General features: G+C 67.8%; 234 protein-coding genes, 2 tRNA genes and 1 riboswitch (2 of these 237 only partly in view). Of the genes, 115 read left to right on the forward strand and 121 right to left on the reverse strand.

Features of this window, described 5'->3' with window-relative positions; translation table 11 throughout:
- The 8 genes from P6144_RS07625 to P6144_RS07660 all read right to left on the reverse strand — a co-directional run.
- Positions 1-458, reverse strand: the 5' portion of a protein-coding gene (locus P6144_RS07625; RefSeq protein ID WP_277767135.1) for a disulfide bond formation protein B. Its footprint begins 28 nt before the window's first position; 458 of the gene's 486 nt are visible here — the first part of the coding sequence; its start codon is at positions 456-458; its stop codon lies off the left edge, out of view.
- Positions 459-461: 3 nt separating this feature from the next.
- Complete coding sequence (locus P6144_RS07630) at positions 462-1,811, reverse strand: S41 family peptidase (RefSeq protein ID WP_277767136.1); 1,350 nt, start codon at positions 1,809-1,811, stop codon at positions 462-464.
- A 65-nt stretch (positions 1,812-1,876) separates the two neighbouring features.
- Positions 1,877-3,049 carry a peptidoglycan DD-metalloendopeptidase family protein gene (locus P6144_RS07635; protein ID WP_277767137.1) on the reverse strand — a complete coding sequence of 391 codons (1,173 nt, stop codon included), beginning with the start codon at positions 3,047-3,049 and terminating at the stop codon, positions 1,877-1,879.
- A gap of 5 nt (positions 3,050-3,054) precedes the next feature.
- On the reverse strand, positions 3,055-3,477 hold the full coding sequence (locus P6144_RS07640) for a 23S rRNA (pseudouridine(1915)-N(3))-methyltransferase RlmH (RefSeq protein WP_277767138.1): 423 nt from the start codon (positions 3,475-3,477) through the stop codon (positions 3,055-3,057).
- Positions 3,477-3,674 (reverse strand): hypothetical protein, encoded by a 198-nt coding sequence (locus tag P6144_RS07645; protein WP_277767139.1) that lies wholly within the window; start codon positions 3,672-3,674, stop codon positions 3,477-3,479. The genes P6144_RS07640 and P6144_RS07645 overlap by 1 nt, the downstream gene beginning before the upstream one ends.
- Positions 3,675-3,687: 13 nt before the next feature.
- Positions 3,688-3,996 (reverse strand): ribosome silencing factor, encoded by a 309-nt coding sequence (gene rsfS, locus P6144_RS07650; protein ID WP_167300505.1) that lies wholly within the window; start codon positions 3,994-3,996, stop codon positions 3,688-3,690.
- A gap of 80 nt (positions 3,997-4,076) precedes the next feature.
- Positions 4,077-4,706, reverse strand: coding sequence for a nicotinate-nucleotide adenylyltransferase (locus P6144_RS07655; RefSeq protein WP_277767140.1), 630 nt, complete (start codon positions 4,704-4,706; stop codon positions 4,077-4,079).
- Positions 4,703-5,965, reverse strand: coding sequence for a glutamate-5-semialdehyde dehydrogenase (locus P6144_RS07660; RefSeq protein WP_277767141.1), 1,263 nt, complete (start codon positions 5,963-5,965; stop codon positions 4,703-4,705). The genes P6144_RS07655 and P6144_RS07660 overlap by 4 nt, the downstream gene beginning before the upstream one ends.
- Positions 5,966-5,983: 18 nt before the next feature.
- On the opposite strand from P6144_RS07660, the gene P6144_RS07665 reads away from it, so the two are divergent.
- Complete coding sequence (locus P6144_RS07665) at positions 5,984-7,072, forward strand: DUF3667 domain-containing protein (RefSeq protein ID WP_277767142.1); 1,089 nt, start codon at positions 5,984-5,986, stop codon at positions 7,070-7,072.
- A 7-nt stretch (positions 7,073-7,079) separates the two neighbouring features.
- Here the strand turns inward: P6144_RS07665 and P6144_RS07670 are convergent, their stop codons facing one another.
- The 7 genes from P6144_RS07670 to P6144_RS07700 form a co-directional block, all read right to left on the reverse strand.
- On the reverse strand, positions 7,080-7,421 hold the full coding sequence (locus P6144_RS07670; RefSeq protein WP_277767143.1) for a hypothetical protein: 342 nt from the start codon (positions 7,419-7,421) through the stop codon (positions 7,080-7,082).
- Between the two features lie 108 nt (positions 7,422-7,529).
- Positions 7,530-9,491, reverse strand: a complete 1,962-nt coding sequence (gene ftsH, locus P6144_RS07675; RefSeq protein ID WP_277767144.1) for an ATP-dependent zinc metalloprotease FtsH — start codon at positions 9,489-9,491, stop codon at positions 7,530-7,532.
- Positions 9,492-9,558: 67 nt separating this feature from the next.
- Positions 9,559-10,557: a tRNA lysidine(34) synthetase TilS gene (gene tilS, locus P6144_RS07680; protein WP_277767145.1), complete on the reverse strand. Its 999-nt coding sequence runs from the start codon at positions 10,555-10,557 to the stop codon at positions 9,559-9,561.
- Positions 10,535-11,515, reverse strand: a complete 981-nt coding sequence (locus P6144_RS07685; RefSeq protein WP_277767146.1) for a hypothetical protein — start codon at positions 11,513-11,515, stop codon at positions 10,535-10,537. The genes tilS and P6144_RS07685 overlap by 23 nt, the downstream gene beginning before the upstream one ends.
- 80 nt (positions 11,516-11,595) lie before the next feature.
- Complete coding sequence (locus P6144_RS07690; RefSeq protein ID WP_277767147.1) at positions 11,596-12,525, reverse strand: helix-turn-helix domain-containing protein; 930 nt, start codon at positions 12,523-12,525, stop codon at positions 11,596-11,598.
- A 109-nt stretch (positions 12,526-12,634) separates the two neighbouring features.
- Positions 12,635-14,914 carry a phosphoenolpyruvate--protein phosphotransferase gene (ptsP, locus tag P6144_RS07695; protein WP_277767148.1) on the reverse strand — a complete coding sequence of 760 codons (2,280 nt, stop codon included), beginning with the start codon at positions 14,912-14,914 and terminating at the stop codon, positions 12,635-12,637.
- Between the two features lie 66 nt (positions 14,915-14,980).
- Positions 14,981-15,598 (reverse strand): hypothetical protein, encoded by a 618-nt coding sequence (locus P6144_RS07700; protein WP_277767149.1) that lies wholly within the window; start codon positions 15,596-15,598, stop codon positions 14,981-14,983.
- 206 nt (positions 15,599-15,804) lie between these two features.
- Between P6144_RS07700 and P6144_RS07705 the strand changes: the two genes are divergently transcribed.
- On the forward strand, positions 15,805-16,146 hold the full coding sequence (locus P6144_RS07705) for a PadR family transcriptional regulator (RefSeq protein ID WP_277767150.1): 342 nt from the start codon (positions 15,805-15,807) through the stop codon (positions 16,144-16,146).
- A complete protein-coding gene (locus tag P6144_RS07710; RefSeq protein ID WP_277767151.1) occupies positions 16,146-17,102 on the forward strand; it encodes a hypothetical protein in 957 nt (318 codons plus the stop codon). The genes P6144_RS07705 and P6144_RS07710 overlap by 1 nt, the downstream gene beginning before the upstream one ends.
- Before the next feature lie 4 nt (positions 17,103-17,106).
- Here the strand turns inward: P6144_RS07710 and P6144_RS07715 are convergent, their stop codons facing one another.
- Both P6144_RS07715 and P6144_RS07720 read right to left on the reverse strand, forming a co-directional pair.
- Entirely contained in the window at positions 17,107-18,138 is a 1,032-nt protein-coding gene (locus P6144_RS07715; protein WP_277767152.1) for a nitronate monooxygenase, read from the reverse strand.
- Positions 18,139-18,186: 48 nt separating this feature from the next.
- Positions 18,187-18,975 (reverse strand): hypothetical protein, encoded by a 789-nt coding sequence (locus P6144_RS07720; protein ID WP_277767153.1) that lies wholly within the window; start codon positions 18,973-18,975, stop codon positions 18,187-18,189.
- 125 nt (positions 18,976-19,100) lie between these two features.
- On the opposite strand from P6144_RS07720, the gene P6144_RS07725 reads away from it, so the two are divergent.
- Entirely contained in the window at positions 19,101-20,258 is a 1,158-nt protein-coding gene (locus P6144_RS07725) for an aspartyl/asparaginyl beta-hydroxylase domain-containing protein (RefSeq protein WP_277767154.1), read from the forward strand.
- A gap of 2 nt (positions 20,259-20,260) precedes the next feature.
- Here P6144_RS07725 and P6144_RS07730 read toward each other — a convergent pair whose 3' ends face one another.
- A complete protein-coding gene (locus P6144_RS07730; RefSeq protein ID WP_277767155.1) occupies positions 20,261-21,541 on the reverse strand; it encodes an aspartate kinase in 1,281 nt (426 codons plus the stop codon).
- A gap of 84 nt (positions 21,542-21,625) precedes the next feature.
- On the opposite strand from P6144_RS07730, the gene ubiG reads away from it, so the two are divergent.
- On the forward strand, positions 21,626-22,357 hold the full coding sequence (gene ubiG, locus P6144_RS07735; protein ID WP_277767156.1) for a bifunctional 2-polyprenyl-6-hydroxyphenol methylase/3-demethylubiquinol 3-O-methyltransferase UbiG: 732 nt from the start codon (positions 21,626-21,628) through the stop codon (positions 22,355-22,357).
- A 121-nt stretch (positions 22,358-22,478) separates the two neighbouring features.
- On the opposite strand, the gene P6144_RS07740 is transcribed toward ubiG, so the two are convergent.
- The 3 genes from P6144_RS07740 to P6144_RS07750 all read right to left on the reverse strand — a co-directional run bounded on the left by P6144_RS07740 (position 22,479) and on the right by P6144_RS07750 (position 23,889).
- Positions 22,479-23,054, reverse strand: a complete 576-nt coding sequence (locus P6144_RS07740; protein WP_277767157.1) for a hypothetical protein — start codon at positions 23,052-23,054, stop codon at positions 22,479-22,481.
- A gap of 77 nt (positions 23,055-23,131) precedes the next feature.
- Positions 23,132-23,503, reverse strand: coding sequence for a tRNA-binding protein (locus P6144_RS07745; RefSeq protein WP_277767158.1), 372 nt, complete (start codon positions 23,501-23,503; stop codon positions 23,132-23,134).
- A gap of 38 nt (positions 23,504-23,541) precedes the next feature.
- On the reverse strand, positions 23,542-23,889 hold the full coding sequence (locus P6144_RS07750; RefSeq protein ID WP_277767159.1) for a GFA family protein: 348 nt from the start codon (positions 23,887-23,889) through the stop codon (positions 23,542-23,544).
- A gap of 84 nt (positions 23,890-23,973) precedes the next feature.
- Here P6144_RS07750 and P6144_RS07755 point away from each other — a divergent pair, with 84 nt between their 5' ends.
- From P6144_RS07755 to P6144_RS07775, 5 genes are all read left to right on the forward strand, one after another.
- A complete protein-coding gene (locus tag P6144_RS07755; protein ID WP_277767160.1) occupies positions 23,974-24,660 on the forward strand; it encodes an endonuclease III in 687 nt (228 codons plus the stop codon).
- A gap of 30 nt (positions 24,661-24,690) precedes the next feature.
- Positions 24,691-25,392 (forward strand): uracil-DNA glycosylase, encoded by a 702-nt coding sequence (gene ung, locus P6144_RS07760; RefSeq protein WP_277767161.1) that lies wholly within the window; start codon positions 24,691-24,693, stop codon positions 25,390-25,392.
- 67 nt (positions 25,393-25,459) lie between these two features.
- The gene (locus tag P6144_RS07765; protein WP_277767162.1) at positions 25,460-26,890 is read left to right on the forward strand and encodes a S41 family peptidase; all 1,431 of its coding nucleotides are present in this window, start codon (positions 25,460-25,462) and stop codon (positions 26,888-26,890) included.
- 111 nt (positions 26,891-27,001) lie between these two features.
- Positions 27,002-27,229 (forward strand): DUF2061 domain-containing protein, encoded by a 228-nt coding sequence (locus tag P6144_RS07770; RefSeq protein WP_277767163.1) that lies wholly within the window; start codon positions 27,002-27,004, stop codon positions 27,227-27,229.
- A gap of 75 nt (positions 27,230-27,304) precedes the next feature.
- Positions 27,305-27,961, forward strand: a complete 657-nt coding sequence (locus P6144_RS07775; RefSeq protein WP_277767164.1) for a hypothetical protein — start codon at positions 27,305-27,307, stop codon at positions 27,959-27,961.
- Positions 27,962-28,025: 64 nt separating this feature from the next.
- Here the strand turns inward: P6144_RS07775 and P6144_RS07780 are convergent, their stop codons facing one another.
- From P6144_RS07780 to P6144_RS07815, 8 genes are all read right to left on the reverse strand, one after another.
- Positions 28,026-28,847 carry a hypothetical protein gene (locus P6144_RS07780; protein WP_277767165.1) on the reverse strand — a complete coding sequence of 274 codons (822 nt, stop codon included), beginning with the start codon at positions 28,845-28,847 and terminating at the stop codon, positions 28,026-28,028.
- Positions 28,848-28,929: 82 nt separating this feature from the next.
- Positions 28,930-29,328 carry a VOC family protein gene (locus P6144_RS07785; RefSeq protein ID WP_277767166.1) on the reverse strand — a complete coding sequence of 133 codons (399 nt, stop codon included), beginning with the start codon at positions 29,326-29,328 and terminating at the stop codon, positions 28,930-28,932.
- A gap of 3 nt (positions 29,329-29,331) precedes the next feature.
- A complete protein-coding gene (locus tag P6144_RS07790) occupies positions 29,332-29,913 on the reverse strand; it encodes a Swt1 family HEPN domain-containing protein (protein WP_277767167.1) in 582 nt (193 codons plus the stop codon).
- Positions 29,906-30,523 (reverse strand): DUF5343 domain-containing protein, encoded by a 618-nt coding sequence (locus P6144_RS07795; RefSeq protein ID WP_277767168.1) that lies wholly within the window; start codon positions 30,521-30,523, stop codon positions 29,906-29,908. Before P6144_RS07795 ends, P6144_RS07790 begins: the two co-directional genes overlap by 8 nt.
- Before the next feature lie 160 nt (positions 30,524-30,683).
- Positions 30,684-30,926: a hypothetical protein gene (locus P6144_RS07800; protein ID WP_277767169.1), complete on the reverse strand. Its 243-nt coding sequence runs from the start codon at positions 30,924-30,926 to the stop codon at positions 30,684-30,686.
- Positions 30,927-31,133: 207 nt separating this feature from the next.
- Positions 31,134-32,993, reverse strand: coding sequence for a phosphomethylpyrimidine synthase ThiC (thiC, locus tag P6144_RS07805; protein WP_277767170.1), 1,860 nt, complete (start codon positions 32,991-32,993; stop codon positions 31,134-31,136).
- 35 nt (positions 32,994-33,028) lie between these two features.
- Positions 33,029-33,136: riboswitch (TPP riboswitch) on the reverse strand.
- A 35-nt stretch (positions 33,137-33,171) separates the two neighbouring features.
- A complete protein-coding gene (locus P6144_RS07810) occupies positions 33,172-34,035 on the reverse strand; it encodes a MipA/OmpV family protein (protein ID WP_277767171.1) in 864 nt (287 codons plus the stop codon).
- 74 nt (positions 34,036-34,109) lie between these two features.
- Positions 34,110-34,856: a sterol desaturase family protein gene (locus P6144_RS07815; protein WP_277767172.1), complete on the reverse strand. Its 747-nt coding sequence runs from the start codon at positions 34,854-34,856 to the stop codon at positions 34,110-34,112.
- Positions 34,857-35,118: 262 nt separating this feature from the next.
- Between P6144_RS07815 and P6144_RS07820 the strand changes: the two genes are divergently transcribed.
- On the forward strand, positions 35,119-35,457 hold the full coding sequence (locus P6144_RS07820) for a P-II family nitrogen regulator (protein ID WP_086127851.1): 339 nt from the start codon (positions 35,119-35,121) through the stop codon (positions 35,455-35,457).
- A gap of 25 nt (positions 35,458-35,482) precedes the next feature.
- Positions 35,483-36,889, forward strand: coding sequence for an ammonium transporter (locus P6144_RS07825; RefSeq protein ID WP_277767173.1), 1,407 nt, complete (start codon positions 35,483-35,485; stop codon positions 36,887-36,889).
- A gap of 215 nt (positions 36,890-37,104) precedes the next feature.
- Here the strand turns inward: P6144_RS07825 and P6144_RS07830 are convergent, their stop codons facing one another.
- The 7 genes from P6144_RS07830 to P6144_RS07860 are packed head-to-tail and all read right to left on the reverse strand — an operon-like array spanning position 37,105 to position 43,226.
- Entirely contained in the window at positions 37,105-38,682 is a 1,578-nt protein-coding gene (locus tag P6144_RS07830) for an FAD-dependent oxidoreductase (RefSeq protein ID WP_277767174.1), read from the reverse strand.
- Positions 38,616-39,587 carry a sterol desaturase family protein gene (locus P6144_RS07835; RefSeq protein WP_277767175.1) on the reverse strand — a complete coding sequence of 324 codons (972 nt, stop codon included), beginning with the start codon at positions 39,585-39,587 and terminating at the stop codon, positions 38,616-38,618. Before P6144_RS07835 ends, P6144_RS07830 begins: the two co-directional genes overlap by 67 nt.
- A 19-nt stretch (positions 39,588-39,606) precedes the next feature.
- A complete protein-coding gene (locus P6144_RS07840) occupies positions 39,607-39,969 on the reverse strand; it encodes a hypothetical protein (RefSeq protein ID WP_277767176.1) in 363 nt (120 codons plus the stop codon).
- The gene (locus P6144_RS07845) at positions 39,966-40,397 is read right to left on the reverse strand and encodes a TIGR01244 family sulfur transferase (RefSeq protein ID WP_277767177.1); all 432 of its coding nucleotides are present in this window, start codon (positions 40,395-40,397) and stop codon (positions 39,966-39,968) included. The genes P6144_RS07840 and P6144_RS07845 overlap by 4 nt, the downstream gene beginning before the upstream one ends.
- A complete protein-coding gene (locus P6144_RS07850; RefSeq protein ID WP_277767178.1) occupies positions 40,394-40,888 on the reverse strand; it encodes a hypothetical protein in 495 nt (164 codons plus the stop codon). The genes P6144_RS07845 and P6144_RS07850 overlap by 4 nt, the downstream gene beginning before the upstream one ends.
- Complete coding sequence (recQ, locus tag P6144_RS07855) at positions 40,885-42,657, reverse strand: DNA helicase RecQ (RefSeq protein WP_277767179.1); 1,773 nt, start codon at positions 42,655-42,657, stop codon at positions 40,885-40,887. Before recQ ends, P6144_RS07850 begins: the two co-directional genes overlap by 4 nt.
- A gap of 38 nt (positions 42,658-42,695) precedes the next feature.
- Positions 42,696-43,226 carry a hypothetical protein gene (locus tag P6144_RS07860; RefSeq protein ID WP_277767180.1) on the reverse strand — a complete coding sequence of 177 codons (531 nt, stop codon included), beginning with the start codon at positions 43,224-43,226 and terminating at the stop codon, positions 42,696-42,698.
- Between the two features lie 94 nt (positions 43,227-43,320).
- Here P6144_RS07860 and P6144_RS07865 point away from each other — a divergent pair, with 94 nt between their 5' ends.
- Both P6144_RS07865 and P6144_RS07870 read left to right on the forward strand, forming a co-directional pair.
- Positions 43,321-44,694, forward strand: coding sequence for a glycoside hydrolase family 47 protein (locus tag P6144_RS07865; RefSeq protein ID WP_277767181.1), 1,374 nt, complete (start codon positions 43,321-43,323; stop codon positions 44,692-44,694).
- 194 nt (positions 44,695-44,888) lie between these two features.
- Positions 44,889-46,352, forward strand: coding sequence for an ATP-binding protein (locus tag P6144_RS07870; RefSeq protein WP_277767182.1), 1,464 nt, complete (start codon positions 44,889-44,891; stop codon positions 46,350-46,352).
- 94 nt (positions 46,353-46,446) lie between these two features.
- Here the strand turns inward: P6144_RS07870 and P6144_RS07875 are convergent, their stop codons facing one another.
- Both P6144_RS07875 and P6144_RS07880 read right to left on the reverse strand, forming a co-directional pair.
- Positions 46,447-47,364 (reverse strand): alpha/beta hydrolase, encoded by a 918-nt coding sequence (locus P6144_RS07875; protein WP_277767183.1) that lies wholly within the window; start codon positions 47,362-47,364, stop codon positions 46,447-46,449.
- Positions 47,365-47,372: 8 nt separating this feature from the next.
- Entirely contained in the window at positions 47,373-49,208 is a 1,836-nt protein-coding gene (locus P6144_RS07880; protein ID WP_277767184.1) for an ABC transporter ATP-binding protein/permease, read from the reverse strand.
- An 82-nt stretch (positions 49,209-49,290) separates the two neighbouring features.
- On the opposite strand from P6144_RS07880, the gene P6144_RS07885 reads away from it, so the two are divergent.
- Both P6144_RS07885 and P6144_RS07890 read left to right on the forward strand, forming a co-directional pair.
- Positions 49,291-49,530 (forward strand): hypothetical protein, encoded by a 240-nt coding sequence (locus P6144_RS07885; protein ID WP_277767185.1) that lies wholly within the window; start codon positions 49,291-49,293, stop codon positions 49,528-49,530.
- 58 nt (positions 49,531-49,588) lie between these two features.
- Positions 49,589-49,933 carry a hypothetical protein gene (locus P6144_RS07890; RefSeq protein WP_277767186.1) on the forward strand — a complete coding sequence of 115 codons (345 nt, stop codon included), beginning with the start codon at positions 49,589-49,591 and terminating at the stop codon, positions 49,931-49,933.
- Here P6144_RS07890 and P6144_RS07895 read toward each other — a convergent pair.
- The 5 genes from P6144_RS07895 to P6144_RS07915 form a co-directional block, all read right to left on the reverse strand.
- A complete protein-coding gene (locus tag P6144_RS07895; protein ID WP_277767187.1) occupies positions 49,930-50,874 on the reverse strand; it encodes a phytoene/squalene synthase family protein in 945 nt (314 codons plus the stop codon). The two genes, P6144_RS07890 and P6144_RS07895, sit on opposite strands and share 4 nt — an antisense overlap.
- Positions 50,871-51,452 carry a TIGR00730 family Rossman fold protein gene (locus tag P6144_RS07900; RefSeq protein WP_277767188.1) on the reverse strand — a complete coding sequence of 194 codons (582 nt, stop codon included), beginning with the start codon at positions 51,450-51,452 and terminating at the stop codon, positions 50,871-50,873. Before P6144_RS07900 ends, P6144_RS07895 begins: the two co-directional genes overlap by 4 nt.
- Before the next feature lie 67 nt (positions 51,453-51,519).
- Positions 51,520-53,010 carry a phytoene desaturase gene (locus P6144_RS07905; protein WP_277767189.1) on the reverse strand — a complete coding sequence of 497 codons (1,491 nt, stop codon included), beginning with the start codon at positions 53,008-53,010 and terminating at the stop codon, positions 51,520-51,522.
- Positions 53,007-54,170: a lycopene beta-cyclase CrtY gene (gene crtY, locus P6144_RS07910; protein WP_277767190.1), complete on the reverse strand. Its 1,164-nt coding sequence runs from the start codon at positions 54,168-54,170 to the stop codon at positions 53,007-53,009. Before crtY ends, P6144_RS07905 begins: the two co-directional genes overlap by 4 nt.
- Positions 54,171-54,305: 135 nt before the next feature.
- Positions 54,306-54,920: a glutathione binding-like protein gene (locus tag P6144_RS07915; RefSeq protein ID WP_277767191.1), complete on the reverse strand. Its 615-nt coding sequence runs from the start codon at positions 54,918-54,920 to the stop codon at positions 54,306-54,308.
- 61 nt (positions 54,921-54,981) lie between these two features.
- Between P6144_RS07915 and P6144_RS07920 the strand changes: the two genes are divergently transcribed.
- Both P6144_RS07920 and P6144_RS07925 read left to right on the forward strand, forming a co-directional pair.
- Positions 54,982-55,581, forward strand: a complete 600-nt coding sequence (locus P6144_RS07920) for a TetR/AcrR family transcriptional regulator (protein WP_277767192.1) — start codon at positions 54,982-54,984, stop codon at positions 55,579-55,581.
- Positions 55,582-55,746: 165 nt separating this feature from the next.
- Positions 55,747-56,190: a hypothetical protein gene (locus P6144_RS07925; RefSeq protein ID WP_277767193.1), complete on the forward strand. Its 444-nt coding sequence runs from the start codon at positions 55,747-55,749 to the stop codon at positions 56,188-56,190.
- A 39-nt stretch (positions 56,191-56,229) separates the two neighbouring features.
- On the opposite strand, the gene P6144_RS07930 is transcribed toward P6144_RS07925, so the two are convergent.
- The 3 genes from P6144_RS07930 to P6144_RS07940 are packed head-to-tail and all read right to left on the reverse strand — an operon-like array spanning position 56,230 to position 57,913.
- The gene (locus P6144_RS07930) at positions 56,230-56,433 is read right to left on the reverse strand and encodes a DUF2007 domain-containing protein (protein ID WP_277767194.1); all 204 of its coding nucleotides are present in this window, start codon (positions 56,431-56,433) and stop codon (positions 56,230-56,232) included.
- Entirely contained in the window at positions 56,433-56,984 is a 552-nt protein-coding gene (locus P6144_RS07935; protein WP_277767195.1) for a pyridoxamine 5'-phosphate oxidase family protein, read from the reverse strand. Before P6144_RS07935 ends, P6144_RS07930 begins: the two co-directional genes overlap by 1 nt.
- Positions 56,985-56,986: 2 nt before the next feature.
- Positions 56,987-57,913, reverse strand: a complete 927-nt coding sequence (locus tag P6144_RS07940; RefSeq protein WP_277767196.1) for a DUF5996 family protein — start codon at positions 57,911-57,913, stop codon at positions 56,987-56,989.
- A 45-nt stretch (positions 57,914-57,958) separates the two neighbouring features.
- Between P6144_RS07940 and P6144_RS07945 the strand changes: the two genes are divergently transcribed.
- Together P6144_RS07945 and P6144_RS07950 are read left to right on the forward strand one after the other, a co-directional pair.
- Complete coding sequence (locus tag P6144_RS07945; RefSeq protein WP_277767197.1) at positions 57,959-58,204, forward strand: type II toxin-antitoxin system CcdA family antitoxin; 246 nt, start codon at positions 57,959-57,961, stop codon at positions 58,202-58,204.
- Positions 58,204-58,500 carry a CcdB family protein gene (locus P6144_RS07950; protein ID WP_277767198.1) on the forward strand — a complete coding sequence of 99 codons (297 nt, stop codon included), beginning with the start codon at positions 58,204-58,206 and terminating at the stop codon, positions 58,498-58,500. The genes P6144_RS07945 and P6144_RS07950 overlap by 1 nt, the downstream gene beginning before the upstream one ends.
- A gap of 4 nt (positions 58,501-58,504) precedes the next feature.
- Here P6144_RS07950 and tldD read toward each other — a convergent pair whose 3' ends face one another.
- Positions 58,505-59,932: a metalloprotease TldD gene (tldD, locus tag P6144_RS07955; protein WP_277767199.1), complete on the reverse strand. Its 1,428-nt coding sequence runs from the start codon at positions 59,930-59,932 to the stop codon at positions 58,505-58,507.
- Between the two features lie 18 nt (positions 59,933-59,950).
- Positions 59,951-60,184 carry a zinc-finger domain-containing protein gene (locus P6144_RS07960; RefSeq protein WP_277767200.1) on the reverse strand — a complete coding sequence of 78 codons (234 nt, stop codon included), beginning with the start codon at positions 60,182-60,184 and terminating at the stop codon, positions 59,951-59,953.
- Positions 60,185-60,250: 66 nt separating this feature from the next.
- Between P6144_RS07960 and P6144_RS07965 the strand changes: the two genes are divergently transcribed.
- Together P6144_RS07965 and P6144_RS07970 are read left to right on the forward strand one after the other, a co-directional pair.
- Positions 60,251-61,174 carry an ABC transporter ATP-binding protein gene (locus P6144_RS07965; RefSeq protein ID WP_277767201.1) on the forward strand — a complete coding sequence of 308 codons (924 nt, stop codon included), beginning with the start codon at positions 60,251-60,253 and terminating at the stop codon, positions 61,172-61,174.
- On the forward strand, positions 61,167-61,820 hold the full coding sequence (locus P6144_RS07970) for an RNA methyltransferase (protein WP_277767202.1): 654 nt from the start codon (positions 61,167-61,169) through the stop codon (positions 61,818-61,820). Before P6144_RS07965 ends, P6144_RS07970 begins: the two co-directional genes overlap by 8 nt.
- 4 nt (positions 61,821-61,824) lie before the next feature.
- Here the strand turns inward: P6144_RS07970 and P6144_RS07975 are convergent, their stop codons facing one another.
- Positions 61,825-62,730 carry a PHB depolymerase family esterase gene (locus P6144_RS07975; protein ID WP_277767203.1) on the reverse strand — a complete coding sequence of 302 codons (906 nt, stop codon included), beginning with the start codon at positions 62,728-62,730 and terminating at the stop codon, positions 61,825-61,827.
- A gap of 65 nt (positions 62,731-62,795) precedes the next feature.
- Here P6144_RS07975 and nadB point away from each other — a divergent pair, with 65 nt between their 5' ends.
- From nadB to P6144_RS08005, 6 genes are all read left to right on the forward strand, one after another.
- The gene (gene nadB / locus P6144_RS07980) at positions 62,796-64,400 is read left to right on the forward strand and encodes an L-aspartate oxidase (protein WP_277767204.1); all 1,605 of its coding nucleotides are present in this window, start codon (positions 62,796-62,798) and stop codon (positions 64,398-64,400) included.
- A 53-nt stretch (positions 64,401-64,453) separates the two neighbouring features.
- Positions 64,454-65,842, forward strand: coding sequence for a hypothetical protein (locus tag P6144_RS07985; protein WP_277767205.1), 1,389 nt, complete (start codon positions 64,454-64,456; stop codon positions 65,840-65,842).
- A gap of 161 nt (positions 65,843-66,003) precedes the next feature.
- Positions 66,004-67,182, forward strand: coding sequence for a serine hydrolase (locus tag P6144_RS07990; RefSeq protein ID WP_277767206.1), 1,179 nt, complete (start codon positions 66,004-66,006; stop codon positions 67,180-67,182).
- A 55-nt stretch (positions 67,183-67,237) separates the two neighbouring features.
- The gene (locus P6144_RS07995) at positions 67,238-67,930 is read left to right on the forward strand and encodes a 2OG-Fe(II) oxygenase (RefSeq protein ID WP_277767207.1); all 693 of its coding nucleotides are present in this window, start codon (positions 67,238-67,240) and stop codon (positions 67,928-67,930) included.
- A gap of 52 nt (positions 67,931-67,982) precedes the next feature.
- Positions 67,983-70,739, forward strand: a complete 2,757-nt coding sequence (gene polA, locus P6144_RS08000; RefSeq protein ID WP_277767208.1) for a DNA polymerase I — start codon at positions 67,983-67,985, stop codon at positions 70,737-70,739.
- Positions 70,736-72,265, forward strand: coding sequence for a lipopolysaccharide biosynthesis protein (locus P6144_RS08005; RefSeq protein ID WP_277767209.1), 1,530 nt, complete (start codon positions 70,736-70,738; stop codon positions 72,263-72,265). The genes polA and P6144_RS08005 overlap by 4 nt, the downstream gene beginning before the upstream one ends.
- Before the next feature lie 111 nt (positions 72,266-72,376).
- On the opposite strand, the gene purH is transcribed toward P6144_RS08005, so the two are convergent.
- The 4 genes from purH to P6144_RS08025 are packed head-to-tail and all read right to left on the reverse strand — an operon-like array spanning position 72,377 to position 77,707.
- The gene (gene purH / locus P6144_RS08010) at positions 72,377-73,948 is read right to left on the reverse strand and encodes a bifunctional phosphoribosylaminoimidazolecarboxamide formyltransferase/IMP cyclohydrolase (RefSeq protein WP_277767210.1); all 1,572 of its coding nucleotides are present in this window, start codon (positions 73,946-73,948) and stop codon (positions 72,377-72,379) included.
- A gap of 42 nt (positions 73,949-73,990) precedes the next feature.
- The gene (locus tag P6144_RS08015) at positions 73,991-75,724 is read right to left on the reverse strand and encodes a heparinase II/III family protein (protein ID WP_277767211.1); all 1,734 of its coding nucleotides are present in this window, start codon (positions 75,722-75,724) and stop codon (positions 73,991-73,993) included.
- Positions 75,721-76,377: a ribulose-phosphate 3-epimerase gene (rpe, locus tag P6144_RS08020; RefSeq protein WP_277767212.1), complete on the reverse strand. Its 657-nt coding sequence runs from the start codon at positions 76,375-76,377 to the stop codon at positions 75,721-75,723. The genes P6144_RS08015 and rpe overlap by 4 nt, the downstream gene beginning before the upstream one ends.
- Before the next feature lie 43 nt (positions 76,378-76,420).
- The gene (locus tag P6144_RS08025; RefSeq protein WP_277767213.1) at positions 76,421-77,707 is read right to left on the reverse strand and encodes a transcription antitermination factor NusB; all 1,287 of its coding nucleotides are present in this window, start codon (positions 77,705-77,707) and stop codon (positions 76,421-76,423) included.
- Positions 77,708-77,742: 35 nt separating this feature from the next.
- On the opposite strand from P6144_RS08025, the gene P6144_RS08030 reads away from it, so the two are divergent.
- The gene (locus P6144_RS08030; protein WP_277767214.1) at positions 77,743-77,895 is read left to right on the forward strand and encodes a DUF1674 domain-containing protein; all 153 of its coding nucleotides are present in this window, start codon (positions 77,743-77,745) and stop codon (positions 77,893-77,895) included.
- Here the strand turns inward: P6144_RS08030 and P6144_RS08035 are convergent.
- Genes P6144_RS08035 through tsaD form a run of 3 tightly spaced genes read right to left on the reverse strand, consistent with a single transcriptional unit; the run spans position 77,892 to position 80,424 of the window.
- Positions 77,892-78,428 (reverse strand): DUF1697 domain-containing protein, encoded by a 537-nt coding sequence (locus P6144_RS08035; protein ID WP_277767215.1) that lies wholly within the window; start codon positions 78,426-78,428, stop codon positions 77,892-77,894. The two genes, P6144_RS08030 and P6144_RS08035, sit on opposite strands and share 4 nt — an antisense overlap.
- Positions 78,425-79,402, reverse strand: coding sequence for an NAD(P)H-dependent glycerol-3-phosphate dehydrogenase (locus P6144_RS08040; protein ID WP_277767216.1), 978 nt, complete (start codon positions 79,400-79,402; stop codon positions 78,425-78,427). The genes P6144_RS08035 and P6144_RS08040 overlap by 4 nt, the downstream gene beginning before the upstream one ends.
- Positions 79,399-80,424 carry a tRNA (adenosine(37)-N6)-threonylcarbamoyltransferase complex transferase subunit TsaD gene (gene tsaD / locus P6144_RS08045; protein WP_277767217.1) on the reverse strand — a complete coding sequence of 342 codons (1,026 nt, stop codon included), beginning with the start codon at positions 80,422-80,424 and terminating at the stop codon, positions 79,399-79,401. Before tsaD ends, P6144_RS08040 begins: the two co-directional genes overlap by 4 nt.
- A 192-nt stretch (positions 80,425-80,616) precedes the next feature.
- On the opposite strand from tsaD, the gene hemC reads away from it, so the two are divergent.
- The 6 genes from hemC (at position 80,617) to P6144_RS08075 (ending at position 85,971) form a co-directional block, all read left to right on the forward strand.
- Entirely contained in the window at positions 80,617-81,531 is a 915-nt protein-coding gene (gene hemC / locus P6144_RS08050) for a hydroxymethylbilane synthase (protein WP_277767218.1), read from the forward strand.
- A complete protein-coding gene (locus P6144_RS08055; RefSeq protein ID WP_277767219.1) occupies positions 81,528-82,196 on the forward strand; it encodes a uroporphyrinogen-III synthase in 669 nt (222 codons plus the stop codon). The genes hemC and P6144_RS08055 overlap by 4 nt, the downstream gene beginning before the upstream one ends.
- 45 nt (positions 82,197-82,241) lie before the next feature.
- Positions 82,242-83,078, forward strand: coding sequence for a hypothetical protein (locus P6144_RS08060; RefSeq protein WP_277767220.1), 837 nt, complete (start codon positions 82,242-82,244; stop codon positions 83,076-83,078).
- 87 nt (positions 83,079-83,165) lie between these two features.
- The gene (locus tag P6144_RS08065) at positions 83,166-84,350 is read left to right on the forward strand and encodes an acyl-CoA dehydrogenase (RefSeq protein ID WP_277767221.1); all 1,185 of its coding nucleotides are present in this window, start codon (positions 83,166-83,168) and stop codon (positions 84,348-84,350) included.
- Positions 84,350-84,868 carry a GNAT family N-acetyltransferase gene (locus tag P6144_RS08070; RefSeq protein WP_277767222.1) on the forward strand — a complete coding sequence of 173 codons (519 nt, stop codon included), beginning with the start codon at positions 84,350-84,352 and terminating at the stop codon, positions 84,866-84,868. Before P6144_RS08065 ends, P6144_RS08070 begins: the two co-directional genes overlap by 1 nt.
- Entirely contained in the window at positions 84,865-85,971 is a 1,107-nt protein-coding gene (locus P6144_RS08075) for a CaiB/BaiF CoA-transferase family protein (protein ID WP_277767223.1), read from the forward strand. The genes P6144_RS08070 and P6144_RS08075 overlap by 4 nt, the downstream gene beginning before the upstream one ends.
- 61 nt (positions 85,972-86,032) lie before the next feature.
- Here P6144_RS08075 and P6144_RS08080 read toward each other — a convergent pair whose 3' ends face one another.
- The 5 genes from P6144_RS08080 to P6144_RS08100 form a co-directional block, all read right to left on the reverse strand.
- Positions 86,033-88,981: a TonB-dependent receptor gene (locus P6144_RS08080; protein ID WP_277767224.1), complete on the reverse strand. Its 2,949-nt coding sequence runs from the start codon at positions 88,979-88,981 to the stop codon at positions 86,033-86,035.
- 266 nt (positions 88,982-89,247) lie between these two features.
- Positions 89,248-90,048: a DUF72 domain-containing protein gene (locus P6144_RS08085; RefSeq protein ID WP_277767225.1), complete on the reverse strand. Its 801-nt coding sequence runs from the start codon at positions 90,046-90,048 to the stop codon at positions 89,248-89,250.
- A 94-nt stretch (positions 90,049-90,142) separates the two neighbouring features.
- Positions 90,143-90,565: a DUF2147 domain-containing protein gene (locus P6144_RS08090; RefSeq protein WP_277767226.1), complete on the reverse strand. Its 423-nt coding sequence runs from the start codon at positions 90,563-90,565 to the stop codon at positions 90,143-90,145.
- Between the two features lie 108 nt (positions 90,566-90,673).
- A complete protein-coding gene (locus P6144_RS08095) occupies positions 90,674-91,075 on the reverse strand; it encodes a DUF2147 domain-containing protein (RefSeq protein WP_277767227.1) in 402 nt (133 codons plus the stop codon).
- A 134-nt stretch (positions 91,076-91,209) separates the two neighbouring features.
- A tRNA-Gly gene (locus P6144_RS08100) sits at positions 91,210-91,284 on the reverse strand.
- A gap of 178 nt (positions 91,285-91,462) precedes the next feature.
- Here P6144_RS08100 and P6144_RS08105 point away from each other — a divergent pair.
- Together P6144_RS08105 and P6144_RS08110 are read left to right on the forward strand one after the other, a co-directional pair.
- A complete protein-coding gene (locus tag P6144_RS08105; protein ID WP_277767228.1) occupies positions 91,463-92,365 on the forward strand; it encodes a tetratricopeptide repeat protein in 903 nt (300 codons plus the stop codon).
- A complete protein-coding gene (locus tag P6144_RS08110) occupies positions 92,362-92,985 on the forward strand; it encodes an LON peptidase substrate-binding domain-containing protein (RefSeq protein ID WP_277767229.1) in 624 nt (207 codons plus the stop codon). The genes P6144_RS08105 and P6144_RS08110 overlap by 4 nt, the downstream gene beginning before the upstream one ends.
- Before the next feature lie 49 nt (positions 92,986-93,034).
- On the opposite strand, the gene P6144_RS08115 is transcribed toward P6144_RS08110, so the two are convergent.
- Complete coding sequence (locus P6144_RS08115) at positions 93,035-94,252, reverse strand: UbiH/UbiF/VisC/COQ6 family ubiquinone biosynthesis hydroxylase (protein ID WP_277767230.1); 1,218 nt, start codon at positions 94,250-94,252, stop codon at positions 93,035-93,037.
- 276 nt (positions 94,253-94,528) lie between these two features.
- On the opposite strand from P6144_RS08115, the gene P6144_RS08120 reads away from it, so the two are divergent.
- The 6 genes from P6144_RS08120 to P6144_RS08145 all read left to right on the forward strand — a co-directional run bounded on the left by P6144_RS08120 (position 94,529) and on the right by P6144_RS08145 (position 100,808).
- The gene (locus tag P6144_RS08120; RefSeq protein ID WP_277767231.1) at positions 94,529-96,862 is read left to right on the forward strand and encodes a DNA translocase FtsK; all 2,334 of its coding nucleotides are present in this window, start codon (positions 94,529-94,531) and stop codon (positions 96,860-96,862) included.
- Positions 96,863-96,959: 97 nt separating this feature from the next.
- Positions 96,960-97,580, forward strand: coding sequence for an outer membrane lipoprotein carrier protein LolA (locus P6144_RS08125; protein ID WP_277767232.1), 621 nt, complete (start codon positions 96,960-96,962; stop codon positions 97,578-97,580).
- A gap of 224 nt (positions 97,581-97,804) precedes the next feature.
- A complete protein-coding gene (locus P6144_RS08130) occupies positions 97,805-98,587 on the forward strand; it encodes an exodeoxyribonuclease III (RefSeq protein WP_277767233.1) in 783 nt (260 codons plus the stop codon).
- Positions 98,584-99,627 (forward strand): GTP cyclohydrolase II, encoded by a 1,044-nt coding sequence (gene ribA, locus P6144_RS08135; RefSeq protein ID WP_277767234.1) that lies wholly within the window; start codon positions 98,584-98,586, stop codon positions 99,625-99,627. The genes P6144_RS08130 and ribA overlap by 4 nt, the downstream gene beginning before the upstream one ends.
- A 3-nt stretch (positions 99,628-99,630) precedes the next feature.
- Entirely contained in the window at positions 99,631-100,368 is a 738-nt protein-coding gene (locus P6144_RS08140) for a hypothetical protein (protein WP_277767235.1), read from the forward strand.
- Entirely contained in the window at positions 100,368-100,808 is a 441-nt protein-coding gene (locus P6144_RS08145; protein WP_277767236.1) for a hypothetical protein, read from the forward strand. Before P6144_RS08140 ends, P6144_RS08145 begins: the two co-directional genes overlap by 1 nt.
- Positions 100,809-100,917: 109 nt before the next feature.
- On the opposite strand, the gene P6144_RS08150 is transcribed toward P6144_RS08145, so the two are convergent.
- Positions 100,918-101,580: an HAD family phosphatase gene (locus P6144_RS08150; protein ID WP_277767237.1), complete on the reverse strand. Its 663-nt coding sequence runs from the start codon at positions 101,578-101,580 to the stop codon at positions 100,918-100,920.
- Positions 101,577-102,245, reverse strand: coding sequence for a YggS family pyridoxal phosphate-dependent enzyme (locus P6144_RS08155; RefSeq protein ID WP_277767238.1), 669 nt, complete (start codon positions 102,243-102,245; stop codon positions 101,577-101,579). Before P6144_RS08155 ends, P6144_RS08150 begins: the two co-directional genes overlap by 4 nt.
- Before the next feature lie 58 nt (positions 102,246-102,303).
- On the opposite strand from P6144_RS08155, the gene P6144_RS08160 reads away from it, so the two are divergent.
- Entirely contained in the window at positions 102,304-102,786 is a 483-nt protein-coding gene (locus P6144_RS08160) for a thiamine phosphate synthase (protein WP_277767239.1), read from the forward strand.
- 3 nt (positions 102,787-102,789) lie between these two features.
- Here the strand turns inward: P6144_RS08160 and P6144_RS08165 are convergent, their stop codons facing one another.
- On the reverse strand, positions 102,790-103,518 hold the full coding sequence (locus P6144_RS08165; protein ID WP_277767240.1) for a hypothetical protein: 729 nt from the start codon (positions 103,516-103,518) through the stop codon (positions 102,790-102,792).
- A 223-nt stretch (positions 103,519-103,741) separates the two neighbouring features.
- Here P6144_RS08165 and P6144_RS08170 point away from each other — a divergent pair, with 223 nt between their 5' ends.
- From P6144_RS08170 to P6144_RS08190, 5 genes are read left to right on the forward strand one after another with little or no spacing between them, the layout of a single operon-like run.
- On the forward strand, positions 103,742-104,176 hold the full coding sequence (locus P6144_RS08170) for a DUF3576 domain-containing protein (RefSeq protein ID WP_277767241.1): 435 nt from the start codon (positions 103,742-103,744) through the stop codon (positions 104,174-104,176).
- Positions 104,177-104,218: 42 nt separating this feature from the next.
- Positions 104,219-106,756 carry a leucine--tRNA ligase gene (gene leuS, locus P6144_RS08175; RefSeq protein ID WP_277767242.1) on the forward strand — a complete coding sequence of 846 codons (2,538 nt, stop codon included), beginning with the start codon at positions 104,219-104,221 and terminating at the stop codon, positions 106,754-106,756.
- Entirely contained in the window at positions 106,753-107,253 is a 501-nt protein-coding gene (gene lptE, locus P6144_RS08180; protein WP_277767243.1) for an LPS assembly lipoprotein LptE, read from the forward strand. The genes leuS and lptE overlap by 4 nt, the downstream gene beginning before the upstream one ends.
- Positions 107,250-108,266, forward strand: a complete 1,017-nt coding sequence (gene holA, locus P6144_RS08185) for a DNA polymerase III subunit delta (protein ID WP_277767244.1) — start codon at positions 107,250-107,252, stop codon at positions 108,264-108,266. The genes lptE and holA overlap by 4 nt, the downstream gene beginning before the upstream one ends.
- 6 nt (positions 108,267-108,272) lie before the next feature.
- The gene (locus P6144_RS08190; RefSeq protein ID WP_277767245.1) at positions 108,273-108,806 is read left to right on the forward strand and encodes a shikimate kinase; all 534 of its coding nucleotides are present in this window, start codon (positions 108,273-108,275) and stop codon (positions 108,804-108,806) included.
- A 14-nt stretch (positions 108,807-108,820) separates the two neighbouring features.
- Here the strand turns inward: P6144_RS08190 and P6144_RS08195 are convergent, their stop codons facing one another.
- The 7 genes from P6144_RS08195 to P6144_RS08225 are packed head-to-tail and all read right to left on the reverse strand — an operon-like array spanning position 108,821 to position 114,679.
- The gene (locus tag P6144_RS08195) at positions 108,821-108,991 is read right to left on the reverse strand and encodes a hypothetical protein (protein ID WP_277767246.1); all 171 of its coding nucleotides are present in this window, start codon (positions 108,989-108,991) and stop codon (positions 108,821-108,823) included.
- Entirely contained in the window at positions 108,991-109,872 is an 882-nt protein-coding gene (locus tag P6144_RS08200) for a ParB/RepB/Spo0J family partition protein (RefSeq protein WP_277767247.1), read from the reverse strand. Before P6144_RS08200 ends, P6144_RS08195 begins: the two co-directional genes overlap by 1 nt.
- On the reverse strand, positions 109,869-110,651 hold the full coding sequence (locus tag P6144_RS08205; RefSeq protein WP_277767248.1) for a ParA family protein: 783 nt from the start codon (positions 110,649-110,651) through the stop codon (positions 109,869-109,871). The genes P6144_RS08200 and P6144_RS08205 overlap by 4 nt, the downstream gene beginning before the upstream one ends.
- Positions 110,648-111,271 carry a 16S rRNA (guanine(527)-N(7))-methyltransferase RsmG gene (rsmG, locus tag P6144_RS08210; RefSeq protein ID WP_277767249.1) on the reverse strand — a complete coding sequence of 208 codons (624 nt, stop codon included), beginning with the start codon at positions 111,269-111,271 and terminating at the stop codon, positions 110,648-110,650. Before rsmG ends, P6144_RS08205 begins: the two co-directional genes overlap by 4 nt.
- Complete coding sequence (gene mnmG / locus P6144_RS08215; protein ID WP_277767250.1) at positions 111,268-113,100, reverse strand: tRNA uridine-5-carboxymethylaminomethyl(34) synthesis enzyme MnmG; 1,833 nt, start codon at positions 113,098-113,100, stop codon at positions 111,268-111,270. Before mnmG ends, rsmG begins: the two co-directional genes overlap by 4 nt.
- Before the next feature lie 56 nt (positions 113,101-113,156).
- A complete protein-coding gene (mnmE, locus tag P6144_RS08220) occupies positions 113,157-114,440 on the reverse strand; it encodes a tRNA uridine-5-carboxymethylaminomethyl(34) synthesis GTPase MnmE (RefSeq protein ID WP_277767251.1) in 1,284 nt (427 codons plus the stop codon).
- Positions 114,440-114,679 carry a DUF6489 family protein gene (locus P6144_RS08225; protein WP_277767252.1) on the reverse strand — a complete coding sequence of 80 codons (240 nt, stop codon included), beginning with the start codon at positions 114,677-114,679 and terminating at the stop codon, positions 114,440-114,442. The genes mnmE and P6144_RS08225 overlap by 1 nt, the downstream gene beginning before the upstream one ends.
- Before the next feature lie 47 nt (positions 114,680-114,726).
- Between P6144_RS08225 and P6144_RS08230 the strand changes: the two genes are divergently transcribed.
- The gene (locus tag P6144_RS08230) at positions 114,727-115,206 is read left to right on the forward strand and encodes a methylated-DNA--[protein]-cysteine S-methyltransferase (RefSeq protein ID WP_277767253.1); all 480 of its coding nucleotides are present in this window, start codon (positions 114,727-114,729) and stop codon (positions 115,204-115,206) included.
- Positions 115,203-115,904, forward strand: a complete 702-nt coding sequence (locus tag P6144_RS08235) for a dienelactone hydrolase family protein (protein WP_277767254.1) — start codon at positions 115,203-115,205, stop codon at positions 115,902-115,904. The genes P6144_RS08230 and P6144_RS08235 overlap by 4 nt, the downstream gene beginning before the upstream one ends.
- A gap of 50 nt (positions 115,905-115,954) precedes the next feature.
- Here P6144_RS08235 and P6144_RS08240 read toward each other — a convergent pair whose 3' ends face one another.
- The 4 genes from P6144_RS08240 to hemE all read right to left on the reverse strand — a co-directional run bounded on the left by P6144_RS08240 (position 115,955) and on the right by hemE (position 119,816).
- Positions 115,955-116,656 carry a TerC family protein gene (locus P6144_RS08240; RefSeq protein WP_277767255.1) on the reverse strand — a complete coding sequence of 234 codons (702 nt, stop codon included), beginning with the start codon at positions 116,654-116,656 and terminating at the stop codon, positions 115,955-115,957.
- A 171-nt stretch (positions 116,657-116,827) separates the two neighbouring features.
- Positions 116,828-118,084, reverse strand: coding sequence for a transcription termination factor Rho (gene rho / locus P6144_RS08245; protein ID WP_277767256.1), 1,257 nt, complete (start codon positions 118,082-118,084; stop codon positions 116,828-116,830).
- 225 nt (positions 118,085-118,309) lie between these two features.
- Positions 118,310-118,762 (reverse strand): CopD family protein, encoded by a 453-nt coding sequence (locus P6144_RS08250; RefSeq protein WP_277767257.1) that lies wholly within the window; start codon positions 118,760-118,762, stop codon positions 118,310-118,312.
- Positions 118,763-118,793: 31 nt separating this feature from the next.
- The gene (hemE, locus tag P6144_RS08255; RefSeq protein WP_277767422.1) at positions 118,794-119,816 is read right to left on the reverse strand and encodes a uroporphyrinogen decarboxylase; all 1,023 of its coding nucleotides are present in this window, start codon (positions 119,814-119,816) and stop codon (positions 118,794-118,796) included.
- Between the two features lie 302 nt (positions 119,817-120,118).
- Between hemE and P6144_RS08260 the strand changes: the two genes are divergently transcribed.
- The 11 genes from P6144_RS08260 to P6144_RS08310 all read left to right on the forward strand — a co-directional run bounded on the left by P6144_RS08260 (position 120,119) and on the right by P6144_RS08310 (position 126,982).
- Complete coding sequence (locus tag P6144_RS08260) at positions 120,119-120,943, forward strand: pyruvate, water dikinase regulatory protein (RefSeq protein WP_277767258.1); 825 nt, start codon at positions 120,119-120,121, stop codon at positions 120,941-120,943.
- Entirely contained in the window at positions 120,940-121,536 is a 597-nt protein-coding gene (locus P6144_RS08265) for a nucleoside triphosphate pyrophosphatase (RefSeq protein ID WP_277767259.1), read from the forward strand. The genes P6144_RS08260 and P6144_RS08265 overlap by 4 nt, the downstream gene beginning before the upstream one ends.
- Positions 121,533-122,342: a shikimate dehydrogenase gene (aroE, locus tag P6144_RS08270; RefSeq protein ID WP_277767260.1), complete on the forward strand. Its 810-nt coding sequence runs from the start codon at positions 121,533-121,535 to the stop codon at positions 122,340-122,342. The genes P6144_RS08265 and aroE overlap by 4 nt, the downstream gene beginning before the upstream one ends.
- A 37-nt stretch (positions 122,343-122,379) precedes the next feature.
- Positions 122,380-122,973, forward strand: a complete 594-nt coding sequence (gene coaE, locus P6144_RS08275; RefSeq protein WP_277767261.1) for a dephospho-CoA kinase — start codon at positions 122,380-122,382, stop codon at positions 122,971-122,973.
- A gap of 7 nt (positions 122,974-122,980) precedes the next feature.
- On the forward strand, positions 122,981-123,673 hold the full coding sequence (dnaQ, locus tag P6144_RS08280) for a DNA polymerase III subunit epsilon (protein ID WP_277767262.1): 693 nt from the start codon (positions 122,981-122,983) through the stop codon (positions 123,671-123,673).
- 70 nt (positions 123,674-123,743) lie between these two features.
- Positions 123,744-124,331, forward strand: coding sequence for a ribosome-associated translation inhibitor RaiA (raiA, locus tag P6144_RS08285; RefSeq protein WP_277767263.1), 588 nt, complete (start codon positions 123,744-123,746; stop codon positions 124,329-124,331).
- 43 nt (positions 124,332-124,374) lie between these two features.
- A complete protein-coding gene (locus tag P6144_RS08290) occupies positions 124,375-124,842 on the forward strand; it encodes a PTS sugar transporter subunit IIA (RefSeq protein WP_277767264.1) in 468 nt (155 codons plus the stop codon).
- Positions 124,835-125,308, forward strand: a complete 474-nt coding sequence (locus tag P6144_RS08295) for a PaaI family thioesterase (protein ID WP_277767423.1) — start codon at positions 124,835-124,837, stop codon at positions 125,306-125,308. Before P6144_RS08290 ends, P6144_RS08295 begins: the two co-directional genes overlap by 8 nt.
- Before the next feature lie 7 nt (positions 125,309-125,315).
- Positions 125,316-125,657, forward strand: a complete 342-nt coding sequence (locus P6144_RS08300) for a DUF1491 family protein (protein ID WP_277767265.1) — start codon at positions 125,316-125,318, stop codon at positions 125,655-125,657.
- Between the two features lie 155 nt (positions 125,658-125,812).
- On the forward strand, positions 125,813-126,448 hold the full coding sequence (locus tag P6144_RS08305) for a cell wall hydrolase (RefSeq protein WP_277767266.1): 636 nt from the start codon (positions 125,813-125,815) through the stop codon (positions 126,446-126,448).
- Positions 126,449-126,499: 51 nt separating this feature from the next.
- On the forward strand, positions 126,500-126,982 hold the full coding sequence (locus P6144_RS08310; RefSeq protein ID WP_277767267.1) for an MmcB family DNA repair protein: 483 nt from the start codon (positions 126,500-126,502) through the stop codon (positions 126,980-126,982).
- A gap of 3 nt (positions 126,983-126,985) precedes the next feature.
- On the opposite strand, the gene P6144_RS08315 is transcribed toward P6144_RS08310, so the two are convergent.
- On the reverse strand, positions 126,986-127,600 hold the full coding sequence (locus P6144_RS08315) for an ankyrin repeat domain-containing protein (protein WP_277767268.1): 615 nt from the start codon (positions 127,598-127,600) through the stop codon (positions 126,986-126,988).
- Between the two features lie 53 nt (positions 127,601-127,653).
- Between P6144_RS08315 and P6144_RS08320 the strand changes: the two genes are divergently transcribed.
- The 4 genes from P6144_RS08320 to P6144_RS08335 all read left to right on the forward strand — a co-directional run bounded on the left by P6144_RS08320 (position 127,654) and on the right by P6144_RS08335 (position 130,361).
- Positions 127,654-128,250, forward strand: coding sequence for an SCO family protein (locus P6144_RS08320; protein ID WP_277767269.1), 597 nt, complete (start codon positions 127,654-127,656; stop codon positions 128,248-128,250).
- The gene (locus P6144_RS08325) at positions 128,247-128,681 is read left to right on the forward strand and encodes a YcgN family cysteine cluster protein (protein WP_277767270.1); all 435 of its coding nucleotides are present in this window, start codon (positions 128,247-128,249) and stop codon (positions 128,679-128,681) included. Before P6144_RS08320 ends, P6144_RS08325 begins: the two co-directional genes overlap by 4 nt.
- A gap of 44 nt (positions 128,682-128,725) precedes the next feature.
- Positions 128,726-129,391 carry a SprT family zinc-dependent metalloprotease gene (locus P6144_RS08330; protein ID WP_277767424.1) on the forward strand — a complete coding sequence of 222 codons (666 nt, stop codon included), beginning with the start codon at positions 128,726-128,728 and terminating at the stop codon, positions 129,389-129,391.
- A gap of 64 nt (positions 129,392-129,455) precedes the next feature.
- The gene (locus P6144_RS08335) at positions 129,456-130,361 is read left to right on the forward strand and encodes a hypothetical protein (RefSeq protein ID WP_277767271.1); all 906 of its coding nucleotides are present in this window, start codon (positions 129,456-129,458) and stop codon (positions 130,359-130,361) included.
- Positions 130,362-130,383: 22 nt separating this feature from the next.
- Here P6144_RS08335 and P6144_RS08340 read toward each other — a convergent pair whose 3' ends face one another.
- From P6144_RS08340 to P6144_RS08350, 3 genes are read right to left on the reverse strand one after another with little or no spacing between them, the layout of a single operon-like run.
- Positions 130,384-132,531, reverse strand: coding sequence for a PBP1A family penicillin-binding protein (locus tag P6144_RS08340; RefSeq protein ID WP_277767272.1), 2,148 nt, complete (start codon positions 132,529-132,531; stop codon positions 130,384-130,386).
- A 41-nt stretch (positions 132,532-132,572) separates the two neighbouring features.
- On the reverse strand, positions 132,573-133,004 hold the full coding sequence (msrB, locus tag P6144_RS08345) for a peptide-methionine (R)-S-oxide reductase MsrB (RefSeq protein ID WP_277767273.1): 432 nt from the start codon (positions 133,002-133,004) through the stop codon (positions 132,573-132,575).
- Between the two features lie 34 nt (positions 133,005-133,038).
- The gene (locus tag P6144_RS08350) at positions 133,039-133,539 is read right to left on the reverse strand and encodes a sterol desaturase family protein (RefSeq protein ID WP_277767274.1); all 501 of its coding nucleotides are present in this window, start codon (positions 133,537-133,539) and stop codon (positions 133,039-133,041) included.
- 323 nt (positions 133,540-133,862) lie between these two features.
- On the opposite strand from P6144_RS08350, the gene sucC reads away from it, so the two are divergent.
- The 3 genes from sucC to P6144_RS08365 all read left to right on the forward strand — a co-directional run bounded on the left by sucC (position 133,863) and on the right by P6144_RS08365 (position 137,103).
- Positions 133,863-135,065: an ADP-forming succinate--CoA ligase subunit beta gene (gene sucC / locus P6144_RS08355; protein ID WP_277767275.1), complete on the forward strand. Its 1,203-nt coding sequence runs from the start codon at positions 133,863-133,865 to the stop codon at positions 135,063-135,065.
- Between the two features lie 268 nt (positions 135,066-135,333).
- Positions 135,334-136,086 (forward strand): electron transfer flavoprotein subunit beta/FixA family protein, encoded by a 753-nt coding sequence (locus P6144_RS08360; RefSeq protein WP_277767276.1) that lies wholly within the window; start codon positions 135,334-135,336, stop codon positions 136,084-136,086.
- Positions 136,087-136,173: 87 nt separating this feature from the next.
- Positions 136,174-137,103: an electron transfer flavoprotein subunit alpha/FixB family protein gene (locus P6144_RS08365; protein ID WP_277767277.1), complete on the forward strand. Its 930-nt coding sequence runs from the start codon at positions 136,174-136,176 to the stop codon at positions 137,101-137,103.
- A 63-nt stretch (positions 137,104-137,166) separates the two neighbouring features.
- Here P6144_RS08365 and P6144_RS08370 read toward each other — a convergent pair whose 3' ends face one another.
- A complete protein-coding gene (locus P6144_RS08370) occupies positions 137,167-138,399 on the reverse strand; it encodes an MFS transporter (RefSeq protein ID WP_277767278.1) in 1,233 nt (410 codons plus the stop codon).
- A gap of 78 nt (positions 138,400-138,477) precedes the next feature.
- Positions 138,478-139,356: a hypothetical protein gene (locus tag P6144_RS08375; protein WP_277767279.1), complete on the reverse strand. Its 879-nt coding sequence runs from the start codon at positions 139,354-139,356 to the stop codon at positions 138,478-138,480.
- A gap of 132 nt (positions 139,357-139,488) precedes the next feature.
- Here P6144_RS08375 and P6144_RS08380 point away from each other — a divergent pair, with 132 nt between their 5' ends.
- On the forward strand, positions 139,489-140,667 hold the full coding sequence (locus tag P6144_RS08380) for an MFS transporter (protein WP_277767280.1): 1,179 nt from the start codon (positions 139,489-139,491) through the stop codon (positions 140,665-140,667).
- On the opposite strand, the gene nhaA is transcribed toward P6144_RS08380, so the two are convergent.
- Positions 140,568-141,779, reverse strand: a complete 1,212-nt coding sequence (gene nhaA, locus P6144_RS08385) for a Na+/H+ antiporter NhaA (RefSeq protein WP_277767281.1) — start codon at positions 141,777-141,779, stop codon at positions 140,568-140,570. The genes P6144_RS08380 and nhaA overlap by 100 nt on opposite strands.
- Before the next feature lie 52 nt (positions 141,780-141,831).
- Here nhaA and P6144_RS08390 point away from each other — a divergent pair, with 52 nt between their 5' ends.
- A complete protein-coding gene (locus P6144_RS08390; protein ID WP_277767282.1) occupies positions 141,832-143,265 on the forward strand; it encodes a DUF389 domain-containing protein in 1,434 nt (477 codons plus the stop codon).
- Here P6144_RS08390 and P6144_RS08395 read toward each other — a convergent pair.
- Positions 143,262-144,842: a lysine--tRNA ligase gene (locus P6144_RS08395; protein WP_277767283.1), complete on the reverse strand. Its 1,581-nt coding sequence runs from the start codon at positions 144,840-144,842 to the stop codon at positions 143,262-143,264. The two genes, P6144_RS08390 and P6144_RS08395, sit on opposite strands and share 4 nt — an antisense overlap.
- 59 nt (positions 144,843-144,901) lie before the next feature.
- Between P6144_RS08395 and P6144_RS08400 the strand changes: the two genes are divergently transcribed.
- The 5 genes from P6144_RS08400 to P6144_RS08420 all read left to right on the forward strand — a co-directional run bounded on the left by P6144_RS08400 (position 144,902) and on the right by P6144_RS08420 (position 150,226).
- A complete protein-coding gene (locus tag P6144_RS08400) occupies positions 144,902-145,483 on the forward strand; it encodes a hypothetical protein (RefSeq protein WP_277767284.1) in 582 nt (193 codons plus the stop codon).
- A 103-nt stretch (positions 145,484-145,586) separates the two neighbouring features.
- A complete protein-coding gene (locus P6144_RS08405) occupies positions 145,587-146,429 on the forward strand; it encodes an AraC family transcriptional regulator (protein WP_277767285.1) in 843 nt (280 codons plus the stop codon).
- A 64-nt stretch (positions 146,430-146,493) separates the two neighbouring features.
- Positions 146,494-146,925, forward strand: a complete 432-nt coding sequence (locus tag P6144_RS08410) for a hypothetical protein (RefSeq protein WP_277767286.1) — start codon at positions 146,494-146,496, stop codon at positions 146,923-146,925.
- Positions 146,926-146,981: 56 nt separating this feature from the next.
- Positions 146,982-149,681: an ATP-dependent DNA helicase gene (locus P6144_RS08415; RefSeq protein WP_277767287.1), complete on the forward strand. Its 2,700-nt coding sequence runs from the start codon at positions 146,982-146,984 to the stop codon at positions 149,679-149,681.
- An 11-nt stretch (positions 149,682-149,692) separates the two neighbouring features.
- Positions 149,693-150,226 carry a histidine phosphatase family protein gene (locus tag P6144_RS08420; RefSeq protein ID WP_277767288.1) on the forward strand — a complete coding sequence of 178 codons (534 nt, stop codon included), beginning with the start codon at positions 149,693-149,695 and terminating at the stop codon, positions 150,224-150,226.
- A gap of 1 nt (position 150,227) precedes the next feature.
- On the opposite strand, the gene P6144_RS08425 is transcribed toward P6144_RS08420, so the two are convergent.
- The 5 genes from P6144_RS08425 to rpmF are packed head-to-tail and all read right to left on the reverse strand — an operon-like array spanning position 150,228 to position 153,238.
- Positions 150,228-150,590, reverse strand: coding sequence for a MerR family transcriptional regulator (locus tag P6144_RS08425; protein ID WP_277767289.1), 363 nt, complete (start codon positions 150,588-150,590; stop codon positions 150,228-150,230).
- Positions 150,591-150,601: 11 nt separating this feature from the next.
- The gene (locus P6144_RS08430; RefSeq protein WP_277767290.1) at positions 150,602-150,976 is read right to left on the reverse strand and encodes an integration host factor subunit alpha; all 375 of its coding nucleotides are present in this window, start codon (positions 150,974-150,976) and stop codon (positions 150,602-150,604) included.
- Positions 150,977-151,015: 39 nt separating this feature from the next.
- Positions 151,016-151,987 (reverse strand): beta-ketoacyl-ACP synthase III, encoded by a 972-nt coding sequence (locus P6144_RS08435; RefSeq protein WP_277767291.1) that lies wholly within the window; start codon positions 151,985-151,987, stop codon positions 151,016-151,018.
- Positions 151,988-151,997: 10 nt separating this feature from the next.
- Positions 151,998-153,029 (reverse strand): phosphate acyltransferase PlsX, encoded by a 1,032-nt coding sequence (gene plsX / locus P6144_RS08440; RefSeq protein WP_277767292.1) that lies wholly within the window; start codon positions 153,027-153,029, stop codon positions 151,998-152,000.
- Between the two features lie 29 nt (positions 153,030-153,058).
- Positions 153,059-153,238 carry a 50S ribosomal protein L32 gene (gene rpmF, locus P6144_RS08445; protein ID WP_277767293.1) on the reverse strand — a complete coding sequence of 60 codons (180 nt, stop codon included), beginning with the start codon at positions 153,236-153,238 and terminating at the stop codon, positions 153,059-153,061.
- Between the two features lie 183 nt (positions 153,239-153,421).
- Between rpmF and P6144_RS08450 the strand changes: the two genes are divergently transcribed.
- Complete coding sequence (locus P6144_RS08450) at positions 153,422-153,850, forward strand: MAPEG family protein (RefSeq protein ID WP_277767294.1); 429 nt, start codon at positions 153,422-153,424, stop codon at positions 153,848-153,850.
- Here P6144_RS08450 and P6144_RS08455 read toward each other — a convergent pair.
- On the reverse strand, positions 153,847-154,509 hold the full coding sequence (locus P6144_RS08455) for an MBL fold metallo-hydrolase (RefSeq protein ID WP_277767295.1): 663 nt from the start codon (positions 154,507-154,509) through the stop codon (positions 153,847-153,849). The genes P6144_RS08450 and P6144_RS08455 overlap by 4 nt on opposite strands.
- A gap of 80 nt (positions 154,510-154,589) precedes the next feature.
- Here P6144_RS08455 and pabB point away from each other — a divergent pair, with 80 nt between their 5' ends.
- From pabB to msrA, 3 genes are read left to right on the forward strand one after another with little or no spacing between them, the layout of a single operon-like run.
- Positions 154,590-156,350: an aminodeoxychorismate synthase component I gene (gene pabB / locus P6144_RS08460; protein WP_277767296.1), complete on the forward strand. Its 1,761-nt coding sequence runs from the start codon at positions 154,590-154,592 to the stop codon at positions 156,348-156,350.
- A 49-nt stretch (positions 156,351-156,399) separates the two neighbouring features.
- A complete protein-coding gene (locus P6144_RS08465; protein WP_277767297.1) occupies positions 156,400-157,599 on the forward strand; it encodes a pyridoxal phosphate-dependent aminotransferase in 1,200 nt (399 codons plus the stop codon).
- 26 nt (positions 157,600-157,625) lie between these two features.
- Complete coding sequence (gene msrA, locus P6144_RS08470) at positions 157,626-158,282, forward strand: peptide-methionine (S)-S-oxide reductase MsrA (RefSeq protein WP_277767298.1); 657 nt, start codon at positions 157,626-157,628, stop codon at positions 158,280-158,282.
- A gap of 97 nt (positions 158,283-158,379) precedes the next feature.
- Here msrA and P6144_RS08475 read toward each other — a convergent pair whose 3' ends face one another.
- Together P6144_RS08475 and mgtE are read right to left on the reverse strand one after the other, a co-directional pair.
- Positions 158,380-158,778 (reverse strand): DUF1489 domain-containing protein, encoded by a 399-nt coding sequence (locus P6144_RS08475; protein ID WP_277767299.1) that lies wholly within the window; start codon positions 158,776-158,778, stop codon positions 158,380-158,382.
- Between the two features lie 31 nt (positions 158,779-158,809).
- Entirely contained in the window at positions 158,810-160,219 is a 1,410-nt protein-coding gene (gene mgtE, locus P6144_RS08480) for a magnesium transporter (RefSeq protein ID WP_277767300.1), read from the reverse strand.
- A gap of 112 nt (positions 160,220-160,331) precedes the next feature.
- Here mgtE and P6144_RS08485 point away from each other — a divergent pair, with 112 nt between their 5' ends.
- Positions 160,332-160,787 carry a peptidylprolyl isomerase gene (locus tag P6144_RS08485; protein ID WP_277767301.1) on the forward strand — a complete coding sequence of 152 codons (456 nt, stop codon included), beginning with the start codon at positions 160,332-160,334 and terminating at the stop codon, positions 160,785-160,787.
- A 117-nt stretch (positions 160,788-160,904) separates the two neighbouring features.
- Here the strand turns inward: P6144_RS08485 and P6144_RS08490 are convergent, their stop codons facing one another.
- Positions 160,905-161,804: a LysR substrate-binding domain-containing protein gene (locus P6144_RS08490; protein ID WP_277767302.1), complete on the reverse strand. Its 900-nt coding sequence runs from the start codon at positions 161,802-161,804 to the stop codon at positions 160,905-160,907.
- Positions 161,805-162,093: 289 nt separating this feature from the next.
- Here P6144_RS08490 and P6144_RS08495 point away from each other — a divergent pair, with 289 nt between their 5' ends.
- Entirely contained in the window at positions 162,094-164,388 is a 2,295-nt protein-coding gene (locus tag P6144_RS08495) for a CDC48 family AAA ATPase (protein WP_277767303.1), read from the forward strand.
- 97 nt (positions 164,389-164,485) lie between these two features.
- Here the strand turns inward: P6144_RS08495 and P6144_RS08500 are convergent, their stop codons facing one another.
- Positions 164,486-165,829 (reverse strand): MFS transporter, encoded by a 1,344-nt coding sequence (locus tag P6144_RS08500; protein WP_277767304.1) that lies wholly within the window; start codon positions 165,827-165,829, stop codon positions 164,486-164,488.
- A 334-nt stretch (positions 165,830-166,163) separates the two neighbouring features.
- Between P6144_RS08500 and P6144_RS08505 the strand changes: the two genes are divergently transcribed.
- A complete protein-coding gene (locus tag P6144_RS08505) occupies positions 166,164-166,913 on the forward strand; it encodes a sulfite exporter TauE/SafE family protein (RefSeq protein ID WP_277767305.1) in 750 nt (249 codons plus the stop codon).
- Positions 166,914-166,982: 69 nt separating this feature from the next.
- Here the strand turns inward: P6144_RS08505 and P6144_RS08510 are convergent, their stop codons facing one another.
- Positions 166,983-167,918 carry a ribose-phosphate pyrophosphokinase gene (locus P6144_RS08510; RefSeq protein ID WP_277767306.1) on the reverse strand — a complete coding sequence of 312 codons (936 nt, stop codon included), beginning with the start codon at positions 167,916-167,918 and terminating at the stop codon, positions 166,983-166,985.
- A gap of 130 nt (positions 167,919-168,048) precedes the next feature.
- On the opposite strand from P6144_RS08510, the gene gltX reads away from it, so the two are divergent.
- From gltX to P6144_RS08550, 8 genes are all read left to right on the forward strand, one after another.
- The gene (gene gltX, locus P6144_RS08515; RefSeq protein WP_277767307.1) at positions 168,049-169,374 is read left to right on the forward strand and encodes a glutamate--tRNA ligase; all 1,326 of its coding nucleotides are present in this window, start codon (positions 168,049-168,051) and stop codon (positions 169,372-169,374) included.
- Positions 169,375-169,460: 86 nt separating this feature from the next.
- Positions 169,461-170,141, forward strand: coding sequence for an energy transducer TonB (locus P6144_RS08520; RefSeq protein WP_277767308.1), 681 nt, complete (start codon positions 169,461-169,463; stop codon positions 170,139-170,141).
- Positions 170,142-170,205: 64 nt separating this feature from the next.
- Positions 170,206-170,553 (forward strand): hypothetical protein, encoded by a 348-nt coding sequence (locus P6144_RS08525; RefSeq protein WP_277767309.1) that lies wholly within the window; start codon positions 170,206-170,208, stop codon positions 170,551-170,553.
- 29 nt (positions 170,554-170,582) lie between these two features.
- The gene (gene ribD / locus P6144_RS08530; protein ID WP_277767310.1) at positions 170,583-171,593 is read left to right on the forward strand and encodes a bifunctional diaminohydroxyphosphoribosylaminopyrimidine deaminase/5-amino-6-(5-phosphoribosylamino)uracil reductase RibD; all 1,011 of its coding nucleotides are present in this window, start codon (positions 170,583-170,585) and stop codon (positions 171,591-171,593) included.
- Positions 171,593-172,201 (forward strand): riboflavin synthase, encoded by a 609-nt coding sequence (locus P6144_RS08535; protein WP_277767311.1) that lies wholly within the window; start codon positions 171,593-171,595, stop codon positions 172,199-172,201. The genes ribD and P6144_RS08535 overlap by 1 nt, the downstream gene beginning before the upstream one ends.
- Positions 172,188-173,336 carry a 3,4-dihydroxy-2-butanone-4-phosphate synthase gene (gene ribB, locus P6144_RS08540; RefSeq protein WP_277767312.1) on the forward strand — a complete coding sequence of 383 codons (1,149 nt, stop codon included), beginning with the start codon at positions 172,188-172,190 and terminating at the stop codon, positions 173,334-173,336. Before P6144_RS08535 ends, ribB begins: the two co-directional genes overlap by 14 nt.
- A 1-nt stretch (position 173,337) precedes the next feature.
- Positions 173,338-173,757, forward strand: a complete 420-nt coding sequence (gene ribH / locus P6144_RS08545) for a 6,7-dimethyl-8-ribityllumazine synthase (RefSeq protein WP_180144206.1) — start codon at positions 173,338-173,340, stop codon at positions 173,755-173,757.
- Positions 173,758-173,767: 10 nt separating this feature from the next.
- Positions 173,768-174,226 carry a hypothetical protein gene (locus tag P6144_RS08550; protein ID WP_277767313.1) on the forward strand — a complete coding sequence of 153 codons (459 nt, stop codon included), beginning with the start codon at positions 173,768-173,770 and terminating at the stop codon, positions 174,224-174,226.
- Here the strand turns inward: P6144_RS08550 and P6144_RS08555 are convergent.
- Positions 174,223-175,317: an alkene reductase gene (locus tag P6144_RS08555; protein WP_277767314.1), complete on the reverse strand. Its 1,095-nt coding sequence runs from the start codon at positions 175,315-175,317 to the stop codon at positions 174,223-174,225. The two genes, P6144_RS08550 and P6144_RS08555, sit on opposite strands and share 4 nt — an antisense overlap.
- Before the next feature lie 55 nt (positions 175,318-175,372).
- Between P6144_RS08555 and P6144_RS08560 the strand changes: the two genes are divergently transcribed.
- The 4 genes from P6144_RS08560 (at position 175,373) to P6144_RS08575 (ending at position 179,277) form a co-directional block, all read left to right on the forward strand.
- Positions 175,373-176,302 (forward strand): DMT family transporter, encoded by a 930-nt coding sequence (locus P6144_RS08560; protein ID WP_277767315.1) that lies wholly within the window; start codon positions 175,373-175,375, stop codon positions 176,300-176,302.
- Positions 176,302-176,958, forward strand: a complete 657-nt coding sequence (locus P6144_RS08565) for a COQ9 family protein (RefSeq protein WP_277767425.1) — start codon at positions 176,302-176,304, stop codon at positions 176,956-176,958. The genes P6144_RS08560 and P6144_RS08565 overlap by 1 nt, the downstream gene beginning before the upstream one ends.
- A 199-nt stretch (positions 176,959-177,157) precedes the next feature.
- A complete protein-coding gene (locus P6144_RS08570; RefSeq protein WP_277767426.1) occupies positions 177,158-177,430 on the forward strand; it encodes a FeoA family protein in 273 nt (90 codons plus the stop codon).
- The gene (locus tag P6144_RS08575) at positions 177,427-179,277 is read left to right on the forward strand and encodes a ferrous iron transporter B (RefSeq protein ID WP_277767316.1); all 1,851 of its coding nucleotides are present in this window, start codon (positions 177,427-177,429) and stop codon (positions 179,275-179,277) included. Before P6144_RS08570 ends, P6144_RS08575 begins: the two co-directional genes overlap by 4 nt.
- Positions 179,278-179,355: 78 nt before the next feature.
- Here P6144_RS08575 and P6144_RS08580 read toward each other — a convergent pair whose 3' ends face one another.
- Positions 179,356-179,529 (reverse strand): DUF4169 family protein, encoded by a 174-nt coding sequence (locus tag P6144_RS08580; protein ID WP_277767317.1) that lies wholly within the window; start codon positions 179,527-179,529, stop codon positions 179,356-179,358.
- A gap of 42 nt (positions 179,530-179,571) precedes the next feature.
- Here P6144_RS08580 and ssb point away from each other — a divergent pair, with 42 nt between their 5' ends.
- Genes ssb through P6144_RS08595 form a run of 3 tightly spaced genes read left to right on the forward strand, consistent with a single transcriptional unit; the run spans position 179,572 to position 181,202 of the window.
- Entirely contained in the window at positions 179,572-180,150 is a 579-nt protein-coding gene (gene ssb, locus P6144_RS08585) for a single-stranded DNA-binding protein (protein WP_277767318.1), read from the forward strand.
- Positions 180,151-180,169: 19 nt separating this feature from the next.
- The gene (locus tag P6144_RS08590; protein WP_277767319.1) at positions 180,170-180,757 is read left to right on the forward strand and encodes a hypothetical protein; all 588 of its coding nucleotides are present in this window, start codon (positions 180,170-180,172) and stop codon (positions 180,755-180,757) included.
- A gap of 7 nt (positions 180,758-180,764) precedes the next feature.
- Entirely contained in the window at positions 180,765-181,202 is a 438-nt protein-coding gene (locus P6144_RS08595; protein ID WP_277767320.1) for a hypothetical protein, read from the forward strand.
- A 58-nt stretch (positions 181,203-181,260) separates the two neighbouring features.
- Here P6144_RS08595 and P6144_RS08600 read toward each other — a convergent pair whose 3' ends face one another.
- The 5 genes from P6144_RS08600 to P6144_RS08620 all read right to left on the reverse strand — a co-directional run bounded on the left by P6144_RS08600 (position 181,261) and on the right by P6144_RS08620 (position 185,942).
- Entirely contained in the window at positions 181,261-182,115 is an 855-nt protein-coding gene (locus P6144_RS08600) for a pirin family protein (protein WP_277767321.1), read from the reverse strand.
- A 4-nt stretch (positions 182,116-182,119) separates the two neighbouring features.
- The gene (gene metW / locus P6144_RS08605; protein ID WP_277767322.1) at positions 182,120-182,707 is read right to left on the reverse strand and encodes a methionine biosynthesis protein MetW; all 588 of its coding nucleotides are present in this window, start codon (positions 182,705-182,707) and stop codon (positions 182,120-182,122) included.
- Complete coding sequence (locus tag P6144_RS08610) at positions 182,704-183,141, reverse strand: GNAT family N-acetyltransferase (protein WP_277767323.1); 438 nt, start codon at positions 183,139-183,141, stop codon at positions 182,704-182,706. The genes metW and P6144_RS08610 overlap by 4 nt, the downstream gene beginning before the upstream one ends.
- Positions 183,138-184,259 carry a homoserine O-acetyltransferase gene (locus tag P6144_RS08615; protein WP_277767324.1) on the reverse strand — a complete coding sequence of 374 codons (1,122 nt, stop codon included), beginning with the start codon at positions 184,257-184,259 and terminating at the stop codon, positions 183,138-183,140. Before P6144_RS08615 ends, P6144_RS08610 begins: the two co-directional genes overlap by 4 nt.
- Positions 184,260-184,394: 135 nt before the next feature.
- The gene (locus P6144_RS08620; protein ID WP_277767325.1) at positions 184,395-185,942 is read right to left on the reverse strand and encodes an NAD(P)/FAD-dependent oxidoreductase; all 1,548 of its coding nucleotides are present in this window, start codon (positions 185,940-185,942) and stop codon (positions 184,395-184,397) included.
- 84 nt (positions 185,943-186,026) lie between these two features.
- On the opposite strand from P6144_RS08620, the gene hisC reads away from it, so the two are divergent.
- Positions 186,027-187,124: a histidinol-phosphate transaminase gene (gene hisC / locus P6144_RS08625; protein WP_277767326.1), complete on the forward strand. Its 1,098-nt coding sequence runs from the start codon at positions 186,027-186,029 to the stop codon at positions 187,122-187,124.
- Positions 187,124-188,032 (forward strand): prephenate/arogenate dehydrogenase family protein, encoded by a 909-nt coding sequence (locus tag P6144_RS08630; RefSeq protein WP_277767327.1) that lies wholly within the window; start codon positions 187,124-187,126, stop codon positions 188,030-188,032. The genes hisC and P6144_RS08630 overlap by 1 nt, the downstream gene beginning before the upstream one ends.
- A 177-nt stretch (positions 188,033-188,209) precedes the next feature.
- Here P6144_RS08630 and P6144_RS08635 read toward each other — a convergent pair whose 3' ends face one another.
- Genes P6144_RS08635 through ftsE form a run of 4 tightly spaced genes read right to left on the reverse strand, consistent with a single transcriptional unit; the run spans position 188,210 to position 191,005 of the window.
- Positions 188,210-188,893: a lysophospholipid acyltransferase family protein gene (locus tag P6144_RS08635; protein ID WP_277767328.1), complete on the reverse strand. Its 684-nt coding sequence runs from the start codon at positions 188,891-188,893 to the stop codon at positions 188,210-188,212.
- Entirely contained in the window at positions 188,893-189,423 is a 531-nt protein-coding gene (locus tag P6144_RS08640) for a YdcF family protein (protein ID WP_277767329.1), read from the reverse strand. Before P6144_RS08640 ends, P6144_RS08635 begins: the two co-directional genes overlap by 1 nt.
- Positions 189,420-190,304, reverse strand: a complete 885-nt coding sequence (locus P6144_RS08645; protein WP_277767330.1) for an FtsX-like permease family protein — start codon at positions 190,302-190,304, stop codon at positions 189,420-189,422. The genes P6144_RS08640 and P6144_RS08645 overlap by 4 nt, the downstream gene beginning before the upstream one ends.
- Positions 190,301-191,005, reverse strand: a complete 705-nt coding sequence (gene ftsE, locus P6144_RS08650; protein WP_277767331.1) for a cell division ATP-binding protein FtsE — start codon at positions 191,003-191,005, stop codon at positions 190,301-190,303. The genes P6144_RS08645 and ftsE overlap by 4 nt, the downstream gene beginning before the upstream one ends.
- A gap of 202 nt (positions 191,006-191,207) precedes the next feature.
- Between ftsE and P6144_RS08655 the strand changes: the two genes are divergently transcribed.
- Positions 191,208-191,945 (forward strand): MJ0042-type zinc finger domain-containing protein, encoded by a 738-nt coding sequence (locus tag P6144_RS08655; protein WP_277767332.1) that lies wholly within the window; start codon positions 191,208-191,210, stop codon positions 191,943-191,945.
- A gap of 6 nt (positions 191,946-191,951) precedes the next feature.
- Here the strand turns inward: P6144_RS08655 and P6144_RS08660 are convergent, their stop codons facing one another.
- Positions 191,952-193,304, reverse strand: a complete 1,353-nt coding sequence (locus P6144_RS08660; protein ID WP_277767333.1) for an MATE family efflux transporter — start codon at positions 193,302-193,304, stop codon at positions 191,952-191,954.
- 128 nt (positions 193,305-193,432) lie between these two features.
- Here P6144_RS08660 and P6144_RS08665 point away from each other — a divergent pair.
- A tRNA-Leu gene (locus P6144_RS08665) sits at positions 193,433-193,519 on the forward strand.
- Positions 193,520-193,670: 151 nt separating this feature from the next.
- Positions 193,671-196,679 (forward strand): TonB-dependent receptor, encoded by a 3,009-nt coding sequence (locus P6144_RS08670; protein WP_277767334.1) that lies wholly within the window; start codon positions 193,671-193,673, stop codon positions 196,677-196,679.
- Between the two features lie 38 nt (positions 196,680-196,717).
- Here P6144_RS08670 and P6144_RS08675 read toward each other — a convergent pair whose 3' ends face one another.
- The 13 genes from P6144_RS08675 to flgB form a co-directional block, all read right to left on the reverse strand.
- Positions 196,718-197,689: a flagellar motor protein MotB gene (locus tag P6144_RS08675; RefSeq protein ID WP_277767335.1), complete on the reverse strand. Its 972-nt coding sequence runs from the start codon at positions 197,687-197,689 to the stop codon at positions 196,718-196,720.
- A gap of 3 nt (positions 197,690-197,692) precedes the next feature.
- Positions 197,693-198,556: a flagellar motor stator protein MotA gene (gene motA, locus P6144_RS08680; RefSeq protein WP_277767336.1), complete on the reverse strand. Its 864-nt coding sequence runs from the start codon at positions 198,554-198,556 to the stop codon at positions 197,693-197,695.
- Positions 198,557-198,743: 187 nt separating this feature from the next.
- Positions 198,744-199,643, reverse strand: coding sequence for a flagellin (locus P6144_RS08685; RefSeq protein ID WP_277767337.1), 900 nt, complete (start codon positions 199,641-199,643; stop codon positions 198,744-198,746).
- A 6-nt stretch (positions 199,644-199,649) separates the two neighbouring features.
- Positions 199,650-200,993, reverse strand: coding sequence for a flagellar hook-associated protein FlgK (gene flgK, locus P6144_RS08690; RefSeq protein WP_277767338.1), 1,344 nt, complete (start codon positions 200,991-200,993; stop codon positions 199,650-199,652).
- Complete coding sequence (locus P6144_RS08695; RefSeq protein ID WP_277767339.1) at positions 200,990-201,346, reverse strand: rod-binding protein; 357 nt, start codon at positions 201,344-201,346, stop codon at positions 200,990-200,992. The genes flgK and P6144_RS08695 overlap by 4 nt, the downstream gene beginning before the upstream one ends.
- Positions 201,343-202,440: a flagellar basal body P-ring protein FlgI gene (locus P6144_RS08700; protein WP_277767340.1), complete on the reverse strand. Its 1,098-nt coding sequence runs from the start codon at positions 202,438-202,440 to the stop codon at positions 201,343-201,345. The genes P6144_RS08695 and P6144_RS08700 overlap by 4 nt, the downstream gene beginning before the upstream one ends.
- Positions 202,441-202,457: 17 nt before the next feature.
- Positions 202,458-203,153 carry a flagellar basal body L-ring protein FlgH gene (locus tag P6144_RS08705; protein WP_277767341.1) on the reverse strand — a complete coding sequence of 232 codons (696 nt, stop codon included), beginning with the start codon at positions 203,151-203,153 and terminating at the stop codon, positions 202,458-202,460.
- Positions 203,154-203,163: 10 nt separating this feature from the next.
- Entirely contained in the window at positions 203,164-203,952 is a 789-nt protein-coding gene (flgG, locus tag P6144_RS08710; protein ID WP_277767342.1) for a flagellar basal-body rod protein FlgG, read from the reverse strand.
- Positions 203,953-203,967: 15 nt separating this feature from the next.
- Entirely contained in the window at positions 203,968-204,711 is a 744-nt protein-coding gene (flgF, locus tag P6144_RS08715) for a flagellar basal-body rod protein FlgF (RefSeq protein WP_277767343.1), read from the reverse strand.
- Between the two features lie 26 nt (positions 204,712-204,737).
- Positions 204,738-206,045: a flagellar hook protein FlgE gene (locus P6144_RS08720; RefSeq protein ID WP_277767344.1), complete on the reverse strand. Its 1,308-nt coding sequence runs from the start codon at positions 206,043-206,045 to the stop codon at positions 204,738-204,740.
- Between the two features lie 27 nt (positions 206,046-206,072).
- Positions 206,073-206,786 carry a flagellar hook capping FlgD N-terminal domain-containing protein gene (locus tag P6144_RS08725; RefSeq protein WP_277767345.1) on the reverse strand — a complete coding sequence of 238 codons (714 nt, stop codon included), beginning with the start codon at positions 206,784-206,786 and terminating at the stop codon, positions 206,073-206,075.
- A 2-nt stretch (positions 206,787-206,788) separates the two neighbouring features.
- Entirely contained in the window at positions 206,789-207,199 is a 411-nt protein-coding gene (flgC, locus tag P6144_RS08730; protein ID WP_116839620.1) for a flagellar basal body rod protein FlgC, read from the reverse strand.
- A 3-nt stretch (positions 207,200-207,202) separates the two neighbouring features.
- Positions 207,203-207,556: a flagellar basal body rod protein FlgB gene (flgB, locus tag P6144_RS08735; protein WP_277767346.1), complete on the reverse strand. Its 354-nt coding sequence runs from the start codon at positions 207,554-207,556 to the stop codon at positions 207,203-207,205.
- A gap of 217 nt (positions 207,557-207,773) precedes the next feature.
- On the opposite strand from flgB, the gene P6144_RS08740 reads away from it, so the two are divergent.
- The 9 genes from P6144_RS08740 to P6144_RS08780 all read left to right on the forward strand — a co-directional run bounded on the left by P6144_RS08740 (position 207,774) and on the right by P6144_RS08780 (position 215,642).
- On the forward strand, positions 207,774-208,436 hold the full coding sequence (locus P6144_RS08740) for a MotA/TolQ/ExbB proton channel family protein (RefSeq protein ID WP_277767347.1): 663 nt from the start codon (positions 207,774-207,776) through the stop codon (positions 208,434-208,436).
- Positions 208,433-208,945, forward strand: a complete 513-nt coding sequence (locus P6144_RS08745) for a flagellar motor protein MotB (RefSeq protein WP_277767348.1) — start codon at positions 208,433-208,435, stop codon at positions 208,943-208,945. The genes P6144_RS08740 and P6144_RS08745 overlap by 4 nt, the downstream gene beginning before the upstream one ends.
- Complete coding sequence (locus P6144_RS08750) at positions 208,942-209,472, forward strand: flagella basal body P-ring formation protein FlgA (RefSeq protein ID WP_277767349.1); 531 nt, start codon at positions 208,942-208,944, stop codon at positions 209,470-209,472. The genes P6144_RS08745 and P6144_RS08750 overlap by 4 nt, the downstream gene beginning before the upstream one ends.
- Before the next feature lie 69 nt (positions 209,473-209,541).
- Entirely contained in the window at positions 209,542-209,835 is a 294-nt protein-coding gene (locus tag P6144_RS08755) for a flagellar biosynthesis anti-sigma factor FlgM (protein ID WP_277767350.1), read from the forward strand.
- The gene (locus P6144_RS08760) at positions 209,822-210,133 is read left to right on the forward strand and encodes a flagellar protein FlgN (RefSeq protein WP_277767351.1); all 312 of its coding nucleotides are present in this window, start codon (positions 209,822-209,824) and stop codon (positions 210,131-210,133) included. The genes P6144_RS08755 and P6144_RS08760 overlap by 14 nt, the downstream gene beginning before the upstream one ends.
- Before the next feature lie 86 nt (positions 210,134-210,219).
- Entirely contained in the window at positions 210,220-211,113 is an 894-nt protein-coding gene (locus P6144_RS08765; RefSeq protein WP_277767352.1) for a lytic transglycosylase domain-containing protein, read from the forward strand.
- A 36-nt stretch (positions 211,114-211,149) separates the two neighbouring features.
- Positions 211,150-213,201 (forward strand): flagellar biosynthesis protein FlhA, encoded by a 2,052-nt coding sequence (gene flhA / locus P6144_RS08770; protein WP_277767353.1) that lies wholly within the window; start codon positions 211,150-211,152, stop codon positions 213,199-213,201.
- A 29-nt stretch (positions 213,202-213,230) separates the two neighbouring features.
- A complete protein-coding gene (gene fliA / locus P6144_RS08775) occupies positions 213,231-213,962 on the forward strand; it encodes an RNA polymerase sigma factor FliA (RefSeq protein ID WP_277767354.1) in 732 nt (243 codons plus the stop codon).
- A gap of 312 nt (positions 213,963-214,274) precedes the next feature.
- Entirely contained in the window at positions 214,275-215,642 is a 1,368-nt protein-coding gene (locus tag P6144_RS08780) for a M28 family peptidase (RefSeq protein WP_277767355.1), read from the forward strand.
- A 207-nt stretch (positions 215,643-215,849) separates the two neighbouring features.
- Here P6144_RS08780 and P6144_RS08785 read toward each other — a convergent pair whose 3' ends face one another.
- Positions 215,850-216,668, reverse strand: a complete 819-nt coding sequence (locus P6144_RS08785; RefSeq protein WP_277767356.1) for a flagellin — start codon at positions 216,666-216,668, stop codon at positions 215,850-215,852.
- A 222-nt stretch (positions 216,669-216,890) separates the two neighbouring features.
- On the opposite strand from P6144_RS08785, the gene P6144_RS08790 reads away from it, so the two are divergent.
- The 3 genes in view from P6144_RS08790 to fliF are tightly spaced (at most 3 nt apart) and all read left to right on the forward strand, a layout consistent with a single transcriptional unit that may run on beyond the window.
- A complete protein-coding gene (locus tag P6144_RS08790; protein WP_277767357.1) occupies positions 216,891-218,147 on the forward strand; it encodes a sigma 54-interacting transcriptional regulator in 1,257 nt (418 codons plus the stop codon).
- Complete coding sequence (gene fliE / locus P6144_RS08795; RefSeq protein WP_277767358.1) at positions 218,144-218,515, forward strand: flagellar hook-basal body complex protein FliE; 372 nt, start codon at positions 218,144-218,146, stop codon at positions 218,513-218,515. The genes P6144_RS08790 and fliE overlap by 4 nt, the downstream gene beginning before the upstream one ends.
- 3 nt (positions 218,516-218,518) lie before the next feature.
- Positions 218,519-219,716: the 5' portion of a flagellar basal-body MS-ring/collar protein FliF gene (gene fliF, locus P6144_RS08800; protein ID WP_277767359.1), read on the forward strand. 494 nt of this gene lie beyond the right edge of the window; 1,198 of the gene's 1,692 nt are visible here — the first part of the coding sequence; its start codon is at positions 218,519-218,521; its stop codon lies off the right edge, out of view.

Genomic DNA, 219,716 nt, shown 5'->3' on the forward strand with positions numbered 1-219,716 from the left:
AGCAGGAAGATGACCACGGCGCCGCTGAGCGAAATAATCGCGTTGAACCCGGCCAGGCTGATCCCGAACAGCGTCCATTGCGGCACGTCGCAGCGGATCAGCGGGCGGCGCATCGCATCCTGGAGCATGTCCATCGGCGTGGCGCCGTGCGCCTGGGCGGTGCAGGCAGTGATGCCCTGCCACCAATGATATTCGACGCCGGCATGGAACACGCCGATGCCGCCGCTGACCGCGATCAGCGCAGCCGCGAAGAGGACGAACAGCATCTGGGTGGGCCGATGCCGGATGAAGAAGCTCGCCAGCGCGACGAGCACGGCGGCGTAGTGCGGCCAGCGCTGCCACCAGCACATCTCGCACGGCACCAGCCCGAAGAACTCGGTGACATGCGCGCTGCCGACCAGCGCGAGCGGCAGGAGGAACGCGATCCAGCGCGCGGTGCGGAGCCCGTCGTTGCGCATCGCTTACTTGCTCTTCGTCGCGACCTGGGTCTTGGGACCGAGGCGGGAGATGGTCTGCAGGGCGTAGTGCAGCTGGAAGTCGTCCACGCCTTCCTTCTTGAGCTGCTCCGCCGTCTTGGCGAAGCGCGGATCGGCGCGCTGGTCGTCCTCGAGCACCGAATCATCGACCTTGTCGTTGTTGATCAGATGCGCGCGCAGGTCCGCCTCGCGGATCGAGGGGCGAGTCTTGTAGTCGGCATCGGTGAGCTGCGGCACGAGCAGATCGGGCTTGATGCCGCCTTCCTGCACCGAGCGGCCCGATGGCGTGTAGTAGCGCGCGGTGGTGAGGCGCAGCGCGGCGCGCGGCCCCATCGGCAGGATCGACTGGACCGAGCCCTTGCCGAAGCTGCGCACCCCCATGACGAGCGCGCGGTGATGATCCTGGAGCGCACCGGCGACGATCTCCGAGGCCGAGGCAGTACCCGCGTCGATCAGCACGACCACCGGCAGGCCCTTGGCGAGATCGCCCGGGACCGGGTTGATGCCGGGCTCGTTCACATCGGCATACCAGCGCTCGATATCGGTCTTCTCGCGGCCGCGCTGCGAGACGATCTCGCCATGGCTGAGGAACACGTCCGACACCTCGATCGCCTGGCTGAGCAGGCCGCCGCCATTTTCGCGCAGATCGACGATATAGCCGAGCGGCTTGTGCCCGAGCTTGGCGTCGATCGCCTGGATCGCCTTGATCGTGTCCGCGCCGGTCTGCGCGGTGAAGGTGTTGATGTTGATGATGCCGACGCCGTCCTTGACCTCCCATTTGACCGGGCGCTGGACGATGATCTCGCGCGTCATGGTGAAGGTGAGCGGCTTGTCGGCGCCAGGGCGCACCACGGTAAGCGTGACCGAGGTGCCGGGCTTGCCGCGCATCGCCTCGATCGCCTCGTCGAGGCTGCCGCCGACGATGAACTTGCCGTCGATATGGGTGATGAAGTCGCCCGACTTCATGCCCGCGCGCGCGGCAGGCGTGTCCTCGGTCGGCGCGACGACCTTCACCGCGCCGTCTTCCTGGGTGACGGTGAGGCCGAGCCCGCCATAATTGCCGTCGGTCTGGATCTTCAGATTGTCGAAATCGAGCCCGTCGGCGAAGCTCGAATGCGGATCGAGCGCGGCGAGCATGCCCTGGATCGCGCCCTTCATCAGCGTGGCGTCGTCGACCTTGTCGACGTAATTCGCCTTCACCTGGCTATAGACTTCCATGAAGGTGTCGAGCTCCTTGAAGCTCGAGCTATCGACGCTGGCCATGGCGCCCGAGGCAACCGGTACGAGCGCCAGCGCGCCGACGGCGGCGGTGACCTGAAGGAACGAACGAAGCATAATCACTTTCCGAAACGCGTTCTTGTCCACAATCTAGGACGGGATCGCGGCAATTGCACGGCGATTCAGCCGAGTAGCCGCGCCAGGTCCATGGGTTCGCCGCGGCGGCGCAGCTCGACGGTGACGCGGGGCGCCTCGCCGCCGGGCGCGCGGCCGATGCGGGCGCCCTGCGCAACCTGCTGGCCGACGCGGACGGCGATGCCGCCCAGACCCGTGACCGAGCTGGTCCAGCCATTGCCGTGATCGATGATCACCACTCCGCCATAATCGCGGAACGGGCCGGCGAAGAGGATGCGGCCAGGCGCGGGAGCAACGGCATCTGCCTTGGCAGCGCAGGCCAGCGTGACGCCGCGCGCGCGCACCCCGGTCGACGACAGCTCGCCCATGCCGGTGACGACCGCACCGGCGACGGGAAGCACATAGGGCGCGCCGGCCTTGCGCGACGGCGCGGCGACGGCGCTGCCCGGGCGCGGCAACGGGCCAGGAAGCGCGGCGAGATTAGCCTGGATCTCCGCCGCCTCGCCCGCCGTCTCCATCTGGTCGACGATCTCGCGGGCGCGCTCGCCCAGCGCGATCGCCCGATCCGATTCGACCAGCGCGCTGCGCCCGAGCTCGGCCGAGCGGGCGCGGTGATCGGCCTCGAGCCTGACCAGCGCGATCCGCTCATTCTCGATCCGCTGGCGCGCATCGCGGAAGCTGGTGACCGCCACCAGCGCCTCGGCACGGAGCGCACGGACGCGGCCGAGCTCGGCGCGCACGTCGCGGGTGCGCGCCTCGACCACGGGCATCACGGTGCCGAGCACGGCGCGGACATGGACCATGTCGCCGGTCGAGCCGGGCTGGACGAGGCCAAGCACCGCCGGGCGGCGCGCCATCGACTGGAGCGCGGCGATCAGGCGGAGGATCGGCCCCTGGCGCTCGGCAACGCGCGTGCGCTGCTCGGCAAGCTGGCGATCGACGATGGCGATGCGCGCGCGGGCGGCGGCGATGTCGGCCTCGGCCGCCTTGATCCGCTCGGCGGCGGCGGCTTCCTGGGCGCGGGCCTGCGCCGCCCGATCCCGCTCGGCGGCGGCCTGGCGCTCGAGCTGGGCGCTGCGGGCCTGGGCTGCACGCGACTGGGCATTGGCTTCGCGCAGCCGCCCCTGCTGCTCGGCGAGGCTCGGCACCTGCGCCGCGGCCAAGCTGCCGGTGGCGAGGATCGCGAGCGTGCCGGCGAGGATGGCGAGCGGGCGGAGCATGAAGCTCACCCTTCGCGATGATAGGGGTGGTTGGCAAGGATCGAGGTGGCGCGCCAGAGCTGCTCGGCGAGCATCGCGCGCGCCATCATGTGCGGCCAGGTGGCACGGCCGAAGCTGATCAGCAGATCGGCCTGGGCGCGCTGGGCGTCATCGAAGCCGTCGGCGGCGCCGATCAGGAAGCGCGCCTCGCGCACGCCTTCGTCGCGCCAGGCGCCCAGCCGCTCGGCGATCACCCGCGACGGCAGGTTCTCGCCGAGCTCGTCGAGCATGACGATGCGGGTGCCGGTGCCGAGATCGGGCATCTTGCCGCCGGTATCGGGCAGCTCGGTGACTTTGGTGGGCCACTGGATGCGCTTCAGATAGCGCCCGACCAGCTCGGCCTCGGGGCTGCGGCCGATCTTGCCGCGCGCGACGATATGGAGCTGCATCAGGCCGGCTTGCGCGCTTTGCGGTGCTTCCAGCCCAGATACGCAGCCCCGCCAAAGCCCAGCGCCTGCAGCGCCCAGCCGATCTCCCTGCCCCAGCCAGGCACGAGGCCGATCAGCCAGAGCATCAGCGCAAAGAATCCGGCAAGGACGAGCACCGCCCCCAATCCCACCAGCGGATTGCGGAGATCGAGGTGCATGGCGCCTAGCGGATCAGGCCTGGCCGGCTTCGCCGAACGACCACATCCGCTCGAGATTGTAGAAGCTGCGCACTTCCGGGCGGAACAGGTGGACGATCACGTCGCCGGCGTCGATCAGCACCCAATCGGCGGTGGGCAGACCCTCGACGCGCGGGGTGCGGCCGAACTCGGCCTTGATCTTGTCGGCGAGCTTCACCGCCATCGACGCGACCTGGCGCGTCGAGCGGCCCGACGCCACGACCATATAGTCGGCGATGCTGCTCTTGCCGGCCAGCGGGATCGAGACCGTCTCGACCGCCTGATCGTCGTCGAGCGACGTCATCACGAGCTGGTGCAGCGCCTCCGTGCCGGTATCGGCAGAGGGCGAACGCAGAACATTGGGCGATGTGGCCAAGGGGCCTCCTAGGTTTGCAACGAGTCTGTGCGCGTTTTTGATGGAGACGACGCCGCATAGCGCCGGTGCCAGGCCGGATCGGCGGCCCGAAGGCGTGTCGCCGAAGTAGGATCGGGGCGGAACCGCAACAGCACGAGGGCCGGCAATCTCCAACGCGTCCAGTTCTTTGCCTGGCCTGCGGGCCGCACAGCGCGCCGCAGCCAACCCATTGCAGGACTTGCATGGGCAGTACGATCATATCCCGGACGGGCGATCACCGCAATCGGAACCTGACGGGCAATGTGCCGCCAGCGCTCCCAGCGATGGAATTGCGCAAGATTGTCCGCCCCCATCAGCCAGATGAAGCGGTGGCGCGGGAACAGCCGCGGCAGCTTGTGCAGCGTATCGGCGGTATAGCGCGTCTTGAGGCGCTTCTCGATTCCGGTCACCCGGATCGGTGCATGGCGCGCCATCCGCCGGGCCGACGCCATGCGCGCCGCGAACGGCGCCATCCCGGCCGGGTCCTTGAGCGGGTTGCCCGGCGAGACCAGCCACCACACCTCGTCGAGCCCCAGCGCCCGCATCGCATGGAGCGAGAGCTTGCGGTGGCCGAGATGTGCCGGGTTGAACGAGCCGCCGAGCAGTCCGATTCGCTTCAAGGCCGCGCCTGCCCCGTGCCGCGCACGACCCATTTGTAGGTCGTCAGCCCTTCGAGCGCGACCGGGCCGCGGGCGTGGAGGCGGCCGGTGGAGATGCCGATCTCGGCACCCAGCCCGAACTCGCCGCCATCGGCGAACTGGGTGGAGGCGTTCCACACCACGATCGCGCTGTCGACCTGCGCCAGGAAGCGCTCGGCCACGGCCGCGTCCGCAGTGACGATCGCATCGGTATGGTGCGAGCCGTGCGCGGCGATGTGCGCCATCGCATCGTCGACGCCGTCGACCAGCTTCACCGACAGGATCGAATCGAGATATTCGGTGTCCCAATCCTCGGCGGTGGCGGCGACCATGCGCGGCTCGAGCGCGCGGACATCTGCATCGCCGCGCAGCTCGCAGCCGGCATCGGCCAGCGCGGCGAGGATCGGCGCGGGATCGGCAAAGGCGCGATCGATCAGCAAGGTCTCGGTGGCGCCACAGACGCCGGTGCGGCGCATCTTGGCGTTGAGCGCGAGCGCCTTCGCCATCGCCGGATCGGCGGCGCCGTCGATATAGGTGTGGTTGAGCCCGTCGAGATGCGCGAGCACGGGGACGCGCGCTTCCTGCTGGACCCGCGCGACCAGGCTCTTGCCGCCACGCGGGACGACCATGTCGATCGCGCCCTCGGCCGTGAGCATCGCGCCGACCGCGGCGCGATCGGTGACGGGAACGAGCTGTACCGCATCCTCGGGCATGCCGCCTTCGGAAAGGCCACGGGCAAGAGCGGAATGGATCGCGCGGTTCGAGCGGATCGCTTCGGAGCCGCCGCGCAGGATCGCAGCATTTCCCGCCATCGCGCAGAGCGCGCCGGCATCGGCGGTGACGTTGGGCCGGCTCTCATAGATGATGCCGATCACGCCGATCGGCACGCGCACGCGCGTGAGGACCAGGCCATTGGGGCGCAGGGCGCGGTCGATCACGTCGCCCACCGGATCGGCGAGCCCGGCCACCGCCTCGACACCGGCAGCCATGCCCTCGATGCGCGCGTCGTCGAGCTTGAGCCGATCGAGCAGCGCCCCCGACAGGCCATTGGCCTCGGCAGCCGCCATGTCATCGGCATTGGCGGCCAGGATCGCGGTCGCATCGGCGCGGATCGCGGCGGCGGCGGCGCGCAGCGCCCGGGCCTTGGCAGCCGTCGGCATCGCCGCGAGCTGCACGGCGGCGCTGCGGGCGCGTCGGGCCATCTGGGCGACAAGGGCGGCGGTGTCGGTCATGCTGCGCATGCGCCTAGCACGTGCAACATGAAGCTGATAGGCCATGCGGCCATGGTGGGGGACATCGAAGCAGCCGGGGAACTGGCGACGGGGGCGCTGCTCGGCCGCGCCGTGGAGCCGAATGCCGGCGAAGGCCATGGCGCCGGGCACGGCATGTGCCTGAACTGCGGCACCGCGCTGATTGGATCGCATTGCCATAATTGCGGGCAGGCGGGGCATGTCCACCGCTCGCTGCACGCGATCGGGCACGATATCCTGCACGGCGTCTTCCATTTCGAAGGCAAGCTATGGCGCACGCTGCCGATGCTAGCCTGGCGCCCGGGCGAGCTGACCCGGCGCTACATCGCCGGCGAGCGTGCACGCTTCGTCTCGCCGATGGCGATCTTCCTGTTCTCGGTCTTCGCGATGTTTGCGGTCTTTTCCTGGGTCGGCATCTCGACGCCGACCGAGATGAACGCCGGCAACCTGAAGCCGGCCGCCGCGATCGACTATGCCCGCAAGGATGCGCAACAAGACCTCGCCAAGGCGCAGAGGAAGCTCGCCCAGGCCACCGACGAAGACGACAAGGCCGAGTATCGCGAGCGGATCGCCGATGCGCAGAACGATCTTGCCGGATTCGACAAGGCGGCGAAGGCGCTGGGCAACGGCACGGTCAAGGTGACGGCTTCCGAAGTGCATACCGGCTGGCACGCGCTCGATCACGGAATCGAGAAGTGGCAGAAGAACCCGGCGCTGATGATGTACAAGCTCCAGTCCGCCAGCTACAAATTCTCCTGGCTGCTGATCCCGCTTTCGATCCCGTTCCTGTGGGCACTGTTCTTCTGGAAGCGACAGTACAAGCTGTACGACCATGCGGTGTTCATCACCTATTCGATCACCTTCATGTCGCTGTTCTACATCGTCGTGGCGGTCGTGGCGGCGATCGGGCTGGGCGGTGCCTGGCTCGCGCTCGCGGCGCTGGCGATACCCTTCGTCCACATCACCCGGCAGCTCCAGCAGGCCTATCTGCTGGGCTGGTTCTCGGCGATCATGCGCGCCTGGGTGCTGACCTTTTTCATCGGCTGGATCCTGGCAATCTTCTTCCTGATCCTGCTGGCGCTGGGGATGTTCGGCTGATCGAGGATCAGGCGCAGGGGAAGCGCTTGTTCAGATAATCGGCCATCGCATCGCGGAACGGGCGCGCCCGCGCCTCGGCGGGCATGGCACGAAGCACCGGCACGATCTCCTCGGTCCGGAAATTGACCGAGCTGCCCTTGACCGGGCAGGCACGGGGCGGGCGCCCGGCGGCGGCATCGGCATCGAGCCCCGCCTTCCAATCGACGATGCTCCGCGCGAACGCCTCGGCGAGGATGCGCGTATCGGGATCGACCCGCGCCATTTCCTTGAGGCTCTCCACCCGTGCCCAGCGATCGAGGAATCCGCCGAGCGTGATCGCCGGCGCGGGCTGCACGGAAGTCTGCTGCACGAGTGCGAGTGCCAGGAGCGCCACTGGATTCCACATGCGAAAAGCCCTTCCCCGGATGGTCCGGAGAAGGGCTAATCGATTGCCGTGTCGGCGGCGTTTCCGCCGGCGTCAGGCGCCCTGGGGCGTCGGCTGGCCGAACGGGCCCTTGGGCTTGCGGATCTTGGGGATCGAGGTTCCCGCGACCGAGACCGGCCGCGCAGTCGCGCCCGGATCCTCGCGGCCGAGATCCTCGCCGGCGATCAGCCGCTTGATCTCCTCGCCGGTCAGCGTCTCATATTCGAGCAGCGCCTGGGCGATGGTGTGGAGCTGATCGATATGATCGGTGAGCAGCTGGCGGGCGCGGGCGAGGCCGCGCTCGACGAACGCCTTCACTTCGCTGTCGATCAGCCGCGCGGTCTCGTCCGACATCGGCTTGGAGCGCGCGATCGAATAGCCGTAGCTCTCGTCGCTCTCGGAGAAGTCGAGCGGGCCTACATTGTCCGACAAGCCCCATTTCGTGACCATCGCGCGGGCGAGGCGGGTCGCCTGCATGATGTCGTTAGAGGCACCCGACGAGACCTTGTCATAGCCGAAGATCAGCTCTTCCGCGATGCGGCCGCCGAACGCCACGGCAATATCGGCATGCATCTTGTCGCGGTGATACGAATAGCTGTCGCGCTCCGGCAGCGGCTGAACCATGCCGAGTGCAAAGCCGCGCGGGATGATCGTCGCCTTGTGGATCGGATCGGCGGTCGGCTCGTGCGCGAAGACCAGGGCGTGGCCGGCTTCGTGATAGGCGGTCATCCGCTTCTCGTCGTCGGTCATCACCATCGAGCGACGCTCGGCGCCCATCAGCACCTTGTCGCGTGCGTCGTCGAATTCCTGCGCCGCGACCAGCCGCTTGCCGCGGCGCGCCGCCAGCAGCGCGGCTTCATTGACGAGGTTGGCGAGATCGGCGCCCGAGAAGCCCGGCGTGCCGCGCGCGATCACCCGCGGCTCGACGTCGGGCGCCAGCGGCACCTTCTTCATATGAACCTGGAGGATCTTCACGCGGCCTTCGATGTCCGGACGCGGCACCTGGACCTGGCGGTCGAAGCGGCCCGGGCGCAGCAGCGCGGGATCGAGCACGTCGGGGCGGTTGGTCGCCGCGATGATGATGATGCCTTCGTTGGCTTCGAAGCCGTCCATCTCGACGAGCAGCTGGTTGAGCGTCTGCTCGCGCTCGTCATTTTGGTTGCCGAGGCCGGCGCCGCGCGAGCGGCCGACCGCGTCGATCTCGTCGATGAAGACGATGCAGGGTGCCGACTTCTTGGCCTGCTCGAACATGTCGCGCACGCGGCTGGCGCCGACGCCGACGAACATCTCGACGAAGTCCGAGCCCGAAATGGTGAAGAAGGGCACGCCCGCCTCGCCTGCGATCGCGCGGGCGAGCAGCGTCTTGCCGGTACCCGGCGAGCCGACCAGCAGCGCGCCCTTGGGGATCTTGCCGCCGAGGCGGGCGAACTTGGTCGGGTCGCGCAGGAACTCGACGATCTCCTGCAGCTCCTCACGCGCTTCGTCGATGCCGGCGACGTCGTCGAAGGTGACCTTGCCTTCCTTCTGGGTGAGCAGGCGCGCGCGCGACTTGCCGAAGCCCATCGCGCCCGAGCCCGAGCCCTTCTGCATCTGGCGGATCACGAAGAAGGCGATGCCGAGCATCAGCAGGAACGGCAGCGACTGGTAGAGCAGGTAGATCCAGATGTTCGGACCCTCTTCCGCCCGCGCCGAGACCTTGACGTTCTTGGCGAGCAGCGTCTCGATCATCTTGGGATCTTCGGGCGCGTTGGTGCGGAACTTGCCGCCGCTCGACAGCTCGCCGCTGACCACGCCGGTGGTGCGCGAGATGTTGACCGACTTCACCTCGCCATTGTTCACCTTGGCGATGAAATCGGAATAGGCGACGGCATCGCCGGGCGCCGCGGCGTTGCGATTGTCGAAGATCGTGACGAACAGCGCGAGCGCCGCCAGGATGCCCACCCAGATCAACAGGCTCTTCATCCAGGGGTTCCCCCCATTCTCCGGACCCTGTTGCTGCTTGTCGTTGTCGCTCATGCGGAATCGGTACCTTTCACGCCCCAAGATAGGCACGGCCAAGTTAATGGCAATGGAACAGCGTCGATCAGTGTGATCGACGCGGCGGCGCCAGTTCGAAACGCCAGATAGCGGCTTTGGTTCGCCCGATCACTTCCGCAATCGTACCGGTGCCGCCGGCATCGAGCTGGGCGAGCAGCGGATCGAGCCCGGTCTCGCGCCAATCGGGCGACAGCCCGTGCGCAGCGCGGACCGCGGCGACGGCGCGCTCGAGCAAGCGGCGACGCAATTCGCGCGGCAGGCCGGCGGGATCGAGGGTGAGGACATCGCCCTCCTGCACCGCCCGCGCCGCCCATTCGCGCGCTTCGGCCCAGGCCAGCGCCGCTTCGGCATCGCGCAGGTTGCGCGCGGCGGCGGCGAGGCGATCGGGCGGCAGGTCGCCGGCATCGGCGAGCAGCGCGCGGATGCGGGCGCGATCGAAGCGCGGATCCTGGTTGGAGGGGTCGCGGACCGGGGCGATGCCCGCCGCCTCGACCAGCGCCTGCAGCGCGGCACGGCTCCAGCCGAGCAGCGGGCGGATCAGCAGCGCCTCGCCGAGCGGCCGCGCGGCGGCCATCGCGGCGAGCCCGCCGACCCCTGCCCCGCGCCGGGCCCGCATCAGGAAGGTCTCGGCGACATCGTCCTGCTGGTGCGCGGTGGCGATCCAGCCGGCCCGTCCCCGCGCCCAATCGGCGAGCAGCGCATAGCGCAGCGCCCGCGCGCCCTGCTGGAGATTGCCCTCGGCCGGCACCGTGCCGGCAAGCGTATCGTGATGGATGTCGAGCTGGTTGCACAGCCGGCGGACCAGCGCCGCCTCCTCCGCCGCTTCCGGGCGCAGACCGTGATCGACGGTGGCGGCGACCACCGCGCCGGGAAAGGCGGCATGGGCGAGAAGGAGCAGCGCAAGGCTGTCCGGCCCGCCCGACACCGCGAGCCCCAGCGGCTGCGCGCCCGGCGCGACGCCGGTCAACGCCAGCACGTCATGCCGGAAGCGCTCGACCGTCTCCGGATCGAGCGTCAGCCGGTCACTTGCACTTCTGGCTTGCACGTCCCTCGGCCACCCCGGCCTTCATGTCGGCGGAGAGCTTGTCGCCATAGAGCTGGTCGAGCTCGGTATAGACCTTGCACACCTCGGTCGCCGGCTTCTTCAGCTTGATGAGCGCCTGCGCCAGATAATAGAGGCTGTCGGGCGCGCGCTCGCCCTTAGGGTTCTTCTTGTAGTTCTCGTAGAAGGCGACCGCCGCCAGGCTGGGGGCGCCGCTGTCGAGATAGGCGCGGCCGAGCAGGTTCTGCGCATAGCTGGCGCGGCGATGCGTCGGGTATTTGGTCGCCACCGCCTCGAGCTCGCGGCGCGCTTCGGGATAGAGCTTGGCCGACCACAGGCGGAAGCCATAGGTATAGCCGTCCTCTGCCGGATCGCCGGTGGCGGGCTTCTCGATCGCTGCGAGCTGCTGGGCGCGGGTGCCGGTCGCCGGCGCCGCCGGCTTCGGCGTGGAAGCGGCGGGCGTGCTGTTGCCCGGGGCCGGGATCGAGGGACGGGTCGAGGCCGGCGGGCGGATCGCAGCACCGGCGGTGTCGGCAGGCACCGTGGTGTCCTCGCCACCGAGCGCGGCGGTTGCGGTCGCCTTGTCCTCCAGCGCCTTGATGCGCGCATCGGCGCCGCGCTTATAGGCAGCGAAGGCATCCTCGAGCTGGCGCAGGCGATACTGACCCTGCTCGACCTGGCCGGTGAGCGTGCGCTGCTGCTCCTCGAGCGCGGTCACGCGGTTGGTCAGGTCCGAAATCGGCGAGCTGGACGGCGAGCCGGGGATGCTGGTGTTGGTCTCGGGCGTGATCTGCGGCTCGACCGTCTGGCCGGCGCCGCCCGGGAACACCTTGCGCTGCACCGCGCGCATCTCGCGCTCGAGCCGGTCGACCCGGCCGCCGAGCGCGGAATCCTGGGCCTGGGCAGTGCCGGCGGCACCGAACACGACGGCCATGGCCGTGGCAGCGAGAAGAAAACGCATAAATCACACCCCCCGGTGCAGGTCAGACATGGGAACTAGAGGCCTAGCTATAGCCGCGCTCTGCGGGGCCTAGCCAGCCCTTACGGCGCGGTGTTGCCAGTGCTCGTCGCAACCGGATCGGCCGGCGTCGGCGTCGCCACGGAAAGGCTGGCGCCGGCCCGCGGCGCCGGGCGAGGCGCGGCGCTGGTCGCGACCGGCGTCGACGTCGCGGAGGGCGTGGCGCCGGGCTGGCCGCGGCCGCGCAGTGCCTCGGCGCTCATCTCGACATCGACGGTGGTGCCGGCGCGGCCGAGCGGATCGATGTTCGAGCCGTTGAGCGTCACCTGGATCTTCTCGGGCCCGCCGGTGCGGATGCGCGGATGATCGGCATCCCCGGGCACGTCGTAGCGCTCGCCCGGGGCCAGCTCCTTCTCGACCAGCTTGGTGCCCTTGGCATCGGTGACGCGGATCCAGACCGTGTCGAGCGCGATCAGCGAGACCTGGCCACCGGCGGCCGGCACGGCGACGGCACTGTTGGCCATCGTGCCGTTGTCGGCCAGGTTCTCGACGGGCTGCTCCTCGCTCGCCAGCGTCTCGGGCGCCGGTGCGCTGCCACGGAACAGGTCGGTGCCGTAATAGAGGACACCACCGACGACCAGCACCAGCGCAAGCAGCACGCCGAAGATCGCCAGGCCGCGCGGCGGCACGCGGGCCGGATCGCTGGTCTCATAGGCGGGCACCGGCGCGGCGCGCTCGGGGTTGCGATGCAGCTCGGCACGCAGGTCGCGGGCGATCGCGACCTCGTCCGCCCCCACTGCCCGGGCATAGGCCTTGGCGAAGCCCAGCGCATAGGTGATCGAGGGGAGGCCCGCATAGTTGCCCTTCTCGATCGCTTCGAGATGACGCTGCGGAATCCGGGTGCGCGACGCGATTTCGGGAAGGTCCAGCCCTTGTGCCTCCCGCGCGGCACGCAGCTTCTCGCCGACGGTGGCGGGAAACAGGTTCGGGTCTTCGGCGGCTTCGCCTTCCATCCATACTCTCCGTAGCGGAAGGGTTGCGCCCGGAACTCCCGCCACGCCTGAAGCTGTCGTTCACCAAGCCGCGCCTGTCAACGCTGCCTAGGGGTATTTTGCCCGCAGATCAGGCCAGTTCGACGGAATGTTCGCTGGCCCAGGCTTCCAGCTGGGCGCGCAGCGAGCGCTGGGGATCGGCGAGCATGCCGCCCATCGCCGCCACCAGCTTGCCGCGATCGAGCGAGCGGACCATCGCCTTGATCGGCCCGACCGCGGCCGGGGTGATCGACAGGCGATCGATGCCGAGCCCGATCAGCGCCAGCGCTTCGAGCGGCCGCCCGCCCATCTCGCCGCACACGCCCACCGGCACGCCGGCCGCCGCGCACTGATCCGACACGCGCTTGAGGAAGCGCAGGATCGAGGGACTGAGCCAGTCGTAGCGCAGCGCCAGCTTGGGATGGGCGCGATCGGCGGCGAACAGGAACTGGGTGAGGTCGTTGGTGCCGATCGAAAGGAAATCGAGCCGGGGCAGCAGCAGATCGAGCACTTCCGCCAAAGCGGGTACTTCGAGCATCGCGCCGTAGCGGATCTCGGTCGGCATCTTGCGCCCGCGCGCGGCAAGCCAGGTGCGCTGTGCCTCGAACAGGTCGCGTGCGGCATCGAATTCCCAGGGCTCGGAGACCATCGGGAACATGATGTTGAGCGGCCGGCCGGCCCCGGCCTCGATCAGCGCGCGCGCCTGCGCCTTCATCAGGCCATCGCGATCGAGCGCGAGGCGGAGCGCCCGCCAGCCCATCGCGGGATTCTCTTCCTCGCCGTCCTCGTCATGGTTGAGATAGGGCAGCGCCTTGTCGCCGCCGATATCGACGGTGCGGAAGGTGACCGGCCGGTCGCCCGCTGCCTCCAGCACATCCTTGTAGAGCCGCTTCTGCGCCTCGCGCTGCGGCAGCGTTGCGGAAACGAGGAACTGGAATTCGGTGCGGAACAGGCCGATGCCGTCGGCGCCGGTGAGATCGAGCGCGGCCATGTCGTCGCGCAGCCCGGCATTGATCATCACCGCGACGCGGTGGCCATCCGCGGTCACCGGCGCGACTCCGCGCATCTGGGCGAAGGCAGCGCGGCGCTTCTGGCTGAGCGCGAGCTTGGCCTCGAACGCCTCGAGCATCGCCTGGGTGGGGCGGACGAACAGGCTCTCCTCGCCCGTATCGAGCAGGAGCATGTCGCCTTCGGCGATCATCTGGCGGATGTTGCGGACGCGCCCGAGCACCGGCACGCCCATGGCGCGTGCGACGATGGTGACGTGCGCGGTGAGCGAGCCTTCCTCGAGGATCACCCCCTTCAACCGGCGGCGATCATATTCGAGCAGCTCGGCCGGGCCGAGATTCTTGGCGATCAGGATCGAATCCTGGCGCAGCCCCATCTGCGCCGCGGTGCCGAGCTGGCCGGAGACGATGCGGAGCAGCCGGTTCGCCAGATCCTCCAGGTCGTGCATCCGGTCGCGCAGTAGCGGATCGTCGATCTCGCGCATGCGCTGGCGGGTGCGTTGCTGCACGCGTTCGATCGCCGCCTCGGCGGTCAGGCCGGAATCGATCGCCTCGTTGATGCGGCGCGACCAGCCTTCGTCATAGGCGAACATCTTGTAGGTCGCGAGGATCTCGTCCTGCTCGCTGCCGCCGCCGAACTCGGCCTGGCTGGCCATCCGGTCGATCTGCTCGCGCATCTTGTCGAATGCGGCATAGACGCGGTGCCGTTCCGCCTCGGTATCTTCGGCGACGGTATGCTCGATCGTGATGCGCGGCTGGTGGAAGACCGCGACGCCGGCGGCCATGCCGTCGACCAGCTTGAAGCCGTGCCCGAGCTCGGGCGCGGTCGACTGGAGCCGGGTGGAGCCGCCGCCGCTCGCCGGATCGATCAGATCGGCATTGGCGATCAGTTCGCTGAGCACCATCGCCACCGTCTGCAGCGCCTCGATCTCCTCGCTGGCATAGCGCCGGGATTCGGCATGCTGCACGGCGAGCACGCCCACCGCGCGCTCGCGCCGGATGATCGGCACGCCGGCAAAGCTGTGGAACGCCTCTTCCCCCGTTTCCGGGCGATAGGCGAAGGCCGGGTGCATCTCGGCCTCGTCGAGGTTCAGCGTCTCGACATTCTGCGCGATCGTGCCGACCAGACCCTCGCCGAGCGCGAGCTTGGTGACGTGCACGGCTTCCTGCGACAGGCCGCGTGTGGCGAACAGCTCGAGCAGCCCCTCGCGCAGCAGATAGATCGAGCAGACTTCGCTGGTCAGCGCCTCGCCGATGATGTTGACCACCGAATTGAGCTTCGACTGCGCAGGATTGCGCGACGCCATCACGTCGTGAAGACGCGTCAGGATCTCACGGGCCGAGGCAGCGGCGGAAACGGGCATGGGCCCGCGCTAACAGATTGTGTTCGCCCGCGCCATTACGCAGGCGAACACTTTATCCGTGCGGGCTCAGCGCCGGGCGAGACGGCCCTGCCAAGCGCGATCGGCGACCTTCCACGCTTCATAGTCGCGGTAGAAGTCGGTGAACGGCGCCTCGAGCCGCGGCAGCGCATCGGCGGCAAAGGCCGCAAACTGATCGGGGCTGACCCGGCGCGCCTCGGCCAGCACGTCGCGCGCGACGCGGCAGAAGCTGGTCTGCGCCGGCGGCTGGGCGAAGAAATTATAGACGCGGGTCATGTCGCGATCGTGCCGCGAATCCCAGCCGGCGCCGTAGCGCGTGCGATACTGCGCCTTCACTGCGAAATCGGCGGCGGCGAGCGACGCCTTGTGGCGGCTGAGCAGCGCGTTGTAGGCCGCGACCGTCTCGCGCTCCGCTTCGTCGCGGCAGCCGAGCGCGGCGACGTTGAGCGCGGCGCGGACATGCCAGGCGGTCTGCTCGCGCGAGATGCCGCGGTTGACGGTCATGTAGCCGCCGTCGCCGCCATGCGCCGGAATCAGCTGGTTCGGCGTCGAACCGGCCGGCGGCAGCGGCCGCGCATCTTCGTTGGCATAGCTGTACTGGGCCTGCGCAGGAACGGCGCACAGGCAGGCGAAGAGCGCCGCGGCGCTCCGGAACTTGGTCTTCATTGGTGAAACCCCCCGGTCTCTAATCCCCTGCTGCCAGCTTGGGCGAGCGCGCTGAATCGCCTCTCAATAATCCATATGAATCAGGCGTTTACCGCCTCGATTCGTCGCATATTGCAATCGTTTGCGTAACGATGGCCGCAGCGCTTGCAGGGCGTTATACTGTGTGCTACATAGTATGCGTCATACACGATGTGAGGCATAGGAAAGTGCCAATCGAGGAAGATCTTTTCGAGAAGCTCCGCGTGGAGCTGCGGCGCGGGTCGCTGGTGCTGGCGGTGCTCGGGGCGCTGCGCGAGGAGCGCTACGGCTACACGCTGCGCACCAGCCTGGAGGAAGCGGGGCTGCCGATCGACGAAGGCGCGCTCTACCCGCTGCTGCGCCGGCTCGAGGCGCAGGGGCTGCTGACCAGCGAATGGCGCGAAGAGGCCAAGCGCAACAAGCGCTTCTACCGGCTGACCCCGGTTGGGCTCGATGTGCTCGGCCAGCTGCTCGCCGAGTGGAACGCGATTTCGGAATCGATTCTCCGCCTGACGCAGGGAGACAAGTGATGGACCTGATCGAACGCTATCTCGGCGCGGTGCGCTGGAACCTGCCCGCCGCCAAGGCGGACGACATCGTCGCCGAGCTGGCCGACCTGATCGCCGCGCGGATCGAGGATCGCGAGGAGATGCTCGGCCGCCCGCTCGACCGGACGGAAGTGAGCCAGGTCCTGCGCGAGTTCGGCCATCCCTTCGCGGTGGCGGGCCAGTATCACGGCCAGCGCGCGCTGATCGGAGCGGAGGTGTTCCCCTTCTACTGGTTCGCGCTCAAGGTGGTGCTGGCGATCGTCGCGGTGATCGAACTGGTCCAGATGGGTGGCGCGATCGTCGTGCACGGCGATTTCGCCCATGCCGTCACCCATGGCATCCACGGCCTGCTCCAGTCGCTGCTCTACAATGCCGCGCTGGTTACGCTCGCCTTCGCAGTGATCGAGCGGACCGGGCTGCTCGACACCTATCTCGCCAAATGGCGGCCCGAGGAGCTGCCCGACCTCGGCAAGCTGCGGCTCGATCTGCCGCCGCGCAAGCGCTGGGAGCCGGTGTTCGAGATCGGCTTCGGCATCGCCTTCCTGATCTGGTGGGCGGGCGGCTTCACCATCCCGTTCGTGCCGCAGGATGCCGATGTGCGCATCACCGGCGCGCAGGTGTGGGCCGGGCTCTACTGGCCGGTGGTGCTGCTGGTCTGGGCGCGGATCGCACTGAGCCTGATCGGCTTCCTGCGCCCCAGCTGGAAGCCGGTGCGCGCGGCGCTGATCCTGGCCTGCACCGCGGGCACGCTGTGGATCGCCAAGGTGCTGCACGAGGCCGGGCAGATCGTCACCGTGGTCGGCACCGACACCGCCCGCGCGGCGCGCATCCAGGAGAGCCTCGACAAGAGCCTGGAGATCGCAGTGATCGTGATCGCCGCGGTGACTGCCTTCCAGTGCGCGAAGGAGCTGTACCAGCTCTATCGCGAGAAGCGCTGAGCCGTCAGGCGGCGCGCTTCTCCAGCGCGTGCGCCGCCTCGGCCATCAGCGTGGCGATGATGTCGGCGACCGGCTCTTCCTTCGAGACCATGCCGACCGACTGGCCAGCCATCACGCTGCCATGCTCGACATCGCCGTCGATCACTGCGCGACGCAGCGCCCCGGCCCAGTAATGCTCAATCTGGAGCTGGGCCTCGGCCATCTCGACCTTGCCCTCGTCGAGCAGCTGGGCGACTTCGCGCTGCTTGGCGGTGAACAGCTCGCCGCCGGCATTCTTGAGCGCGCGGACGGGGATGACCGGCAGCCGCGGATCGATCTGGACGCTGGCAATGGCATCGCGCGCCGAAGCGCGGATGAAGGCCTTTTTGAAGTTCGCATGCGCGATGCTCTCCGTCGCGCAGACGAAGCGGGTGCCAAGCTGGACACCGGCGGCGCCCATGTCGAGATAGCCGGCGATCGCCTGACCCTTGCCGATGCCGCCGGCGACGAACACCGGCACCTGCTCGGCGACTTCGGGGAGGATTTCCTGCGCGAGCACGCTGGTCGAGACCGGGCCGATATGGCCGCCGGCTTCCATGCCCTCGACCACCAGCGCGTCGACCCCCGAGCGGATCAGCTTCTTGGCTAGGCTGAGCGCGGGCGCGAAGCAGATCAGCTTGGCGCCGTTTGCCTTGATCGCATCGAGCGAGCCCGCCGGGGGCAGGCCGCCTGCGAGCACGACATGGCCGACGCCGTGCTTGTTGCAGACCTCGATCAGCTCGAAGAGCTGCGGGTGCATGGTGATCAGGTTGACGCCGAAGGGCTTGGCCGTGAGCGCCCTGGTGCCCGCAATCTCCTTGTCGAGCAGCTCGGGCGTCATCGCGCCGCAGGCGATCACGCCGAAGCCGCCGGCATTGGAAATGGCCGCAACCAGGTTGCGTTCGGAAACCCAGGACATGGCGCCGCCGAGGATGGCGACCTGGCTGCCCAGGAATTCGCAGCCACGGGCCATGCGGCGGGCCAGGCGCTCGGCGCCGACGGAAGATGCATTGGTCATCCCCCCGCCTAGCCCCGCAAGCCGCTGCCCGGCAAGCTCTTGCACGCGCTAGCTCCCGACGAACCGGCCCTCCTCGTAATAATCGATGCGGATCTTCACCCACGCGCCGACCATATATTTGTGGTTGAGGCGCGGTGGATGGACCAGGAACTGAAACGCAGCCTGGCGAACCGTGCCCGCGAACCGCGTGCCTGGCGTCTCGCCCAGCTCGTAACAATCTTCCACGCGGTTGCGCGCCACGGTGCGGCACGCGATCAGGCCATAACCCGGATAGCGCGCCCGGCTCCGATCGAGATAGGTGTTCAGCTCGGTATTGGTCGGCTGGCGCACCCATTCAGCGGCATAGAGCGTCTCGCCGTGGCGCCCCCTGCCTACTGCGGGCGTATCACCCGCGCCGCCGCCCCCGCCGGCATCGGCGACTTCATCGTCGGCGCTATCGGTGTCCGGCGCGCGCGAGGGCATCCTGGCGATATCGCCCTGCTGATAATCGTTGCGGCTGAGCTTGAGGAAGTTCGGCGGCCCGACGGGTGCCGGCGTCTGCATCGGCAGCGGAACCGGCGGAGGCGGAGGCTGGGTCCGCGCCTGTGCTGTCTGCGCGCGCGCGGCCTTTTTCTGCCGCTTCTCGGCCGGCTTCTTGTCCGGGCTGTCCTCGCCCTTCGACGCCTCGATCCCGAACACATTGGTGCGCTCGCCCAGCTTCCTGCCCGGCATCGGCGGCGCAAGGAAGAAGAGCAGCAGGGCGAGCAGCAGCTCGATGACGAGCGCAAGCACCAGCGCCGCGCCGCGCCTGCGCAGCAGCCCCGAATCAGCGAAGAGACGGGTGCGCAGCCACATCATCACGAATATCCGGGAACCATAGCCGCGCGGCGGCAGCGCGACCGAAATGGGGCAGCATCGCGCCGCATGTTTCGCCAGGTTGCAGCCATCTGGACGCCCACGCCCCTTTTTGTAAGCTGCCCGCGATGCAGCTCAACAACGAAGAGGCGATCGCGCTCGTTCGCCAGGGGATGGATTCCTATCGCGCCGGCCGCCCGGCCGAGGCGCGTGCGCTGCTCGAGCGCGTGACCGCCACCGGCCGCGCCAATGCCCAGATCTGGATGATGCTCGCCATGGCCTGCCGCGCCGATCCGGCAAGCGACGACGCGGCGGAGGAGGCGGCACTCAACCAGCTGCTCGCGCTCGAGCCGCGCGCGGTGCGCGGGCATATCCTCAAGGCCGATTGCCGCGCCCGCGCCGGCGACCGCAAGGCCGCGCTCGATTTCTACACCAGCGCGCTGCGCCTGGCCGAGGGCGAGACCGTGCCCGACGATCTGCGCAGCGAACTGCAGCGCGCCGCGAACGCGCTGGCCGGCGCCCGTGACGATGCAGCGGCGGAGCGCGAGGCGACGCTGGCGGCGCGCGGCTTCCCCGAGGATACGCGCAGCCCGCGCTTCCGGGAATCGCTGGAGATAATGGCGGGGCGCAAGCAGATCTATCCGCAGGCGCCGACCGGCTATTATTTCCCGGGGCTGGCACCGATCCAGTTCTTCGACACCAGCCGGTTCGACTGGGTGCCGGCGATCGAGGCCGCAACGGGCGCGATCCTGGAAGAGCTGAACGGGTTGCTCGCCGAAGGGCTGGCGGGCTTCCGCCCCTATATCCAGTCCGACCCCAACCGCCCGCGGCTCGACGACAACGCCCTGCTCGACAGCGCCGAATGGAGCACGCGCTTCCTGTGCGAGAATGGCAGGGTGGATGCCGAGACGGTGGCGCGCTGCCCGCGCAGCTGGGCTGCGGTGCAGTCCGCGCCGCAGCCGCTGATCGCCAACTCGCCGACCGCGATGTTCTCGCTGCTGCGCCCCGGCGCGCGCATCGCGCCGCATACCGGCATGGTCAACACCCGCCTCACCTGCCACTTGCCGCTGGTGGTGCCGCCGGGCTGCGGCTTCCGCGTCGGCAACGAGACCCGCGAATGGGAAGTCGGCAAGCTGCTGATCTTCGACGATTCGATCGAGCATGAGGCGTGGAACGGCAGCGACCGCGACCGGGTAGTGCTGATCTTCGACATCTGGCGCCCCGAGCTCAGCGACCAGGAGCGCCGCGAAGTGGGCGCGCTGCTCGCCGGGCCCGAGGCCGGCTGAGATCAGGCTGCCTCGTCGGTCGCGTCGAGGCCGTAAGCGGTGTGGAGGATGCGGACCGCGAGCTCGGTCTCGTCCTCGTTGATCAGCACGCTGACCTTGATCTCCGACGTGGTGATCGCCTGGATATTGATCCCACGCTCGCCCAGCGTCTTGAACATCGTCGCAGCGACGCCCGCATGGCTGCGCATGCCGACGCCGACCACCGAGATCTTGGCGACGCGGGTGTCCTGGATGAGATCTGCGAAGCCGATCACCGCCTTGGCCTGGTTGAGCGTCTCGATCGAGCGGGCGAGGTCCGCCGCCGGCACGGTGAAGGTCACGTCGGTCGCGCTCGCCGAACCTGCGCTCTGGTGCGCGATGTTCTGGATGATCATGTCGACGTTGATGTTGGCCTCGGCCAGCGGATTGAAGATCGACGCCACCGCGCCGGGCTTGTCCGGCACTGCGGTCAGCGTGATCTTGGCTTCGTTCTTGTCGTGCGCGATGCCGGTGATGAGCTGGCTTTCCACGTCCTGTATCTCCTCTTCGCCCACGATCATCGTTCCGGGCAGCGTGTCCGCCATCGGGGCATTCTCGCCGGTGAACGACGACAGCACCTGAACGCGGACCTGTTCCTTCATCGCCAGGCCCACCGAGCGGGTCTGGAGCACCTTGGCCCCGACGCTGGCGAGCTCGAGCATTTCTTCGTACGTCACCTTCTTGAGCTTGCGGGCCCGGGGGACGATGCGCGGATCGGTGGTATAGACCCCATCCACATCGGTGTAGATGTCGCAGCGATCGGCCTTGACCGCCGCCGCCACCGCCACCGCAGAAGTGTCCGAGCCGCCGCGGCCGAGCGTGGTTACGCGGTTCGAGCCGTCGTTGGTGACGCCCTGGAACCCCGGGATCACCGCGACTTCGCCGCGTGCCCAGCCGGCTTCGAGACCGGCGCTATCGATCTCCTGGATGCGGGCCTTGGCATGCGCGGCATCGGTGTGGATCGCCACCTGCGAGCCGAGCCACGAGCGCGCCGGCACGCCGATCGCCTGGAGCGCCACCGCGAGCAGGCCCGAGGTGATCTGCTCGCCCGCCGATACGACCACGTCATATTCGCGCGGATCGTAGAGCGAGCTTGCCTCGCGGCAGAAATTGACCAGCCGATCGGTCTCGCCGGCCATTGCCGAGACGACCACCGCGACCTGGTTGCCCGCATCATGCTCGCGTTTGACACGCGCGGCGACGTTCCGGATGCGCTCGATGCCTGCCATCGAGGTGCCGCCGAACTTCATCACGATACGCGCCATGGAATGAGCCTGTCTGCTTTTCGGGCCGTTAGTCCCCGCGGGTGCGGGGATGACGATAATGGGGCGCCCTGATAGGAGCGGCTCATGGCAAGCGCAACCAAAGCAACAATTGACCCGCGTGAAGCTGAGCATTTCGGCAAGCTCGCCGCGGACTGGTGGAATCCGAAGGGCTCGTCGGCGATGCTCCACCGGCTCAACCCGGCCCGGCTGGGCTATATCCGCCAGGCGGTGGACGCACATTGGGGCGGCGATTCCGCCAGCTTCAAGCCGCTGGCCGGCAGGACCGCGATCGATGTCGGCTGCGGCGCCGGGCTGCTCGCCGAGCCTCTCGCCCGACTGGGCGCGACGATGACGGCGATCGATGCCGCGCCCGAGAATATCGGTGCCGCCCGCGCCCATGCCGCGGCAGGCGGGCTCGCGATCGACTATATCGCCGGCGGGATCGAGGACCTGCCCGGCCGCTGCTTCGATCTGGTCACCTCGATGGAAGTGATCGAGCACGTCACCGATCCGGCGGCGTTCGTCGGCGCGCTCGCCGGCGCGCTGGCCGAGGGCGGGCTGATGATCCTCTCCACCCCCAACCGCACGCTCGCCTCCCGCCTCGCGATGATCACGCTGGCCGAGGGCACGGGTGCCATCCCCGAGGGCACGCACGACTGGAGCAAGTTCCTCCGCCCCGAGGAGCTGGAGGAATTGCTGGCCGGCGCCGGGCTAAAGGTGATCGACCGCACCGGGCTGGGCTTCTCGCCGGCACGCGGCTTCGTGACCGGGACGAACGAAGTGCTGAATTACCTGGTGACGGTGGTGCGCGCTTGATCGTCATCCCCGCGAAAGCGGGGACCCATCTCGTGCAGATGCGGCACAGGACCACAGCTGTTATCCACGCGGCGCGTCCGGGAGATGGGCCCCCGCTTTCGCGGGGGTGACGACTCCAGCCTTACGGCTTCTGCCCGAAGTTCAGCACCGCCATCGCGCCGATATCGAGCGTCTGCCTGGCGGTGTTGATGTGCAGCGCCGCGGCGAGCTCGCCCTTGGCATAGTCGCGGTCGGCATGGCCGGTGACCTTGTAGAGCTTCCACTCCGGGCCGATCGTCACGCCTTCGCCGAACAGCCTGGTATAGGGTGCGGCGGCAAGCTGGATCTGGGCGGAGGCGATCGTCGCGGTAGTGGCGCCGTCCGCCGGCTTCTCGACCCGGGCGTAAAAGGCGAGCAGCAGCTTGTCGCCCTTCTTCACACCGAGCTGGAGCGGCGAGTTGACTCCCACCGACCAGACATTGCCGCTGCCCGGCGTGTCGATGCGGATCGCCTTGCCGAACTGGACCTTGGCATCCTTGATCGGCGTCGGCTTGGCCCCGCCCGGCAGGCCATAGACCTGGAAGCTGTCGGGGTTCGCATTGTTGAGTATTTCGGGCTCGGCCGCGGGTGCCGTCTGCGCGGTCTGCGCCGCGAGCGGGGCGAACGCCCCTGCCGGCAGCATCACGGCAATGGCGGCGAGCGCCAGTCGCTTGGTCATGATTTCCTCCCCTCGTTATTGGAGGCGAGGCTATGCCCGTGTCCGGGATGTTTCAACGGAAATGTTAGCGCTACCGATCAGAACAGCCGCCCGCCGTTCGGCACCGGTGCCGAAGGGTGGAACAGCACCACCTTGCCGGCTTCGTCGGGAAAGCCGAGCGTCAGCACTTCGGACATGAACTTGCCGATCTGGCGCGGCGGGAAATTGACCACCGCGGCGACCTGGCGCCCGGGCAGGTCTTCCAGCGCATAATGTTCGGTGATCTGCGCCGAGGAGCGCTTCGTGCCGATCACCGGCCCGAAATCGATCACCAACCTGTAGGCCGGCTTGCGCGCCTCGGGGAAAGGCTGCGCCTCGAGGATCGTGCCGACGCGGATGTCGACCGCGAGGAACTGGTCGAAGCCGATCGTCTCGGCAGCGGCGGCGGCGGGATCATGGGAAACGTGCATCCCGCCCCTCTGCCACCGCCGCGCGCGGCGCACCAGCGCTAGCGGCTGGCGCCGTCGTAGAGCTGGACGTGCAGCGCATCGAGATCGATCCCGTCGGCGCAGCGCAGGTTGATCTCCACCATCGGCCCGTTCGGCCCCTGCCCCTCGGCAAAGGGCGCGACGCCGCAATTGCTGCAGAAATGATGCTGGATGACGTGGTGGTTGAACTCATAGGTCGCCACTGCCTCGCGCGGGGTGTGCAGCGTGAACTTGTCCGGCGTGGTGAAATGGTGGAGCGGCGCCTTGCGCCGGCAGATCGAGCAGTTGCACGCCATCGCCTGGCGCGGCGGATCCTCGGCGACGGTATAGGCTATCGCGCCGCAATGGCAGCTTCCGGTGAACGGCATCCAGTCCTCCTGTTTCCTGCTTTTACGAGCCGGCGTCGCGGCGCCACTCTTGCTTATGTTCTCATTTTGTTCTACGCCACCGGCATGCAATCGGGCTTCGGCTTCTACGGGCACGACGACCTTCAGCGCTGGCAGCGCGCGCTGGAACCTATGCGCGCTTTGGCCGGACCGCTACCCCGACGTTCGCCGATCGGCGCGCTGGTCAAGTCGATGATCAGCGGCCGCACCCGCGACCCGGTGTCGCTCGCCGCCTATGACCGGCTGGTCGCGCGCTTCGGCACCCCGGCGCGAGTGCTGGCGGCAGGGCGCGCTGAGGTGCTGCGCTGCATCGACACCGTCACCCATGCCGAGGACAAGGCAGGCTATGTGATCGGCGCGCTCGGCCGGATCGCCCGCGAGCGCGGCGGCTTCGACCTGGGCTTCCTGGGCGCGCTGCCGCTCGACGACGCGCTCGCCTGGCTCGAGCGGCTGCCCGGTGTCGGCCGCAAGGTTGCCGCCGCGACGCTCAACGGCAGCACACTCGACCGGCCGGTGCTGATCGTCGACGGCCATGTGCTGCGCGTGCTCCAGCGGCTGGGCCTCGTCCGCCGTCGCGCCGAAGCCCGCGATGCCAGCGAAGCAGTGACCGCGGCGATGCCCGAATGGCAGGGCCGCGACTTTCTCGACTTCCATATCGGCACCAAGACGCTCGGCCAGAGCTTCTGCCGCGTCGACCGGACCGAATGCGCGCGCTGCCCGCTTCGGACCGATTGCCGTTCGCGGAGCGATTGACAGCGCCGCGCCGCTTTCGGAGAGAAAGCCATGGCCGAGGTGAAACTCCATCCGAGCTGGCTCGAACCGCTCAAGGGCGAGTTCGCCGATCCGTACATGGCGGCGCTGCGCCAGTTCCTCGTCGCCGAGAAGGCGGCGGGCAAGCGCATCTTTCCGGCGGGCAGCGAGTGGTTCCGCGCGCTCGACCTGACCCCGCTCGAGAATGTCCGCGTCGTGATCCTGGGGCAGGATCCCTATCATGGCGAGGGCCAGGCGCACGGCCTGTGCTTCTCGGTCAAGCCAGGCGTGCGCACGCCACCGAGCCTGGTCAACATCTACAAGGAGATGGAAAGCGACCTCGGCATCCCGCCGGCGCGGCACGGCTTCCTCGAGCATTGGGCCGAGCAGGGCGTGCTGCTGCTCAACGCCGTGCTCACCGTGCAGATGGGCATGGCCGCATCGCATCAGGGGCGCGGCTGGGAGCGGTTCACCGACGCAGTGATCCGGCTGGTCAACGCCAGGCCCGAGCCGGTGGTATTCCTGCTCTGGGGCAGCCATGCCCAGAAGAAGGCGGCGTTCGTCGATTCGATCGAGCGCGGCGGCCGCCATCTGGTGCTCAAGTCGCCCCACCCCTCGCCGCTCTCCGCCTATTCGGGCTTTTTCGGGTCGGGCCATTTCTCCAAGGCCAACACCTTTCTCAAGAGCGTCGGCCAGAAGCCGATCGACTGGGCATTGCCGCCGCTTTCGAACTAAACGCCCCGAAAACAAGAGGATGACTCGATCCCCGCCTGAGCATAGGCTGGGCATAAGGAGAGTCCCGATGCGCCGCACGCTGTCTGCCCTGATCGCCCTGTCCCTGGCCGCGTGCAGCGGGGGCGGCGGCAGCGGGAGCGTCGTCGCTGGCGGCGGATCGAGCGGCGGATCGAGCCCGACGCCCACCCCGACCACTGCCGGCTGCACATTGCGCGAGCGCCAGGACTGGGCGGCGGCGCAGCTCAACGAATGGTATCTCTTCCCCGAGACGCTGCCCGCCAGCCTGAGCCCGACCGGCTATGCCGACCTTTCCAGCTATGTCGACGCGCTCACCGCCACCGCGCGCGCGCAGGGCAAGGACCGCTATTTCACCTATGTCACCTCGATCGCCGAGGAGAATGCCTATTACAATTCGGGCGCCAGCGCGGGCTTCGGCTTCCGGCTGTTCCTGAGCGGCAACCGGCTGTTCTCGGCCGAGACCTTCGAAGGCACCAGCGCGCTGACCGCGGGGATCGACCGCGGCACCGAGATCCTGGCGATCGGCACCGACGCATCGACGCTGCGCAACGTCAGCGACATACTGGCGGCCAGCGGCAGCGCCGGGCTGACCGACGCGCTCGGCCCCAACACCGCCGGCACCACCCGCACGCTGCGCGTGACCGACGCCGCCGCCGGCACCCGCGTCGTCACCCTGTCCAAGACCGACTATACGCTCACCCCGGTCTCCGCGCGCTACGGCGCCAGGATCATCGACGATGGCGGCCACCGCGTCGGCTATGTCAATCTGCGCACCTTCATCAACACCGCCGAGACGCCGCTCCGGGATGCATTCGCCAGCTTCAAGGCGGCGGGCGTGACCGAGATCATCATCGACGTGCGCTACAATGGCGGCGGCCTCGTCTCGATCGCCGAGCTGATGGGCAATCTGCTCGGCGCCAACCGCTCCGCCTCCGACGTGTTCGACAAGATGACCTTCCGCTCGAGCAAGGCGTCGAACAACAGCACCGCCTATTTCGCCGCCCAGCCCCAGTCGATCGCGCCGACCCGGATCGCGTTCATCGGCACGTCGAGCACCGCATCGGCGAGCGAGCTCGTCGCCGCGGCGATGCTGCCCTATCTGGGCAACAACCTCGCGCTGGTCGGCGGCAACACCTATGGCAAGCCGGTGGGCCAGATCGCGGTCGACAAGGCCGCCTGCGACGACCGCTTCCGCATCATCGCCTTCGCGCTGCAGAATCGCGACAACCAGGGCGCCTATTATACCGGCCTGGCCAGCCTGATCCCCAATAGCTGCAAGGCCGCGGACGACATCGCCTATCCGCTGGGCGACGCGCGCGAAGCCTCGACCCGCGCCGCGCTCGACTTCATCCAGGGCAAGGCCTGTACCCCGATCACCGCCAGCACCGCCGCCAAGTCTGCCCAGGCGGCGATCGAGCGCGAACCGCTGACCCCGGCCGCGCCGAGCGTGCCGCAGCGCGACGTGCCCGGGCTGTTCTGATTGCGCCTGTTCTGATCGAGCCGATCGATAACTGAGGCCGGGATCGCGCATTGGCGATCGATGCAGGCGATCTCTACCTTCGGGACAATGTTTCCCCGAGGACGAAGTGCCATGTCGCGCGACCTGCTCAAGACCTTCACCTATCTCTCGATCCACCTGACCGTGGGCTTCACCGTCGCCTATGCCTTTACCGGATCGCTGAGCCTGGCCGGCGGCATCGCGCTGATCGAGCCGTGCATCAATGCGGTGGCCTTCTTCTTCCACGAAAAGGCCTGGAAGCGCTTCGATGCGCGCGCCCGCACCGATCGCTTCGTGCGCGACGCCGTGGCGCATGCCTGAACCCTTTTGCGCGGCCGACAGGTAGGCGCGGGCGTTGCGGCTTGCTATCTTCCCCTTCCGACGATGGAGGAATGAATGAAGTCGCTGTTCGGCCGCCTGTTCGGCAAGCGCGCTCCGGCCGAGGCCGAGCCGGTCGCGCCCGCCGCAGCCCCGATCGACGAGAAGGCCGAATGGGTGCGCGACCAGATCCGCCGCGACGTGGCGAGCGGATTCTATGACGAGGACGCGATTCTGACCAACGCCGCCGACGCGTTCGAGGACGAGTTCACGCCCGAGGAGCTCCGCCCGCTCGCCCAGAAGCTGCTGCGCCGCGCGCTGGCCGAGCAGCGCGACGAGGAGCGCCACTGGCCCGACGAGACCGATTGCGACCGGCTCGACGCCGCCTTCGCCGCGCTCGAGGATGACGGGGTGATCGCCCGCCAGAACTTCAGCTGCTGCGGCAATTGCGGCGCCACCGAGATCTGGGACGAAGTGCGCGCCGTCGAGGACAGCGGCGCCCCGGTCCAGGGCTATGCCTTCTACCATATGCAGGACACCGAAGGCGCGGTGGATGGCGGCGGGCTCTACCTCAACTATGGCGCCTGCGAGGAAGGCGAGGACGCGGCGCTGGCAGTGGCCCGCACCATCGTCGCCGAGCTGGAGGCACACGGCCTGACCACCCATTGGGACGGCAGCTGGGACAAGCGCATCGGCGTGACGCTCGACTGGAAGCGGCGGCGCACCGGCTTCTGAGCCGGTATCCGTAGCCGCCGCGCAGCCAAAGTACACGAAGTACACGCCAAGACGCGTTTCGCGCTCAGTCTTCTTCCTCCTCCTCCTCCTCGCCCTGCGCCTCCCCGCGAAGCCGGTCGAGCTCGGCGTCGATGCGGGCATCGATCGCGCTTTGCGCCAGCGCCGCCGCATCGCGCTCGTCTTCCGACTTCTCGCGGAGCCAGTGCGGAACCACGCCGTCGGCGACATCGGCGAGATAGAGCGCGTGATCCAGCGCCTCGGGGGAGAGCGCGGCGGCAGGATCGGCGGGCACGACCGGCGCGAGCATGGCCAGCGCCTCGGCAAGCGGCATCGCCGGCGCGCAGGGCAAGACGCCGGCGGGAAGCGCCTCGCGATGCGCATGGGCATAGAGGCCGGGCAGATGCGCGCGCAGCAGGAACATCAGCAGCCGATCGTTGGTGCGCATGCGGCGGCCGACGCGGCGCCCTTCCTTGTCGAACACCGGCTCCTCGCTGCCATGGATCGCGCGATCGAAGGCGATGTCGGCGAGGTGCAGCGCGGCGTGATGGATCGCGACTTCCCAGGCGCGGGCGAAATTCTCGCCGCCGGGCGAACGGCGCAGCTTGTAGGCGCTGCCCTTCGACATGCCGACCTGCTGCGCCGCCTCGGTCACCGAGCCGCGATCGGCGAGCGCCTCGATAAAGGCGCGCTGGCGCTCGGGCGACCAGCCATCATGGCGATGCTTGCGCCGCACGGGCACCCATTCATAGTCGGCCGGGTCATGGCCATGCGCGTCGCGCGTCGCAGGCGGCGCTGCCGCCGCCGCTGCGTCGGCGGGAAGGTTGACGGGATCGAGCCCTGCGGAGAGCGCGGGATCGAAGGCTGTGCGATGGTCCTGCTGTTCCATGGCGCGAGGGGAACAGAGGAAATCCTACATTGCTAGGGGCTGTTGGAGGGATTCCGCGACGGGTGTTGCGCGGGGGTATCCATCAGGATGCAGGCTCGATCAGGTCCCAGCGGTTGCCGTAGAGGTCCTCGAACACCGCGACCTTGCCATAGGGCTCGGCGCTAGGCGGCCGGACGAAGCGGATGCCGGCTGCGGTGTAGGCAGCGAAGTCGCGCTCGAAATCGTCGGTGGCGAGGAACAGGAAAACGCGGCCGGCCGCCTGATTGCCGATCGCCGCTTCCTGCTCGGGGCCGACCGCGCGGGCGAGCAGGATGGTGGTGGCTTGCTCGGGCGCACCGGGCGGGCGGATCGTGACCCAGCGCTTGTCCTGCTCGGGCTGGTAACTGTCCTCGACCAGCGTGAAGCCGAGCTTGCCGATGTAGAAGGCAAGCGCTTCGTCATAGTCTCGGACGATCAGAGCGATGTGGGCTAGGCGCGGCATCCGCTATAAGCCGATAACGCGATTCCAGTCCGATATATACATGTATAATCTAGCAAACTCACTCGGCAGAAGTTGGCGATTATGAGCAATGAAGTGCCTAGCCTTCTCAATTTCGTCCATTCTCTGAGAAAGCCAATGTTGAGACGGAATAACGTCCTTAAAACAATCCCACTTAGCTACTATTATTTGCCCCAACTGACCAAAATCGGCAAAGCCAAGTATATCCGTTTTCTGACCCTCTAACCAAGAATCCTTAAGCGCAATTGTCCGCCGCGATTCTGCGTGTTGCAAGATTTTGCCTGGAATATTGGATATCCAATTCTCTCCCTCATTCTCTTCGAGGCGCTCTCGAATGAAGTCTCGAATTTCATTTTCAAAACAGTAAATCAACGCATAGAGCCGAGACATTTCCAGGGCAGCGTTTCGCCTTTGCACTCCAAAAGGTGCAAGAGATTGAGCTAGAAGCGATTCCTCGACTGCCGTCTCGCTAGCCCCTATCTGAATCCCAGCTCTCTGAAATATTCCAGCCTCAGATTCAAAAAGCAGCCCCCTGAACAAGAAAGCTCTAAGTTGATCTTTAGTCAACGAAATGCTCCCTTAGAGACTTAAATATCGCATTATAAACTTCAACATCTTTCGTGGCAGGAAGATGTATCTGCACATTATAGTGAAGACCGGCGAGAGCTGGAGATGATATTACGGGTGAAACGGGCTTGGCCGCGGAGTTGATCTGCTCTTCTACTGCTGCCTCTTTCTCAGCCTTTGGCTTCTCGCCACCCGACAAATCCGCAAGCTCCAAAAGTGCGAAAAACGTCTTTGACATCCTCTGTGCCACGTCGTCGCTCGCGTTGTGAAAGCTCTTGAACTTGCCAGTAATAGAACCTTGATCAGCCTTCGTCGGATTGGCTTTTATCAAGAATATATCCTGATATGCCTCTCTTAGCGCCTCCCCCATCACCACCTTAGAGCGCGAATGATCCCTATAATCATGATATCTCTGAGTTGGCTGCCCAGTGGGTGTAAGAAATCCCAATGATTTCAAGAGTGGGATAAAAGCCCGATCAGCGGAGGAGGAGAATCCCCAATCTTTCAACAGCTGATTGGTTACCTGAGATGGTGCCTGACCATCACGAATCTTGTTGAAAACCTCAGGAACACGGCCAGCTGCTCCAACCCATGAACTTGATAGCCCCACCTTTCGCCTCCTCCTAAACGAGAACAGTCTAAGACTGTTTTGGATGGGATCAACGGCGCATAAGTTTCTCCCTGGACCGGAGTATTATACCCTAATTTGGCAACCCACCACTCTACCAAACCTCCACCGCCGCCTCGACCATCTCCCCACCCCGGCTGTGCTAGGCCTTGAAGCGGATGCGGCTCGGGATGATGCTGAGGCCCTTATAGTCGACCTGGACGTCCATCCGGTCGATCACGTCGCGTTCGAGCAGGTGGACGAGCCGCTGGATCAGCGCGGCACGGGCCTTGGCCGCCCGGGGCGTGATATAGGCGATGTTCTCGGGGTTATCGACGCCGCCAAGTTCGCGGGGGAAGAACCAGCTCTTCACCAGCCAGCCTTCGCTGACCAGCCTCTCGGCCATCAGCCTGGTCTTCACCTCGCCGAGATAGGGGGCGAGCGCTATCGGGAGCGCCGGCCGGCGCAGGCTATCGCGATTTGGGTCCGTTTTGGGGGAAGGCTTGTCCGTTTTGGAGGCGGTTGTTCCGTGCGCGCGGCGCGGCCCCTCCCCCATTCGCTTCGCGAACGGTCCCCCTCCCCGAGACGAGCTCGGGGAGGAATTCAGGTCAGATTAGTCGTGCTCGCGGTCGCCCTGGCCCATGTAGAGCTCGCGGCCGGTCTCGTGGTAGAGCTTCGACATCGCTTCCATGCCGGCCTCGGCATCTTCGGCGGCGAGGAAGCCTTCGACCGGTGCGTTCTGCTTCGCGGCGAAGTCACGCACTTCCTGGGTGATCTTCATCGAGCAGAATTTGGGGCCGCACATCGAGCAGAAATGCGCGGTCTTGGCGCCTTCGGCCGGCAGCGTCTGGTCGTGATACTTCTCGGCCGTGTCGGGATCGAGCGACAGGTTGAACTGGTCGCGCCAGCGGAACTCGAAGCGGGCGCGGCTCAGCGCATCGTCGCGGACCTTGGCGGCCGGGTGCCCCTTGGCGAGATCGGCAGCGTGCGCGGCGAGCTTGTAGGTGACCACGCCGACCTTGACGTCGTCGCGGTCGGGCAGGCCGAGATGCTCCTTGGGGGTGACGTAGCAGAGCATCGCAGTGCCGTACCAACCGATCATCGCGGCGCCGATGCCGCTGGTGATATGGTCATAGCCCGGCGCGATATCGGTGGTGAGCGGCCCGAGCGTGTAGAAGGGCGCCTCGCCGCACGCCTCGAGCTGCTTGTCCATATTCTCCTTGATCTTGTGCATCGGCACATGGCCGGGGCCTTCGATCATCACCTGGACGTCCTGCTGCCAGGCGCGGTGGGTGAGCTCGCCCAGCGTGTAGAGCTCGGCGAACTGGGCTTCGTCATTGGCGTCGGCGATCGAGCCGGGGCGCAGGCCGTCGCCGAGCGAATAGGCGATGTCATAGGCCTTCATGATCTCGGTGATCTCGTCGAACTTCTCGTAGAGGAAGCTCTCCTTGTGGTGCGCGAGGCACCATTTCGCCATGATCGAGCCGCCGCGCGAGACGATGCCGGTGACGCGCTTGGCGGTGAGCGGCACATAGGGCAGGCGGACGCCGGCATGGATGGTGAAATAGTCCACGCCCTGCTCGGCCTGCTCGATCAGCGTGTCGCGGAAGATCTCCCAGGTCAGGTCCTCGGCGATGCCGCCGACCTTCTCGAGCGCCTGGTAGATCGGCACGGTGCCGACCGGGACGGGGGCATTGCGCATGATCCATTCGCGGGTGTCGTGGATGTTGCGGCCGGTCGACAGATCCATGATCGTGTCGGCGCCCCAGCGGATCGCCCAGACCATCTTGTCGACTTCCTGCGCCACGTTCGAAGCGACGGCGCTATTGCCGATATTGGCGTTGATCTTGACCAGGAAGTTGCGGCCGATCGCCATCGGCTCCGATTCCGGGTGATTGATGTTGTTCGGGATGATCGCGCGGCCGCGGGCGACTTCCTCGCGGACGAGTTCGGGGGTGACGTAGTCGGGGATGGCGGCGCCGAAGCTGTTGCCGTCGCGGACATATTCGGCGAGGCGGGCGCGGCCGAGATTCTCGCGCTCGGCGACATATTCCATCTCGGGCGTGATGATGCCGCGCTTGGCGTAATACATCTGGCTGACGTTCATGCCCGGCTTGGCGCGCAGCACCTTCTTGCGGACGTTCGGGAAGGGCTGGACGCCGCCCGAGCGATCGGGGCCGAGCTGGCCGTTATCCTCGGGGCGGACTTCGCGCTGGGTGACTTCCTCGACATCGCCGCGGGCGCGGATCCAGTCGCGGCGCAGCTCGGGCAGGCCGGCCATGATGTCGATCCGGGCATCGGGATCGGTATAGGGGCCCGACGTGTCATAGACGCGGACCGGCGGCTCGCCCGAACCCGGCTCGAGATGGATCTCGCGCATCGCGACCTTGAGCGGACCGACATGGATCTTCTTCGAGCCGCGGATCGCGCCGGTGGTTACGGCGAGTTCGGTCTTGGCAGGGATGTCGGCCATTCGTCACTTCTCCAAATCGGGAGAGGACGGACGTAGGGTGACGGCCGCTCCCTCCCTACGCCGGTGTCAGCCGGATCAGGTTCGGCGGGTCTTGGCTTCAGCCAACTCTCAACCGCTCAGGCGCGGTCCCCCGGGGATGCGGCAGTCTTAGGCGCTTGGGCGCGGCAGGTCCAGCGGCTCAGAAGGTAAGCGCGAGGCCCGCGGCGCCGGTCCACTGGTTGCGGTCGCCCGCGATGCTGACCAGCGGGCTGTCGGCGAAGTCGTTGACCAGCTTGCGATAGGTGCCGCCGGCGACCAGCGACAGGCCCTTGGTGAGGTTGCCGGTGAGCGCATAGGCGACATAGCCGCCAAAGGTGATGTCCTTCTGCCCGCCTTCGGGCCGGAACACCGGGAGCCCGCTGGCGAGGCTCTGCGCCGGGGTGACGCCGAAATAGGTGCGGGCGTAGCGGTCCTCGACGATCTCGGCCGAGGCGGAGAGGCTGACCATCGCCTTGGTGCTGAGCGGGGTCGAATAGCTGATGACCGGGTTCCAGATGCCGGCATTGTGCACGCGGGTCACATCCTTGCGATAGGAGACGCTCACCGTGAGCTTGTCGAAATCGCTGGTGATGAGGCCGGTGCGGCCGATGCCGACATAGCCGCCGACTTCGAGCGCGGAATCGACTTCGCCGAGCGCGCGGACGCGCGGATCGCGGATGGAATCGCGGTTCGAGCGGTTCATGTTGTAAACCGCGACCGGCCCGAACTGGAGGTCCCAGCCGGGGCCGGTGGGATTCGGAATCACGTCGAGCTGGGCACGATTGCCGATCAGCGTGAAGCTCATCCCCGCCACGGTGCCGTTGGCGACCGGAATCGGCGTCCAGCGATTATGGCTGGAGCCTTCATAGTCCGGATAATAGGCGGCACCGACGCCGAGGGTGAGCCGCGCCGCACCTTCCCTGGCCGCTTCCTGGACTTCGGCGGGCGGCGGCGTTTCGTCCTGCGCAAAGGCAGGTGCGGCGAGGAGGCAGAGCGGCAGCGCCGCGAGACCGAGGATACGCATGGACCGGATTTCCCAATGTTGCAGGCGCGAAACGCCGACCCGCGACACCGGTTCCTGCAAGCAGATCGCAAAGATCAGCCGCCGTTGCTTTTGCGCACCGGCCGTGGCCGGAAGTCGCCCAGCCCGGCATCGGTGCCGCACAGCCGGTCCCAATGGCGGAAATAGAGGCCGAAATTGCTCTGGTAGCGCTCGTGGTGGCGCTGGTGGTGGCTGGCGGTGATCAGCCAGGCGCCGAGCGGCCCCTGCCACACCCAGCGCGGCCAGATTTCCCAGCCCATGTGATTGGTGACGCCCATCACGGTCATGATCGCCAGCACCAGCCCCAGCGCGCCGACATGGATCGGGATGAGGAAGACCAAAGCCGGGATCACCACCGCGCCGGTCACCGCCTCGAGCGGATGGAAGCTCATCGCCGCCCAGGCCGTGGGCGGCCGGCTGGCATGGTGGACCGCGTGCATCCGCCGGAACAGCGCGGGCACATGCATCCAGCGATGCGTCCAGTAGAACCAGCTGTCATGCGCGAGCAGATAGAGCAGCACCGAGACCGGCAGATACCAGAGCGGCCAAGCGTGGACGTCGGTGTAGATCCGCGTCCAGCCCTGGTGCTGCCAGCCCCAGGCGACCACGCCGGCGGGCACGCCGTAGATCGCCGCCGAGGCGAGGCTCCAGCCGATCTCGCGGCGGATCTGCCCGTCCAGCCCGGCATAGAGCCCGGGGTGCCGGACTCGCGTCGCCAGCGCGAACCCGCCGCTCGCCAGCAGGTAGCGGATGCCGACGATCAGCGTCATCGCGAGCGCGGACAGGAGGACGGCGGCGACCATGGCTGGCGCCTTACGCTATTTTTCGAAGCGGCGCGCGGCCTGGCGGGAACGCACCGACGCGGCCGGCGTTTTCCGCGCTTCTGCGAAGCGGGAATCGAGGCATTTCGCTGCCCGTTTTTTGGGCACGCTTTCGCATCTGCACAAAAATTTACCCACAGGTAATATTTGATTGCGCGCGAATCCCACGGAATCGCGGGATTCTTGCCGTTGGCACGCTGTTTGCGACGAGCACCCCCGGGATAACCGCCAACGAGGGGGCGACATGAAGCTCATCATCGCCATCATAAAACCATTCAAGCTGGACGAAGTCCGCGAGGCGCTGACCGGCGTCGGGGTCGCGGGCATGACCGTGTCGGAAGTGAAGGGCTTCGGTCGCCAGAAGGGCCAGACCGAAATCTATCGCGGCGCGGAATACAGCACCAACATGGTGCCCAAGATCAAGATCGAGGTCGTGGTGGGGGCCGATCTGGCCGACCGCGCGGTCGAAGCGATCCAGGCCGCCGCCAGCACCGGCGCGATCGGCGATGGCAAGATTTTCGTCCTCGATGTCGGCCAGGCCGTGCGCATCCGCACGGGCGAGACCGACGAGACGGCGCTGTAAGATGGGGGTCCAGATGAAACTAGCGATGAAGATTGCCGCGGGGGCGGGGCTCGGCGCCCTGTTCGCCGCGATGCCGGCGCTCGCGCAGGCACCGGCCGCCGCCGCTCCGGTGGTGCCGACCGATGCGATGGTCAACAAGGGCGATGTCAGCTGGATGCTCGTTTCGGCGGCGCTGGTGCTGATGATGTCGGTCCCCGGCCTCGCGCTCTTCTATGGCGGCCTGGTCCGCACCAAGAACATGCTCTCGGTGCTGATGCAGGTGCTCACCATCGTCTGCGTCACCGGCCTGATGTGGGTCACCATCGGCTATTCGATGGCCTTCACCAACGGCGGCGCGCTCAACCTCTTCGTCGGCGGCTTCTCGAAGGCGCTGATGAACGGCGTCGACGCCAATACCTTCGCCGCGACCTTCTCGAACGGCGTCTATCTGCCCGAGACGACCTTTGTCGTCTTCCAGATGACCTTCGCGATGATCACTCCGGCGCTGATCGTCGGCGCGTTCGCCGAGCGCGTGAAGTTCACGCCGCTGATCATCTTCGTCGTGCTCTGGTCGATCTTCGCCTATTATCCGATGGCGCACATGGTCTGGTACTGGCCGGGCCCAGACTTCACCGCCGGCCTGCCCGACGATCATGGCTATCTGTGGGGCAAGGGCGCGCTCGATTTCGCGGGCGGCACCGTGGTGCACATCAACGCGGGCATCGCCGGCCTGGTCGGCTGCCTCGTGATCGGCAAGCGCACCGGCTACAAGCAGGAGCCGATGGCGCCGCACTCGCTGACCATGACCATGATCGGCGCCTCGCTGCTCTGGGTGGGCTGGTTCGGCTTCAACGCCGGCTCCAACCTCGAAGCCAACAAGTTCGCCTCGCTCGCCTTCATCAATACCATGGTCGCCACCGCGGCTGCGGGTGCGATGTGGGCGATCATCGAGCAGGTCGTGCACGGCAAGCCGTCGCTCCTCGGCGCGGCCTCGGGCGTGGTCGCCGGCCTCGTCGCCATCACCCCGGCCGCGGGCTTCGCTGCCCCGATGACCTCGGTGGTGCTCGGCGCGGTCGCCTCGATCGGCTGCTTCTTCTTCGTCACCACGGTGAAGAACAAGCTGGGCTATGACGACACGCTCGACGTGTTCGGCGTCCACTGCGTCGGCGGCATCATCGGCGCGATCGGCACCGGCATCGTCGCCGACCCCGCGCTGGGCGGCCAGGGCTGGATGGACTTCACCGTGATCCCGGCGGTCGCCGGCAAGTATGACATGGCCTCGCAGGTCGTCACCCAGGCCACCGGCGTGGGCGTGACGCTTCTGCTCTCGGGCGTCGTGTCGCTGGTGCTGTTCACGCTGCTCAAGTTCACGATCGGCATCCGCCCGAGCGTCGAAGTCGAGATGGAAGGTCTCGACATCAACGCGCACGGCGAGCGCGCCTACAACTATTGACGAGATCGGGCGCCGCGCAACCTCTCCAAATAGCGCGGCGCCCAACCGAGGTTCCTCCTGCGGACGACTGGGCCGGTGGTTTAGACCGCCGGCCCTTTTTTTGTTCGCGGGCCAGAGGCACGCGGACATGTATCCCCGCGAAAGCGGCGATCTCGTGCCGCAAACGAGCGTGTCGGCAGAGAAACCCTGGATCCCCGCCTTCGCGGGGATGACGATCAGGCCAGATCTTCCTTGATGAACTGGGCGCAGCGTTCGCCGATCACCACCGTGGGGCCGTTGGTGTTGCCGCCGATCAGCCGCGGCATGATCGAGGCGTCGGCGATGTAGAGCCCCTCCACCCCGCGCACCTTCAGCCGCGGATCGACCACCGCGCCGCCGTCCGAGCCCATGCGCGCGGTGCCGACGGGGTGGTAGATCGTGTCGGCCCGGGCACGGATCAGCCGTTCGAGCGCGGCATCGTCGGCCAGGTCGATCGGATAGCGATCGCGGCCGCGATATTGGGCGAGCTGGGGCGCCTCGAGCAGGCGGTACATGGTGCGCACGCCCCGCTTGAGCACCTCCATGTCGCGCGGATCGCCCAGGAAATCGGGATCGATCAGCGGCGCGACGCGCGGATCGAGCGACTGGAGGCGCACGCTGCCGCGGCTCTCCGGGCGCAGCACACAGGCATGGCAACTGAAGCCGTGCCCGGCGACCGGCGTGCGGCCATGATCCTCGACGATGGCGATCAGGAAATGGAGCTGGATATCGGGCCGATCGAGCGCCGGATCGGTGCGCAGGAACGCGCCGGCCTCGGCATAGGGCGTGGTCATCCGCCCCTTGCGGGTGAGCAGCCAGCGCGCCATCGAGCCCAGCGACTTGAGCGAGCCCGCGGGCGAGCGGCCGAGGAAGAAGCTGCCCGGCGTCTCGAACGCGGCGACATAATCGACATGGTCCTGGAGATTGCCGCCGACCGCCGGCCGATCGATCCGCACCGACAGGCCCGTCTCGCGCAGATGCGCACCGGGGCCGATCCCCGAAAGCATCAGCAGCTGCGGCGTCTGGAACGCACCGGCGGCGAGCACCACGGCGCGGCGGGCGCGGATCTCGCGCGCGACCCCGTCGCGCTGATAGGCGACACCCCAGACCCGGCCATCCTCGAACAGCACCCGCTCGACCATGGCATCGGTGATGATCTCCAGCATCTCGCGGCGCTCGAGATAGGCGCGCGCCGCGGTCCAGCGCTCGCCGTGCCGCTGGGTGACCTGATAGAGGCCCGCGCCAGACTGGTGCGCCCCGTTGAAATCCTCGTTGCGCGGGATCTGGAGCTCGCCGGCGGCCTCGATGAACGCCTCGCTGCCCGGATGCGCCCAAAGCTGGTCGCTTACCCAGAGCGGGCCCTTGTCGCCGTGAAATGCATCGGCACCGCGGACATTGTGCTCGGAGCGGCGGAACCAGGGCAGCATGTCGTCCCAGCCCCAGCCCGGGCAGCCGAGATCGCGCCATTCGTCATAGTCGCGCCGGTGGCCGCGGACATAGAGCATCGCGTTGATCGCGCTCGATCCGCCCAGCCCCTTGCCGCGGGGCTGATAGCCGCGCCGGCCGTTGAGCCCGCGCTGCGGCACCGTTTCGAAGGCCCAGTTGGTGGCGGGCCCCTGGAAGGGGAGCATGCCGGGCATGCGCGTCTTGATGCCGGTGTTGCGGCCGCCGGCCTCGAGCACCGCGACGCTGTACTTGCCGCCTTCGCTCAGGCGGCCCGCGACGGCGCTGCCGCCGGATCCTCCACCGATGACGACGATGTCGGCTGCTTCCACGCGACCCCCGCTTGCTGCCGCGCCTGCCAGCGCGCCTTTATCACTTCCGATGTATCGCGGCTGCCATCGTGGCTCCAGCCCGGCGGCGCGACCATATACCCGATTCGGGACTTCCAATCGGGCGCGCGCCACACATCCCGGGCGATGCCCACCCATTCGTGGAACGCCGCCCAGAGCAGGTTGAAGCTGCCGAGATCCTTGACGATGCCGTAGCGCGGCCGATCGTCGTCGCGTTCGGGCTCATAGGTGCCGAGCATCCGGTCCCAGACGATGAAGACGCCGGCATAGTTCTTGTCGAGATAGCGGGCGTTGGTCGCGTGGTGGACGCGGTGGTGCGACGGCGTGTTCATCACCGCTTCGAACCAGCGCGGCATCCGCCCGATCACCTCGGTATGGATCCAGAACTGGTAGATCAGGTTGATCGCCGCGACGAAGAAGATCATCGCCGGGTGGAAGCCGATCAGGAACAGCGGCAGGCGGAAGAGGAAACTTGCGCTGATAAACCCGGTCCAGGTCTGCCGCAGCGCCGTGGTCAGGTTATAATGCTGGCTCGAATGGTGGATGACATGGCTCGCCCAGAACCAGCGGACGCGGTGCGCGGCGCGGTGGAAGAGATAATAGGCGAAATCGTCGAGCACGAAGGCGAGGACGAACCAGTACCAGGCGAATCCGATCGTGAAGATGCGGAACTGATAGACCCCCATCGCGATCGCATAGACGAAGCCGGCGGTGAGCAGCCCGGCAACGGTGCTGCCGAGGCCGAGCCCCAGGCTGGTCAGCGTGTCCTTCGGGCAAAAGCGCCGGCGATCGCGCAGCCGGGCGACGAGCATCTCGGCGAGGACGAGCAGCACGAAGCCGGGAATGGCATAGTTCACCGGATCGGGCAGATGCGGAACCACGGGCATGGCCCTGCTTACCCCCTTGTCAGTAGCCTGTCACGCCGCGGAGCAGCACGGCGCCGAAGCGCCGGTCGCCGCTGTCGATACGGAGGCCGTCGGGCGTGGGCCGGCTGGCGAGCGGCAGGCGCAGATGCCGCGCCGCAACACGGGCGCCGTGCATCTTGAGCAGCGCGACATCGCCGGCCTTGCCATGGACGAGCGCGGCCTTGCCGTCGCTGCCGAGCAGCGCCTCGCCGGCATCGAAGCCCGATATCATCGCCTCGGCGGTCTCACGCGCTTCCTCGCTGCTGGCGATCGCGGCGCCACGGCCCAGTCCGAGCGCCCAGGCGACCAGCGTCATGAACAGGATCGAGCCGAGCGAGCCCGCGAAGATATAAAGCTGGTTCACGCCCTGCCCGATAGCTGATCGAGCAGCGGGCGGATGCCGGAGATGTCATAGCCGGCCTGCGCGGCCTTGGTGGTGATCTCGACAGGGTCGCCGCCGCGCGACGCCTCGGCCAGTGCCCAGAGGTTGCATGAGCGCGTGCCCGAGCGGCAATAGGCGAGCACCGGACCCTTCGCGTCGGCAAGCGCCGCCGCCATTGCCTCGACCTGCGTCGAGGAGAAGCCGGCATGGGTGACGGGGATCGCGGCATAGCCGAGCCCGGCCGCTTCCGCCGCAGCGCGGATCGTGTCGCCGGCGGGCTGGCCCATCTCCTCCTCGTCGGGGCGATTGTTGATCACATAGGAGAAGCCCTGCTCGGCGAGCAGCGCGATATCCTCGGCGGCGATCTGGGGGGCGACCGAGATGATGTCGTCGACGCGGCGCAGGTTCATGGGTTCATCTCCTTGTCTTCGATGATCTGCCCGGTCTTCGACCAGTCCGCCATCTGCTTTTCGGCCGCGCCAACCGCATCGTGGATCGGCGTGAGCCTGGGGTTCTTGCAACCGAGATCGAAGGCGATCCCCTGCTGGATCAGGCCGGTGTACCAGCGGATCGAGCCATAGGGGAAATCGGTCCAGCGCTCGCCGCATTCGGGCTGGGCGCCGATCACTGCCTCGGCCGGCGCCAGCAACGTACGGATGCGCGCGAAGCCCTGTGGGCCGGCATCGAACTTCCGCGTGACCAGCCGCGTGCCCAGCCCGGGACCTTCGGCATGGGTGTAGGTCGCCGCTCCGCTCGGCTGGATACGCCATTCCGAGACAGGCTTGCCCCAGCTGCTCACCCGAAATTCGATCATCTCGACCGAGACCGGCGCCGGCGCCTCCACCGGTGCCCGCGGCGCACAGGCGGCGAGCAGGAGCAGGCTGGCGAACAGGGGCTTCACGCGGCCTCGCGGATCACTTGCAGGAAGGCATCACCATAGGCGTCGAGCTTGCGCGCGCCAACGCCGGAGATGTTGGCCATCTGGGCGATGCTGTCGGGCTTGAGCATCGCCATGTCGCGCAGCACCGAATCGTGGAAGATGACATAGGGCGGCAGCCCGGTTTCCTGCGCGATCTCGCGGCGCTTGGCGCGCAGCGCCTCGAACAACGGGTTGCCGACCGGATTCTCGCCGCCTGCCCGGCCGCCGCCGCGCCGCTTGCGCTCGCGCTTGGGGGGCAGGACGAAGCTGACCGTGGCGCCGCCCTTGAGGATCGCCTTGGCCTCGGGGCCGAACTCGAGCCCGCCATGCTCGTTGGCACGCAGCGCGTCGCGCAGCAGCAGCGCACGGGCGACCGGCTTGATCAGCGCCGCCTCCTCGCCCTCGACGATGCCGAAGACCGACAGGCTCTCATGCCCGTTCGAGAGGCTGCGGTCGGTCGACTGGCCGAGCAGGATGCTCTCGATATAGCCGACGCCGAACATCATGCCGGTGCGGAACACGGCGGAGAGGAATTTCTGCGCGGTCACCGTCGCGTCGATCGCCGCGGGCGGGCTCAGGCAATTGTCGCAATTGCCGCAGGACTCCGCCGGCTCCTCGCCGAAATGCCGGAGCAGGATGCGGCGGCGGCAGGTCGCGGTCTCGACCAGCGCGCCCAGCGCGGTCAGCCGCGCGCGCTCGCCCGCCTGGCGCTGGGGCTCGACCTCGCCGATCCGCTGGCGGGCACGGGCGAAATCATCGGCGCCCCAGAAGAGATGCGCCACCGCCGGATCGCCGTCGCGCCCCGCACGGCCGGTTTCCTGGTAATAGGCCTCGATCGACTTGGGCAGGCCGGCATGCGCGACGAAGCGGACATCGGGCTTGTCGATGCCCATGCCGAAGGCGACGGTGGCGACGATCACCATGTCTTCGCTGGCGACGAAGGCGGCCTGGTTGCGGCGGCGCACCTCGGGATCGAGCCCGGCATGATAGGGCAGCACCGGGCGGCCGGTTTCCGCTGCCAGCTTCTCGGCGAGCTTCTCCACCCCGGCACGCGTCTGGGCATAGACGATGCCGGGGCCGGGCGTCTCGGCGATCAGGTCGATCACCTGGCGCGTGGTGTTCTCGCGCGGGGTGATCGCATAGCGGATGTTGGGCCGGTCGAAGCCGGCGACGATCAGCCCGTCGTGCGGAATGCCGAGCTGCTCGAGGATGTCGGCGCGGGTATGCGCGTCGGCAGTCGCGGTGAGCGCGAGGCGCGGCACGTCGGGGAAACGATCGAGCAGCGGGCGTAGCAGGCGATAGTCGGGGCGGAAATCATGCCCCCATTCGGAGACGCAATGCGCCTCGTCGATCGCGAACAGGCTGAGCTTCGCCTGGCTGAGCAGGTTGCGGAAATATTCGTTCGAGGCGCGCTCGGGCGCGACATAGAGCAGGTCGAGCTCGCCGGCGCGGAAGCGCTCGATCGTCTCGGCGCGGTTCTCGTCGACCGAGGTGAGCGTCGCGGCGCGGATGCCCACCGCCTCGGCGGCGCGCAGCTGGTCGTGCATCAGCGCGATCAGCGGCGAGACGACGACGCAGGTGCCCTCGAGCATCACCGCAGGCAGCTGATAGGTGAGCGACTTGCCCGCACCGGTGGGCATCACCGCCAGCGTGCGATCGCCCGCCAGCACGCGCGCCACCACCTGCTCCTGCACGCCGCGGAACGCGTCGAAGCCGAAGATGCGGCGCAGGGTCTCGGTCGGGGAAGCCATCCGAGCCGGTTAGCGGGGCGTGCCCCCCAAAGTCGAGGCTATTTGCAGGGAACGCCGTCCTCGGCCTTCCAATCGACCAGCTTGAACGCGCTCACTTCTATGGCGCTGATCGCATATGGCCAATATTCCACGCCGAGCTTGCCCGGCACGACGAGGCAGACATCGGTCGGCTGCGCCTTGCCCTTGCTGGTGATCCTGGCCTGGTACGACAGCGCCTTCGCATAGCCATTGTGGATGATCAGCAGCGAGCCGCCGGTCTCCGGCACCGGCAGGAAGCGGAAGCGCGCCTGGCCGGCAACGGGAACGGGGGCAGCAGGCAATGCGCTGTTGTGCGGCATCGGCTGGCCCTGGGTCACCGGCGCCTCGGGCAGCTTCACGCCGCCCACCTGGCGGCCGAGCGCGACTTCGAACGGCGTGGCGCTGGCCGGGCCGAGCGCGGCATCGGCAAGATCATCGTCGCTGATCTCGAGCACGACTTCCTCGCCCCGCGCCAGCGTGACGCCCTGCGCCATTGCCGGGCTTGCGATCGAAACCGAAACCGCCGCCAGCGCCCATGCCGATCTGCGCATCTGCACTCCCCCTTGTTGCCGCCCGACTATCCGTGAGGCGGCAATGCGCGGCAAGCGGTTTACATGCGTCCCGCCCCTCGCCTAGCCTTGGCGGATGACTTCCTTCCGCATCGGCCGGCGCGGCCTGATCGCCGGCAGCGCCGCGGCGCTGCTCCCCCTTCCCGCGAGCGCAGCGAAGGAGGACTGGCGCAAGCTGGCGGACGAAGTGCGCGAGAGCATGCGCTGGGCCTGGCAGAACTACCGCGAACGGGCCTGGGGCAAGGACCAGATCATGCCCGTCTCGGGCGGCGCGGAGAGCTTCTCGATCAAGGGCCAGCATGTCGGGCTCAGCCTGATCGAGGCGCTCGACACCTTGTGGCTGATGGAGCTCGATGCCGAATTCAAGGACGGCGTCGACTGGATCCATGCCAATCTGAGCTTCGACATCGACGGCGAAGTCTCGGTATTCGAGACGATCATCCGGCTGGTCGGCGGGCTGCTCTCGGCGCACCTGGCGAGCGGCGACAAGCTGCTGCTCGCCAAGGCCAAGGACCTGACCGACCGGCTGATGCCGGCGTTCACCGCCTCGCCGATCGGGCTGCCGCACCGCTACGTCAACCTCAAGACCGGGGCGGTGCGCGGGCCGGTGACCAACCCCGCCGAGATCGGCAGCTGCATCACCGAGTTCGGCACGCTGAGCCGGCTGACCGGCGATCCGCGCTATTTCAAGGCAGCGAAGAAGGCGATGGTCGCGCTGTTCGGTCGGCGATCGGACATCGGGCTGATCCCCGACGCGATCGACTGCATGACCGGCGAATGGAAGAGCCGGCGCGCGACGATCGGCCCGCCCTCCGACAGCTATTACGAATATCTCTGGGACGGCTGGCAGCTGCTCGGCGACCGCGACTGCCTGACCATGTACAAGAGCTGCACCGCCGCGATCCTCGAGAACCAGAAGGCAATGCTCAACGGCGACCTGTGGTTCGTCGATGTCGATTTCGAGACCGGCAAGCGGATCAACTGGGAGCAGGACGAGCTTTCGTCCTTCTATGGCGGGCTGCTCGCGCAGGGCGGCGAGCCCGTGATCGGCGAGGCCTATACGCGCAGCTGGGACAAGGTGCAGGCGAAGTACGGCATCCTGCCCGAGGGCTATGACCCCGAAAAGGACGCGCCGACCTACAAGACCAACGCGCTGCGCCCCGAGCTGGCCGATGCCGCGTTCAACCACTGGCTGCTCGACGGCAAGGAAGAATGGCGCGCGCTGGTCGCCCGGCATTTCCGGGCGATGCAGCAATGGAACAAGGCGGCCTATGGCTATGCGGTGATGGCCGACGTCACCACCAAGGCGCAGGCGGACCATTGCCCCGGCTACTGGTGGTCCGAGCAGATGAAATATTACTGGCTGATCTTCGCCGACTGCCGGCGCTTCGATTACCGGAAGAACTATCTCTCGACCGAGGGGAACGTGCTGCTGGGGTTCAGGCACTAGCTGCCCCCGCAAAATAGCCGTCATCCCGGCGAAAGCCGGGATCTCAGGCGGAGGCGCGGGAAAGGAGCCGCACGAGATCCCGGCTTCCGCCGGGATGACGGATTGGGGCGGGCGGCGTTTCGGAAGCGTATCGCCCACAATTTTTCCCGCCCCTGCGCTTCCCCCCGCGCCCGCCATCGGCCAAAGCAGTCGCGATGACGGTACGCGTGGACATGGGGGTGGACGGCAAGGGGGATTCCGTCGCCATGGATCTCGAGGAGCTGCTGGCGACGCGTCTGCTCGTCCAGGGCAATTCGGGGTCGGGCAAGTCGCACCTGCTGCGCCGCCTGCTCGAGAAGAGCGCGGGCCATGTCCAGCAGGTGATCATCGATCCCGAGGGCGACTTCGTCACCTTGAGCGACCGGTACGGCCATATCTCGATCGAGGCGGCGGACTATAGCGAGCGCGAGATCGCCCGCTTCGCCACGCGCATCCGCGAGCATCGCGCGTCGGTCGTGCTCAGCCTGGAAGGGCTCGAGGCCGAGGGACAGATGAAATGCGCCGCGGCCTTCCTCAACGCGCTGTTCGATGCGCCGCGCGATCATTGGTATCCCGCCCTTGTCGTGGTCGACGAGGCGCAACTATTCGCGCCTTCGGGCGGCGGCGAAGTCGCCGAGGACGTGCGCCGCGCCTCGCTCAGCGCGATGACCAACCTGATGTGCCGCGGGCGCAAGCGCGGCCTGGCCGGCGTGATCGCCACCCAGCGCCTCGCCAAGCTCGCCAAGAACGTCGCGGCCGAGGCCTCGAACTTCCTGATGGGGCGCACCTTCCTCGACATCGACATGGCGCGCGCCGCCGATCTGCTCGGCATGGAGCGCCGCCAGGCCGAGGCGATCCGCGACCTCGCGCGCGGCCATTTCCTCGCGCTCGGCCCCGCCGTGTCGCGCCGGCCGATCTCGGTGCAGATCGGCGCGGTGGAGACCAGCGCGCGCAGCGGCAGCCCCAAGCTGACGCCGCTGCCCGAGGCACCCTCGGCCGAGCTCAAGGACCTGCTGCTCGCGCCCGCCGAGCCCGAATGGACGCCGCCGGCGCCGCCGACGCCCGCTGCCCCGCCCCAACTCGCCAGCGACCGGCTGCTCGAGGCGCTGGCGAAGAGCGTGCCGGCGCGCGAGGAAGTGCCCGAAGTCGATCCCGAGGAAGCCGCGGCCAAGATCGCCGACGTGCTGCGCGACATCGTGGCGGACAGCGAAAGCAGCTTCCGCTCGCCTTCGGTGCTCTACCAGGACTTCCTCGTCCGCTGCCGGATGGTCGGCCTCGCCCGGCCGCCGCTCGACCTTTCCGCCTTTGTCCGCCGGCTTTCGGCCGCGCGCGCGGGCATCCACGGCGATCCCGATGCCGAATGGGCGCAGGCGCTAGAAGCGGCGCGCGCGCTGCCCGACGACATGCTCGGCCCGTTCCTGCTCGTCGCCCGCGCCGCGCGCGAAGGCGCCCCCTGCCCCAGCGACGGCGAGATCGCCGCGACCTATGGCACCAGCTCGCTCGGCCGCGTGCGCCGGCTGCTCCAATATATCGAGAGCCGCGAGCTGTTCGTCACTCGCACCGACCTGTCGGGCAAGCGCTCGATCACCATCCCCCGGCTAGGCTGGACGACGCAGCCGGCGGAGATCGGCGGCAGCTAAGGCGCAAAGTACACAAAGTACACGCCAAGCATCGTTATACGCGCCGACCCACAGCAACAATGTTGCGCAATCCCGATGCTATATTTCCAACAGCTCAGAGCGTGCGCAGCCAGGCCTCGGTGGCGTCGACATGCGTCACCGGAAGCATGTGGCCGCCATCGAGATAGTCGACCTTGCCGTGCTGCACCGCGCTCGCGGTCTTGCCGCCATGCAGCTCGGGATCGAGCAGCGCGTCCTGGCGGCCATAGAGAATCGCGACCGGCAGCACGATTTCGCCATAGCGCGGCGCCTGGACCTTGATCGCCTCGGGCGCCATTTCGAGCTCGTAGCAGCCCTGCTGGAAGCTCGCCGGGCGGATGGCGAGCGCGCCGCCGGCCTTGATCGGAAAGTCCTCGGGCACCGCATCGGGCGCGAAGACTTCGGCTGTCTTCGCCTTGCCGGTGCGCATCGAGAGCGGCACCGCCAGCGTCCAGGCGATGATCGGGCGGAGCGGCGCAGGCACGACCAGCCCCTTGAGCGGCGCCGGGGCGGCGTCGATCGGCTGGGTGAGCGGTGCGATCAGGCCCAGGCCACGCACCGCCTCGGGATGGCGCAGCGCCAGCGCCAGGCTGACCGCGCCGCCCATCGAATGGCCGACGAGCAGCGGCTTCTCCAGCCCCAGCGCGGCGATCGCCGCGGCAATCGCATCGGCCTGGCCAGCAAGATCGAGCCGCGGGCCGGTGCGCGTCGAATAGCCCCAGCCGGGACGGTCCATCACGAGGACGCGGTGATCCTTCGCCAGCCGGCCGGCCAGCGCATAGGTGAAGACGCGCAGCTGGCTCATGATGCCGTGGATCATCACGATCGCCGGCGCATCGGCCGGGCCCATCTCGACGACATGGATGCGCGCGCCCGGCACGACGACCTGGCGCCCGTCCATCGGGATCCAGCGTTCGACCCCGCGCGAGACATAGGCGGACCAGAGGATGAGCGCGGCCACCACCAGAGCCAGCGCAATCAGGAACCAGAGCATCACCCCTCCTATTCGGCGGGGACTTCCTCTCCGCCGCCCTCGGCCTCGCGCTCCTGCGCCTGCCGCGCCCACATCTCGGCATAGAGACCGTTCTTGCGCAAGAGCTGGGCGTGGGTGCCCTGCTCCGCCACCCGACCCGCCTCGAGCACGACGATGCGATCGGCATGGACGACGGTGGAGAGCCGGTGGGCGATGACGATGGTGGTGCGACCATGCTCGATCGCCTCGAGCGTCGCCTGGATATCCGCCTCGGTGCGGCTGTCGAGCGCGCTGGTCGCTTCGTCGAGGATCAGGATCGGCGGGTTCTTCACCAGCGTGCGCGCGATCGCGACGCGCTGCTTCTCGCCACCCGACAGCTTGAGCCCGCGCTCGCCGACGCGCGTCTCGAAGCCCTGGGGCAGCGCCTGGATGAAGCCGGCGATCGCGGCGCCACGCGCGGCCGCGGCGATCTCGTCGTCGCCGGCACCTTCGCGGCCATAGGCGATGTTGTAGCCGATCGTGTCGTTGAACAGCACCGTGTCCTGCGGGACGATGCCGATCGCGGCGCGCAGCGAGGATTGCGTCACCTCGCGGATATCCTGGCCGTCGATGGTGATGCGCCCGCCGGTGACGTCGTAGAAGCGGTACATAAGCCGGGCGAGCGTCGACTTGCCGGCGCCCGAGGGGCCGACCACCGCGACGGTGGCGCCGGCCGGAATGTCGAGATCGATGCCCTTCAGGATCTCGCGGTCAGGGTCATAGCCGAAATGCACGCCCTCGAAGCGGACATGGCCGGACGCGATGGCGAGCGGCGTGGCGTTCGGCGCGTCCTTCACCTCCGCGGCACTGTCGAGCAGGTCGAACATCGAGCCCATGTCGATCACGCCTTGCCGGATGGTGCGATAGACCCAGCCGAGCATGTCGAGCGGGCGGAAGAGCTGGCTGAGCAGCGTCGAGACCAGCACCACGTCGCCCGCAGTGAACTTGCCGCTGCTCCAGCCGAACACCACCAGCGCCATGCCGGCGCCGAGCATGAAGTTGGTGATCATTGCCTGGCCGATATTGAGCCAGGCGAGCGAGTTCTCGCTGGTGGTCGCGGCGCGGGCATAGGCAGTGACGGCATTCTCGTAGCGCCGCGCCTCGCGCTCCTCGGCGTTGAAATACTTCACAGTCTCGAAGTTGAGCAGCGAATCCACCGCATGCGCGACGGCGCCGGTGTCGAGATCGTTCATCTTCTCGCGCAGCTTCGAGCGCCAGTCGGTCACCCAGCGCGTGAAGGCAATGTAGAGCACCACCATCGCCAGCGTGCCGGCGACCAGCCACACGCCGTAGCGTGTCCAGAAGATGCCGATAACCAGCGCGAGCTCGAGGATCGTCGGGGCGATGTTGAACAGCAGGAAATAGAGCATCGTGTCGATGCTCTTGGTGCCGCGCTCGACCACCTTGGTGATTGCGCCGGTGCGGCGCTCGAGATGGAAACGCAGGCTCAGCTGGTGAAGATGACGGAAGACGTCGGCAGCCAGGCGGCGGGTTGCGTCCTGGCCGACGCGCTCGAACACCGCGTTGCGCAGATTGTCGAACACCACCGTGCCAAGCCGCGCCGCCGCATAGCCGATCACCAGCAGCGTCACCAATACCGTCGCATTGGGCACGCCTGCAGGCTTCGCCATCGTATCGATCGCGCCCTGCAGTGCGAACGGCGCGCCATAGACTTGCACCAGCTTGGACACCACGACGAGCCCGAGCGCGATGACGATGCGCACGCGCAGCCCCGGCGCGTTGGCCGGCCAGAGATAGGGAAGGAAGCGCCGCAATGTCGCGAGCATCGGGCGCTCGCCGGCGGGTGCATCGGGTTTGGAAGCCATTGCCGCTAAATTTGGGGCGCCTGGCGCCGCGATGCAACGCTTGACCGCCGCGTCCGTTGTTAACCTTTGGAAGGAGGCGGCGATGGACCAGGTCTTCTATCTGCTGGCGATCATGGGTTGCAGCGACGACAATCTCGACTGCCGGCAGGCGCGGATCGAGCCGGCGCGCTATACCAGCTATGCGAGTTGCCAGGAGGCGATGACCGACGCGCTGCGCCGCAATATGGACCTGGATTTTCCGGTGATCACCGGCGCCTGCCAGCGCCAGACTCCCGAAATCGCGCGCCAGACCGCCCCGAAACCGGACGGCAAAGGCCGCTAGCACCCCCTGCCCGTTTCAATTATATTGCAGATGCGAAACTGTTCCGGGGGGAAGCGGGATGAAGCAGCTGCTTGGCGTGATCATCGGACTGGCGGTGGGCGCCGGTGTCGTACTGGGCCTGAACTGGCTGGGCGCACGCTACGCCCTTCCCGACAGCTTTATTGCCGATACGCCCCAGGCGGCGACCGTTGGCGGCTGGGCGCTCGGTGCGCTGGCCGGTGGTGTAGCGGCTGTTCGCGTGGGCGAATGGCCGGTGAGCGGCTGGATCGTTGCGCTGGCCGGGATCGGCTATGCGCTGGCGACCAGCCTGATGAGTCCGCACCCCTTGTGGATGCAGGTCGCCGCCGTTGTCGCACCGTTTCTGGCCGGCGTGGTCGTTTCGGGGATCGCGCGCCCGGCCTAGCGGGGGCGCGACCAGAGTTCGGGATCGCGCGGAGCGGCCGGATACAGGTCCTTCCGGCGCAGGGCCTGCCATTTCGCGCGGACGATCCAGCCGAGCTTCTCGAACGCCGAGGTCTTCACCCGGTGATCCCAGGCATGCTCGCCGCGCGCCGCGACCTTCTTCGCGATATCGCCATAGATGCCGGCCGCGGCGAGCACCGCCCAGGCCGAACGGAAGCCGAGCGCCGGCGTGCCGAGCCGCGCGCTTTCGGCATAGTCGGCGGCGCCTTGGGTCAGCCGGCCGGCGAGCACCACCAGCCGCGGGCGGAAGGGCGGCTTCATGTGCTGTCCCGGCGGGATGTCCATCTCGGTCAGCCAGTCGTCGGGCAGATAGCAGCGGCCCATCCGGTCGTCGGCCTCGATGTCGCGCGCGATATTGGCGAGCTGGAAGGCGATGCCGAGGTCGCAGGCACGATCGAGCGTCGCTTCGTCCTCTGGCGCGACGCCCATGATCACCGCCATCAGGCAGCCGACTGCCCCGGCGACGTGATAGCAATAGCGGTAGAGATCGGCCTCATGGCGCGGCCCCCATTCGGCTGCATCGAGCGCAAAGCCCTCGACCACATCCCAGATATAGCGGTGCGGCAGCCTGGCTTCGGCTGCGACGATGCGCAGCGCATCGAAGGCCGGATCGCCGACCCACTGCCCGGCCAAAGCCGCTTCGGTGAGCAGGCGGATGCGGGCGAGGCCGGCGCGGGCATCCGCCTCGCCGCCCTCGAACCCGTGATCCTGGCCATCGGCAAGATCGTCGCAGGCGCGGCACCAGGCGTAGAGCAGCCAGGCCCGCTCGCGCGTCCGCCGATCGAACAACTTGCTGGCGGCAGAGAAACTGCCCGAACCACGCGCGATCGCTTCCTGCGCCGTCGCGACGATCGCGGCGCGCGAAGGAAGCGCGGAACTCAAAGGTCGCCGCGCTTCATCTGGACGATCGTCTCGATCGGCTTGGCCGCGCCCATCTTGTCGAGCAGCCCTTCGAGCGTGGTGTCGACGATCAGCATGTTCTGATGCTGCGGGCGAACGAAGCCGACCTTGCCCATATGCACCCAGAAATCGACGAGCTTGTCATAATAGCCGGCGATGTTGAGCAGGCCGACCGGATCGGTGTGATAGCCGAGCTGCGCCCAGCTCATCGCTTCCCACAATTCGTCCATCGTGCCGGTGCCGCCCGGCAGGTTGATGAAGCCGTCGGCGATGTCGGTGAAGCGCGCCTTGCGCTCGTGCATCGTCTTGACGACGTGCAGCTCGGTGCAGCCGCGATGCGCGACTTCGGCATTGACCAGCAGCTCGGGGATGATGCCGATCACTTCGCCGCCGGCTTCGAGCGCCGAATCCGCCACCGCGCCCATCAGCCCCAGCTTGCCGCCGCCATAGACGACGCCGATGCCGCGCTCGGCCAGCGTGCGGCCGACATGGCGCGCGGCCTCGATATAGACGGGATCGGCCGGAGTGGCCGAACCGCAATAGACTGCGACGCGCTTCATGTGCTGCTCTTTCCGATATGCATGGTCCGGCCCGCCTTCGGCCAGAACGCGCGCCGGGGCAAGTCGATCACTTGCCATCCCCGAGCATCAGCGCCGCCGTCGCCTTGGCGCTGCCGACCACGCCGGGAATGCCCGCGCCCGGATGGGTGCCGGCACCGACGAAGAAGAGGTTGTGGATCGCGTCGTCGCGGTTGTGCGTGCGGAACCAGGCGCTTTGCGTCAGAATCGGCTCCAGGCTGAAGGCCGAGCCGAGATGCGCGGCGAGATCCTCGCGGAAGTTCGGCGGGGCATAGCTGAAGCGGGTGACGATCCGGTCCTTGAGGTCCGGGATCAGCCGGCGCTGGACCTCGGCCAGGATTCGCTCTTCCAGCACCGGCGCGATCTCGTCCCAATCGGCGGGAAACTTGCCGAGATGCGGCACCGGGCAGAGCGCGTAGAAGGTCGAGTGCCCTTCGGGCGCCATCGCGGGATCGCTGGCGCTCGGATGGTGGAGATAGAGCGAGAAATCCTCGCTCAGCACGCCATTGTCGAAAATGTCGGCGAGCAGCCCCTGGTAGCGCGGGCCGAACAGGATCGAGTGGTGGGGGATGTCGGGAAAGGTCCCGCGCACGCCGAAATGGACGACGAACAGCGAAGGCGAGAAGCGCTTGCGCTGCAGGCTCTGCGCCGCACGCTGGCTGGAACGCGAGCCCTTGAGCAGATCGCGATAGCTGTGGACCACATCGGCATTGCAGGCGACGGCATCGACCTGCGCCTCATAGCCTCCCATCGTCCGCACGCCGGTGACCAGATCGCCGAGCGTATCGATGCGCGCCACCGGATCGCCGAGCCGCAGCGTGCCGCCCAGCCGCTCGAACTGGCGGACCATCGCCGCGACCAGCTGGTTGGTGCCGCCTTCGGCCCACCAGACCCCGCCCTTGCGCTCTAGCTGGTGGATCAGCGCGTAGATCGAGCTCGCCGTCATCGGATTGCCGCCGACGAGCAAAGTGTGGAAGGAAAAGGCCTGGCGGAGCTTCTCGTTGCGGATGAAGCTGGCGACCTTGGCATAGACCGAGCGCCAGGCACCATATTTGGCCAGCGCGGGCGCGGCGCGGACCATCGACATCACGTCCTGGAACGCGACATGACCGAGCTTCACATAGCCTTCCTCGTACACCCCCGCGGCATATTCGAGGAAGCGGCCATAGCCGGCGACGTCCTGCGGCTCCAATCGCGCGATCTCGGCGGCGAGCGCATGATCGTCATTGGAATAGTTGAAGCGCGTGCCGTCGGGCCAGGAGAGCTGGTAGAAGGGCGTGACCGGCTTGAGCTTCACATCGTCGGCCATGCGGCGGCCCGAGAGCTGCCACAGCTCCTCGAGCACGTCGGGCGCGGTGATCACGGTGGGGCCGGCATCGAAGGTGAAGGTGCCGGCTTCGGTTGGCTTCTCCCAATAATAGGCGCGGCCGCCGGGCTTGTCGCGCGCCTCCAGCACCACCGTATCGACGCCCGCCGATTGCAGCCGGATCGCGAGCGCCAGCCCGCCGATGCCCGCGCCGACCACTGCCGCGCGCTTCACCGGAACGACTCCCGGATCGCCGAGACGGCGCGGCCTACGGGCACGGGCGGCTTGCCCGAGACGAGGCGGAGCTGGTCGAACAGGGTGGAATGCCCGGCATAGAAACGCCCGATCAGCTGGGGATCGAGCCGGTAGAAACGCTGGAGAATGCGGTATCGCTCCTGGGGTTCGGCGGCCTTGAACAACATGGCCGCGAGCATGCGATAGAAGCGGCGGCGGCGCCATGTCGACCTGGCGAAATCGTGGAGCAGCCGGTGGAGCGCCGCGCCGCTCAGGTCGCTCGCCGCCGAGACCAGCACGGCAGTGCGCACCGCATCGGGCAGGCTGTAGCTGGTGAGCGGATGGAACAGGCCGGCGCGCGCGCCCGCCTTGGCGACCTTGTTGCCGCCGGCCTGCCAATAGGCTTCGAAATCGCCGCCCATCACCACCGGCAGCGCGCCGCCCTCTTCCCGCACCACACGATCGACGTGCCAGCCCTGTGCCTGCGTATAGCCTTCGATACGGCTTCCCAGCGCCGGCGGATCGAGATCGGGAGTATCGCTGTAATAGGTATCCTCGACGAAGACGCAGGTGGCGCTGAACGGCAGCGCATAGACGAAGCGATAGCCGTCGAGCTGCTCGACCCGCGCATCCATGATCATCGGACGCTCGAGCCCATGCGCTTCGGCAAGCTGCAGCTCGCGGCCGTAGAACTTCTGCCAGCCGTAGCGCAGCGCCGCCATGTCGGCCGGGCCGCGGCAATCGATCACGCCCTTGGCCTCGATCCGGTCGCCATCGGCGAGGACCACCGCGGTGGGGCTGGCGGCGAGCACCTTGCGCCGAGTCATCACCGCATGTTCGGGCAGATCGGCGCGGACGACCTGATCGAGCCGCCGGGACTCGATGGAATAATAGCCCTGCCGCAGCGTCCGCGCGACTTCGGGAAAGGCGACGTCATAGCTGCGCCAGCCATGGCAGATCAAAGGCGCGGTCAGCCAGCGATCCGCGGGTGCCACGTCGCTGGCGAAGAAGGACCAGAGATGGTTGCCGCCGATCCGGCTGCCGCCCTCGACGATGCGGATATCGACATCGGGACGCCGCCGGCGCAGCGCCAGCGCGATCAATCCGCCGGCAAGCCCACCCCCGACAATGGCGACATCGCAGGAGATGGTGGCGGGCATGCCACAGGCGTACCCCAGCGATTCGCGCAATTTCAACAAAAATGCCCCTCCCGCACGCCATGCGAGGATGGGGCGGAAGGGGCAGGTGTGGCGGGAGCGGCGACGATGCGGCCGCGCCCGGAGCCTCGAAGGGAGTCAGGCGGCCTTGCGCAGCGGCCATTCGGCGGCCATCGCCCGCGCCACCGCCGGGCGGGCGCGGACGCGCTCGCGATAGGCGAGCAGCACCGGCCAGTCGGCCAGCGGCACCTTGGCGAATTCGGACCAGTTGAGCACCGCGAGCAGATAGGCGTCCGCCACCGTGAAGCGATCGTCGAGATATTCGCGTCCCTCGAGATGCCTCGACAGCACTGCGAAGGGACGCGCGTGGCGCGCGCGTGCCGCCACCTGCTCGGCCTCCGCATAGCCCTTGCCGAGGATCGGCATGTACACCGCCTTGTGCAGCTCGGTGCTGACGAAGTTCAACCAGGCGAGCATCCGGTAATGCGCATCGGAAAAGCCGGTGAAGCTGAGCGATCCCTCGGGCGCCAGCTCGGCGATATAGGTGAGCACCGCGGGACCTTCGGTGAGGACGAAGCCGTTCGCGGTCTCGATCGCGGGAACATAGCCCATCGGCGAAATCTCGGTGAAATCGCGGCCGTCGGGCAGGCGCAGGTCCTTGGGCACCTGGACATATTCGGCATCGAGCCCGGCCTCTTCCAGCGCGATGCGCGCAGCGAGCGAGCAGGCAAGCGGACTGAAATAGAGCTTCATCGCGAGTCTCCCTTGTATTTTTGTACGGTCTCGCACAAAAATACCCGGGTCAAGGAATTTCATGCGAACCGATACAAAAATAACGCATCGCGGACGCGGACGGCCGCGCAAGTTCGACGAGGGCCAGGTGCTGAAGGGCGCGATGGAGCGCTTCCGCACGCTCGGCTATTCGAACACCTCGCTCGACGACCTGGCCGAAGCGACCGGGGTGAACCGGCCGAGCCTCTATGCCGCGTTCGGCGACAAGAAGGCGCTGTACCTGGCGGGGCTCGCCCGCACCCATGCTGGCGTCGATGCGACTTTCGCGGCGCTGCACGCGGCCGCCTATCCGCCCGAAAAGATGCTCAAGGCGCTGTTCCTCGGCGCGCTCGAAGGCTTTCTGACCGGCGAGGACGGGCCCTCGGGCTGCATCGCGGTCAATACCGCGGCGACCGAGGCAGTGACCGATCCCGACATCCGCGCGGCGCTGGCGGCGTTCGTCGCGCTGCAGGACGGGTGGATCGAAAAGCTGATGGTGCAGGCCGGCAGCACGGACCCACGCGGCGATGCGCAGATCGCCTCGTCGGTGATCCATTCGCTGAGCACCCGCGCCCGCGCCGGCACGCCGCGCGCCGAACTGATCGCGATCGCAAAGAAGGCGACGGCGCTGTTGCTGGGATGATCTGACCAAGTATCGAAATCGGACTCTACTTGTCGCGCAAATAACGGCATCGCACATGGATCGCGAGTTAACTTCCCACCCCATCCGTTTCGGAGTGGAAGCCGTTTGACTATCCCGAAGATAGGAGCAGCTTTACTTCATCGCGACTCGCGGGGAGGAACCATCATGCGCTCTATCGTCTTTCGAAGCATCGCCTTGATTTCGACGCTGTCGGTCGGCGGCATGGCATTGGGCGCGGATATCCCGCGACCGGCCGCCGAAAAGGCCCCGGCGGCGGCCAATGCCTGTGCGCGGATCAAGACCTCCAGCTGGAAGGCGACGCTCAACCTGCAGCCGCCCGGCCCGCCCACACTCTTCATCACCGGGGTGGCAACGGTGCCGTCGACGGGCTGGACACTGACGATCAAGCCGGTGGCGCTGAACAAGATGCAGCCGCCCACGCAGATCGTCGAATTCATCGCCACGCCACCGAGCGGCATTTCCGGTCCGGTGGTGATGAAGCAGGCAGTGAAGGGCGAGATCAAGAACGCGCTGCGGGCCTATAAGGCAGTCTCGATCCTGTGCGGCAAGACCACGGTCGCCACGGTGCCGGTCAAGGTCGTCGTCTGAGGCTCGCCGCGGCGGCGGCCCGGCCGTCGCCGACCCGCTTTAGCCCGCCGCGTCGAGGATCGCACGCGCCGCCTCGACATCCTCGTCGTCCACCATCACCCGCACCGGGATGAGCAGATAGGAGCCGTCGGCGATGCTGGTGCCGGCATCGAACACGAAGCTGGGGATGCCCTCGTCCTCCAGCCGGCCCTGGACGATATAGGCGAGTTGCCGGTCGAAACGGCCGACCTCCACCAATGCCATCAGCGCGGCTCCCGCGTGGGCGTACGGACGGGCAATCCGTCGATGCTGTGGGTGCGTACCGCATATTTGGCGAAGCGCGCTTCCCTGCCCTGGCTCAGATTATATTTGTTGAGCGTGTCGCGTTCGCGCTCCAAGTGCATGTGCGGCACGCCCCAGCCACAGGCGGTCTGCACGCTCTCCACCACCATGTCGAAGATCTGGCGCGTGCCGGGCAGCAATGCGAAATGCGGCTCCAGCGCCGCCCAGCCTTCGTCCTGGGGCAGCACCGGCACGGCGCGGCCATAGAGGCGCAGGATCAGCGCCGGATTCTCGAAGGCGCAGAACATCACCGTGATGCGCCCGTCCGCCACCAGATGGGCATGCGTCTCGTTGCCCGAGCCCGCGACATCGAGCCAGGCGACGCGGTTCGGCCCGAGCACGCGGAAGCTGTCCATGCCCTTGGGGCTGAGATTGATCCGCCCCTCCACCGCGGCGGTGGCGACGAAGAACATCGGCGCGCGCGCGATGAAGTCCGCCCGCTCCGCATCGATCGATTCGAAGAACTTGGCCATCGCTAGACCGCGCGCGGCCGGCGCGGCACGCCGGGCTCGCATTCGAGATGCGCGCGGTCCCAATCGCCGAGATCGGCGGCGGCGTCATAGCTAGCGTGGAGAAAGCCGAGCAGCATCGCCCGCGGATCCGCGGCGGTGCGGACGGCATCATACTCGAGCAGCCATTCGCCCAGGCTCGCGTCGAACCAGGCAGGCGCCGGCACCTTGGCCTCGGCATACCCCGCCGGCGCGGGATAGCCATAGGCATAGAAGGCAGGTTTGGGGAATGTGTCGCTGCCCGGCCAGAAGCCGGCGCTGGCCTCTTCATGACTATAGGCTTCGCAGGTCACGGCATCGGGCAGGCCGGGAAAGCCGCCAGGATGCTTCGGCGCGGTGCGACCCGAGAAGCGGGTGACCGCCAGATCGAAGCTGCCCCAGAAGAAATGCACCGGGCTCGCCTTGCCGAGAAAGCCGGTGCGGAACTGCTGGAAGACCCGGTCGATCCAGAGCAGCGCCCGGTGGAAATCGCGCACCGCCTCGGCATCCCAGGCGCGCGCGGCGGTATCCTCTGCGAAGGGAATCGCGTCCGGAATCTCGCTGGGCATGCCGTTGATCGCCACCGGCGTGCCCAGCGCAGCGAGCGCGGCCATCAGCGTGGCGTGGAAATCGGCGATGCTGCCCGGCCCGAGCGGCAGGCAGCCCTCGCCGCCCTGATCGGTGGAAAGGCGGAGTTCGCTCGCCTGGAGATCGAGATCGAGCTGCAGCGTCGCCTCGGTGCAGGGCACCGGGCCGGTAGTGAGGCCCCAGGCGGTGGGATAGAGCACCACATGCCAGCTATGGTTGAGCCAAGGCGTCTGCGCGAGGCGGACCTTGCCGATGATCTGGGTGATCAGATGCAGGTGCTGCGCGGTCTCGCGCCAGCGGGGCCAGTCGAGCTCGGGGAGGGTCATGCCGACTCCATTGACGCGCATTACCCATGCGCATAATTTCTGCGCATGAAGCATGATGCTCTTTCCTCCGGCAAGCGCAAGGCTGTCAACCTCTCGCTCGATACCGGCGTGGTCGCCGCGGCACGCGAGGCGGGCCTCAACCTCTCGCAGATCTGCGAGGCGGCGTTGCGCGATGCGGCGAGGGGCGAACGCGACCGGCAATGGCAGGAAGAGAATCGCGAATGGATCGAGGCAAACAACGCCTGGGTTGAGAAGCACGGCCTTCCCCTCGCCAAGTACCGAATGTTCTGATGGCCAAGTTCGACGTTTACCGTTCGGACGACGGATCGATCTTACTCGATTGCCAAAGCGACTTGCTTAACCGCCTCAACACCCGGTTCGTGGTGCCGCTCGTCTATCCCGATGATGCGGTTCAGGTAGATCGAAGATTAAATCCCTTACTCGATATCGCAGGTAACGAAATGCTGATGCTAACCCATTTCGCGGCCGCGATTCCGTCCGGCGCGCTTGGACACCGCATCGCTTCCGCCATCGATCAACAATATGTCGTGGCAAATGCGCTGGATATGCTGATCTCAGGCTACTGATACCTTAAGCCGCGGTACCGCCCACCGTCAGCCCCTCGACCAGCAGGGTCGGCTGGCCGACACCGGCCGGAACGCTCTGCCCGCCCTTGCCGCACATGCCGACGCCTTCGTCGAGCGCGAAATCGTTGCCGATGCCGGTGACCCGGCCCAGCACGGTCGGGCCGTCGCCGATCAGCGTCGCGCCCTTGATCGGCGCACCGAGCTTGCCGTTCTCGATCAGATAGGCCTCGGTGCAGGAGAAGACGAACTTGCCCGAGACGATGTCGACCTGGCCGCCGCCGAACGACTTGGCGTAGATGCCCTTCTTGACGCGGGCGAGCAGTTCGGCCGGATCGTCGTTGCCGCCCTTCATGAAGGTGTTGGTCATCCGCGGCATCGGCGCGTGCTGGAACGATTCGCGGCGGCCATTGCCGGTAGGGTCGACGCCCATCAGCCGGGCGTTGAGCCGGTCCTGCATATAGCCCTTGAGAATGCCGTCCTCGATCAGGATCGTCTCGCGCGTCGGCGTGCCTTCGTCGTCGATCGACAGCGAGCCGCGGCGGTCCATCAGCGAGCCGTCATCGACCACGGTGACGCCCGGCGCGGCGACACGCTCGCCGATGCGGCCGGAAAAGGCCGAGGTGCCCTTGCGGTTGAAATCGCCCTCGAGCCCGTGGCCGACCGCTTCATGCAGCAGCACGCCGGGCCAGCCCGGGCCGCACAGCACGGTCATGTCGCCTGCCGGCGCATCGATCGCGTCGAGATTGACCAAGGCCTGGGCCAGCGCCTCGTCGATCGCGCGGTTCCAGGTCTGCGGCTCGAACAGATTGTCGTAGAGCGTGCGCCCGCCCAGGCCGAAGCTCCCGGTCTCGCGCCGGCCGTTCTGCTCGACCACGATCGAGACGTTGAGGCGGACGAGCGGTCGGATATCGGTGGCGATGAAGCCGTCCGGCCGGACGATCTCGACCACGCTCCACGAGCCGGTGAGCCCTACCGAGACCTGCGCGACGCGCGGATCGCGCGCCCGGGCCGCCGCATCGATCGACTGGCAGAGATTCACCTTGTCGGCGAAGGGCACCAGGTCGAGCGGATCCTGATGGGTATAGAGATGGCGGTTGTTGCCCTGGGGCGCCGCCGCCTTGCCTGCCTTGCCCGGCTCGATCAGCGCCATCGTCTCCGCGGCGCGGCGGATCGCGGCGGGCGAGATCTCGTTGGCATGGGCAAAGGCGGTGGTCTCGCCTGAGACGGCGCGCAGGCCGAAGCCCGACTGGGTGTCGAACGAGGCGGTCTTCAGCCGGCCATCGTCGAAGCCGAACGCCTCGGTCTTGCGATATTGCAGATAGAGCTCGCCATCCTCGGCGCTGGCCAGCGCTTCGGCGGTGAGCTTCGCGGCGGTCTCGGGATCGAGGCTGTCGCGATAGATGTAGCTACGCGGATCGGACGGGATGCTCATCCCGACGATATAGGACGTTTAGATGCTCGCGCCAGCCGGATGATCGGGCAACTGGCTCTGGTCGGCGCCGTCGGCCGGGCCGCCGATCAGCACGAAGCGGCGATCGCAATAGCCGCAATCGACATAGCCATGCTCGTCGATCTGCAGGAACACGCGCGGATGGCCGAGCGCGGCAGGCAGGCCGGGGCCGGTGCCGTCACAGGCGACACGGGCGGTTGCGGTGCGGATGACTTCAGGAAGCGGCGCGGTCATGAGTCGCCCGATAGCAAGCACTGCGGGGGCTCGCAATCACCGGCGCGCAGCCTTAATGCGGGCGGCATGACTCAGGCTGCGATCGCGATCGATACTCTCTGCAAGACCTATCAGGGCGGCAAGCGCGCGCTCGACGGGGTGAGCTTCGAGGTGCCGCGCGGCCAGATCTTCGGGCTGCTCGGGCCGAACGGCGCCGGCAAGTCGACGCTGATCAACATCCTGGCCGGGCTGGTCAACAAGACCGGCGGCAAGGTCTCGATCTGGGGCTTCGACATCGACGCGCACCCGCGCAACGCCAAGGCGAGCATCGGCATCGTCAACCAGGAGATCATCTTCGATCCCTTCTTCACGCCCAAGGAGACGCTCGAGATCCAGGCGGGGCTCTACGGCGTGCCCAAGGACAAGTTCGACGCCCTCGGCCTGCTCCGGGCGGTGCACCTGGAGGACAAGGCCGACGCCTATTCGCGCACGCTTTCAGGCGGCATGAAGCGCCGGCTGATGGTCGCCAAGGCGATGGTGCATGCGCCGCCCGTGCTGGTGCTCGACGAGCCGACCGCGGGCGTCGACGTCGAGCTGCGCCAGCAGCTCTGGGCCTATGTCCGCGAATTGAACGAGCGGGGCGTGACGGTGGTGCTGACCACCCATTATCTGGAGGAAGCCGAGCAGCTCTGCGACCGGATCGCGATCATCAACCACGGCAAGCTGATCGCCAACAAGCCGACGCGCGAGCTGGTCGGCATGGCGCAGGAGAAGGTGGTCGAGGTCACCGTCGACCGCGACGTGGCGGCGCCGCCGGCCAATGCCTGTTTCCAGAAGGTCGAGATGAAGGGCGAGCGCACGCTGGTCATCACCTATCGCAAGGACCAGGCAAATGCCGGCGAGGTGCTGGACGCGGTGCAGGGCGCAGGGCTCGGCATCGTCGACGTCTCGACCCGCGAGGCCGACCTGGAGGACGTGTTCCTGAACCTCACCCGGGCGGCGAATGGCTGACATGGAAGAGAGTGAGAAGAAGCCGAAGAGCTCGGCTCGCCTGCGCGCCGACGCTATCCGCGATTTCCAGTGCAAGAACCTGATCGCGGTGATCGAGAACCCGACCGATATCAAGAATATCGGCACGGTGATCCGCAACGCCAATGCGCTGGGGGTCGAGAAGGTCTATGTGGTCGATAGCCGCGGATCGCTGCCCGACGACTGGCAGGAGCTGCGCGGCGACAGGGCGATCTCGAAAACCTCGGTTTCGGCGGTCAAATGGACCTTCGTGAAGCGGTTCGATTCGACCGACGCCTGTTTCGACCATCTCGAAAGCAATGGCTTCACTTCGGTAGTCACCTCGCCGCATGTGAAGGGCAAGGCGAGCATCTATCTGCACGAGGGCGACTTCACCGAATCCACCAAGCTCGCCGTCTGGTTCGGCAGCGAAGCAATCGGGATCAGCGACCGGGCAGTGGAGCGCAGTGCGATGTGCGTGAGCATTCCGATGTTCGGGATGATCGAGAGCCTGAACCTGGGCACCAGCTCGGGCATCGTGCTGTACGAAGTCTGCCGCCAGCGCCGCGAATATCAGAGCAAGTACCGGCTGCGCGACCAGCGCGGCGCACGTGCGGAGCCGCTGCCGACCACCATGCCGCTTGAGTGAACTTTTAGCGCCGATATTTCGCGAAAAAGGCCCACATCGCTTCGTTGTCCGCCGCCCAGACATGGCCGGCGCCGCGGGTGATGCGGCCGATCACCTCCGCGCCGTCACGGCAATCGGCATAGCGGATCTCGTAGAGCTTCGCGTCCAGATCGCGCTGGGCCGGGCCCGTGCGGCACAGGTCGAGATCGGACCAGCGGCCGAGCGCGGTCGCCATCGTATATTGCCAATAGCCGGCGCCGCCGCCCTGGATCGGATTGGTCCTGTCCGCGTCTCCGGCGAAGGCGATCACCGGCATCGGCTTCGACGGATTGCAGGTGGCCGGATCGGGGACGCGCGGCTCGCCCGCCAGCGGGTTGCCGGCGCGCAGGCCTACCACCGGCGCGATCGCGGCGAAGCGATCGGCAGCGACGCAGCCGAGCCAGCTCGTCATCCGCCCACCGCCCGACAGGCCGGTGGCATAGACGCGGGTGCGGTCCACGCAGCGATTGGCTGCGAGCCAGTCGATCGCAGTCTCGAGGAAGGCAACGTCATCGGCATCCTCGGCCGTGGGGATCTTGCCGGTGACGGTGGGGACGCCGGGAATGTTCCACATGAAACCCTGCTTGCCCGCAATGCCGGCATCCGGGGCGAGGACGAGGAGGCCATGCGCATCGGCCGTCGCGGCGAGCTTCGAGGCGGCAAGCATCTGCGCGCCCGTGCCGCCGCTGCCATGGAGCAGCAGGACCAAAGGCGCGGGGCGCGCGCGCGAAAACCCCGTGGGCAGATGCAGCATCGCCATGCGGCCGGTATCGCCAACCGGCAGCTGCACCGTCTGGCCGACCGCGCCGAGCGCGCATCCCTTCGCGGCGGCAGGCGCGGCCCAGAATGCGGCGAGCATCGCCATCAGCAAACCCAGGCTTTGGCGGCGCATATCTCTCTCCCGTTGCCAGCACCCCTGCCTAGCGCCTAGTCCGGGGCGGAACCAGCGGAAGAGACATGCCGAACGATCCCCATAGCAGCGACGTCCTGGTTATCGGCTCGGGTGCGGCGGGGCTCACCGCCGCGCTCAACCTCGCCCAGCATTTCAAGGTGACCGTGCTCGCCAAGGGCGGGTTCGCCGAAGGCTCGACCGCCTGGGCCCAAGGCGGCATCGCCGCGGTGCTCGAGCCCGGCGACACGTTCGAGAGCCATATCGAGGACACGATGATCGCCGGCGCCGGGCTCAACGACCGCGCGACGGTGGAGATGGTGGTCGAGAACGCCCCCGCCGCTATCCGGCGGCTGGCCGAGATCGGCGTGCCGTTCAACACCGAGGGCGGCGCGCTGCACCTGACCCGCGAGGGCGGCCACAGCCATCGCCGCATCGTCCATGTCGACGACGCGACCGGGCTGGCGGTGCAGACCGCGCTGCTCAAGGCGGCGCAGGCCAATCCCAATATCACGCTCGTCCCCGACATGGTGGTGATCGACCTGGCGACCAGCCGCCACGAGGAGCGCTATTCGGGCGCCGGCACCGTCTGGGGCGTCTATGCCTTCAACCGCCGGACCAACCGGGTGGAGCTGTTCACCGGCCGCGCCACCGTGCTGGCGACGGGCGGCGCCGGGCGGACCTATCTGTTCTCGACCGCGCCCAGTGGCGCCACCGGCGACGGCATCGCCATGGCCTGGCGCGCGGGCTGCCGCATCTCGAACATGGAGATGATGCAGTTCCACCCCACCTGCCTCTACAATCTCGAGGTCAAGAACTTCCTGATCACCGAGGCGGTGCGCGGCGAAGGCGGACGGCTGCTGCTGCCGCCCGACGCCGGCGACGAGGCGGGCAAGCGCTTCATGCCCGATTTCGATCCGCGCGCCGAGCTGGCACCGCGCGACATCGTGGCGCGCGCGATCGACCATGAGATCAAGCGGCTCGGTCTCGACTATGTCCATCTCGACATCAGCCATATGGGCGCCGAGTTCGTGAAGCATCACTTCCCGACGATCCATGCCCGGCTGCTCGATCTCGACATCGACATGACCAGGGAGCCGATCCCGGTCGTCCCCGCCCAGCATTACACCTGTGGCGGCGTGATGGTGGACCGCGACGGGCGCACCGACCTGCCCAATCTCTACGCGGCCGGCGAAGTCACCCAGTCCGGCCTGCACGGCGCCAATCGCCTTGCTTCCAACAGCCTGCTCGAATGCTTCGTGTTCGGCGAGGCGGTGGCCAACCACATCGCCGCGCATTGGGGCGAGCTGGGCCCGGTGCCGGCGATCCGCCCCTGGGACGAGAGCCGCGTCACCGATTCCGACGAGGAAGTGGTGATCAAGCAGAACTGGACCGAGATCCGCCGCTTCATGTGGAATTATGTCGGCATCGTGCGGACGACCAAGCGGCTCGAGCGCGCGGCGCACCGGATCAAGATGCTGCGCGAGGAAGTCGCCGATTATTACGGCCATTTCCGCGTGACGCCCGACCTGATCGAGCTGCGCAACCTGCTCGAGAGCGCCGACCTGATCGTGCGTTCGGCGCTCCACCGCAAGGAGAGCCGCGGGCTCCATTACAATCTCGACTATCCCGAGACCCTGCCCCAGGCGATCGACACGGTGCTGGTGCCCTGACCGACGCCGTCGGCCCTCGGCGGATATTCTGGGGCGCGCTCCTGCTGGCGGCGATGCTGCGCGCACTGGCCGCGCTGCCCTTCGCGGTCGGCTGGTTCGACGAGATCTGGCAATATCTCGAACCCGCCTGGCACCTGGTAGCCGGACCGTGGATCCAGACCTGGGACTATCGTGCGGGGCTGCGGAGCTGGCTGATTCCCGAGCTGCTCGCCGTGCCGATGGGGATAGGCCATGCGCTTTCCCCCGATGGCACGCTGCACCTGATGCTGGTGCGGTTCACGCTCGCGGCGCTTTCTCTGGTGATCGTCGGCGCCGCCGTGTCGCTGGGGCTGCGGCTCTCGCGGTTGCACGGCATTGTCGCCGGCTTCGTCGCGGCGACCTGGTTCGAGCTGATCTTCTTCGCCCCCCGCGCGCTTTCCGAGCCGATCGGGCTGGCGCTGCTGATGGGCGCGATCTGGCTGCTGCTCGCGCGCGACCGGCCGGGGCCGCGCCAGTTCGCGCTGGCCGGGCTGCTGATGGGGCTCTGCTTCGTCGCGCGCATCCAATATGCCCCGGCGCTGCTCACCCTGGCGATCCTGACCGCGCGCAAGGACTGGCGCGGCGCCTGGCTGCCGCTGCTCGCCGGCGGCTGCGGCGCGCTGGCGATCGATGCGCTGGCGAATCTCGCCATGGGCGCAGTGCCGTTCCGCTGGATGATCGAGGCGGCGCGGATCAACATCGTGGAAGGCCGCGCCCAGGCGTACGGCGTGATGCCGCTCACCGGCTATTTCACCATCCTCGCCTGGTACTGGTATCTCGCGCTGGTGCCGATCCTGCCGCTCGCCTGGATCGGAGCGAAGCGCTACCCGGCGCTGCTGTGGATCGCGCTGGTCCATCTCGCCTGCCATTCGCTGATCGCCCACAAGGAATACCGCTTCGTGCTGGCGAGCAGCGCGCTGCTGGTGATCCTGGCGGCGATCGGCAGCGCCGACCTGCTGCGCCGAGTGCCGCGCGAACGGCTGGTGCTGGCGACGATCGCCGCGCTCACCGTGTGGGGCGGGGCTTCGGTGGTGCTGGCGCGCGGGCATTTCGCGCCCAACTGGACGATGGAAGCCGATCTGGCCGAGGCGCTGGACAAGGCGGGCCGGCCGGCCAGGACCTGCGGGCTGGCGCTCTATCGCCCGCGCGACACGGTAGCGGGCGCCTATGCGCTCTATCGCCGCGCCACGCCGATCTATGTGCTGGGCAGCGCCCCCGAGGCGGCGCGCCACACCCGCGCCTTCGACGTCATCGTCGCGCCGCAGGACCATCTGGGCGAGCTTCCTGCCGCCTATCAGCTCGAAAGCTGCGCGGTGCCGGGCATCACCGATGCGCCGGGCTGCGTGCTGCGCCGGGCGGGCAGCTGCGCGCCCGATCCGGACACGCCGACGCTCCAGGCCTGGTTGAAGGCGAGCGGAAACTGATCCCCGGACTGCTGCGTTTCATCGCAAAAGCGACTCCGGTTTTCGCCTCGTTCACGCTTCACCGCTATAGGAAGAGCATTCGTCGCAACGCAGCAAGGTGCGGACTTTCCCGGCGGACGCATCCGCACCATTGTCGCTGCGGGCAAGGGGTCTGAGTTAACGTGTTTAAGTTCGAGGATTTCTCGGCGATTCAACGAGCGCTGACAGTAGCGGGCCTTGGCCCGGCGATGCTGGTCGGCTGCACGGTGCACGGCGACCCCTCGCTGGCCTCCTATCTGCCCGCCGGCGTGAGCCTGGCCCTGCCCTGGGGCAACGCCAAGGCCGCCACCCCCGCCTGGAAGCCCACCGCCCCTGCGCCGCAGGGGTTGGTCAGCGCGATCGACGGCATCACCCGCAATTTCGACGGGCTGGTCGGCGTCGCCGTCACCAGCGTGCAGGACGGCTGGATCGTCACGTCGAGCGACGCCGCGCGGCCGATGCCGCAGCAGAGCGTCTCCAAGCTGTGGGTGACGATGACGCTGCTCGACCAGGTCGATCAGGGCAAGATCCGCCTCGACCAACCGATCACCATCACCCGCAGCGATTTCACGCTGTTCCACCAGCCGGTCGCCGCGCTGGTGAAGGGCGATGTCGGCTATACCGCCACCGTGGGCGAGATCGTGCGCCGCGCGATGCAGATGAGCGACAATACCTGCAACGACAAGCTGCTGCGGCTGGTCGGCGGGCCCGATGCGATCCGCGCCTTCCTGGCGCGCAAGGGCATCGGCGGCGTGCGCTTCGGCCCCGGCGAGAAGCTGCTCCAGGCCGGCACCGCGGGGCTGGAATGGCGCCCCGAATATTCGATGGGCAACGCCTTTGCGGTCGCCCGTTCGCGCCTTTCGCCCACCGTGCGCCTCACGGCGTTCGAATCCTATGTAAAGGACCCGCCCGACGGCGCGGCTGCCGGCGCGATCTCGGTGGCGCTGGCCCGGCTGAAGCGCGGCGAGTTGCTGTCGCCGACCTCGACCGCCTGGTTGATCCAGACGATGGAAGGCGCCCGCACCGGCCGCGCCCGCGTGCACGGCGCGGTGCCGCCGGGCTGGATCTACGGCCACAAGACCGGCACCGGCCAGGACCTGGGCGCGCGCACCGCGGGCTTCAACGACGTCGGCATCCTGACTGCGCCCGACGGCACCTCCTATGCGCTGGCGGTGATGATCGGCGACACCCGCCGCCCGATCCGCGAGCGCCAAATGCTGATGCAACAGGTGGCGCAGGCGATCGTCGCCAACCACCGCACTGCGCCACCGGTGCAGGACGCCGCCGATCCCGCCTGGAAGGCCTTCACCGCCGGCAAGTGAGTTCGGGCGCAAGCGCCGGAAAGCGCCGCGCGGCCAGGGACGCTAACCCGGCACGATGGACGACCAACTGGACTGGGCCGCGATCGCGGCATCGCTCGACACGCAGGGCTGGGCCGTGCTGCCGCGCCTGCTTTCCCCCGGACAATGCGACGAGACCGCCGCGCTCTATGACGAACGCGCGCGCTTCCGCAGCGAAGTGATCATGGCGCGCCACGGATTCGGGCGCGGCCAGTATCGCTATTTCGCCTATCCGCTGCCCGATCGCATCGCGCAGCTGCGCCACGCGCTCTATCCGCCGCTCGCTGCCATCGCCAATCTCTGGCACCACCGGATGGCGATCGAGCACCGCTTTCCGCCCGCGCATGGCGATTTCCTCACCCGCTGCCACGCGGCCGGCCAGGTCCGCCCCACCCCGCTGCTGCTCCGCTACGGCCCGGGCGACTATAATTGCCTGCATCAGGACCTGTACGGCGAGCATGTCTTCCCGCTCCAGCTCGCCGTGCTGCTCTCCGCACCGGAGCGCGACTTCACCGGCGGCGAATTCGTGCTGACCGAACAGCGCCCGCGCATGCAGTCGCGCGCGGCAGTAGTGCCGCTAGGCCAAGGCGACGCCGTGGTCTTCGCGGTGCACCAGCGCCCGGTGCGCGGCGGACGGGGCGATTACCGGGTAAACATGCGTCATGGCGTCAGCGAAGTGCGCTCCGGAAAGCGCCATGTGCTCGGAATCATCTTCCACGACGCACGCTGATGCCAAGCGGGGGCTTTGTTCGGCGCACGCGCTCGGCTATCCCGGCGCGGCGATGCCCCATCTCTATCTCGTCGACGGCTCCGGCTATATCTTCCGCGCCTATCATCGGCTGCCGCCGCTCACCAACAAACATGGTGAGCCGGTGGGCGCCGTCTATGGCTATACGACCATGCTGTGGAAGCTGGTCGACGAGCTGAACAAGGCCGACGGCCCGACTCACATGGCGGTGGTGCTCGACAAAAGCGAGCACACCTTCCGCAACGAACTCTACGACCAGTACAAGGCGCACCGGCCGCCGGCACCCGAGGACCTGGTGCCCCAGTTCCCGATGATCCGCGACGCGACCCGCGCCTTCTCGCTGCCCTGCATAGAGGAAGCCGGCTGGGAGGCCGACGATCTGATCGCCAGCTATACCAAGGCGGCGCTGGCGCAGGGCTGGCAGGTGACGATCGTCAGCTCCGACAAGGACCTGATGCAGCTGATGACGGACCCTTCCGTCGACATGCTCGATACGATGAACAACCGGCGGCTGGGCCCGGCGGACACCGAGGAGAAGTTCGGCGTCCGCCCCGAGAAGCTGGGCGAGGTGCTGGCGCTGATGGGCGACAGCGTCGACAACGTCCCGGGCGTGAAGGGCATCGGCCCCAAGACCGCGGCCAAGCTGATCGAGGAATTCGGCACGGTCGAGGCGGTGCTGGAGGCGGCACCGGACATGAAGCCGTCCAAGATGCGCGAGAATCTGATCGAGCATGCCGAGATGGCGCGCCTCTCGCGGCGGCTCGTCGAGCTGGCCAGTGATGTGCCGCTGCCCGAACCGCTCGAGGAGTTCGAGCTCAAGGGCATTCCGGACGCGCCGCTGCGCGCATTCCTCGAGCATCACGGCTTCCGCACGCTGCTCAACCGCCTCTCCGCCGTCGCCGATGCGCCGGTCGAGACGCACGACACGCCGGGGCTGGAGGAAGACCCGCCCTGCAACCACGACGGATACGAGACAGTCACCGACGAGACTGCGCTCGATCGCTGGATCACGATCGCCAGGCACCAGGGCTGGGTGGCGATCGATACCGAGACCACCGGCGTCGACGCGACTCGCGCCGAGCTGGTCGGCGTGTCGATGGCGCTGCACCCCAATCTCGCCTGCTATATCCCGATCGGCCATGGCGGAACCGACATGTTCGCCGAGCGGCCGGTGCAGATCGACCGCGCCGTGGCGATCGCCAAGCTCAAGCCGCTGCTCGAGGACCCCGCAGTCCTCAAGATCGGGCACAATTTGAAATATGACATGATCGTGCTGGGCCGCGCCGGGATCGACGTCACGCCCTATGACGATACGATCGTGATGAGCTTCGATCTTGATGCCGGGCTGCACGGGCACGGCATGGACGAACTCGCTGCCACCCATCTTTCGCACAGCTGCATCGCGTACAAGGACGTGGTCGGCACCGGAAAGAGCCAGCTCGGCTTCGGCGAAGTCGATCTCAAGGCCGCCACCCGCTATGCCGCGGAGGACGCCGACGTGACGCTGCGGCTGTGGCGGCGGTTCAAGCCGCGGCTGGCCTATGAAGGCTCGACCCGCGTCTATGAGATGGTCGACCGGCCGCTCGTCAAGGTGATCGCCGACATGGAGCGCGCCGGCATCAAGGTCGATGCGCAGGTGCTCCACAAGCTCTCGACCGACTTTTCGCACCAGATCGCCGCGCTGGAGGAAGAGATCCACGGCATTGCCGGGTTCAAGTTCACCATTGGCAGCCCCAAGCAGCTGGGCGACGTGCTGTTCGACAAGATGGGGATCAAGGGCGGGCGCAAGGGCAAATCGGGCGTCTATTCCACCGACGTCAACGAGCTCGAGCGGATCGCCGCAGACAAGGATTCTCCGGGCCGGGACATGGTGCTCAAGGTGCTCGACTGGCGCCAGCTAACCAAGCTCAAATCGACCTATACCGACGCGCTGCAGGCGCAGATCAACCCGGCGACCGGGCGCGTCCATACCAGCTACAGCCTGACCGGAGCGCAGACCGGGCGGCTGAGCTCGACCGACCCGAACCTGCAGAACATCCCGATCCGCACCGAAACCGGCCGCCAGATCCGCGATGCCTTCGTGGCGGAGCCGGGCAACGTCATCCTCTCGGCCGACTATTCGCAGATCGAGCTGCGCCTCGCCGCGCACATCGCCGACGTGCCGGCGCTGCGCGACGCCTTCGAGCAGGGCGAGGACATCCACAACCGCACCGCGATGGAGCTATTCGGCGAAGTGAACCGCGACACGCGCGGCCGCGCCAAGACGATCAACTTCGCGATCCTCTACGGCATCTCGCGCTGGGGCCTGGCCGGGCGGCTCGACGTGACGCCCGACGAAGCCCAGGCGATGATCAACCGCTATTTCGAGCGCTTCCCCGGCATCAACCGCTATATCGCCGACACGCTCAACCTCGCCAAGGAGCGCGGCTACACCACCACCCTGTTCGGCCGGAAGACGCATTTCCCGCGCCTCAAGGCATCCAATCCGAACGAACGCGCCGGCAGCGAGCGCGCCGCGATCAACGCGCCGATCCAGGGCACCAGCGCCGATATCATCAAGCGGGCGATGGCGCGGATGGGCCCGGCGCTGCTCGAAGCTGGGCTGCCCAACGTCAAGATGCTGCTCCAGGTGCATGACGAACTGGTGTTCGAGCTGCCCGAAGGCGATGTCGAAGCCGCCAGGCCGGTGATCGAGCGCGTGATGGCAACCGCGGCCGAGCCGGCGGTGAAGCTGACCGTGCCGCTGGGCGTCGAGATCGGCGTCGGCCCGAGCTGGGGCGCCGCGCATTGAGCGAGACCGCAACTGCGCCGTCGGGCGGCGAGGACATCAACGCGCTCGCCAAGGGCGGGCGGACCAATATCCTGGGCTTCATCCTGCGCCTCGCCGCGCGGCTGCCCTTCCTGTTCATCGCCGGGCGCGCCTATGGCCCGGACATTGTCGGCCGCTATGCGATCGCGGTGCTGGTGATCGAGGTTGCGGCGCTGCTCGCCACGCTGGGCCTGAAGCGCGGACTGGCACAGGCGCTGTCCGATACCGACCGGCCGCACGCGCATGTCGTCTGGGACGCGATGGTGGTGGCGCTGATCGCCTCGCTGATCGCCAGCGGCATGCTGTTCCTCTTCCCCCAGGCGATGTTCCCCAACAGCCCAGTGACCGGGCTCGAGCCGCTGGTCGCCTTTGTCGTGCTGTGCCCGGCGCTTTCCGACGTCGCGCTCTCCGCCTGCGCCTATCGCCACAATATCGGCGCGGCAGTGACAGCGCGCGCGATCATCGAGCCCTGGACGATCAGCATTGCCGCCTGGGGCTTCTCCTATGTCTCAGCGCGCGACGGGCTGCTCTATGCCTATGTGCTGTCGATGGTGATGGCGCTCGGCGCCTCGATCATCCCCTTCGTCAAGGAATATGGCCTGCCGCATGGCTGGCGGCCGCGGCCGAGCGCGATCTGGGGCCTCGCCCGCGTCAATGCGCCGCTTGCCGGGGCCGACGCGATCGAATGGGCAACGCGCAACGTCGACCGCTTCATCCTGGCGCTGCTGTTCAGCCCGGCAGTGGTGGGTATCTATTACATGGCGCAGCAGGTCGCCTCGGTGCCGCAGCGGCTCAAGTCGAGCTTCGATCCGATCCTGGGCCCGGTCGTCACCAAGGCGCTGGCCGAGGACGATCGCCCCGCCGTCGCCAAGCAGGTGCGCCAGGTCGGCTTCTGGGTGACCAGCGCCCAGGCGGCGCTGGCGGTGATGTTCTCGATCCCCGCCGAGGGCGTGATGGGGTTGATCGGCAAGGAGTTCGTGATCGGCGCCGGCGCACTGTGCATCCTGCTGATCGCCGAGGTGCTCGCCTCGACCGGTGCCGTCTGCGAGACCGGGCTGGTCTATATCGCGCGGCACAAGAACCTGGCGATCTCGGTCTGCGTGCTGCTGCTCCAGGTGGTGCTGAGCTTCGTCTTCGTGATCGTCGCGCGGACCGAAGGCTGGTCCGAGCCCATCCAGGCGGCCGGGCCGGCGCTGGCGCTGGCGGTGTCGCTCACCATCGGATCGGCCGTGAAGGCGCTGCTGCTCTACCGACTGACCGGCGCGCCGGTGGTCTCGATCCGGCCGAGCTTCTTCGCCGCGATCGCGATCGCCAGCCTGGTCGGCGGCGCCTTCACTTCGCTGCCCAAGAGCGCCGAATGGGCCGAACTGAGCTTCGGCATGCCGGCGATCCTGGTCACCTACCTGTTCGTGATCATCAAGTTCGGCTTCGGCCCCGAGGACAAGGCGCTGTTCCGCAAGATGCCGCGCGCCGGCGAAGCGACGCTGCCGGTGGAAGAGAAGCTGTAATCCCACAACCGTCATCCCGGCGAAGGCCGGGATCTCAGGCAATGGCGGGTAAAGAGCCGCACGAGATCCCGGCTTTCGCCGGGATGACGTTGTTCGTGACAGCCCCCGCCCTCAGTGCCGGAAGTGGCGCATGCCGGTGAAGACCATCGCCAGCCCGGCCGCATCGGCCGCGGCGATCACTTCCTCGTCGCGGATCGAGCCGCCCGGCTGGATCACCGCGGTGGCGCCGGCTTCCACTGCCGCCAGCAGGCCGTCGGCAAAGGGGAAGAAGGCGTCGGACGCGACCGCCGAGCCCAAGGTGCGCGGCTCGGCCCAGCCGGCCTTGTCGGCGGCGTCCTTGGCCTTCCAGGCAGCGATGCGCGCCGATTCGAGCCGGTTCATCTGGCCGGCGCCGACGCCCGCCGTGCTGCCATCCTTGGCATAGACGATCGCGTTCGACTTGACGTGCTTGGCTACCGTCCAGGCGAACAGGCAGTCGGCAAGCTCGCGCTCGGTGGGCTGGCGCTTGGTGACGACCTTCAATTCGGCCGGGCCGACAATGCCGTTGTCGCGGCTCTGGACCAGCCAGCCGCCAGTGATCGACTTGGCCATGAGCCCCGGGCGCGCCGGATTGGGCAGCCCGTCGGTGAGCAGCAGGCGGAGATTCTTCTTGGCGGCGAACAGCGCCAGCGCATCCTCGTCGGCACCCGGCGCGACCACGACTTCGGTGAAGATCGAAGTGATCTGCTCGGCAGTGGCGCGATCGAGCGGGCGGTTGACCGCGATGATGCCGCCGAACGCCGAGACCGTGTCGCAGGCAAAGGCCGCGGCATAGGCTTCGGCGAGCGTCTCGCCACTCGCCACGCCGCAGGGATTGGCATGCTTGACGATCACCGCAGTCGGCGGGCCGTCGCGGAATTCGCTGATCAGCTCGAGCGCCGCATCGGCGTCGTTATAGTTGTTGTAGCTCAGCTCCTTGCCCTGCACCTGACGGGCCTGGCCGATGCCCTGCGCGGCCGGGCCGGTGGCGGCATAGAAGGCGGCCGACTGGTGCGGGTTCTCGCCGTAGCGCAGCGCCTGGCCGCGCTTGAGGCTGAGATTGAGCGTCTCCGGGAAGGCCTCGCCCTGATCGGCAAAGGCGAACCAGCTCGAGATCATCGAATCATAGGCAGCGGTGGCGGCATAGGCCTTGGCCGCGAACTTGCGGCGCTGCTCGAGCGTCGTCGTTGCGCCGTGCACCAGCGGATAATCGGCGGGATCGGTGAGGATCGCGACGCTCTCATGGTTCTTCGCCGCCGAGCGGACCATCGATGGGCCGCCGATGTCGATATTCTCGATGATCGTCTCGCGATCGGCGCCGCGCGCCACCGTCTGGGCGAAGGGATAGAGGTTCACCACGACGAGATCGATCGGGCCGATTGCATGCTCGGCCATCGAGGCTTCGTGCTCAGCATTGCCGCGCACCGCGAGCAGCCCGCCATGGACCTTGGGGTGCAGCGTCTTGACCCGGCCGTCCATCATCTCGGGGAAGCCGGTGAGATCGGAGATGTCGCGGACGCTCAGCCCTGCATCGCGCAGCGCCGTGGCGGTGCCCCCGGTCGAGACCAGCTCCACCCCCTGTGCGGCGAGCGCAGTTGCGAGTTCGACGATCCCGGTCTTGTCGGAGACGGAGAGTAGCGCACGGGCGATCTTGATCTGGTCCATGCGGCAAGCCCCTCTACGGATCGGGGCGGCGCTGGCAACCATTTACTTCGCCCGGTGGAACAGCCAGCTCACATTTGCGCCGCCGGCCAGCGATTCGCCGGTGATGACGAGCTGCTTGGTCGCCACCGGCTTGCCGGTGCCGTCGATCCAGATCGAGTCCTCGAACGCCAGCGCGCCGCCCTTGCAGCGGAACTGCCAGAGATGCCCGCTCGGCAGGCGCAGGATCGCGGCCTGGCCGTCGGCGGTCGGCGAGATCTCGACTTGGGGCGCGAGGTGGAAGCGGATCGCGAAGGGGGTGTTGGCCTTGCGCTTGCGCTTGTCGGCGGGGAGCAGCATGTCCTCGCCGCGCACGTCGCGCCCGTCGCCGCCCAGCGCGATCAGCCGGCGGTGGACGAAGCCGAGGCGCCGGACATAGCCGTCATGGCTCGCTTCGATCCGGCTGCCATTCTCGCTTTCGGTGCGCGCCAGCTCGACTTCGACGACGCCGCGGCCGAGCGAGCCGTCCGGGTGGATCGCAGTGGAGTTGCTGTCCGCCAACACCAAGGTGGAGTGCGCCGCGGTGGTGCGCAGGCCTTCGGTGAGCGCCCCCGGCAGCGACGCGCTCGCCATGTTCGAGCCGCCGCAATTGACGACGATCCGGTGCGGCCCGTCGGACAGCTCGAAGGCGAGCGTCGAGGCGCAACCGCCCGCAGCCAGCCGGGCGAGCGGCGGCGGCGCGGCGTCGACGATCAGCACGGTGCCGCCGGCATTCAGCCGCTGATAGCCCCATTCGCGCGCCTGCTTGAGCGGGCGGGTGCGCACGCCGGTCGCCCCCACTGCCTGCTCGATCAGCGCGCCGGAGACCGGCGCCGAGCCCTGCCAGCTGCCCAGCCCCTTGTCGCCATGGCAGACGCCGAGCAGCGCGGTGACCATGCGATTGAGCGCGGAGGAGACGAAGGCGGGCGGCTCGAGCCGGCGCGCTTCATAGGCGTTGGAGAGGATCGTCAGCAGCTGGATCGCGTCGAGCTGCCCCCAGGGCGAGCGGCCGACGGTGCCGCCATCCTCGAACATCGATTGCTCGAGCGCGCGGCGCAGCCCGGTCTCGCCGAAGGAGCGGCGCGGATCACCGCCGGGGATCATCAGCCCGGCGACCAGCACGCCGCACCAGCCGGCAATGCGCGACGTGCCGAGCGGCACCCGGTCCGCGGCGCGATCGAGGTGGCGCGCACCCTTGGCGAGCGCATGGAGCACCGAGGAGCGATAGACCAGGTCGTTCGCCGACAGGATCAGCGGGGCGTGCGCAGTCCAGGCGAGGATGCGCCGGCCGACCAGATCAGCGCGCCAGGCAGGGTCGGACACCTTGTCGCCATGCACCGACAGCCAGCGCTGCATCAGCCCCTCGGCGATCGGCGCGCCGGTTACGCGCGGCGCGACGCTCGACAGGTCGCGCAGCCAGCCGAAGCCGTGGAGATAATCGCCCATCGCCGCCGACCAGTCCGGCCGGGCAAAGTCGAGCCCGCTGATCGAGCGCTGCTCGCCGCGGAACAGCACATAGCCTTCGAGCAGGGCATTGCCGCGCTCGGCATCGCCGAAGAACGGGTCTTCGCCGACCGCGATCAGCTTGAGCGGATGCCGGCCCCTCAACCGCATATTGTGGATCGGGCTGCGCCAGGCGAGGCGCTGGAAATGCTCGGACAGGCGCTCGGCAAGGCTGAGCCCGCGCTCGCCACCCGTGCGGATGAGCCGCTTGCCCTGCTCGACCCCGTCGGCTCCGGAGTCGACCGGGCCATCATTCACCCGCCGCGCAGTGCGGCGATGTTCGCCGCATACTGGCTGGGCCCGCCGGTGAAGGTCGCGGTGCCGGCGACCAGCGCATCGGCACCGGCGGCGATCGCGCGCGGCGCCGTCTCGCGATCGATGCCGCCATCGACCTCCAGATCGATGGCGCGGCCGCTGGCGGTGATCCGCTTGCGCAGCTCGGTGATCTTGCCGAGCTGGCTTTCGATGAACTTCTGCCCGCCGAAACCGGGGTTCACGCTCATCACCAGGATCAGGTCGATCATGTCCATGACATAGTCGACTGCCTCGACCGACGTGGACGGGTTGAGCACCACGCCCGCGCGCTTGCCCAGGCCCTTGATCGTCTGGAGCGTGCGGTGGAGGTGCGAGCCGGCCTCGGGATGCACCGAGATGCAGTCGGCGCCGGCATCGGCAAAGGCCTGGAGCAGCGGATCGACCGGCGCGATCATCAGATGGACGTCGAACGGCTTGGCAGTGTGCGGGCGCAGCGCCTTGATCACGCCGGGGCCGATCGTGATGTTGGGGACGAAATGCCCGTCCATCACGTCGACATGGATCCAGTCGGCGCCGGCGGCGTCGATGGCACGGATTTCCTCGCCCAGCTTGGCGAAATCGGCGGACAGGATCGAAGGTGCAATGCGGACGGCCATGATGAATCCTTAGGCACCCCGCGATTCGCGCGCAACCGGGCTTCTAGGTGTTGCGGACGAGCCGCGCGATGAAGAACCCGTCCAACCCGCCGGCATCGGCAAGCGTTCCGGGCAGCAGGCGCAGGCGGCCATCCGCGCGCGGCATGACGCCATGGGGCAGTTCTTCGGGCTTCACCGGCACGATCGCATAGTCGGAACGCGCCTTGAGGAAGGCAGCAAGCTGCGCCTCGCCTTCCTCGGGCTCGAGCGAGCAGGTCGAGAAGACGAGCGTACCGCCGGGCTTCACCCAATCGGCGGCGCGGGCAAGCAGCTTGCCCTGCAGCTCGGCCATCTCGCGGATCAGGCTGGGGCGGACGCGGTGGAGCACGTCCGGGTGGCGGCGAAAGATGCCGGTGGCGCTGCACGGCGCATCGAGCAGCACCGCATCGGCCGGGGCATCGGGCTTCCACTTGAGCAGATCGGCCTCGACCACCTCTGCTTCCAGCCCGGTGCGCTCGAGATTCTCGTGAAGTCGCGCCAGACGACTTTCGGAGACGTCGACCGCGGTCACCTGCCAGCCCGCCGCAGCGAGCTGGAGCGTCTTGCCCCCCGGCGCGGCGCACAGATCGAGCGCGGTGCCGCTGCCCTTGCCGAGCAGGCGCGCCGGCAGCGAGGCGGCGACGTCCTGCACCCACCAGTCGCCCTCGGCAAAGCCTTCGAGCATCGCCACCGGGCCCTTCTCGTCGAGGCGGAGATGACCGGCGATCAGGCTCTTGCCCGGCAGATCGGGCACCACCGCCGGATCGCGCAGCGTGAGATCGAGCGGCGGCGGCAGTGCGATGGCCTGCTCGGCATCGGCGATCATCTGGTCGCCCCAGGCAGCGTGCCAGCGCAGCGCCACCGCATCGGGCAGGGTCGGCGGCTCGGGCAAGGTCACGCCCTGGCGGACCAAGGTACCGAACACGCCGTGGACGAGCTTGCGCGGGCCGCCATCGACCAGCGGCAGCACGGTGGAGATCGCGGCATGGCCGGGCGTGCCGAGCGCCAGCGCCTGGACGAGCGCGATGCGCAGAGCGAAGCGCGCCTTGGCATCGTCGGGCAGCGTCTGCTTCGTCGCCGAATCGATCAGCGCGTCGAGATCGGGCAACCGGCGCAGCACTTCGGCGGCAATGGCATGGGCAAGGCCGCGGTCATTGGGCGCCAGGCCCTGCGCCGCCGAATCGAGCGCCTGTTCGAGCGCGAGCCCGCGCCGGAGCACCGCATCGAGCAGCTTCAGCGCTGCGCGGCGCGCGGGGACGCCGGGGCCGTCGGGTGCGCTCTGGCGGCTATTGGGGCGACGCGGTGGCTTCACTTGACCTCTTGGATTGGAAGGACGATCTGCCGCCTATGGCCCAGCGCCCCGCAAATGTGAAACCGCCCGCGTATCTGACGCCCAGCCCGCCCGTGCCCAAGCCCGCGCCGGCGGAGCAAAAGCCCGATGCGCTCGACCCGACTCGCTATGGCGATTGGGAGCGCAAGGGCATCGCGGTCGACTTCTAGGCGCTTACCGCCGCCAGCAGCTTGAGCACCGTGTTCCAGTTGCGCCCGGTATTGTCCTTGGACAGCTTGGCCTTCTGCATCGCCGGAATCAGGTTCGAGCGGCCCTGGCCGTCAGGGAAATCGGTGAACAGCTCGCGGCCGACGATCACCATCCGCTCGGGGCCGTCATAGCTTTCGAGCAATGCGTCGATCGCCGCCTGGCTCGGCGGCGTGCGGTGGAAGCTGACGACCAGATAGCTCGGGCGTTCCTCGGCTTCCTTCCGGAAGGGATTGGCCGCGACCAGCTTTTCGAGATCGGCCCGGTTGCGGACATGGACATCGGACTTCAGGCCCGTCGCCTTCTCCAGCGCGGCGTGGAGATCGCGCTCCAGCGCCTCGGGCTCGGCATCGCCCGCCTCGAAGACGACATTGCCCGAGGCGAGGATCGTCTTCACCTCGCTGAAGCCCATGCCTTCGACCACGGCCTTCAATTCCGCCGATTTGAGCTGGCGCTTGCCGAGGTTGATCCCCCTGAGCATCGCCGCCCATTTCACAGCTTTTCCTCCCGGAGCGGCCGGCTCAGCAGCGCCTCGATCACCTGCCCCACCGGCGCGCCTTCGAGCAGCGCGTTGACTGCCTCGGTCACCGGCATGTCGACGCCGGCATCCTTGGCGGCCTCGCGCAGCACCGGCGCGGTGAACGCGCCCTCCGCCACGGTCTTGCGATCGGCCATCAGCTCGGCAGCGCGCTTCCCCTGGCCGAGGCCGAGGCCAAGCGAGAAGTTGCGCGAGTTGGTGGAGGAGCAGGTGAGGACGAGGTCCCCCAGCCCCGACAGTCCGGTGAGCGTCTCCGCCTGGGCGCCGCGGGCCATGCCGAAGCGCGTCATCTCGGCAAAGCCGCGGGCGATCAGCGCCGAGCGGGCGTTGAGGCCGAGCCCGGCCCCTTCCACCACGCCGCAGGCGATGGCGAGGACGTTCTTGACCGCGCCGCCGATCTCCGCCCCGACCACGTCGGCGGAGCCATAGGTACGGAAGGCGGGGCCGGCGAGACGCTCGGAAAGGCGGGTGCGCAGGGCTTCGTCCTCGCAGGCGAGCGTCACTGCCGTGGGCTTACCCGCCGCCACTTCGTGCGCGAAGGTGGGGCCGGAGAGCACCGCGAGGGGCGCATCGGGGGCGACCTGGTGGGCCACCTCGCCGACCAGCAGCCTGGAGCCGGCCTCGATCCCCTTGGCGCAGAGCACCAGCGGCGTGGTGCCGACCTCGATCTCGGACAGGACCGCTCGGACATGCTGGGCCGGGGCGACGACAAGCAACGCTTCCGTATCGCGAAGTTCACCAAGTTCGCCCGTAGCGCGGATGGTAGGGTTGAGCGGCACACCAGAGAGGAACAGATCGTTCCGGTTGCGGATGTTCACGCTCTCAACGACTTCGGGCTCACGCGCCCAGAGCAGCACCTCCTGCCCGCCGCGCGCCGCGACCTGGGCCAGCGCGGTGCCCCAGGCGCCGCCACCGATGACTCCGATCCTCATGCCTTCACTCCCGCGCCGCGCACCTTCTCCGCATCCGGATCGAGCGGCCAGCGCGCCCGTGCCGGCGTATCGAGCGGATCGCTTTCGCCGGCCAGGAAGCGCTCCGCCCCCGCCCAGGCGATCATCGCGCCATTGTCGGTGCACAGCCACAGCGGCGGCGCGACGAAGCGCATACCACTTTCCGCGGCCAGCTGTTCCAGAGCGCCGCGCACCGCCTTGTTCGCCGCGACGCCGCCGGCGACCACCAAAGCCGTCGCCTCGACCTGCGCGATCGCGCGCCGGGTGCGGTCGATCAGACAATCCACCACTGCCTGCTGGAAAGAAGCGGCGATATCCTCGGCGCTGTACTGCCCCACCTTGCGTGCAACATCGCTCTTGAGGCCCGCAAAGGAGAAATGCGGCTCGGCCGAACCGAGCAGGGGGCGCGGCAGCGGCACGGCGCGGGGATCGCCGCGCGAGGCCGCTTCCTCCACCGCGGGGCCGCCGGGAAAGCCGAGCCCCAGCATCTTGGCCGTCTTGTCGAACGCCTCACCCGCGGCATCGTCGATCGTGGTGGCAAGCCGCCGATAGCGCCCCACCCCCTCGACCAGGAGCAGCTGGCAATGGCCGCCCGAGACGAGCAGCAGGAGGTAGGGGAATTGCAGGTCCGGATCGCTGAGCCGCGGCGAGAGCGCATGCCCTTCGAGATGGTTGACCGCGATCAGCGGCTTGCCCGCGGCCAGCGCCAGCGCCTTGCCGGCGACCAGCCCCACCATGACGCCACCGATCAGCCCGGGTCCGGCAGTGGCGGCAACGGCATCGACATCGGCGAGGGTGACGCCCGCTTCCTCGAACGCACCCTCGATCAGCGGGCCGATCGCCTCGACATGCGCGCGCGCCGCAATTTCGGGCACCACCCCGCCATAGGGGCGATGCGCCGCTTCCTGGCGCGCCAGCTTGTGCGCCAGCACCCGGCCATCGGTAGTGACCAGTGCGGCAGCGGTTTCGTCGCAACTCGATTCGAGGCCGAGGATCAGGGCCATAATGTTCGTTTCGTACTCCGTTGTTTGCGCATCTAGGGTGTCAGCGCACGATTGTCGAAGTTCTCCCGCCGTTTTGGTTCACACCCGTCACCCCGGCACAAGGCCGGGGTGACGAAATTGGGCGCGAGTATCTCCGTGCCAACTTCGACGTCCGTTTCGACAAGCGCAAAGGGAGCCGGTAAGGCACCGCACATGACCGTTTTCAAACTTGGTACCCGGGGATCGCCGCTCGCGCTGGTGCAGGCGCACCTGGTGCGCGAAGCGCTTGCCGCTGCGAACAACCTGCCCCTTTCGGACATCGAGATCGTCGTGATCCGGACCACCGGCGACAAGGTGCAGGACCGGCCGCTCGCCGAGATCGGCGGCAAGGCGCTGTGGACCAAGGAGCTCGACCGCGCGCTGCTCGCCGGCGAGATCGATGCCTCGGTCCATTCGATGAAGGACGTCGAGACCTTCCGGCCCGACATGATCGCGATCGCCGCAGTGCTGGCGCGCGCCGATGTGCGCGACCGGCTGGTGGGCGCCGCCTCGATCGATGCGATCCCCCAGGGCGGCGTGCTGGGCACCAGCTCGCCGCGCCGCGCGGCGCAGGTGAAGCGCCTGCGGCCCGACCTGTCGGTGGTGCTGTTCCGCGGCAATGTCGATACGCGGCTGGCCAAGCTCGCCGCGGGCGAGGCCGATGCGACCCTGCTCGCTGCCGCCGGGCTGGAGCGGCTGGGACGCCATGACGTCGGCACCGAGATCCCCACCAACGTGCTGCTGCCCGCCCCGGCGCAGGGCGCAGTGGGCGTGGAGATTCGCGCCGACGACGCCCGGGCGCGCGAGCTGGTCGGCGCGATCGACCATGCCGAGACCCATGCCTGTGTCCGCGCCGAGCGCGGGCTGCTCGCCGCGCTCAAGGCCGATTGCCATTCGCCGGTGGCGGCGCTGGCCAGCATCGAGGGCGCGATCCTGACGCTGGAGGCCGAGCTGCTGAGCGAGGATGGCGCCGAGCATGTCCATGGCGCGATCGAAGGCGCGCCGCTCGACGCCGCGCTGCCCGCCGCACTGGCGCACGACCTGCTGGCACGGGCACCCGAGGCGGTGCGGCGCCTGTTCGACGGATGAGCCGACCGATCGCCGTGCTGCGGCCCGAGCCGGGCAACCGCGTGACCGCATCGGCGATCGAGGCGGCGGGGCGCGTCGCCCTGCGGCTGCCGCTGTTCACCGCCAGGCCGGTGCCCTGGACCGCGCCCGACGCGGCAGGCTTTGACGCGCTGCTGCTGACCAGCGCCAATGCGGTGCGCCATGGCGGGCCGGCGCTCGACGCGCTGCTGGGCCTGCCCGTCCATGCCGTGGGCCATGTCACCGCCGAGGCGGCGCGGCGGATCGGCTTTCGCATCGCGCATATCGGCGAAGCGGGCGCCGCCGAGCTGGTCGCGGCGGCCGAAGCGGCAGGCGTGACGCGTGCGCTGCTGCTCGGCGGACGCGAGCGGATGCTCGAGGCGGGCGGCGTGGTCGCCCAGGCGATCACCGTCTATGCCAGCGAGGCGCTGGAGATCGAGCCTGACCAGGCGGTGCGGCTGCGCGGCACGGTGGTGCTGGTCCAGTCGCCCCGGGCCGGCGCTCGGCTGGCCGAGCTGGTGGCGCCCGATCACCGCGCGATCACCAGCATCGCCGCGATCAGCGCGCGCGCGGCCGAGGCGGCAGGCGCCGGCTGGCGGCGGATCGAGATCGCCCGCGATCGGCGTCCCGACACGCTGATCGAGCTCGCGCTGCAGCTCGCCGATTGAGCGCACGCATTGACCGGAAGCTTTGCCCCGGCGAATAAGGACCCCATGAGCGACGAGACCCTCGCGCCCCCGCCGCGCATTCCCTGGTGGCGCAGCGCCAGCCTGATCGGAACGATCGCCTTTCTGGGCGGAGTCGGCGTGACGCTGGGCGCCTTCGGCCTGGCCGGCGGGCTTTCGCCGCACGACGCGGCTCCGGCACCGCTGCCGAGCCCCAGCGCCAGCAGCCAGCCGAGCATACCGGCGCTGCCGCCCGGCACCGACCTGGCGACGCTTGCCGCGCGCGAGACGGCGCTGGCCGGCAAGCTCGACCAGATCGAGCTGCGGATGAAGGACGCCGATGCCAGCGCCCGCGGCGCCGCCGGCTATGCGACGCGCGCCGAGCGGATGATGGTCGCCTTTGCCACGCGCCGCGCGATCGAGCGCGGCCAGCCGCTGGGGCCGCTGGAGAACCAGCTGCGCACCCGCTTCGGCGAGCGCAACAACGAAGCGGTGGCGGCGATCCTGCGCGCCGCGGCCCAACCGGTGACGCTGGAGGATCTGCGCCTCGCGCTCGATGCGCTGAGCCCGCGCCTGGCCAACGACCCGAATGACAGCCTGTGGAACCGGGTGCGCCGGATGCTCGGCAATCTGGTGGTGCTGCGCCAGGCCGATACGCCGAGCCCGCTGCCCGCCGAGCGGCTGCGCCGGGCGCGGCGCGCGCTCGATCGCGGCGATGTCGAGGCGGCGCTGGCCGAAGTGGCGCACCTTCCCGGCGTGGCGCTGGCGGAGAGCTGGACCAGCGCCGCGCGCCGCTATGTCGCCGCGCGCACCGCGCTCACCGAGATCGAGCGGGCGGCAATGGACCTACCGCCACCGCTGGCCCCTGCCCCCCAGGCGGGATAGCCGCACCGCATACCCCATGAAGCCCTCCCGACACGCATCGGGGGCGGGAGCCGTTAGGACGGCCGAGAACAGCAAAGGACGAGGAAGATGGCAGAGATGGGCCGGTTCGACTGGGCAGACCCCTTCGGGCTCGACGCGCAGCTCACCGACGAGGAGCGGATGGTCCGCGACGCCGCGCGCGACTATGCGCAGGGCGAGCTGCTGCCGCGCGTCACCAAGGCCTTTCTCGACGAGGATTTCGACCGCGAGATCATGCGCGAGATGGGCCAGCTCGGCCTGCTCGGCGCGACCATCCCCGAAGCCTATGGCGGCGCTGGCCTTGGCTATGTCTCCTATGGCCTGGTGGCGCGCGAAGTGGAGCGGGTCGATTCGGGCTATCGCTCGGCGATGTCGGTGCAGAGCTCGCTCGTGATGCACCCGATCAATGCCTATGGCACCGAGGCGCAGAAGCAGAAATACCTGCCCAGGCTGGCGAGCGGCGAATGGGTGGGCTGTTTCGGGCTGACCGAGCCCGATGCCGGCTCCGATCCCGGCGGCATGCGCACCCGCGCCGCCAAGATCGACGGCGGCTATCGCCTGACCGGCTCGAAGATGTGGATCACCAATTCGCCGATCGCCGACGTCTTCGTCGTCTGGGCGAAGAGCGAGGCGCATGGCGGCGGGATCAAGGGCTTCGTGCTCGAAAAGGGCATGAAGGGGCTCTCGGCGCCGAAGATCGAAGGCAAGCTGAGCCTGCGCGCCTCGATCACCGGCGAGATCGTGATGGACGGGGTGGAAGTGAGCGAAGACGCGCTGCTGCCCGAGGTGCAGGGGCTGAAGGGACCGTTCGGCTGCCTCAACCGGGCGCGTTACGGCATCGCCTGGGGCAGCATGGGCGCAGCCGAGGCGTGCATGCACGCGGCGCGGCAATACACGCTCGACCGCGCGCAGTTCGGCAAGCCGCTCGCCGCCAACCAGCTGGTGCAGCTCAAGCTCGCCAATATGGAGACCGAGATCGCGCTCGGGCTGCAAGCCGCTTTGCGCTGTGGCCGCATGTTCGACGAAGGCACGCTGGCGCCCGAGGCGATCAGCATCATCAAGCGCAACAATTGCGGCAAAGCGCTCGATATCGCCCGCATCGCCCGCGACATGCATGGCGGCAACGGCATCTCGGCCGAATTCCATGTGATGCGCCACGCGATCAACCTCGAGACGGTCAACACCTATGAAGGCACGCACGACGTGCACGGGCTGATCCTGGGCCGCGCGATCACCGGGATCGCGGCGTTCTGATGGCGCCCGAGCGCCAGCCAGTCCTGGAGGGCGAACGGGTGCTGCTGCGCCCGAGCACGCCCGGGGACTGGGACGCGCTGTTCGCGGTGGCAAGCGATCCGCTGGTCTGGGAAGTCCATCCGGCGCACGACCGCTGGCAGGAGCCGGTGTTCCGCGCCTATTTCGACGCCGGCATTGCCAGCGGCGGCGCGCTGACCATAATCGACAAGGCCAGCGGCACGGTGATCGGCTCGTCGCGCTTCGACAATTGGGACGAAGCCGCCGACGAGATCGAGATCGGCTGGACCTATCTGGCGCGCAGCCACTGGGGCGGCAGCACCAACCGCGAGATCAAGCGGCTGATGCTCGACCATATCCACCGCCATGTCCGCACCGCGGTGTTCACCGTCGGCGTCGACAATATCCGCTCGCGGAAAGCGATGGAGAAGATCGGCGGGGTAGCGCGCCCCGGCACCGTCGACCGGCTGATGGCGGGCGAGATGAAGCCGCATCTGATCTACGAGATCCGCCGGCCATGAAGCCGCTGGAGGGGATCAGGGTCGTCGAGCTGGCGCGCATCCTCGCCGGGCCCTGGTGCGGGCAGCTGCTCGCCGATCTGGGTGCCGAAGTGGTGAAGATCGAGCGGCCCGGCGAAGGCGACGATACCCGCCATTGGGGGCCGCCCTTCCTCCACGACGCCGAGGGCGAGAATCGCGACGCCGCCTATTTCCACGCCTGCAACCGCGGCAAGGAGAGCCGGGCGATCGACATCGCCACGCCCGAGGGGCAGGCGGCGGTGCGCGCGCTGGTGGCCGAGGCGGATGTCGTCATCGAGAACTACAAGGTCGGCGGGCTGGTGAAATACGGGCTCGACGCCGCGAGCCTGCGTGCGCTCAACCCCAGGCTGGTGGTCTGCTCGATCACCGGCTTCGGCCAGACCGGCCCCTATGCGCCGCGTGCGGGCTACGACTTCATCATCCAGGGGATGGGTGGCTTCATGTCGCTGACCGGCGAGCCCGACGGCGCGCCGCAAAAGGCCGGCATCGCCTATGCCGACATCTTCACCGGCGTCTATTCGGCGGTGGCGATCCTGGCGGCGCTGCGACGTCGGGACGTCACCGGCGACGGCGCGCATATCGACATGGCGCTGCTCGATACCCAGGTGGGCGTGCTCGCCAACCAGGCGCTCAACTGGATGGCATCGGGCAAGGTGCCGCACCGGATGGGCAACGGCCATGCCAATCTGGTGCCCTATCAGGCGTTCCACGCGAAGGACGGCGAGCTGATCATCGCGGTGGGCAACGACTTGCAGTTCCGCAAGCTCTGCGGCGTGCTCGGGCTCGATTACGGCAGCGATCCGCGCTTCGCGACCAATCCGCAGCGCGTTGTGCATCGCGCGCTGCTGGTGCCGCTGCTCGAGGCGGCGATCCGGCAATGGGCCAAGGCCGACCTCTACGAGGCGCTGGAGGCGGAAGGCGTGCCGGCGGGGGCGATCAACACGATCGACGAGGTGTTCGCCGATCCGCAGGTGGTGGCGCGTGGCATGCGGATCGAGCGCGAGGGCGTGCCTGGCATCGCTGCGCCGATCGTGATCGACGGCGAACGCATGGCCGCCGACACCGCGAGCCCGAAGCGCCCGTAATGAAAAGGGGCGGCTCCTTTCGGAACCGCCCCTTCCTTTCCCTAAGCGGGAACCCGCAAGATCAGAAATTGACCTTGGCGCCGACCGAGAAGCGGCGGCCATAGATGCCGTCGCCGGCCTGGACCGGGTTGTAGAGATACGCACCATAGGTGACCGGATCGACGTCGGGCAGACGATCGAACAGGTTCAGCACGTTCGCGTAGATGGTGAACTTGTCCGCGATCTTGGCGGTCGCGTTCAGGTCGAAGGTGAAGTAGCTCTTCACGCGGCAGCCGGTATAGGCGGGCGACGGCGCGAGGCCGCAATCCTCATAGGCATTGCCCTGGTCCATGGCCGAAAGGTCATAGCCCGAGGTGAAGTTGGCCGTGCCGGTCACCGTGTAGTTGCCGATCGCGAAGCTGTTCATCCAGCTTCCCTTCCAGCGATAGGTGCCCGAACCCGCGGTCAGGTTGTAGTTGCCGAGCGTATCGACATAGGTCTCGCGCGTGCCGTCGGCCAGCGTGGTGCTGAGCTCGAGCATGAGCGTGGCGTCGAGGTTGCTCGTCCAGGTCACGTCCCCGAAGTGGAAGCGTGCGTTCGCCGCGAAGTCGATGCCTTCCGCCTTCTGCTTGTTGGCGTTGACATAGTGCGACTGGACATAGGCAACGCGCGGCAGCGCCGTCGGGTTGGCCGGATCCACCGCGTCCGCGATCACGGTGTAGCCGTCCGGGATCGCCTGGCCCGAATAATAGGCCTGGAGCGCCGCGGCCGACGACAGCGAGGTGATCGCGTTGGTCTTCTTGATGTTGAAGTAATCAACCGAGAAGGAGACGTTGCGCATCGGCGCGAACACCGCGCCCAGCGTGATGTTGCGCGACTTCTCCGGCTTCAGGTCCGGCGAGGCGAGCGTGGTTGCACCATAGCTCGCGTTACGCAGGTACTGCGGGCAGGCGGTGCTGAACGTCGCGACCGTGCAGCCATATTGCGCAAGATACGCATCGTTGAACAGGCCGGCCGAGTTGGTGACATAACCGGTCGTCGGCAGCGCATTGGCTTCACCGAAGGACGGGATACGGAAACCACGCGACCAGCTGCCGCGGACGGTCAGCATGTCGATCGGGGTGAACTTCGCGCCGACCTTCGGCGAGAAGGTGCTCTGACCGGTCGAATAATGGTCATAGCGGCCCGAGGCGTTGAGCTCGAGCTGCTCGAGCACCGGCAGGCTCAGCTCGCCGAATGCCGAAGCAACGGTGCGATGGCCTTCGGTACCGAACGCGTTGATCGTGAAGTAGCGCTCGGTCGGGCCGTTGACGTCGCTGTTCGCCGAGGGCGAATCGACCGCCTCGTAGAACACCGAGCCGCCGACGCCGAGCTGGGCCGGGCCGCCGGGCAGCTGGAACAGCGCCTTATTCACGCTCGCCTGGATCTGGTAGAGATCCGACGACGCATCGACGTTCAGTTCCGGTGCCAGATAGTTGAGCACCGACTGGCTGTTCGCCGAGGGGTTCACGAAGTTGTACGAGCCATCGGCGATCACATCCAGCAGGTGCTGGATATAGACATAGCCGTTCATCGTACGACGCAGGTCGGTGTGCATCGCGGTGGCGTCGACCTTGTAGTTCCAGTCGTCGCCGAAGCTGCCCTTGATGCCGGCCGCGACGCGGTACACGCGGCTGCGCGTCTCGTCCTGGCGGGTGAGGTTCGGCATCGCGCCGATCACCGTTGCCGTCTGGCCCGAAGCCGCGAACGGGTTGTTCGGGTTGAGCGTGCCGTTGGTCGCATCGCAGTTCACGCGCGCGGCGCAGACATAGACCGGGAGCGTCAGCGCACCCGAGCCTGCCGCGAAGGCAGCGCCGCTGCCGCTCGTCGAATAGGGCGCGTAGTAGATGCCTGCCGGTGCCTTCGAGTAGATCGTCGATGCCGCGCCGCTATACTGGCTGCGCGACTGCTGGAAATTCACTTCCAGATAGGCTTCCGCCGAATCGCCGAGCGTCTTGGCAACATGCGCCGAGAAGCCGAAGCGATCGACCTGCGGGGCGACCACGCCATACTGGTTGGTCAGGTCCTGCTGGCAGATCGCGGTCGGCAGCAGGCTGCTGGCCGCCTGCTGGGCAGCGGTCGTCTGGGTCAGGTTGCCATTGACGCAGCCCGACTGGAGCAGCTGGTAGCGACCGCCCGAGCCCGGCGCGACATAGATGTTCGAACCGGCATAGGTCGGTGCGAAATTGTCGCCGTTCACGAGGTTGTTCGGGCCGCCGATGCCGGTCTGGTTATCCGAGTTGAACGGATAGGGCAGGTCCTTGGTATAGACCGCGTCCGAGTGATAGTAGAAGCCGCTGACATAGGCGTTGAAGCCGTCACGATCGAGATCGCCGGTGCCGGCGGTGACCGAGAAGCGCTGGCTGGCGGCAACGCCATCCTGCGAGACGCCGGCTTCGGCACGCGCCGAGACGCCCTGGAAGCTGCGCTTGGTGATGATGTTCACCACGCCCGCGATCGCATCGGCGCCGTAGCTCGACGAAGCGCCGTCCTTGAGCACTTCGACGCGGTCGATGATGTCGTCCGGAATCGTGTTCAGATCGACGAAGTTGCGGGTCGCGTCGTCGGCCAGCGGATAATAGGCGGCACGCATGCCGTCGAACAGCACCAGCGTCGAGTTGGTCGACAGGCCGCGCAGCGAGATCGCCGACGCACCGCCGGCGAACGCGCCATTGGCCGAGAAGCTGTTGGTGAGGGTGGGGCCGTTGTTGGCGGCGAGGCGCTGCAGGCCGTCCTGGACGGTGGTGATGCCGCGGGCATCGAGCGACTCGGCGGTGACGGTGGTGACCGGCGACGTAGTCACCTTGGTCGCGAACAGCGAGCCGGTGACGACGATTTCGGGAGCTTCATCGGCCACGGGGGTGGCCGGAGCGGTCTGGTCTGCGGTGGGGGTGGTGTCCTGCGCGAAGGCGGGGACGGCGAAGGAAGCGAGAGCCAGCGCCGAGACGGCGCTGCCTGCCCGCAGCGAGCGAGCGATGTTACGCGTAAACATTGTACCCTACTTTCATACTGCCCCGTGCGAACATTGACGGGGGGAGACGAACAGGCGCGCGACGCCGAAACGACGCGTGCGGCGCAATCGATGAGAGCGGGAGATTCGCGCGTAAAGCGGCAGCAGCGCGAATGTTGCACTTTAGCCGGCGGCTGTAGCCGGAAAAACACGGATCGTGACTGGGGCGTTTCCGTTACGTTGCGGTATTGAAACTTTATTGCGTCCGGCGGCAGCCGGAGCCCCGGCCGCCGCGCCGCAAGCCCGACTCAGCCGAGCCGGCGCATCAATTCCTGCGCCGCCGCCGGCGCGCGCACCTTGCCGCCATGGATGAAGAAGACGAAAGTCTCGCGCGGCACGGCGGGCGGATCCCTGTCCTCGACATAGGGCAACCCTGCCGGGCGGCCTCCGGAGGCCCAGGTCGTGGCGGCTTCGGTCCAGCGCGGCAGATCGCCTTCGGGATAGCAGAAGGGGTTGTCGTCCGCGCCGGCCTCGAGCCGGGCATAGACGAAGTCGCCGGTCACGTCGGCGATCGCCGGATATTGCGGCGAATCGGCATAGACGATCGCCACCCCCGCCTTGCGGCACAGATCGACGAATTCGGGTACCGCGAAGCTTTCGTGGCGGACCTGGACGGCGTGGCGGAGCGTCACGCCTTCATGCGTGCGCGGGAGCAGATCGAGAAAGGCGCCGAAATCGGCGGCGTCGAACTTCTTGGTGGCCATGAACTGCCACATCAGCGGCCCGAGCCGGTCGCCCAGCTCGACGATCCCCTGGCCGACGAACTTCGCGACCGATTCGCCGGCATCCGCCAGCACCTTGCGGTTGGTGCAGAAGCGCGAGCCCTTCACCGCGAAGACGAAGCCGTCGGGCACTGTCTTGGCCCAGCCTTCGAAGGTCGCGGGCTTGAAGCCGGAATAATAGGTGCCGTTGATCTCGATCGCGCTGAGCTGGCGCGAGGCATATTCCAGCTCCTTCTTCTGGGAGAGCTTCTCCGGATAGAAGGTGCCGCCCCGCCAGGGCTCGAAGGTCCAGCCGCCGATGCCGACTCGAATGGGTGCATTGCTCATGCCAGCACCCTAGCCGCTGCGGGCCCCGCCGCCAGCCCGAAGGCTGCGGTCAAAGCCGGCTCTGGAATGCGCCTCCCGGCGCATTGCGGCAAGCCTAGCGCACCCGCGACCAGGTCTGCGCCTTGCAGATGATACCGAACAGCACGCAGCCCTTGCCGACCATCTTGTCGCCGTCCTGAAACTGGATGGTGCCCGAGAAGGTCTGGCGGATATCCGGGACGAACACCTTGCCGCTCCACTTGCCGGGGCCGGCGGGTTTCAGATCACGGAACAGCCGGGTGCCGACAAGCTGGGCGGTGCCGCCACGCCTGGCATCGGCGATCGCCTTGTCGCTGGCCCAAGTGATCGTGCCGCACACCGCGCCGCCGCACTGATCGATGCGGACATGCACGCTGTTGCTGGGATTGCGCCACTCGCTGGCGATCGGCGCGTCGGGCGGCGAGCCGGCCGTGGCGGGGAAGGCGACGAGGGAAAGGGCGAAGGCGGGCAGAATCGCCCGGAGAATCGTACCGAACATGATGGGGGGCTTCTTGCGGTTGTAACCTGTATGCCCGCTGAAGTGGAAATCGCCCGCCCCGGTAACAAGGGGCACGCATGGAAACACAGCGTTCGCGAATCGGGCGGCTCAGTCCTGGATGCGCGTCCAGGTCTGCGACTTGCACCCGACGCCGAGCACCAGGCAGCCGCGGCCGACCATCTTGTCGCCCTCGATCGTGACCGTGCCGGCGAAGGTCTTGCGGATATCGGGCACGAAGACCTTGCCCTTCCAGCGATTCGGCCCGTCCTTGTAGAGATTGCGGAAAATCTGGGTGCCGACCAGCTCGTCGGTGCCACCGCGCTTCGCATCCGCCTTGGCCTTGTCGCTGGCCCAGACCACGGTACCGCACAGCGCACCTTTGCCGCATTTCTCGTAGCGGACGTGCACGCTGTTGTGCGGATTGGCCCAGACACCCTCGATTCCGTCCGGAAGCGGGGCAGTGGAGAGCAGCAAAGTGGCGCCAAGCGCCAGGGCGAGCCGTGCGATCATAACGATCCCGTTTTGTCATCCGGGCCCGCGCAAAGGCAAGCCATCCGATTGGGTAACGCCGGGCGCGCGCGTCCGGGTCCGGGAGAGTTTTCTGAGGATTTTTGGATAAGTGCCGGAAAATCGGCAGGAAACGCTGGAGCGGGCGAAGGGATTCGAACCCTCGACCCCGACCTTGGCAAGGTCGTGCTCTACCCCTGAGCTACGCCCGCTCTGGCGTCTAGTCCGGGGCAGCGAAGCGCCACCGGGCTGGGTGAGGCGCGGCCACTAGCACCGGCTTTTGGGGTGGGCAACCCCATGCACGCAGTTTTTTTAGAGGCTTGGCGCTTTCGCTGCGAAAGCCCACATAGCGCTGAACCCGAATAGAGCATTTTTTCAGGAGCACCCGCCTTGGCCACGCTTGGACTCACCCCCGCGGAGAAGGAAGCCGTCGACGCATTCCGCCGCGACGTCGTCGAGCCCTCGATGACCGCACTCGTCATCATCGATTTCTGGGCGGAATGGTGCGGCCCGTGCAAGGCGCTGGCGCCGGTGCTCGAAAAGGTCGCCGCAGACTATGCCGGCAAGGGCGTCGTCCTCGCCAAGGTCGATGTCGACGCGAATCAGTTCATTGCCAACCAGTTCCAGGTCCGCTCGATCCCGACCGTCTATGCGATGTTCCAGGGCCAGCTCGTCGCCGACCTCTCCTCTGCGCGCACCGAATCGCAGCTGCGCACGATGCTCGACCAGATCCTGCGGCAGATCCCGGTGGAGAGCGCCGAGGCGCAGGCAGAGGCCGATCTCGCGCCGCTGATCGCGATGGGCGAGCAGGCGCTGGCCGAGAACGACGCCGAACGCGCGCTCTCGATCTTCGAGCAGATCGCCGATCTGGCGCCCGACCATGTCCAGGTCGCCGCCGGCCGTGCCCGCGCGCTGCTGGCGCTGGGCCGGGCCGACGAGGCCGAGGCGGTGCTCGCCACGCTGCCCGAGGACGCCAAGGGCGCCGAGCTGGAGCAGGCCCGCGCCGCGATCGCGCTGGCGAAGGAAGCCACGCCGGTCGAGGACCTGAGCGGCCTCGCCGCCCAGGCGGCGACCGGCGACATGGAAGCGCGCTACGAGCTCGCTGGCGGCCAGATGGCCTCGGGAGACCGCGACGGCGCCGCCGAGACGTTGCTCGCCATGGTGCGCGACGATCGCGAATGGAACGAGGGCGCCGCGCGTCAACGCTTGCTCAAGCTGTTCGAGGCGGTCGGCCTCGAGGACCCCTGGGTCTCGGCGCAGCGCCGCAAGCTTTCCGCGATCCTGTTCGGATGACGCCTTCGGGGAAGATCGTGCGGCTCTCGGTATTTCCGCTGGGCGGCGCACTGCTCTTCCCGCGGATGCACCTGCCGCTGCACATCTTCGAGCCGCGCTACCGCGCGATGGTGTCGGACGCGCTGGTCCGCGACCGGCGGATCGGGATGATCCAGCCGCGCGCCGCCGGCGAGCCCGCGCCGCTGTTCGAGATCGGCTGTGTCGGCCGCATCGCCGAGGTCGAGGCGCTCGACGACGGCCGCTTCGACATCGTGCTGGAGGGGCTGGCGCGCTTCGCGATCCGACGCGAGCTCGACGTCACGACGCCGTTCCGTCAGGTCGAGGCCGAGCTGGAGGCGGTGGCGGAGAGCGAGATTCTCGCCATGGCCGAGCGCGCCGCGCTGGAAATGGAATCGCGGCGCTTCGCCGATGCGCTGGGCTATGCGGTCGACTGGGAATCAGTGAGCCGGCTCGACGACGAATCGCTGGTCAACGGCATCGCCCAGATCGCACCGTTCGACGTCGCCTCGAAACAGGCGCTGCTTGAGGCGGATACGCTCAGCGACCGGTCGGAGCTGATCGTCCAGCTGATGCAATTCTACGGCCGCCACGACGGGGATGAGGGTGGCACGCTGCAATAGCCCGTCGCATCCGGTTCCTCGGCGAAGGCCGGGGAACATGACCGGCCCTCTAGGCAGTGATCCCCTGCAGCAGCTTGGGCACGTCGCCGCTCTCGCCGCGCGCCTCGGCCATGAACCAGTGCTTGAGCGGCGGCAGCCGGTCGACCGCGGAGAGGCCGAATCGGCGGACGGCGCTGGCGGTCTTGCCGGGGATGCCGAACAGCCGGGTAAGCCCGTCGGTGGCGGCGGCGACCATGAAGGTGTCGAGCCCGCGCCAGCGCTGGTAGCGCGCGAGCAGCTGGGGATCACCCATGTCGAGGCCGAGCCTTTTGCCATCGACCAGCACCTCGACCAGCGTCGCCACGTCGCGGAAACCGACATTGACGCCCTGGCCGGCGATCGGGTGGATGCCGTGCGCGGCGTCACCGACCAGCGCGAGCCGGTCGCTGGTGATCCAGGCGGCGTGGTGGAAGCCCAAGGGGTGGCTGAAGCGCGCGGTGAGCGGGCCCAAGCGCCCAAGGAAGCCGCCCATCCGCTTCTCCGCCTCGGCGAGATAGGCGCGCTCGGAGATTTTCATCATGCCGGCGGCGTCGCGGGCATTGACCGTCCACACCACGGCCGAGCGATGGCCGTTCGCGTCGTCCAGCAGCGGCAGGATCGCGAACGGCCCTTCGGGATAGAAGATCTCGAAGGCGATGTTCTCATGACTGCGTTCATGGCCGAGCGTGGCGACCATGGCGGCATGCTCATAGCTCCAGCGCGCAGTGTTGAGCCCGGCGGACTCGCGGGTGGGCGAGTTGCGGCCCTCGGCGCCGATCAGCAGCTGGGCGGAGACCTGCTTGCCGTCGCTCAAGGTTGCGGTGACGCCGAATTCGCCGCGTTCCACGTGAAGCGCACGGGTCCGCATGCGGACATCGGCGAGCGGCGCCGCGACCGCGGCCTCGTAGAGCGCGGTGCGCAGGATGCGGTTCTCGAACATGTGGCCGAGCGCGCCCTCGCCTTCGCCAGGGGCGAAATCGAGCTTGCCGGGATCGAGCCCGTCGGAGACGCGGATGCCCTGGATCGGGCAGCCCTTGCCCGCCAGCCGCTCCGCCACGCCGATCGCCTCGAACATCCGCATCGGCGCGCTGGCGATCGCCGAGGCGCGACCGTCGTGCCGGGCGGCAAGGATCTGCTCGGGATCGGCGGGATCGACCACGATCGAGGAAATGCCATGCGCATCGAGCGCGGTGGCCAGCGCCGAGCCGACCAGCCCGCCGCCGAGAATGAGGACATCTGCGCGATCCATGCGAGTGCCGTAGCGCGCTGCCGCCCGTTCGTCATCCCCATGCGATGTACGGGCCCCATGCCCAACTGTTCCCCGGCGAAAGCCGGGGCCCAGAGCCACGAGCGAGCCGGCAGAGAAACCCTGGGCCCCGGCTTTCGCCGGGGAACTGCGGCGGACAGAATCATAGAAAGCGCCATATGTCGATGCGATGCGGCGGAACGTGGCGGGAACGCTTGACGGCGGAGTCCGCTCGGGCGATTAACGGCGCCGCACCCCCTGAAAATTTGGAGGCTGGGCATGGCGTCCCGGGCACAGGCGCCGCTTTGGCGCGAAACGATGAAGGCCGGCGCGCGCCGCAGCGGCGCGGTGATCGGCGGAGCAGCCCTGTTCCTGGGCGTGCTGGCGCTCGGCGTCGCGCTGGGCAGCTACCAGCCGACCGATCCTTCGTGGAACACCGCAGCGGCGGGCCCGGCGCGCAACTGGATGGGCGAACCCGGCGCCTGGATCGCCGATTTCCTCTATGCGCTGCTCGGCCCCGCCGTGTGGCTGTTCCTACCGATCGGGCTGATCGTCGCCTACCGGCTGCTCAAGGACCGGCCGACCGGCAATTGGGGGACGATGTTCCGCGGTGTCGGCATCGGCGTGGTCTTCCTCGCCACGGCGCTGTCCTTCTTCTCGTCGGACGCGGTGCTGTCGCTCACCGGCGGCTGGGGCGGCGTGGTCGGCTTGAGCATTGCCGCGCTGTTCAACTGGCTGATCGGCTTTGCCGGCGACCCGACGGTGAGCTGGTGGGCCGGTCGCGGGCTGGGCCTGGTCTGCGGGCTGATCGGCCTGTTCATTTGGTGGCGCAGCCTTGACTTCACGCTGCCCGAGCGCGTGAGCCTGCCCGGTATCCCCAGCCTGAAGGGGCCGGGCAAGATGCCGCTGCTCGGCAATCCCGACAAGGAAGTGCGCGAGCGCGAACGCGTGCCGGAAGAGCCGAAGATCCGCGAGGGCCGCGAGCCGCGCAAGACGGTGGTGCCCGACAATCGCCCCGGCCCGGTGATCGCCGATCGCAACGTGATGCCGAGCCCGGCACGCACCAAGCCGCCGACCCAGACCAGCCTCGACTTCAAGGACAGCTACCAGCTGCCTTCGATCGACCTGCTCAAGCCGCCACCCGCCAACAAGAATGCGGGAATCGACAAGGCCGCGCTGGAGCGCAACGCCCGGCTGCTCGAAAGCGTGCTCGACGATTTCAATGTGAAGGGGCAGATCGTTGAGGTCCGCCCCGGCCCGGTCGTCACCATGTACGAGCTCGAGCCCGCCAGCGGCATCAAGGCCAGCCGCGTGATCCAGCTCGCCGACGACGTGGCGCGCAACATGTCAGCCACCTCGGCGCGCATCGCGACAATCCCGGGCCGCAGCGTGATCGGCATCGAGCTGCCCAACGCGGTGCGCGAATCGGTCAATCTGCACGAGCTGATCGGCAGCCAGAGCTTCGAGGACCAGGGCGCGACGCTGCCGCTGGTGCTCGGCAAGAACATCGCTGGCGATGCGGTGATCGCCGATCTGGCGCCGATGCCGCATCTGCTCGTCGCCGGCACCACCGGCTCGGGCAAGTCGGTGGGCCTCAACTGCATGATCCTGTCGCTGCTCTACCGGCTGACGCCCGAGCAGTGCCGGATGATCATGATCGATCCCAAGATGCTCGAGCTGAGCATGTACAAGGATATCCCGCATCTGCTCGCCGACGTCGTCACCGAGCCCGCCAAGGCGGTGCGCGCGCTCAAATGGGCGGTGGAGCAGATGGAGGACCGCTACCGGATGATGGCGCACGCCAATGTCCGCAGCCTCGCCTCGTTCAACGACAAGGTGCGCCAGGCCAAGGCGAAGGGCCAGAAGCTCGGGCGCAAGGTGCAGGTGGGCTATGACCCCGACACCGGCAAGCCGATGTACGAGGAGGAAGCGCTCGAGCTGAATCCGCTGCCGCAGATCGTGGTGATCGTCGACGAGCTTGCCGACCTGATGATGACCGCGGGCAAGGAAGTCGAGTTCCTGATCCAGCGGCTGGCGCAGAAGGCGCGCGCCGCGGGCATCCACCTGATCATGGCGACGCAGCGCCCCTCGGTCGACGTCATCACCGGGGTGATCAAGGCGAATTTGCCGACGCGCCTTTCCTTCTACGTCGCCAGCAAGATCGATTCGCGCACCATCCTGGGCGAGCAGGGCGCCGAGCAGCTGCTCGGCAAGGGCGACATGCTCTACATGCCCGGCGGCAAGCAGCTCGTCCGCGTCCACGGGCCGTTCGTCAGCGATGACGAAGTGCAGGCAGTGGCCGATTTCTGGCGCTCGCAGGGGACGCCAGACTATATCTCGGCGGTCACCGAGGAGCCCGAGGATGGCGGCTTCAGCCTCGACGGTGCGCCCGAGGGCGACGACAGCCCCGAGGACCAGCTCTATCGCCGCGCGATCCAGCTGGTGGCGGAAAGCCAGAAAGCCTCGACCTCGTGGCTGCAGCGCCAGCTGCGCGTCGGCTACAACTCGGCGGCGCGCCTGATCGAGCGCATGGAGAAGGATGAACTCGTCTCGCGCCCTGACCATGTCGGCCGCCGGGAAGTGTTGATGGATACCGACGGCCGACAGCTCTAAGGAGCCTGCAAGCGGAGCAAAATGCGGGACTGAGGGGTTCAGGGGACATTCAAGCCCCGCCTCTCAGGGCATTTCCCCGCAATTTGGAGAATGACACGTGTTTGCACGGCCCCTCGCCTTCAGCCTCGCGCTTGCAGCGCCGGCCCTGATCTCGGCTGCGGAACCGGCGCCGGCTGCCGGCGAGCTGGCGCAGGTGCAGCAGCATCTCACTGCAGTCAGCTCGATGACCGCCGGTTTCGCACAGACCGATCGCAACGGCCGCACGCTCACCGGCACGATGACGCTGAAGCGGCCCGGCAAAATCCGCTTCCAGTATCAGAAGGGCGTGCCCCAGCTGATCGTCGCGGACGGGCGCAGCCTCTATTTCATCGACTACCAGGTGCGCCAGGTCGAGCGCTGGCCGATCGGCAATTCGCCGCTCGCCGTGCTGCTCAACCCGAAGAAGGACATCACCAAGTTCGCCAAGGTGGTGCCGACCGGCAGCCCGCAGCTCGTCTCGGTCGAAGTGCATGACAGCGACCACCCCGAATATGGCCGGATCACGCTGATCTTCCAGAAGAACGCCGGCGCGCCCGGCGGGCTGATGCTCCAGGGCTGGGTGGCGCTGGATTCGCAGAACAACCGCACGACGATCCGGCTGTCGAACCAGCAGTTCAACGCCAATATCAGCGACGGGGCGTTCCGCTGGAACGATCCGCGGCGCCAGGGCCCGCGCTGAAGCTGAACGCCGTTCATGCTGGCGACAGGTTGCCGGGCATAGAACCTGTCTTGCGGATGTGAGGGCGTACCCGGGATTTTCCCCCTGTTGCTCGGGATCTTCACACCCCGCCTGCGTGACGAACGCTAGGTCGGCCCTCGTTCCATTGCCCCCGGGACGAGGGCCTTTCCTTGTCTGGGCTTCCCCACTGGTGCGGAGGCGAAACACCTCCTAAATCCCCGGCGATGAAGATCGCCTCCTGGAACATCAACTCCGTCCGCTTCCGCATCGAGATCGTCGAGCAGTTCCTGCGCGAGGAGGCGCCGGACGTGCTGTGCCTGCAGGAAACCAAGGTGATCGACGGGGACTTCCCCGAAGGCCCGTTCCGCGCGCTCGGCTATGACCATGTCATCAAGCACGGCCAGCGCATGCACCACGGCGTGGCGATCATCAGCCGCATCCCCGTGGTGGAGGACGACCGGTTCGACTGGCAGGCCAATGGCGAGGCGCGCCATGTCGGCGTGCGGCTGCCGAACGGCGTGCGGCTCGAGAATGTCTATGTCCCCGCCGGCGGCGACATTCCGAATCGCGAGCTCAACCCGAAATTCGGCCAGAAGCTCGATTTCCTCGAGCGGATGATCGCCTGGTCGAAGGACCTGAGCGTGCCTTCGATCCTGACCGGCGACTTCAACGTCGCGCCGCTCGAAAGCGACGTGTGGAGCCACAAGCAGCTCCTCGACGTGGTCAGCCACACGCCGATCGAAGTCGAGACGCTCGGCCGGCTGCAGGCGGCGAACGACTGGGTCGATCTCGGCCGTCATTTCATGCCCGCCCCTGCGCGCTATTATAGCTGGTGGAGCTACCGGGCGAAGGACTGGGCCGCGAGCGACCGCGGCCGCCGGCTCGATCATATGTGGGCCAGCCGCGACGTCGCCGAGAAGGCGACCGCACACAAGGTCTGCGAACCGTGCCGTTCCTGGCTCAAGCCCTCCGATCACGTGCCGATCGTTACCGAGTTCGCCTTTTGAGCGCGCACGCCGCCGCCCGCGCCGTCGATGCGCTGCGCCGCGGCTGGCCGGTGGCGATCGGGGACCTCGCGCTGCTCGCGGTGGAGACTGCCGACGCCCGGCGGCTGGCGGCGTTCGACGAAGCCGGCCAGGCTGATCTGCTGCTCTCCGCCGGGCGTGCCGCCACGCTCAAGCTCGCCAACCAGCGCGATGCCGCCACCCCGGATGCGCCGGTACTGATCGGGCGGGTGCCCTGGCTCGATTTCGACACCGCGACCGCGCTCGCCGATCCGCAGTTCGATCTCGCCACGCCGCTCAAGGGCCCGTTCCGCGCGCTGCCGCTCGCCGAACCCGAGCTTTCCGCGGCCGCGCTGCGGCTCGCGCGCGTGGCGGGGCTGCTGCCGGCCTTCTTCGTCCGCAAGGCCGCCGGAGAGGAGGCGATCACTCCCGAGGACATCGATGCGCATGAGGATGCCGACCGGCTGCGCATCGTCGCCCGCGCCCGCCTGCCCGTGCTCGACGCCGAGGACAGCGAGATCGTCGCCTTCCGCACCGACGAGATGCCCGGCGAGCATGTCGCGCTGCTGATCGGCGAGCCCAACGGCCAGCCGCCGCTCGTCCGGCTGCACAGCGAATGCCTGACCGGTGATGTGCTCGGCAGCCTGAAATGCGATTGCGGCCCGCAGCTCCAGGCAGCGATCCGCGCGATCCGCGAGAGCGGCTGGGGAATCCTGCTCTATCTTCGCCAGGAAGGGCGCGGGATCGGGCTGATCAACAAGCTGCGCGCCTATGCGCTGCAGGACCAGGGCTTCGACACGGTCGATGCCAACACCCGGCTGGGCTTCGCAGTCGACGCGCGCAACTTCGCCACCGCGGCGAAGATGCTCTCGCTGCTCGGCCAGCGCCGCATCCGGCTGCTCACCAACAATCCCGAAAAGGTCGCAGCGCTGGAAGCCGCGGGCGTGACCGTGGCCGAGCGCGTGCCGCACTTCCTGCCGCCCAACCCGCACAACGAGCGCTACCTCGCCACCAAGCGCGACCGGACGGGGCACCAGCTCTAGGGCATGACCGCAGCCGAGACCGCCCTGCGCGACGCGATCGAGGCCTGCTACCGCGCTTTCGCCGAGTTTCCGGCGCCGCGAACGCTGGTCGCTTCGCCACTGCGGGACGCCAAGGCGATCCTGCGCACGCTCACCGCGGCGCCGCTGCGCCAGCTCGGCGAGGAGAACATCGGGCCCTATGCCGGCTGGGCGATGACCACGGTGGGCAATACGCGCGACTATTGCCATTTCCTCCCGCGGATATTCGAGCTTTCGATCGATCACCCTCACTGGCCGGGTGCCGAACCGGTAATCATGGCCAACAAGCTCGTCATGGCGGGGTGGCGCGACTGGCCGGCCGAGCGTCGGCGGGCGGTGATCGGCTTCCTCTACACTGCGTTCGTCTTTACGCGGACGCATCATTCCGACGAACGCAACGATGCGAGCTTCTGGCTCGCCGCGCTCGTCATCCTGGGCGAGCCGATTGCGCCGCTGTTCGAATCCTGGCGCGCCGAGCCCTCGCCATATGCCGCGCTCCAGATCGCGCTGGTGCTGCAATGGGAAGGCAAGCAGCTCTATCGGCACGGCGAGGTGCGCGGCGCTTTCTGGGAGGATGTCGATATCGACGCCCGCCGCATGCTCGCCGAACTGCTCCTGTCCGACGAGACCAGGGCATTGCTCGAAACGGCGATGCCGCGCGTCGCGGAGGAAGATCGCTGGCTGCTCGACGCGGCACTGGCCGAACTGGATCGGAAATCCTGATGCGCTATTTCCTCGACACCGAGTTCAACGGGTTCGGCGGGCCGCTGATTTCGCTGGCGCTGGCGCCCGAGGATGGCGGGGTGCCCTTTTACGCGGCGCTCCCCTGCCCCGATCCGACGCCCTGGGTGGCCGAGCATATCCTGCCGGCGCTCGATGTCGCGCCGATCAGCCGCGAGGCGATGGGGCGGGCCTTTTCGGACTATCTTGGCGATGATCCCGATCCGCTGCTGATCGCCGACTGGCCCGAGGATATCGCCCATGCCGCGCAATTGCTGATCGCTGCGCCTGGGCATCGCTATCCGATCGACCGCATCCGCTTCGAGCTGTGCGATGCCTTTGGCTTCGATAGCGCCGCGCTGAGCAAGCGCCCGCACCATGCGCTGAGTGACGCCATGGCGCTGCGCGAGTATATCCTCGCAAGAGAAGCGCGGAGGTTCTAAGCGGGTAGCGCCCTAAAACCTCTGCGTCCTCTGCGCCTCTGCGCGAACCAAATATCTCGCGCAGAGGCGCGGAGAACGCAGAGAGAAAAGGCTGCGCCTTCGGCGCGATTCAGGCGACCAGCCGGGCGACTTCGTCGAAATCATGGGCGATCAGCGTCACCCCAAGCGCACGGAGCCGCTCGGAATGGTCGGGGGCGCAGTGCGAACCAGCGCACAGGCCGATCACATCAGCGCCCGAAGCCACTGCCCCGGTTACGCCCACCGGCGAATCCTCAAGGATCACGCAGCGTTCGATCGGCACGCCGAGTTGCGCGGCAGCGTACAGATAAAGATCCGGGGCCGGCTTGCCGCGCGTCACATGCTCGCGACCGCTGTAGATATGGTCGCCGAAGGCGTCGCGGATGCCGAGATGCGCGAGATGCGTGCTGATCCACTCGGTCGAGCTCGACGAGGCGATCGCGCGGGGCAGCGACGCGGGTAGGCCCTCGACGAAGCGGAGCGCGCCGGCCACGGCGGGCAGGCCCTGCTCGAGCACGCGTGCATCCTCCTCGGCACGCGCGGTGTGGAAATCCTCCGGGATCGCGCGGCCGATCCAGCGCTCGACCGCGCCGAGGAAATCGGCACCGGCGAGCCCCATGAAGTTCGCCATCGAATCCTCAGGCGAGGTCGGGTGGCCGATGCTGGTGAGATAGGCGGCGATCTGGCGATTGCCGGCTGCCTCGCTTTCGAGCAGCACGCCGTCGAAATCGAACAGGATGGCGTCATACTTCATCCGCGCCCTCCGAACAGCGCGGTGCCGACGCGGACATGGGTCGCCCCGATCGTCACCGCGGTCTCGAAATCGCCCGACATGCCCATCGACAAGCCGTCCAGGCCGTGATCGCGGGCGATCTTGGCGAGCAGCGCGAAATAGGGCGCAGGTTCGAGATCGAAGGGGGGCACGCACATCAGCCCCTGGACGGGAAGCGCCGCCGCCTGCGCCGCCTTGAGCAGTGCCGGCACCTCGGCAACCGCGCAGCCGCCCTTCTGGTCCTCGTCGCCGATATTGACCTGGAGGAAGCAGGCGGGGCGCTTGCCGGCCTTGTCCATCGCCTTTGCCAGCGCCGTCACCAGCGAAGGCCGGTCGACCGAATGGATCGCGTCGAACAGCGCGACGGCATCCTCGGCCTTGTTCGACTGGAGCTGGCCGACCAGGTGGAGTGCGATGCCGGGAGTCGTCTCGCGCAACTTCGGCCATTTCGCTTCGGCCTCCTGCACGCGATTCTCGCCGAACACGCGCTGGCCCGCATCGATCAGCGGCTGGACCGCGTCGGCGTCATGCGTCTTGGAAATCGCGATCAGCGTGACGCTGTCGGGCTTGCGGCCGGCGATCTTCGCCGAACGCGCGATTCGGGTGCGCACATCGGCAAGGCGCTGGCTGGCTTCGTCTAACGGCATGGAGCGCGCTATAGGGAGCGCGATGCCCCGCCGCCACCCCCTGCCGCGCCTTTGGCTGATGACCGACGAACGCATGGGGGATGCCCTGTGGGTCGCGCTCGGGCGCCTACCGCGCGGCAGCGGCGTGGTGTTCCGCCACTATGGCCTGGCCAGGGCCGAGCGGCAGGCGCTGTTCGCCCGGGTGCTGAAGGTGGCACGGCGGCGAGGATTGGTGGTGGTCCGCGCCGGACGCGTGCCGATGCGCGGCGAATCCGGCGTGCATGGCGGGCGGGGATACGGTCTTCGCACGGCCCCGGCGCATGATCGGCGCGAGGCCGTCGCTGCGATCCGCGCGGGCGCCGACGCGCTGTTCGTCTCGCCCGCCTTCCCTACCCGCTCGCATCCCGGCGCGCCGGCGCTGGGGCCCGTGCGGTTCGGGCTGCTGATCCGCGGGCTTGGCGTGCCGGTGATCGCACTGGGCGGGATGGATGCACGCCGAGCGAAATGGCTCCGGCCCTTCGGAATTCACGGATGGGCAGCGATAGATGCCTGGACGCGCTGAACGTCAGAAGCGGAAGGCAGTGCCCACATAGACCGCCTGGCTCTCGCGGCGGCTCTCGTTGAACTTGGGCAGGCGATCTTCCTCGCTGCGATAGCGCACGCCGGCGGTCACATCGAGGTTGCGGGTCAGCGAATAGCTGCCGCCGACGTCGATCGAATAGCTCGGCTTGTCGCCGATCAGCACCGGCGTGTTGGCCAGCGGACGATCGGCGGCGGCGCTGACGCGGCCGCTGAGGCGCTTGCCGGTGTAGCTGACGCCGATATCGGCGCGCTCGCGGCTGCCCGGCTGGTCGACCAGCTCGACACGGGTCACGTCACCCGAGACGGCGAGACGCTTCCAGCCGACCGAGGCACCGAGATTGTACGAGATCGGCGCGAGGCCGACCGGCGCCGCCGAAGCGACTTCGCGAGTCACGTCGCGGCTGCGAAGCGCACGGCTCGAGCTGGCGCGGACCGCAACGGTGACGCCGCGGCCATTGCCGCGCGATTCGGCGGGGGTGAAGCGGAAGCTGCCCTCGGGCAGGCCCGAACGGGCGAGCACGGCGGCGAGCTTGGGATCGGCCGCGGCCGGCGTGAAGGTGCCGATCTCGCCGCGGGCCGGCACAAAGGCGCGCTTGGCCGGAGCCACGCGCTCATTCTTGCTGGTCTGGGCCTGAATCGAAGGCGCAAGCAGGAGCCCGGCGACGCCAAGCGCCCCCAGTGCAATTCCCGTCCTGACCTTTCCGACTCGCATCAGCATGATTCCTAGATAGGGGCGCCTACCATGATTCAGAAGCGTGGTTCCACCAGTGGCACAAATTTCGTTGCGGTGTTGCTCAAGACCCACAGATTCCGCTTGCGAACGCTTTAACCAACCCTGTCCCAACGCGCGAATCGGCACTCGGCTTCCGCCTTGCTCCCGCCACATGCGCCACTATAGATGCTCCCGACTTTTATCGCCTGGTAGGAATGTGACGATGAACCGCCTGTTGCGCACCGCGATCCTGGGGTCGCTCGCTCTCTCGATTTCCGCGTGCGGCGGCCATAAGCGCCCCGAGGCCGATCTTGCCGCCTCGAAGGTGACCACGATCGGCGTGAACTCCTATCTGTGGCGCGCCAGCCTCGACACGCTGAGCTTCATGCCGCTGCTGCAGACCGATTCGAACGGCGGCGTGATCGTCACCGACTGGTATGTGAACCCGAACGTCCAGAGCGAGCGGATGAAGGTGACCGTGACGATCCTCGACCAGGATCTGCGCGCCGATGCGCTGCGCGTCGCCGCGCTGCGCGAAGTCAACCGCAACGGCGCCTGGGTCGCGGCACCCGTCCAGGCCGCGACGGTGCAGAAGCTCGAGGACATCATCCTCACCCGCGCCCGCGACCTGCGCCGCGCCGCGGTCGCCACCGACTGATGCCAAGCCGCGGTCCAGCGCCGCGCCAACTCAGGAACTGACTTGTCTCGCTTCAACCCGTTGAAGGCGGACGCCGCGTGGCAGAAGGTGTGGGAAGAGAACCGCACTTTCGCCGCGCGTGACGATTCGCCCAAGCCCAAGAGCTTCGTCCTCGAGATGTTCCCCTATCCTTCGGGGCGCATCCATATGGGCCATGTCCGCAACTATACGATGGGCGACGTGCTCGCACGCTTCCGGCGGATGAAGGGCATGGAAGTGCTCCACCCGATGGGCTGGGACGCATTCGGCATGCCGGCCGAGAATGCCGCGATGGAGAAAAAGGTCCATCCCGGCGCCTGGACCTGGCAGAATATCGACACGATGAAGGCGCAGCTGAAGCGCCTGGGCTTCGCGCTCGACTGGACCCGCGAGCTCGCCACCTGCGACCCCGCCTATTACGGCCATGAGCAGGCGATCTTCCTCGATTTCTTCGAGAACGGGCTGGTCTATCGCAAGGAATCGGCGGTCAACTGGGACCCGGTCGACATGACCGTGCTCGCCAACGAGCAGGTGATCGACGGGCGCGGCTGGCGCTCGGGCGCGCTGGTCGAGCGGCGCAAGCTGAGCCAGTGGTTCCTCAAGATCACCCAGTTCGCCGAGGACCTGCTCGAAGGCGTGCGCGGGCTCGAGCATTGGCCCGACAAGGTCAAGCTGATGCAGGAGAACTGGATCGGCAAGTCCGAGGGCCTGCAGTTCAACTGGACGCTTTCAGACGGCGAAGCTCTCGAAGTTTACACGACCCGGCCGGACACGATCTTCGGCGCGAGCTTCATCGCCGTCGCAGCCGATCATCCGATCGCGCAGAAACTGGCCGCCTCGAACGCCGAAGTTGGCGCGTTCATCGAACTGTGCAAGCAGGGCGGCACCACCGCGGCCGAGCTGGAGACGCAGGAGAAGCTGGGCTTCGACACCGGCCTCACCGCCACGCATCCCTTTGATTCCGCTTGGCAAGTTCCGGTCTATATCGCCAATTTCGTGCTGATGGACTATGGCACCGGCGCGGTGTTCGGCGTGCCCGCGCACGACCAGCGCGACTTCGAGTTCGCCAGCAAATATGCGCTTCCGATCCGGCGCGTCGTCTCCGAAGGCGACAAGACCGATCCCGAATTCCGCGACGCCGAAGCCTATACCGGCCCCGGCACGCTGGTGAACTCGCACTTCCTCGACGGGATGGACGTGGCCGACGCCAAGCGCGCGGTGATCAGCCGTGCCGAGGAAGGCGGCTGGGGCAAGGGCCAGACGGTGTGGCGCCTGCGCGACTGGGGCGTGAGCCGCCAGCGCTATTGGGGCACGCCGATCCCGATCATCCATTGCGAAAGCTGCGGCGCCCAGCCGGTGCCGCGCGACCAGCTGCCCGTGGTGCTGCCCGAGGACGTCAGCTTCGACGTGCCCGGCAACCCGCTCGACCGCCATCCGACCTGGAAGCATGTCGATTGCCCGAACTGCGGTGCGCCTGCGCGCCGCGAGACCGACACGCTCGACACCTTCGTCGATTCCTCCTGGTATTTCATCCGCTTCGCCAGCCAGCCCAAGGACAAGCCGTTCGACAAGGCGGTGGCCGAGCAGTGGCTGCCGGTGGGCCAGTATATCGGCGGCGTCGAGCATGCGATCCTGCACCTGCTCTATGCGCGCTTCTTCACCCGGGCGCTGCGCCATATCGGCAAGCTCGACGTGGCCGAGCCGTTCGCCGGCCTGTTCACCCAGGGCATGGTGACGCATGCCAGCTACTACCAGATGGAAGAGCATGACGGGCTGGAGCGGAAGCTCTATTTCGAGCCTTCGCAGATCTCGCGCCGCGGCGACGGCACCGCGTTCCTGACCGATAGCGGCGAGGACGTGATTGTCGGCCGCATCGAGAAGATGTCGAAGTCGAAGAAGAACACCGTCGACCCGACCGAGATCGTCGACCAGTACGGCGCCGACGCGACGCGCTGGTTCATGCTCTCCGACAGCCCGCCCGAGCGCGACCTGGAATGGAGCGAGAGCGGCATCGAAGGCGCCTGGCGCTTCGTCAACCGCCTGTGGCGGCTGTTCGAGAGCCTTTCCGACGCGGAAGTTGGCACCGGCGAGGACAAGGAGCTCGACAAGCGCCTGCACCGCACCATCGCCGGCGTGGCCGAGGATGTGGAGGCGCTGGCGTTCAACAAGTCGGTCGCCAAGCTCTACGAGCTGGTCGGCGCGATCGAGAAGGCGCAACCTTCGGCGTCCAGAACGTCCGCTATCCGTACCCTCGCCCGCATCGTCGCGCCGATGGTGCCGCATATCGCCGAGGAAGCCTGGGCCGGGATGGGCGAATCCGGGCTGATCGCCGACGCGACCTGGCCCGAGGTCGATCCGGCGCTGCTCGTCGACGACGAGGTAACGATTGCCGTCCAGGTGAATGGCAAGCTGCGCGATACGCTGCTAATGCCGAAGGGCGCGGCCAAGGATATCGTCGAAGCCGCGGCACTTGCCAGCGAGAAGATCGTTAGGGCGCTCGAAGGCAAGCAACCGAAGAAGGTGATCGTCGTGCCCGATCGTCTGGTGAATATCGTCGCATGAAGCGGATAGCGCTCCTCGCCGCCATCGGCCTAACCCTGTCGGGCTGCGGCCTGCGCCCGCTCTATGGCGGCGGACCGGACGGCGCGGTGCGCTCCACGCTCGCGGCGATCGAAGTCGCGCCGATCACCGGCCAGTCCGGCTGGCTGGTCTCGAACGCGCTCAAGGACCGGCTCGATCATGGCGCCAGCGCCCGCTACCGGCTGGAAGTGCAGCTCGACGACCAGATCACCGGCCTGGGCGTGAAGCGCGACGATTCGGTGTCGCGCGAGCGGCGCATCCTGCGCGCGCGCTACCAGCTGATCGACCTTTCCAACGGCAATGTCGTGCTCGATGCCACCGCCGGCTCCGATGCAGGTATCGACGTGGTCGGCAGCGAATATGCGACGATCGCGGCGGAGAAGACGGCGCTCGAGCGGCTTTCGGGCATCGTCGCCGACCAGATCGTCGCGCGCGTCGCCCGCTATGCGCAGACCGCGCCCGCGGCTGGCAGCCAGTGAAGGCCAACGCGACGCAGATTCGCGCCGCGATCGAGAAGCCGAAGCCCGAGACGCGGCTCTATCTGTTCCACGGCCCCGACGAAGCGGGCGCCGCCGATCTTGCCACCAAGCTGGGCCAGGCGCTCGGCCCCGATGCCGAGCGCGTCGACATCGACATGAAGGCATTGCGCGAGCAGCCCGGCCGGCTGGCCGACGAGGCGGCATCGATGTCGCTGTTCGGCGGCGTGCGCTTCATCCGGCTGCTGGGCGCCGAGGAAGGCGCGGCCGAGGCGATTTCGCTGCTGCTCACTGCCGAGCGTGCCGGCAACCCGGTGGTCGCGATCGGGCCGGGGCTGAAGGCGAGCGGCAAGCTGGTGAAATCGGTGATCGCCGCGCAGAACGCCTATGCCCATGCCTGCTATGTGCCCGAGGGCGTCGATGCGACACGGCTGGCCGCCAATGTCGCGCGTGAGCATGGCCTGCGCCTGACCGGCGACGTGCCCCAGCGGCTGGCGGCGGCAACCGGCGGCGACCGCGCGATCCTGGCGCGCGAGATCGAGAAGCTGGCGCTCTATCTCGACGCCGCGCCCGAGCGCCCCAGGGATGCCGACGGTGCCGCGCTCGACGCGGTCGGCGCCGACCTGGGCGATTCGGACCTGAGCGATGCGATCACTGCGGTGGTCGACGGCCGGGTTGGCGACATCGGCGTGGAGCTGGCCCGGCTCGGCGAAGGCATCGGCGTGCCGCTGATGCGCCAGCTCGCCCGGCGACTGCAGGGCATGGCGGACATGCGCATCGACCTGGATCGCGGCGGCGACATGGATGAAGTACTTGAAAAACATCGCGTTTTCTTCCGAGAAAAAGCCGCGACCGGCCGCGCGCTGCGCCGCTGGAACGGCGCCCAGCTCGCCCGCGCGATCGACCGGGTGCGCGAAGCCGAGCGCGCGATGATGCATTCGGGCAGCGCCGGCGAAGTCCTCGCCGAAGCGGAGGCGGTAACGATCGCCCGCCAGGCAGCGCGGGCGAAGGGCTGAGGCCTTTTGCGGCTGGTTTTCCTCTATGGCCAGGTCGCCTCAGGCAAGCTGACCATCGGCCGCGCGCTGGCGGCGCGGACGGGGCTGGCACTGTTCCACAACCATCTGGTCGTCGACGCGGTCGCCGCGGTCTTTCCCTTTGGCAGCGACACCTTCATCCGGCTGCGCGAGCGCTTCTGGCTCGAAATCATCGAGGAAGCCGCGCGCGAGGGCCGCTCGCTGATCTTCACCTTCGCGCCCGAGCCGAGCATGGCGCCCGACTTTCCCTCCCGGGTGCGCACGCTGGTGGCCGAACAGGGCGGCGAGACGCTGTTCGTCGCGCTCTCGATCGATCCGGAGGAGCAGGAACGCCGGCTGACGCTGGGCGACCGCGCCGCGTTCGGCAAGCTGCGCTCGCCCGACATGCTGCGCGCGCTACGGCCGGATTTCGACCGCTGCATGGCGGCCATGCCCTTCCCCGCAATCTCGTTCGATTCGGGTACGATCTCGCCCGAGGACGCCGCAGAGCGGATCGCCGCCGCACTCGAGGCACTGGCATAACGCCAGCCTGACGATCAGAGGCGCAGGCGCCCGGCCAGCCAGTTGAGCGCCAGCAGCGCGAGCAACACGCCCGACACCCAGGCCAGCGCCGCGGAATGATTTCCGATGCCGACAGCCAGCAGGATCGCCAGCGGTCCGACGAAGAGGTAGAAGCGCTCGCGCAACTGCTCGAGCCGCGCGCGCATCAGATCCGCTCGCCGCTAAGCCGCTGACAGACCATGTCGAGCTGGTCGAGCGTCGAATAGGAGAGCGTCAGCGTGCCGCCCTTGGCGCCGTGCGCGATGCGGACGTTGAGCCCGAGCACGTCGCCGAGCTGATGCTCGAGCGCGGCGATGTCGGCGTCGCGGATCTTGGGATCGGCCTTGCGCTTCGAGCTGGGCTTGGCGTTGCGCGCGAGCTTCTCGGTCTCGCGCACCGACAGGCCCTTGCTCGCGACTTCCTTCGCCAGCTTCTCCGCTTCGGGGGCACCGATCAGCGCGCGGGCATGGCCCATGTCGATATCGCCGACCACCACCATCTGGCGCACGCCTTCGGGCAGATCGAGCAGGCGGAGCAGGTTGGCGATATGGCTGCGCGACTTGTGGACGAGCTTGCCCAGCGCTTCCTGGCTATGCCCGAACTCGCGGATCAGCCGGGCATAGGCCTCGGCCTCTTCGATCGCGTTGAGATCCTGGCGCTGGATATTCTCGACCAGCGCGATTTCCATCGTCTCGGCATCGTCGAAATCCCGAACGATTACCGGGACTTCGTGGAGACGGGCACGCTGCGCTGCGCGCCAGCGCCGCTCGCCGGCGACGATCTGGTAATTATGCCCGCTCGGGCGGACGACGATCGGCTGGATCAGCCCGCGCAGCTTGAGCGACTGGGCGAGCTCTTCGAGCGCGTCCTCGTCGAAATGGCGGCGCGGCTGGTCCGGATGCGGCACCAGCGAGCTGACCGGCAGCAGCCGCACCCCCGAATTGGCCTCGGGCGTGCCCGATACCGGTGCTTCTGGAACATTGTCGCCCAGCAGGGCGGAGAGCCCGCGGCCAAGGCCGGGGCGCGGCTTGCGGGTTGCTTCGGTCATGCGGCTTTCTTGAGCTTGGGCAGGCGATCGATCACTTCGCGGGCGAGCGCGATGTACGCCTCCGACCCCGGGCAGCGATGATCATAGATCAGCGCCGGCAGGCCATGGCTCGGCGCTTCGGAAAGGCGGACGTTGCGCGGGATCACCGTGTCGAACACCACGCGGCCGAGCACGGCACGGACATCGTCCGAGACCTGGTCGGTCAGGCGGTTGCGGCGATCGTACATGGTGAGCACCACGCCGAGGATCGACAGGCCGGGATTGAAGCGGCTGCGGATGCGCTCGACCGTGTTGAGCAGCTGGCTGAGCCCCTCGAGCGCGAAGAACTCGCACTGGAGCGGCACGAGCAGCGCATGCGCGGCGACCATTGCGTTGATCGTCAGCAGCCCGAGCGAAGGCGGGCAGTCGATCAGGATCACGTCCCAGCGCTGGGCATGATGGCGGGCGATCGCGGCGTCGAGCCGGTGCGTGCGCGCGTCGAACTCGATCAGCTCGATCTCGGCGCCCGACAGGTCCTGCGTCGCCGGGATGATGTCGAGCCCCGGCACCTTGGTCGGCGTGGCGACATCTTCGAGGTTCACGTCGCTGACCAGCAGGTCGTAGGAGGAATGCTCGCGCTCCGCCCGGCTGATGCCGAGCCCGGTCGAGGCATTGCCCTGCGGATCGAGATCGATCAGCAGCACGCGCTGGCCGGTCGCGGCGAGCGCGGTGCCGACGTTGATCGCCGTGGTGGTCTTCCCCACCCCGCCCTTCTGATTGGCGATAGCGATGCAGATCATCTGGGGCGTACCTTTCGCGCGACCACGATACCCGATTCCGGCGACGTGATGCTGGGTTCCACGTGGAACACACCCTGCCATTTCGCGCGCGCCGCTTCCACCTCCGATTGCACGCTTCGCCCCTTGGGAAGCAACCAGATTGTGGACGAGTCTGTGCAGTGCGCTGTGGATTTGAACAGATCGGGGAGCGCGGCGACGGCGCGGGCGGAAACGATCGCCGCCTTTTCCTTCGGCTGATAGGCTTCGATCCGGCCATGGACGACGGTGGCATGGCCGGCGATGCCCAGCGCCTCGGTGGCGGCACGCAGGAACTCGACGCGGCGTATGCGCGGCTCGACCATCACCACCGGACGCTCGATCAGCAGCGCCACGACCAGGCCGGGCATGCCGGCGCCGGTGCCGACATCGACCCAGGCGCCCTCCCCGGCTTCGGCAGCGAGCGGGATCAGCTGGGCGGAATCGACGAAGTGGCGCGTCCAGAGCGCGTCGAAGCTGGCAGCGGAGATCAGGTTCTGCCGGGTCGATTCCGCGCGCAGGATTTCGCCGAACCTCTGTAGCTGCGTTTCACGTGAAACATTGAAATGTGCACGGATCCAGTCGCGTGCTTCGTCTTCGGTCATGCGGCGCGCCGTTTCGCGTGGAGAAGGATGGCGGAGAGCGCCGCCGGGGTGATGCCACGGATGCGCGCAGCGGCGCCGATCGTCTCGGGCCGGGTGGCGCTGAGCTTCTCGACCATCTCGTTGGACAGGCCGGCGATCGCAGAGAAGTCGATGCTTGCGGGCAGCTTCACCGCGTCATTAGCGCGCAGCTGCGCCACTTCGGCCTCCTGGCGCTCGAGATAGGGCGCGTAGCGGGCATCCTCGACATATTCGGCAAGCAGCTCGGGATCGGCCTGTGGATGCACGTCGAGATGCGCGAGCTCGATGCCCGGAAAGCGCAGCCATTCGCGGGCGGGACGACGGGCGCCGTCCTGCGCGACCGACGCGCCCCGCATCGCCAGCGCGCTCGCGGTCCGCTCGACGGCAAAGGCGGTATCGAGCGCAGCCCTGCCCGTCTCGCGCGCCTGGAGCCAGGTGAGGCGCTCCGGTCCAAGGCAGCCCAGCTCGGCGGCGATCGGCCCCAGCCGGGTGCCGGCATTGTCCGCGCGCAGGCGGAGGCGGAATTCGGCGCGGGCGGTGAGCATGCGATAGGGCTCGGTGACGCCCTGCAGGACGAGATCGTCCACCATGACGCCAAGATAGGAGCTCGCGCGATCGAGGATCAGCGGCGCAAGGCCGCAGGCGAAGGCAGCGGCGTTGAGGCCGGCGACCAGCCCCTGCCCCGCCGCTTCCTCATAGCCGGTGGTGCCGTTGATCTGCCCGGCGCACCACAGGCCGCGGATCGCCGGCAGGCCCAGCGTCGCGTCGAGCGCGCGCGGGTCGATATGGTCGTACTCGACGGCATAGCCCGGCGTGACGATCCTGGTCTGCTCGAGCCCGGGGATCGAGTTGACCATCGCCACCTGCACATCGACCGGCAGCGAGGTCGACATGCCGTTCGGATAGATCAGATGGGTGTCGAGCCCCTCGGGCTCGAGGAAGATCTGATGGCCGTCGCGATCGCCGAAACGGTGGATCTTGTCCTCGATCGAGGGGCAGTAGCGCGGCCCCTGCGCGTCGATCGCGCCGGTGAACAGGGGCGAGCGATCGAGGCCGGAGCGGATCGCGTCATGCGTGACCTGGGTGGTGCGGGTGACGCCGCAATGCAGCTGGGGCAGCGCGCGCGCCGGGGTGAGCGGCGACATGGTCCAGGGATCGCTGTCCGAAGGCTGCTCCTCGATCCGCGCCCAGTCGATCGTCCGGCCGTCGAGGCGCGGCGGTGTGCCGGTCTTGAGCCGGGCCATCGGCAGGTCCAGCGCGCGCAGCTGCTCGGCCAGGCGAATCGCCGAGCCCTCGCCTACCCGGCCCCCGGTTTCGCGTTCCTCGCCGCGGAAGATCCGCCCGCCCAGGAAGGTGCCCGTGGCGAGCACCGCTGCGCGGCATCGCAGCAGCGTTCCGTCTGCCAGCCGCACCCCGGCAACCGCGCCGTTCGCCAGCTCCAGCGCCTCGGCCTCGCCGGCGATAAGGTTAAGACCGGGCTGCTCTGCCAGCATCTTCTGGATCGCGGCGGCATAGCGTACCCGGTCCGCCTGGACGCGCGGGCCCTGGACGGCCGTACCCTTGCTCCGGTTGAGCATGCGATAATGGATGCCCGCGGCATCGGTGGCGCGGCCCATCAGCCCGTCGAACGCATCGACTTCGCGGACGAGATGGCCCTTGCCCAGCCCACCGATCGCCGGGTTGCACGACATCGCCCCCAGCTTCGTCAGGTCGAAGCTGAGCAGCGCCGTGCGCGCGCCGCGCCGGGCCGAAGCGGCGGCCGCTTCGGTACCGGCATGCCCGCCGCCGATGACGATGACATCGAAATCCATTGGCCGCGCGCTACAGAATGCAGCGCCGCGCGTCAAAAGCGTTCCACGTGGAACATCTATTTGCCTATGCAGAAACGGCCGAACAGCGCGTCGAGCATCGCTTCCACCCCCGCCCGGCCCGTGATCGCGTCGAAAGCGCGCATTGCGGAGCGGAGATGCTCGGCGATCAGCAGGAGGTCGTTCTCGCGGGCAATAGCGTCGAGCGCGGCCGCAGCATCCAGCGAAAGCGCCCGCTGCCGTGCGTTGAGCGCCAGTAGGTCGGGCGGCGGCAGCAGATCGGCGGCGAGACGCGCCATTGCCTCCCACAGCCCTTCCATTCCGGCCCCGGTGCGCGAGGACAGCGACAACCGTCCCTCGCCGGTCTCCCGTCCCGGCAGATCAGCCCGGGGATTGAGCCAGAGAAGATGATCGTGGTCGGGCGGTGCCTCATCGCCGAGCCAGAGCAGGATATCCGCCTCGGCTTGGGCGGCTTGGGCACGGGCAATGCCGATCGCTTCGATCTCGTCGCCCGGCAGCTCGGCCAGGCCGGCGGTATCGATCAGCAGCCACGCGATGCCGCCACGCACCACCGGCGCCTCGATCCGGTCGCGTGTGGTGCCCGAGATCGGCGAGACGATCGCGGCGTCGCGCCCGACCATGGCATTGAGCAGCGAGGACTTGCCGGCATTGGGCGGCCCGGCCAGCACCACCCGGATGCCGTCGCGCAGCCGCTCGACCGGCGGACGCCCGGCCACCGCTGCGATATCGGCGGCCAGCTCCGCCGCACCCGCCTGGATAGCGGGCAGCAATCCGGCATCGGCGACATCGTCCTCGTCGCTATGATCGAGTTCGGCCTCGACCCGAGCGGCGAGGCCAAGCAGCCGATCGGTCCAGCCCTCGACCTCGCGCCGCACGGCGCCTTCCGTGGATCGGATCGCCGACCGGCGCTGCGCCTCGGTCTCGGCCATCAGCAGGTCGCCCAGTCCCTCGGCCTCGCTCAGGTCGATGCGGCCGTGAAGCAGGGCGCGGCGGGTGAATTCCCCGGGCTCGGCCGACCGGAGCCCCGGCCGGGCCGCCAGCGCCGCCTCGACTGCCCGAACCACTGCCCGGCCGCCATGGAGATGGAATTCGGCGAGATCCTCGCCCGTCGCGCTGTTCGGGCCGGGAAAGCACAGGACGAGCGCACGATCGAGCAGCGTGCCATCGGCAGGATCGTGCAGCGCGCGCACCGCGGCACGGCGCGGCGCGGGCAGGTCGCCGGCGAAATCGCGCACCACGTCGAACGCCCGCGGCCCACTCACGCGCAGCACCGCGATCGCGGCGGGCGGGGCGCCGCTCGATACCGCGAAGATCGTATCCATTATTTCTCGGTCTTGCCCCCGGTGCCGGCATCGAACATCGCGCGCCAGAACCCCATGCCGGCCTCGCTCATCGGCGACCAGCTTTGCAGCATCTGCTGGAACGCCTCGGGGCTGCCCTGCTTGTTGATCGCATCGACCATCATCGAGACATAGCGCTCGTGCACCGGCGACAGATCGGGAAGCCCCATGGCACGGCGCGCTTCTTCCGGCGTGCACTCCACCTCGACATTGATCTTCATCGGCATCTCCGTTGCGCCGGCCGCGACGCGGCTGCTAGTTCGAAACCATGTATGCGCGCGACCATGGTGTGATCGCAACGCCCATCGGCTCGATCCGGGTGGAGGGCGACGACACGCAGCTGTTTTCGGTGCGGATCGGCGAGGCCGCTCTCCCCGCGCCTGGCAGCGCCGTCACCGTCCGCGCCGCACTCGCCCAGCTCGAAGCCTGGTTCGCGGGCGCACGACGGGATTTCGACGTGCCGCTCGCGTTGATGCCGACTTCACGTGGAACAGAGCTGCGTGCCGCAATGATCGGCATCGGCTATGGCGAGACGCTGAGCTATGGCGAACTCGCGCGACGAACGGGATCGAGCGCGCGTGCGATCGGCCAGCTTTGCGCACGCAACCCCTTCCCCATCCTTGTCCCGTGCCACCGGGTGCTGGCGGAGGGTGCGCGCCTGGGCAATTATTCGGGCGGCGACGGGCCCAAGACCAAATCCTGGCTGCTCGAGCATGAGCGCCGCCTATCCGGAAGGACATTGTTATGAGCGAGATGATCAGCGTCGACACGATCGATGGCAGCGGCAGCTTCCAGGCCTATGTCGCCCGGCCCGAGGGCACGCCCAGGGCCGCGGTGATCGTGATCCAGGAGATCTTCGGCGTGAACCCGGGTATCCGCCAGAAGTGCGACGACTGGGCAGCCAAGGGCTATCTGAGCCTGGCCCCCGACCTGTTCTGGCGGCTCGAGCCCGGCATCCAGCTCGATGCCGATGTGCCCGAGCAGTTCGAGCAGGCGCTGGGGCTGATGGGCAAGTTCAACCAGGATGCCGGCGTTCGCGACATTGAGGCGACGATCAAGGCGGCGCGCAAGCTGCTAGGTGACGGCGGCAAGGTCGGCGTGGTCGGCTTCTGCCTAGGCGGCCGCCTGGCGTTCATGACCGCGACGCGGACCGACAGCGATGCCAGCGTCGGCTATTACGGCGTCGGCATCGACAATCTGCTCGGCGAGAAGCACGGCATCGCGCGCCCGGTGCTGCTCCATATCCCGCAAGCGGATCACTTCGTCAGCCCCGAGGCGCAGGCGGCGATGCACGAAGGGCTGGAAGATCACCCCAAGGTGACCTTGTTCGACTATGCCGGCGAGGACCATGGCTTCGCCGACACCTTCGGCAAGCGCCGCTCGGACGAATCGGCCAAGCTGGCTGATGCGCGAACGGCCGAGTTCTTTGCGAAGAACCTCGGGTAAGATTTTGAAGTTGCGGCTCCCTGGAGAACTCCGGGGAGCTGCCTATCCAATCAGAAGAAGCTGACGATTCCCGCAGTCTCGGGCGTGCCGACCCAGCCCTCGTAGATCATGCGCACGGCGACGAAGACGATCACTGCCAGGCCGATATAGGCGATCCAATGGTGGCGGTTGATCAGGCGGGCGATGAGATTGGCGGCCAGGCCCATCAGCGCGACCGAAAGCAGCAGGCCGACGACGAGGATGCCCGGATGCTCGCGCGCGGCGCCGGCGACGCCGAGGACATTGTCGAGGCTCATCGAGACGTCGGCGACTGCGACCGCCCAGGCGGCGGCGGCAAAGCTCTTGGCGGGCTTCAGGCCCGATTCGACCAGGTTCTCATGGTCGTTCCCCTCGCGGATCTCGCGCCAGAACTTCCAGCTCACCCAGAGCAGGAGCAGGCCGCCGGCGAAGATCAGCCCGACGATCCCCATCAGCCAACTGACGACGAGTGCGAAGGCGATGCGCAGCACCAGCGCGGCGCCGATGCCGATCAGGATGACCTTGCGTCGCTGGTCCGCCGGCAGCCCCGCCGCGAGCGCCCCGACGACGATCGCATTGTCGCCCGCCAGCACCAGGTCGATCATCAGCACAGAACCGAAGGCGGCAAGCGCCGCAGGCTCGGTGATGTTCGAGAAATCCGCGACGATATGGTTCCAGATGTCGAGCGGGGAACCGATGCCGGCCGCGGCGGCGCTGAGGAGCATGTCGAGCATCGCCTAGCCGTAGCGCGGTGGTGGCGGCATGCAAGTGCTCCCCTCCCTGCAAGGAAGGGGTTGGGGATGAGTGGATTACTCGCGATACGGAAAGGCCCGGCAATACGGCTACCGTATGCCAGGCCCTGACCCACCCCTCGATCCCCTCCCTTCCAGGGAGGGGAAGCGGGACTACTGGTTCATCGAGTCGAAGAAGTCCTCGTTGGTCTTCGAGTCCTTCATCTTGTCGAGCAGGAACTCCATCGCGTCGACGGTGCCCATCTGCATGAGGATGCGACGGAGCACCCACATCTTGGTGAGCTTGGCCTTGTCGACCAGCAGCTCTTCCTTGCGGGTGCCCGACTTGCCGACGTCGAGCGCCGGGAAGATGCGCTTGTCCGCCACCTTGCGATCGAGGACGATTTCCGAGTTGCCGGTGCCCTTGAACTCTTCGAAGATGACTTCGTCCATGCGGCTGCCGGTGTCGATCAGCGCGGTGGCGATGATCGAGAGCGAGCCGCCTTCCTCGATGTTGCGCGCGGCGCCGAAGAAGCGCTTCGGGCGCTGCAGCGCGTTGGCGTCGACACCGCCGGTCAGCACCTTGCCCGACGACGGCACCACGGTGTTGTAGGCGCGGCCGAGGCGGGTGATCGAGTCGAGCAGGATGACGACATCCTTCTTGTGCTCGACCAGGCGCTTGGCCTTTTCGATAACCATTTCAGAGACTTGCACGTGGCGCTGCGCCGGCTCGTCAAAGGTCGAGCTGATCACCTCGCCCTTCACCGAGCGCTGCATGTCGGTGACTTCTTCCGGGCGCTCGTCGATGAGCAGCACGATCAGGAAGACTTCGGGATGGTTGTCGGTGATCGCCTTGGCGATGTTCTGCAGCATCACCGTCTTGCCGACGCGCGGAGGTGCTACGATCAGCGTGCGCTGGCCCTTGCCCTGCGGCGAGACGATGTCGATGACGCGCGCCGACTTGTCCTTCTGGGTCGGGTCGAGCTGGTCGAGCGTCAGCTTGCTCTCGGGATAGAGCGGCGTGAGATTGTCGAAATTGACGCGGTGGCGCACCGCATCGGGATCGTCGAAATTGACCGAGATCAGCTTGGTCAGCGCGAAATAGCGCTCGCCGTCCTTGGGCCCGCGAATCTCGCCTTCCACCGTGTCGCCGGTGCGCAGGCCGAACTTGCGGACCTGGTTCGGCGAGACATAGATATCGTCGGGGCCGGCGAGATAATTCGCCTCGGGGCTGCGCAGGAAGCCGAAGCCGTCGGGCAGCACTTCGATCGTGCCCAGCCCCAGGATCTGCTCGCCATTCTCCGCCTCGGCCTTGAGGATGCCGAACAGCAGGTCCTGCTTGCGCAGCGTGGAAGCGCTCTCGACGCCGAGCTCCTCGGCCATCGAGACCAGTTCGGCGGGGGCTTTCTTCTTGAGGTCCTTGAGATGCATTGGGAGTCCGGCTGCTTGGATGCGGGGGAGAGCGTCGGTCGGCGGTAAGGTCGCGCGCGAATAACGATGCCTGGAGGAGGGATGCTCCGGTGTCCCGGGGCACAGAGCGGAATTAGGAGTGGCCCCCACCCAAGTCAACCGGTCTTGGCGGTCTGGGATGCGCTTTTGCGACAGTTTTCAAGTTGCGGGCGACCACCCGTTTGCCGCAACAAAATTACCCGCGTTTCAGAAGGGCTTCACTACCGCCAGGATGACCACCAGGATCACCGCCAGCGCCGGTACCTCGCCGAGCATCCGCAGCCGCCGTGCAGGGATCGCGCCCTCGCCTTTCGCCAGCTTCTTCGAATAGCCGACCGCCCAGCCCTGATAGCCCGAAAGCAGGAAGACGATTGCCAGCTTGGCATGGAGCCAGCCCAGCCCGGCCCCGCCCTCGAACAGCCCGAGATTGGCGGCGAGCACCAGGCCGAGCAGCCAGACGATTCCGATCGAGGGCATCAGGATCATCTTGCGCAGCAGCGCCTCGCGCTTCTCCCAGGCGGTCGCTTCGGGCGTGCCCAGCGATTCCTGGTGATGGACGAGATAGCGCGGCAGCAGGAACAGGCCCGCCATCCAGAAGATGACGAAGATGATGTGGAACGCCTTGACCCACAGATAGGCGCCACCGAGGAAACCTGTCATGCTCGCCTCCGCTCGCGGGCCGCCATGGTAGCTACCCCCTGATCCGCGCCAGCAGCTGCTCGACATGCGCGATCGGCGTGTCCTGCTGGATGCCGTGGCCGAGATTGAACACATGCGGGCGGCTTGCAAAGGCCGAAAGGATCCGGTCGACCGCGCGATCGAGCGTCTCGCCGCCGGCGATCAGCGCAAGCGGATCGAGATTGCCCTGCACCGGCATCCCCTCGGGCAGTACTGCGTTGGCCCAGGCGGGATCGACGGTCTCGTCGAGCCCCAGCGCATCCACCCCGGTCTCGCGCGCATAGGCGGGCAGCTTGCCGCCGGCGCCCTTGGGGAAGCCGATCACCGGCGCCTTGTCCTTCATCGCGGCGGCGATCCGCGCGGTCGGTGCGATCACCCAGCGCTCGAACTGCTCCGGCGACAGGCTGCCGGCCCAGCTGTCGAACAGCTGCACCGCCTCGACGCCGGCATCGATCTGGTTCGCGAGATAGTCGATCGTGCAATCGGCGATGCGATCGACCAGCGCCTGCATCAGCCCGGGATCGGCATAGGCGAGCCGCCGCGCCTCGGCCTGCTCGCGGCTACCCTGGCCGGCGATCATATAGGTGGCGACGGTCCAGGGGCTGCCTGCAAAGCCCAGGAAGGTCACGTTCGGGTCGAGGGTGGCCCGCACCTGCCGGACGGTCGCATAGACCGGCTGCAGGGCCTCAGGGCGCGATTCAAGCAGGTCCAGCACGTCGCGGGCCTGGACCACCGGGGCGAGGCGCGGGCCTTCGCCGGTCTCGAACCACAGCCTCTGGCCGAGCGCCATCGGCACCATCAGGATGTCGGAGAACAGGATCGCCCCGTCCATGCCGAAGCGGCGGATCGGCTGGAGCGTGATCTCCGCCGCGGCTTCGGGATCGAGCGCGAGTTCGAGGAAGCCGCCCTTCTCCGCCCGCAGCGCGCGATATTCGGGGAGATAGCGCCCGGCCTGGCGCATCAGCCAGACGGGGGGAATCTCCTGTCGAACGCCCTTCAGCGTGGCGAGCAGCGGCTTGGCTTGCGGGTCGGTCAGGGCCTGGATCCTAAAACTATAAAGAATGAATCTAGAGATTGTTGGAGTCTGTTGGCGCGTGAAAGCCGGGGCTTATCCACGCGTCCGCCACTTTGCCAACAGATTGACTCCCACAGCCCCGCTCGAGTCCTCGGATTCGCGGCTTCCATCCCCGTTTTCAACAGGCTGTGGATCGGAACGACAAGCTGGGGATGCGGTTGTGGAAGAATCACGAGCCGGAGTCATCAAACTGACCCGATTGGTTCGTGCGCCCGGTTGCGCTACTGGCTGTGGGACATGTTATCCACAGATCCATCCCATATGTGATGCGGCTCCACCTGCACCTCCTCTCCGACTCCACCGGCGAGACGCTGGAGAACATCGCCAAGGCGGCGCTCGCCCAATATGACGATGTCGAGACGCTGCGCCATTTCTGGCCGATGGTGCGCAGCGAAGCGCATCTCGAGCGGATCCTCCAGGAGATCGCGCAGAACCCCGGGCTGGTGCTGTTCACGCTGGTGAACCCCGAGACGCGCCGCACGCTCGAGAGCCGCTGCCGCGCGATGGGCCTGCCGGCGATCGCGCCGCTCGATCCGGTCAACCATGCGCTGTCGAACCTGCTCGGCCAGGAAGCCAAGGCGCGGCCCGGTCGCCAGCATACCCTCGATGCCGCCTATTTCGCCCGCGTCGACGCGATCCAGTTCACCATCGCGCATGACGACGGGCTGCTCGCCGAGGATTGGGAAGAAGCAGACATATTGCTCGCCGGCGTCTCGCGCTCGTCGAAGACGCCGACCTCGATCTATCTGGCGAACCGCGGCTACAAGACCGCCAATATCCCGATCGTGGTCGAATCGCCGCCGCCGCCCGAGCTGTTTGGCCTCAAGCATCCGCTGATCGTCGGCCTCACCACCAGCGCCGACCGGCTGATCCAGATCCGCCGCAACCGCCTGCTCTCGCTCAACCAGGCGACCGAGACCAGCTATGTCGAGCAGGATGCGGTCAACCGCGAGGTCGCCTATGCGCGGCGGATGTTCGCCGACAATGGCTGGCCGGTGATCGACGTGACGCGCCGCTCGATCGAGGAAACCGCGGCGGCGATCATCCAGCTCTGCAACGAGCGCACATTGGAAAAGGGCGGACAGTGAAACTGGTTCTCGCGTCGCAGAGCGCCTCGCGCCGGGCGATGCTCAACGATGCCGGTGTGCCGCATGAAGCGGTGACTGCGCAGGTCGACGAAGCTTCCGCCAAGGAGTCGCTGCTCGCCGGCGGCATTTCCCCGCGCGACCTGGCCGATGCGCTGGCCGAGCTCAAGGCGCTCAAGGTCTCGGGCCTGGTGCCGACTGCGCTGGTGCTGGGCGGGGATTCGCTGGTTGCGCTCGACGACGGGTCGCTGCTCGACAAGCCCGAGAGTCGCGAACAGGCCGCCGACCATCTCCGCCGGATGTCCGGCAAGACGCATGACATCTACAGCGCCGCAGTGATCGCCGAGGGCGGTCGCGCGGTGTGGCGCTTTGTCGATCGCGCCAAGCTCCATGTCCGCCCGCTCTCCGAGAAATTCGTCGAGGAATATCTCGATGCGGAATGGCCCGCGATCGCCGGCTGTGTCGGTTGCTTCCGCATCGAGGGGCCGGGCGTCCAGCTGTTCAGCCGCACCGATGGCAGCCAGTTCACCATTCTCGGCATGCCGCTGCTGCCGATCCTTTCCTATCTGCGTACGCGGGGGGTTCTGACGTCATGACTGCCTATGCCGAAGTGATCGGCGACCCCATTGCCCAGTCCAAGTCGCCGCTGATCCACGGCTTCTGGCTGCAGCAGCTCGGCATCGCGGCAGAATATCGGCGCGCGCATGTGAAGCCCGAGGAACTGGCCGGCTATTTCGAGTCGCGAAAGGCCGATCCGGACTGGCGCGGCTGCAACATCACCTTGCCGCACAAGCAGGCGGCGCTCGAATTCGTCGAGGATCGCGGCGGCGTCCGCGACTCGATCGGCGCGATCAACACCGTGGTCCGCGCCGAGGATGGCGCGCTGATCGGCACCAACACCGATGCCGGCGGCTTCTATGCGCCGATCGCCGGGCTCGATCTCGACGGCCAGCACGTCGTGGTGATCGGTGCCGGTGGCGCGGCGCGCGCGATCCTGTTCGCGCTGTCGCGTGTCGGTGTCGGCAAGGTCACCCTGCTCAACCGCAACGTGCTCAAGGGCGCAGCGCTGCTTTCGAGCTTCGGGATCAAGGGCGAAGCGCTGCCGCTCAATGCCAAGCTGCCGCCGGCCGCACTGCTGGTGAATGCCAGCGCGCTCGGCATGGTCGGCCAGCCGCCGCTGGAGATCGATCTGTCGCCGCTGCCCGAGGATGCGGTGGTCTATGACGCAGTCTATGCGCCGCTCGAGACCGATCTGCTCGCCCAGGCGCGCGACCGCGAACTCGACACGGTCGACGGGCTCGAGATGCTGGTCGGCCAGGCCGCACTTGCCTTCGAACTGTTCTTCGGTGCCGAGCCGCCGCGCGACCGCGACGACGAGCTGCGCGAGATTCTCCTTCGGTGATTATCCCCAGCGTCATACCTCCATACGGGAGGGGTATTTGATCACCCTGGGCCTCACCGGGTCGATCGGCATGGGCAAGTCGACCGTGGCGGCGATGTTCGCCGAAGCCGGCGTGCCGGTGTTCGACGCCGATGCCGAGGTGCACAAGCTCCAGGGGCCGGACGGCGCCGCCGTCGCCGCAATCGAAGCCGAGTTTCCGGACACGACCAGCGATCTCGGCGTCAACCGCACGCTGCTGCGCGAGGCGGTGATGGCCGATCCCACGGCCTTTGCGCGGCTGGAGGCGATCCTGCATCCGGCGGTGGCGGACAAGCGTGAAGCCTTTCTGCGGGCGAATCGCGCCGCGCCGCTCGTGGTGCTCGACGTGCCCTTGCTGTTCGAGGCAGGCGGTTGGCGCCATGTCGACAGGATCGCAGTGGTTTCCGCATCCGCCGAGGTCCAGCGCGCCCGGGTGCTGGCGCGGCCGGGCATGACCGCGGCGCGATTCGAGGCGATCCTCGCGCGCCAGCTGCCCGACTCGGAAAAGCGGGCCCGGGCGGACTTCGTCATCCCCACCGGCGGCACGCTGGAGGAGACGCGCGCGGTGGTGCGCGATGTCATCGCTTGCCTCCGGGACCAAGCGGGAGGATAAGGTCGCAATGCGTGAAATCGTGTTCGACACCGAAACCACCGGGCTCAGCTTCTCGGGTGGTGACCGGCTGGTCGAGATCGGCTGTGTCGAGCTGGTCAACCGGGTGATGACCGGGCGCACCTACCACGCCTATATCAATCCCCAGCGGCCGATGCCGATCGAGGCGTTCAACGTCCATGGCCTGTCGGACGTTTTCCTGTCGGACAAGCCGCTGTTCGAGGACGTCGTCGAGGGCATGCTCGAATTCATCGGCGACAGCCCGATGATCGCGCACAACGCCAATTTCGACTTCGGCTTCATCAATGGCGAGCTGATCCGCAGCGGCCGGCCGATCGTCGAGCTGACCCGCATGGTCGATACGCTGGCGATCGCCCGGGTGAAGCATCCCGGCGCCAAGCACACGCTCGATGCGCTCTGCACCCGCTACGGCATCGATCTCACCCAGCGCACGCTGCACGGCGCGCTGATCGATGCCTCGCTGCTGGCGCAGGTCTATGTCGAGCTGACCGGCGGTCGGCAGATTACCTTGGGGCTGGCGGTGGACGCGCCAGTCGTCCGCGAGACGGTGGCCGAAGCCCCGACGCGGGTACATGTGCGTCCCGCGCGACAGTTTGCGCCGAGCGCGGCGGAACTTGAGCGCCACGCAGCCTTTCTCTCTAAGATGGAGGAGCCGCTCTGGGGCGCCGCCGCAGCCAGTTGATCCCGGTTGACCGGGGTCAAAGGGCTGGGACCTCGCCCCAGCTAACGTCCTCGTAAAAGCGGAGGTGAAGATGGACATCCGGGTTTCTGGGCATCAGGTCGAGACGGGCGCCGCTCTCAAGACGCAAGTCAACGAACGGCTCCAGGGGATTGCGGGCAAATATTTCTCGCGCGCGATCTCGTCCCAGGCGACCTTCGGCAAGGGGCCGCACGACAACGGCTTCACCTGCGACATCGTGATGCACGTCACCCAGGGGCTGGTGCTCAAGGCGACCAACAAGGGCATGGAGGCGCACGGCGCCTTTGACGGCGCCGCCGACCGGATCGACAAGCAGCTGCGTCGCTACACCCGGCGGCTCAAGGATCGCCAGAACGGCGTGGTCAATGCGTTCGCCGAGAATGGCGCGTACGACAACAATGCCGGCTACACGCTTTTCCAGGAACCGGCCGAGGAGGACGAGCCGTCCGATGCGCCTCTGATCATCGCCGAGACTCGCGTCGATGTGCCCGATGCCACCGTTTCGGACGCAGTTATGATGCTCGACCTGCGCAACACCAACGCGCTGCTGTTCCGAAATAGCGCGACAGGTGCCCATAACATGGTCTATCGGCGCGGCGACGGAACGATCGGCTGGGTGGAACCCAACCGCGCCGCCTGAGTATTAGGCAGGCCCCGGGGGGCGGACCTCAACTGGAATATCGATGACGACGATCAGTGATTTGCTCGTGCCGGAGGCAGTGCTCTCCGGCGCGGGTGTTGCCAGCAAGAAGGCGCTGTTTGCGGCGCTGGGGGCAGCCGCGGCAGAGGCTTACGGCCTCGACGCGCCTGCCGTTGCCGAAACGCTTGCCGCGCGGGAGAAGCTGGGTTCGACCGGCTTCGGCGCCGGCATCGCCATCCCGCATGGCAAGCTCGATTCGATCCGCCGCGTGTGCGGCGTGTTCGTGCGGCTGGAAAAGCCGCTCGATTTCGGCGCGGTGGACGAGCTGCCGGTCGACCTGGTGTTCATGCTGCTCTCCCCGGTGGGTGCGGGTGCCGAGCATCTCAAGGCGCTGGCCTGTGTCTCGCGCGCGCTGCGCGACAAGGGCTTCGCCGCCAAGCTGCGCGGCGCGGGTTCGCGCGATGCGCTCTACGCGCTGCTCGCCGGCGTGGAGGCGCGTGACGCTGCCTGAGGGGATCGGGCCCGAGTCTCCCACCGGGGCCGAAGCGCATTTCCGTGCGCTCGAATCGCTCTATGCCGCCGCGCCGATCAACCGGCTGTTCGAATCCGTCCTCGAGATCCCGGAAGGCGGCGTCGCGCGCATCCGCTTCAACATCGACGAGCGCTATTTCCACGCCGCCGGCGCGGCGCACGGCACCAGCTATTTCAAGATGCTCGACGATGCCGCCTTCTATGCGGTCAACAGCCTGGTGACCGATCGCTTCGTGCTCACCACCCAGTTCAACCTGCTGCTCACCAAGCCGCTCGGCCCCGGGCCGGTAGTGGCGGAGGGGCGCTGGGTCAGCGGCCAGCGCCGCGTGTTCGTCGGCGAGGCGCGGCTGATCGATGCCACCGGCGAGGAAGCTGCACGCGGCACCGGCACTTTCATGCGCTCGCGCATCCCGCTCGCCTCGCTGCCCGGCTACGCCCAAGGGTGATGCTGCGATGACGCCGCGCCTGGCCACCGGCATGCTGGTCAACGCGTTGATCCGGCGTGCCGAGGGCGCGGGCGGTGGCGCGATGGTGCTGGCGAAGGGCGATGCCACGGCCGGCGCGGTGCTGCTTCTGCTGGTCGAGCGCGGCGCCAACCCGCGCTTTATCGAACGTGGCCTGGGCCCGGACGGAAAGCCCGCGCTGATCCCTGCCGGCCCCCGCGACTTCGAGGATGACACCGCGGTCACCGCTTATTGGCAGCGCCGCCGGAACAGCGATTCCGATCTGTGGGTGGTCGAACTGGATATCGCGGATGGGGAACGCTTCGCCGCTGAAACGATGGCGGCGAATTGACTTTGCCCGCGCGCGCGGCGAAAGGCCCCTCCACTATCAATCGCGTTGTGCCTGCCGGGGTGTGAAGTCGGTCGGTTACGCAGTCGGGGGGGAAGCCCGGCGGCCCATCAGAAACCGGGGCCGACCGCGCACCAACCGCACAGCAACGAATCCTAATGAAGCTCATCCACCGCGTCGCGGCGTTCGCGACGGTGACTTTTTGCGCTGGCGCACTTGCGAATGCCGCCACGCTCGACGTGACCATGAACCAGGATTCGCCGGTTCAGATGGTCAACGCGATGGAACATCAGGTTGTTCCCACGCCGGCCCCCCAGGCCGCGCCGCTCCCCGTCAAGGGCGAGATTGTCCAGCAGATCCCCAATGTGGATGCGGACGAAGATTTCGACTCGCTGTCTGAAGCCGTGGCCGCGCAGGATGCGCCCGCGTCGCTCGACAGCGAGCTCAACTGCCTTGCCGTCGGCATCTATTACGAGGCCAAGAGCGAGCCGCTCGCCGGCCAGCTCGCCGTGGCGGACGTGATCCTCAACCGCACCGAATCGGGCCGCTTTCCGCGCTCGGTCTGCGGCGTGGTCACCCAGCGCGGCCAGTTCGCCTTTGTGCGCGGCGGCAAGCTGCCCACCCCGCCGGCCAACGGCCAGTGGAAGAAGGCGCTCGCGGTCGCCCAGGTCGCGATGAAGGACCAGTGGGATTCGCCGGTGCCGGAAGCGCTCTATTTCCATGCCCGCTATGTGAAGCCGAGCTGGAAGCGCCCGCGCGTCGGCTCGGTCGGCAACCACGTCTTCTATCGTTGAGCGCGAGTCGCAGGCTTCCCTGCGTTCGCTTAATGTTCTAGACAGCCGGGGATGACCTCCCCGGCTGTTTCGATTCAGGAAGACCCGCTCATCGCCGCCGATGTGGCGCGCGGCGTCACGCGGTTGCTGCTCCGCCACGATTGCGTGGCACTTGCCGAAGTGCCGCTCGAGGGCGGCCGGCGGGCGGACCTGATGGCGATCGATTCGCGCGGCAATATCGTGATCGTCGAGATCAAGGTCTCGCGCGCCGATCTGCTCGGCGACGGCAAATGGACCGATTATCTCGCGCATTGCGACCGCTTCTTCTGGGCGGTGCCGGAGGGATTCGATCTGCGCCCGTTCGAGCAGGAAGGCTTCCTGCCTGCCCGTGCCGGGCTGATCGTCGCCGATCGCTACGATGCCGCGGTGATGCGCGAGGCGGCGACGGTGCCGCTCCCTGCCCCTACCCGCAAGAAATGCACGCTGGCCTTTGCCCGGCGCGCCGCGCGCCGGGTCATCCAGATCTTCGATCCCGATGCCGAGGCGAGCTTCTAGGTACTAGAGCCGGGGCCCGGCCGGGGCAGCCGCGCTGCTCTTGCCGCCCTTCGCCGCATCGGCGAGCAGGCGGGCGATCTGCGGATAGCGCGTCTCGTCGCGAGCATAGTCGCGGGCCGACTTGCCGGTGACATTGTCGGTGCGGTCCGGATTGGCACCGGCGGCGAGCAGCGCGCGGGCGACTTCGATGTCGTGCACCTGCACCGCGCGGATCAGCGGCGTCTCGCCGCTGCTGTTCGGCATGTTCACATTGGCGCCGTACTTGATCAGGATCGCCACGCCCTCGTCCCAGCCGCGCTCGGCGGCGAGGATCAGCGGCGTGTTGCCGCGATTGTCCTGCAGGTTGGCATTGATGTCGTCCTGCTGGAGCAGCACGCGCAGATAGGTGGAGTCGTTGCGCTTCACCACGATGTGCAGCGCGCCTTCGCCGGTCTGGCGGTCCTTGGTGTTGACGATGCGGAGCGTCTTGTCCTCGAGATACTTGTTCACCTTCGAGCCGTCCGTCTCGCGGATCGCGTTCAGGAAATTGTAGCTGTCGGAGAATTGCTGGGCCGATGCCGGCAGTGCGGCGAGCATCAGCAGGGCGGCGCCAGCGGCGCCCGTTACGCGAACCATCATGTCTTTGCCCAACCCCATTGCGGCAGTGCTTGCAAGCCCCCGACTATCAGATCATGGCTGTGGATACCATGAGCAGGATATTTCAGGGCGTTGCGCCTTTGCTACTGATCGTCTCAGGCTGCAGCGGCGCGAGCGAGGAACCGCCGCTCGCCGGCGCCCGGATCGGCGGCCCGTTCGCGCTCACCGATCCGGCCGGCAAGACGGTGCGCGACGGCGATTTCGCGGGCAAATATCGCATCGTCTATTTCGGCTACACCTATTGCCCCGACATCTGCCCCACCGACATGCTCAAGATCGGCCAGGCGATGAAGGCGCTCGACAAGCAGGCGCCGGCCAAGGCGGCGAAGATCGTGCCGATCTTCATCACCGTCGATCCCGAGCGCGACACGCCGCAGGTGGTGGGCGAGTTCGTCCGCAATTTCGATGATCGCGTCGTCGGCCTCACGGGCACCCCGGCGGCGATCGCCGCGGTCGAGAAGCAATATGCCGTTTATGCGAAGAAGGAAGCGCCGGGTCCGGGCGGCGGCTATCTGGTAGGACACAGCCAGATTGCCTATCTGATGGATCCGGAAGGCAAGCCGATCACGTCGCTGCCGATCGAGAAGGACGCTGCGGCGCTGGTGGCGCAGCTCGACCATTGGGTGAAATGACAGGCAAGTTCTGGGAAGATCTGTCGCTGGAGCAGCTCGACCGCGCGCAATGGGAAGCCCTTTGCGACGGGTGCGGCAAGTGCTGCATCCACAAGCTCGAGGACGAGGAGACGGGGGAGCTGCACGCCACCAACGTCGCCTGCCGGCTGCTCGATCGGCGGATGGGGCGCTGCTCGGACTATAAGCATCGCCACGCCTATGTCCCCGAATGCGTGCGGCTGACCGCGCGCAACGTCCGCGACATCGAATGGCTGCCCTCCACCTGCGCCTATCGCCTGCGCGGCGAAGGCAAGCCGCTGCCCGACTGGCATTATCTGGTGAGCGGCGATCCCGAAGCGGTCCATGCCGCCGGCGAGTCGACCCGCGGCTGGACGGTGAGCGAGGACGACGTGATCGATTTCGAGCATCACCTGGTGGACCGCGAGCTTTGAGCGAGGCCGAGATCGAAGTCGTTCGTCACGCCCGGGCGCGGCGGATGCGGCTCTCGGTCGATCCCCGTTCGGGCAAGGTCAAGCTCACGCTTCCGCCGCGCGCTTCCCTGAAGAAGGGGATGGACTGGGCGCGCGAGCAGCAGGGCTGGATCGCCAGCCAACAGGCGCGGATGCCCGAAGCACGCCCCTTTTCGCCGGGTGCCTGGATTCCGATCGGCGATGCCGAGGTCGAGATCATATGGCCGGCGCCCGGTGCCGGGCGCGTGCCCCGCCTCGCCGGCGACCAGTTGCTCTGCGGCGGCCCGCGCGAGGGGCTGGAGAAGCGCATCGAGCGCTGGCTGCGCCAGGCCGCGCTCGACCTGCTCAGCGAGGAGACGGCGGAATATGCCGAGCGCGCGAACGTCACCGTCACCAAGGTATCGATCGGCGATCCGCGCGGCCGCTGGGGCAGCTGCGCCTCGTCGGGGCAGATCCGCTATAGCTGGCGGCTGCTGCTCGCGCCCAGCTTCGTCCGCCGCTCGACCGTGGCGCATGAAGTCGCGCACCGCATCCATATGAACCACTCCCCGGCGTTCCACCGCGTGATGGCGGAGCTCTACGAAGGCGATCCCGAGCGCGCCCGCGCCTGGCTCAAGCGCAACGGCGCCGGGCTGCACTGGTACGGCAAACATCCATCAGGCGACGGCCTGCCAGCGCAAGATACCGCATAAGATATTGCCGCGCGATTGATTCGATCTCGTCCGCAAGGCAATCTCCTGAGGGGGATTCGCTCGCATGGCACATCGATGGACCGCGAAATTATCGACGGCGATATTTGTGACCTGCGTGGCATCCGTGGGAGCAACCGCCACCCAGTTCGCCTCAAGCGAGGTCTCGTGGCCGACTAGCTTTCAATGGCTGACGGTACCGCCAAATCCATGGCTGACGATTGCGGCGATCGTGTCGGGCCTGAGTACCTGGGCGGCAATCGCACAACTTACTACGAAATCGGTAACCGTTGGGGATCTCGAGAGGATCAAAGAAGACATTCTGTCCGAAATCCGCGCGAGCAGAGGCGGTGAGATGCCGAAAAACGGCGCTGGAGAGGCTGGCGATAGAGAAAATATACTCAATCTCAGCGAAGAAAGTGTGGCTTCGATAGAAGTTGATAGCATAAATTCAAAGTCAGCCCGGAAAGGTATTTTCCTAGCGCTGTCAAATTTGCTCAAGTCTATCAGAGCACCGTCTAGATCAAGCGCTCTGGCCCGAGATTTCGCGAACATGCTATCGAGAACCGTCGCTTCACACACCGACAGAACAAACGCCATGCGAGAGCGATTACGTAAGCCCATACGGGATGTCACAAGTGCAAGAATTATCACCAGAATTCTGCGCGAGGACTTGGCTTCAGCAATTAGTTTTGCCGATCAGCTTCGTGTTCATCCACCAGCCTCCTGGCCAAATTACGAGCTGTTCCGAATTTTCAATAAATGGGCGGGAATAATATCAGCAATTGATACGGAGCTTGCAGATATCCAGGCCATGCTGAGAGCGGAAAATGGCACTTCGGCCAATGCCAAGAGGGGCGAAATGCTTATTGATTACATCATCACGGAATTTGCTATTCTTGAGCAGTCGATCAAGGCTGCAAGTGCCGCCGCTGAAGAATTGGACCAAGCAGCCCAGCAATTCACAAATTAACTGGGTTTAGAATTCGGAAGAATCACTCATCACCCCGTGGGGCATCATCCCGCGGCTGGGGGATCGGCTGCCGCCCGGTATCGCGCGGCTGGTCGCGCGGATCTCGGCGCGGCGTATCGCCCGGTGCCCGCTTGCCGGTCATCCGGTCGATCCAGTCCTGGTCGAGCTGTTCGTCCTGTTGCCCGCCCTGCTGCCCCGGGATCGGCTGGACGATCTCGTCGCCATTGCCGCGCGGCTGCTGGTCCTCGGGCAGCGGATTGCCGTCCTGGTCGACGAACATGCCGTTGTCGGGCTCGCCATAGGCGCTGTTCTCTTCGTCGAGCTGGTATTCGGGCAACGTCACCTGGGTATCGAAGGCCTCGGCCGCGCGCTTGGCCACCGCCTTGACCATGAAATCATGGAAGGCGCGCGCCGGCGCAGTACCGCCCTGCAGGCCGGGGACGACCTGGGCGTCGTCGCGGCCCATCCACACGCCGGTGGTGATCCCGCTAGAGAAGCCGATGAACCAGCCGTCCTTGTTCGAATTGGTGGTGCCGGTCTTGCCCGCCACCGGGCGGCCGATCTGCGCGGCGCGGCCGGTGCCGGTGGCCACTGCGGTCTGCATCAGGTCGGTCATCTGCGCGGCGACATAGGGGGCGACCAGCACATGGCTGGTGTCCACCTCGTGCTGGTAGATCACCGCGCCGTTCGCGGTGACGCGGGTGATGCCATACGGTGTCACCGCCACGCCCTTGTTCGCCACCGAGGCGAAGGCGCGGGTCATGTCGATCAGGCGGACGTCCGAGGTGCCGAGCACCATTGCGGGATGGGTATCCACCGGCGTGGTGATGCCGAAGCGGCGCGCCATGTCGGCGATCGAGCCGAAGCCCACTTCCTGGCCGAGCTTCGCCGCGATCGTGTTGACCGAATAGGCGAAGGCGGTGCGGATGTTCATCTCGCCGCGGAACTGGCCGGAGCTGTTGCGCGGGCTCCAGCCGTTGATCGTCACCGGCTCGTCGACTACCAGGTCGTCGGGCTTGTGGCCGCTTTCTAGCGCGGTCAGATAGACGAACAGCTTGAACGCCGAGCCCGGCTGGCGGGTCGCCTGGGTCGCGCGATTGTAGATCGAGGCGACATAGTCCTTGCCGCCCACCATCGCGCGCACCGCGCCGTCGCGGTCGAGCGCGACCAGCGCGCCCTGCGCGTTCTTGGGCGCATTGGCGCGGATCGCATCGTCGGCGGCGCGCTGCATGCTCAGGTCGAGCGTGGTCCACACCTCGAGCGGCGCCTCGGTCTCGTCGATCAGCACTTCGAGCTGGGGCAGCGCCCAGTCGGTGAAATAGCGCACGCTGTTCTGCTTGGGCTCGGGGGCGAGCGCCACGGTGCGCGGATCGGTGGCTTTGGCCTGCGATTCCGTGATCTTGCCGGTCTCGGCCATCAGATCGAGCACCACGCTGGCGCGGCCGATCGCGGCCTCGGCATCGGCGGTGGGCGAATAATGCGACGGCGCCTTGACCAGGCCGGCGATCACGGCGGATTCGGCGAGCGTCAGGTTGGTCGCCGGATGGCCGAAGAACTTCCGGCTCGCCGCATCGATGCCGTATGCGCCGCCGCCGAAATAGACCTTGTTGAGATAGAGCTCGAGGATCTCGTCCTTGGTGAACTTGCGCTCCATCGCCAGCGCAATCACGCCTTCGCGCACCTTGCGGCCCAGATCGTACTTGTTCGACAGGAAGATCGTGCGCGCCACCTGCTGGGTGATCGTCGAGCCGCCCTGCAGGCGCCGGCCCTCGTCGTGCAGCTGCTTGGCGCGCCAGAACATGCGGGCGACGCCGACGGGATCGACGCCCCAGTGCGATTCGAAGCGGCGATCCTCGGTCGCGATGATCGCGTCCTTCATCACCTGCGGGATCTGGTCGTACTTGATCCACTCGCCATAGCTCGGCCCGAGCGAGACCAGCACGGTGCCGTCGGCGGCATGGACGCGGATCATCTGGCCGTTGGGCGAGGATTTGAGCTCGTCGAAGCTCGGGAGCGTCGATTTGGTCGAATAGACCGCGATCAGCAGCGCGATGAAGGCGAGCAGCGCCAGGCTGCCGCCGCCGATCAGCGTCCAGAAGACAATGCGCTTCCAAAAGGCGAGGTCACGCCATTTGGACCTGCGGATGACTGCGGGCAGGTTGGATGCCATCGGGGGGGTCGATTAAGCCCTATTCGGCCTGGTCACAAGGTTCAGGCGGTTGTGGAGTCGCTAGCCGAAGCCGGGTTTCCGCCACGTGAACGGAAATCGAGGCTGACCGAATTGATGCAATAGCGCAGCCCGGTGGGCGGCGGACCGTCGGGGAAGACATGGCCCTGATGCCCGTCGCAGCGTGCGCAGCGCACTTCGACGCGGCGCATGCCGTGGCTGACATCGGCATGTTCGGTGATGTTTTCCGGATCGATCGGCTGGGTGAAGCTTGGCCAGCCCGAACCCGAGTCGAACTTGTCGAGGCTGTCGAACAGCTCGAGCTTGCAGCCGGCGCAGAGATAGACGCCATCGGCCTTGTTATCGGTGTAGCGGCCGGCAAAGGCGCGTTCGGTGCCCGCTTCGCGCAACACGTGGAACTGCTCCGGGTTCAGCCGCTTGCGCCACTCGGATTCGGAGAGGTTCAGGTGCTCCATAAGGGCAAGCATGTGTCCGTGCGCCGGGTCCGCGTCAATCCGGGTTCGCGCGGAAGCGGGCCAAACCCGAGTTGACCTTCAATTGCCGCTTCAGTTCCTCGGCCGGCGGCGCCCAGAGAAAGCCGAAGCTGACCGCGCCGGCCTTCGATTCGACGGCGTGATGCAGCCGGTGCGCCTGGACGATTCGCTTCATATAGGTCGAGCGCGGCACATAGCGGTGGCGCAGGCGCTGGTGGACGATCACGTCGTGGAAGCCGAAATAGATCGCGCCATAGCCGGCGATTCCCGCGCCGATCCAGGTGAAGCCCGGCCACCAGCCTGCCTGCACCCCGCCATAGAGCAGCACGATCGACGGCACCGCGAAGATCACCGCATAGAGGTCGTTCCATTCGAACCAGCCGGTGCGGGCGCGGTGGTGGCTCGCGTGCAGGAACCAGCCCGGCCCGTGCATCACCCAGCGGTGCATCGCCCAGGCGAACACCTCCATCCCGGCAAGCGTGGCAAGGAACAGGGCAAGGCCGATCCAGGGGGGCATAGGGGGTAGATAGGCGCTCCCGAGCTACCCGTCATCTGGTTGCGGAGAGTCGGCTTCGAGTCGCTCGACACCACTCCTCGTCACCCCGGCCTTGTGCCGGGGTCCACTGTGCCGCGCAGGTTGTCCGTTGAAATCCTACCCAGCATTTGCCTCCCGGTGGACCCCGGCACAAGGCCGGGGTGACGGAAGAAAGCACTACCCGTCAGTATTTATTGCAATTACGTCGCAATCGCATTTACGCCGAAAAGATTTGGATTCGCGCGCGCGCCGTGCTTAAGGCACCCGCAAACTCCTTCCCGCCACAAAAGACGAGGGCGCGTCCCATGAACATCCATGAATATCAGGCCAAGGAACTGCTGGCGAAGTATGGCGCGCCGATCGCCGCCGGCTTTGCCGCCTTCACCGTCGACGAGGCGGTCGAGGCCGCCAAGAAGCTGCCCGGGCCGCTCTATGTCGTGAAGTCGCAGATCCATGCCGGCGGCCGCGGCAAGGGCAAGTTCAAGGAGCTCGGTCCCGATGCGAAGGGCGGCGTCCGCCTCGCCTTCAACCTCGACGAAGTCCGCGCCCACGCCACCGACATGCTCGGCAACACGCTGGTGACGATCCAGACCGGCGAGGCCGGCAAGCAGGTCAACCGCCTCTACATCACCGACGGTGCGGACATCGCCAAGGAATTCTACCTGGCGCTGCTCGTCGATCGCGCCACCGGCCGCGTCGCCTTCGTCGTCTCGACCGAGGGCGGCATGGACATCGAGGAAGTCGCCCACTCGACTCCCGAGAAGATCCACACCTTCGACGTCGATCCCGCGACCGGCTTCATGCCGCATCACGGCCGCGCCGTCGCCGCCGCGCTCCAGCTGACCGGCGACCAGGGCAAGCAGGCCGCCAAGGTCGCGTCGTCGCTCTACGCCGCCTTCCTGGCGACTGACGCCGCGCAGATTGAAGTGAACCCGCTGGCGCTGACCGAGCAGGGCAACCTCCTCGTCCTCGACGCCAAGGTCGGCTTCGATTCGAACGCGATGTTCCGCCACAAGGACCTGGCCGAGCTGCGCGACGAGAGCGAAGAGGATCCTGCCGAGCTCGAAGCCTCGAAGTATGACCTGGCTTACATCAAGCTCGACGGCGACATCGGCTGCATGGTCAACGGCGCCGGCCTGGCGATGGCGACGATGGACATCATCAAGCTCAACGGCATGTTCCCGGCCAACTTCCTCGACGTCGGCGGCGGCGCTTCGAAGGAGAAGGTGACCGCGGCGTTCAAGATCATCCTCGCCGATCCGAACGTGAAGGGCATCCTGGTCAACATCTTCGGCGGCATCATGAAGTGCGACATCATCGCCGCCGGCATCGTCGCCGCGGCGAAGGAAGTGAACCTCTCGGTGCCGCTGGTCGTGCGCCTCGAGGGCACGAACGTTGCCGAGGGCAAGGAAATCCTCGCCAATTCGGGCCTCGCCATCGTTCCCGCGAACGATCTGGGCGATGCCGCCAAGAAGATCGTGGCCGAGGTCAAGAAGGTCGCCGCCTGAGCGATCGTCTGACCGCAGGTCAGGGCTGATAAAGGGGGCGGGGGAAACCGGGTTTCGGTTTCCTCTGCCCTTTTCGCATCGGGAGATCGCCTGCCGGCCGGAGCGCTCCCGAATGTGCGGTGAAGTCGTGCCGTCTCCGTAATCGGGCGGTTCGGGCCACTTTTTCGAGGTTCGGGTATGCTGAACGCGCTTTGAGGCTGGACTTGACCCGATTCTTCGGCATTAGCGATTGGCATTGCCGACTTTCCAGCGACGGAGAGGATTTTCGATGAAGGTGCTGGTGCCGGTCAAGCGCGTGCTTGACTATAATGTGAAGCCCCGCGTGAAGGCGGACGGGACGGGCGTCGATCTGGCGAACGTCAAGATGAGCATGAACCCGTTCGACGAGATCGCGATCGAGGAAGCCGTGCGCCTGAAGGAAAAGGGCGCCGCGACCGAGGTCGTCGTCGTCACGATCGGCGTCGCCAAGGCGGAGACCGACGTGCTGCTCACCGCGCGCGCGATGGGCGCCGATCGCGGCATCCTGATCCAGACCGATGACGAGATCGAGCCGCTGGCGGTCGCCAAGCTCCTCGCCAAGGTCGCCGAAGAAGAGCAGCCCGGGCTGATCATCCTCGGCAAGCAGGCGATCGACGACGACAGCAACCAGACCGGCCAGATGCTGGGCGCGCTGCTCGGCTGGCCGCAGGGCACCTTCGCCTCGAAGGTCGAGCTGGGCGGCAAGGGCGTGCTGGTCACGCGCGAAGTCGATGGCGGCCTCGAGACCGTGGACCTCAAGCTGCCGGCGATTGTCACCACCGATCTCCGCCTCAACGAGCCGCGCTATGCCACGCTGCCGAACATCATGAAGGCCAAGTCGAAGCCGGTCGCGAAGAAGACCGTCGCGGACTACGACGTCGACGTCACCCCGCGTCTCAAGACGCTCAAGGTGGTCGAGCCGGCGAAGCGCACGGCCGGCGTCAAGGTGGGCTCGGTCGACGAGCTGGTTGAGAAGCTCAAGGGTCTCGGCGTCACCAAGTAACCCCGTTCGCCCTGAGCTTGTCGAAGGGCGAATGTGACTCAATCGGGCTTCGACAAGCTCAGCCCGAACGGATTGAGGATAGAAGATATGAAGACTCTGGTTTGGGTCGAACACGACAATGCGGCGCTCAAGGACGCCACCCTCTCGGCGGTCACCGCCGCGGCGAAGCTCGGCGAAGTCCATCTCCTCGTCGCCGGCAAGGGCGTCGACGGCGTCGCCCAGGCGGCAGCGGCGATCACCGGCGTGGGCAAGGTCCATGTCGCCGACGACGCGGCCTATGAGCATTTCCTCGCGGAGAACGTCGCGCCGCTGATCGTGTCGCTGATGGGCTCGCACGACGCGGTCCTGTTCCCGGCGACCACCACCGGCAAGAACATCGCGCCGCGCGTCGCCGCCGCGCTCGACGTGATGCAGATCTCGGACATCCTCTCGGTCGAGGGTGCCGATACCTTCACCCGCCCGATCTATGCCGGCAACGCGATCGCCACCGTGCAGACCAGCGACAAGAAGCTGGTGATCACCGTGCGCGGCACTGCTTTCGCCAAGGCAGCCGCCACCGGCGGTTCGGGTACGGTCGAGGCAGTTGCGAGCGAAGGCGACAAGGGCCTGTCGGGCTTCGCCGGCGCGGAGATCGCCAAGTCCGAGCGTCCGGAGCTGACCAGCGCCAAGGTGATCGTCTCGGGCGGCCGCGCGCTCGGCTCGGCCGAGGAGTTCCACGCGCAGATCGATCCGCTGGCGGACAAGCTCGGCGCCGCCGTCGGCGCCTCGCGCGCCGCCGTCGACGCGGGCTATGCCCCGAACGATTATCAGGTCGGCCAGACCGGCAAGATCGTCGCCCCCGAGGTCTATGTCGCGATCGGCATCTCGGGTGCGATCCAGCACCTTGCCGGCATGAAGGACTCCAAGACGATCATCGCGATCAACAAGGACGAAGACGCTCCGATCTTCCAGGTCGCGGACATCGGCCTGGTCGGCGATCTGTTCAAGATCGTGCCGGAGCTGACCAGCAAGCTCTGAGTCGCTTCGCCGAAAGCAAAAGAGGGGCGCTCCTGCGGGGGCGCCCCTTTTCTTTGGCGCCGCTCAATCCGCCGGCAGCGGCGGCACCGGCACTTCGGGTATCGGCAGCGGCGGGATGCGGACCAGCCGCCAGGCCAGGACCAGCGCCGCCAGCGTGAGCAGCGCGGTATAGGCCACCACGCCGGTCCAGCCGCCGCCGCTCCACGCCATGCCGCCCACCGATCCCAGCACGCTCGATCCCAGATAATAGAAGAACAGGTAGAAGGCCGCCGCCTGGCCGCGGCTCACCAGCGCGCGCCGCCCCACCCAGCTCGAGGCGATCGAGTGCGCGCCGAAAAAGCCGATCGTCGCCACGGCGATGCCGCCGATCATCGCGACCAGCGACGATGCCGCGGTCAGCGCCAGCCCGCCGAGCAGCAGCAGGATCGGGATATGGAAGATCCGCCGCCGCCCGTGCCGCTCGGCCAGCAGCCCGAAGCGTGCCGAGCTCGCCGATCCCAGCACATAGAGCAGGAACACCGCGCCGATCGCGGCATGGCTCAGCGAGAAGGGCGGCGCCATCAGCCGGAAGCCGGCATAGTTGTAGAGCGTGACGAACACGCCCATCAGCACGAACGCCTCGCCATAGAGCAGCCGCAGCGCCGGGTCGCCAAGCAGCCCGCGCGCGCTCGCGAGCACGGCGCCGGGCCGGATCTCCTGCGGCGTGAAGCGGCGCGACGGCGGCGCCAGCCGGCGAAAGCCTTCCGCCATGCCCAGCGCGACCAGTCCCACCGCCACCAATGCCCAGCGCCAGCCGGCAAAATCGGTGATCACCGCGATGCCGAGCCGCCCGACCATCCCGCCAAAGGCATTGCCGGCGATGTAGAGCCCCATCGCCGGTCCCACCGACAGGGGCTCGATCTCCTCGCTGATATAGGCCATCGCCACCGCCGGCACCCCGGCCAGCGCCATGCCGGTGAGCAGCCGCAGCGCCAGCAGGCCGTGCCAGCCGGGCACCAGCGCCGTTCCCAGCGTCAGCATCGCGGCGGCGAACATCGCGCAGACCATCAGCGGACGCCGGCCGAACCGGTCGGATAGCGGCCCGGCAAACAGGATCATCACCGCCAGGGGGCCGGTTGCGATCGACACGGCCAGGCTCGATTCCGCTGCGCTCAGCCGGAATTCCTGCGCGAACAGCGGCAGCAGCGGCTGCAGCGAATAGAGCAGCGAGAAGCTGGCAAAGCCCGCGAACAGCATCGCGAGGGTCAGGCGCCGATATTCTGGGGTGGCGCGGGAATAGCCGCCGGTTCTGGTCATGGTCCGCCACAGCCTTTGCGCTGATCTGGCGCACGGCGCACCTGCATTTTTCGCAGCTGCTCGGCCGTGGTCGGCAAGTCAGCGCGGCGGCGCAGTGCCGATTACCGGCACGTTCAGCGCCTTGCGCAGGCTGTCGGGAATCAGTGCCGGGGCGAAGGGCTGCTGCGTCGTTTTCCCCTGCCGCGCCTGATATTGCGTGCCGAAGATCTGCGGCTGCCCGCTCGTCTGGAGATAGCGATCGAGCGTCGCCGCTGCGATCCAGCCGGCCGGATAGCCGCGCGTGCCTGCCGCCAGCGCCAGTGCGTGCGCCAGCAGATAATCGTCCGGCGTATCGCCATGCTGGAACAGGAAGGCGGCGTGATAATAGTCCGCTCCGCTTTCGAGTGCTCCGACATCGAGCAATTCCCGCGCCCGTGCCCGCCGCTTCCGATCCTCGGCCTCGATCCGGGCATGATCGGCATGATCCCAATCCTCGCGCGCCTTCTGGTCGGCATCGAACAGCGCGGTCATCTCGGCATTGGTCGTCCAGTGGCGATCGAGCGGATAGCTGGCCTGGGGATCGAAGCGGATCAGCCGTTCGTCCGGTTCGGCACGGTCCAGCACGAACTCGGCTTCGAACGGCAACCAGCGCAGCCGCGCCGTGCCGTCCGCAAGCAGGCGAAAGCGCATCTGGTCGTCCTTGCCGGTGGCGAAGGTCAGCGCCCCGTCGGGATCCTGCCGGATCTCGCGCAGCGGCGCCGATTTCACACCGCGCAAGTCGGTAAAGACCGTCAGATTCCCGTCCACCGTGAAATGCTCGGGCGAGGAAAGCGTGCCGCGCCACTCGCCGGACGCCTGTTCCAGCTTCAACAGCATCACCACGCGGCCATGCGAGCGCACCGCCCAGTTTCCCGCAGCATCGGCGGCAAGTGCGGGAACGGCGAGGACCAGAGCCAGGAAAAGCGTGAGCAGGCGCATGCGAAAACTCCCTCGCACTGGTCCTGTTCGCCGATTTGGGCAGCAACACGGCCCCGCATGCATTTCCTGCATGCGTCGGTTGCGCCGAGCAGGCGTTGACGCTGCGTTGCAGCATGGCCAAGGGATTGGCTGATGCACGCCCCCGCACCCACCCATTCGCACAATGTCGGCCTCGTTCATTTCGCCCTGGCGATGGGCGGGTTCGCGATCGGCACCACCGAATTCGCGACGATGAGCCTGGTGCCCTATATGGCGCAGGGGCTCGGGATCGATGCGCCCACCGCCGGCCATGTCATCAGCGCCTATGCGCTCGGCGTTGTGGTCGGCGCGCCGCTGATCGCCGTCGCAGGCGCCAGGCTGTCGCGCCGGCTGCTGCTGATCCTGTTGATGGGCGCCTTCGCGCTGTTCAACACGCTGAGCGCGGCCGCGCCCAACTATCACTGGCTGCTGCTGTTCCGTTTCCTCTCGGGCCTGCCGCACGGCGCCTATTTCGGCATCGCCGCGCTGGTCGCCGCCTCGCTGGTGCCGGTCAACAAGCGCTCCCAGGCGGTCGGGCGGATGATGCTCGGGCTCACCGTGGCGACGATCCTCGGCGTGCCTCTCGCCAACTGGCTGGGCCAGGCGGTGGGCTGGCGTTGGGGCTTCGTCGTCGTCGGTGTGCTCGCGCTGGCGACGGTGGCGCTGGTCGCGGCGCTGGCTCCGCGCGATCCCGCGCCCAAACATGCCAGCCCGCTCAAGGAACTCGGCGCGCTCGCCAATGGCCAGGTGTGGCTCACGCTCGGGATCAGCGCGATCGGCTTTGGCGGCATGTTCTGCGTCTATACCTATGTCGCCTCGACCATGCTCGAAGTGACCCGGGCACCGGCGAGCATGATCCCTCTGGTGCTGGCGGTGTTCGGCATGGGCGCGACGCTGGGCAGCATCATCGTGCCCAAATTCGCCGATCGCGCGCTGATGCCCACTGCCGCGGTGTTGCTGCTCGGCAGCGCCGTCGCGCTCGCCTTCTATTCGCTCGCGGCGCACGCGCTGTGGAGCATCGCGCTCGATATCTTCGCGATCGGCTTCCTCGGCGCGCTCGGCGCCGTGCTGCAGACCCGGCTGATGGACGTTGCCGGCGAGGCGCAGGGGCTCGCGGCTTCGCTCAACCATTCGGCGTTCAACACCGCCAACGCGCTCGGCCCCTGGCTGGGTGGCCTCGCGATCGCGGCGGGCTATGGCTGGACGTCGACCGGCTGGGTCGGCGCGTTGCTATCGCTCGGCGGGTTCGCGGTGCTGGTGGTCGCGGTGCTGGTCGAGCGCAGCAGCAGGTAACCGGCCAGCGCCGACAGGATCGATCCGGCGAGCACGCCGATCTTCACTTCGTCGCCCAGCGTCGCGTCGCCCGGAAAGGCGAGGCCGCCGATGAACAGGCTCATCGTGAAGCCGATCCCGGCGAGCAGCGCCATGCCATAGATCTGGCGCCAGCGCGCGCGCGGCCGGGGCGCGATCCCGGTCTTCACTGCCAGCCAGATGCTGCCAAACACGCCGATCTGCTTGCCGAGGAACAGGCCGAGCGCCACGCCGAGCGGCAGCGGGGCGAGCAGTATTTCCGGACCCATCCCGGCCAGCGACACGCCGGCATTGGCGAAGCCGAACAGCGGCACGATGCCGAAGGCGACCCAGGGGTTGAGCGCATGTTCGAGCCGGTGGGCAGCGGCGCGCGGGATCATCATCGCGGTCGCCACGCCGGCGATGGTCGCATGCACGCCCGATGCATAGACGGCGAGCCACAGCAGCACGCCCAGCACCAGATAGGGCGCCAGCCGCTTCACCCCGGCCCGGCCCAGCGCATACATGCAGACCAGCGCGATGCCGGCACCGAGCAGCGCCATCAGGTTGAGCTTGGCGGTATAGGCGACGGCGATGATAAGCACCGCGCCCATATCGTCGACGATCGCGATGGTGGTGAGCAGCAGCTTGAGCGACGCCGGTGCCCGCTTGCCGAGCAGGCCGAGCAGCCCCATCGCAAAGGCGATGTCGGTCGCCGCCGGGATCGCCCAGCCGCGGCTCAGCCCCGGCGTGGTGCCGGCGATGGCGAGATAGACCAGGGCGGGCACGGCCATGCCGCTCGCCGCCGCGATCACCGGCAGCCGGCGCTGCGACCAGCTGGCGAGCTGGCCCTCGGTCACCTCTGCCTTGATCTCCAGCCCGACGAGCAGGAAGAAGACCGCCATCAGCGCATCGTTGATCCAGCCATGGAGGCTGAGCGGTCCCAGTTCCACGTGGAGCAGGTGGAAATAGTCGGTGGCGAGCGGTGAATTGGCGACGATCAGCGCCAGCGCCGAAGCGAGCATCAGCAGGATTCCGCCGGCGGCCTCGCTCTCCAGGAACGCGCGCAGCCGGATCTTCAGATGGGGCTGCGGGGTTGGATCGGGCGCGGTCATGCCTGATCTCTATGGGGTGGATGTTGCGGTGCAAAGCCCTTACCGGACGCAAATGGACAGCAAGGCTATGCCGCACGGGCGCGCGACGCCCTGGCGCTGGTGGAACCGGGTCGTGGTCGGTTCGGTGGATCATGGCGCGGTGCTCGCGCGGGTGCAGGGTGATTCCGGGTTCAGCGGGCGCTACGGCTTCCTCGTCGTCATCTCGGGCCTGATCGCGATCCTGGGATTGCTGCTCTCCTCGCCGGCAGTGTTGATCGGCGCGATGCTGATCTCGCCGCTGATGGGGCCGATCATCGGCCTCGGCTTCGGCATCGCCACCTTCGACCTTGCCGAGATCCGCCGTGCCGGCATCGCGCTCGCGATCGGCGCGGGGATCGCGGTGCTGCTCACCGCCGGCTTCGTCGCGCTGTCGCCGGTGCAGACGGTGACGGCCGAGATTGCTGCGCGCACCAAGCCCAATCTGTTCGATCTGCTCGTCGCGCTGCTCTCGGCGCTCGCCGGTGCCTATGCGCTGATCCGCGGCCGGGGCGAGACGGTGGTCGGCGTCGCCATCGCGATTGCGCTGATGCCGCCGCTTGCCACGGTCGGCTTCGGCGTCGCCACCTGGAATGCCACTGTCGCCGGCGGGGCGCTGCTCCTGTTCCTCACCAACATGGTGACGATCGCGCTCACGGCCGCGGTGACGGCGCGGCTCTACGGCTTTGGCAGCCATCTCTCGCCGGCGCAGACCCGGCTGCAGGGCGTGCTGATCCTCGCCGGCATGGCTGCGCTCGCGGTGCCGCTGGGCTTCGCGCTCAAGCAGATCGCCTGGGAGGCGGTCGCGCAGCGCCAGATCCAGGGTGCGATCCGCGCGAGCTTCCCGCGCGAGGCCCGGATCAGCCAGCTCGACATCGATTTCCAGCGCCGGCCCGAGCGGGTGCGCGCCGTGGTCTTCACCCCCGATTTCCGTGCCCAGGCCGATGCGCAGCTTGCCGTCGCGCTCGCCACCGCGTTCGGCCATCCGGTCGATGTCCATGTCGATCAGGTCCAGGTCGGCGGCGAGCAGGGCGCCAGCGAAACGGCGCAGCTCGCCGCGGCCGCCCAGCCGGCGGAGGACAAGCAGCCTGACAAGGATCTGCGCGGCCGCTTGGCGCTGCTCGCCGGCGTGGCGGAGGATCAGCTCGCGCTCGATCCCGTCACTCGCCATGCCCAGGTCCGCGCCGCGCCGCTCCCCGGCGCCACGCTCGCCAGCTACCGCGCGCTCGAGCAGCGCGCTGCCGCGATCGATCCGGACTGGACGGTCCACCTGGTCCCGCCTGCGGGCGCGCTTCCCGGCGCCGACGATCTCGATACCGCGATCTGGGCGGCCCGGCGCCTCGACCTGCCGATCGCAGTGACCGGCCGCGGCGCGGAAGCCGTGGTCGAGAAGCTCGAGGCGGCCGGCGTCACCGCGACGCGCCAGCCCGGCAACGCCGCCACCGTCACGCTACGCTGGCAGGCGCCCTAGGCGGCCTTGGCGAGGGCTTCCGCGATCAGCTTGCGGCTGTTCTCGATCCCGTAGAGCGCGATGAAGCTGCCCATGCGCGGCCCCTGCTCGCTGCCGAGCAGCGTCTCGTAGAGCGCCTTGAACCAGTCGCGCAGATTCTCGAACGCGTCGGTCTTGCCGATCTCATAGACGATGTTCTGGATATCCTCGGCCGAGGCGTTCTCGGGCAGCTCGCCCAGCTGCGCGTCGAGCTGGCGCAGCGCGCCCGCTTCGGCTTCGCTCGGCGCCCGGCGTTGCAAGGTCGGCTCGACGAAGTCCTTCGCATAGCGGATCGCATAGCCGACCATCCGGTCGAGCTCGGGATGCGATTCGGGCGACAGGTCGGGCGAATAGCGGCGCAGGAAGCCCCAGATCGTCTCGCGATTGCCCACGCCCGGCAGGCTGACCAGGTTGAGCAGCAGCCCGAAGGTCACCGGCAGCGTCTCGGCCGGCACCTTGCCGTTATGGATATGGTGGACCGGATTGCCGAGCTTCTGCGCGATCTCCTGCGTCGGGTAATTGGCGCGGAACTGCCAATATTCCTCGATCGCACGCGGGATCAGCCCCAGGTGCAGCGACTTCGCCTTCTTGGGCTCGCGATAGATGTAGAAGGCCAGGCTCTCGTCGGGGCCATAGGTCAGCCATTCCTCGATGGAGAGGCCATTGCCCTTGGACTTGGAGATCTTCTCGCCCTTGGCGTCGAGGAACAGCTCGTAGATCAGCCCCTCGGGCTTCCGCCCGCCAAGCACCTGGGCGATCTTGCCGCTCTGCACGCCGCTGTCGATCAGGTCCTTGCCGTACATCTCGTAATCGACGCCCAAAGCCGCCCAGCGCATGCCCCAGTCGGGCTTCCACTGGAGCTTGGCCTGGCCGCCGAAGATCGACTGCTCGATCACGTCGCCCTCATCCTCGAAGCGGATGATCCCCGCCTCGGCGTCGACGACTTCCACCGGCACCTGAAGGACGATGCCGCTCTTCGGGCTCACCGGCAGCACCGGCGAATAGGTCGCCTGACGCTCCGCCCGGAGAGTCGGCAGCATCACGTCCATGATCGCCTGGTAATTGCGCAGCACCTTGCGCAGCGTCTCGTCGAAGCGGCCCGAGCCATAATAGTCGGTCGACGAGGCGAATTCATATTCGAAGCCGAAGCGATCGAGGAATTCGCGCAGCATCGCGTTGTTGTGCGCGGCGAAGCTCTCGAACTTCTCGAACGGATCGGGGATGCGCGACAGCGGCTTGCCGAGATGCTGGGCGAGCAGCGCCTGGTTCGGCACATTGTCGGGCACCTTGCGCAGCCCGTCCATGTCGTCGCTGAACGCGATCAGCCGCGTCTTGTGGCCGGTCATCTCCTCATAGGCGTGGCGCACCATGGTGGTGCGCAGCACTTCCTGGAAGGTACCGATATGCGGCAGGCCCGAGGGGCCGTATCCGGTCTCGAACAGCACCGGCGATCCGTCGGGCTTGCCGTCCGGATAGCGTTTCACCAGCTTGCGCGCTTCTTCGTACGGCCAGGCCTTGGACTCGAGCGCCGCTGCGCGCAGGATGGTGTCGTCTGTCATGATCGGTCGCGCGTGCGCGAATGGCTGCGTTTTTGCAAGTTCTTGAGGGGGCGGGAACGATGGAAAGCGATATCACCGCGGGACTCTCTCAGAGCAATCGCGCCGCGCTTGCCGCCGAATTGCTGCCGGGGGAGACGCTGCGCTGGGCCGCCGAGCCCAGCTCGGGCATGCGCGTCGCCGGATTCGCGATCTGGCTGGTGGCGATACCCTTTGTCGGATTCGGGCTGCTGTGGACCGGGCTGACCCTGCTCCCCCTGCTGCTCGGCGCGCCCGAGCGCATGACCTGGCTGGGGATCGTCGCCGCGCTGTTCGGCCTGCCCTTTCTCGGCGTCGGGCTGATCGCGCTCTGGAAGCCCTTCTCGCTGCGCAAGGCGGCGGACAACACCGTCTTCGCCTTCACCGACCGGCGGCTCATCCGCCTCCAGCACGGCAAGACCCGGAGCGTATCCGAAGTGCCGATGGAGTCGATCGGCAGCGTCGACATGGTCGAATATTCGGACGGCTCGGGCACGCTGACCATCCAGGCGCTCGGCCCGCCCGAGCCGAGCGGCCAGCGCCGACCGATCGTGCTCTACCAGCTGATGGGGGTCAAGGATGTCGCCCGGGCGCGGGCGCTGCTGCGCGAGCGCACCGCCGCGTAAAAGCGCAAGATCGGTCGAGCGCGCCCTGCCCGCGCGCGGCTAGCTGATGCCGCCACGCAAGGAAGGAATGATGACGGCGGCGCTTCGGAACTATCGTGCCAGGATGCAGCGGGTGCTGGACCATATCGACCAGAACCTCGATGCGCCGCTGGACCTGGAAACGTTGAGCCGCGTCGCGGCCTTCTCCAAGTTCCATTTCCACCGGCAGTTCGCGGCGACCTTCGGCCTGTCGGTGCATCGCTATGTCCAGCTCGCCCGCATGAAGCGCGCCTCGCAGCGGCTTGTCTCGGGTGCGGGGGAGAGCGTCACCGATATCGCGATGGATGCCGGCTACGACGCGCCCGACGCCTTTGCCCGCGCCTTTCGCCAGAGGTTCGGGCAAACGCCTTCGTCCTTCCGAAAGTCTCCCGATTGGGAGCCGTGGCTTGCGGCCTTCGGGCCAGTCGAAAATGCCAGGAGCAAGCTCATGCAGACAACCTATACCGCGGACGACGTGACCATCCGCGAAGTCCCCGCCACGCCGGTGGCGATCCTCGAGCATCGCGGCGACCGTGCGGGGCTGCCCGATACGATCCAGCGCTTCATCGCCTGGCGAAAGGCGGCCGGCCTGTCGCCCGAGACCAGTCCGACCTTCACGGTCTTCCGCTCCGAGCGGGAACCCGCGAACCCGGACGACTATGCCATGGATCTCTGCGTGGGGACCGATCGGCCGCTCGGCGCGGACGAAGCGATGAAGGCCGGCATGATCCCCGCCGGGCGCTGCGCCGTGCTGCGCGTCAACGGCGCCTCGCACAACATGGAGCCCGACGCGCTCTATCTCTATCGCGAGTGGTTGCCGGCCAGCGGCGAGGAAGCGGGCGACTTCCCCATCTATTGCCGGCGCCATTTTTCTCCGGCGCCCGAGGTGGCGCAGGTGTTCGCCGAACTCTACCTCCCGCTCAAATAGCGGTGGGCGGCGCGCTGGCGGTTCCCCCTTCCAATGTAGGATTTCGTCTGGGATAGACTCGTCGATGGACGAGTCGCAGCAAATCCTCCTCCCGCATTTCACCCCCGTGCCGATGGCGCGCAACCGCAAGGACGGGTGGACGCCGGCGCGCCAGCGCATCTTCCTCGCCGCGCTTTCGACCACCGGCCTCGTCGCGCGTGCGGCCAGGGCGGCGGAGATGGGCGTCACCTCTGCCTATGCCCTGCGCAAGCGCAAGGGGGCCGAGAGCTTCGCCGCCGCCTGGGATCAGGTCGAGCGCGAGGCGCGGGAGCGCGCGCTGGCCTGGGTCATCGAGCATGTGACCAACGGCGAGACCGTCCCGCGCTTCTATCGCGGCCGCTTCATCGGCACGGTCCACCGCGTCGACCGCAGGGTGATGCTCGCCGCCGTCCGCACGCTGTTCGCCGAACCGCCGCCGCGGCGCCAACCGGATTGCCCTCAAATCAAAGTGAAATGATTTGCCGCGACTCCCTTCACTTTGGCGGGCAAGCGCGGCTAGAACGAAAGGCGTACATGCTGCCCTATCCCGCCCTCCACGCCAGCCATGGCGGCGTCTGGCTCGCCACGCCGGAGGGGGAAACGCGCGCGATCGGCCGCGGCGAGGCGATCCGGCTGGCCGCCGATACCCCGGTGATCCTGCTCAACGCGCCGCTGATCGGCCAGCGGCTCGGCTATGCCGAGCTTTCGGGGCTCGATCTGCTCGAGCTGTTCGCCTTTCTCCGCCCGGCCAGCTTCATGGTGCCCACGCCCAAGGGCCTGGCGCGCGTCACCAGCCTCGCGCCGCCGGCGACCGATACCGAGGTCGCCGATTTCCTGCGCCGCGCCGCCGAGAAGCTGCTCGCCCTGCCCGCGGGCGACTGGCCCGAGCGCGAAGGCGCCTGGCACGCCGCGCAATCGCTGTTCCGGCTGCGCTGGCCCTGGGCGCCGGCGGTCAGCCAGGCGATCGCCAAGCCCGAGCGTGCCGAGCGCTGGCTGTTCTCGAAGCTGCCCGAATGGAGCGAGCAGCCGCCGCGCGTGCCGCCGCGCACCATTACGCTCGCCGATTCGGAAGTCGCCGATCGCCTTGCCCGGCTCACCGGCAGCGGTGCCGAGCAGCGCCAGGGCCAGCGCGACTATGCCGCTGCCGCCGCCGGCGCCTTCGCCCCGCGCGACATGCGCGATTCGCCCAACCTGGTGCTGGCCGAGGCGGGTACCGGCATCGGCAAGACCTTGGGCTATCTCGCCCCCGCCTCGCTCTGGGCCGAGCAGGCCGGCGGCGCGGTCTGGGTCTCCACCTTCACCAAGGCGCTGCAACGTCAGCTCGGCCACGAAGGCGAGCGGCTGGTCCCCGATCCCGAAGCGCGCCGGAAGAAGATCGTCACCCGCAAGGGCCGCGAGAATTATGTCTGCCTGCTCAATCTGGAGGATGCGCTCCAGGGCGGGTTCGCGGGCCGCGCGGCGATCCTCGCTCAGCTGGTCGCGCGCTGGGCCGCCTATACTGCCGATGGCGACATGGTCGGCGGCGATCTGCCCGGCTGGCTCCCCACCCTGTTCCGCCGCAACGGCTCGACTGCGCTCACCGATCGGCGCGGCGAGTGCATCTATGCCGGCTGCCCGCATTACCGGAAATGCTTCATCGAGCGCGCCGCCCGCGCCTCGGCCGACGCGGACATCGTCATCGCCAATCATGCGCTGGTGATGGTCAATGCCGCGCGGGGGCGTGAGACCGCGAACCGACCCACCCGCTATGTCTTCGACGAGGGGCATCATCTGTTCGATGCCGCCGATGCGATGTTCGCCGCCGCACTGACGGGTCAGGAATCGATCGAGATCCGCCGCTGGGTGACGGGCCCCGAATCGGGCTCGCGCGGCCGGCGCCGGGGCCTGGCCGCGCGCCTGTCCGATGTCGCCAGCTATGACGAGGAAGGCGGCCGGGCGATCGCCGAGGCGGTCGATGCCGCGCGCGCGCTGCCCAGCGACGGCTGGCTCCAGCGGCTGAACGAAGGCGAGCCCTTCGGCCCGGTCGAGCATCTCCTCGCCGCGGTGCGCGGGCTGGTCTATGCGCGCGACACCAATGGCGCCGCCGATGCCGGCTATGGGCTCGAGACCGAGCTGGCCGAACCCGATGCGGCTCTGGTCGAGGCGGCCGGCCCTGCCGGTGAGGCGCTCGACGCCCTGCTCCGCCCGCTCGTCCATCTCGGCCGCCGCCTGGAAGCGGTGCTCACCGAAGCGCCCGACTGGATGGACGGCCCTGCCCGCGCCCGCATCGAAGGCGCGGTCGCCTCGCTCGGCTGGCGCGCCGATACCGTCGGCGCCTGGCTGGCGCTGATCGCCCGGATCGGCGGCCCGGCCGATTCTGCGTTCGTCGACTGGCTGGCGGTCGATCGGGTCGAGGGGCGCGAATATGATGTCGGGCTGCATCGCCATTGGCTCGATCCCTCCAAGCCCTTTGCCGAGACCGTGCTCAAACAGGCACATGGCGCGCTGGTCACCTCGGCAACGCTGCGCGCCGGCGGCGATTGGGACGTGGCCGAGGCGCGCTCGGGCGCGGTCCATCTGATGCGCCCGGCCCAGCGCTTCGAAGCGGTCAGCCCGTTCAACTATGCCGAGCAGGCCGAAGTGCTGATCGTCACCGATGTGAAGCGCGGCGACATGCCCGCGCTCGCCAATGCCTATGCCCGGCTGATCGTCGCGGCGGAGGGCGGCACGCTCGGGCTGTTCACGGCGATTCGCCGGCTGCGCGCGGTCCATGCCCGCATTGCCGATCGGCTGGCGCGCGAGGGGCTGCCCTTGCTCGCCCAGCATGTCGACCCGATCGACACCGGCACGCTGGTCGACATCTTCCGCGATGATCCGCGCGCCTCGCTGCTCGGCACCGATGCATTGCGCGACGGGGTGGACGTGCCCGGCGATTCGCTGCGGCTGGTGGTGATGGAGGGCGTGCCCTGGCCCAAGCCCAGCGTGCTCCATGCCGCGCGGCGGCTGGCCGGCGGCGGCACCGCCTATGACGATCGCATCGTTCGCGCCCGCCTCGCCCAGGCGTTCGGCCGGCTGATTCGCCGGGCCGATGATCGCGGCACCTTCGTTCTGCTCTCCGCCGCCAGCCCGTCGCGGCTGCTCGACAGCTTTCCCCCGGGCACGCGCGTCTCCCGGGTCACGCTCGATCAGGCCGTCGAGCGGGTTCGGCTTTCCTTGGCCGCCAAGCTGGGGCAAGAGGCCCCCGCGAACGCCTGACCGGGGATTCCATGAAGACGCTCACGCTGCTCCGCCATGCCAAATCGGGTTGGGACGATCCGGTCGCCCGCGATTTCGATCGTCCGCTCAATCCCAAGGGCCAGCGTGCCGCCGCGATGATGGGGCGCCATCTCCGGACCGAGGGGCTCGAGTTCGATCACGTCCTCGCCTCGCCCGCGGTTCGCGTGGTCGAGACGCTGGCGCAGGTCGCCACCGGCTATGGCAGCGATCTCGCGCCGCATTGGGACCAGCGGCTCTATCTCGCCTCGGCGGGCACCTTGCTCGATCTGGTGCACGAGCTGCCCGACGGCGCCGATCGCGTGCTGTTCTCGGGGCACAATCCCGGGCTCGAGGAACTGGTGTTGCTGCTCGCCGGCGAGAATGGCCTGCGCGATTCGGTCGAAGTGAAGTTCCCCACCGCGAGCCTGGCCGAGATGCGCTTCGCGGTGGATCGCTGGGCCGATGTGAAGCCGGGCGCCGGCGCGCTGCTCCGCTTCACCCGCCCGCGCGACCTCGATCCCACGCTGGGACCGGACTACAACTAGCTCAGCTGTCCTCGTCCAGCGCCTGGGCGAGCGAATCGCGGAGTGCCTGCAGCCCGGTCTTGTCCTCGCCGCCGGGTGCGGCCGTCCCCGCCGCGGCGCGGGCGGCGCGGCTGCCCTTCTCCGCCGCGAGCAGCTTCTGCACGCCGCGGATGGTGTAGCCCTGGTTGGAGAGAAGGTCGTGGATGCGCCGCACCAGCGCGACGTCCTCGGGCCGGTAGTAGCGGCGATTGCCGGCCCGGGTGAGCGGGCGGAGCTGGGGAAAGCGCGTTTCCCAATAGCGCAGGATGTGCTGCGGCCGCCCGATCTCCTGGGCAAGCTCGCCGATCGTCCGAAGGGCGCCAGCAGCCTTTTCGGCCCCCGGCATGGCCTTGCCTGTTACCCTGCCGAGACGATGCGGTCGCGCATCATCTGGCTTGCACGGAAAGTGAGGACACGGCGCGGCGCGATCGGCACCTCGACGCCGGTCTTGGGGTTGCGGCCCACCCGCTCGCCCTTGTCGCGCAGGATGAAGCTGCCGAAGCCCGAGATCTTGACGTTCTCGCCTTTGGCCAGCGCTTCGCACATATGGCTGAGGATCTGCTCGACCAGCCGCGCGGCGTCGGCGCGCGAGAGTCCAACCTCGCGGTGCAGCGATTCGGCGAGATCGGCTCTGGTCAGCGTGCCCGCGGCCGTCATGCGGCAACTCCCCCTTGAGTTGGTCTGTGTCCAGTTCGTCGTATCAGATTGTTTCGACACAGCAAACGGGAACATTATGGTTCCGGAACGATTATCTGCGTTTTTGCGCAGGCTTCAGAAGCGCACCACCGCGGCGCCCCAGGTGAAGCCACCGCCCATTGCTTCCAATACCAGCAAGTCTCCTTGCTGGATACGCCCGTCCCGCACTGCGGTGTCTAGCGCGAGCGGCACCGAGGCGGCGGAAGTGTTGGCATGCTGGTCGACGGTGATGATCACCTTCTCCGCCGGCAGGTCGAGCTTGCGCGCAGTCGCATCGAGGATGCGGGCATTGGCCTGGTGCGGCACCACCCAGTCGACATCCTTGGCTTCCAGTCCGGCCATGGCGAGCGATTCGGCCATCACCGTGGCGAGGTTCACCACGGCGTGGCGGAACACCTCGCGGCCCTTCATCCGCACCTTGCCCACGGTCTGGGTGGTCGAGGGGCCGCCATCGACATAGAGCAGGTCGTTGTAGCGGCCATCGGCGTGCAATTTGGTTGCGAGGATGCCGCGGCCGCCTTCGTCCAACGAGTCCTGCGCCTCAAGCACGATCGCGCCCGCCCCGTCGCCGAACAGCACGCAGGTCGCGCGGTCTTCCCAGTCGAGGATGCGGCTGAACGTCTCGGCGCCGATCACCAGCGCCCGCTTGTGGACGCCGGCGCGCAGCATCGAATCGGCCACCTGCACCGCATAGAGGAAGCCCGAGCAGACCGCGGCGACGTCGAACGCCACGCAGTCGTCGATGCCGAGCATCGCCTGCACCTTGGTGGCGGTGGCCGGGAAGGTCTGGTCCGGCGTCGCGGTGGCGAGGACGATCAGGTCGATGTCCGCCGCCGTGGTGCCTGCCTTGGCGAGCGCGGCCTTGGCGGCCTCGGCGGCCAGCGTGCCGGTGGTCTCGTCCGGGCCGGCGATGTGGCGGAAGCGGATGCCCGTGCGCTCGACGATCCACTCGTCGCTCGTTTCCACTTCCTGGGCGAGTTCGGCGTTGGAAACGCGGCGGGGCGGCAGGGCGGAACCGGTACCGATGATGACGGAACGCAGGGTCATCTCAAACTATCTACGCCGCCTTTGCTTCGAAGTTCCCGAGATCCTCGGCGATGCGGCGATTGAGATCGTCGCGCAGCATCTTGGCCGCGAAGCCGATCGCAGTGTCGACGCCGAGTTCGTTGGCGCTGCCATGGCTCTTCACGACGATGCCGTTGAGGCCGAGGAAGACTGCACCATTATGGTTGTTGGGATCGAGATGCGTGCGCAGCAGCTCGGTTGCCGGTTTGGAGATCAGGAAGCCGATCTTCGAGCGGGTCGAGCTCTGGAAGGCGCGGCGCAGCAGGTCCGCGACGAAGCGGGCGGTGCCTTCAACCGTCTTGAGCGCGATATTGCCCGAGAAGCCGTCGCACACGATCACGTCGACATCGCCGCGCGAAAGCTTGTTGCCTTCGATGAAGCCCTTGAAGTCGAGGCGCAGATGATCTGCCTTACGCAGTTCGGCCGCGGCGTCGCGGATCGAGTCGGTGCCCTTCATGTCCTCGGTGCCGATGTTGAGCAGCGCCACCCGCGGGTTCTGCAGGTCGAGCGCGGTGCGCGCATAGGCGGCGCCCATCACGGCGAACTGGACGAGGTTGCGCGCATCGACTTCCGTATTGGCGCCGAGGTCGAGCATCACCGTGTCGTTCTCGCCGAGCGTCGGCATCAGCGCGGCGAGCGCCGGCCGGTCGATTCCCGGCATGGTGCGCAGCGACAGCTTGGCCATCGCCATCAGCGCCCCGGTATTGCCCGAGGAGACGGCGGCGCCAGCCTTGCCCTGCTTCACCAGGTCGATGGCGATTCCCATCGACGTGGTCTTGGCACGCCGAATCGCCGCGCTCGGCTTCTCTTCCGAGGCGACGACGTCCGGTGCATGGACGATTTCGGAGGCGGCCGTCAGGTTCGGGTGGTTCTTCAGACCCTCGCGGATCTGCGCCTCGTCACCGACGAGGATGAACTCCATGCCCTCGAACCGGCGGCGCGCGCGGGCGACACCGGCGAGCATCACCGCAATTCCCTCGTCACCGCCCATCGCATCGACGGCGATTCGAGAGGAATTCGTCATGCCCGCATGCCCCCGCGCGTTTCGACCAATCAGTCTTCGGCCGAAACGATCTCGCGGCCGTTATAGTGGCCGCACGAACCGCACAGCACGTGCGGGCGCTTCAGCTCGCCACAGTTCGGGCATTCCTGGAACGCCTGCGGAACCAGGGCGTCATGAGCGCGACGCATGCCACGCCGCGACGGCGTAGTCTTTCTCTTGGGAACGGCCATTTCGGCACCTTCTAACGAAACAAAAGTCAAAATCGCGATACGCCCGCACGGCCCAGCGGGCAAGCGACGGAAGCTCCGGCGCTCGCCGGACCAGCGGACGGTCACGAAAGCGAGTGCGCGCCTATAGCGATTCTTGCGGGGGAAGCAAGTGCGTGGCAGGTCGGCAGGACAAGGGGACCCATAATGATTTTTCTTCCTGTCACGCTCAGCGCCGCCGGCGCCGCCGCCCTGCTCAATTTCTGGCTCGGCGCGCGAATCATCCGCATTCGCCTGTCCAACAAGATCCTGCACGGCGAAGGCGCGCAGGGCGAGCTGACGACTCGGATGCGCGCGCATCTGAACTTCACCGAATATGCGCCGCTCACGCTGATCCTGATCGCCCTGATCGAGCTGGCGACCGGATCGAGCATCTATCTCTGGGGGCTCGCCGCCGCCTTCCTGCTCGGCCGCGCGCTCCATGCGATCGGCATGGTCGGCCCGATCTGGGCGCGCCAGGCCGGCATGCTGCTCACCTTCGTGCCGATGCTGCTGCTCGCCAGCTACGCGATCTATCTCGGCGCCCAGCCGCAGCCGGCGCCCACCGCCGTCTTCAAGATCGGCCCGAAGGGCTAGGCCTTCGCCAGCACCGAATCGGCCACGAACGGATTGGTCTTCCGTTCATGGCCGAAATTGCTGAGCGGCCCGTGCCCGGGGACGAAGGTCGTGTCGTCCCCCAGCGGCCATAGCCGCTCGACGATCGCGTCGAGCAGGTCCTGATGGTTGCCCAGCGGGAAGTCGGTGCGGCCGATCGATCCCTGGAACAGCACGTCGCCCACGGTCGCGAACTTCGATTCGGGATGGTGGAACACGACATGGCCCGGCGTGTGGCCGGGGCAGTGATAGACGTCGAGGGTCAGGTTGCCGACGGTGACCTGGTCGCCCTGCTCCAGCCAGCGATCGGGCTCGAACACGGTGCCGCGGATGCCGTATTTCCGGCCGTCCTCGTCGAGCCGCGATATCCAGAAGCGATCGGCCTCATGCGGCCCTTCCAGCGGCACGCCCAGTTCCTTGGCGAACTCGCCGGCGGCGCCGCAATGATCGATATGGCCATGGGTGACGAGGATCTTCTCGATCGTCACGCCCGCCTGCTTCGCCGCCGCGCGCAGCTTCTCCAGGTCGCCGCCCGGATCGACGAATGCGCCGCGCATCGTCTCGGTGCACCACAGGAGCGTGCAATTCTGCTGGAGCGGGGTGACCGGGATCACCGCGGCGCGCATCGGGGGATTTGCCATGGCGCCGAGATAGGCGGCGGTGCCTCATGCCGCAACACGGGCTTGCCGTGGCGTGCGCGGGGTTGCATGCGGGGCACGGCATGAACCTGCCCGATACTCCCTTCGTCCTGCTCGACGATGCCCGGCCCGGCGGCGCCGGCGCCCGGCTGTTCCACACGCCGGCAGGCGCGGTGCGCGCCGATTCGCCCGAAGAGATGGAGCGCGCTTTCCGGGGGATGGAGCTGTGGTTCGATCACGGGTTCAACCTTGCCGGCTTCTGCTCCTACGAAGCCTCGCCCGGGATCGAGCCGCATGCCGTTGCCCAGCGCGGCACCGGCCCCTGCCTGTGGTTCGGCATCTTCTCGCTGGTCGATCGCGTCGATGCCGAAGCGCTGCTCCCCGATCCGGCGGGCGCCTGGGCCGGTGCGCCGGTGCCCCGGATCACTGCCGCTGCCTATCGCGGCCAGTTCGATCGCGTCGCCGACTATATCCAGGCGGGCGACATCTATCAGGCCAACCTCACCTTCCGCGCCGATGTCCCCTTTGCCGGCCACCCGGCCGCGCTCTACGCGCTGCTCCGCCGCCGTGCCGCCGCCGGCCACAGCGCGCTCGTCTTCACCGGGAGCGAGTGGGTGCTGTCCTTCTCCCCCGAGCTGTTCTTCGACTATGATGAGAACAGGGAAGGCATCACCGTGCGCCCGATGAAGGGCACCGCGCGGCGCGGGGCGACCCCGGCAGAGGATGATGCGATCGCCGCGGCGCTGGCCGCCGATCCCAAGCAGCGCGCCGAAAATCTGATGATCGTCGATCTGATGCGCAACGATCTCACCCGCCTTGCCCAGCCGGGCACGGTCAAGGTGCCGTCGCTGTTCCAGGTCGAGCGCTACCCCACCGTCCACCAGATGGTCTCCACCGTCACCGCCTACCCGGGCGCCGAGGCGGGGCCGATCGAAGTGCTGGCGGGGTTGTTCCCCTGCGGCTCGGTCACCGGCGCGCCCAAGCTGCGCGCGATGCAGGTGATCGCCGAGGTCGAGCAGGATCCGCGCGGCATCTATACCGGGGCGATCGGCGCGATCGACAAGGACGGCGACGCCAATTTCAACGTGGCGATCCGCACCCTCACCATCGATCAGGGGGCGACACGCGCGCTGCTCGGGTTAGGATCGGGCGTGGTTGCCGATTCGAACGCCGCCGAGGAATGGGACGAGTGCCTGGCCAAGGGCGCGTTCGTCACGGCCGGCGAGACTGCGTTCGACCTGATCGAGACGATGCGCTTCGATCCGCTCGCCGGGCTGGTGCTGCTCGAACGGCACCTGGCGCGGATGAAGGCCAGCGCCCAGGTCTTCGGCTTCGAATTCGATCGGCATGCGGCGCGCAACGAGCTTCAGGCCGCCACCTTCCGCCTTCGCGCGCCTGCGCGGGTGCGGCTGCTGCTCGCCCCCTCGGGCGCCATCGCCATCGGCATCGCGCCGCTGCCCGAAGCGCCCGCCGGCCCGGTCGAGGTGGCGATCCAGCCGCGCAAAGTCGCGCGGGACGACTTTCGCCTGGTCCACAAGACCAGCCGCCGCGCCTTTTACGACGAGGCGCGCAAGGCTTCGGGCGCCTGGGAAGTGGTGTTCACCGATGCCGAGGGCCATCTCACCGAGGGCAGCTTCACGTCGATCTTCGTCGAGCGCGACGACGGCATGCTCGTCACCCCGCCGCTGGCCCGCGGCCTGCTCCCCGGCGTGCTGCGCGCCGAGCTGATCGAGAGCGGCCGCGCGGTCGAGGGCGATCTCACCCCCGCCGATCTCGAAGGCGGTTTCTACGTCGGAAACGCGCTTCGTGGACTGGTTTCAGCCGTAACGGTTGCGAAAGCCTAGAACGGGGTCCTATAGGCGCGCCGTCTCCCTCACCGGAAAAGGCGTACTCATGCAGACCTCGGCCGCGCTCAATCGCATCCAGCCCTCCGCCACGCTCGCGATGACGAGCAAGGTGTTCGAGCTGAAGCGCCAGGGGATCGACGTGATCGGCCTGGGTGCCGGCGAGCCCGATTTCGACACGCCCGACTTCGTCAAGGAAGCCGCGATCGAGGCGATCCGCGCGGGCAAGACCAAATACACCAATGTCGACGGCACGCCCGAGCTCAAGCAGGCGATCATCGCCAAGTACGCGCGCGACAATGGCCTCACCTATGCCGAGAACCAGATCAGCGTGAACTCGGGCGGCAAGCACACCCTGTTCAACGCCTTCTGCGCGACGATCGACGCGGGCGACGAAGTGATCGTGCCGGCGCCCTATTGGGTCAGCTATCCCGACGTGGTCGAGTTCGCCGGCGGCAAGCCGGTCTTCATCTCGGCCGGCGCCGAGCAGGGCTACAAGATCAAGCCCGAGCAGCTCGAGGCCGCGATCACCGCCAAGACCAAGTGGGTGGTGCTCAACTCGCCGTCCAACCCGACCGGCGCCGCCTATTCGGCCGCCGAGCTTAAGGCGATCGGCGAGGTGCTCGAGCGGCACCCGCATGTGCTGATCTATGCCGACGACATGTACGAGCACATTCTGTACGACGGCTTCGAATTCGCCACGATCGCGCAGGTCTGCCCGTCGCTCACCGATCGCGTGCTCACCGCCAATGGCGTGTCCAAGGCCTATGCGATGACCGGCTGGCGCATCGGTTACGCGGGTGGCCCGGCATGGCTGATCAAGGCCATGGGCAAGCTCCAGTCGCAGTCGACCTCCAACCCGTGCAGCATCTCGCAGGCGGCCTCGGTCGCGGCGCTGAACGGCGACCAGAGCTTCCTCAAGGAGCGCGTCGCCGCCTTCCAGGGCCGCCGCGATCTCGTCGTCTCGATGCTCAACCAGATCAACGGCATGACCTGCCCGCGTCCGGAAGGCGCCTTCTACGTCTATCCCGAGTTCAGCCAGCTGATCGGCAAGACCACGCCCAAGGGCCAGGTGATCACCACCGACGAGGAAATGGTCGGCTATCTGCTCACCGAAGCGCGCGTCGCGGCGGTGCACGGCGCGGCCTTCGGCTTCTCGCCGGCGCTGCGGATCAGCTATGCGACGTCGGACGCGCTGCTCACCGAAGCCTGTGGTCGCATCCAGGAAGCCTGCGCGGCCTTGCGCTGAGCCTCCGGGCGTACGACATTGCGGCCATGCTGAAATGGTCGCTCCCCGTTGTCGCGCTCGCTGGAGCCGCGCTGTTCCTCACGTCGGCGTCCGGCGTGGTCGAGCGCGCGGTGCCCGTGCCTGTCCCCGCGCTCGACGTGAAGCCGGGCAAGGGCGAGCAGGTCGCGGTGCTGGCCGGCGGCTGCTTCTGGGGGATGGAGGCGGTCTTCCAGTCGGTGAAGGGCGTGCATTCGGTGACCTCGGGCTATGCCGGCGGTACCGCGAAGACCGCGACCTATCGCCAGGTCTCGACCGAGAAGACCGGCCATGCCGAGGCGGTGCGCATCGCCTATGATCCCAGGAAGGTCAGCTACGGCACCTTGCTGCGCATCTATTTCTCGGTCGCGCACGATCCGACCCAGCTCAACCGGCAATATCCGGATACCGGCCCCAGCTATCGCTCGGCGATCTTCCCGCAGGACGATGAGCAACGCGCCGTCGCCGCCGCCTATATCGCCCAGCTGACCAAGGCGAGAGCCTTCCCCAAGCCGATCGTGACCAAGCTGGAGACGGGCGCCTTCTACCCGGCCGAGGCCTATCACCAGGACTTCTTCTGGCGGAACCCGACCCACCCCTACATCGTCCGCTGGGACAAGCCCAAGGTGGCGGCGTTCCGGAATGCGTATCCGCTGCTGGTGAACTGACGACGAAGTCGTCACCCCGGCGAAAGCCGGGGTCTCAGGCCGCGAGCGAACAGCCGATGGCACGAGATCCCGGCTTTCGCCGGGATGACGATATACGTCAGATCAGCCCCAGCCCTGCCAGCTCGCCCATCAGCGCCGGCGGCAGTTCGTCCAGCCCCGCGCCCGCTTCGCCCAGGTCCTTCGGCGCGTCGGCGTCCTCGAGATAGCGCCAGCCCTGATGCGCGCGCTTGGGGCGGTTGGCGACCAGGATCAGCTTCGGCTCCATCAGGATCGCGGTGCGCCCGCCCTCGGCCTCGCCGAACCCGACGATCGGCGTGCGGCCGACCAGCTGGTGCTTGAGGATCCAGAACAGCGAGCCCTGCCCGTCGATCTCCGCGTGCCTTTTGGGCAGGTAGCGGGTGGTCAGCCCCCAGGTGCCGCCGCGCGCGGCGAGGCGCTGGGCGAGATACTCTACGGAGTCGCAGCCAAAGGCGACCTTGGTCAGGTGCAGCGTCACGCGGTCAATCTGGGATGCGGAGCCGCCGCAATCAACCGACCAGCCCGCTCGCGCTGGCCAGGCCGAGAAACGCCAGGAAGCCCATCGAATCGGTAGTCATCGTCACGAAGATCGAGCTGGCAACTGCCGGGTCGGCCTTGAGCCGGTCGAGCGTCAGCGGGACGACGACGCCGGCCAGGCCCGCGATGAAGATATTGGTCATCATCGCCGCCGCGATCACGCCGCCCAGCGCGGCATGATGGTAGAACAGCCCCACGGCGGTGCCGATCACCAATGCCACGGTTACGCCGTTGAGCAGCGCGATCGAGATTTCGCGCCGGATCGCGCGCAGCGTGTTCGATTGGGTCAGCTGGTTGGTGGCGAGCGCGCGCACCGTCACCGCCATGGTCTGGGTGCCGGCATTGCCGCCGACGCCGGCGACGATCGGCATCAGCGCGGCCAGCGCCACCATCTTCTGGATCGTGCCTTCGAACAGGCTGATGATTGTCGCGGCGACCAAAGCGGTGAGCAGATTGGTCAGCAGCCAGCGCACCCGGCCCTTGTAGCTGTCCATCACCGGCTCGTTGATGTCGCCTTCGCCCGCGCCCGAGAGCAGCAGCGCGTCCTCGCCCGCTTCCTCGGAGATGATGTGGACGATGTCGTCGACGGTGATCATGCCGACCAGCCGCCCGCTGGGATCGACCACCGCGGCCGAGATCAGCGCGTATTTCTGGAAGCGCAGCGCCACTTCCTCCTGGTCCATGTCGACCGGGATCAGCGTCTGCTCGCGCTTCATCACGTCGCCCATCGAGACGACGCGCGGCGTGCGCAGCACCCAGGAGAGCTGGCAGGTGCCGACCGGCTTGTGCGCCGGATCGACCACGAAGATCTCCCAGAAATCGGTGGTGAGGTCCTCGTTCTTGCGCAGATAGTCGAGCACGTCGCCGACGGTCCAATGCTCGGGCACCGCGATCAGCTCGCGCTGCATCAGGCGGCCGGCGGACTCCTCGGGATAGGACAGCGCCTCCTCGATCGCGGCGCGGTCGTCGGGGTCGAGCGCGCGCAGCACTTCGCGCTGGTCCTCGACGTCCATGTCCTCGATGATCGCGACGGCGTCGTCGGTATCGAGCTCGGCGGCGATGTCCGCCACCTGGGTGGCGGTGAGCGATTCGACCAGGACCTCGCGCACCCAGTCGTTCATCTCGGCGAGCACGTCGCCGTCGATCAGGTCGGCGATCGCAGTGACCAGCGCCGGGCGGTCCTCGGACGGCGCGAGCTCGACCAGGTCGGCGATGTCGGCGGGGTGGAGCGGCTCGGCCAGCTCGTGCGCGCGGGCGGAATCGCCGTCATGCACTGCGTCGAGCACGGCATCGACGAATTCGGGGCGCAGCCGGTCGTCCTCGTCGAGCTGGCCGACGGGCTCGGGCGCTACGCTATCCGCTTGAAGTTCGGTCTCGCTCACGGTTCGACCTCCCTTGTTCGGCCCCGTCCCGCCGCTGCCACCGCACGGCACGATTTGCAAGTCGCCCCAAGGCCGCCTAGTTGCGGTGCAAATCGTTCTCAGGAGTAATTACGTGTCCGAACCGACCAAGCTCGTCATGACCCTCGATACCGGCGACGTGCACATCCAGCTGCGTCCCGATCTCGCCCCCAAGCATGTTGAGCGCATCGCCACCCTCTCGGACGAGGGCTTCTATGACGGCGTCGTCTTCCACCGCGTGATCGACGGGTTCATGGCGCAGGGCGGCGATCCCACCGGCACCGGCATGAGCGGCTCGAAGCTGCCCAACCTGCCCGCCGAGTTCAGCCGCGAGCCGCATGTCCGCGGCGTCTGCTCGATGGCGCGCACCATGGATCCGAACAGCGCCAACTCGCAGTTCTTCATCTGCCTCGACGACGCGACCTTCCTCGACGGCCAGTACACCGTCTGGGGCGTGGTCACCGAAGGCATGGAACATGTCGACGCGCTCCCCAAGGGCGAGCCGCCGCGCAACCCGGGCAAGATCGTCAAGGCCCGCACCGAGGCTTGATTTCTCCGAAGCCCCTCCCCCTCGGGGGAGGGGTTGGGGTGGGGCCTGGCCGCAGGCTTTGGTCTCGGTGAGACATCCCCCACCCCAAACCCCTCCCCTGAAGGAGAGGGGCTTTAATTACTCCACGCTGTCCGCCTGCAGCGTCGCGATCAGCCAGTCGTGGAACAGCTTGACCGGGCGCGTGGCCAGCGCGCGCGGGCGGCAGACGAACCAGTAGCTGTAATCGCTCTCCACGGTCAGGTCGAAGAGCTGGACCAGCCGGTCGTCGCGTGCCGCCTCGAAATGCGATTCGAGCATGAACGCCACGCCCAGCCCCTGCGCCGCGGCCTCGAGCATCAGCGTGCCCGAATCGAAATGGTCGATCGCGGCGGGCTCGATCTCCTGGCCCGAAAGCCCCGCCGCCGCGCGCCAGGCAGTGAAGGTGTCCGCCATGTCGCGGTGCACCAATGCGGTCAGCTTCGAAAGCTGTTCGGGCTTGGTGATCGGATCCGGCCCCTCGAGCAGCGAGCGCGCGCCGATCACATAGACCCGATTTCGGTCCAGCCGCTTGGCATAGAGCGTCGGATCGATGTCGCGCGCCACCACGATCGCCGCATCGAGCCCGTCGCCCAGCCGCGCCACCGCATGGCCGCCGGTATCGACGTCGAGGTGGAGTTCGGGATGCCTGCGCTTGAGATCGCCGAAATGCGGCATCAGCCGCTGCGTCGCGAACAGCGGCAGCAGGCCCAGCCGCAGGCGCAGCAGCTCGGTGCCGCTGGTCATCGTCTCCACCGCGTCGGCCATGGTGTCGAGCGCCGGCGCGATCATGCCGAGCAGCCGGTCGCCGTCGTCGTTGAGCTTGAGCGCCTGGTGGCGCCGCTCGAACAGCGGTTTGCCGATGAAGCGCTCGAGCGCCTGGACGCGGCGGCTGAGCGCCGGGGAAGACAGCGCAAGCTCCTCGGCAGCGGCCTTGATCGAGCCGAGCCGCGCCACCTGCACAAAAGCCTCAATTGCCGTCAGGGGAGGAAGTCGTCGCATTCCGCTCTCTTTTTGTTGCGCTGCGTCATTATCCTTGGCGCGGGTTTCGCCCCACGCCAATGCCCTTTTGGGTGTAGGGCATATATCGCCTCTGTTATCCGCGATTGCAAGTTATGCACGCGTTAATGTTTCTTTTCGCACTTGCACAAAAACCGGCCGCACTGCACAAAGCACGTGCCTTTCAGGCATCCTCTCCTAAAACTTTCCCGGCCGGTCCTCGCGATCGGCCTTTTTTTTGTGCAACCGATCCCCACTTCCCGCGTCTCACACGCCTGGGGAGAATTAGAACATGGCGGACGAAGAAGCGCAGCCCACCCGGCTGCAGGTTGCCAATGCCCGGCCCGAGGATAGCGGCCGCGGCCTCGCGCATCTGCCGCGCGCGCTGATGGCGCGGCTCGGCATCACCGAAGGCGACGTGATCGAGATCGTCGGCAAGCGCACCACCCCGGCGCTCGCCGTGCTGCCCTATGCCGAGGACGAAGGGCTCGAGATCCTGCGCATCGACGGGCTCCAGCGCGCCAATGCCGGTGTCGGCTCGGGCGATTTCGTCGAGATCCGCAAGGGCCAGTCCAAGCCGGCGACGCGCGTGGTGTTCGCCCCCGCGCAGCAGAACCTCCGCCTCCAGGGCAGCGGCGAGGCGCTGAAGCGCGTCTTCTTCCAGCGCCCGCTGGCGCAGGGCGACGTCGTCGCCACTGCCGGCCAGCAGCGCGCGGACATTCCGCCCCAGGTCGCCCAGTTCCTCCGCGCCCCGGCCTATGCGCTGCAGGAAATCCGCCTCACCGTCGTCGCCGCCAGCCCCAAGGGCATCGTCCATATCGACGAGAATACCGAGGTCGAGCTGCGCCCCGAATATGAAGAGGCATCGGGCGACGGCCGCCGGGCGGACGTCACCTATGACGATATCGGCGGCATGGCCGGCACGATCGACCAGCTGCGCGAGATGGTCGAGCTGCCTTTGCGCTATCCCGAGCTGTTCCAGCGCCTCGGCGTCGATCCGCCCAAGGGCGTGCTGCTCCATGGCCCGCCCGGCACCGGCAAGACGCGGCTCGCCCGCGCCGTCGCCAATGAATCGGACGCGCAGTTCTTCCTGATCAACGGGCCCGAGATCATGGGCTCGGCCTATGGCGAGTCGGAAGGCCGCCTGCGCCAGATATTCGAGGAAGCGGCCAAGGCGGCGCCATCGATCGTCTTCATCGACGAGATCGATTCGATCGCGCCCAAGCGTGGCCAGGTCTCGGGCGAGGCGGAGAAGCGTCTCGTCGCGCAGCTGCTCACGCTGATGGACGGGCTGGAGGCGCGCGCCAACATCGTCGTCATCGCCGCGACCAATCGGCCCGATGCGATCGACGAGGCGCTGCGTCGCCCCGGCCGCTTCGACCGCGAGATCATCGTCGGCGTGCCTGACGAGCGCGGCAGGCGCGAGATCCTCGGCATCCACACCCGCGGCATGCCGCTCGGCGACAAGGTCGATCTCGGCGAGCTGGCGCGCACCACCTATGGCTTTGTCGGCGCCGACTTGTCCGCGCTCGCCCGCGAGGCGGCGATCGAGGCGGTGCGCCGGATCATGCCGAAGCTCGATCTCGAGAAGGGCACGATCCCGCCCGAGGTGCTCGATACGCTGGCGGTCACCCGCGAGGATTTCCTCGAGGCATTGAAGCGTGTCCAGCCTTCGGCGATGCGCGAAGTCATGGTCGAGGCGCCGCGCGTCCGCTGGGAAGATGTCGGCGGGCTCGACGATGCCCAGATGCGCCTCAAGGAAGGCGTCGAGCTGCCCCTGAAGGACCCCGACGCGTTCCGCCGCCTCGGCATCCGCCCGGCCAAGGGCTTCCTGCTCTATGGCCCGCCCGGCACCGGCAAGACGCTGCTTGCGAAAGCGGTGGCACGCGAGGCGGAGGCGAACTTCATCGCCACCAAGTCGAGCGACCTGCTCAGCAAATGGTATGGCGAGAGCGAGCAGCAGATCGCCCGGCTGTTCGCCCGCGCGCGTCAGGTCGCGCCCTGCGTAATCTTCATCGACGAGCTGGACAGCCTCGTGCCCGCCCGTGGCGGCGGCCTGGGCGAGCCCCAGGCGACCGAGCGCGTGGTCAACACGATCCTGTCGGAGATGGACGGGCTCGAGGAGCTGCAGTCGGTGGTGGTGATCGGCGCGACCAATCGGCCCAACTTGATCGATCCGGCGCTGCTGCGTCCGGGCCGGTTCGACGAGCTGATCTATGTCGGCGTGCCCGATGCGCCGGGGCGCGAGCGCATCCTGCGGATCCAGACCGCGAAGATGCCGCTTGCGGCCGATGTTGATCTCGCCTCGATCGCCGAGCAGACGCCGCGCTATACCGGCGCCGATCTCGAGGATGTCGTCCGCCGTGCCGGCCTGATCGCGCTGCGCCAGTCGCTCCAGACCAAGGAAGTGACCCAGGCGCATTTCGAGGAGGCGCTCGCCGATTCGCGCGCCACGGTCACGCCCGAGATGGAGGACGAATATCAGGCGATGTCGGGCCGGCTCAAGCAGCAGGCCTCGGCGATCCAGCCGATCGGCTTCATCGCCCCGGGCATGCTGCGCGGCCACGGGCCCAAGGGCGAGGACTGATTAGATCCTCCCCCAGAGGGGGAGGGGGACCAGCGAAGCTGGTGGAGGGGGCTAGCCACAGGCGGCACCGCTTGTGGCGTTCCCTCTCCACCACCGCCTAACGGCGGCGGTCCCCCTCTCCCTCCGGGAGAGGATTTGTAGATTTCCGCGTCGCCACCCAGGCATAGACCAGCAGGCACGCCAGCCACCCCGCCGCGGTCAGGTACGGCAGTGGCCGCCACAGCTCGTACAGCCCCACGCCCAGCGAAGGCCCGAGCACGAACGCCGCGCCGTTCACCGAGGTGACCTTGCCCGCCACCGATCCCTGCGATTCGGGTCCGACGCCGAGCGAGGCGCCGGCAGTGAAGCCCGGCCGGGCAAGGCCCATGCCCAGCGCAGTCAGCGCATAGCCGAGCGCGATCCCGTAGAGCGTCGTCGCCGTGCCCGTCGCGATGCAGCCCACCGCCCCCAGCGCCGCTCCCACCAGCACCAGCGCGCGCGGACGCAGGTCGAGCATCGGGATCAGCCCCCATTGCGCGAGCAGCGAGGCACCGGCGCCCAGCATCAGCACCAGCCCGGTCGGCTGCAGCGCCTCGACCGGCGGCACGTGCAACCGGTCGATGATCAGGAAGCCGATCGCCTGGCCGGTCATCGCCTGGGCATGGCCGATGATCAGCCCGGCGACGATCCAGGCGCGGATGCGCGGGTCGAAATAGCGGACATTCTCGCTGGCCTCGGCAGTGGCGGCGGTCACCGTCGCGCCGGTGCCCTGCCCGCCGATCGAGGGATAGGAAATCGCGGCGCCGTGCGCGTCGCCCTCGTCATGCGGCAGCCCGCGCGCCGCCGCGATCCAGATCACTATCCCCACCGCGCTGGCGGCAAAGGCCGGGCCGGCCAGCCCGATCATCGGTCCGCCCGGCCAGAGGTGCCCCATCACCAGATAGGGCGCGATCGCCGGGCCCAGGATCGTGCCGAGCCCGAAGGCAGAGGCAAGCAATGTCAGCGCCTGGGTGCGCTCCGCGCGGCTGGTGCGCCCGGCGACGATCGCCTGCACCGCCGGCGGCGCCGCCGATCCGAAGGTGCCGTAGATCACTCGCCCGGCGACGAAGGCGATGAAGGTCGCGATCGGCCCCAGCAGCCCGTTGATTCCCATCGCCAGGCACAGCCCGCACAGCCCCAGCGACACCGTGAAGCCGGCCACGCCGAGCAATACCATCGCGCGCCGGCCGTGCCGGTCGGATCGATTGGCCCAGAAGGGCGCGGCGACCACCCAGAGCAGGGCGGATACCGAGAAGACCGCGGCGACGGCGCTGTCCGGCGCATGGAGCGAGCGGCCGAGTGCCGGCAGCACCGATTGCAGCGCGGTATTGCCTGCCGCGATCACGAGCATCACGGTGAAGAGCAGCGCAAAGGTCCGGTCGAACCGCCGGAACTTCACGGCCGCGGCCCGGTATGGCCGCATCCGATATCGGCGACATGGCGCAGATGCCATCCGTGCCGGCGCCTGCCTCCGGCCTTGTGCGTCTCGGCGCGCTCGCAAATGCACATGACGGCGGTTTGCCCGCTCCGATCCTCTGCCATGGCTCACCCGATTAGGCGGTTTGTGCATTCAGGCAAACCCCGCCACGAAGCCGGGGCCACCGTATCCCCCGTCACCCTGAACTTGTTTCAGGGTCCAACTTTCCACGAACGATAGCCCTCGCGGCGCCTTGGACGCTGAAACAAGTTCGGCATGACGCGGAAGAAGGAAGTGCCCCACTTTCACTTGTCGGCATTTGTCCTTAGCGCCAGCCGTCATGATCACCGATTGGCATTTCTACGCGCTCGCCGTGCCCGCGGTGATCCTGCTGGGGCTCAGCAAGGGCGGGTTTGCCGGCATGGGCGCGCTCTCGCTCCCGCTGCTTGCCTTCGCGATCGATCCGGTGCGCGCCGCCGCGATCACCCTGCCGATCCTGATCGCGCAGGACGTGGTCGGCGTCTGGGCGTTCCGCCGCACTGTCGACTGGCGGCTATTGGGCTGGATGCTGCCTGGCTCGGTGCTCGGCATCGCGCTCGGTTACTGGTTCGCCGCCAGCGTCTCCTCGGCGGCGGTGATGGCGATGGTCGGCGGCATCTCGATCCTGTTCGGCGCCTATCGGCTCTGGGCCGCGCGCCATGCGGCCCCGAAGGATACGGCAAGCTGGCCCGACTGGATCGGCTCGCTGTTCGGCGTCGCCTCGGGCTTTACCAGCCAGATCGCCCATGCCGGCCAGCCGCCCTTCCAGCTCTGGGTGCTGCCGCGGAGCCTGCCGCGCGACCTGCTCGTCGGCACCACCGCGTTGTTCTTCGCCGCGACCAACTGGATCAAGGTGCCCGCCTACCTCGCACTCGGCCAGTTCACGCCGGCCAACGTCATGACGTCGGCCGCGCTGCTGCCGCTGGCGCTCGTCTCCACCGTCGCCGGGGTCTGGCTGGTGCGCCGGGTCGATGCGGCGCGCTTCTACACCGCCATCTATGTGCTGATGATCCTGGTAGGCGTCGCCCTCGTCGCCGAGGCGTTTCGCTAAGCCATTGAAATCATTGAAGTTGCCAAGGCGTGAAAACGCGCCTTGGCGTGTACTTCGTGTACTTTGGGATCAGTCGAACAGGCTGGAGACCGAGCTCTCGTCGGCGATCCGCTTGATTGCTTCGGCGAGCAGCGGCGCGATCGTCAGGTGGCGGATCTTGCTGCTCTCGGCGATCACGGCGTGGTTGCCGATCGAATCGGTGATGACCAGCTCGCGCAGCGCCGAGCCGTCGACCCGGGCGACGGCGCCGCCCGAAAGCACGCCGTGGGTACAATAAGCGACCACGTCCTCGGCGCCGGCGGCCTTCAGCGCAGCGGCGGCGTTGCACAGGGTGCCGGCCGAATCGACGATGTCGTCGATCAGGATGCAGAAGCGCCCTTCGACATTGCCGATGATGTTCATCACTTCCGATTCGCCGGCGCGCTCACGGCGCTTGTCGACGATGGCGAGCGGGGCGTTGTCGAGCCGCTTGGCCAGCGCACGGGCGCGGACCACGCCGCCGACGTCGGGCGAGACGACCATCCACTGCTTGCCGGGGAAGCGGCTCTGGATATCGGCCGACATCACCGGCGCGCCGAACAGATTGTCGGTCGGGATGTCGAAGAAGCCCTGGATCTGCCCGGCATGCAGGTCGACCGAGAGGACGCGGTCGGCGCCGGCGGTGGTCACCAGGTTGGCGACCAGCTTGGCGGAGATCGGCGTGCGCGGGCCGGGCTTCCGGTCCTGGCGGGCATAGCCGAAATAGGGGAGCACTGCGGTGATGCGCTTGGCCGATGCGCGCTTCAGCGCATCGATCATGATCAGCATCTCCATCAGGTTGTCGTTCGCCGGGAACGAGGTCGACTGCATCACGAACACGTCCTCGCCGCGGACATTCTCGAGGATCTCGACGAAGATCTCCTCGTCGGCGAAGCGGCGGACATTCGCCTGGGTCAGCGGAATCTCGAGATACTCCGCGATCGCCTTGGCGAGCGGCGCGTTCGAATTGCCGGCCAACAACTTCATCGAAAATCTCCCGCGTGTCCCTCGACGCCCCCTTTGTCAGCCGATCCCCGGCGGGGCAAGACGCGGAAATGGCTTATACACGGCAAATGCGCCGGTGGCGCGGGCTCGGTGGCACGGCTAAAGGCTCCGGATGACCGTCATCACCCGCTTCGCGCCGAGCCCCACCGGCAATCTGCACGTCGGAAATCTCCGCGCTGCGCTCCACAACTGGATGTTCGCGAAGAAGCAGGGCGGCCGCTTCCTGCTGCGCATCGACGATACCGATGGCGAGCGGTCACAGGCGCATTTCGTCGAGGCGATCCGCGCCGATCTCGCCTGGCTGGGGCTGAACCCCGATGGCGAGGCGCGTCAGTCCGCACGCTTCGATCTCTACGAGGCGCGCTTCGCCGAATTGAAGGCGGCCGGCCGGGTCTATCCTGCCTATGAGACCGCGCAGGAGCTCGAGCTCAAGCGCAAGGTGCTGCTCGGCCGCGGCCTGCCCCCGGTCTATGACCGCGCCGCGCTGGCGCTCACCGAGGAAGATCGCTCCGGGCTTGAGGCCGAGGGCGTCCGCCCGCACTGGCGCTTCAAGCTCGATCATGGCGCCGCGATCGAATGGGACGATCTGGTCCGCGGGCCGCAGCGCTTCGATCCGAAGACGATGTCGGACCCCGTCGTCCGCCGGGCCGACGGCAGCTGGCTCTATCTGCTCCCCTCGGTGATCGACGATGTCGACATGGGCATCAGCCATGTCGTGCGCGGCGAGGATCATGTCTCCAACACCGCGGCGCAGCTCCAGATGTTCGCCGCGCTCGGTGCAGCAGCGCCGCGCTTTGCCCATGAGGCGCTGCTCACCGGCGCCGAGGGCAAGCTCTCCAAGCGCCTTGGCTCGCTGGGCATCGCCCATTTCCGCGAGGCGGGGATCGAGCCCCAGGCGCTGATCGCGCTGCTCGCCCGCCTCGGCACCAGCGATCCCGTCGAGCCCTTTGCCGATCCCGCCCCGCTGATCGCGAGCTTCGACTTTGCCCGTTTCGGCCGTGCCCCGGCGCGCTTCGACGAAGAGGAGCTGGCGCAGCTCAACGCCCGCATCGTCCACCAGCTCGACTATGAAGCGGTGCAGGACCGGCTGCCCGCCGCAATGGGCGCGGTCGGCTGGAACGCGATCCGCCCCAATCTCGCCACCGTCGCCGAAGCGGCCGACTGGTGGCAGGTGGTCGAGGGCCCGGTGGCCGCGACGGTCGCGGACGAAGACCGCGACTTCCTCGCCCAGGCCGCCGCCATCGCCGAAACGCTCGACTGGTCCGATCCCTGGCCGGCGCTCACCGGCGCGCTCAAGCAAGCCACCGGCCGCAAGGGCCGCGCGCTCTTCCTCCCGCTGCGACTCGCCCTCACCGGGCGCGAGCATGGCCCCGACATGGCCGCGCTGCTGCCGCTGATCGGCAAGGAAAATGCCGTGGAGCGTCTCCGTCCGGCGTGATTCGGAGCCTATTTACCCGGAATATGTAATGTTGTATCATCACTGAAGCCGGCCAAGAACCGGTGTTGGAGAAGGAGTGCAACGCCATGTCCCTCTATGCTGCATCTGGCTATCAGCCCCGCAAGCCGCGCGCCGCCAGCCTCGGCGCCGCCTTTCTGATCAACGGGGCGATCATCGCCGGGATGATCTATTCGGCGCCCGATTTCGTGAAGAAGGTGCTGCCGGGTTCGATGGACACCTACAACGTCCCCGATTTGCCGCCCCCGCCGCCGATCGAGCCGCCCAAGGAGCAGCCCAAGGTCGAGCAGAAGGCGGCCACCCAGCCGCTGCCCAACATCCCCGATCCGATCGTGCCGACCCAGATCGAGCGGACCATCGAATCCACAACTATCATTCCGGAGCGGCTCCCCGAGATTACCAAGCCGGTCGAGACCGGTCCGGTCACCCGGGTCGAGCCAAAGGTCGAGCCGGTCCCGCCGCTGGTCGGCGCCCGCCGCGATCCGCGCTATGCCGAGGATTTCCAGCCGCCCTATCCGACCGCCAAGCTGCGCAGCCAGGAAGATGGCCGCGTCTCGGTCAAGGTGCTGGTCGGCGCCGATGGCCGGGTGAAGGCAGTCGAGCAGCTCAGCGCGACCTCCCAGGATTTCTTCGAGGCGACCAGGCGCCAGGCGCTGTCGAAATGGCGGTTCAAGCCGGCCAGCCGCGGCGGCGTCGCCGAGGAAAGCTGGATGACGCTCAGCGTGACGTTCCGGATCCAGGACCAATAGCGGATCCCTGGGGGAGCGCGGGGGCTGGCTCTCGGGCCTCCGCGCTCCTATCTTCGGCGGCGAGATGACCTTCCTGAAATATATTTCCCCGCTCCGGGCGATCCGCGACCTCCGGCGCTTCCTCGCCCAGCGCAAGCCTTACGAGCTGTGGTTCATGATGCTCGCCATGGCGATCACGTTGGTGATCCTGTGGATGTTCGTGAAGGATTCGAGCATCCCTCGGGTGTACAAGCGCGAGATCATCTATGTGCAGCAATGGCGGCTCGATCGCAGCGATGCCGAGATCCGCGCGCAGCAGGCCAGGGATCTTCCCAAGGAGCTCAAGGCCAAGGAAGATTTCAGAAAGGCGCAGGAAAAGCGCGCCGCCGAATTCAAGAAATACGACGATTGGCTGACCAACCACGGCTTCTGAGCCCAGCGCTTCCGGGCGATGCGCGCTGGATGGGCGCTGCGCTGGCCCTGGGCGAGCGCGGGCGAGGCCGGACCGCGCCCAATCCCAATGTCGGCTGCGTCGTCGTCCGCGACGGCCTGGTCGTCGGCCGCGGCTGGACCCAGCCCGGCGGCCGCCCGCATGCCGAGGCGATGGCGTTGGCGCAGGCCGGTGAAAAGTCGCGCGGCGCAACTGTCTATGTCACGCTGGAGCCCTGCGCGCACGAATCGCCGCGCGGCCCCGCCTGCTCGACCCTGCTGGTCGAGGCAGGCGTCGCCCGGGTGGTGATCGCGCTCGGCGATCCCGATCCGCGCACCAATGGGGCAGGGGCCGCGCGCCTCCGCGACGCCGGCATCGCAGTGAACGAAGGCGTGCGCACCGCCGAGGCGCGTCGTTCGATGGCCGGCTTCCTGGCCCGGCTGGAAAAGGGCCGCCCGCTCGTCACGCTCAAGCTCGCCACTTCGCTCGACGGCCAGATCGCGCTGGCTTCGGGCGAGAGCCAGTGGATCACCGGCGCCCCGGCGCGGGCGCATACCCATCTCGAGCGCAGCCGGCACGAGGCGATCCTGGTCGGTCGCCGCACGATGGAAACCGACAAGCCGGGCCTCGACGTTCGCCTGCCCGGGCTGGAGGAGCGCTCACCCAAGCGCCTCTTCCTAACCCGTCATCCCCGCGAAAGCGGGGACCCAGCTTCTTCCTCTTCTTTGCCACAAGAACAGCCGGCCCCCCGCTTTCGCGGGGGTGACGGTTGGGGCGTGCTCGGTTCGCCTGAAGACATCGTCACCCTCGAAGGCGTGAACCATCTCTTCGTCGAAGGCGGTGCCGAAACGGCTGCGGCCTTTCTCCGCGCCGACCTGGTCGACCGGCTGCTGCTCTACCGCGCGCCGATCCTGATCGGCGCGGGCAGGGCTGCGCTCGGCGATATCGGGCTCGCCCGGCTGGGCGATGCGCATGACCGCTGGCGGCTGGTAGAAAGCCGCATGCTTGGCAAGGATCATATGGAGGCCTACGAGCGCGCGTAATGTTCACGGGAATCGTCACCGATATCGGCACCGTCGAGGCCAGCGAGAAGCAGGGCGACCTGCATGTCCGCGTCTCCACTGCCTATGAAACCGCCGGGATCGATCTCGGCGCCTCGATCTCCTGCTCGGGCGTGTGCCTGACCGTGGTCGACAAGGGCCCCGCCTGGGTCGCGTTCGATGTCTCGGGCGAGACGATCAGCCGCACCGCGCGGGGCATGTGGACCTCGGGCCGCAAGCTCAACCTCGAGCGCGCGCTCCGGCTCGGCGACGAGCTGGGCGGGCATATCGTCACCGGCCATGTCGACGGCATCGGCAGCGTCAAGGCGATCGAGGAGGTCGGTGGCTCGCACCATGTCGTGATCGCCGCCGGCCCCGAGCTCGCGCCCTATATCGCGCCCAAGGGCTCGATCACCGTCGATGGTGTCTCGCTCACCGTCAATGCGGTGCGCGATACGGCCGAAGGCGTAGAATTCGACCTCAACATCATTCCCCACACTGCCGCCGTCACCACATTCGGGGCACTGGAAGCCGGGCAGGCCGTCAATCTCGAGATCGACGTGCTCGCCCGCTATCTGCAACGCATGGAGTCCCTTCGTGGCAAAGCCTGAGCACGCAAATCCTTTGGCCCGCCTCAAGCACGGCTTCCTCTCCTCGCCCGAGGAACTGATCGACGAGGCCCGCAACGGCCGCATGGTCATCCTGGTCGATGACGAGGACCGCGAGAACGAAGGCGATCTGGTCATCCCGGCCCAGATGGCGACGCCCGATGCGGTCAATTTCATGGCGCGCTTCGGCCGCGGCCTGATCTGCCTCGCGCTCACCGCCGAGCGCGGGCGGCAGCTTCAATTGGAGCCGATGGCCCGCGTCAACGGCACGCCGCTCGGCACCGCCTTCACCGTCTCGATCGAAGCGAAGGAAGGCATCTCGACCGGCATCTCCGCCGCCGATCGCGCGCGCACCGTCGCGGTGGCGATCGATGCGGCCAACGGCCCCGATGCGATCACTTCGCCCGGCCATGTCTTCCCGCTGATCGCCAAGGACGGCGGCGTGCTCGTGCGCACCGGCCATACCGAGGCAGCGGTCGATCTCGCGCGGCTCGCCGGGCTCAATCCGTCGGGCGTGATCTGCGAGATCATGAAGGACGACGGGACGATGGCCCGTCTCGACGATCTCATCGCCTTCGCCCAGTTCCACAACCTCAAGCTCGGCACGATCCGCGACCTGATCGCCTATCGCCGCCGCTACGACCATCTCGTCGAGAAGCGTGCCGAGTCGCGCTTCACCAGCGAATGGGGCGGCGAGTGGACCGCGATGACCTTCTGGAACAAGGCGACCGAGACCGAGCAGGTCGCGCTGGTCAAGGGCAAGATCGATTCGGCAAAGCCCACGCTGGTCCGCATGCATGCGCTCTCGCCATTCTCCGACATCTTCGGCGAGGGCGGCGATCGCGGCGGGCTGCTTCGCCGCTCGATGGAGATCATCGGCGAGGAAGGCTCGGGCGTGGTCGTGGTGATCAACAAGCCGCGTGCCGACCAGTTCACTCGCGCGCTCCAGGCCCGCGAGGGCACGCTGGAAGCCAAGGACATGGACGAGCTGCGCGACTACGGCGTCGGCGCGACGATCCTCACCGAACTCGGCGTGCAGGACATGGTCCTGCTCACCAACACGCATCACACGCTCGTGGGGCTCGACGGCTATGGCCTGTCGATCGTCGGCGAGCGTCCCATCGATACCGGAGAATGACTTGGCACGTGTCCTGATCGTCGAGGCGCGCTTCTACGCGCACCTGAATGACCTGCTGCTCGAGGGCGCGCGTGCCGCGATCGAGGAAGCGGGCCACAGCCACGAGACCATCACCGTGCCCGGCGCGCTCGAGATCCCCGGCGCGGTGGCGATGGCAGCGGAGACCGGCCGCTACGACGCGTTCGTCGCGCTCGGCGTGGTGATCCGCGGCGAGACCTATCATTTCGAGATCGTCTCGAACGAAAGCGCGCGCGGGCTGATGGCGCTGGCGATGGATTCGCTGCCGATCGGCAACGGCATCCTGACCGTCGAGAACGAGGCCCAGGCGCTCACGCGTGCGAAGCCCGACGAGAAGGACAAGGGCGGCGAGGCCGCCAAGGCTGCGCTGGCGATGCTGGCGCTCAAGAGCAAGTTCGGCTGAGCGGATGGACATGCCCCCGTCCCGCTACCGCGTAGTGGAGCAGGGGCGCCGGCTCGTCGTCATCGACACCCAGGCGGGGGGACCGGTCCATCCGGTTCCCAGCGCCCCCGAGATGCCGGGCGAGAAGCGCCGGCGGATGGAGGCGCCGCGCCCGTCGGACCGGCCGGCACCGCGGCCGACCAGGCCCGAGCCGCGCGGCCGCTATGCCGGCGGCGAGGGGATCGGCTTCACCACCGCGCCCTGGTTCGACAAGGAAGCCCCGCGCACGATCCGGATCAATCAGGAGGGCCAGACCCAGCTCGGTATCGTGCTGCTCGTCCTGCTGGTGGTCGGCGGCTTCCTGATCGCGGCGATCGGCTGGCCGATCGCGATCGTGCTCGGCTTCCTCGCGCTCAATCCCAAGACCCGTGACGGCCTCCGCACCGCCGCCACGACCTGGATCACCGCCCTCGATTCGAGCGAGGGTTAGGCCGCCACGGGATAGTCCGTGTAGCCCTCGGTCCCGCCGATATAGAACAGCTCCTCGCGCTGCGGGTTGAGCGCCAGGCCCTCGCGCAGCCGGTGCGGCAGGTCGGGATTGGCCAGGAAGGTGCGGCCATAGGCGATCGCATCCGCCTCGCCCGCGTCGAGCGCGGCCTGGGCGTCCTCGAAATGATAGTCGGCGTTGAGGATCAGCGGGCCGTTGAAGACCTTGCGCATCCCCGGATGCACCGGCGGATGATCGGGCGTGCCGCGCGTGCCGCCCGGACGCGGCTCGCGCATCTCGAGGAACGCGATGCCGATCTCGTCGAGCGCGGCGGCCGCGGCCTCGAACAGCGGCGCCGGGTTGCTGTCGTTGACGCCCTGCACCTCGCCGTTCGGGGACAGCCGCACGCCGGTGCGGTCGCCGCCGATCGTGTCGACCACGCGCTGCGTCACTTCCCTGAGCAGGCGGATGCGGTTCGGAATCGAGCCGCCATAGTCGTCGTCGCGGAAGTTGCTGTTGTCGCGCAGGAAGGTGTCGATCAGATAGCCGTTCGCGGCATGGACCTGCACGCCGTCGAAGCCGGCGCGGATCGCGTTCGTCGCGGCGCGGGCATAGTCGTCGAGCAGCCCGGGGATCTCGTCGGTGCGCAGCGGGCGCGCCTGGGCATAGGGGCGCTTGATCTCGCCGCTCTCCTCGGCCGGATAGGTGCGCACGCTGCCCGGCGCGGTGTTCGCCGAAGCCGCCACCGGCGCCGCGCCGCCCAGGAAGTCGGGATGGACCAGCCGGCCCATGTGCCAGAGCTGCGCGACGATCCGCCCGCCGGCCGCGTGCACCGCCTCGACCACCGGCTTCCACGCATCGGTCTGCGCGTCGTTCCACAGGCCCGGCGCATAGGCCCAGCCCAGCCCCTGCTGGCTGATGCCGGTCGCTTCGGAGATGATCAGCCCGGCGCTCGCGCGCTGCGCATAATAGTCCGCCATGATCGCCGTCGGCACATGCTCGCGCGTCGCGCGGCCGCGCGTCAGCGGCGCCATCAAGATGCGGTTCGGCGCATGGATCGCCCCCAGCTGGATCGGATCGAACAGGCTCGGCATCGCGATAAATTCCCTAGTGTCTGTGACGCCGTGAAATAGGGGGCTAAGGGGCCGCATGCACGTTCCGGCCTCCCCAAGAAAAGCTTCGCCGCCGCAAAACGCCAATGCGTTGCCGATCGTCGCGCTGCTGATCGGCAATCTCGCGCTCGCCTTCGGACCCTGGTTCGTGCGGCTAAGCGATGTCGGGCCGGTGGCGGCAGGCTTCTGGCGGATCGCGCTCGCCGCGCCGCTCCTGGTGGCGCTTGCCTTTGCCGCGCAGAAGCGGCCCTTCGCGCCGGCGCGGGGCATGGGGCTGGCGATCCTGCTCGGCGGCATCGCCTTCGCCGCCGATCTGGCGAGCTGGCATGTCGGTATCCTCCAGACCACGCTCGCCAACGCCACGCTGTTCGGCAATTCGGCGACCTTGATGTTCCCGATCTACGGCTTCCTCGCCGCGCGCGTCTGGCCCACGCGGACCCAGGGCATCGCGCTCGCGCTCGCCGCGGCCGGCGCGGTGCTGCTGCTCGGCCGCTCGTACCAGCTTTCGCCCGATCACCTGCTCGGCGACCTGCTCTGCCTGCTCGCCGGCACGCTCTACACCGTCTATTTCGTGCTGATGAGCAAGGTCCGCGCGGCGATGGCGCCGCTGCCGGCGCTGGCGCTCTCCACCCTGGCCAGCGCGCCGCCGCTGCTGCTCGCCGCGCTGCTGCTCGGCGAGCAGGTCTGGCCCGGCCATTGGGGCGCGCTGTTCGGCCTCGCGCTCGCCAGCCAAGTGGTGGGGCAGGGGATGATGATCTACGCGATCGGGCATCTCTCGCCGCTGATCATGGGCATCGCATTGCTCACCCAGCCGATCATCGCGGGCACGGTCGGCTGGATCGTCTATGGCGAGCGGCTCGGCCTGGCGGACTTTATCGGCGCGGTGCTGGTGGCGATCGCGCTGGTGCTCGTGCGTAGCGGCGGCCCGCGGGTTGCGCCCGAGGCGGATGGGTCTAAATCGGCATGATGGACCTGAAGGACGCGACTCTCGACGAACTCCGCGCGGCGCTGGCGCCGCAGGTGGCGGCCAATGCGGCGTTCGACGGCTGGACCGTGCGCGCCGTCGATGCGGCGGCGGATGCGCTTGGCGTCGATCATGACGTCGCCCGTCTCGCCTTCACCGATGGCCCGGTCGCGATGATCGACGCCTGGTTCGCGCATATCGACGCCGCGATGCTCGCCCGCTTCGCGCCCGAGCAGCTCGCCGCGATGAAGATCCGCGCCCGCATCACCGCGCTGGTCGAGGCGCGGCTCGAACTGGCGGCACCGCACCGCGAGGCGCTGCGCCGCGCGCTGGCGATCCTCGCCATGCCGCAGAATGCCGCGCGCGCCGCCCGGCTCGGCTGGCGCGCCGCCGATGCGATGTGGCGCGCCGCCGGCGATACCGCGACCGACTACAATCATTACAGCAAGCGCATGACGCTCGGCGCCGTCTATGCCGCGACGATCGCGGTGTTCCTCGATGACGAGAGCGAGGGCCATGCCGATACGCGCGCCTTCCTCGCCCGCCGGATCGAGAACATCATGCAGTTCGAGCGCGCCAAGGCGAAGTGGCTGACCCCGCCCGAGCATCGCTTCAGCCTGTCGCGCTTCATCGGCCGGCTACGCTACCCGGCGGTCTAGGCAGGGACTTGCCGGCCATAGCCGTCCCCCGGCCTTGTGCCGGGGTCCACTGCGCCGCACGCAGAGCGCTCTCGCCGCCTGTCCAGGACCTGCCTCCCGGTAGCGCCCGGACAAGTCCGGGGTGACGAATGGGATGATGGAGAGGCGCGGGAGATATCCCACTGGCGCACCCCGCCCCCAATTGATAATGACTCGCATCATGAATGCCCCTGCCGCGATTCCCGTGCCCGTTCCGCTTGCCAGCCTGCCCCGCCACAAGCCCGGCGCCGTTGCCAGCGTCGACTGGAGCAAGCTGAGCGAGCCCGAGGGGCGCCGCCTGCGCGAGCTGGGGCTGGACGAGGGCGTCGAGGTCGAGCTGCTCCACAAGTCGGGCCTGCTCGGCGGCGGGCCGATCGCCTGCCGCATCGGCCGGATGATCGTGGCGCTGCGCCGCCATGTCGCTGCGGCGATCCAGGTCAGTCCCGGGGCATGAACGCGGCTCCGCTGGTTGCGCTGGTCGGCAATCCCAATGCCGGCAAGAGCGCGCTGTTCAACGCGCTCACCGGCGCGCGGCAAAAGGTCGGCAACTATCCCGGCGTCACGGTCGAGCGCCATGCCGGCCGCCTGTCGCTGCCCGATGGCCGGCCGGTCGAACTGCTCGATCTGCCCGGCACCTACAGCCTCGATCCCTCCTCGCCCGACGAGGCGGTGACGCGCGACGTGCTGTTCGGCAAGCAGGAAGGCGAGCGGCTGCCCGACGGGATCATCGTCGTCGTCGATGCCACCAATCTCGACAATCACCTGCGCTTCACGCTCCAGCTGATCGCGCTGGGCCTGCCCGTGGTGGTGGCGCTCAACATGGTCGACATGGCCGAGCGCGACGGGCTGGTCCTCGATCCGCAGGCGCTCGAGCGCGAGCTCGGCGTGCCGGTGGTCGCCACCGTCGCGGTGCGCAAGCGCGGGCTCGATGCGCTCAAGGATCGCCTCGCCGAAGTCATCAAGAGCGCCCCCAGGCTGCGCGAAGGCCAGGGCGTCCAGCACGACATCGTCGTCCTCCAGCGCCGTGCCCGCCAGATCGCCACCGCGGTCACCGTCTCGGAAACCGCGGCGCGCCGCTGGACGCACCGGATCGACGCGATCGTGCTCCATCCGGTCGCCGGGCCGATCATCCTGCTCGCGCTGATGTTCCTGATGTTCCAGTCGGTCTTCGCCTGGGCCGAGGCGCCGATGGGCTGGATCGAAGCGGGCATGGCCTGGATCGAAGGGGTGGTCAGCGGCGCGCTGCCCGACGGATTCGTCCGCGATTTCCTCGTCCAGGGCCTGATTGCCGGCGTCGGCGCGGTCGTCGTCTTCCTGCCGCAGATCCTGATCCTGTTCGCCTTCATCCTGGTGCTCGAGGCAACCGGCTACATGGTCCGCGCCGCGATGCTCATGGATCGGGTGATGGCCAGTGTCGGCCTGTCGGGCCGCGCCTTCATCCCCCTGCTTTCGAGCTTCGCCTGCGCCGTGCCCGGCATCATGGCCACGCGCACCATCGCCGACGAGAAGGACCGGCTCACCACCATCCTGATCGCCCCGCTGATGACCTGCTCGGCGCGCCTGCCTGTCTATGCGATCATCATCGGCGCGCTGATCCCCGATCGCGCGATCCTGCCCGGCATCGGGCTGCAGGGACTGGTGCTGTTCGGCCTCTATCTGCTCGGCATCGTCGGCGCCTTCTGCGCGGCGCTGCTGCTCCGCCGCACCGTGACCAAGGGCGCGACTTCGGGCTTCATGATGGAGATGCCCAAATACCAGCTGCCGCGCCTCGCCGACGTGCTGCTCGGCCTGTGGCAGCGCGCGCTGATCTTCCTCAAGCGTGCCGGCACCACCATCGCAGTCACCGTCGCGGTGCTCTGGCTGCTCGCCACCTTCCCCCAGGCGCCTGCCGGGCAGAAGCAGAGCGAATATTCGGTCGCCGGCCGCATCGCGAGCGGGATCGAAGTCGTGGTCCGGCCGATCGGCTTCAACCACGATATCGCGCTGGCGCTGCTCCCGGCGATGGCGGCACGCGAGGCGGCGGTGGCGGCGATCGGTACCGTCTATGCGGTCGACAATCCCGAGGATGCCCGCGGCGAGGCGACGATCACCGAGAATCTGCGCGCCCGCTGGACGCTTCCGACTGCGCTCGCCTTCCTGATGTGGTTCGTCTTCGCGCCGCAATGCATCTCGACGATCGCAGTGACGCGGCGCGAGACCAATGGCTGGAAATGGCCGATGTTCATGATCGGCTATCTCTTCGCGCTCGCCTATGTCGCAGCGGGGCTCACCTATTGGGGCGCGGTGGCGCTGGGGCTGTAGCGTACCGACCTCCCCGTTCTATTTCGTCATGCTGAAACGAGGTCAGGGTGACGGCGGAAGTTGCGCACAGCCGGAGCCTCAGTCGCGCTTCGCGTCGTCCAGCGTCTTGGCGATCCGCGCCTTTTCGGCCGCCTCGGCCTGCTTCTCAGCCTTGGTCTGGCCGAAGCGCGCGCGATTTTCCTGTGCACGAACTGCCTTGTCGGCCTGTGCCTTCGCCTTGCGCGCCTTGTTCAGGTTGATGATCTCGGCCATATCCTTGGCCAAGGCATCTACAGATTTCGAAGCGGAGTTTCCATGGCGGGCAGCGTCAACAAAGTGATCCTGGTGGGCAATCTCGGGCGCGACCCCGAGAGCCGCAGCTTCCAGAACGGCGGCAAGGTCGTCGAGCTGCGCATCGCCACGTCCGAAAGCTGGAAGGACCGCAACTCGGGCGAGCGCAAGGAAAAGACCGAGTGGCACACGGTCAAGGTCTTCAACGAAGGCCTCGCCAACGTTGCCGAGCGCTATCTGCGCAAGGGCAGCAAGGTCTATATCGAAGGCGCGCTGACCACCCGCAAGTGGCAGGATCAGCAGGGCCAGGACCGCTATTCGACCGAGATCGTGCTCCAGGGCTTCAACTCGGTGCTCACCATGCTCGACGGTGCGCCGGCCGGTGGCGGCGGCGCTGGTGGTGGCGGCTTTGGCGGCGGGCGTTCCTCGGGCGGGGACGATTGGGGTGCCGGCGGCGGCGACGAGTTCGCCGGCCAGTCGTCGAGCCGCGGCGGCGGCAATTTCAACAGCGGCGGCCAGCGCTCGGGTGGTGGCAGCGGTGGCGGCAGCGGCAATTTCGGGGGCGGCTTCCCCGACGATCTGGACGACGACGTTCCCTTCTGATCTCCCCTAAGGAGGCGCGATGGCATGGTTGGCTCTGGCCCTGGCGCTCGCCGGGGCCCCGCAATCGGTGGAATCGCTCGGCCGCTATGCGGTGCGCGATACCGCCGGCAAGACGCTCTGCACCGTCCGCCTCTCCCAGGTTCCCGATGTCGGCGGCGAGATCGAGACGCTGTCGGGCTGTGTCGGCGTGCTGGCGCCGCTCCGCGACGCATCGCGCTGGCAGGATGACGATCGCGGCGGCTTCGTCCTTCGCGATCCGATTCGCAAGACCGTCGCCACCGTCAGCGAGGACGAAGCCGGGCTCACGCTCCATATCGGGGGGCGCAGCTGGGATTTCGTCAAGCTCGATCAGCCGCCGCCGCTGACGCCAGGCCAGCGCGCCCAGGCCAGCTGGTCGCTGATCAAGGGCGGCAGGACGCTCTGCCATGTGAAGCTTGCCGCCAGGGGCACGACGATCGGCCCCGGCTGCCCGGCACCCTTTGCCAAGGGCAGCTGGAGCGCCAGCGAAAAGGGCGTGACGCTGCGGGCCGGAAAGCTGGTTCGTGCGTTCAACTGGAGCGACCCGGCCACGCTGGAATCGGGCGCATGGACGTTGCTCCGCGACTGAGGGGAAGATGATGCGCGCTGCCGGACTATCGATATTGCTGCTGGTCACGGCCTGTGGCGGGCCGAAGACGACCAGCGATCCCGCCGCGCAGAACGTGATCGAGGCAACTTCGAAGGGCACGCCGGCCGCAGTCGCCGCCGGCACCTGCAACGACAAGCCGGACTGGGTGCCGATCTACAAGGAAGCCAAGATCATCAGCTGCACCGGCGGCGATGTCTCGGTCACCGGCAGGCGCAGCGGCACGGTGATCTACACCGATTTCGCCTCGCCCTCGAGCGTGCTCACCTGGTCGAAGCAGCAGGCGATGGCGCTGGGCCTGTCGCTCAGCATCGAGGACGGCAAGTCGTTCAGCGCCAGCCAGAGCAACCAGCGCACGCTGCGGGTGATGGCCGAATCGGGCACCGCGGTCACCAACGTCACGGTGAACTGGGGCATGGCCAACTAGCGCTTTCCTCTCCCTCTACTCTCCGGGGAGAGCGCCGGGGGGAGGGGCAGTATGTGGCCTAGGCCTCGACGATCTCCGCCACGCCGAACTTGCCGGCCTGGTAATCGTAGAAGGCCTGGCGGATCTCGGCCTCGCTGTTCATCACGAAAGGGCCGTGCGCCACGATCGGCTCGTCGATCGGCGCGGCATGGCCGAACAGGAACAGCGCGGGCTCGGTCGCAGTGATCGTCACCTGCGCGCCCGGCGTCAGTTCGGCGAGGTGGAAATGCGGCACGGCGGTGCCTTCCACGTGGAACATGCCGCGCGCGCCATAAAGGAACACGTCGCGGCCCGCGAGCCCGTCAAAGGTCACGCTGCCGCCTGCGTCGATCTCCACCCAGCTTAGGAACACGCCGGTCAGCGAATCGACCACGCCGCGGGTGCCGCCGAAGTCGCCCGATATCAGGTGGACGGTGGCGCCGTCGGCGGTGACGCCGGGGATCGCCCCGGCCTGCGCGCCGACATAGCGCGGCGCGGTCATCTTCAGCCGGGCAGGCAGGTTGATCCAGAGCTGGAGGATTTCCATCGGCCCGCCGTCGCGCTTGAAGTCGGCGGGCGAGACCTCGGCATGGACGATGCCGCTGCCCGCGGTCATCCACTGGATGCCGCCGGCGCGGATGATGCTGGCATGGCCGGCGCTGTCGGTGTGCGCCAGCTCGCCTTCGAGGATGAAGGTCACCGTCTCGAAGCCGCGATGCGGATGCGGGCCGAACGGCAGCCCGCGATTGTTCGGCGGATAGGTCTGCGGGCCGTGATGGTTGAGGAACAGGAAGGCGCCGACATGGCCGATCGCCGGCCCGGGCAGCGGCCGCCGGGTGACGAGATCGCCGATATCGTCGCGAAAGGCCGGATGGAGCCGCTTCACCGTCCGCATCGTCTCATCTCCGCAGCAGGAACACCGCATGCTCCGCAAACAGGTTCGCCATCGCCGATCCGCAGCGTTGGTCGCCCGACAGGAACCAGCTGCCCTCGATCGTGATCCCGCGCTCGCGCACCAGCGCGCGGAAATCGTCGACGGTGACATGGTGGATGTTGGGCGTGGCGTACCAGGCGATCGGCAGCAGCCGCGTCACCGGCATCCGCCCGCCGAACAGCAGTGAGGCCCGCACCCGCCAATGCGCGAAATTGGGGAAGGAGACGAAGGCGTGCTTGCCGATGCGCAGCAGGTTCTCCAGCACCAGATCGGGGTGGCGGGTGGTCTGCAGCGTCTGGCTGAGGATGGCATAGTCGAAGCTGCCATCGGGATAGTCGCCCAGATCGGTATCGGCGTCGCCCTGCACCACCGAGAGCCCGCGCCCCACCGCCGCGGCGACATCGCCCGCATCGAGCTCGAGCCCGCGCGCATCGACCTGGCGGGTGTCACGCAGCGCCGCCATCAGCGCGCCATCGCCGCAGCCCACGTCGAGCACGCGGCTGCCCGGCGCGACATTGGCGGCGATCACCGCAAGGTCCGGGCGCAGCGTCATCGCGTGTAGAGGTCCACCTCGTGGCGCTCCATGCAGCGCTCGGGATGCGGGATCTGCGTCCAGCCGAGCTTGGCGTAGAGCGGCTGCATGTCGCGGGTGAACAGCAGCCAGCGCCGCAGGCCGGTCAGCTCCGGATGCGCCTGCACCGCCTCGAGCATCTGCATCGCCACGCCCTTGCCGCGGTGCGCCGGCAGCACGAACACGTCGGCGAGATAGGCGAAGGTCGCATGATCGGTGATCAGCCGGGCGAAGCCCACCTGCTCGTCCTTGCCTTCCTCGTCCTTGGCGAAGACCGCGGCGCAGAAGCTGTTCCGGATCGAGGTCTCGACGATGTGCCGCGGGATGCCCTTGGCCCAATAGGATCCGCTCAGGAACGCATGGATCAGGTCGATGTCGAGCTCGGCCTTGTCGAACGAGATGCGATAGTCGTTCATGGCTTGCCCGCCTCCAGGAAGCCGCCCACCACCCGGTCGAGTTCGGGGCTCTCGAGCAGGAAGGCGTCATGGCCGAAAGGCGATTTCAGCTCGACGAAGCTCGCGCGTGCGCCGGCCGCGTTGAGCGCGTGGACGATCGTCCGCGATTCGCCCGTCGGGTAGAGCCAGTCGGTGTCGAAGCTCACCACGCAGAAGCGCGTGTCCTTGCCCTTGAAGGCGTCCGCCAGCAGCCCGCCATGCTCCTCGGCCAGGTCGAAATAGTCGAGCGCCCGGGTGATGTAGAGATAGGAGTTGGCGTCGAACCGGTCGACGAAGGCCAGTCCCTGGTGGCGCAGATAGCTTTCGACCTGGAAGTCGGCATCGAAGCCGAAGGTCTTGCTCTCCCGGCTCTGCAGCTTGCGCCCGAACTTGGCGGTGAGCCCGGCTTCGGAGAGATAGGTGATGTGCGCAGCCATCCGCGCCACGGCGAGGCCGGCGACGGGCGGGTCGTTCGATTCGTAATAGTCGCCGCCGTTCCACTTGGGGTCGGCCATCACCGCCTGGCGGCCGACTTCGTGGAAGGCGATGTTCTGCGCCGAATGCCGCGCCGCGCTGGCGATGACGACCGCGGCGGAAACGCGCTCGGGAAAGGTGGCCGCCCAGCTCAGCGCCTGCATCCCGCCCATCGATCCGCCGATGACCGCATAGAGCTTCTCGACGCCGAGATGGTCGAGCAGCATCGCCTGGGCGCGCACCATGTCGCGGATGGTGATCACCGGGAAGCTCATGCCCCAGGGCTTGCCCGTCGCCGGGTTGATCGTCGCCGGCCCCGAACTGCCGAGGCAGGAGCCCAGCACGTTGGAGCAGATCACGAAATAGCGATCGGTATCGATCGGCTTGCCCGGTCCGACCATCCGCGCCCACCAGCCCGGCTTGCCGGTGCGCGGGTGGCTGGAGGCGACATGCTGGTCGCCGGTCAGCGCGTGGCACACCAGGATCGCGTTGCCGCCATCGGGGGCGAGCGTGCCATAGGTCTCGTAGCCGATGTCGACCGGCGACAGCAGCACGCCGCCGTCGAGGCGCAGCGGCCCCGGCAGCGTCACCGAACGGCCAGTGCCAAAGCGCGGATCGACGGACATATCCGGCTCGTTACGGGCTGTGCCGCATCGGTGCAACACAGCTGTATAGCTGTTCCCCGGCGAAAGCCGGGGCCCAGGGTTTCTCTTCCGTGTCGCTTTTGGCCCTGGGCCCCGGCTTTCGCCGGGGAACAGGAACTACGCCGCCTTCGCCTCGATCCGCTTCCCCAGGATCGCGCCCGCCGCCATCCGGCCGGTCTGCGCCGCTCCGTTCATATAGCCGGGGAAGGCATCGGAGAGATGCTCGCCGGCGAACCAGATCCGCCCGGCATGGGGCACCTGGTTGCCGTCCTCGTCCTCGACGCAGAGCAGCTTGGAGAAGCGGGTGAGCTGGCCGGGGGCATAGTTGCAATAGGCGCCGAGCGTCAGCGCCTGGGCGTGCCAGTTGGTGCGGGTGAAGGGGCCGGTGGCGGCTTCGATCAGCCCCGGGATCGCCGGCGCCGCGCTGGCGGCAAAGCGCTTCGCCAGCGCGGACGGCGCTTCGCTTTCGGCGCGCAGCACTTCGTCGCCGCCCAGGAACCAGGTCCACACCGGCGAGATTCCGTCCTTGCGGTGGACGCTCCCGTCCCAGCCCAGCGCCCAGCCGGCATCCGCATCGGTCTGCCACAGCTCGCCGCCCACGCCCATCGGCCCGCGCCACGGTGTCGCATTGGTGCCCGACTGGACCTTCTCGTTGAAGCCGAGCTCCATCACGTCGATGAAGGCGCGCCATTGCGCCGGCAGCGGCACGCGGAAATCGATCTGGCGGGTGAGCGGGGCAGGGACGGCGACGATCAGCGTGTCCGCCGCCTCCACCGAGCCGTCGAGGAAATGCAGCTTCAGCCCCGATTCGACGCGGAGCAGGCGTTTGCCGGTGGCGATGCGGGCGCTGTAATGCGCGGTCATCGCCTCGATCAGCGCCGAGCTGCCGCCCTCGATCACATAGCGTTCGTCGGCCCCGCCCAGCACTTCGGCGCGCGCGCCGTCCACCGTCGGCAGGTTGAAGATCAGCTCGATCGCTGAGGCCTTGTCGGGCTCCACGCCATATTCGGTGCGGCTGGTCGCCTCGAGCAGCTGGCGCAGCCAGGGCTCGCGGATCAGCGCGGCATGCTTGTCGAGATAGTCATGGATCGACATGCGATCGAGGTCGGGGGCGACGCGCGCCTGGTCCTGGTCGAGCCGGTCGGCATCCTTGCCGATCTGCGCGGCGATCGGGCGCAGCGCCTCGGCCAGCTCGTCGTCGGTGACGAGGCGTCCGTTCGCCAGGATCAGCGTGTCGTGCGCCTCGCCCTTGCGGTCGAGCAGCGCGATGTCGAAGCGCTTGAGCAGCGCGTGCATGTCATAATGGTCGGTATTGACCAGCTGCCCGCCCACTTCGAACGTCCAGTCGCCCGACTTGTGGGTGTACATCCGCCCGCCGGTGCGGTTGCGCCCTTCGTAGAGGAACGCATCCACGCCGGCGCTGCGCAGATGGTGGAGCGCGGTGAGGCCGGCAATGCCGCCGCCGATGATCGCCACGCGGCCGGCGGGGCGCGCCATTGCGGGGCGGGGCAGGGCACCGGCCAGCGGTGCCGCCGCCATTGCCTTCAGCACGCCGCGCCGCGTCGCGCCGCTCGCCCCCCGGACCGGCAGGGCCTGTCCCGCGGCTTCCAGATTCCGCCGTCGCGCTGCTTCCAGTGCGCGCCAGACGATAGCATTCCCCCGCATTGCCCCTCCGTGGCTCCCTTTAACCATGAAGCACTAGAGCGTGACCCTTGCCATCCGGTAACCATTCCGCCAAGCCGCGCGGCCATGACCGCACCCGTTCCCAAGCCCTGGATCATGGAAATCGCCCCCTATGTGCCGGGGCGCTCCATCACCGATGACGGCCGCAAGGTGACCAAGCTCTCGTCCAACGAGAACCCGCTCGGCACCTCGCCCAAGGCGCGCGAGGCCTTTCTCACCGCCGCGACCAGCCTTGAGCGCTATCCCGATGCCAGCGCCGTCGAGCTGCGCGAGACGATCGCGGCGAAATACGACCTCGATCCCGCCCGCATCATCTATGGCAACGGCTCGGACGAAGTGCTCCATCTTGCCGCCGGCGCGTTCGCGGGGCCGGGCGACGAGATCATCTACGTCCATTACGGCTTCACCGTGTACCCGATCGCCACGCGCCGAGTCGGCGCGATTCCCGTGGTGGCGCCCGACAAGGATTACGCGACCGATGTCGATGCGATCCTTGCCTCGGTGACCGACAAGACCAAGATCGTCTTCGTCGCCAACCCCAACAACCCGACCGGCACCTATGCGCCGCGCTCGGAGATCCTGCGCCTCCACGCCGGGCTGCGCAGCGACATCCTGCTCGTGCTCGACCATGCCTATGCCGAATATATCGAAGGCGACGACGATGACGGCGGCATGGAGCTGGCGCGCACCGCGCCCAACGTGCTGGTGACGCGCACCTTCTCCAAGATGTACGGCCTCGCTGCCGAGCGGATCGGCTGGGGCTATGCCTCGGCGTCGATCATCGAGGCGATGCACCGCATCCGCCTGCCCTTCTCGATCACCATCGCGGGCACCGCGGCGGCGGTCGCCGCGCTGGCCGACACCGATTTCGTCGATCACACCAAGGCGCATAATGCGCAGTGGCGCCGCTGGTTCTCGGACGAGATCGCCAAGCTCGGCAACAAGGGCCTGCGCGCCGTGCCGAGCCAGGCCAATTTCGTGCTGGTGCTGTTCGAGGGCCAGCTGACTGCCGAGGCGGCGTACAAGGGGCTGATGGACGATGGCTATATCGTCCGCTGGCTGCCCGGCCAGGGGCTTCCCCACGGCCTGCGCATCACCATCGGCACCGAGGACGAGACGCGCGGCGTGATGGCCTCGCTCCGTGCCATGGCGGGCGAGGACTGATGCTGCCCTTCGCGCGCGTCACCATCATCGGCCTGGGCCTGATCGGCTCGTCGATCGCGCGCGCGGTCAAGCAGCACATGCCGAGCGTCCGCGTGACCGGCTTCGATGCCGATCCGGCGGTGCGCGAGACGGCGGTGCGCATCGAGTTGTGCGACGACATCGCCGACACCGCGGGCACCTCGGTGATCGATGCCGATCTCGTCATCCTCTGCGTCCCCGTCGGCGCGATGGGCGCGGCGGCAGCGGACATCGCGGCGGACCTGCCCGCCGATGCGATCATCAGCGACGTCGGCTCGTGCAAGGAAAGTGTGGTCGAGGCCGTGCATGCGGCCCTTCCCGGCGCCGTCTTCGTCCCCGCGCACCCGGTGGCCGGCACCGAGAATAGTGGGCCCGAGGCGGGCTTCGCCTCGCTGTTCCATGGCCGCTGGTGCATCGTCACCCCGGTCGAGGGCACCGCGGAAGTCGCGGTCGAACGCGTCCTCGAATTCTGGCGCCGGCTGGGCGCCGAGGTCGAGACCATGGCCCCCGATCATCATGATCGCGTCCTCGCCGTCACCAGCCATCTGCCGCACCTGATCGCCTATACGATCGTCGGCACGGCGTCGGACATGGAAGAGGTCACCCAGTCCGAAGTGATCAAATATTCGGCCGGCGGCTTCCGCGACTTCACCCGCATCGCCGCGTCCGACCCGACGATGTGGCGCGACGTGTTCCTGGCCAACAAGGAAGCGGTGCTCGACATGCTCCAGCGCTTCTCGGAGGACCTCACCGCGCTCCAGCGCGCGATCCGCTGGGGCAAGGGCGACGAGCTGTTCGAGCTGTTCAGCCGTACCCGCACGATCCGCCGCTCGATCATCGAGCAGGGTCAGGACGACGCCGCACCGGACTTCGGACGCACCCACAAATAGGGACGGCCGGCTTTCTGGCGGCTGCGCTTTGGCGCTGTTGGAAAGATAGGATCACGCTCGCGCAAGATTGTTGCGAGATGGGCGGGCTTGTGGCGCTTGGGTCAACGCAAGGCGGTGCGAATCCGCTCTTGGCGTGTACTTCATGTACTTTGGCGGGCGCCGCCACGCGCCGCGCTCTCAGCCGTTCAGCGCGTTGATCCCGGCATGGACTTCGGCTTCGGCCTCGGCGCGGGGCAGGCCCGGCGGGATCGGATCGAGGAAGCGGAAGGTGATGATGCCCGGTTTCTTCACGCCGTGCTTGGTCCAGACATGGCCGCTCTTCACCGCGATCGGCACCACCGGCAGGTCGAGCATCCGATAGAGCCCGGCAAAGCCCGAGCGCAGTTCGGGCGCCTCGCCCGGCTTCACCCGGGTGCCTTCGGGGAAGATCAGCACCGAGCGGCCCTGCGCCAGCGCGGCCTTGGCGTCCTTCATCATCGAACGCAGCGCCGCGGCATTGGCGGTGCGGTTGACGATGATCACGCCGTAGCGCCGCGCCGCCCAGCCCCAGAGCGGGATCTGCGCCAGTTCGCGCTTCATCACCGTGGCGGGCGAACCCAATAGCCGGCTGAGCTCAAGCGCCTCGAAGATCGATTCATGCTTGCCGGCGAACAGCACCGGCCCCTTGGGGATCGTTCCTTCGATCCGCACCCGGATCCCCAGGATCCAGCGCGCCAGCCAGCTCATCATCGCCACCCAGGCCATTGCATAGGTCCTGAGCGAATCGCCGCCGAGCAAGGCAACCAGCGGCACCAGCAGCACCAGCAGCACCGAGGCGCCGTAGAACAGGATCGAGAAGACCAAAGTCCGGAGAAGGTTCATCAATTGGCGCCGAGCAGCAGTGCGATCCGGCGCACCAGATATTTGTGATATTCGCGGAACAGCATCGCGAAGCCGGGCTGGCTGCGCACCGGATCGCCGACCACCTCGACGCCCTCCAGCGCATGCGCCAGCTCGAGCCGCGCGCGCGGCATGTGCCAGTCGGAGGTGACCAGCCGCACCGTCTTGTACTTGTGCTCGCGCACCCATTCCGCCGTTTCCTCGGCATTGGAGCGGGTATCGACGGCCTGCCAGCCGAGATCGACGCAGCAGCGCATCAGCTTGCGGTCGATCTTGTACTCGGCGGCGAACTCGCCGGGGCGGACATCGGGATCGACGCCGCTGACCAGCATGCGTTGCGCATCGCCAGCGCGCAGCACCTCGAGCCCGCGGTCGATCCGCTTGGGGCCGCCGGTCAGCACGACGATCGCATCGGTCTTGCGATCTTCGAGCGGCTTGCCGAGCGACAGCATGAACGCCGCGAAGCCGAGCAGCCAGGCAATCACGACCAGGGCAATCAGGCGCAGGATCACAGCGTGCGGCCCAGCGCGCGCAGCACGGTGCCCCGCGCCGCGAAGGTGGCGAGCAGTGCGAAGCCCAGCGGCAGGAGCAGCAGCAGGAACCAGTCGCGCTGCTGCAGCGCCACGCCGCTCAGCATCTCCGAGCCGACCAGCGCCATGCGCGACTGCAGGAACCAGACGAGCCCCAGCGCCGCGCCGGTGCCGAGCAAGCCGCCGAGCAGCGTGTCGAACGCGATCCGGCGCTGGAACAGGCGAGCGATCTGGACATCGGTGGAGCCGAGCATGTGGAGCACATCGATGGTGTCGCGGTGCGTGTCCAGCCCCGAACGCGCGGCGAGCAGCACCACCGCGGCCGTGGCGGTGGCGATCAGCAGCATCAGCCCGACGGCGAGCCAGCTCATCGTGGTCATGAAGCTGCGCACCGGCGAGAGCCACTGGGCATGCCGGTCGATCCGCGCGCCGGGCACGATCGCGCGCGCCGCTTGCTCCACGGCGGTGGTGTTGCCGCCGCGCGTTTCGACGTCGATCATCGCCGGCATCGGCAGATCGGGATCGAGCCCGGTATCGCCGAGCCAGGGCTTGAGCAGCTCGGCGAGCCGCTGGCGATCGACGTCCTGCGCGCGGACCACGCCGGGCAGCTTCGAGACCGCGGCGCGGATCGCCGCCGCCTCGCCGTCGCGCACCGCGGCATTGGGCTCGACGATCTGGATGGTCAGCCGCCCGGCGAGCTGACGGTCGAGCTGCGCGGTGGCGGCGAACATGCCCAGGCCCAGCGCGCCGGCGAGCACGGTGAGGAACAGCATGATCGCCATGATCCAGGTCATGGCGCGCGTCCGCCGGCTCTCGTCGAGCAGGCGGCGATCGGGCGCGTTGGGGTTGAGGCTCAGCTTCACGACTGGCGCCCCGGCGGGTTGCGCAGCGCGCCGGTGGGATCGTTGAGCCGGCCTTTTTCCAGCCGCATCATGTGCGCGTTGGGGATGCGGTTGAGCAGGTGGAAGTCGTGCGTCGCCACCACCACGGTGGTGCCCAGCCGATTGAGGCTGTCGAACAGATGGAGCAGCCGCTCGGCCATGTCGGGATCGACGTTGCCGGTCGGCTCGTCGGCGACGAGCAGCTCGGGGCGGGCGATCACGGCGCGGGCGATGGCGATGCGCTGCTGCTCGCCGCCCGAAAGCGTCGGCGGCTTGGCCCTGCCGCGATCGGTGAGGCCGACCCAGGCGAGCATCTCGCGCACCGGCGCCTCGATGTCGTTCTCCGACACGCCGGCGACGCGCAGCGGCAGCGCGATATTGTCATAGGCGGAGAGGTGCGGGACCAGCCGGAAATCCTGGAACACCACGCCGATGCGGCGGCGGAAGCCGGGCAGGCGGGCGCGGGGCAGCGCGCCGGCATCCTCGCCGAACAGGCGCACCGTGCCGCGGCTCGGCCGCTGGGCGAGGTAGAGCAGCTTGAGCAGCGAGGTCTTGCCCGCGCCGGAGGGGCCGGTGAGGAAATAGAAGCTGCCGGTGTTCAGCGCGAAGCTGATGTCCGAGAGAGTCTCGTCGCCCGAACCATAGCGCAGGCCGACATTCTCGAATTGAACGATGCTGGCCATCTGGCTCCCGGCGCTTCCCAGGCGCCAGCCATCGCACAGGGATTTGACGGGCTCAAGCGCGGTGCGTCCAGTGTGTGTCCCGATCGCCACCCTTGGCCAACAAGCTGGGGATAGTGGGCAAGCGGACTCTTGTGGCCGCGAATCGATGGGACTAGAATCATGGCGTTCGGGCGACAGGGTGCCCGGTGTCGTGAGACGCTTGATGATCCTCGAATGCAGCCAGTGCCGTACCCGCTATCTGGTGCCGGACAGCGCCATTGGCGCCGATGGCCGTACCGTGCGCTGCGCGAGCTGCAAGCATAGCTGGTTCCAGGCGCCGGTCGCCGCGCTCGACCTGACGACGCGCGCCGCCGTGAGCGACGGGCCGGTTACCGATGCGCCCAAGCGTGAGGAGGCGCCGAAGCGTGAGGCGCCGCGCGTGTTCGACGATGCCTCGATCAGCGCCACGGTTGCGGGACCCGCGCCGGACTATGATCCCTTCGCCACCCAGCCGCCGTTCAAGCCGCGCAGGAACCCGGCGCGGCGCTGGACCGCGGCTGCGTTCGTCGCCGGCTTCTCGATGCTGCTCGGCACCGGTGCGATCCTCTATTCGGGCGCGCCCGGCCTGGCTGCGCAGCTCGGGCTCGGGCTGGGCGGCGAGGTCGAGACGCCGCTGGTATTCACCGACAAGAATGTCGAGCTGAAGTCGCAGACCAATGGCAGCGAGCTGTTCATCATCTCGGGCAAGGTGGCGAACCCCACCGCCGACAAGCAGCACGTCCCCGATATCCGGATCGAGCTCAAGGACGAGCAGAACCGGCTGGTCTATAGCTGGCGGGTGACGCCGCAGGCGCGCGAGCTGGGGCCGAAGCAGACGATCGACTTCAACTCGGCGCAGCTCGATCCGCCGCGCAGCGCGCGCTCGGCGCGGCTGAGCTTCGCGACCGAAATCGGCGGCTGACCGACGCTAGCGGAATCTCCGGCTGACCCGCCATAGCCGCGCGCCGTGGAGTGCCGCGGCGACCACCATGCCGCTGCCCGACGCCAGAACGAGGCCGAACGCGCCCATGCCGGCGAGATGGACCAGCGCCAGTCCGGTGCCACCGGTGACGACGAAGAAGGCGATCACCGAATTGAACCCGGCCACCACCTGGTCACCCAGCGAGCGCAGCGCATAGACGAACACCACCTGCATCCCGTCGAACAGGATGAACGGCGCCCAGACCGGCAGCATCGCCAGCGCGAGCCCATGGACCGCCGGCACCGCAGGGAACAGCGCGACAAAGGGCTGGGGCAGCAGGATCAGCAGCATCGCCAGAAAGCCGGTGGCCAGCGCCGAGAGCGCGGCGGCGATCACCGTGCGCCGTGCCGCGGCCTGGGGCAGGCCCTCGCCTACGGCATTGCCTACCCGTACGCCCGCGGCGGAGCCGAGCCCCAGCGCCACCGAGAAGGTGACGTTGTGAATCGAAAAGACGATCTGGAAGGCATGGGCGGTCACGTCCCCCAGCTCGGTCGACAGCGCGATCAGGATCGAGAAGCCGACCAGCTCGAGCCCCGAGGCGATCGCCGGCACCAGCCCGAACCGGGCAAGGTCGAGCGCGCCCTTCAGCGATTCGCGGCTGAACAGTCCAGTGAGGTCGTGCACGCCGCGCCGGCGGGCGCGGGGCAGGGTCCAGGCCGCGCCGATCATCCCCGCCGCGCCCAGCGCCGAGGCGATGGCGGTGGCGAGCGCAGCCCCGGTCGCGCCCATCTCCGGCAGGCCGAGATGCCCGCCCGACAAGGCCCAGGCGAGCAGCGCGTTGATCGGCAGGATCGAGAGATTGACCACCGTCACCCGCTGCGGCCGGCTCACGCCTTCCAGGAAGAAGCTGCCGGCGATGATCAGCAGCTGGAAGGGATAGGCGAGCGCCATCACCCGGACGACCTGCGCGGCGCCCACGGCGACGTCGGGCGCGACGCCGATCCCCAGCAGCATCGGCCGGGCGAAGGCGAAGAGCAGCAGCGCGCTCACCAGCCCCAATGCAAGGGCGAGCAGCACGCCCTGGTGCAGCACCCGGCCGGTGCCGCGCAGGTCCTTCGCACCGTCGGCGCGCGCGACATGGACGAGCACGCCGGTCAGCGCCCCCAGCCCCATCACGATGCCGGGAAAGGTCAGCGCGCGGCTGGCGCCCAGCGCCGCGACCTGCCCGGTACCGGTCCATCCGACCACAACGACGTCGGTGACGTGCAGGATCGTCCAGTTGAGGCTGGTCAGCATCACTGGCCAGGCCAGCGCCAGGATTCGCCGCGTCTCGGCGGAAAGGGTGGGGGACAGCCACATGGGATGGCGGGCTTAGGGATTTCGGCCGGTTGAGGAAAGCGTCGCGGAAGCGCTTGCAATGTCCGAAACGCGTTGCTAGGGGCCGCTGCCTTACCAGCCGTCGGTACCCATCTGACGGAGTTTCACGTGCGGTCGTGGCGGAACTGGTAGACGCGCAACGTTGAGGTCGTTGTGGCCGAAAGGCCGTGGAAGTTCGAGTCTTCTCGACCGCACCAGTGAAAAATGCAGGCGCCCGGCGAAATGCCGCGGCGCCGCAATTTTTTCGGAACCCCGGTACATTTCTGCGACATGTCTCGGTTAGCCACCCATCATTCATGGTGGCGGTGTCACTGCGCCGCGGGGTTTACGGAAGAGGGTGGGAATTCGATGCGTTCGAAGTTGATGCTGGGATCTGCGATTGCCGGATTGCTGGTCGGTGCCATGCCGGGTGCGGCGCTGGCCCAGACGCAGCCGCAGACGGCGCCCACGCCCAGCCCCACGCCTGCGCCGCAGCCGAGCCATCCGGCCCAGTCCGCGCCCGTCGCGGACGATTTCGGCGATGAAGGGGGCGCGATCGTCGTCAACGGCGTGCTGCCCGGCGCGGTGAAGACCGATGTGAAGCCCGAAGTGCAGCTCAATCCGGCCGATATCCGCGCCTATGGCGCTTCAAACGTCGCCGAGCTGCTCACCACGCTCCAGGCGCAGCTCGGCAGCAGCTCGGGCCGGGGCGACGAACAGCCGGTGATCCTGATCAGCGGCCGCCGTTCGAGCATGAACGAAGTGCGCGACCTTCCGACCGAGGCGATCGAGCGGATCGACATCCTGCCCGAGGAGGTCGCGCTGCAATATGGCTATGGCGCCACGCAGAAGGTGATCAACTTCGTACTGCGCAGCCGCTTCCAGGCAGTAACCACCGTGCTCGAGGGCACGATGCCCACCGGCGGCGGCAATTCGACCCAGAACGCCAACGTCAACATCCTCAAGCTGAACCGCAACGGCCGGATCACGCTGGATGTGAAGTACAACCAGAATTCGGGGATCCTCGAGAGCGAGCGCGGCGTGACGCGCGCGGCGACGTCGCTGTTCGACACGGTGGGCAACATCACCGGCTATGCCGGTGCCGAGATCGATCCGGCGCTCAGCGCGCTGGCCGGCACCCCGGTGACGGTGGCGGGCGTGCCGATCGGCGCCACCGGCGGCCCGCAGGCGCTTAGCGCCTATGCCGCCAATGCCAATGATCCCAACGTCACCGACCTGACTCCCTATCGCACGCTGGTGGGTCCGGCGAAGAACCTGGCGGTGAGCGGCATCTACAACCGCGCGCTCTCGCCCAAGGTCACCGCCACCGCGACGATCAACCTCGACGTCACCGAAAGCGAATCGCTGCTCGGCCTGCCGAGCGCGACGCTGCGGCTGCCCGCCGGCAATCCCTGGTCGCCGTTCAGCCGCGACGTCCAGCTGCTGCGCTACTACGACAATCTCAACCCGCTCTCGCGCGGCAATGGCAGCCAGTCGCTGCGCGGCGAAGTGACGATCAACGGCGACAGCGCGCCGTGGATCAAGAGCTGGCGCTGGTCGGTGAACGCCAATTACCAGCAGACCGGCAGCGATTCGACGACGACGGTCAGCTTCGACCCCAGCCAGATCCAGGCGCTGCTCGACGCGCGCGATCCCAATTTCAATCCGTTCGGCCCGGTGCCCTACAATCTGCTCGGCAACCGGCCGGACAGCTGGACCGAATCGACCGCCAAGGTCGGCAATGTCGAGTTCCTCACCAGCGGCGCGGTCGCCAAGCTGCCGGCGGGCGACATGACTGCCAGCCTGCGCATCGCGGGCCGGACCAACGACCTGTCGAGCACCTCGTCGCGGCTCGGGGTCGTCACCGGCAGCACGATCTCGCGCGATACCGGCAGCGTGCGCGGCAACGTCACCGTGCCGATCACCAGCCGCCGCCGCGCCTTTCTCGACGCGATCGGCGATCTTTCGGTCAACGCCAATTTCGAAGTCGAACAGCTTTCCGATTTCGGCCGGCTGACCACCACCGGCTATGGCTTCAACTGGTCGCCGATCACCCAGGTCCAGGCGATCGTCAGCTTCATCGACGACAGCAATGCGCCGGCGCCGGGCCAGCTCGGCAATCCCACGCTGATCACGCCCAATGTGCCGGTCTATGACTATGTCCGCGGCGAGAGCGTCAACATCACCCAGATCACCGGCGGCAATGCCGCGCTGGTGGCGGACAGCCGCAAGGTGTTCCGTGCCGGGCTCAACATCCGCCCGCTGAGCGAGACCAATCTCGGCATCGTGGTGAACTATACCAACACGCGCTTCCGCAACGCGGTGCAGGCCTTCCCGGGCGCCTCGGCCGAAGTCGAGGCGGCATTCCCCGATCGCTTCGTCCGCAACGGCGCGGGGGAGCTGGTCAGCGTCGATTATCGCCCGGTCAATTACGATCGCACCGAGCATCAGGAACTGCGCTGGGGCTTCAACCTGTTCCTGCCGATCTCCTCGCCCCAGGCGACGCGGATGCGCGAGCGCCGCGAGGCCTTCCAGAAGGCGCGCGAGGAATCGCGCCGCACCGGCCAGCCGATGCCGGCGGAAATGACCGCGATGTTCGAGCAGATGCGCAAGCTCGGCCAGCAGCAGAGCCTGTTCGGCGGCACGCTGAGCAGCCAGTTCGGCGGCCCGCGCCAGGGCCAGCGGCAGGAAGGCCAGGGTCAGCAGGGCCAGGGCCAGCAGAACCAGTCGCAGGGCACCAGCACCACCCAGGATACCGGCCAGGCCCGCGTCACCGAAAATGCGCCGGCCCAGGGCAGCGCGCCTGCCGGCGGCCAGGGGCCGGGCGGCGGCGGCTTCGGCCCCGGTGGCGGCGGTCGCGGCTTTGGCGGCGGCGGTCGTGGCGGCTTTGGCGGCGGCGGTAACCGCCTGATCTTCAGCGCCTATCACACCTGGGTGTTGAAGGACGAAGTGATGATCCGGCCCGGCCTGCCGGTGATCGACCGGCTCGACGGCTCAAGCGCGCAGACGATCGCTTCGCACCGGGTCGACGTGATCGCCGGGATCAAGCGCGATGCGCTGCTGTTCCAGCTCAACGGCAATTGGACGGCGGGCACCAGGACGACGACGGGTACGCCGGGCAACACCAGCCAGCTCCATTTCGGCAGCCTTGCCAAGCTGGGCATGCTCGCCGAGTTCAATCCCGGCCAGGACATCGACTTCCTGCTCAAGCACCCCTGGTTCCGCGGGTCGCGGGTCCAGCTGCGCGTCGACAATGTCTTCAACGCCCGCCAGCGGGTGACCGACGAGAACGGCCTGACCCCGGCCGCTTATCTGCCCAATCTGCGCGATCCGGTGGGTCGCACGGTGAAGCTCACCTTCCGCAAGCAGTTCTTCTGAGGCTGGGTTCCCCGGCTTTCGCCGGGGAACGGGATTGGTCAGTGATCGAGCGGCGATCCGCCCTCGCGGCTGGCGCGCAGGCCGGGGCGGAAGCGGCCCTGCTGGTCCTGGTCCATGATCCGGCGATAGAGCAGGGTGATCGAGACGCGGCGGTTGCGTGGATCGGCGGGATTCCCGGCGATCAGCGGCTCGCGGTCAGCCACGCCCTCGATCCGCTCGAAGCGCATCTCGGTCACGCCGCCGCCAAGCAGGCGCCGGCGCGTCGCTTCGGCGCGGCCGCTGGAGAGCATCCAGTTGTTCATCGCCAGCGGATCGCCATAGCCGAGACTGTCCGTATGGCCGCGGATCATGATCGGGTTTTCCATGCTCTTGATCGAATCCGCGATCGTGCCGATCAGCGCGCTCGCCTCGGGCACCAGCGCAGTGGTGCCCAGGTTGAACATCGAATAATTGGCGTCGTCGATCAGATCGATCCGCATCCCGTCGCGCGTCGGCACGAAGCGGATATGGTTGGCGAGCTTGGACAGCGCCGGCGTCATCTGCATGCGCTGGCGGATCCGCTTCACCGTCTCGTCGAAATTCTTCTGGTCCTGCTGGGTCAGCGCGCGCTGGTCCTTCAGCGTGCCCTTGGCGCCGGTGCCGACATCCTTGCCGCCGCTGCCGCCCACGGGCACGGTCAGCGACTTGGTGCCGGTCTGCGACGCCTTGCCCGGATAATTGTCGCGCTGGTTGATTGCTTCGCCGCCGAACAGCCCGTTCGAGCCGGCGCTGTTCTGCTTGAGCTCGACCAGCGTCGGCGCGAAATAATCGGCCAGCGCCTTGCGCTGCTTCTCGGTGGTGGCGCCCAGGATCCAGAGCAGCAGGAAGAACGCCATCATCGCGGTCACGAAGTCGGCATAGGCGACCTTCCAGGCGCCGCCGTGATGGCCGCCATGCCCCTCGACGATGATCTTCTTGACGATGATCTTCGGCTGGAGCTGGTTTCCGTGGGGTGCGCGCGGAGCGGCCATGGCTTAGCGACCGCGCAGCCCGTCGAACACTTCGCCGAAGCCCGGCTGGTTGGCGTGCGCGATGCTGGAGCGGGCGGCCTCGATCACCAACGGCTGCGGATGGCCGTGGAGCGAGGCGATGATGATCTGCTTGACCACGTGGTAGATCGCCGAATCGGCATCGATCACCTGCTGGAGGCGGCCGGCGAGCGGTGCGACGATGCCATAGGCCAGAAGCACGCCCATGAAGGTGCCGACCAGCGCCGAGCCGATCATCGCGCCCAGGATGCTGGGCGGCTTGTCGATCGAGCCCATCGTCTTCACCACGCCGAGCACCGCGGCGACGATGCCGAGCGCCGGCAGTGCGTCGCCGAGCGACTGGAGCGTCGTCTGCGGGCCCTGCACCTCGTGGTGGTGCGTCTTGATCGAGTTATCCATCACTTCCTCGACCGCGTGCACGTCGAGCGTGCCCGACGAGACGACGACGAGGCGCAGCGTGTCGGTGATCAGGTTGATCAGCGTGTGATCGGCGAGCAGGCGCGGATATTCGGAGAAGATCGCTGAGGATTTGGGATCCTCGACGTGGGGCTCGAGCGCGATCGGGCCCTCGGTCCGCAGCATCTTCATCAGCTTCGAAACCAGGAAGATCGTGTCGAGATAGTCCTGCTTCTTGTACTTCGGGCCCTTCAGCACCTTGGCCAGGCCGCCGCCGAGCGCCTTCAGCTCCTTCATCGAATTGCCGATGACGAGCGCGCCCATCGCGGCGCCGCCGATGATCAGCATTTCGTGCGGGATCGCTTCGAGCACGGGGCCGAGCGCGCCGCCGGTGATCGCGAAACCACCGAAGACCATTGCCAGCAGGATGACCAGGCCGATTGCCGGAAACATGTGCGCGAAACCCCCGATTTGTCGTCTCGGTTAACGACCGTTTCGCCGTGATCTTCAGTCGAAAATCATGGTTAATTCGTTACCGCGGCGAATAAATTTGCGTATTTTGCTTGGGTTTCGCGCAAAAGCGGCCTAGCCGCGCCGCCCCTTTGGCTGGCGCGGCGGAAAATCCGGGCCGTGCAAAAGCTTATTTCAGATAGTTGAACAGCGAGAGGCTGGTCAGCTTGGTGAAGGTCGACTGGGTCGCCGACAGCACGGTCAGTGCCTTTTGCAGCTCGATCGTCGCGCTGGCGATGTCGGTATCCTCGATGCCCGAGCGCATCGTCTCGCGCGTCTCGGCTACCGCCGTCATCTGTTCGGACTTGAGATCGAGCCGCGCGCCGCGCGCGCCGATCGTGGCGCGGGCCAGCGTGACCTGGTCGAGCGAGGCGTTGATCCCGGTCAGCGCAGTGCCGGCGGCGGCCTTCACGTCGGTGCCCGATTTCAGCGCATCGGCGAGATCGCCGATGATCGCGAACATGTCGGCCTGGTCGGTGGTGAATACGCGCTGCCCGCTGATCGAGGGCTGGATGCTCTCGCCGTCCGCGACCGGGATGGCCGAAGGCTCGCCGGTGCCGGCGAAGCTGATCGAGCCGTCGTCGTTCTTCACATAGGCGCTGTCGCCGGTCACGCCGCCGAACAGCGGCTGGCCGCGGATGTCGTCCTTGGTGTTGGCCAAGCCGTAGAGTGTGTCGCGGATCGCGCTCAGTTCCTCGCCGATCGCGGCCCGGTCCGAATCCGAAAGCGTGTCGTTGGCGGCGCGGGTGGCGAGCTCGAGCGCGCGCTGAAGCTGCGTCTCGACGCTTTCCAGCGTCTGGTCGGTCTGGGCGAGCACGCTCGACGCGACGTTGATGTTCGACTTGTAGGTCGCATCGGCGGTGGTCGCCTGGGTGATCTGCTGCAGCTTCACATAGGCGGCGGCATCGGTGACCGCGGTCACGCCCAGCTTGGTCGTGGCGATCTGGGTCTGCGCCTTGTCGGCCTGTGCCGTCAGCTTGGTCATCAGCGACGTCGACTGGCTGTACATCTGCGAAGTGGAGATACGCATGATCGCTTACCTGATATCGAGGATGGACTGGAGCGTCTCGCGCGCGACCTGGATCACGCGGGCCGAGGCCTGATAGGCTTGCTGGAAGCGCATCAGATCGACCGCCTCCTCATCGACATTGACGCCGCTCACCGAATCGCGTGCCGAGACCGCGGAGTCGCGGATCGAGGTCTGCGCGTCGACGATGCTGTTGCGGCCGGCGAGCGCAGCGCCGTTGGCCGCGGTGAGATCGGTCACGCCCTGCTCGAAATTGCCGCTGGTGCGCAGCGTGTCGAGCCCGGCGAGATTGCTGTTGTCGCGCGTGCCGCCGCCGGTCGCAGCGGCGGCGATGCCGCGCGGATCGGTCATCGCGATGCTCAGCTGATAGGCGGGATCGCCCACCGTGAAGATCGGCTGGCCGGCATTGCCCTGCAGGTCGTCGCCCGCGGCCTGGACCGCGTTGACGCCCTCTGCGAACTGCTGCGCCATCTGGCTGATATCGTCGCGGGCCGCGGCAATGCGGGCGCCGCTCTCGGCGATGCCGGCCATCGCGCCGCCATTGGGCGACATCGACTGGACCGCGCCGGTGGCCTGGCGCACCGAGAAGGAGAAGGCGCCCTCGTCGTTGCTCTGCACCAGCACGATCGCGGCGTTCGCGCCCTCGACCAGCGTCGGGCCACTGGCGCTGCCGGCCTGGACGGTGGCGCGGCCATAGCTGTCGAAGCTCACGGTGACGTCGGTGAGCGCGCTCATCTGCTCGAGCATCTGGTCGCGCTGGTCGAGCAGCGCCGCCTGGCCTGCCGTGCCTTCATCGGCGCGGGCGAGGCCGGCATTCACCTTGGCGAGGCTGGCCGACAGGTTGTTGAGCTGCGTCACCGCGGTATCGGCCGAGGCCTTGAGATCGGTCATCGCGCTGTCGAGCGCCTTGCCCGTCGCGGTGAAGGCGGCGGCGACGCCATTGGCGTTCTCGAGCATCGTCGCGCGCGCCGGCAGCGCAGTCGGGTCTGCCGCCACGGCCTTGGCCGAGGTGAAGAAGGCGGTCAGCTGGGTGCCGAGCTGGTTCTGCGTCAGGCTGGTGTCGATCCGCCCGAGCCAGGTCGCGCCGGTCATCGAGCGGGCGAGATCCGAGCTGGCGGTGCGCACTTCGGCGGCGCGGAACTGGTCGGCCGAGCGGACGACGCCGCCCACATTGGCGCCCAGGCCCGACGTGGTCGCGCTGGTGTTGCCGCCGATCGCGACGACTTCGCGCACGGTGGCGACGCGGCGCGAATAGCCCGCGGTCGCAGCATTGGCGATATTGTCGGACGTGGTGGCGAGCGCGGACTGATAGGCCCGCGCGCCGCTCGCGCCGATCGAAAGGAGATCGGTCATTTGACGGTGCCTCCATCAGTCGCCGCCGGCGCAGTGTCGGCAGCGGGGGCGGTCTCGGTCTTCATGCCCTTGGCCAGGAATGCGGTCATCGCCTTGCCGATGCCGATCGGGGCATGCACGGCCATGCTCTGGGCGAGCTGCTGGTCCTGCATGTCGCGGAACTGGTCCTCGCCCTTGCTGTCGAACAGGCCGTCGCCAAGCTTCGCCTGGCGCATCGACTTGAGCATCATGCCCGTGAAGACCGCCTCGAAGCGCTGGCCGGCGGCTTCGAGATTCTCCTTGGACGCGAGGCGCGACGTGTCGGTCGACACGCCGCCCGACGGGCTGGTGGAAAGGGCGATGGGATCGGTCACAGGATGATCAGCTCCGCCTTGAGCGCACCGGCTTCCTTCAGCGCTTCGAGGATCGCGACGAGATCCGCCGGCGACGCGCCGATCGCGTTCACCGCCTTGACGATGTCCGAAAGCTTCGGGCCCGCTTCCATCAGGAACATCGGGTGCTTCTCCTCCTCGATGCCCACCGTGCTGTGCTGCTCGGTGCGGGTCTCGCCCTTGCTGAACGGCGCGGGCTGGCTGGTGCGCTGGTTCTCATCAATACGAACGGTCAGTTTACCATGTGTTACCGCGGCCGGGCTGACACGGACGGCGGAGTTGATCACCACCGTGCCGGTGCGCGCGTTGACGATCACCTTGGCGGGTGCTTCCGCAGCCTCGACGGTGAGGTTCTCGACCTCGCTCATCAGCTCGGCGCGCACGTCGCGGCCCTCGGGCACCTGGATGGCGATCGAGACGCCGTCGAGCGCACGGGCGCGGCCCGGGCCGAAGCGGCCGTTGATCGCATCCTGCACGCGCTGCGCCGTGGTGAAGTCGGCACGGGCGAGGTTGAAGGTGAGGAAGGGCGACTTGTCGAAGCCGGTATCGACGGCGCGCTCGACCGTGGCCCCCTCCGGGATGCGACCCGAGGAGGGAGTGTTGACCACGATCTTCGAGCCGTCGGCACCTTCGGCACCCAGCCCGCCCACGGCGAGGTTGCCCTGCGCCATCGCATAGATCTGGCCGTCGGCGCCCTGGAGCGGGGTGAGGATCAGCGTGCCGCCGCGCAAGGATTTGGCCTTGCCCATCGACGAGACGGTGATGTCGAGCTTCTGGCCCGGCTTGGCGAAGGCGGGCAGTTCGGCGGTGATCATCACCACCGCGGCGTTCTTCAGCCCCGGCGCGACGCCCGAGGGCAGCTGCAGGCCGAAGCGCGAGGTGACGCCCTTCATCGACTGGACGGTATATTCCAGATTGTCGTCGCCCGTGCCCGGCAGGCCGACGACGACGCCATAGCCCGTGAGCTGGTTGGTGCGGATGCCCTGGAAATTGCCCAGGTCCTTCACGCGCTGGGCCTGCGCCGGGGTGGCGGCAGCGAGCGCCAGGGCGGCGAGGGCGAGGAAGCGGCGGATCATGGCTCTGGCTCCGGCTCTTAGAAGGGGCTGATCACGGAGAAGAATCGGCTCAGCCAGCCCTGGCGGCTGGCGCGGGCGACGTCGCCCTTGCCGGTATAGGCGATGCGGGCATCGGCGACGCGCGTCGAGAGCACGCGGTTGTTCGCGTCGATATCGGCGACGCGCACGATGCCCTTGATCTGGACGAACTCGTCGCCGCGATTGAGCGTCACGCGCTTCTGGCCCTGCACCAGCATCGTGCCGTTCGGATAGACCGCGGCAACGGTGACGCTGATCTCGCCCGACAGCGCATTGGCCTGGTCGGCGGTGCCGGTGCCGTTGAAGTTGCGCTTGCCACTGACGCTGGCATCGCTTTCCTTGAACAGCGAGAGCGCGCCGGTGCTCGGCGGGGCGACGCTGAAGCCGCCCGAGCTGTCGAGCTTGGTGCCCGCCGACTTGGAGGCGGCGGTCTTCTCGACCAGCAGGATCGACAGCGGATCGCCGACACGGCGGGCACGCTGGCCCTCGTAGAGCGCGGCATAGCCGTCGCTCGCCTGGAAGATGCTGCCATTGGCGGGCGCAGGCGCGGGCGTCGCGGCGGGAAGCGTCACGGAGAAATCCTCCTTCTGCTTCTTCTTGCCGATGCCGAGGAACTGCGCCTTGGCGGGCGTGGCGGTGAGGGCGAGGCCGGCGGCGATCAGCGCGCCGGTGGCGAGGCCGGTGAGGAACTTCATCGCGCGGCCCTCAGATGTTCTGGTTGACATATTTGAGCATCTCGTCGGTCGCCGAGATCATCTTCGAGTTCACCTCATAGGCGCGCTGGGTCTCGATCATGTCGACCAGCTCCTCGACGACGTTGACGTTCGAGCCTTCGAGCATGCCCTGGCGGACCGTGCCGCGGCCATCGACGCCGGCATTGCCCAGCGCGACGGTGCCGCTCGCGGGCGTCTCGATCAGGTAATTGTCGCCCATCGCCTGCAGGCCCGCCGGATTGGGGAAGCTGGCGATCTGGATCTGGCCGATCTGGGTGAGGTCGGTCTGGTTCGGCATCTGCGCCGAGACGGTGCCGTCGGTGCCGACGGTGACCGAGATCGCGCCCTCCGGGATGGTGACGCCCGGCATCACCTGATAGCCTTCCGAGGTGACCAGCTGGCCTTCGGCCGAGCGCGAGAAATTGCCCGCGCGGGTATAGCCCAGCCCGCCGCCCGGCAGCTGCACCTGGAAATAGCCGTTGCCGTCGATCGCCATGTCGAGGCCGTTGCCGGTCGTCTGGAGCGAACCCTGGGTCTCGAGGCGCTGCGTCCCCTGGACGCGCACGCCGGTGCCGAGGTTGAGGCCGGTCGCGTACTTGGTCTCCGCGGTCGAGGCGGCGCCCGGCGCGGTGACGACCTGATAGGCGAGCGTCTGGAAGCTGGCGCGGTCCTTCTTGAACGCCGTGGTGTTCACGTTCGCCAGGTTGTTCGAGATGACCCGCATGCGCGTATCCTGAGCGTCGAGGCCCGTGCGCGCGATGTGCAGTGCTGCCGATCCCATGGTTCTAACTCCTTATCAGGACGGCATCCGCATCAGCGATGCGGAGCTCTCGTCCATGTTCTTGGCGTCCTTCAGCAGGCCCGCCTGGACTTCGTAGGCGCGCTGGTTCTCGATCATGTCGACCAGCGCCTGGGTGAGGTTGACGTTCGACTGCTCGAGCGAGCCCGACGTCACCTTTGCATCCATGTCCTCGGGCAGCACGCCGCCGCCCTTCACATGGAGGAGATTGTCCAGCCCCTTGGCAGTCTGCGTGCCGTCGGTGCTGCACAGCTTGATCTTGTCGATCACCTGCGGCTGCGTCGCGTCGCCGCCGCGCGGCACGATCGAGACGGTGCCGTCCTCGGAGATCGTCACCTTGTCGGCGGGCGGCACGGTGATGGGGCCCCCCGACCCCATCACCGGGAAACCGTCGCCGGTTTCCAGCACGCCCGAGGGCGCGATCGTCAGATCGCCGCGCCTCGTATAGGCTTCGGTGCCGTCGGTGGCCTGGACCGCGATCCAGGCGTCGCCGTTCACCGCAACGTCGAGCGGGTTGCCGGTCTGGATCATCGTGCCCTTCGTCCGGTCGAAGTCGTTGACTTCCTCCGCGGCGAACTGGCGCGAGTCCATTCCGGTACCCTGAAGGACCAGCCGGTCGAAGCTGACGCGCTCGGCGCGGAAGCCGATGGTCGAGGCGTTCGCGATGTTGTTCGCGATCGTCGCCTGCGACTGCATCTGGCTCCTGAGCCCCGACATCGCGGTATAGACAAGCCGGTCCATGGTTTGCTCCTCCTCAGCCGATCAGATCAGCTGCGGATGTTGAAGATGGTCTGGGACATCTGGCTGGCGGTATCGAGCGCCTTGGCATTCGCCTGGAAGTTGCGCTGTGCCGCGATCAGATTGACCAGCTCTTCGGTGATGTCGACGTTCGAGCGCTCGATCGCGCCCGACATCAGGCCGCCGAACCCGTTGGTGCCCGGCTCGCCCAGGCGCGCATCGCCCGAGAAGCCGGTTGCGGCCCAGGTCGAGTTGCCGAGCTGGCGCAGGCCGGCATTGTTGGTGAAGCTGGCGAGAACGACCTTGCCCAGTGCCTGGGTGTCGCCGTTCGAGAAGCTCGCGGTCACCGTGCCGTCGTCGCCGATGGTCACGCCTTCGATCTGGCCCACCGGCGAACCGTCCTGGGTGGTCGAGTTCAGGCTGAACGGCGAGCTCACCTGGGTGGTGCCTGCGGTCAGATCGAGCTTGATCACCTGCTCCGAAGTCGCGCCCGGCGCCAGGAAGCCCATGAAGGTCACCGGCGTGGTCGGGCTCGAGAGCTTGCCCGTGCTGTCGAACTTGAGCTCGAACTGCGAGATCGAGTCGGGATCGTCGCCGGCATTGAGCTGCTGGTCGCCGACGAACGAATAGACCTTCCAGGTGCTGGTGGCGTCGTCGCCGGTCGGCTTGGTCTCGCGGACGAAATAGTTGGTCAGCGTCAGCGCGTTGCCGTTCGCGTCATAGATCGTCGTCTGGACCGACTGGTTGTAGGTGGTCGGGTCGAAACGGTCGAACTTGTATTCGGTATCGTCGAACTTCGCCGCTTCCGACGGGATCGCCGAGCCGGCATTGAGGTTCAGGCCGAGCTTGACGTTCTCGGTCGCCTCGGGCGTGCCGCTGGTCTGCGGTAGGCGCAGGCTGACGGTCGAGGAAAGGCCGGTCGCGACCACCGCGCCCGAGCCGTCCACCGGATAGACCTGCAGCTTGTTGCCCTGCGCGTCGACCACATAGCGATCGGCATCGACCTGGAAGCTGCCGTTGCGGGTGTAGGCAACGCCGTTGCCGCTCTTCTCGTCGCCCTTGACGATGAAGAAGCCGTCGCCCGAGATCGCGACGTCGAGCGCCGACGAGCTCTGGGTGAAGCCGCCCTGGCCGAACTGCTGGCGCACTGCCTTCACGACCACGCCCGAACCGACCATCTGGGTCGGGTTCATGTTGGCGGTCGACGCGATGACGTCGGCGAACTGCGTGGTGCTCTTCTTGAAGCCGTTGGTCTGCACGTTCGCAAGGTTGTGCGAGATCGTCGACATGTCGGTCTGAGCCGCCTGAAGGCCGGAGAGCGAGGTGAAGAAGGACATTTTCCGTTACTCCTTGGAAAAACTGGTTCAGCCGACCTGCCAGATGGCGTCGGTGGTGATGTTGCCTACGCCGGTGACGGAGAGGACGGGCTTGCCGTCCGATCCCATCGAGACCGCGCTCACGGGCGCCCAGACGAGCGGGGCGGACGACACGTTGCCGGTGCCGTCGGTTGCGATGGTGCTGACGGTGAAGGGGCCGTCGCCGGCGGCTTCGCCGCTGTCGGTGGTGCCGTCCCATTCCCAGGCGACCGCGCCCGAATCCTGCGCACCCATCTCGATCGTCTTCAGCGTGTTGCCGTCGGCGTCCTTGATGGTCACGGTGACGTTGGTCGCGTCGTCGGCCAGGGCGACTGCGCCGGCCAGGCCGCCCGAGGTGCGCGGATAGGCAGTCGAGCCTTCGACCAGCACCGTCTTGCCGACATAGCCGATCGCGTCGTTGAGCGAGGTGGTGCTCAGCTGGCTGGCGATCGTCTTCAGCGTCGAGCTCATCTCGGTGATGCCCGAGAGCGACGAGAACTGCGCCATCTGGGCGACCATCTGGCTGTTGTCGACCGGCTCGAACGGATCCTGGTTCTTCAGCTGGGCCGTCATCAGCGCCAGGAAGTCCGAAACGTCCATGTCGGTGGTGCCGAGCTGCGACGTGTCGGTGGTGTTGTTGAGCGTGGTGCCCGTCGTCGACGTGGTGCCCGCATCATAGCGGGTGATCCCCAGGCTCGAGAGGGTGGTATCGAAATCACTCATGTTCAGCGACCCAGCTTGAGGGTGTCGACGATGAGCTGCTTGGCAGTCTGCATCACTTCGACGTTGTTCTGGTAGTTCCGGGCGGTCTCCATCATGTCGACCAGCTCCCGGGTCTCATCCACGGCGGCTTCCCAGACATTGCCGTCCTTGTCGGCCATGGGGTTGCCGGGATCGTAGCGCTTGGTGGGGTCCGAGCCCGCGGTGACGACCTGCTCGACATCGACGGTCGACATGCCGCTCGCCTGATCGAAGGCGGTGCGGAACACCGGCTTGATCGTGCGATAGGCAGCGTCCGGGCTCGATGCGACCGTGCCGACATTGGCGAGGTTCGAGGCCGTGGTGTTCATCCGCACCAGCTGCGCGCTCATCGCGCGGCCGGAGACCTGGAAGATCGAAAGCGGCTGGTCGCCCATCTCTTATTCTCCCTTCAGCGCGCGCGTGATCTGGCCGATGCGGCCGTTCAGGAACGACAGCGTGGTCTGATAGGCGACGGCGTTTTCGGCGAAGGCGGTCTGCTCGGTCGCCAGCTCGACGGTGTTGCCGTCGGCCGAGGGCTGGAGCGGCACGCGGTAGAGCGTGTTGGCGTCGATCGAGGAGTCGAGCGAGCCGCCGGTCGCGGTCGCGCTGTTGAGCGCGGCGCGGAAATCGATGTCCTTGGCCTTGTAGCCAGGGGTGGATGCGTTGGCGATGTTCGACGCCAGCATCCCCATGCGCTGCGAGCGCACGGCAAGCGCTGCGCCATGTACGCCGAATAGGCTGTCGTTGGGCATTGCACGTCTCCCGCACAAAAGGTTCGCGACCTTCCTAGCAACCACCGTGCCAATTTCGCTGGAGACGCCAAAAAACCGCCTTTCCCCTCAGGAGCGGCAAGCGGCGGCAAGGTTTTGCCGGCGTGTCGGCACGCGGTTGCCGGTCCGGCAGGGCTTGCCGGGCGCTCGCCCTCGCACGGGCAATTGGCCCGCCTCTTGCACCCATGCGGGCATGGATATGAATGTGCTTCCCGCGCTCGGGACCTTCCTCGATCCGCTTGCGCTCGCCATCGTCGGCGGGGGAACGCTGGCGGGAGCTGTGCTGCGCACCGCGTCGGGCGATCTCGTCCGGGGCGTCGCCGCACTCGGCACCCTGCCGCGCCGCCGCTTCGACGGCGATCCGCTGGTCGCCCAGGTCGCGGCGCTCACCCGCATCGCGCGCCGCCACGGCGTGATCGCGCTCGATCGCTCGAAGATCGCCGACCCGGACATCGCCGCCGCGGTCGCCGCGATCGTCGACGGTGCCGGTCCCAGGGATGTCGAGACGCTGCTCGAGCAGCGCCGCTGCACCCGCTTCGAGCGCCACCGCGGCGGCTGGGAGCTATGGTCGGGCGCTGCCGAGCTGGCGCCGGCGATGGGCATGGTCGGCACGCTGATCGGCCTGGTCGGCATGTTCGCCGCGATGAAGGATCCGCAGACGATCGGCGGCGCGATGGCGGTCGCCTTGCTCGCCACGCTCTATGGTGCGCTGCTCGCCAATCTCGTGCTGCTGCCGATCGCCACCCGGCTCAAGCGCCGCGCGCGCCACGAAGCGCAGGAGCGCCTGCGCCTCCAGCCCGGCCTCGCCGCGCTTGCCGCCGTCGAGCCCGGCACCGGCACGCTCAAGGAGATCGCGGCGTGACCGTCCGTCTGAGCGTGTTCGACGAGGACGAGCCCACGCGCGCGCCCTGGCTGGTGACGCTGGCCGATCTGTCGCTGCTGCTCGTCGGCTTCTTCGTCTTCCTCCAGGCGAGCCAGGTCGATCCCGGCAAGCTCGCCGCGGGCATCCGCGCCGGCTTCGGCGCGAGCGAGGCCGCGCCGGCGCCGATGCCGGTCGACCTTGCCACCGCTACCGGCTTCGCGCCCGGCTCCGCGCTTCCCGGCGACACCGCCTCGGCGCTCGAATGGGCGCGCACCGCCGCGCATGACCCGCGCACGCGCCTGCGGATCACCGGCGAAGTCGACGGCACGGCCGCCGATGTCGATCCGCTTACCGGCAGCGGCCCGATCCTCGCCGCCGACCGCGCCCGCGCCGTCGCTGCGCTACTCATCCGCAACCACGCGATCGATCCGTCGCGCATCGTGCTTTCCACCGGCCGCGGCCAGCGCCGCGCCGTCCTCACGCTTGGCTTCGAAGGAGACCGGCCATGATCCTCGCTCTCGCACTCGGCCTCGCCGCCCAGGATTTCCAGTCTGTCGCGGCGCTCGACACCGTCGTCACCCAGTTCACCGGCAAGCAGGTCGGCGAGCAGGGCGGGGCGATCGCCCCGATCGACCGCCGGCTGAAGCTCGCCGCCTGCGCCGCGCCCCAGCTCGACTGGCGCAGCGAAACGCATGACGCGGTGGTGATCCGCTGCATGGCGCCGACGTGGAAGATCTTCGTGCCCGTCGCCGCGGTGCCGCGGCCCAAGGCGGTGCCGGCGGCGCCGATGCCGGCCAATGTCGTCGTCCGCCCTGCCGTGCCGGTGAAGGTCGAGCCGGTGATCAAGCGCGGCGACGCCGTCACGGTGGAGGCCGGCTCCGAAGGCTTCTCGATCTCGCGCCAGGGCATTGCGATGAACGATGCTCCTCCCGGCGGCCGGATCAGCGTCAAGGTCGACGACAAGCAGCCGCCGATCCAGGCGATCGCGATCGAGCCCGGCCGTGCCCGCCTGCCGGGCTTCGCCGAAGGCAGCTGAAATTTTTCCGTAAAGCTCGCGTGCCTGCGGTCGTTTGAAGCATTGCAGGCACAGCGAGGATTGCAGGCAATGGTGGAATCAATCGGCACGAAGGCAGGCACGGTCACCGACCGTCGCACTGTGCCCGTTGAACCCGCTGCGAAGGTGGCGGCGCTCCGTCCGGTCGCAAACGACACGCCGGCGGTGCAGAGCGCCGCGGCGGAGATCGCCGGCACGGCCGGCGCGCAGGCCCCGGTCGATGCCGATCGGGTGGCGCGGATCCGCAAGGCCATCCAGGACAACAAGTTCCCGCTATCGCCGTCGACGATCGCCGATCGGCTGCTCGCCTTCAAGCTCGATTGGAAGTCCCGTGAACCGTCGTGAAGCGCTCATCGAGGTGATCGAATGCCTCCACGCCGAGATCGCGGCGCTGAAGGCCAACGACGTCGCCGCGCTCGAAGCGGCCACCCGATCCAAGATCGCCGCGATCGACACGGTCGCGCTCTATGACGGCGAGGCCCCCGGCCCCGAGGTCCGCGAGCTTGCCGCCGAGGCGCACAAGCTCAACGAGACCTGCCGCATCTATGTGAACCTGATGGCGGCAAATGTTCGCCGCCGCCTGCAAATCCTTTCCGGTCAGCAGGCGCCGTCCTACAAGGCGGCAGGGTACGCCCTCGCCTGAAAGGGCATGGCTAACCCCCATTAACCAGAACTGGCACGGTCCTTGCTGCGATAGCCCCGAATAAGGGCAATCCGGATCAGGACTAGATGAGCGTCACTTCGGTCAACTCCAAGGCAAGCGTCCAGACGGCGATCGCCGCGGCAAGCCGCAAGACCGGCATCGACTTCAACTATCTGCTCGGCCAGGCACAGGTCGAGAGCGGGTTGAACGCGAATGCGCGCGCCGGCACGTCTTCGGCCACCGGTCTCTACCAGTTCATCGAGCAGAGCTGGCTCGGCGTGGTCAAGCAGCACGGGGCCGAGCATGGCCTGGGCTGGGCGGCCGACAGCATCAAGCAGACCAGCTCGGGCCGCTACGTCGTCAGCGATCCCGCCGCCCGCAGCGCCATCCTGAATATGCGCAGCGATCCGCAAACCGCGGCGCTGATGGCCGCCGAGCATGCATCGGACAACAAGACCGCGCTCGAGGACAGCCTGGGCCGCCCGGCCACCGGCACCGATCTCTACATGGCGCACTTCCTGGGCCTGGGCGGCGCCGACAAGTTCCTGAGCGCGATGGCCGAGAGCCCGGACCGCACCGGCGCCTCGATGTTCCCCGCCGCAGCCCGCGCCAATCGCGGCGTCTTCTATGCGTCGAACGGCCAGCCGCGCACGCTTTCGGAAATCTACAGCCGCTTCGCCGGCAAGCTCGACCAGGGTGCTGCCGCCGGCGGCGCCACCGGCACCGCTTCGACCGGGCTCGACGACGGCTTCTCCGCCGCCGCCCGGGCCTGGAGCGACGGCGACAACGAAGTCGTGCTCGGCAACGGCGCGGTCGATGGCGACCGGCACTGGGTGCAGAACACGCTGGCCCAGCTCAACGTCTCGCGTCCGGAAGGCAGCACGGCGACCGATCCGCTCGGCCGCCGCATCGATCCGCTGCGTCCGACGCCGGAAAATGCCCGCCTCGCCTATCTCATGCTCGCGAACCTGGGAGCGTAACCCCTAGTGTCTGCAATCTCGCTTCCCGCGGGCGCGATGCCCGCCGCCAAGAGCTTCGCGCTGCCTGCCGCGATCCTGCTGCTCGTCGCGCTGATGGTGGTGCCGATCCCGGCCTTCCTGCTCGACGCCTTCTTCATCCTCAACATCATGATCAGCCTTGCGGTGCTGATGGTGGCGCTGAACGCGCAGAAGCCCCTGGACTTCTCCGCCTTCCCCACCGTGCTGCTGTTCGCCACGCTGTTCCGCCTCGGCCTCAACGTCGCCTCGACGCGCGTCGTGCTGGTGCACGGGCATGAGGGCGAGAGCGCCGCCGGCCATGTGATCGAAGCGTTCGGCACCTTCATGATCGGCGGCGACTATGTCGTCGGCCTGGTCGTGTTCGCAGTGATCGTGATCATCAACATGATCGTCGTCACCAAGGGTGCCGGCCGCGTTTCCGAAGTCAGCGCGCGCTTCACGCTCGATGCGTTGCCCGGCAAGCAGATGGCGATCGACGCCGATCTGAATGCCGGCCTGATCACGCCGGACGATGCCCGCGCCAAGCGCCTCGAAGTGTCGACCGAAGCCGATTTCTACGGCGCGATGGACGGTTCGTCCAAGTTCGTGAAGGGCGATGCGATCGCCGGCCTGCTGATCCTCGGCATCAACGTGATCGGCGGCCTGATCCTCGGCGTCGCCAGCCACCAGATGGCTGTGGGCGAGGCAGCCTCCACCTATGTGCTGCTCGCCATCGGTGACGCGCTCGTCGCGCAGGTGCCGGCGCTGCTGCTCTCGATCGCCGCCGCCGCCATCGTCACCCGGGTCAAGTCGAGCGACGATCTCGCCGGCCAGATCGGCAGCCAGTTCGCCAGCTACAAGACCTGGATGCCGGTCGCGGTCATCCTCGGCCTGCTCGGCGTCTTCCCCGGCATGCCGCACTTCCTGATGCTGCCCGCCGCCGCCGCCGCCGGCTATGCCGCCTGGCACCTGCGCAAGGTCGCCAACCGGCCCAAGCCGGTCGCCGCGCCGCCGGCCGAGCCCACCGATCTGTCGAAGATCGGCTGGGAGGAAGTCACCGACAACATGCAGGTCATGCTCGACATCGGCTACGGCCTGGTGCCGCTGGTCGACGAGCGTCGCGGCGGGCCGCTGATGGGCCGCATCACCGGCGTCCGCCGCCAGCTTTCCAAGGAGCTCGGCTTCGTCGTGCCCCAGGTGCGCGTGCGCGATGACATCAACCTGGCGCCCTTCACCTATCGCATCGTCATCGGCGGCGTGGTCGTGGCCGAGGACAATGTGTCGCCCGAGGAGATGCTGGCGATCGACACCGGCCAGGCCTCGGGCCGCCTCCACGGCAAGCCGGTCAAGGACCCGACCTTCGGGCTCGACGCGACCTGGATTTCGCAGGGCGATAGTGATGCCGCCACCGGCCTGGGCTATCTCGTCGTCGATCCGGGCACCGTGGTCGCCACCCATCTCAACCAGTGCCTGATCCAGAACGCCACCGATCTGCTCGGCCCGGACGAGGTCCAGGCGCTGCTCGACGGGCTCAAGGAGCGCTCGGCCCAGCTCGTCGCCGCGCTCTGCCCGGCGCCGCTGCCGCTCACTACGCTCACCCAGGTGCTGCGCGGCCTGCTCGCCGAGAGCATTCCGCTCAAGGAGTTCCGCCGTATCGCCGCCGCCATCGCGGTCGCCGCGCAGAAGACGCTCGATGCCGAGGAGCTGATCGAACTGATCCGCCCCGAGCTCGGCCCGCTGATCATCCAGCGCCTGTGCGGCGTGCGCGAGCCGTTGCGGGTGATGACGCTGGAGGGCCAGCTCGAGGGGCTGCTCGGCCAGGCGGTCCGCTCCGATCCGTCGCGCCGCCACACGATCGAGCCCGATCTCGGCCGCCGCATCTCCGATGCGCTGCAGCGCGCCGCCCAGCCGCTGATCGCCGAGGCCAAGCCCTTCGCGCTCGTCGTCCAGCCGTCGATCCGCGTCGCGATCCGCAAGCTGATCAAGAACGTCCTCCCCGACACGCCGGTGATGAGCTTCTTCGAAGTGCCCGAGGACAAGGCCGTCGAAGTCGTCGCCGTGATCGGTGCGCCGGAGGCGCTGCCCGCATGAACGCTTTCACCCCAGGGAAACTAGACGCCATGGCTTCATTGGCTCCTGCCCCCCTTATCTACACGCCCACCCCGCCGCGCCGCGATCCCGAGGCACTGGTGCGCAAGCACCTGCCTTTGGTCCGCCGGATCGCCTGGCACATCCATGGCTCGATGAGCACGCTCGTCGAGGTGGAGGATCTGATCCAGATCGGGCTGGTCGCGCTGATCGAGGCCTCGGCCAATTTCGAGGACCGCGGCCAGGTGACCTTCGAGCAATATCTCGCGACGCGGCTGCGCGGCGCGATGATCGACGAGCTGCGCCGCCAGGCGACGACGACACGCGGCGCGATGCGCCGGCGCAAGGCCTATCACGAAGCCGTCACGGCGCTCACCGCCGAGCTCGGCCGCGTGCCCGACGACGAGCAGGTCGCCGCCAAGCTGGGCGTCACGCCCGAGAAGCTGCGCACCGACTATGCCAATGCCGAGGCGGTCCGTTTCGATTCGATCGACGACACCTATTCGGACGAGAGCCCCTGGTTCATGTCCGACGAGCCCAACGCCTTCGAGCAATTGGCCGAGAGCGACCAGCGCGAGGCGCTGATCGAGGCGATCGCCGAATTGCCCGAGCGCGAGCAGCAGGTGATCCAGCTCTATTATGTCGAGGAGCTCAATCTCGAGGAAATCGGCCAGGTGCTGGGCGTCGGCGCGGCGCGGATCTGCCAGATCAAGGCGAGCGCGCATGCCCGGCTGAAGAAGGGACTGGCGCGCAGGTTAGGGTAGAGTCCCTGTTCCCAAGCGGTTCCCCGGCGAAAGCCGGGGCCCAGGGTTTCTCTGCCGAATCGCTTGTGACCCTGGGCCCCGGCTTTCGCCGGGGAACAAGCAGCTGGGAATGTAGGATTTCGTCTGCAAGGCTCTCCCGCATGGCCGTCGCAGCGCCTTCCCCGACATCCTGGCCCCTGTCCTCCCGCCGCCCGGCAAGAGCCTCGCGCGCGTAGATGTCGTGACTTTTGCGACTTTCCGGCCGGCGCCCGGCTTGCGCCGTTCCCCAAGCTGCCCCACACCTCCGCCCCGATAACCATTCGGGGAATTTCCATGACCAAGCATCTGTTCCTGGCCGGCGCGATGGCGTTCGGGCTGATGGCGTCGCCTGCGCTCGCGCAGGACCAATGGACCGTCCGCCCCGAATGGGTGCGTGCGCATGAGAGCTTCCTCGCCAGCGACGCGCTGCAGGGCCGCGGCAGCGCGACCCGCGACGAGGCGATCGCCGCCGCCTATGTCGCCGCCCAGTTCGAGAGCTTCGGGCTGAAGACCGCGCCGGGCATGACCGGCTATCTCCAGCCCGCGACGATCGTGCGCACCAGCCTGAAAGGCGTGACGCTCACCGCCGATGGCGCTGCGATCGGCGGAACCTCGGTGCTGGTCGGCGGGCTTCAGCCGGTGTCGGGCAAGGCGGTCGTCTTTGCCGGCACTGATCTGGCCAAGCTGCCCAAGGGGGACGTCGTCCTCGCGCGTGCGGATGGCCCCGGCATGCAGCTGTTCGGCCTTTTCCGCGCCGCCGGTGCCAATGGCGCGAAGCTGGTCATCGTCCGCGAAAACGCCGCGACCAAGGAAACGCTTGAGAAGTTCGGCGGCACCCCGCGCATGCCGACCTATCTCGACGACGGGCAAAGCGGGATGGACGGCGACCGCCCGGCGCTGCTGGTACTTCCTGCCGCTGCGTTCGACGCGCTGGCGGCCAAGCCCGGCGCCACGATCGCCGCGACCTTCGAGGTGGAGAAGAAGACGAGCACCACCACCAACGCGATCGGCTATCTGCCCGGCGCCGATCCGGCGGCGGGCTACCTGCTCCTCACCGCGCATCTCGATCATCTCGGGCTGCGGGCCGACGGCGTGATCATGCACGGCGCCAATGACGATGCCTCGGGCACCACCGCGGTGCTCGAGCTGGCGCGCGCGTTGGCCTCGGGCAAGCCGATGAAGCGCGGCATCCTGTTCGTCGCCTATGGCAGCGAGGAGATTGGCGGGTTCGGCTCGACCTGGTTCGGCAAGCACCCGCCGGTGCCGATCGACCAGATCGTCGCCAATATCGAGATCGAGATGATCGGCGCGCAGGATCCCAAGCTTCCGGCCGGGCACATGATGATGACGGGGATGGAGCGCTCGACGCTGGGCGACACGCTCAAGGCGCATGGCGCGCTGGTCGCCGCTGATCCCTATCCCGACCAGCATTTCTTCGAGCGCTCGGACAATTATTCGCTCGCCAAGGTCGGCGTGGTTGCACACACGCTGTCGGGCTGGGCGGTGGTTCCGACCTATCACAGCCCCGAAGACACGCTGGCCAATCTCGACATCGCGTTCATGACCCGCGCGATCCAGTCGCTGATCGCGCCCGTGCGCAGCCTCGCCAACAGCGCCGACAAGCCGCAATGGAAGCCGGGCGGCAAGCCCGAAGGGCACTGATGTAGCGGCACCGGCCCGCTCCCCGCCCGGCCACCTAACGGCAGTATCTTATGGGTGGCCGGGTGGGGGAGCGGGCCGGTGCGGCGTTCCAAATGAGGAAAAGCCCCGGTGGTTGGACCACCGGGGCTCCCCATGCGCCCCCTCCGGCAAGAAGGGGTGACCGGCCTTGGTGCCTGTCAGGGGGGTGACACCCCGACCGGCACGCGCTTACTGAAGAAGCTTGAGAACCGACTGCTGGCTCTGGTTCGCCTGGGCGAGCATCGCCGTCGAAGCCTGAGACAGGATCTGTGCCTTGGCGAGCGCCGCGGTCTCGGTCGAGTAATCCGTGTCCTCGATCCGGCTGCGTGCGTCGCTGAGGTTGGCCACGTTCGACTGGAGGTTGTTCACCACCGATTCGAGCTGGCTCTGGCCGGCGCCGAGGCTGGCGCGGGCGGTGTTCACCGTCTTCAGCGCGTCGTCGAGCGTCTCGAGAGCGTCCGAAGCGTCGTCGGCATCCGAGATGTCGATCTCGACGGCGTCGTCGAGATCGATCTCGGCGAAGTCGAGCGTCACGGTGTCCGAAGCGGTCGAGCCGGTCTGGATGGTCACGCTGCCCGAGTCACCCGCATCGCCGGTGAACAGCGCCACGCCGTTGAACGTGGTGTTCGACAGGATGTTGGTGATCTGGGTGGTCAGCGCCGTGACTTCGGTCTGCAGATTGGCACGGTCGTCTTCCGAATAGGTGCCGCTCGACGACTGGACCGCCAGCTCGCGGATACGCTGCAGCATGTTGGTCACTTCGCCCAGCGCGCCTTCGGCGGTCTGCGCCATCGAGATGCCGTCATTGGCGTTGCGGATCGCCTGGTTCATGCCGCGGATCGAAGAGGTCATGGTCGAAGCGATCGCCAGGCCGGCGGCGTCGTCCTTCGCGCTGTTGATGCGCTTGCCGGTCGACAGGCGCTCCATGGCCGTGCTCAGCGCGCTGTTGGCGCCGGTCGAAGCGTTGGCGGCGCGCAGCGCCGCAGTGTTGGTTCCGATAACAGTCATGTTCGTTACTCCATGCTCGTCGGCTTCCCGCTTACCCCCCTGAACGGGAGCTCGGAGCCGCCAAGCCAAGGAACGGCCGTCGCGAACCGGGTTTAAGCAAAAAATTTCGGCTCTACGTGCGCACGCATAGACGCGCCCGGACCAAGGTGGCCGCGGGATACGCAAATTTACGCGCCGTTAACCAACTTACCCCCAGAAGGATGGTGTTCAGGGGGTTTACCAATGCGATCCATCGTTCCGTCTGCTGCCGTGCTGCGCCAGAAATATGCGCTCGTCTCGTCGCTGCGTGCCCAGGGCTTCGCGGTCGGCGCGAGCGAAGAGGGCCGTCCCGGCGCGAGCGATCTCTTCCTGGTCGCCGAGGGCGAAGTGCCTCCGGCCGCCGCGCGCACGCTGATCCTTGGCGACGAAGGCCGCCAGGCGATCGCGTTCGGCGACGGCAACCCCGCCCGCCTTTCCTACACCAGCGAGGACGCCGCCGTCGGCGCCGGCTTCGCCACCGCGCTGCTGCGCGGCCCGCACGAGCCGGTCGCCGCCGATCCCGAGAGCCTGGCGCTGCTGGCGCTGGCCGAGCGCGTCGCCGCGTCGGACATCACCGTGCTGATCAACGGTCCCACCGGCACCGGCAAGGAAGTGCTGGCCCGGGCGATCCACAACAATTCCACCCGCCGCGACGGCCCCTTCGTGGCGATCAACTGCGCGGCGCTGCCCGAGACGATGCTCGAGGCGATGCTGTTCGGCCACCAGAAGGGCGCCTTCACCGGCGCTTCCTCGGGCGGCCAGGGCTTCTTCCGCGCCGCCCATGGCGGCACGCTGCTGCTCGACGAGATCGCCGAGATGCCGCTCGGCCTGCAGGCCAAGCTGCTCCGCGCGCTCCAGGAGCGCGAAGTGGTGCCGATCGGCGGGACGATGCCGGAGAAGGTCGATGTCCGCGTCGTCGCCTGCGCCAATCGCGATCTCCAGGCCGAAGTCGCCGCCGGCCGCTTCCGCGCCGATCTCTACTATCGCCTCTCGGTCTTCCCGCTGATGACCAAGGCGCTGGTCGAGCGCCCCGGCGACATCGCCGCGCTCGCCGCTGCGATGGTCGTTCGCCATGCCGGCGGCCGCGGCGCGATGCCGTGGATCTCGAACGCCGCGCTCGATGCGCTCGCCAGCCATGATTGGCCCGGCAATGTCCGCGAGCTCGAAAATGTCATCCAGCGCGCGCTGCTGCTCTGCGGCGGCCGCACCATCGATCCCGAGCATCTGATCTTCGACCGGCCGACCGCGCCGCGGATCGAGGTCGAGGCGACGGGCACGCTCTCCAACATCGTCCAGATGCACGAGTTCGCCGCGATCCGCGAAGTGCTCGCCGAATGCGGCGGCAGCCGGATCGAGACCGCCAAGCGCCTGGGCATCTCCGAACGCACGCTCCGCTACCGCCTCGCCAAGGCGCGCGAGCAGGGCGAATCGATCGATAACAAGGCGAGGGCCTCGGCATGAGCGGCATCGACGGCATCGGGGGCGGCGGCGCGATGAGCGTCGACCGCGTCATGGCGCTCCGCGCCCAGATCCTCGAGCGCAACAGCGCGCTCGCCAAGGCGAACGACACGCCCGCCGGCGCCGTCGCCGGCACCTCGGGCACCAAGGGCGCGAGCTTCACCGCGTCGATGGAAGACGCCTTCAAGCAGGTCAACGCCGCCCAGAACCAGGCCGGCGCGCTCTCCGAAGCCTATGAACGCGGCGAGACCGTGGACATCGCCAAGGTGATGCTCGCCCGCCAGCAGGCGTCGGTCGGCTTCGAGGCGACCCTCCAGGTCCGCAACAAACTCCTGTCCGCCTACAAGGACATCATGAGCATGCCGGTGTAATCCATGAGCAACGCCCTCACCCCCACCGATGCACCTGCCCTGCCCGCCGCCGCGGGCCGCCTTGGTGCGCCGCTCGCCCAGATGCGCGGCATTCTCGCCCAGCCCGCGGTGAAGCGCGCGATGCCGCTGATCTTCCTGATCGGCCTGGTCGCCGCCGGCTTCCTCGCCTGGTCGCTGGTCTCGACTCCGCCGCAGCGGATCCTGTTCGCCAACGTGACCGATGCCGACAAGGCGGCGATCACCTCGGCGCTCGAAGGCGCCAGCATCAAGTCGAGCATCGACGGCTCGGGCTCGATCACCGTCGCCGAGGATGATTTCCACAAGGCGCGGATGCTGCTCGCCAGCCAGAACCTGCCCAAGGCGGCGCCCGGCGGCTACCAGATCCTCGACCAGCTGCCGATGGGCGTCAGCCGCGCGGTCGAAGGCGAGCGTCTGCGCCAGGCGCGCGAGACCGAGCTTGCCCGCTCGATCGAGGAGATCGATTCGGTGGCCGAGGCCCGCGTCCATCTCGCCACGCCCGAAGCCAGCGTCTTCGTCCGCGACAAGACCGCGCCCACCGCTTCGGTGGTGCTCAAGCTCCAGCCCGGCCGCGCGCTGGGCGACGCGCAGACCCGCGCGATCGTCAACCTGGTCGCCTCGTCGGTGCCGGGCATGACGCCTGAGAACGTCACCATCGTCGACCAGATGGGTGCGCTGCTCTCGAAGAAGGGCAATGACGCCAATTCGGCGAGCGATGCCCGCATCGACTATCAGCGCCGCATCGAGGACAAGTATCGCGAGCAGCTCGTCCAGCTGCTCACCCCGCTCGTCGGCGCCGGCAATTTCACGGCCGAGGTCCAGGCGGACGTCGATCTCGACGAGAGCCAGGCAACGCGCGAAAGCTATGACAAGGAAGGCGCGGTCCTCTCCGCCGAACAGGGCGCATGGACCGGCAGCAAGGACGGCCAGGCGCCCGGCGGCATCCCCGGCGCGCTGTCGAACACGCCGCCCCCGGCGAGCGTCGTCACCGCGCCCAACGCCCAGCCCACCCCCGGTGCGGCGCCCGCCGCCGGCGCCACGGTCGCCGGTGCCAGCCAGGCTTCGCCGCAGAAGCAGAGCGACAGCTTCACCCGCACCTATGAGACCGGCAAGCAGGTCTCGGTCACCCGCCAGGCGCCGGGCAGCATCAAGCGGCTCTCCGTCGCGGTGCTGCTGCGCGAGG

Origin of the sequence: Sphingomonas sp. HITSZ_GF, assembly GCF_029543155.1 — a bacterium.
GTDB lineage: Bacteria > Pseudomonadota > Alphaproteobacteria > Sphingomonadales > Sphingomonadaceae > Sphingomonas.

Bases quoted from the DNA above. Each gene is read 5' to 3' on its own strand.
- P6144_RS08615 (WP_277767324.1), bottom strand. From the start codon at position 184,259: ATGTCCGTCGATCCGCGCTTTGGCACTGGCCGTTCGGTGACGCTGCCG.
- hisC (WP_277767326.1), top strand. From the start codon at position 186,027: ATGACCGCACCCGTTCCCAAGCCCTGGATCATGGAAATCGCCCCCTAT.
- P6144_RS07800 (WP_277767169.1), bottom strand. From the start codon at position 30,926: ATGGCCGAGAGGCTGGTCAGCGAAGGCTGGCTGGTGAAGAGCTGGTTC.
- P6144_RS08055 (WP_277767219.1), top strand. From the start codon at position 81,528: ATGAGCCGACCGATCGCCGTGCTGCGGCCCGAGCCGGGCAACCGCGTG.
- P6144_RS08425 (WP_277767289.1), bottom strand. From the start codon at position 150,590: ATGCCGGGGGCCGAAAAGGCTGCTGGCGCCCTTCGGACGATCGGCGAG.
- P6144_RS08230 (WP_277767253.1), top strand. From the start codon at position 114,727: ATGTATGCGCGCGACCATGGTGTGATCGCAACGCCCATCGGCTCGATC.
- P6144_RS08160 (WP_277767239.1), top strand. From the start codon at position 102,304: ATGACCGACGAACGCATGGGGGATGCCCTGTGGGTCGCGCTCGGGCGC.
- P6144_RS08320 (WP_277767269.1), top strand. From the start codon at position 127,654: ATGGCTGTGGATACCATGAGCAGGATATTTCAGGGCGTTGCGCCTTTG.
- P6144_RS07665 (WP_277767142.1), top strand. From the start codon at position 5,984: ATGAAGCTGATAGGCCATGCGGCCATGGTGGGGGACATCGAAGCAGCC.
- P6144_RS07925 (WP_277767193.1), top strand. From the start codon at position 55,747: ATGCGCTCTATCGTCTTTCGAAGCATCGCCTTGATTTCGACGCTGTCG.
- hemC (WP_277767218.1), top strand. From the start codon at position 80,617: ATGACCGTTTTCAAACTTGGTACCCGGGGATCGCCGCTCGCGCTGGTG.
- ung (WP_277767161.1), top strand. From the start codon at position 24,691: ATGGCCGAGGTGAAACTCCATCCGAGCTGGCTCGAACCGCTCAAGGGC.
- P6144_RS08720 (WP_277767344.1), bottom strand. From the start codon at position 206,045: ATGTCCTTCTTCACCTCGCTCTCCGGCCTTCAGGCGGCTCAGACCGAC.
- dnaQ (WP_277767262.1), top strand. From the start codon at position 122,981: ATGCGTGAAATCGTGTTCGACACCGAAACCACCGGGCTCAGCTTCTCG.
- P6144_RS07765 (WP_277767162.1), top strand. From the start codon at position 25,460: ATGCGCCGCACGCTGTCTGCCCTGATCGCCCTGTCCCTGGCCGCGTGC.
- P6144_RS07915 (WP_277767191.1), bottom strand. From the start codon at position 54,920: ATGAAGCTCTATTTCAGTCCGCTTGCCTGCTCGCTCGCTGCGCGCATC.
- P6144_RS07875 (WP_277767183.1), bottom strand. From the start codon at position 47,364: ATGCTCTGGTTCCTGATTGCGCTGGCTCTGGTGGTGGCCGCGCTCATC.
- plsX (WP_277767292.1), bottom strand. From the start codon at position 153,029: ATGACGAATTCCTCTCGAATCGCCGTCGATGCGATGGGCGGTGACGAG.
- P6144_RS07730 (WP_277767155.1), bottom strand. From the start codon at position 21,541: ATGGCGCGTATCGTGATGAAGTTCGGCGGCACCTCGATGGCAGGCATC.
- P6144_RS08030 (WP_277767214.1), top strand. From the start codon at position 77,743: ATGGCCCAGCGCCCCGCAAATGTGAAACCGCCCGCGTATCTGACGCCC.
- P6144_RS08560 (WP_277767315.1), top strand. From the start codon at position 175,373: ATGCACGTTCCGGCCTCCCCAAGAAAAGCTTCGCCGCCGCAAAACGCC.
- P6144_RS08495 (WP_277767303.1), top strand. From the start codon at position 162,094: ATGGCGGACGAAGAAGCGCAGCCCACCCGGCTGCAGGTTGCCAATGCC.
- msrA (WP_277767298.1), top strand. From the start codon at position 157,626: ATGCTGAAATGGTCGCTCCCCGTTGTCGCGCTCGCTGGAGCCGCGCTG.
- P6144_RS08565 (WP_277767425.1), top strand. From the start codon at position 176,302: ATGGACCTGAAGGACGCGACTCTCGACGAACTCCGCGCGGCGCTGGCG.
- P6144_RS07775 (WP_277767164.1), top strand. From the start codon at position 27,305: ATGAAGTCGCTGTTCGGCCGCCTGTTCGGCAAGCGCGCTCCGGCCGAG.
- P6144_RS08455 (WP_277767295.1), bottom strand. From the start codon at position 154,509: ATGGCAAATCCCCCGATGCGCGCCGCGGTGATCCCGGTCACCCCGCTC.
- P6144_RS08705 (WP_277767341.1), bottom strand. From the start codon at position 203,153: ATGAAGTTCCTCACCGGCCTCGCCACCGGCGCGCTGATCGCCGCCGGC.
- P6144_RS08130 (WP_277767233.1), top strand. From the start codon at position 97,805: ATGAAGATCGCCTCCTGGAACATCAACTCCGTCCGCTTCCGCATCGAG.
- ftsE (WP_277767331.1), bottom strand. From the start codon at position 191,005: ATGGCCAGCATCGTTCAATTCGAGAATGTCGGCCTGCGCTATGGTTCG.
- P6144_RS08725 (WP_277767345.1), bottom strand. From the start codon at position 206,786: ATGAGTGATTTCGATACCACCCTCTCGAGCCTGGGGATCACCCGCTAT.
- P6144_RS08570 (WP_277767426.1), top strand. From the start codon at position 177,158: ATGAATGCCCCTGCCGCGATTCCCGTGCCCGTTCCGCTTGCCAGCCTG.
- P6144_RS07715 (WP_277767152.1), bottom strand. From the start codon at position 18,138: ATGACCAATGCATCTTCCGTCGGCGCCGAGCGCCTGGCCCGCCGCATG.
- P6144_RS08170 (WP_277767241.1), top strand. From the start codon at position 103,742: ATGAACCGCCTGTTGCGCACCGCGATCCTGGGGTCGCTCGCTCTCTCG.
- P6144_RS07725 (WP_277767154.1), top strand. From the start codon at position 19,101: ATGCAGCTCAACAACGAAGAGGCGATCGCGCTCGTTCGCCAGGGGATG.
- P6144_RS08435 (WP_277767291.1), bottom strand. From the start codon at position 151,987: ATGACCCTGCGTTCCGTCATCATCGGTACCGGTTCCGCCCTGCCGCCC.
- ssb (WP_277767318.1), top strand. From the start codon at position 179,572: ATGGCGGGCAGCGTCAACAAAGTGATCCTGGTGGGCAATCTCGGGCGC.
- P6144_RS08575 (WP_277767316.1), top strand. From the start codon at position 177,427: ATGAACGCGGCTCCGCTGGTTGCGCTGGTCGGCAATCCCAATGCCGGC.
- P6144_RS07945 (WP_277767197.1), top strand. From the start codon at position 57,959: ATGAAGCATGATGCTCTTTCCTCCGGCAAGCGCAAGGCTGTCAACCTC.
- P6144_RS08120 (WP_277767231.1), top strand. From the start codon at position 94,529: ATGGCGTCCCGGGCACAGGCGCCGCTTTGGCGCGAAACGATGAAGGCC.
- P6144_RS08145 (WP_277767236.1), top strand. From the start codon at position 100,368: ATGCGCTATTTCCTCGACACCGAGTTCAACGGGTTCGGCGGGCCGCTG.
- P6144_RS08060 (WP_277767220.1), top strand. From the start codon at position 82,242: ATGAGCGACGAGACCCTCGCGCCCCCGCCGCGCATTCCCTGGTGGCGC.
- P6144_RS08765 (WP_277767352.1), top strand. From the start codon at position 210,220: ATGAGCGTCACTTCGGTCAACTCCAAGGCAAGCGTCCAGACGGCGATC.
- P6144_RS08165 (WP_277767240.1), bottom strand. From the start codon at position 103,518: ATGCGAGTCGGAAAGGTCAGGACGGGAATTGCACTGGGGGCGCTTGGC.
- crtY (WP_277767190.1), bottom strand. From the start codon at position 54,170: ATGCCCGCCACCATCTCCTGCGATGTCGCCATTGTCGGGGGTGGGCTT.
- P6144_RS08070 (WP_277767222.1), top strand. From the start codon at position 84,350: ATGGCGCCCGAGCGCCAGCCAGTCCTGGAGGGCGAACGGGTGCTGCTG.
- P6144_RS07845 (WP_277767177.1), bottom strand. From the start codon at position 40,397: ATGAACCTGCGCCGCGTCGACGACATCATCTCGGTCGCCCCCCAGATC.
- tldD (WP_277767199.1), bottom strand. From the start codon at position 59,932: ATGAGCATCCCGTCCGATCCGCGTAGCTACATCTATCGCGACAGCCTC.
- P6144_RS07975 (WP_277767203.1), bottom strand. From the start codon at position 62,730: ATGCGCCGCCAAAGCCTGGGTTTGCTGATGGCGATGCTCGCCGCATTC.
- P6144_RS07900 (WP_277767188.1), bottom strand. From the start codon at position 51,452: ATGAAGCGCGTCGCAGTCTATTGCGGTTCGGCCACTCCGGCCGATCCC.
- P6144_RS08750 (WP_277767349.1), top strand. From the start codon at position 208,942: ATGATCCTCGCTCTCGCACTCGGCCTCGCCGCCCAGGATTTCCAGTCT.
- P6144_RS08635 (WP_277767328.1), bottom strand. From the start codon at position 188,893: ATGAACCTTCTCCGGACTTTGGTCTTCTCGATCCTGTTCTACGGCGCC.
- P6144_RS08390 (WP_277767282.1), top strand. From the start codon at position 141,832: ATGGACAGCAAGGCTATGCCGCACGGGCGCGCGACGCCCTGGCGCTGG.
- thiC (WP_277767170.1), bottom strand. From the start codon at position 32,993: ATGGCCGACATCCCTGCCAAGACCGAACTCGCCGTAACCACCGGCGCG.
- flhA (WP_277767353.1), top strand. From the start codon at position 211,150: ATGCCCGCCGCCAAGAGCTTCGCGCTGCCTGCCGCGATCCTGCTGCTC.
- msrB (WP_277767273.1), bottom strand. From the start codon at position 133,004: ATGGAGCACCTGAACCTCTCCGAATCCGAGTGGCGCAAGCGGCTGAAC.
- P6144_RS07860 (WP_277767180.1), bottom strand. From the start codon at position 43,226: ATGCGCAGATCGGCATGGGCGCTGGCGGCGGTTTCGGTTTCGATCGCA.
- ptsP (WP_277767148.1), bottom strand. From the start codon at position 14,914: ATGCCCGTTTCCGCCGCTGCCTCGGCCCGTGAGATCCTGACGCGTCTT.
- P6144_RS07825 (WP_277767173.1), top strand. From the start codon at position 35,483: ATGAAGATTGCCGCGGGGGCGGGGCTCGGCGCCCTGTTCGCCGCGATG.
- ribD (WP_277767310.1), top strand. From the start codon at position 170,583: ATGGGCGCTGCGCTGGCCCTGGGCGAGCGCGGGCGAGGCCGGACCGCG.
- P6144_RS08225 (WP_277767252.1), bottom strand. From the start codon at position 114,679: ATGAAGATCAATGTCGAGGTGGAGTGCACGCCGGAAGAAGCGCGCCGT.
- P6144_RS07710 (WP_277767151.1), top strand. From the start codon at position 16,146: ATGGACCTGATCGAACGCTATCTCGGCGCGGTGCGCTGGAACCTGCCC.
- P6144_RS08465 (WP_277767297.1), top strand. From the start codon at position 156,400: ATGCAGACCTCGGCCGCGCTCAATCGCATCCAGCCCTCCGCCACGCTC.
- P6144_RS08500 (WP_277767304.1), bottom strand. From the start codon at position 165,829: ATGCGGCCATACCGGGCCGCGGCCGTGAAGTTCCGGCGGTTCGACCGG.
- P6144_RS08580 (WP_277767317.1), bottom strand. From the start codon at position 179,529: ATGGCCGAGATCATCAACCTGAACAAGGCGCGCAAGGCGAAGGCACAG.
- P6144_RS07755 (WP_277767160.1), top strand. From the start codon at position 23,974: ATGCAATCGGGCTTCGGCTTCTACGGGCACGACGACCTTCAGCGCTGG.
- P6144_RS08600 (WP_277767321.1), bottom strand. From the start codon at position 182,115: ATGCGGACGGTGAAGCGGCTCCATCCGGCCTTTCGCGACGATATCGGC.
- P6144_RS08430 (WP_277767290.1), bottom strand. From the start codon at position 150,976: ATGTTCCCGTTTGCTGTGTCGAAACAATCTGATACGACGAACTGGACA.
- P6144_RS08550 (WP_277767313.1), top strand. From the start codon at position 173,768: ATGCCCCCGTCCCGCTACCGCGTAGTGGAGCAGGGGCGCCGGCTCGTC.
- P6144_RS07685 (WP_277767146.1), bottom strand. From the start codon at position 11,515: ATGCGTTTTCTTCTCGCTGCCACGGCCATGGCCGTCGTGTTCGGTGCC.
- P6144_RS08235 (WP_277767254.1), top strand. From the start codon at position 115,203: ATGAGCGAGATGATCAGCGTCGACACGATCGATGGCAGCGGCAGCTTC.
- P6144_RS08675 (WP_277767335.1), bottom strand. From the start codon at position 197,689: ATGGCCGCTCCGCGCGCACCCCACGGAAACCAGCTCCAGCCGAAGATC.
- fliE (WP_277767358.1), top strand. From the start codon at position 218,144: ATGAGCGGCATCGACGGCATCGGGGGCGGCGGCGCGATGAGCGTCGAC.
- P6144_RS08510 (WP_277767306.1), bottom strand. From the start codon at position 167,918: ATGAAGTTGTTGGCCGGCAATTCGAACGCGCCGCTCGCCAAGGCGATC.
- P6144_RS07935 (WP_277767195.1), bottom strand. From the start codon at position 56,984: ATGGCCAAGTTCTTCGAATCGATCGATGCGGAGCGGGCGGACTTCATC.
- P6144_RS08395 (WP_277767283.1), bottom strand. From the start codon at position 144,842: ATGACAGACGACACCATCCTGCGCGCAGCGGCGCTCGAGTCCAAGGCC.
- P6144_RS07870 (WP_277767182.1), top strand. From the start codon at position 44,889: ATGACGGTACGCGTGGACATGGGGGTGGACGGCAAGGGGGATTCCGTC.
- P6144_RS07660 (WP_277767141.1), bottom strand. From the start codon at position 5,965: ATGCGCAGCATGACCGACACCGCCGCCCTTGTCGCCCAGATGGCCCGA.
- P6144_RS08700 (WP_277767340.1), bottom strand. From the start codon at position 202,440: ATGATCCGCCGCTTCCTCGCCCTCGCCGCCCTGGCGCTCGCTGCCGCC.
- P6144_RS08205 (WP_277767248.1), bottom strand. From the start codon at position 110,651: ATGATCTGCATCGCTATCGCCAATCAGAAGGGCGGGGTGGGGAAGACC.
- aroE (WP_277767260.1), top strand. From the start codon at position 121,533: ATGACTGCCTATGCCGAAGTGATCGGCGACCCCATTGCCCAGTCCAAG.
- P6144_RS08655 (WP_277767332.1), top strand. From the start codon at position 191,208: ATGATCCTCGAATGCAGCCAGTGCCGTACCCGCTATCTGGTGCCGGAC.
- P6144_RS08360 (WP_277767276.1), top strand. From the start codon at position 135,334: ATGAAGGTGCTGGTGCCGGTCAAGCGCGTGCTTGACTATAATGTGAAG.
- P6144_RS07770 (WP_277767163.1), top strand. From the start codon at position 27,002: ATGTCGCGCGACCTGCTCAAGACCTTCACCTATCTCTCGATCCACCTG.
- P6144_RS07740 (WP_277767157.1), bottom strand. From the start codon at position 23,054: ATGACCAAGCGACTGGCGCTCGCCGCCATTGCCGTGATGCTGCCGGCA.
- P6144_RS07700 (WP_277767149.1), bottom strand. From the start codon at position 15,598: ATGAAGACCAAGTTCCGGAGCGCCGCGGCGCTCTTCGCCTGCCTGTGC.
- P6144_RS08755 (WP_277767350.1), top strand. From the start codon at position 209,542: ATGGTGGAATCAATCGGCACGAAGGCAGGCACGGTCACCGACCGTCGC.
- gltX (WP_277767307.1), top strand. From the start codon at position 168,049: ATGACCGTCATCACCCGCTTCGCGCCGAGCCCCACCGGCAATCTGCAC.
- P6144_RS07985 (WP_277767205.1), top strand. From the start codon at position 64,454: ATGCTGCGCGCACTGGCCGCGCTGCCCTTCGCGGTCGGCTGGTTCGAC.
- rho (WP_277767256.1), bottom strand. From the start codon at position 118,084: ATGCATCTCAAGGACCTCAAGAAGAAAGCCCCCGCCGAACTGGTCTCG.
- P6144_RS08780 (WP_277767355.1), top strand. From the start codon at position 214,275: ATGACCAAGCATCTGTTCCTGGCCGGCGCGATGGCGTTCGGGCTGATG.
- ubiG (WP_277767156.1), top strand. From the start codon at position 21,626: ATGGCAAGCGCAACCAAAGCAACAATTGACCCGCGTGAAGCTGAGCAT.
- P6144_RS08450 (WP_277767294.1), top strand. From the start codon at position 153,422: ATGATTTTTCTTCCTGTCACGCTCAGCGCCGCCGGCGCCGCCGCCCTG.
- P6144_RS08505 (WP_277767305.1), top strand. From the start codon at position 166,164: ATGATCACCGATTGGCATTTCTACGCGCTCGCCGTGCCCGCGGTGATC.
- P6144_RS07785 (WP_277767166.1), bottom strand. From the start codon at position 29,328: ATGCCGCGCCTAGCCCACATCGCTCTGATCGTCCGAGACTATGACGAA.
- P6144_RS08595 (WP_277767320.1), top strand. From the start codon at position 180,765: ATGATGCGCGCTGCCGGACTATCGATATTGCTGCTGGTCACGGCCTGT.
- raiA (WP_277767263.1), top strand. From the start codon at position 123,744: ATGGACATCCGGGTTTCTGGGCATCAGGTCGAGACGGGCGCCGCTCTC.
- P6144_RS08250 (WP_277767257.1), bottom strand. From the start codon at position 118,762: ATGACAGGTTTCCTCGGTGGCGCCTATCTGTGGGTCAAGGCGTTCCAC.
- P6144_RS08555 (WP_277767314.1), bottom strand. From the start codon at position 175,317: ATGCCGAGCCTGTTCGATCCGATCCAGCTGGGGGCGATCCATGCGCCG.
- P6144_RS08670 (WP_277767334.1), top strand. From the start codon at position 193,671: ATGCGTTCGAAGTTGATGCTGGGATCTGCGATTGCCGGATTGCTGGTC.
- P6144_RS07780 (WP_277767165.1), bottom strand. From the start codon at position 28,847: ATGGAACAGCAGGACCATCGCACAGCCTTCGATCCCGCGCTCTCCGCA.
- P6144_RS08085 (WP_277767225.1), bottom strand. From the start codon at position 90,048: ATGAGCAATGCACCCATTCGAGTCGGCATCGGCGGCTGGACCTTCGAG.
- P6144_RS08305 (WP_277767266.1), top strand. From the start codon at position 125,813: ATGAAGCTCATCCACCGCGTCGCGGCGTTCGCGACGGTGACTTTTTGC.
- P6144_RS08110 (WP_277767229.1), top strand. From the start codon at position 92,362: ATGACGCCTTCGGGGAAGATCGTGCGGCTCTCGGTATTTCCGCTGGGC.
- P6144_RS08090 (WP_277767226.1), bottom strand. From the start codon at position 90,565: ATGTTCGGTACGATTCTCCGGGCGATTCTGCCCGCCTTCGCCCTTTCC.
- P6144_RS07640 (WP_277767138.1), bottom strand. From the start codon at position 3,477: ATGCAGCTCCATATCGTCGCGCGCGGCAAGATCGGCCGCAGCCCCGAG.
- P6144_RS08200 (WP_277767247.1), bottom strand. From the start codon at position 109,872: ATGACCGAAGCAACCCGCAAGCCGCGCCCCGGCCTTGGCCGCGGGCTC.
- rsfS (WP_167300505.1), bottom strand. From the start codon at position 3,996: ATGACGTCGCTCGACGACGATCAGGCGGTCGAGACGGTCTCGATCCCG.
- P6144_RS07720 (WP_277767153.1), bottom strand. From the start codon at position 18,975: ATGATGTGGCTGCGCACCCGTCTCTTCGCTGATTCGGGGCTGCTGCGC.
- P6144_RS07745 (WP_277767158.1), bottom strand. From the start codon at position 23,503: ATGCACGTTTCCCATGATCCCGCCGCCGCCGCTGCCGAGACGATCGGC.
- lptE (WP_277767243.1), top strand. From the start codon at position 106,753: ATGAAGCGGATAGCGCTCCTCGCCGCCATCGGCCTAACCCTGTCGGGC.
- mnmG (WP_277767250.1), bottom strand. From the start codon at position 113,100: ATGGATTTCGATGTCATCGTCATCGGCGGCGGGCATGCCGGTACCGAA.
- P6144_RS08365 (WP_277767277.1), top strand. From the start codon at position 136,174: ATGAAGACTCTGGTTTGGGTCGAACACGACAATGCGGCGCTCAAGGAC.
- P6144_RS08370 (WP_277767278.1), bottom strand. From the start codon at position 138,399: ATGACCAGAACCGGCGGCTATTCCCGCGCCACCCCAGAATATCGGCGC.
- P6144_RS08490 (WP_277767302.1), bottom strand. From the start codon at position 161,804: ATGCGACGACTTCCTCCCCTGACGGCAATTGAGGCTTTTGTGCAGGTG.
- P6144_RS08740 (WP_277767347.1), top strand. From the start codon at position 207,774: ATGAATGTGCTTCCCGCGCTCGGGACCTTCCTCGATCCGCTTGCGCTC.
- P6144_RS08140 (WP_277767235.1), top strand. From the start codon at position 99,631: ATGACCGCAGCCGAGACCGCCCTGCGCGACGCGATCGAGGCCTGCTAC.
- P6144_RS07630 (WP_277767136.1), bottom strand. From the start codon at position 1,811: ATGCTTCGTTCGTTCCTTCAGGTCACCGCCGCCGTCGGCGCGCTGGCG.
- P6144_RS08790 (WP_277767357.1), top strand. From the start codon at position 216,891: ATGCGATCCATCGTTCCGTCTGCTGCCGTGCTGCGCCAGAAATATGCG.
- P6144_RS07930 (WP_277767194.1), bottom strand. From the start codon at position 56,433: ATGGCATTGGTGGAGGTCGGCCGTTTCGACCGGCAACTCGCCTATATC.
- P6144_RS07810 (WP_277767171.1), bottom strand. From the start codon at position 34,035: ATGCGTATCCTCGGTCTCGCGGCGCTGCCGCTCTGCCTCCTCGCCGCA.
- P6144_RS08240 (WP_277767255.1), bottom strand. From the start codon at position 116,656: ATGCTCGACATGCTCCTCAGCGCCGCCGCGGCCGGCATCGGTTCCCCG.
- pabB (WP_277767296.1), top strand. From the start codon at position 154,590: ATGAACCTGCCCGATACTCCCTTCGTCCTGCTCGACGATGCCCGGCCC.
- P6144_RS08350 (WP_277767274.1), bottom strand. From the start codon at position 133,539: ATGCCCCCCTGGATCGGCCTTGCCCTGTTCCTTGCCACGCTTGCCGGG.
- P6144_RS08620 (WP_277767325.1), bottom strand. From the start codon at position 185,942: ATGCGGGGGAATGCTATCGTCTGGCGCGCACTGGAAGCAGCGCGACGG.
- P6144_RS08415 (WP_277767287.1), top strand. From the start codon at position 146,982: ATGCTGCCCTATCCCGCCCTCCACGCCAGCCATGGCGGCGTCTGGCTC.
- P6144_RS08660 (WP_277767333.1), bottom strand. From the start codon at position 193,304: ATGTGGCTGTCCCCCACCCTTTCCGCCGAGACGCGGCGAATCCTGGCG.
- P6144_RS08685 (WP_277767337.1), bottom strand. From the start codon at position 199,643: ATGCGTATCTCCACTTCGCAGATGTACAGCCAGTCGACGTCGCTGATG.
- P6144_RS07820 (WP_086127851.1), top strand. From the start codon at position 35,119: ATGAAGCTCATCATCGCCATCATAAAACCATTCAAGCTGGACGAAGTC.
- P6144_RS08290 (WP_277767264.1), top strand. From the start codon at position 124,375: ATGACGACGATCAGTGATTTGCTCGTGCCGGAGGCAGTGCTCTCCGGC.
- flgC (WP_116839620.1), bottom strand. From the start codon at position 207,199: ATGGGCGACCAGCCGCTTTCGATCTTCCAGGTCTCCGGCCGCGCGATG.
- P6144_RS07865 (WP_277767181.1), top strand. From the start codon at position 43,321: ATGACTTCCTTCCGCATCGGCCGGCGCGGCCTGATCGCCGGCAGCGCC.
- P6144_RS07940 (WP_277767196.1), bottom strand. From the start codon at position 57,913: ATGACCCTCCCCGAGCTCGACTGGCCCCGCTGGCGCGAGACCGCGCAG.
- P6144_RS08195 (WP_277767246.1), bottom strand. From the start codon at position 108,991: ATGCGCGCGCGGCTCGAGCAGTTGCGCGAGCGCTTCTACCTCTTCGTC.
- P6144_RS08155 (WP_277767238.1), bottom strand. From the start codon at position 102,245: ATGCCGTTAGACGAAGCCAGCCAGCGCCTTGCCGATGTGCGCACCCGA.
- P6144_RS08325 (WP_277767270.1), top strand. From the start codon at position 128,247: ATGACAGGCAAGTTCTGGGAAGATCTGTCGCTGGAGCAGCTCGACCGC.
- P6144_RS08065 (WP_277767221.1), top strand. From the start codon at position 83,166: ATGGCAGAGATGGGCCGGTTCGACTGGGCAGACCCCTTCGGGCTCGAC.
- P6144_RS08095 (WP_277767227.1), bottom strand. From the start codon at position 91,075: ATGATCGCACGGCTCGCCCTGGCGCTTGGCGCCACTTTGCTGCTCTCC.
- flgB (WP_277767346.1), bottom strand. From the start codon at position 207,556: ATGCCCAACGACAGCCTATTCGGCGTACATGGCGCAGCGCTTGCCGTG.
- P6144_RS08535 (WP_277767311.1), top strand. From the start codon at position 171,593: ATGTTCACGGGAATCGTCACCGATATCGGCACCGTCGAGGCCAGCGAG.
- purH (WP_277767210.1), bottom strand. From the start codon at position 73,948: ATGGACCAGATCAAGATCGCCCGTGCGCTACTCTCCGTCTCCGACAAG.
- P6144_RS08080 (WP_277767224.1), bottom strand. From the start codon at position 88,981: ATGTTTACGCGTAACATCGCTCGCTCGCTGCGGGCAGGCAGCGCCGTC.
- ftsH (WP_277767144.1), bottom strand. From the start codon at position 9,491: ATGAGCGACAACGACAAGCAGCAACAGGGTCCGGAGAATGGGGGGAAC.
- tsaD (WP_277767217.1), bottom strand. From the start codon at position 80,424: ATGGCCCTGATCCTCGGCCTCGAATCGAGTTGCGACGAAACCGCTGCC.
- P6144_RS08115 (WP_277767230.1), bottom strand. From the start codon at position 94,252: ATGGATCGCGCAGATGTCCTCATTCTCGGCGGCGGGCTGGTCGGCTCG.
- metW (WP_277767322.1), bottom strand. From the start codon at position 182,707: ATGACGCTGCGCCCGGACCTTGCGGTGATCGCCGCCAATGTCGCGCCG.
- nadB (WP_277767204.1), top strand. From the start codon at position 62,796: ATGCCGAACGATCCCCATAGCAGCGACGTCCTGGTTATCGGCTCGGGT.
- P6144_RS08610 (WP_277767323.1), bottom strand. From the start codon at position 183,141: ATGAACGACTATCGCATCTCGTTCGACAAGGCCGAGCTCGACATCGAC.
- flgF (WP_277767343.1), bottom strand. From the start codon at position 204,711: ATGGACCGGCTTGTCTATACCGCGATGTCGGGGCTCAGGAGCCAGATG.
- mnmE (WP_277767251.1), bottom strand. From the start codon at position 114,440: ATGGATACGATCTTCGCGGTATCGAGCGGCGCCCCGCCCGCCGCGATC.
- rpe (WP_277767212.1), bottom strand. From the start codon at position 76,377: ATGGCCGTCCGCATTGCACCTTCGATCCTGTCCGCCGATTTCGCCAAG.
- P6144_RS07920 (WP_277767192.1), top strand. From the start codon at position 54,982: ATGCGAACCGATACAAAAATAACGCATCGCGGACGCGGACGGCCGCGC.
- P6144_RS08310 (WP_277767267.1), top strand. From the start codon at position 126,500: ATGACCTCCCCGGCTGTTTCGATTCAGGAAGACCCGCTCATCGCCGCC.
- fliA (WP_277767354.1), top strand. From the start codon at position 213,231: ATGGCTTCATTGGCTCCTGCCCCCCTTATCTACACGCCCACCCCGCCG.
- P6144_RS08590 (WP_277767319.1), top strand. From the start codon at position 180,170: ATGGCATGGTTGGCTCTGGCCCTGGCGCTCGCCGGGGCCCCGCAATCG.
- P6144_RS08380 (WP_277767280.1), top strand. From the start codon at position 139,489: ATGCACGCCCCCGCACCCACCCATTCGCACAATGTCGGCCTCGTTCAT.
- flgG (WP_277767342.1), bottom strand. From the start codon at position 203,952: ATGGGATCGGCAGCACTGCACATCGCGCGCACGGGCCTCGACGCTCAG.
- P6144_RS07835 (WP_277767175.1), bottom strand. From the start codon at position 39,587: ATGCCCGTGGTTCCGCATCTGCCCGATCCGGTGAACTATGCCATTCCC.
- P6144_RS08405 (WP_277767285.1), top strand. From the start codon at position 145,587: ATGCAGCGGGTGCTGGACCATATCGACCAGAACCTCGATGCGCCGCTG.
- P6144_RS07890 (WP_277767186.1), top strand. From the start codon at position 49,589: ATGAAGCAGCTGCTTGGCGTGATCATCGGACTGGCGGTGGGCGCCGGT.
- P6144_RS08040 (WP_277767216.1), bottom strand. From the start codon at position 79,402: ATGAGGATCGGAGTCATCGGTGGCGGCGCCTGGGGCACCGCGCTGGCC.
- flgK (WP_277767338.1), bottom strand. From the start codon at position 200,993: ATGACCGATCTCCTTTCGATCGGCGCGAGCGGCGCGCGGGCCTATCAG.
- P6144_RS08420 (WP_277767288.1), top strand. From the start codon at position 149,693: ATGAAGACGCTCACGCTGCTCCGCCATGCCAAATCGGGTTGGGACGAT.
- P6144_RS08315 (WP_277767268.1), bottom strand. From the start codon at position 127,600: ATGATGGTTCGCGTAACGGGCGCCGCTGGCGCCGCCCTGCTGATGCTC.
- P6144_RS08525 (WP_277767309.1), top strand. From the start codon at position 170,206: ATGACCTTCCTGAAATATATTTCCCCGCTCCGGGCGATCCGCGACCTC.
- P6144_RS07635 (WP_277767137.1), bottom strand. From the start codon at position 3,049: ATGCTCCGCCCGCTCGCCATCCTCGCCGGCACGCTCGCGATCCTCGCC.
- P6144_RS07880 (WP_277767184.1), bottom strand. From the start codon at position 49,208: ATGGCTTCCAAACCCGATGCACCCGCCGGCGAGCGCCCGATGCTCGCG.
- polA (WP_277767208.1), top strand. From the start codon at position 67,983: ATGCCCCATCTCTATCTCGTCGACGGCTCCGGCTATATCTTCCGCGCC.
- P6144_RS08410 (WP_277767286.1), top strand. From the start codon at position 146,494: ATGGACGAGTCGCAGCAAATCCTCCTCCCGCATTTCACCCCCGTGCCG.
- P6144_RS08150 (WP_277767237.1), bottom strand. From the start codon at position 101,580: ATGAAGTATGACGCCATCCTGTTCGATTTCGACGGCGTGCTGCTCGAA.
- P6144_RS08520 (WP_277767308.1), top strand. From the start codon at position 169,461: ATGTCCCTCTATGCTGCATCTGGCTATCAGCCCCGCAAGCCGCGCGCC.
- nhaA (WP_277767281.1), bottom strand. From the start codon at position 141,779: ATGACCGCGCCCGATCCAACCCCGCAGCCCCATCTGAAGATCCGGCTG.
- P6144_RS07815 (WP_277767172.1), bottom strand. From the start codon at position 34,856: ATGGTCGCCGCCGTCCTCCTGTCCGCGCTCGCGATGACGCTGATCGTC.
- P6144_RS07690 (WP_277767147.1), bottom strand. From the start codon at position 12,525: ATGGAAGGCGAAGCCGCCGAAGACCCGAACCTGTTTCCCGCCACCGTC.
- P6144_RS07950 (WP_277767198.1), top strand. From the start codon at position 58,204: ATGGCCAAGTTCGACGTTTACCGTTCGGACGACGGATCGATCTTACTC.
- P6144_RS08630 (WP_277767327.1), top strand. From the start codon at position 187,124: ATGCTGCCCTTCGCGCGCGTCACCATCATCGGCCTGGGCCTGATCGGC.
- P6144_RS08075 (WP_277767223.1), top strand. From the start codon at position 84,865: ATGAAGCCGCTGGAGGGGATCAGGGTCGTCGAGCTGGCGCGCATCCTC.
- rpmF (WP_277767293.1), bottom strand. From the start codon at position 153,238: ATGGCCGTTCCCAAGAGAAAGACTACGCCGTCGCGGCGTGGCATGCGT.
- rsmG (WP_277767249.1), bottom strand. From the start codon at position 111,271: ATGACCGAAGACGAAGCACGCGACTGGATCCGTGCACATTTCAATGTT.
- P6144_RS08340 (WP_277767272.1), bottom strand. From the start codon at position 132,531: ATGGCATCCAACCTGCCCGCAGTCATCCGCAGGTCCAAATGGCGTGAC.
- P6144_RS07970 (WP_277767202.1), top strand. From the start codon at position 61,167: ATGGCTGACATGGAAGAGAGTGAGAAGAAGCCGAAGAGCTCGGCTCGC.
- P6144_RS07885 (WP_277767185.1), top strand. From the start codon at position 49,291: ATGGACCAGGTCTTCTATCTGCTGGCGATCATGGGTTGCAGCGACGAC.
- P6144_RS07965 (WP_277767201.1), top strand. From the start codon at position 60,251: ATGACTCAGGCTGCGATCGCGATCGATACTCTCTGCAAGACCTATCAG.
- P6144_RS08330 (WP_277767424.1), top strand. From the start codon at position 128,726: ATGCGGCTCTCGGTCGATCCCCGTTCGGGCAAGGTCAAGCTCACGCTT.
- recQ (WP_277767179.1), bottom strand. From the start codon at position 42,657: ATGGCTTCCCCGACCGAGACCCTGCGCCGCATCTTCGGCTTCGACGCG.
- P6144_RS07960 (WP_277767200.1), bottom strand. From the start codon at position 60,184: ATGACCGCGCCGCTTCCTGAAGTCATCCGCACCGCAACCGCCCGTGTC.
- motA (WP_277767336.1), bottom strand. From the start codon at position 198,556: ATGTTTCCGGCAATCGGCCTGGTCATCCTGCTGGCAATGGTCTTCGGT.
- P6144_RS08375 (WP_277767279.1), bottom strand. From the start codon at position 139,356: ATGCGCCTGCTCACGCTTTTCCTGGCTCTGGTCCTCGCCGTTCCCGCA.
- P6144_RS07645 (WP_277767139.1), bottom strand. From the start codon at position 3,674: ATGCACCTCGATCTCCGCAATCCGCTGGTGGGATTGGGGGCGGTGCTC.
- P6144_RS08300 (WP_277767265.1), top strand. From the start codon at position 125,316: ATGACGCCGCGCCTGGCCACCGGCATGCTGGTCAACGCGTTGATCCGG.
- P6144_RS08335 (WP_277767271.1), top strand. From the start codon at position 129,456: ATGGCACATCGATGGACCGCGAAATTATCGACGGCGATATTTGTGACC.
- P6144_RS08785 (WP_277767356.1), bottom strand. From the start codon at position 216,668: ATGACTGTTATCGGAACCAACACTGCGGCGCTGCGCGCCGCCAACGCT.
- P6144_RS07750 (WP_277767159.1), bottom strand. From the start codon at position 23,889: ATGCCGTTCACCGGAAGCTGCCATTGCGGCGCGATAGCCTATACCGTC.
- sucC (WP_277767275.1), top strand. From the start codon at position 133,863: ATGAACATCCATGAATATCAGGCCAAGGAACTGCTGGCGAAGTATGGC.
- P6144_RS07995 (WP_277767207.1), top strand. From the start codon at position 67,238: ATGGACGACCAACTGGACTGGGCCGCGATCGCGGCATCGCTCGACACG.
- P6144_RS08400 (WP_277767284.1), top strand. From the start codon at position 144,902: ATGGAAAGCGATATCACCGCGGGACTCTCTCAGAGCAATCGCGCCGCG.